This is a genomic window from Sutcliffiella horikoshii (assembly GCF_044809035.1).
Taxonomy (GTDB): domain Bacteria; phylum Bacillota; class Bacilli; order Bacillales; family Bacillaceae_I; genus Sutcliffiella_A; species Sutcliffiella_A horikoshii_G.
Window position 1 is genome coordinate 4,016,259 of record NZ_CP085237.1, and the last position, 230,686, is coordinate 4,246,944.

General features: G+C 44.1%; 219 protein-coding genes, 1 pseudogene and 2 riboswitches (2 of these 222 only partly in view). Of the genes and pseudogenes, 50 read left to right on the forward strand and 170 right to left on the reverse strand.

The features are described from left to right. The 17 genes from LG307_RS20560 to spoIIID form a co-directional block, all read right to left on the reverse strand. On the reverse strand, positions 1–667 hold the 5' portion of the coding sequence (locus tag LG307_RS20560; RefSeq protein WP_404445984.1) for a glycosyltransferase family 2 protein. 149 nt of this gene lie to the left of the window's left edge; 667 of the gene's 816 nt are visible here — the first part of the coding sequence; it begins with the start codon at positions 665–667; the stop codon falls past the left edge of the window. A gap of 107 nt (positions 668–774) precedes the next feature. Further along, positions 775–1,887 (reverse strand): glycosyltransferase family 4 protein, encoded by a 1,113-nt coding sequence (locus LG307_RS20565; RefSeq protein WP_404445986.1) that lies wholly within the window; start codon positions 1,885–1,887, stop codon positions 775–777. An 18-nt stretch (positions 1,888–1,905) separates the two neighbouring features. Then, positions 1,906–2,541 (reverse strand): acetyltransferase, encoded by a 636-nt coding sequence (locus LG307_RS20570; protein ID WP_404445989.1) that lies wholly within the window; start codon positions 2,539–2,541, stop codon positions 1,906–1,908. Further along, complete coding sequence (locus LG307_RS20575) at positions 2,538–3,182, reverse strand: sugar transferase (protein ID WP_404445991.1); 645 nt, start codon at positions 3,180–3,182, stop codon at positions 2,538–2,540. The genes LG307_RS20570 and LG307_RS20575 overlap by 4 nt, the downstream gene beginning before the upstream one ends. Beyond that, positions 3,182–4,297 (reverse strand): DegT/DnrJ/EryC1/StrS family aminotransferase, encoded by a 1,116-nt coding sequence (locus LG307_RS20580; protein WP_404450517.1) that lies wholly within the window; start codon positions 4,295–4,297, stop codon positions 3,182–3,184. The genes LG307_RS20575 and LG307_RS20580 overlap by 1 nt, the downstream gene beginning before the upstream one ends. 262 nt (positions 4,298–4,559) lie before the next feature. Then, positions 4,560–5,453 carry a UTP--glucose-1-phosphate uridylyltransferase GalU gene (gene galU, locus LG307_RS20585; protein WP_404445993.1) on the reverse strand — a complete coding sequence of 298 codons (894 nt, stop codon included), beginning with the start codon at positions 5,451–5,453 and terminating at the stop codon, positions 4,560–4,562. A gap of 14 nt (positions 5,454–5,467) precedes the next feature. Continuing rightward, a complete protein-coding gene (locus tag LG307_RS20590) occupies positions 5,468–7,303 on the reverse strand; it encodes a polysaccharide biosynthesis protein (protein WP_404445996.1) in 1,836 nt (611 codons plus the stop codon). A 91-nt stretch (positions 7,304–7,394) separates the two neighbouring features. Next, positions 7,395–8,114: a CpsD/CapB family tyrosine-protein kinase gene (locus LG307_RS20595; protein ID WP_404450518.1), complete on the reverse strand. Its 720-nt coding sequence runs from the start codon at positions 8,112–8,114 to the stop codon at positions 7,395–7,397. Further along, entirely contained in the window at positions 8,095–8,841 is a 747-nt protein-coding gene (locus LG307_RS20600) for a YveK family protein (protein ID WP_404445999.1), read from the reverse strand. Before LG307_RS20600 ends, LG307_RS20595 begins: the two co-directional genes overlap by 20 nt. Positions 8,842–9,314: 473 nt before the next feature. Further along, positions 9,315–9,551 (reverse strand): hypothetical protein, encoded by a 237-nt coding sequence (locus LG307_RS20605; protein WP_404446002.1) that lies wholly within the window; start codon positions 9,549–9,551, stop codon positions 9,315–9,317. A gap of 117 nt (positions 9,552–9,668) precedes the next feature. Next, positions 9,669–10,100 carry a 3-hydroxyacyl-ACP dehydratase FabZ gene (fabZ, locus tag LG307_RS20610; RefSeq protein WP_404446005.1) on the reverse strand — a complete coding sequence of 144 codons (432 nt, stop codon included), beginning with the start codon at positions 10,098–10,100 and terminating at the stop codon, positions 9,669–9,671. A gap of 81 nt (positions 10,101–10,181) precedes the next feature. Next, positions 10,182–10,481 (reverse strand): DNA-directed RNA polymerase subunit beta, encoded by a 300-nt coding sequence (locus LG307_RS20615; protein WP_404446007.1) that lies wholly within the window; start codon positions 10,479–10,481, stop codon positions 10,182–10,184. 40 nt (positions 10,482–10,521) lie between these two features. Continuing rightward, positions 10,522–11,364: a flagellar hook-basal body protein gene (locus LG307_RS20620; protein ID WP_404446010.1), complete on the reverse strand. Its 843-nt coding sequence runs from the start codon at positions 11,362–11,364 to the stop codon at positions 10,522–10,524. A gap of 24 nt (positions 11,365–11,388) precedes the next feature. Then, complete coding sequence (locus LG307_RS20625) at positions 11,389–12,210, reverse strand: flagellar hook-basal body protein (protein WP_404446013.1); 822 nt, start codon at positions 12,208–12,210, stop codon at positions 11,389–11,391. A gap of 434 nt (positions 12,211–12,644) precedes the next feature. Beyond that, on the reverse strand, positions 12,645–14,654 hold the full coding sequence (locus LG307_RS20630; protein WP_404446016.1) for an acyltransferase family protein: 2,010 nt from the start codon (positions 14,652–14,654) through the stop codon (positions 12,645–12,647). A gap of 284 nt (positions 14,655–14,938) precedes the next feature. Then, entirely contained in the window at positions 14,939–15,940 is a 1,002-nt protein-coding gene (locus tag LG307_RS20635) for a rod shape-determining protein (RefSeq protein WP_404446019.1), read from the reverse strand. A gap of 569 nt (positions 15,941–16,509) precedes the next feature. Continuing rightward, entirely contained in the window at positions 16,510–16,773 is a 264-nt protein-coding gene (spoIIID, locus tag LG307_RS20640; protein ID WP_010200304.1) for a sporulation transcriptional regulator SpoIIID, read from the reverse strand. 356 nt (positions 16,774–17,129) lie between these two features. Further along, positions 17,130–17,233: riboswitch (SAM riboswitch) on the forward strand. Positions 17,234–17,369: 136 nt separating this feature from the next. On the opposite strand from spoIIID, the gene LG307_RS20645 reads away from it, so the two are divergent. From LG307_RS20645 to LG307_RS20685, 9 genes are all read left to right on the forward strand, one after another. Continuing rightward, positions 17,370–17,921, forward strand: a complete 552-nt coding sequence (locus LG307_RS20645) for an ECF-type riboflavin transporter substrate-binding protein (RefSeq protein ID WP_404446022.1) — start codon at positions 17,370–17,372, stop codon at positions 17,919–17,921. Between the two features lie 225 nt (positions 17,922–18,146). Next, positions 18,147–19,841 carry an ABC transporter ATP-binding protein gene (locus tag LG307_RS20650; protein ID WP_404446025.1) on the forward strand — a complete coding sequence of 565 codons (1,695 nt, stop codon included), beginning with the start codon at positions 18,147–18,149 and terminating at the stop codon, positions 19,839–19,841. Then, positions 19,838–20,668 carry an energy-coupling factor transporter transmembrane component T family protein gene (locus tag LG307_RS20655; protein ID WP_404446027.1) on the forward strand — a complete coding sequence of 277 codons (831 nt, stop codon included), beginning with the start codon at positions 19,838–19,840 and terminating at the stop codon, positions 20,666–20,668. Before LG307_RS20650 ends, LG307_RS20655 begins: the two co-directional genes overlap by 4 nt. Before the next feature lie 62 nt (positions 20,669–20,730). Beyond that, positions 20,731–21,621, forward strand: a complete 891-nt coding sequence (locus LG307_RS20660) for a hypothetical protein (protein WP_404446030.1) — start codon at positions 20,731–20,733, stop codon at positions 21,619–21,621. Positions 21,622–21,739: 118 nt separating this feature from the next. Next, entirely contained in the window at positions 21,740–22,078 is a 339-nt protein-coding gene (locus tag LG307_RS20665; RefSeq protein WP_404446033.1) for a BsuPI-related putative proteinase inhibitor, read from the forward strand. 90 nt (positions 22,079–22,168) lie between these two features. Next, positions 22,169–22,738, forward strand: coding sequence for an RNA polymerase sigma factor (locus LG307_RS20670; RefSeq protein ID WP_404446036.1), 570 nt, complete (start codon positions 22,169–22,171; stop codon positions 22,736–22,738). Beyond that, a complete protein-coding gene (locus LG307_RS20675; protein WP_404446039.1) occupies positions 22,713–23,525 on the forward strand; it encodes a hypothetical protein in 813 nt (270 codons plus the stop codon). The genes LG307_RS20670 and LG307_RS20675 overlap by 26 nt, the downstream gene beginning before the upstream one ends. After that, positions 23,509–24,384, forward strand: a complete 876-nt coding sequence (locus LG307_RS20680) for an ABC transporter ATP-binding protein (protein WP_404446042.1) — start codon at positions 23,509–23,511, stop codon at positions 24,382–24,384. The genes LG307_RS20675 and LG307_RS20680 overlap by 17 nt, the downstream gene beginning before the upstream one ends. Continuing rightward, entirely contained in the window at positions 24,384–25,487 is a 1,104-nt protein-coding gene (locus LG307_RS20685; RefSeq protein WP_404446045.1) for a hypothetical protein, read from the forward strand. Before LG307_RS20680 ends, LG307_RS20685 begins: the two co-directional genes overlap by 1 nt. A gap of 68 nt (positions 25,488–25,555) precedes the next feature. Here LG307_RS20685 and LG307_RS20690 read toward each other — a convergent pair whose 3' ends face one another. From LG307_RS20690 to LG307_RS20710, 5 genes are all read right to left on the reverse strand, one after another. Then, positions 25,556–26,197 (reverse strand): PolC-type DNA polymerase III, encoded by a 642-nt coding sequence (locus LG307_RS20690; protein ID WP_404446047.1) that lies wholly within the window; start codon positions 26,195–26,197, stop codon positions 25,556–25,558. Positions 26,198–26,226: 29 nt separating this feature from the next. Then, complete coding sequence (locus LG307_RS20695) at positions 26,227–28,224, reverse strand: DUF294 nucleotidyltransferase-like domain-containing protein (protein WP_404446049.1); 1,998 nt, start codon at positions 28,222–28,224, stop codon at positions 26,227–26,229. A gap of 21 nt (positions 28,225–28,245) precedes the next feature. Beyond that, positions 28,246–29,898, reverse strand: a complete 1,653-nt coding sequence (locus LG307_RS20700) for a sodium:solute symporter family protein (RefSeq protein ID WP_404446052.1) — start codon at positions 29,896–29,898, stop codon at positions 28,246–28,248. 183 nt (positions 29,899–30,081) lie between these two features. Beyond that, positions 30,082–30,384, reverse strand: coding sequence for a DUF4212 domain-containing protein (locus tag LG307_RS20705; RefSeq protein WP_404446055.1), 303 nt, complete (start codon positions 30,382–30,384; stop codon positions 30,082–30,084). A 108-nt stretch (positions 30,385–30,492) separates the two neighbouring features. Continuing rightward, on the reverse strand, positions 30,493–30,675 hold the full coding sequence (locus LG307_RS20710) for a hypothetical protein (protein WP_404446058.1): 183 nt from the start codon (positions 30,673–30,675) through the stop codon (positions 30,493–30,495). Between the two features lie 366 nt (positions 30,676–31,041). On the opposite strand from LG307_RS20710, the gene LG307_RS20715 reads away from it, so the two are divergent. Beyond that, entirely contained in the window at positions 31,042–33,648 is a 2,607-nt protein-coding gene (locus LG307_RS20715; protein ID WP_404446060.1) for a calcium-translocating P-type ATPase, PMCA-type, read from the forward strand. Between the two features lie 91 nt (positions 33,649–33,739). On the opposite strand, the gene LG307_RS20720 is transcribed toward LG307_RS20715, so the two are convergent. The 25 genes from LG307_RS20720 to LG307_RS20840 all read right to left on the reverse strand — a co-directional run bounded on the left by LG307_RS20720 (position 33,740) and on the right by LG307_RS20840 (position 62,771). Then, the gene (locus tag LG307_RS20720; protein WP_404446062.1) at positions 33,740–34,234 is read right to left on the reverse strand and encodes a hypothetical protein; all 495 of its coding nucleotides are present in this window, start codon (positions 34,232–34,234) and stop codon (positions 33,740–33,742) included. A 206-nt stretch (positions 34,235–34,440) separates the two neighbouring features. Continuing rightward, positions 34,441–35,100 (reverse strand): pyroglutamyl-peptidase I, encoded by a 660-nt coding sequence (locus LG307_RS20725; RefSeq protein WP_404446065.1) that lies wholly within the window; start codon positions 35,098–35,100, stop codon positions 34,441–34,443. A gap of 94 nt (positions 35,101–35,194) precedes the next feature. Continuing rightward, positions 35,195–35,722, reverse strand: a complete 528-nt coding sequence (locus LG307_RS20730; RefSeq protein WP_404450519.1) for a chromate transporter — start codon at positions 35,720–35,722, stop codon at positions 35,195–35,197. After that, complete coding sequence (locus LG307_RS20735) at positions 35,722–36,285, reverse strand: chromate transporter (protein ID WP_404446067.1); 564 nt, start codon at positions 36,283–36,285, stop codon at positions 35,722–35,724. Before LG307_RS20735 ends, LG307_RS20730 begins: the two co-directional genes overlap by 1 nt. 158 nt (positions 36,286–36,443) lie before the next feature. Next, positions 36,444–38,048: a gamma-glutamyltransferase family protein gene (locus LG307_RS20740; protein ID WP_404450520.1), complete on the reverse strand. Its 1,605-nt coding sequence runs from the start codon at positions 38,046–38,048 to the stop codon at positions 36,444–36,446. A gap of 70 nt (positions 38,049–38,118) precedes the next feature. Then, positions 38,119–38,715: a transposase gene (locus tag LG307_RS20745; protein ID WP_404446070.1), complete on the reverse strand. Its 597-nt coding sequence runs from the start codon at positions 38,713–38,715 to the stop codon at positions 38,119–38,121. A gap of 191 nt (positions 38,716–38,906) precedes the next feature. After that, entirely contained in the window at positions 38,907–43,244 is a 4,338-nt protein-coding gene (locus LG307_RS20750; protein WP_404446072.1) for a phosphodiester glycosidase family protein, read from the reverse strand. A gap of 338 nt (positions 43,245–43,582) precedes the next feature. Further along, on the reverse strand, positions 43,583–44,905 hold the full coding sequence (locus LG307_RS20755; RefSeq protein WP_404446074.1) for an ABC transporter substrate-binding protein: 1,323 nt from the start codon (positions 44,903–44,905) through the stop codon (positions 43,583–43,585). A 92-nt stretch (positions 44,906–44,997) separates the two neighbouring features. Further along, on the reverse strand, positions 44,998–45,951 hold the full coding sequence (locus LG307_RS20760; protein WP_404446077.1) for a GNAT family N-acetyltransferase: 954 nt from the start codon (positions 45,949–45,951) through the stop codon (positions 44,998–45,000). Between the two features lie 665 nt (positions 45,952–46,616). Next, positions 46,617–47,468, reverse strand: coding sequence for a peptidoglycan DD-metalloendopeptidase family protein (locus LG307_RS20765; RefSeq protein WP_404446080.1), 852 nt, complete (start codon positions 47,466–47,468; stop codon positions 46,617–46,619). Positions 47,469–47,741: 273 nt separating this feature from the next. After that, entirely contained in the window at positions 47,742–48,770 is a 1,029-nt protein-coding gene (spoIID, locus tag LG307_RS20770; RefSeq protein ID WP_404446083.1) for a stage II sporulation protein D, read from the reverse strand. 418 nt (positions 48,771–49,188) lie between these two features. After that, the gene (gene murA / locus LG307_RS20775; protein ID WP_404446086.1) at positions 49,189–50,493 is read right to left on the reverse strand and encodes a UDP-N-acetylglucosamine 1-carboxyvinyltransferase; all 1,305 of its coding nucleotides are present in this window, start codon (positions 50,491–50,493) and stop codon (positions 49,189–49,191) included. A gap of 32 nt (positions 50,494–50,525) precedes the next feature. Beyond that, the gene (locus LG307_RS20780) at positions 50,526–51,362 is read right to left on the reverse strand and encodes a YwmB family TATA-box binding protein (protein WP_404446089.1); all 837 of its coding nucleotides are present in this window, start codon (positions 51,360–51,362) and stop codon (positions 50,526–50,528) included. A 453-nt stretch (positions 51,363–51,815) separates the two neighbouring features. Next, positions 51,816–52,046, reverse strand: coding sequence for a DUF1146 family protein (locus LG307_RS20785; protein WP_404446092.1), 231 nt, complete (start codon positions 52,044–52,046; stop codon positions 51,816–51,818). Between the two features lie 289 nt (positions 52,047–52,335). After that, a complete protein-coding gene (gene nuoN, locus LG307_RS20790; protein WP_404446094.1) occupies positions 52,336–53,865 on the reverse strand; it encodes an NADH-quinone oxidoreductase subunit NuoN in 1,530 nt (509 codons plus the stop codon). A gap of 7 nt (positions 53,866–53,872) precedes the next feature. Then, positions 53,873–55,411, reverse strand: coding sequence for a NuoM family protein (locus LG307_RS20795; protein ID WP_404446096.1), 1,539 nt, complete (start codon positions 55,409–55,411; stop codon positions 53,873–53,875). Next, complete coding sequence (gene nuoL / locus LG307_RS20800; protein ID WP_404446098.1) at positions 55,408–57,276, reverse strand: NADH-quinone oxidoreductase subunit L; 1,869 nt, start codon at positions 57,274–57,276, stop codon at positions 55,408–55,410. The genes LG307_RS20795 and nuoL overlap by 4 nt, the downstream gene beginning before the upstream one ends. 20 nt (positions 57,277–57,296) lie before the next feature. Beyond that, entirely contained in the window at positions 57,297–57,611 is a 315-nt protein-coding gene (nuoK, locus tag LG307_RS20805; RefSeq protein ID WP_010200357.1) for an NADH-quinone oxidoreductase subunit NuoK, read from the reverse strand. Beyond that, positions 57,608–58,147 (reverse strand): NADH-quinone oxidoreductase subunit J, encoded by a 540-nt coding sequence (locus LG307_RS20810; protein WP_404446100.1) that lies wholly within the window; start codon positions 58,145–58,147, stop codon positions 57,608–57,610. The genes nuoK and LG307_RS20810 overlap by 4 nt, the downstream gene beginning before the upstream one ends. After that, on the reverse strand, positions 58,144–58,563 hold the full coding sequence (gene nuoI, locus LG307_RS20815) for an NADH-quinone oxidoreductase subunit NuoI (protein WP_010200360.1): 420 nt from the start codon (positions 58,561–58,563) through the stop codon (positions 58,144–58,146). The genes LG307_RS20810 and nuoI overlap by 4 nt, the downstream gene beginning before the upstream one ends. Before the next feature lie 53 nt (positions 58,564–58,616). After that, positions 58,617–59,627 carry an NADH-quinone oxidoreductase subunit NuoH gene (gene nuoH, locus LG307_RS20820; RefSeq protein WP_060664605.1) on the reverse strand — a complete coding sequence of 337 codons (1,011 nt, stop codon included), beginning with the start codon at positions 59,625–59,627 and terminating at the stop codon, positions 58,617–58,619. Continuing rightward, positions 59,627–60,727, reverse strand: a complete 1,101-nt coding sequence (locus tag LG307_RS20825; protein ID WP_063559289.1) for an NADH-quinone oxidoreductase subunit D — start codon at positions 60,725–60,727, stop codon at positions 59,627–59,629. Before LG307_RS20825 ends, nuoH begins: the two co-directional genes overlap by 1 nt. Before the next feature lie 3 nt (positions 60,728–60,730). Further along, on the reverse strand, positions 60,731–61,891 hold the full coding sequence (locus tag LG307_RS20830) for an NADH-quinone oxidoreductase subunit C (protein ID WP_404446104.1): 1,161 nt from the start codon (positions 61,889–61,891) through the stop codon (positions 60,731–60,733). 2 nt (positions 61,892–61,893) lie between these two features. Continuing rightward, entirely contained in the window at positions 61,894–62,406 is a 513-nt protein-coding gene (locus LG307_RS20835; protein ID WP_010200368.1) for an NADH-quinone oxidoreductase subunit B family protein, read from the reverse strand. Continuing rightward, positions 62,397–62,771, reverse strand: coding sequence for an NADH-quinone oxidoreductase subunit A (locus tag LG307_RS20840; protein WP_010200369.1), 375 nt, complete (start codon positions 62,769–62,771; stop codon positions 62,397–62,399). Before LG307_RS20840 ends, LG307_RS20835 begins: the two co-directional genes overlap by 10 nt. Before the next feature lie 115 nt (positions 62,772–62,886). On the opposite strand from LG307_RS20840, the gene LG307_RS20845 reads away from it, so the two are divergent. Then, positions 62,887–63,036 carry a hypothetical protein gene (locus tag LG307_RS20845; RefSeq protein WP_404446107.1) on the forward strand — a complete coding sequence of 50 codons (150 nt, stop codon included), beginning with the start codon at positions 62,887–62,889 and terminating at the stop codon, positions 63,034–63,036. Between the two features lie 377 nt (positions 63,037–63,413). On the opposite strand, the gene LG307_RS20850 is transcribed toward LG307_RS20845, so the two are convergent. The 21 genes from LG307_RS20850 to spoIIR form a co-directional block, all read right to left on the reverse strand. After that, complete coding sequence (locus LG307_RS20850; protein WP_404446109.1) at positions 63,414–63,815, reverse strand: F0F1 ATP synthase subunit epsilon; 402 nt, start codon at positions 63,813–63,815, stop codon at positions 63,414–63,416. 25 nt (positions 63,816–63,840) lie between these two features. Further along, entirely contained in the window at positions 63,841–65,259 is a 1,419-nt protein-coding gene (gene atpD, locus LG307_RS20855) for a F0F1 ATP synthase subunit beta (protein ID WP_404446112.1), read from the reverse strand. A gap of 48 nt (positions 65,260–65,307) precedes the next feature. Further along, on the reverse strand, positions 65,308–66,168 hold the full coding sequence (locus LG307_RS20860; RefSeq protein WP_404446115.1) for a F0F1 ATP synthase subunit gamma: 861 nt from the start codon (positions 66,166–66,168) through the stop codon (positions 65,308–65,310). 113 nt (positions 66,169–66,281) lie between these two features. After that, positions 66,282–67,793 (reverse strand): F0F1 ATP synthase subunit alpha, encoded by a 1,512-nt coding sequence (gene atpA / locus LG307_RS20865; protein ID WP_404446118.1) that lies wholly within the window; start codon positions 67,791–67,793, stop codon positions 66,282–66,284. 18 nt (positions 67,794–67,811) lie between these two features. Then, on the reverse strand, positions 67,812–68,354 hold the full coding sequence (locus LG307_RS20870) for a F0F1 ATP synthase subunit delta (protein ID WP_404446121.1): 543 nt from the start codon (positions 68,352–68,354) through the stop codon (positions 67,812–67,814). Then, a complete protein-coding gene (gene atpF, locus LG307_RS20875; protein ID WP_404446124.1) occupies positions 68,351–68,896 on the reverse strand; it encodes a F0F1 ATP synthase subunit B in 546 nt (181 codons plus the stop codon). The genes LG307_RS20870 and atpF overlap by 4 nt, the downstream gene beginning before the upstream one ends. A gap of 134 nt (positions 68,897–69,030) precedes the next feature. After that, positions 69,031–69,243 carry a F0F1 ATP synthase subunit C gene (atpE, locus tag LG307_RS20880; protein ID WP_010200387.1) on the reverse strand — a complete coding sequence of 71 codons (213 nt, stop codon included), beginning with the start codon at positions 69,241–69,243 and terminating at the stop codon, positions 69,031–69,033. Positions 69,244–69,302: 59 nt separating this feature from the next. Continuing rightward, positions 69,303–70,055, reverse strand: coding sequence for a F0F1 ATP synthase subunit A (gene atpB / locus LG307_RS20885; protein WP_404450521.1), 753 nt, complete (start codon positions 70,053–70,055; stop codon positions 69,303–69,305). 2 nt (positions 70,056–70,057) lie between these two features. Beyond that, on the reverse strand, positions 70,058–70,444 hold the full coding sequence (locus LG307_RS20890) for an ATP synthase subunit I (RefSeq protein WP_404446127.1): 387 nt from the start codon (positions 70,442–70,444) through the stop codon (positions 70,058–70,060). Positions 70,445–70,446: 2 nt separating this feature from the next. Beyond that, a complete protein-coding gene (locus tag LG307_RS20895; protein WP_223491494.1) occupies positions 70,447–70,668 on the reverse strand; it encodes an AtpZ/AtpI family protein in 222 nt (73 codons plus the stop codon). Between the two features lie 416 nt (positions 70,669–71,084). Continuing rightward, positions 71,085–73,421 carry a S8 family serine peptidase gene (locus LG307_RS20900; protein ID WP_404446129.1) on the reverse strand — a complete coding sequence of 779 codons (2,337 nt, stop codon included), beginning with the start codon at positions 73,419–73,421 and terminating at the stop codon, positions 71,085–71,087. Positions 73,422–73,685: 264 nt separating this feature from the next. After that, entirely contained in the window at positions 73,686–74,315 is a 630-nt protein-coding gene (upp, locus tag LG307_RS20905) for a uracil phosphoribosyltransferase (protein WP_404446132.1), read from the reverse strand. Between the two features lie 164 nt (positions 74,316–74,479). Continuing rightward, on the reverse strand, positions 74,480–75,721 hold the full coding sequence (gene glyA / locus LG307_RS20910) for a serine hydroxymethyltransferase (RefSeq protein ID WP_404446135.1): 1,242 nt from the start codon (positions 75,719–75,721) through the stop codon (positions 74,480–74,482). Between the two features lie 239 nt (positions 75,722–75,960). Then, positions 75,961–76,524, reverse strand: a complete 564-nt coding sequence (locus tag LG307_RS20915) for a TIGR01440 family protein (protein ID WP_404446137.1) — start codon at positions 76,522–76,524, stop codon at positions 75,961–75,963. A 33-nt stretch (positions 76,525–76,557) separates the two neighbouring features. Beyond that, the gene (gene rpiB / locus LG307_RS20920) at positions 76,558–76,995 is read right to left on the reverse strand and encodes a ribose 5-phosphate isomerase B (RefSeq protein ID WP_404446140.1); all 438 of its coding nucleotides are present in this window, start codon (positions 76,993–76,995) and stop codon (positions 76,558–76,560) included. A 155-nt stretch (positions 76,996–77,150) separates the two neighbouring features. Continuing rightward, on the reverse strand, positions 77,151–78,440 hold the full coding sequence (locus tag LG307_RS20925) for a methyl-accepting chemotaxis protein (protein ID WP_404446143.1): 1,290 nt from the start codon (positions 78,438–78,440) through the stop codon (positions 77,151–77,153). A gap of 66 nt (positions 78,441–78,506) precedes the next feature. Further along, complete coding sequence (locus LG307_RS20930) at positions 78,507–78,935, reverse strand: low molecular weight protein arginine phosphatase (protein WP_404446146.1); 429 nt, start codon at positions 78,933–78,935, stop codon at positions 78,507–78,509. 141 nt (positions 78,936–79,076) lie between these two features. Then, positions 79,077–79,631: a manganese efflux pump MntP family protein gene (locus LG307_RS20935; RefSeq protein ID WP_404446149.1), complete on the reverse strand. Its 555-nt coding sequence runs from the start codon at positions 79,629–79,631 to the stop codon at positions 79,077–79,079. 116 nt (positions 79,632–79,747) lie between these two features. Next, the gene (locus tag LG307_RS20940; RefSeq protein WP_404446151.1) at positions 79,748–80,806 is read right to left on the reverse strand and encodes an L-threonylcarbamoyladenylate synthase; all 1,059 of its coding nucleotides are present in this window, start codon (positions 80,804–80,806) and stop codon (positions 79,748–79,750) included. A gap of 287 nt (positions 80,807–81,093) precedes the next feature. Continuing rightward, positions 81,094–81,549 carry a GNAT family N-acetyltransferase gene (locus LG307_RS20945; protein WP_404446154.1) on the reverse strand — a complete coding sequence of 152 codons (456 nt, stop codon included), beginning with the start codon at positions 81,547–81,549 and terminating at the stop codon, positions 81,094–81,096. Between the two features lie 63 nt (positions 81,550–81,612). Continuing rightward, entirely contained in the window at positions 81,613–82,323 is a 711-nt protein-coding gene (gene spoIIR, locus LG307_RS20950) for a stage II sporulation protein R (protein ID WP_404446156.1), read from the reverse strand. Between the two features lie 171 nt (positions 82,324–82,494). Between spoIIR and LG307_RS20955 the strand changes: the two genes are divergently transcribed. Continuing rightward, positions 82,495–82,806 (forward strand): hypothetical protein, encoded by a 312-nt coding sequence (locus tag LG307_RS20955; RefSeq protein WP_404446158.1) that lies wholly within the window; start codon positions 82,495–82,497, stop codon positions 82,804–82,806. Positions 82,807–82,898: 92 nt separating this feature from the next. On the opposite strand, the gene prmC is transcribed toward LG307_RS20955, so the two are convergent. From prmC to LG307_RS21010, 11 genes are all read right to left on the reverse strand, one after another. Continuing rightward, positions 82,899–83,774 (reverse strand): peptide chain release factor N(5)-glutamine methyltransferase, encoded by an 876-nt coding sequence (gene prmC, locus LG307_RS20960; protein WP_404450522.1) that lies wholly within the window; start codon positions 83,772–83,774, stop codon positions 82,899–82,901. Positions 83,775–83,782: 8 nt separating this feature from the next. After that, positions 83,783–84,853 (reverse strand): peptide chain release factor 1, encoded by a 1,071-nt coding sequence (gene prfA / locus LG307_RS20965; protein WP_404446161.1) that lies wholly within the window; start codon positions 84,851–84,853, stop codon positions 83,783–83,785. Between the two features lie 171 nt (positions 84,854–85,024). After that, positions 85,025–85,462, reverse strand: a complete 438-nt coding sequence (locus LG307_RS20970; protein WP_404446164.1) for a hypothetical protein — start codon at positions 85,460–85,462, stop codon at positions 85,025–85,027. Between the two features lie 69 nt (positions 85,463–85,531). Next, positions 85,532–86,137, reverse strand: a complete 606-nt coding sequence (locus LG307_RS20975) for a thymidine kinase (RefSeq protein WP_404446167.1) — start codon at positions 86,135–86,137, stop codon at positions 85,532–85,534. 141 nt (positions 86,138–86,278) lie between these two features. Then, entirely contained in the window at positions 86,279–86,524 is a 246-nt protein-coding gene (locus tag LG307_RS20980; protein ID WP_204413054.1) for a type B 50S ribosomal protein L31, read from the reverse strand. 393 nt (positions 86,525–86,917) lie between these two features. Beyond that, on the reverse strand, positions 86,918–88,189 hold the full coding sequence (gene rho, locus LG307_RS20985) for a transcription termination factor Rho (RefSeq protein WP_404446169.1): 1,272 nt from the start codon (positions 88,187–88,189) through the stop codon (positions 86,918–86,920). Positions 88,190–88,829: 640 nt separating this feature from the next. Next, positions 88,830–89,798, reverse strand: a complete 969-nt coding sequence (glpX, locus tag LG307_RS20990) for a class II fructose-bisphosphatase (RefSeq protein WP_404446172.1) — start codon at positions 89,796–89,798, stop codon at positions 88,830–88,832. A gap of 192 nt (positions 89,799–89,990) precedes the next feature. After that, positions 89,991–91,283, reverse strand: coding sequence for a UDP-N-acetylglucosamine 1-carboxyvinyltransferase (locus LG307_RS20995; RefSeq protein WP_404446174.1), 1,293 nt, complete (start codon positions 91,281–91,283; stop codon positions 89,991–89,993). Between the two features lie 297 nt (positions 91,284–91,580). Next, positions 91,581–92,225, reverse strand: a complete 645-nt coding sequence (gene fsa / locus LG307_RS21000) for a fructose-6-phosphate aldolase (RefSeq protein ID WP_404446177.1) — start codon at positions 92,223–92,225, stop codon at positions 91,581–91,583. 136 nt (positions 92,226–92,361) lie between these two features. Continuing rightward, on the reverse strand, positions 92,362–93,219 hold the full coding sequence (locus LG307_RS21005; RefSeq protein WP_063559255.1) for a class II fructose-bisphosphate aldolase: 858 nt from the start codon (positions 93,217–93,219) through the stop codon (positions 92,362–92,364). Between the two features lie 262 nt (positions 93,220–93,481). After that, positions 93,482–93,856, reverse strand: a complete 375-nt coding sequence (locus tag LG307_RS21010) for a response regulator (protein ID WP_010197444.1) — start codon at positions 93,854–93,856, stop codon at positions 93,482–93,484. A gap of 352 nt (positions 93,857–94,208) precedes the next feature. On the opposite strand from LG307_RS21010, the gene LG307_RS21015 reads away from it, so the two are divergent. The 3 genes from LG307_RS21015 (at position 94,209) to LG307_RS21025 (ending at position 95,872) form a co-directional block, all read left to right on the forward strand. Then, a complete protein-coding gene (locus LG307_RS21015) occupies positions 94,209–94,754 on the forward strand; it encodes a DUF2529 domain-containing protein (RefSeq protein WP_404446180.1) in 546 nt (181 codons plus the stop codon). Positions 94,755–95,040: 286 nt separating this feature from the next. Beyond that, positions 95,041–95,598 carry a GNAT family N-acetyltransferase gene (locus LG307_RS21020; RefSeq protein WP_404446183.1) on the forward strand — a complete coding sequence of 186 codons (558 nt, stop codon included), beginning with the start codon at positions 95,041–95,043 and terminating at the stop codon, positions 95,596–95,598. After that, entirely contained in the window at positions 95,588–95,872 is a 285-nt protein-coding gene (locus tag LG307_RS21025; protein ID WP_404446186.1) for a hypothetical protein, read from the forward strand. Before LG307_RS21020 ends, LG307_RS21025 begins: the two co-directional genes overlap by 11 nt. Before the next feature lie 54 nt (positions 95,873–95,926). Here LG307_RS21025 and LG307_RS21030 read toward each other — a convergent pair whose 3' ends face one another. From LG307_RS21030 to LG307_RS21070, 9 genes are all read right to left on the reverse strand, one after another. Further along, positions 95,927–97,540 carry a CTP synthase gene (locus LG307_RS21030; protein ID WP_404446189.1) on the reverse strand — a complete coding sequence of 538 codons (1,614 nt, stop codon included), beginning with the start codon at positions 97,538–97,540 and terminating at the stop codon, positions 95,927–95,929. A 391-nt stretch (positions 97,541–97,931) separates the two neighbouring features. Further along, positions 97,932–98,489, reverse strand: a complete 558-nt coding sequence (gene rpoE / locus LG307_RS21035) for a DNA-directed RNA polymerase subunit delta (protein ID WP_404446191.1) — start codon at positions 98,487–98,489, stop codon at positions 97,932–97,934. Positions 98,490–98,764: 275 nt separating this feature from the next. Beyond that, positions 98,765–102,028 (reverse strand): fused isobutyryl-CoA mutase/GTPase IcmF, encoded by a 3,264-nt coding sequence (gene icmF / locus LG307_RS21040; protein WP_404446194.1) that lies wholly within the window; start codon positions 102,026–102,028, stop codon positions 98,765–98,767. Beyond that, a complete protein-coding gene (locus LG307_RS21045) occupies positions 102,006–102,662 on the reverse strand; it encodes a TetR/AcrR family transcriptional regulator (RefSeq protein WP_404450523.1) in 657 nt (218 codons plus the stop codon). Before LG307_RS21045 ends, icmF begins: the two co-directional genes overlap by 23 nt. Before the next feature lie 19 nt (positions 102,663–102,681). After that, positions 102,682–103,821: an acyl-CoA dehydrogenase gene (locus tag LG307_RS21050; protein ID WP_404446196.1), complete on the reverse strand. Its 1,140-nt coding sequence runs from the start codon at positions 103,819–103,821 to the stop codon at positions 102,682–102,684. 434 nt (positions 103,822–104,255) lie between these two features. Next, a complete protein-coding gene (locus LG307_RS21055) occupies positions 104,256–105,392 on the reverse strand; it encodes an acyl-CoA dehydrogenase (protein WP_404446199.1) in 1,137 nt (378 codons plus the stop codon). A 66-nt stretch (positions 105,393–105,458) separates the two neighbouring features. Next, complete coding sequence (locus LG307_RS21060; protein WP_404446201.1) at positions 105,459–106,313, reverse strand: 3-hydroxybutyryl-CoA dehydrogenase; 855 nt, start codon at positions 106,311–106,313, stop codon at positions 105,459–105,461. 29 nt (positions 106,314–106,342) lie between these two features. Then, the gene (locus LG307_RS21065; RefSeq protein WP_404446203.1) at positions 106,343–107,521 is read right to left on the reverse strand and encodes an acetyl-CoA C-acetyltransferase; all 1,179 of its coding nucleotides are present in this window, start codon (positions 107,519–107,521) and stop codon (positions 106,343–106,345) included. Positions 107,522–107,827: 306 nt separating this feature from the next. Beyond that, a complete protein-coding gene (locus LG307_RS21070; protein ID WP_404450524.1) occupies positions 107,828–109,933 on the reverse strand; it encodes a heterodisulfide reductase-related iron-sulfur binding cluster in 2,106 nt (701 codons plus the stop codon). A gap of 278 nt (positions 109,934–110,211) precedes the next feature. Here LG307_RS21070 and cls point away from each other — a divergent pair, with 278 nt between their 5' ends. Next, positions 110,212–111,417: a cardiolipin synthase gene (gene cls / locus LG307_RS21075; RefSeq protein ID WP_404446206.1), complete on the forward strand. Its 1,206-nt coding sequence runs from the start codon at positions 110,212–110,214 to the stop codon at positions 111,415–111,417. Positions 111,418–111,462: 45 nt separating this feature from the next. Then, entirely contained in the window at positions 111,463–112,416 is a 954-nt protein-coding gene (gene uvsE / locus LG307_RS21080) for a UV DNA damage repair endonuclease UvsE (protein WP_404450525.1), read from the forward strand. An 88-nt stretch (positions 112,417–112,504) separates the two neighbouring features. Here uvsE and LG307_RS21085 read toward each other — a convergent pair whose 3' ends face one another. The 5 genes from LG307_RS21085 to speE all read right to left on the reverse strand — a co-directional run bounded on the left by LG307_RS21085 (position 112,505) and on the right by speE (position 117,350). Further along, the gene (locus LG307_RS21085; protein ID WP_404446209.1) at positions 112,505–112,681 is read right to left on the reverse strand and encodes a XapX domain-containing protein; all 177 of its coding nucleotides are present in this window, start codon (positions 112,679–112,681) and stop codon (positions 112,505–112,507) included. A gap of 94 nt (positions 112,682–112,775) precedes the next feature. After that, positions 112,776–114,446 carry an arginine--tRNA ligase gene (gene argS / locus LG307_RS21090; protein ID WP_404446212.1) on the reverse strand — a complete coding sequence of 557 codons (1,671 nt, stop codon included), beginning with the start codon at positions 114,444–114,446 and terminating at the stop codon, positions 112,776–112,778. After that, positions 114,443–114,898, reverse strand: a complete 456-nt coding sequence (locus tag LG307_RS21095; RefSeq protein ID WP_404446214.1) for a DUF1934 domain-containing protein — start codon at positions 114,896–114,898, stop codon at positions 114,443–114,445. The genes argS and LG307_RS21095 overlap by 4 nt, the downstream gene beginning before the upstream one ends. A gap of 665 nt (positions 114,899–115,563) precedes the next feature. Beyond that, positions 115,564–116,436: an agmatinase gene (gene speB, locus LG307_RS21100; protein ID WP_404446216.1), complete on the reverse strand. Its 873-nt coding sequence runs from the start codon at positions 116,434–116,436 to the stop codon at positions 115,564–115,566. 86 nt (positions 116,437–116,522) lie between these two features. Continuing rightward, the gene (gene speE, locus LG307_RS21105; RefSeq protein WP_404446219.1) at positions 116,523–117,350 is read right to left on the reverse strand and encodes a spermidine synthase; all 828 of its coding nucleotides are present in this window, start codon (positions 117,348–117,350) and stop codon (positions 116,523–116,525) included. A gap of 334 nt (positions 117,351–117,684) precedes the next feature. Here speE and LG307_RS21110 point away from each other — a divergent pair, with 334 nt between their 5' ends. Next, a complete protein-coding gene (locus LG307_RS21110) occupies positions 117,685–119,754 on the forward strand; it encodes a transglycosylase domain-containing protein (protein WP_404446222.1) in 2,070 nt (689 codons plus the stop codon). Between the two features lie 183 nt (positions 119,755–119,937). Here the strand turns inward: LG307_RS21110 and LG307_RS21115 are convergent, their stop codons facing one another. Then, on the reverse strand, positions 119,938–120,453 hold the full coding sequence (locus LG307_RS21115) for a YwhD family protein (RefSeq protein ID WP_404446225.1): 516 nt from the start codon (positions 120,451–120,453) through the stop codon (positions 119,938–119,940). Between the two features lie 82 nt (positions 120,454–120,535). Here LG307_RS21115 and LG307_RS21120 point away from each other — a divergent pair, with 82 nt between their 5' ends. Next, positions 120,536–120,763: a 2-hydroxymuconate tautomerase gene (locus LG307_RS21120; RefSeq protein WP_404450526.1), complete on the forward strand. Its 228-nt coding sequence runs from the start codon at positions 120,536–120,538 to the stop codon at positions 120,761–120,763. A 37-nt stretch (positions 120,764–120,800) separates the two neighbouring features. Here LG307_RS21120 and LG307_RS21125 read toward each other — a convergent pair whose 3' ends face one another. The 4 genes from LG307_RS21125 to LG307_RS21140 form a co-directional block, all read right to left on the reverse strand. Then, positions 120,801–122,084, reverse strand: a complete 1,284-nt coding sequence (locus LG307_RS21125; RefSeq protein WP_404446228.1) for a DUF2254 domain-containing protein — start codon at positions 122,082–122,084, stop codon at positions 120,801–120,803. A 135-nt stretch (positions 122,085–122,219) separates the two neighbouring features. Next, positions 122,220–122,726, reverse strand: coding sequence for a YwgA family protein (locus tag LG307_RS21130; protein WP_404446231.1), 507 nt, complete (start codon positions 122,724–122,726; stop codon positions 122,220–122,222). 30 nt (positions 122,727–122,756) lie between these two features. After that, complete coding sequence (locus LG307_RS21135; RefSeq protein WP_404446234.1) at positions 122,757–124,055, reverse strand: HD domain-containing protein; 1,299 nt, start codon at positions 124,053–124,055, stop codon at positions 122,757–122,759. A gap of 323 nt (positions 124,056–124,378) precedes the next feature. Further along, a complete protein-coding gene (locus LG307_RS21140) occupies positions 124,379–124,603 on the reverse strand; it encodes a DUF1450 domain-containing protein (protein WP_010197511.1) in 225 nt (74 codons plus the stop codon). A gap of 234 nt (positions 124,604–124,837) precedes the next feature. Here LG307_RS21140 and LG307_RS21145 point away from each other — a divergent pair, with 234 nt between their 5' ends. Then, the gene (locus LG307_RS21145) at positions 124,838–125,602 is read left to right on the forward strand and encodes an RsfA family transcriptional regulator (RefSeq protein ID WP_404446237.1); all 765 of its coding nucleotides are present in this window, start codon (positions 124,838–124,840) and stop codon (positions 125,600–125,602) included. Positions 125,603–125,702: 100 nt separating this feature from the next. Here LG307_RS21145 and LG307_RS21150 read toward each other — a convergent pair whose 3' ends face one another. Beyond that, positions 125,703–126,593, reverse strand: a complete 891-nt coding sequence (locus LG307_RS21150) for a biotin/lipoate A/B protein ligase family protein (protein ID WP_404446240.1) — start codon at positions 126,591–126,593, stop codon at positions 125,703–125,705. Positions 126,594–126,732: 139 nt separating this feature from the next. Continuing rightward, positions 126,733–127,707 carry a phosphate acetyltransferase gene (pta, locus tag LG307_RS21155; protein ID WP_404446242.1) on the reverse strand — a complete coding sequence of 325 codons (975 nt, stop codon included), beginning with the start codon at positions 127,705–127,707 and terminating at the stop codon, positions 126,733–126,735. Between the two features lie 278 nt (positions 127,708–127,985). On the opposite strand from pta, the gene hemQ reads away from it, so the two are divergent. After that, on the forward strand, positions 127,986–128,729 hold the full coding sequence (gene hemQ, locus LG307_RS21160) for a hydrogen peroxide-dependent heme synthase (RefSeq protein WP_060664677.1): 744 nt from the start codon (positions 127,986–127,988) through the stop codon (positions 128,727–128,729). Positions 128,730–128,998: 269 nt separating this feature from the next. Continuing rightward, positions 128,999–129,547 carry a spore coat protein GerQ gene (gene gerQ / locus LG307_RS21165; protein ID WP_404446245.1) on the forward strand — a complete coding sequence of 183 codons (549 nt, stop codon included), beginning with the start codon at positions 128,999–129,001 and terminating at the stop codon, positions 129,545–129,547. Positions 129,548–129,672: 125 nt separating this feature from the next. Here the strand turns inward: gerQ and LG307_RS21170 are convergent, their stop codons facing one another. From LG307_RS21170 to LG307_RS21205, 8 genes are all read right to left on the reverse strand, one after another. After that, a complete protein-coding gene (locus LG307_RS21170) occupies positions 129,673–130,041 on the reverse strand; it encodes a DUF423 domain-containing protein (protein WP_404446248.1) in 369 nt (122 codons plus the stop codon). Between the two features lie 205 nt (positions 130,042–130,246). Continuing rightward, positions 130,247–130,546, reverse strand: a complete 300-nt coding sequence (locus tag LG307_RS21175; protein ID WP_404446251.1) for a hypothetical protein — start codon at positions 130,544–130,546, stop codon at positions 130,247–130,249. Between the two features lie 155 nt (positions 130,547–130,701). Continuing rightward, positions 130,702–131,046 carry a YwdI family protein gene (locus LG307_RS21180; RefSeq protein ID WP_404446253.1) on the reverse strand — a complete coding sequence of 115 codons (345 nt, stop codon included), beginning with the start codon at positions 131,044–131,046 and terminating at the stop codon, positions 130,702–130,704. Positions 131,047–131,073: 27 nt separating this feature from the next. Further along, positions 131,074–131,595 carry a DUF420 domain-containing protein gene (locus tag LG307_RS21185; RefSeq protein WP_404446256.1) on the reverse strand — a complete coding sequence of 174 codons (522 nt, stop codon included), beginning with the start codon at positions 131,593–131,595 and terminating at the stop codon, positions 131,074–131,076. 14 nt (positions 131,596–131,609) lie between these two features. After that, positions 131,610–131,813 (reverse strand): hypothetical protein, encoded by a 204-nt coding sequence (locus LG307_RS21190; RefSeq protein WP_404446258.1) that lies wholly within the window; start codon positions 131,811–131,813, stop codon positions 131,610–131,612. A 109-nt stretch (positions 131,814–131,922) separates the two neighbouring features. Then, positions 131,923–133,623: a methyl-accepting chemotaxis protein gene (locus tag LG307_RS21195; protein WP_404446261.1), complete on the reverse strand. Its 1,701-nt coding sequence runs from the start codon at positions 133,621–133,623 to the stop codon at positions 131,923–131,925. A gap of 176 nt (positions 133,624–133,799) precedes the next feature. Next, positions 133,800–134,603, reverse strand: a complete 804-nt coding sequence (locus tag LG307_RS21200; RefSeq protein WP_404446264.1) for an ion transporter — start codon at positions 134,601–134,603, stop codon at positions 133,800–133,802. Positions 134,604–134,619: 16 nt separating this feature from the next. Further along, positions 134,620–135,291 (reverse strand): uracil-DNA glycosylase, encoded by a 672-nt coding sequence (locus LG307_RS21205; protein ID WP_404446266.1) that lies wholly within the window; start codon positions 135,289–135,291, stop codon positions 134,620–134,622. A gap of 356 nt (positions 135,292–135,647) precedes the next feature. Here LG307_RS21205 and zwf point away from each other — a divergent pair, with 356 nt between their 5' ends. Continuing rightward, complete coding sequence (zwf, locus tag LG307_RS21210; RefSeq protein ID WP_404446269.1) at positions 135,648–137,126, forward strand: glucose-6-phosphate dehydrogenase; 1,479 nt, start codon at positions 135,648–135,650, stop codon at positions 137,124–137,126. 33 nt (positions 137,127–137,159) lie between these two features. Beyond that, complete coding sequence (locus LG307_RS21215) at positions 137,160–137,774, forward strand: cyclase family protein (protein WP_404446272.1); 615 nt, start codon at positions 137,160–137,162, stop codon at positions 137,772–137,774. A 316-nt stretch (positions 137,775–138,090) separates the two neighbouring features. Here the strand turns inward: LG307_RS21215 and gndA are convergent, their stop codons facing one another. Together gndA and LG307_RS21225 are read right to left on the reverse strand one after the other, a co-directional pair. Then, positions 138,091–139,500 (reverse strand): NADP-dependent phosphogluconate dehydrogenase, encoded by a 1,410-nt coding sequence (gndA, locus tag LG307_RS21220; protein ID WP_404446275.1) that lies wholly within the window; start codon positions 139,498–139,500, stop codon positions 138,091–138,093. A 139-nt stretch (positions 139,501–139,639) separates the two neighbouring features. Continuing rightward, positions 139,640–140,284, reverse strand: coding sequence for a DUF1836 domain-containing protein (locus LG307_RS21225; RefSeq protein ID WP_404446277.1), 645 nt, complete (start codon positions 140,282–140,284; stop codon positions 139,640–139,642). Between the two features lie 169 nt (positions 140,285–140,453). Between LG307_RS21225 and htpX the strand changes: the two genes are divergently transcribed. Next, on the forward strand, positions 140,454–141,335 hold the full coding sequence (gene htpX, locus LG307_RS21230; RefSeq protein ID WP_404446280.1) for a protease HtpX: 882 nt from the start codon (positions 140,454–140,456) through the stop codon (positions 141,333–141,335). Positions 141,336–141,385: 50 nt separating this feature from the next. Here htpX and LG307_RS21235 read toward each other — a convergent pair whose 3' ends face one another. Next, complete coding sequence (locus LG307_RS21235) at positions 141,386–141,643, reverse strand: GlsB/YeaQ/YmgE family stress response membrane protein (protein ID WP_010197550.1); 258 nt, start codon at positions 141,641–141,643, stop codon at positions 141,386–141,388. A 160-nt stretch (positions 141,644–141,803) separates the two neighbouring features. Here LG307_RS21235 and LG307_RS21240 point away from each other — a divergent pair, with 160 nt between their 5' ends. Together LG307_RS21240 and LG307_RS21245 are read left to right on the forward strand one after the other, a co-directional pair. Further along, positions 141,804–142,274, forward strand: a complete 471-nt coding sequence (locus tag LG307_RS21240) for an SRPBCC family protein (protein ID WP_404446282.1) — start codon at positions 141,804–141,806, stop codon at positions 142,272–142,274. 49 nt (positions 142,275–142,323) lie between these two features. Further along, positions 142,324–142,902 (forward strand): VanZ family protein, encoded by a 579-nt coding sequence (locus LG307_RS21245; RefSeq protein ID WP_404446285.1) that lies wholly within the window; start codon positions 142,324–142,326, stop codon positions 142,900–142,902. 57 nt (positions 142,903–142,959) lie between these two features. On the opposite strand, the gene nfsA is transcribed toward LG307_RS21245, so the two are convergent. The 4 genes from nfsA to ccmA all read right to left on the reverse strand — a co-directional run bounded on the left by nfsA (position 142,960) and on the right by ccmA (position 146,178). Continuing rightward, positions 142,960–143,709 carry an oxygen-insensitive NADPH nitroreductase gene (gene nfsA, locus LG307_RS21250; protein ID WP_404446288.1) on the reverse strand — a complete coding sequence of 250 codons (750 nt, stop codon included), beginning with the start codon at positions 143,707–143,709 and terminating at the stop codon, positions 142,960–142,962. 73 nt (positions 143,710–143,782) lie between these two features. Further along, the gene (locus LG307_RS21255; RefSeq protein ID WP_404446291.1) at positions 143,783–144,403 is read right to left on the reverse strand and encodes a TetR/AcrR family transcriptional regulator; all 621 of its coding nucleotides are present in this window, start codon (positions 144,401–144,403) and stop codon (positions 143,783–143,785) included. A 42-nt stretch (positions 144,404–144,445) separates the two neighbouring features. Continuing rightward, entirely contained in the window at positions 144,446–145,456 is a 1,011-nt protein-coding gene (locus LG307_RS21260; protein WP_404446293.1) for an ABC transporter permease, read from the reverse strand. Beyond that, positions 145,453–146,178, reverse strand: coding sequence for a heme ABC exporter ATP-binding protein CcmA (ccmA, locus tag LG307_RS21265; RefSeq protein ID WP_404446296.1), 726 nt, complete (start codon positions 146,176–146,178; stop codon positions 145,453–145,455). Before ccmA ends, LG307_RS21260 begins: the two co-directional genes overlap by 4 nt. Before the next feature lie 148 nt (positions 146,179–146,326). Between ccmA and LG307_RS21270 the strand changes: the two genes are divergently transcribed. After that, positions 146,327–147,685 carry a short-chain fatty acid transporter gene (locus tag LG307_RS21270; protein WP_404446299.1) on the forward strand — a complete coding sequence of 453 codons (1,359 nt, stop codon included), beginning with the start codon at positions 146,327–146,329 and terminating at the stop codon, positions 147,683–147,685. Positions 147,686–147,726: 41 nt separating this feature from the next. Here LG307_RS21270 and LG307_RS21275 read toward each other — a convergent pair whose 3' ends face one another. The 9 genes from LG307_RS21275 to LG307_RS21315 form a co-directional block, all read right to left on the reverse strand. Further along, positions 147,727–148,257, reverse strand: a complete 531-nt coding sequence (locus LG307_RS21275) for a hypothetical protein (RefSeq protein ID WP_404446302.1) — start codon at positions 148,255–148,257, stop codon at positions 147,727–147,729. 1 nt (position 148,258) lies between these two features. After that, a complete protein-coding gene (locus tag LG307_RS21280; RefSeq protein ID WP_404446305.1) occupies positions 148,259–148,732 on the reverse strand; it encodes a hypothetical protein in 474 nt (157 codons plus the stop codon). Between the two features lie 144 nt (positions 148,733–148,876). Further along, entirely contained in the window at positions 148,877–150,334 is a 1,458-nt protein-coding gene (locus LG307_RS21285) for a sucrose-6-phosphate hydrolase (protein ID WP_404446308.1), read from the reverse strand. A gap of 15 nt (positions 150,335–150,349) precedes the next feature. Continuing rightward, positions 150,350–151,294, reverse strand: a complete 945-nt coding sequence (locus tag LG307_RS21290; RefSeq protein ID WP_404446311.1) for an aminoimidazole riboside kinase — start codon at positions 151,292–151,294, stop codon at positions 150,350–150,352. Between the two features lie 196 nt (positions 151,295–151,490). Further along, positions 151,491–152,876 (reverse strand): sucrose-specific PTS transporter subunit IIBC, encoded by a 1,386-nt coding sequence (locus LG307_RS21295; RefSeq protein ID WP_404446314.1) that lies wholly within the window; start codon positions 152,874–152,876, stop codon positions 151,491–151,493. 194 nt (positions 152,877–153,070) lie between these two features. Continuing rightward, positions 153,071–153,895 (reverse strand): PRD domain-containing protein, encoded by an 825-nt coding sequence (locus LG307_RS21300; RefSeq protein WP_404446317.1) that lies wholly within the window; start codon positions 153,893–153,895, stop codon positions 153,071–153,073. 115 nt (positions 153,896–154,010) lie between these two features. Further along, positions 154,011–154,520: a PTS glucose transporter subunit IIA gene (locus LG307_RS21305; protein ID WP_404446320.1), complete on the reverse strand. Its 510-nt coding sequence runs from the start codon at positions 154,518–154,520 to the stop codon at positions 154,011–154,013. 167 nt (positions 154,521–154,687) lie between these two features. Further along, positions 154,688–155,569: a carbon-nitrogen hydrolase family protein gene (locus LG307_RS21310; protein ID WP_404446323.1), complete on the reverse strand. Its 882-nt coding sequence runs from the start codon at positions 155,567–155,569 to the stop codon at positions 154,688–154,690. A gap of 171 nt (positions 155,570–155,740) precedes the next feature. Beyond that, entirely contained in the window at positions 155,741–156,613 is an 873-nt protein-coding gene (locus LG307_RS21315; protein ID WP_404446326.1) for a Cof-type HAD-IIB family hydrolase, read from the reverse strand. A gap of 192 nt (positions 156,614–156,805) precedes the next feature. On the opposite strand from LG307_RS21315, the gene LG307_RS21320 reads away from it, so the two are divergent. Together LG307_RS21320 and LG307_RS21325 are read left to right on the forward strand one after the other, a co-directional pair. Continuing rightward, the gene (locus LG307_RS21320; RefSeq protein WP_404446329.1) at positions 156,806–157,840 is read left to right on the forward strand and encodes an HD-GYP domain-containing protein; all 1,035 of its coding nucleotides are present in this window, start codon (positions 156,806–156,808) and stop codon (positions 157,838–157,840) included. A 144-nt stretch (positions 157,841–157,984) separates the two neighbouring features. Further along, entirely contained in the window at positions 157,985–159,340 is a 1,356-nt protein-coding gene (locus LG307_RS21325) for a YjiH family protein (protein ID WP_404446332.1), read from the forward strand. A gap of 167 nt (positions 159,341–159,507) precedes the next feature. Here LG307_RS21325 and LG307_RS21330 read toward each other — a convergent pair whose 3' ends face one another. From LG307_RS21330 to LG307_RS21340, 3 genes are all read right to left on the reverse strand, one after another. After that, positions 159,508–160,464 (reverse strand): RimK family alpha-L-glutamate ligase, encoded by a 957-nt coding sequence (locus LG307_RS21330; RefSeq protein ID WP_404446335.1) that lies wholly within the window; start codon positions 160,462–160,464, stop codon positions 159,508–159,510. A 51-nt stretch (positions 160,465–160,515) separates the two neighbouring features. Next, a complete protein-coding gene (locus tag LG307_RS21335; RefSeq protein ID WP_404446338.1) occupies positions 160,516–161,568 on the reverse strand; it encodes an LLM class flavin-dependent oxidoreductase in 1,053 nt (350 codons plus the stop codon). Between the two features lie 88 nt (positions 161,569–161,656). Continuing rightward, a riboswitch (SAM riboswitch) is annotated at positions 161,657–161,768 on the reverse strand. 275 nt (positions 161,769–162,043) lie between these two features. Further along, positions 162,044–162,538 (reverse strand): hypothetical protein, encoded by a 495-nt coding sequence (locus LG307_RS21340; RefSeq protein ID WP_404446341.1) that lies wholly within the window; start codon positions 162,536–162,538, stop codon positions 162,044–162,046. Between the two features lie 277 nt (positions 162,539–162,815). Here LG307_RS21340 and LG307_RS21345 point away from each other — a divergent pair, with 277 nt between their 5' ends. Together LG307_RS21345 and LG307_RS21350 are read left to right on the forward strand one after the other, a co-directional pair. Further along, positions 162,816–164,459, forward strand: a complete 1,644-nt coding sequence (locus LG307_RS21345; protein WP_404446342.1) for a PTS transporter subunit IIBC — start codon at positions 162,816–162,818, stop codon at positions 164,457–164,459. Between the two features lie 6 nt (positions 164,460–164,465). Beyond that, on the forward strand, positions 164,466–165,260 hold the full coding sequence (locus tag LG307_RS21350; protein ID WP_404446345.1) for an endonuclease/exonuclease/phosphatase family protein: 795 nt from the start codon (positions 164,466–164,468) through the stop codon (positions 165,258–165,260). 77 nt (positions 165,261–165,337) lie between these two features. On the opposite strand, the gene LG307_RS21355 is transcribed toward LG307_RS21350, so the two are convergent. The 3 genes from LG307_RS21355 to LG307_RS21365 all read right to left on the reverse strand — a co-directional run bounded on the left by LG307_RS21355 (position 165,338) and on the right by LG307_RS21365 (position 170,062). After that, positions 165,338–166,435, reverse strand: a complete 1,098-nt coding sequence (locus LG307_RS21355; RefSeq protein ID WP_404446348.1) for a PRK06851 family protein — start codon at positions 166,433–166,435, stop codon at positions 165,338–165,340. Between the two features lie 324 nt (positions 166,436–166,759). Then, the gene (locus LG307_RS21360) at positions 166,760–168,949 is read right to left on the reverse strand and encodes a DNA topoisomerase III (RefSeq protein WP_404446350.1); all 2,190 of its coding nucleotides are present in this window, start codon (positions 168,947–168,949) and stop codon (positions 166,760–166,762) included. A gap of 90 nt (positions 168,950–169,039) precedes the next feature. Beyond that, complete coding sequence (locus tag LG307_RS21365; RefSeq protein WP_404446353.1) at positions 169,040–170,062, reverse strand: S16 family serine protease; 1,023 nt, start codon at positions 170,060–170,062, stop codon at positions 169,040–169,042. A 174-nt stretch (positions 170,063–170,236) separates the two neighbouring features. Between LG307_RS21365 and LG307_RS21370 the strand changes: the two genes are divergently transcribed. Beyond that, the gene (locus tag LG307_RS21370) at positions 170,237–171,790 is read left to right on the forward strand and encodes an ABC-F family ATP-binding cassette domain-containing protein (protein ID WP_404446356.1); all 1,554 of its coding nucleotides are present in this window, start codon (positions 170,237–170,239) and stop codon (positions 171,788–171,790) included. A gap of 515 nt (positions 171,791–172,305) precedes the next feature. On the opposite strand, the gene LG307_RS21375 is transcribed toward LG307_RS21370, so the two are convergent. Both LG307_RS21375 and LG307_RS21380 read right to left on the reverse strand, forming a co-directional pair. Next, a complete protein-coding gene (locus LG307_RS21375) occupies positions 172,306–172,998 on the reverse strand; it encodes a tryptophan 2,3-dioxygenase family protein (RefSeq protein ID WP_404446359.1) in 693 nt (230 codons plus the stop codon). 141 nt (positions 172,999–173,139) lie between these two features. Beyond that, complete coding sequence (locus tag LG307_RS21380) at positions 173,140–174,036, reverse strand: NAD(P)/FAD-dependent oxidoreductase (protein ID WP_404446362.1); 897 nt, start codon at positions 174,034–174,036, stop codon at positions 173,140–173,142. 158 nt (positions 174,037–174,194) lie between these two features. On the opposite strand from LG307_RS21380, the gene LG307_RS21385 reads away from it, so the two are divergent. Both LG307_RS21385 and LG307_RS21390 read left to right on the forward strand, forming a co-directional pair. Beyond that, positions 174,195–174,542, forward strand: coding sequence for a general stress protein (locus LG307_RS21385; protein ID WP_404446364.1), 348 nt, complete (start codon positions 174,195–174,197; stop codon positions 174,540–174,542). A gap of 153 nt (positions 174,543–174,695) precedes the next feature. Beyond that, positions 174,696–176,090 (forward strand): hypothetical protein, encoded by a 1,395-nt coding sequence (locus tag LG307_RS21390; RefSeq protein ID WP_404446367.1) that lies wholly within the window; start codon positions 174,696–174,698, stop codon positions 176,088–176,090. A 46-nt stretch (positions 176,091–176,136) separates the two neighbouring features. Here the strand turns inward: LG307_RS21390 and LG307_RS21395 are convergent, their stop codons facing one another. Both LG307_RS21395 and LG307_RS21400 read right to left on the reverse strand, forming a co-directional pair. After that, positions 176,137–177,852, reverse strand: coding sequence for a sensor histidine kinase (locus LG307_RS21395; RefSeq protein ID WP_404446370.1), 1,716 nt, complete (start codon positions 177,850–177,852; stop codon positions 176,137–176,139). Then, the gene (locus tag LG307_RS21400; protein ID WP_404446373.1) at positions 177,849–178,559 is read right to left on the reverse strand and encodes a response regulator transcription factor; all 711 of its coding nucleotides are present in this window, start codon (positions 178,557–178,559) and stop codon (positions 177,849–177,851) included. Before LG307_RS21400 ends, LG307_RS21395 begins: the two co-directional genes overlap by 4 nt. 93 nt (positions 178,560–178,652) lie before the next feature. On the opposite strand from LG307_RS21400, the gene LG307_RS21405 reads away from it, so the two are divergent. After that, positions 178,653–179,345: an ABC transporter permease subunit gene (locus LG307_RS21405; protein WP_404446375.1), complete on the forward strand. Its 693-nt coding sequence runs from the start codon at positions 178,653–178,655 to the stop codon at positions 179,343–179,345. Beyond that, positions 179,345–180,268, forward strand: coding sequence for an ATP-binding cassette domain-containing protein (locus tag LG307_RS21410; RefSeq protein ID WP_404446378.1), 924 nt, complete (start codon positions 179,345–179,347; stop codon positions 180,266–180,268). Before LG307_RS21405 ends, LG307_RS21410 begins: the two co-directional genes overlap by 1 nt. 17 nt (positions 180,269–180,285) lie before the next feature. Here LG307_RS21410 and LG307_RS21415 read toward each other — a convergent pair whose 3' ends face one another. Both LG307_RS21415 and LG307_RS21420 read right to left on the reverse strand, forming a co-directional pair. Then, positions 180,286–181,482 (reverse strand): class I SAM-dependent rRNA methyltransferase, encoded by a 1,197-nt coding sequence (locus LG307_RS21415; protein ID WP_404446381.1) that lies wholly within the window; start codon positions 181,480–181,482, stop codon positions 180,286–180,288. A 187-nt stretch (positions 181,483–181,669) separates the two neighbouring features. Next, positions 181,670–182,536 carry an STAS domain-containing protein gene (locus tag LG307_RS21420; RefSeq protein ID WP_404446384.1) on the reverse strand — a complete coding sequence of 289 codons (867 nt, stop codon included), beginning with the start codon at positions 182,534–182,536 and terminating at the stop codon, positions 181,670–181,672. A gap of 217 nt (positions 182,537–182,753) precedes the next feature. Here LG307_RS21420 and LG307_RS21425 point away from each other — a divergent pair, with 217 nt between their 5' ends. Continuing rightward, a complete protein-coding gene (locus LG307_RS21425; protein WP_404446387.1) occupies positions 182,754–183,713 on the forward strand; it encodes a M20/M25/M40 family metallo-hydrolase in 960 nt (319 codons plus the stop codon). A 567-nt stretch (positions 183,714–184,280) separates the two neighbouring features. Here the strand turns inward: LG307_RS21425 and LG307_RS21430 are convergent. The 18 genes and pseudogenes from LG307_RS21430 to LG307_RS21515 form a co-directional block, all read right to left on the reverse strand. Beyond that, positions 184,281–184,817 (reverse strand): hypothetical protein, encoded by a 537-nt coding sequence (locus tag LG307_RS21430; protein ID WP_404446390.1) that lies wholly within the window; start codon positions 184,815–184,817, stop codon positions 184,281–184,283. Between the two features lie 47 nt (positions 184,818–184,864). Next, positions 184,865–185,215 (reverse strand): hypothetical protein, encoded by a 351-nt coding sequence (locus LG307_RS21435; RefSeq protein WP_404446393.1) that lies wholly within the window; start codon positions 185,213–185,215, stop codon positions 184,865–184,867. 43 nt (positions 185,216–185,258) lie between these two features. Continuing rightward, complete coding sequence (locus LG307_RS21440; RefSeq protein WP_404446395.1) at positions 185,259–185,765, reverse strand: hypothetical protein; 507 nt, start codon at positions 185,763–185,765, stop codon at positions 185,259–185,261. An 18-nt stretch (positions 185,766–185,783) separates the two neighbouring features. Further along, a complete protein-coding gene (locus LG307_RS21445) occupies positions 185,784–186,596 on the reverse strand; it encodes a hypothetical protein (protein WP_404446397.1) in 813 nt (270 codons plus the stop codon). A 140-nt stretch (positions 186,597–186,736) separates the two neighbouring features. Then, a complete protein-coding gene (locus tag LG307_RS21450; RefSeq protein WP_404446400.1) occupies positions 186,737–186,949 on the reverse strand; it encodes a PF20097 family protein in 213 nt (70 codons plus the stop codon). A gap of 125 nt (positions 186,950–187,074) precedes the next feature. Further along, positions 187,075–187,512, reverse strand: a complete 438-nt coding sequence (locus tag LG307_RS21455; RefSeq protein ID WP_404446403.1) for a hypothetical protein — start codon at positions 187,510–187,512, stop codon at positions 187,075–187,077. 125 nt (positions 187,513–187,637) lie between these two features. Then, a complete protein-coding gene (locus tag LG307_RS21460) occupies positions 187,638–188,501 on the reverse strand; it encodes a S16 family serine protease (protein ID WP_404446406.1) in 864 nt (287 codons plus the stop codon). Positions 188,502–189,323: 822 nt separating this feature from the next. After that, positions 189,324–192,062: a GTP-binding protein gene (locus tag LG307_RS21465; protein WP_404446408.1), complete on the reverse strand. Its 2,739-nt coding sequence runs from the start codon at positions 192,060–192,062 to the stop codon at positions 189,324–189,326. A 319-nt stretch (positions 192,063–192,381) separates the two neighbouring features. Next, positions 192,382–192,954 (reverse strand): hypothetical protein, encoded by a 573-nt coding sequence (locus LG307_RS21470; protein ID WP_404446411.1) that lies wholly within the window; start codon positions 192,952–192,954, stop codon positions 192,382–192,384. A gap of 13 nt (positions 192,955–192,967) precedes the next feature. After that, entirely contained in the window at positions 192,968–194,149 is a 1,182-nt protein-coding gene (locus tag LG307_RS21475; protein WP_404446414.1) for a hypothetical protein, read from the reverse strand. Positions 194,150–194,487: 338 nt separating this feature from the next. Beyond that, a complete protein-coding gene (locus LG307_RS21480) occupies positions 194,488–195,450 on the reverse strand; it encodes a PDR/VanB family oxidoreductase (RefSeq protein ID WP_404446416.1) in 963 nt (320 codons plus the stop codon). Between the two features lie 17 nt (positions 195,451–195,467). Next, positions 195,468–195,941 (reverse strand): hypothetical protein, encoded by a 474-nt coding sequence (locus LG307_RS21485; protein WP_404446419.1) that lies wholly within the window; start codon positions 195,939–195,941, stop codon positions 195,468–195,470. Continuing rightward, positions 195,938–196,897: a heme-dependent oxidative N-demethylase family protein gene (locus LG307_RS21490; RefSeq protein ID WP_404446422.1), complete on the reverse strand. Its 960-nt coding sequence runs from the start codon at positions 196,895–196,897 to the stop codon at positions 195,938–195,940. The genes LG307_RS21485 and LG307_RS21490 overlap by 4 nt, the downstream gene beginning before the upstream one ends. 102 nt (positions 196,898–196,999) lie before the next feature. Further along, positions 197,000–197,803 (reverse strand): alpha/beta fold hydrolase, encoded by an 804-nt coding sequence (locus tag LG307_RS21495; protein WP_404446424.1) that lies wholly within the window; start codon positions 197,801–197,803, stop codon positions 197,000–197,002. A 70-nt stretch (positions 197,804–197,873) separates the two neighbouring features. Beyond that, positions 197,874–198,068 (reverse strand): helix-turn-helix transcriptional regulator, encoded by a 195-nt coding sequence (locus tag LG307_RS21500; RefSeq protein WP_047969783.1) that lies wholly within the window; start codon positions 198,066–198,068, stop codon positions 197,874–197,876. 5 nt (positions 198,069–198,073) lie between these two features. Further along, positions 198,074–198,598, reverse strand: coding sequence for a DUF6773 family protein (locus tag LG307_RS21505; protein WP_404446427.1), 525 nt, complete (start codon positions 198,596–198,598; stop codon positions 198,074–198,076). Between the two features lie 316 nt (positions 198,599–198,914). Beyond that, positions 198,915–199,893: pseudogene (locus tag LG307_RS21510) on the reverse strand (zinc-binding dehydrogenase). Positions 199,894–199,913: 20 nt separating this feature from the next. Further along, positions 199,914–200,405, reverse strand: coding sequence for a lactoylglutathione lyase family protein (locus tag LG307_RS21515; RefSeq protein ID WP_404446430.1), 492 nt, complete (start codon positions 200,403–200,405; stop codon positions 199,914–199,916). Positions 200,406–200,498: 93 nt separating this feature from the next. On the opposite strand from LG307_RS21515, the gene LG307_RS21520 reads away from it, so the two are divergent. Beyond that, on the forward strand, positions 200,499–200,840 hold the full coding sequence (locus tag LG307_RS21520; RefSeq protein WP_404446432.1) for a winged helix-turn-helix transcriptional regulator: 342 nt from the start codon (positions 200,499–200,501) through the stop codon (positions 200,838–200,840). A 69-nt stretch (positions 200,841–200,909) separates the two neighbouring features. Here the strand turns inward: LG307_RS21520 and LG307_RS21525 are convergent, their stop codons facing one another. The 9 genes from LG307_RS21525 to LG307_RS21565 all read right to left on the reverse strand — a co-directional run bounded on the left by LG307_RS21525 (position 200,910) and on the right by LG307_RS21565 (position 212,602). Then, positions 200,910–202,952: a catalase gene (locus tag LG307_RS21525; RefSeq protein WP_404446435.1), complete on the reverse strand. Its 2,043-nt coding sequence runs from the start codon at positions 202,950–202,952 to the stop codon at positions 200,910–200,912. A gap of 96 nt (positions 202,953–203,048) precedes the next feature. Then, a complete protein-coding gene (locus tag LG307_RS21530; protein ID WP_404446438.1) occupies positions 203,049–203,873 on the reverse strand; it encodes a carbohydrate ABC transporter permease in 825 nt (274 codons plus the stop codon). A gap of 9 nt (positions 203,874–203,882) precedes the next feature. After that, positions 203,883–204,836 carry a carbohydrate ABC transporter permease gene (locus LG307_RS21535; protein ID WP_404446441.1) on the reverse strand — a complete coding sequence of 318 codons (954 nt, stop codon included), beginning with the start codon at positions 204,834–204,836 and terminating at the stop codon, positions 203,883–203,885. A gap of 189 nt (positions 204,837–205,025) precedes the next feature. Continuing rightward, positions 205,026–206,303, reverse strand: a complete 1,278-nt coding sequence (locus LG307_RS21540; RefSeq protein WP_404446444.1) for an ABC transporter substrate-binding protein — start codon at positions 206,301–206,303, stop codon at positions 205,026–205,028. A gap of 204 nt (positions 206,304–206,507) precedes the next feature. Beyond that, on the reverse strand, positions 206,508–207,533 hold the full coding sequence (locus LG307_RS21545; protein WP_404446447.1) for a serine hydrolase domain-containing protein: 1,026 nt from the start codon (positions 207,531–207,533) through the stop codon (positions 206,508–206,510). Between the two features lie 242 nt (positions 207,534–207,775). Further along, a complete protein-coding gene (locus tag LG307_RS21550; RefSeq protein WP_404446448.1) occupies positions 207,776–208,726 on the reverse strand; it encodes an ABC transporter permease in 951 nt (316 codons plus the stop codon). 3 nt (positions 208,727–208,729) lie between these two features. Continuing rightward, the gene (locus LG307_RS21555) at positions 208,730–209,818 is read right to left on the reverse strand and encodes an ABC transporter permease (protein WP_404446451.1); all 1,089 of its coding nucleotides are present in this window, start codon (positions 209,816–209,818) and stop codon (positions 208,730–208,732) included. Then, a complete protein-coding gene (locus LG307_RS21560; RefSeq protein ID WP_404446453.1) occupies positions 209,815–211,338 on the reverse strand; it encodes an ABC transporter ATP-binding protein in 1,524 nt (507 codons plus the stop codon). The genes LG307_RS21555 and LG307_RS21560 overlap by 4 nt, the downstream gene beginning before the upstream one ends. A gap of 157 nt (positions 211,339–211,495) precedes the next feature. Then, positions 211,496–212,602: a BMP family protein gene (locus LG307_RS21565; RefSeq protein ID WP_404446456.1), complete on the reverse strand. Its 1,107-nt coding sequence runs from the start codon at positions 212,600–212,602 to the stop codon at positions 211,496–211,498. Between the two features lie 392 nt (positions 212,603–212,994). Between LG307_RS21565 and rluF the strand changes: the two genes are divergently transcribed. The 5 genes from rluF (at position 212,995) to LG307_RS21590 (ending at position 217,636) form a co-directional block, all read left to right on the forward strand. Continuing rightward, a complete protein-coding gene (gene rluF, locus LG307_RS21570) occupies positions 212,995–213,702 on the forward strand; it encodes a 23S rRNA pseudouridine(2604) synthase RluF (protein ID WP_404446459.1) in 708 nt (235 codons plus the stop codon). Between the two features lie 150 nt (positions 213,703–213,852). After that, positions 213,853–214,965, forward strand: coding sequence for an ABC transporter ATP-binding protein (locus LG307_RS21575; RefSeq protein ID WP_404446462.1), 1,113 nt, complete (start codon positions 213,853–213,855; stop codon positions 214,963–214,965). Beyond that, entirely contained in the window at positions 214,955–215,758 is an 804-nt protein-coding gene (locus tag LG307_RS21580) for an ABC transporter permease (RefSeq protein ID WP_404446464.1), read from the forward strand. The genes LG307_RS21575 and LG307_RS21580 overlap by 11 nt, the downstream gene beginning before the upstream one ends. Before the next feature lies 1 nt (position 215,759). After that, positions 215,760–216,566 (forward strand): ABC transporter permease, encoded by an 807-nt coding sequence (locus LG307_RS21585; protein ID WP_404446466.1) that lies wholly within the window; start codon positions 215,760–215,762, stop codon positions 216,564–216,566. Continuing rightward, positions 216,563–217,636 carry a PotD/PotF family extracellular solute-binding protein gene (locus tag LG307_RS21590; protein ID WP_404446468.1) on the forward strand — a complete coding sequence of 358 codons (1,074 nt, stop codon included), beginning with the start codon at positions 216,563–216,565 and terminating at the stop codon, positions 217,634–217,636. Before LG307_RS21585 ends, LG307_RS21590 begins: the two co-directional genes overlap by 4 nt. Positions 217,637–217,671: 35 nt before the next feature. Here the strand turns inward: LG307_RS21590 and LG307_RS21595 are convergent, their stop codons facing one another. Then, positions 217,672–218,499: a glycosyltransferase family 2 protein gene (locus LG307_RS21595; RefSeq protein ID WP_404446471.1), complete on the reverse strand. Its 828-nt coding sequence runs from the start codon at positions 218,497–218,499 to the stop codon at positions 217,672–217,674. A 275-nt stretch (positions 218,500–218,774) separates the two neighbouring features. Here LG307_RS21595 and LG307_RS21600 point away from each other — a divergent pair, with 275 nt between their 5' ends. The 4 genes from LG307_RS21600 to LG307_RS21615 all read left to right on the forward strand — a co-directional run bounded on the left by LG307_RS21600 (position 218,775) and on the right by LG307_RS21615 (position 222,769). Then, positions 218,775–219,620 (forward strand): ABC transporter ATP-binding protein, encoded by an 846-nt coding sequence (locus tag LG307_RS21600; protein ID WP_404446474.1) that lies wholly within the window; start codon positions 218,775–218,777, stop codon positions 219,618–219,620. Next, the gene (locus LG307_RS21605) at positions 219,571–220,512 is read left to right on the forward strand and encodes an iron-hydroxamate ABC transporter substrate-binding protein (protein WP_404446476.1); all 942 of its coding nucleotides are present in this window, start codon (positions 219,571–219,573) and stop codon (positions 220,510–220,512) included. The genes LG307_RS21600 and LG307_RS21605 overlap by 50 nt, the downstream gene beginning before the upstream one ends. Before the next feature lie 242 nt (positions 220,513–220,754). Further along, the gene (locus LG307_RS21610; RefSeq protein ID WP_404450527.1) at positions 220,755–221,768 is read left to right on the forward strand and encodes a FecCD family ABC transporter permease; all 1,014 of its coding nucleotides are present in this window, start codon (positions 220,755–220,757) and stop codon (positions 221,766–221,768) included. Continuing rightward, positions 221,765–222,769 (forward strand): FecCD family ABC transporter permease, encoded by a 1,005-nt coding sequence (locus LG307_RS21615; RefSeq protein WP_404446479.1) that lies wholly within the window; start codon positions 221,765–221,767, stop codon positions 222,767–222,769. The genes LG307_RS21610 and LG307_RS21615 overlap by 4 nt, the downstream gene beginning before the upstream one ends. 184 nt (positions 222,770–222,953) lie before the next feature. Here LG307_RS21615 and LG307_RS21620 read toward each other — a convergent pair whose 3' ends face one another. From LG307_RS21620 to LG307_RS21630, 3 genes are all read right to left on the reverse strand, one after another. Then, positions 222,954–223,631: an ABC transporter ATP-binding protein gene (locus tag LG307_RS21620; RefSeq protein ID WP_404446482.1), complete on the reverse strand. Its 678-nt coding sequence runs from the start codon at positions 223,629–223,631 to the stop codon at positions 222,954–222,956. After that, a complete protein-coding gene (locus LG307_RS21625; RefSeq protein ID WP_404446485.1) occupies positions 223,631–225,271 on the reverse strand; it encodes an ABC transporter permease in 1,641 nt (546 codons plus the stop codon). The genes LG307_RS21620 and LG307_RS21625 overlap by 1 nt, the downstream gene beginning before the upstream one ends. Positions 225,272–225,427: 156 nt before the next feature. Beyond that, entirely contained in the window at positions 225,428–226,531 is a 1,104-nt protein-coding gene (locus tag LG307_RS21630; RefSeq protein WP_404446488.1) for a Fe(3+) ABC transporter substrate-binding protein, read from the reverse strand. Between the two features lie 177 nt (positions 226,532–226,708). On the opposite strand from LG307_RS21630, the gene LG307_RS21635 reads away from it, so the two are divergent. Together LG307_RS21635 and LG307_RS21640 are read left to right on the forward strand one after the other, a co-directional pair. Further along, positions 226,709–227,224 carry a PH domain-containing protein gene (locus LG307_RS21635; protein ID WP_404446491.1) on the forward strand — a complete coding sequence of 172 codons (516 nt, stop codon included), beginning with the start codon at positions 226,709–226,711 and terminating at the stop codon, positions 227,222–227,224. Then, the gene (locus LG307_RS21640) at positions 227,224–228,687 is read left to right on the forward strand and encodes a PH domain-containing protein (RefSeq protein WP_404446494.1); all 1,464 of its coding nucleotides are present in this window, start codon (positions 227,224–227,226) and stop codon (positions 228,685–228,687) included. Before LG307_RS21635 ends, LG307_RS21640 begins: the two co-directional genes overlap by 1 nt. Positions 228,688–228,724: 37 nt before the next feature. On the opposite strand, the gene LG307_RS21645 is transcribed toward LG307_RS21640, so the two are convergent. The 3 genes in view from LG307_RS21645 to LG307_RS21655 are tightly spaced (at most 36 nt apart) and all read right to left on the reverse strand, a layout consistent with a single transcriptional unit that may run on beyond the window. Next, positions 228,725–229,141 (reverse strand): hypothetical protein, encoded by a 417-nt coding sequence (locus LG307_RS21645; protein ID WP_404446497.1) that lies wholly within the window; start codon positions 229,139–229,141, stop codon positions 228,725–228,727. Between the two features lie 36 nt (positions 229,142–229,177). After that, a complete protein-coding gene (locus tag LG307_RS21650; RefSeq protein ID WP_404446500.1) occupies positions 229,178–229,966 on the reverse strand; it encodes a hypothetical protein in 789 nt (262 codons plus the stop codon). Between the two features lie 18 nt (positions 229,967–229,984). Beyond that, positions 229,985–230,686, reverse strand: the 3' portion of a protein-coding gene (locus LG307_RS21655; protein ID WP_404446503.1) for a hypothetical protein. Its footprint extends 21 nt past the window's final position; 702 of the gene's 723 nt are visible here — the last part of the coding sequence; the start codon falls outside the window, past its right edge; it ends in the stop codon at positions 229,985–229,987.

The window sequence follows — 230,686 nt, forward strand, 5'->3', positions numbered from 1 at the left end:
AATACTTTATCCGTCTTTTATTCTCGAATGACTGACTATTATGAATTCTCTTTGCCGTAAGTACATTATTAATAATTCCCATCTCTTTATTATTTATAAAAGCTCTTAACCACAATTCGTAATCAAACTGAGTGGATCTACCTTCATCATAACCACCTAATTCCTGTAACAGAACTTTGTTCATTATTACTGATGAGTGATTTATTTGGTTGCCAATTAAAATACTGTGATTAATCCTCTTTAAAAAAGATGAATCCTTACTATATTCCTTCCATAAAGGAGTCCCATTCCCATGAATAATTTCTGAATTAGTAGATATTAGAAAGTAATTTGGATTCTCAGTAATAATTTTATACTGAATACTTAACTTTTGTGGATGCATCAAATCATCAGCATCTAAGTTACAAATATATTTTCCAGATGCGTTTTCTATTGCTAGATTTAACGCTTTACCTCGACCAATTGCATCTGTTAACACTAACTTGACTCTGTTATCCCTATCTTTATATCTATTTAATATACTTACTGTTCCATCATTTGAACCATCATCTACTATAACCAACTCCCAATTTGTAAATGTTTGATTTATAACACTCTCAATTGTATTTGAGATAGTATTTTCTCCATTCTTAACAGTACATATAATTGATATTAATTCTGTAGTCATAGTTTACTTCCTTTATTAACTTAGTTTGACTCTATAAATACACTACTTTTACATACCTTAAAAGGCTAATGTATAAATTTAAGAATGCAACTCTTGCACTCTTAAATTTATACATGTAAATTTTGATAGATCTTTTCTAATTTTTTTAAAACATTTTCAATAGAGTATTTTTCAATTCTTTTTAAGTTATACTTTCCATATTCACTTCTTAATTTTTTTGATTTATAGAGCTCTTGAATTGCACTTACATAATTTTCTATATCATTCATTTTTAGTAGATATCCACCTTTGTTATGCTCAATTAGATCACTGTTTCCTCTTATATCTGAACATACAATTGGTAGTCCTGAAGCCATCGCTTCCATTAGAGCAACCGATAACCCTTCTCTAAAGGAGGGAAATGCAAATATATCTGTGATGCTGCATAAATCATATATATCATTACGATATCCTAGAAATTTAATCCGTTTTTCAATTCCCAATTCATTTGACAATTCTTTCAAGTGGCTTTCCATTGGTCCTTGCCCGCAAATTACATAATAAATATTATTTGTATGAAGTCTAGCCATAGCCTTAATTATAGACTCATGATTCTTATTTTTGTTTAACTCACCAACTGATAATATAAGTAAGCTGTCGTCGGGCACTCCAATTTCTCTACGTTTTTCAGATTTATCTACATCTATTTCAATTAATTTCCTAAACTCTAGTCCTACTCCAGGAAGATATTCAACTGTTCGCGAATTAAAAGAACCTTTAGCTCTTTCGTAATCTTCAGTATTTATAGTAATCAAAACATCAGTATACCTTGATAACAAACGCTCAACTGGATAATACAGTATCCAATTCAGAATTGGAGCACCTTTATAAAAATGAAAACCATGTGCAGTGTATACTACCTTAACATTATCCATTTTTCTACACGCTAACCTAGCACTAGCAGAAGCAACTGGAGTGTGTGTGTGGACTATATCATATTCTTCATCACTGATAATCTTCTTAAGTTTCTTATAAGCTGAATAGTTTTGTTTTTTCATCGGAGAGCGTTCAAATTCTAGCTTATGGACTTTACATCCCAAATCAATTAACCTTGAGTCAACATCCTGTACAATGTTAAAAGCAACATCAACATGATGTCCTTGATTAAATAACATTTTAATATGGGGAATTAAAAACGCATTTACTGTATTAGAAACTGTCGTCACATATAAAATTTTCAATCTTAATTCTCCATTTCTTTAAAAGTGAAATTTCTTACCAATCTTTCTCGCTGGAACACCAACATAGGTCCCGGATTCAAGTATATCCTTAACAACAACGGAACCAGCACCTACAATACACCTACTAATGATGCTTATATTATTACTAACTACACTTCCAATGCCTAACCAAGATCCTTGTCCAACCTTGACGGTACCTGCTAGATGAGCACCTGGTGAAATATGAACATAATCTTTGATACAGCTATCGTGGTCGATTGTAGATCCGGTATTAATAATGCAACTTTTTCCGATTTTAGTACAACAATTAACAACTACTCCTGCCATTACTACCGTCCCATTCTCTATTTCCACTTGATTCCCGATTACTGCATTAGGGTGAATTAATACGGGAATACTGGCATCTATCGTTTCAAGCATTTCATGAATCCTTTGTCTCGTAGTATTATTACCTATACCAACAAATATTTCATACTCATTTATATGTGTAAAAACATCTTCTGAAGTCCCAATAACTTCTAGGTCCATTGATGACTTTATGCTTTTATCGTCATCTAAAAAAGCAATGCTCTGCCATTTATTCATTTTCAATGCAATATCCGCAACAACTTTTCCGTGGCCACTAGCACCAATAATTAAAAGTTTATTTTTCATATTTCTATTCTTTCCTTTTTGGTTCCCTCAAAGGGCTCAATCGTAGCAGCAGTTTCAGAATTAATACCTTCTCTGTAGAAAACCTTTTTTATGGTTAAAAAAATAATCTTCCAATCTTCAATGAATTTCACATTTTCCACATACTCAACATCGAGATTAAATTTATCTTCCCAACTAATCGCATTTCTACCACTAACCTGCGCTAGACCAGATAGTCCTGGTCTGACTTCATGACGTCGTTTTTGATAATTGTTATATAGCGGCAAATACTGCACCAATAATGGTCTAGGGCCAATAATGGACATATCACCCTTCAAAATATTAAAAAGCTCTGGTAGTTCATCAAGAGATGTTGAGCGAAGTAACCTACCAAACTTTGTCAGCCTAATACTATCAGGCAGTAACTCCCCCTGATCATTACTTTCATCCGTCATAGTCCTAAACTTATACATCATAAAAATCTCTTCATTCACCCCAGGTCGTTTCTGTTTAAATAGCACAGGACTGCCTAACTTTATTCTCACAAGTAATGCAACTATTAGTAATACTGGACTCAGAACAATAATAGCTATTAAAGAAAGTATAAAATCCATCGGTCTTTTTACAAACCTTCTATAAATACCACCTTTGAAGTTCTTCATTATTCTAACCACAACCCTTTAATAGTCTTTACGACTCTTTCTAAATCATCATCTGTCATCTTAGTATCAGATGGCAAACATACACCATTCTCAAACAATTTCTCAGATACACTTTCACCAATAAAATCATTTTTTTCAAAGAAAGGCTGCATATGCATTGGTTTCCAGACTGGCCTTGACTCGATATTTTCAGCTTCCAATGCTTCAAATATATCAATAGGCCTTACTTTACCGGATAATGTTATTGAGCTTAACCAATAATTTGGTACATCCCACTCATTACTAGGCATAAACTCAACACCTTCTAGTCCACCAAGCTCTCTCTTATAAAACTCAAAAATGTAGTTCTTCTTGGCAACTCTTCGAGTTAACACTTTAAGCTGCCCTCTACCAATCCCAGCAGCTACATTGCTCATCCGATAATTAAATCCTAGTTCACTATGTTGATAATGTCTTGCTTGATCTCGGGATTGAGTGGCCCAAAACCTTGCTTTAGCAACTCTCTCTTCATTATTAGAAACAAGCATTCCACCACCAGAAGTAGTAATAATTTTGTTCCCATTAAAAGAGAAGATGCCATAATCGCCAAACGTTCCAGTATGCTTACCTTTATAGTAAGTTCCTAAACTTTCAGCAGCATCTTCTATTAAAGCCACATTGTAGTTCTTACAAAGTTCTAAGATTTTATCCATATCAGCAGACAAACCGTATAGATGTACTACAATAACTGCCTTAACTTCCGGATACTTACGAAAAGCTTCTTCTAATGCTATAGGACACATATTCCATGTTTCATAATTACTGTCTATGAATACTGGGACTGCATTTTGATATATGATTGGATTAGCTGTAGCAGAAAATGTAAGTGTTGGACAGAAAACGATATCCCCTTCTCCAACTCCAGCAGCTCTTAAAGCTAAGTGTATAGCTGCCGTTCCAGAAGAAAGTGCTGCAGCTGATTTTATACCAACCTTTTCTGCTAGTTCTCTTTCAAAGCCATTTACGTTTTCTCCAAGTGGAGCAATCCAGTTTGTATCAAAAGCTTCCTTTACATATTCCATTTCAAAACCTTCATCACTCATATGAGGTGATGAAAGGAAAATTCTCTCGTTCACTTTTGTTGTCGCCATAATCTAGTCTTCCTTCCTCAATAAGTTAATTCTTTAGTAGATAAGGACTTATCTGCAAGAACTTCTCTTCCAACTAACTACTAATCCACCAAAACATAAAAAAATAGGGCATTGAACCCCGCCTTACACCATACCCTCGTTAACTCCTCATATCTAAGGTGGAGATTCTCCCCACCCACAGTGCAACCGAGTGCCTCCATTGATAAAGGTAAGGAGACATCACCTTCTTTTCATATTCCAACTTTATTTAAACACTAGCTTTTGCTTTTTCTACTAAGTGTTCCATGTAATCTACAACTTGTGCACGCAAATCTTCTCTCTCTAGGGCAAAATCCAACTGAGCTTTAATAAACCCAAACTTATCTCCAACATCATGGCGTACTCCACTGAATTCATAAGCTACTACCATTTGTCTTTCGTTTAATTCTTTTATTGCATCTGTTAACTGTATTTCCCCACCAGCACCCGGTGCTTGTGTTTCTAGAATTTCAAAAATCTCTGGTCGAAGTATATATCTTCCCATAATTGCATGATTTGATGGAGCCTCCTCCATTTTTGGTTTCTCTACCAAACTATCAATATGGTAACACTGCTCATCGATCTGTCCACTCTTCTTGGAGATGACACCATACTTAGATACATCCTCCATTGGGACCTGTTGGACACCTAAAACGGATGAATTAAAACGTTCATATATCTCAATCAATTGCTTCGTACACGGCTTTTCTGGGGAATACACAATATCATCCCCAAGGAGCACTGCAAATGGTTCGTCTCCGATGAAGCGTTTCGCACAACCAATCGCATGCCCAAGTCCTAGTGGTTCTTTTTGACGGATGTAATGAATGTTTGCTAGTTTTGAGATTTCTTGAATTTCTTCTAGTTGGTCGTATTTGCCCTTCTTCGCTAATGTCTCTTCCAACTCATATGATTTATCAAAATGATCCTCAATCGCACGCTTTCCACGCCCGCTGACAATAATGATATCTTCAATTCCAGAAGCTACCGCTTCCTCAATGATGAACTGGATGGTCGGCTTGTCTACAATCGGAAGCATTTCTTTAGGCTGGGCTTTTGTCGCAGGAAGGAACCTTGTCCCTAATCCTGCAGCTGGTATTATAGCTTTTCTTACTTTTTGCACTATGTCATCTCCTCTTAGACCGATATCTTTCTTTTAAATATAGACTTTAACTCTTCTTCTTTGTTATTCGCAATAGATAGTAGAAATCTTCTTAATTCTCCTTCGGTCATTGCTTCGAAATTTGTTAAGAAGTAGCTTAATATCTCTTTGTCCTTTAACGGCGCTTTCCCTATATGAATCTTCGGGAAGATATCTGCTTTATGAATTTCATTTTCGTTTAGTAGTTCTTCATACATTTTTTCACCAGGCCTGATACCAGAGTATTTTATTCCAATTTCATCAATGGAATATCCGGACAAGGTAATTAGGTTTTTTGCTAGGTCAACAATTTTCACCGGATCGCCCATATCCAATACAAATACTTCTCCACCTCTTGCCAAAGTACCAGCCTGGATTACCAACCTAGATGCTTCAGGGATGGTCATGAAATAACGAGTCATATCAGGATGTGTTACCGTTATCGGACCGCCCGCCTGGATTTGTTTCTTGAATAGAGGAATGACACTTCCTCTACTTCCAAGTACATTACCGAAGCGAACTGCAACAAATTTCGTATTGCTTGTTTGCGCAAGGTCCTGGATGACCATTTCGGCAAAACGTTTTGTGGCTCCCATGACGTTTGTTGGGTTTACAGCTTTATCAGAGGATACAAGTACGAATGTGTCTACACCGAAAGTATCCGCTGCTTCAGCTACATTTTTGGTTCCAAAGATGTTGTTCTTCACCGCTTCTTCTGGATTGCGCTCCATAAGTGGTACATGCTTATGAGCTGCGGCGTGGTAAACAACGTCCGGTTGGTACTTCTCCATAATTGAGAATATCTTGCCTCGATCTTGGATGTCAGCTATTTCGGTATGGATATTAAATACATCTTTGAATTTAGCTCTTAGCTCTAGTTCGATAGAATAGATGCTGTTTTCTCCATGGCCAAGTAGGATTAGGTTTCCAGGAGTGAAGTTAGATATCTGACGACAGATTTCCGATCCAATGGAACCACCAGCTCCTGTTACAAGAACTGTTTTTCCTGTAATGGATTCTGAGATGCTTTCCATATCTAATTTTACTGGATCTCTTCCAAGAAGGTCTTCTACTTCAACGTCACGGAATTCATTAACGGATATTTTGCCTGACATGAGGTCCTCTAGCATCGGTATTATTTTTGTTTTTGCATCTGTTTTGACGCATTCTTGGTATATCGTGTTGATGTCTTTTTTACCGAGTGAGGGTATAGAGATGATAATATTTTCAATTTCTAGCTTGCCCACTATTGTTTCGATATCTTTCACACTACCTAGTACAGGAATTCCCAACACTTGCAGTTTGTGTTTCTTTTCATCATCATCCACAAAAGCAACTGGCACTAACTCGGCTTCTCTATTTTGCAGCAATTGCCTTGCCACCATGCTTCCTGCGGCTCCTGCACCTACAATTAATGTGCGTTTTTTGTCAGTCGATTTTTTATAATAGAAATCCCGATAGACCCTCCATGAGAATCTAGACCCTCCAATAAGAATCATGTGTAGCATCCAAGTGATTAATAGGGCTCTTCCATACACATTTCCAACTACTAATAATTGCACAAAACCAGTGACTGCTACGGAGTAGGTAACAGCTTTCAGAATCCCCATCAATTCACCGATACTCGCATATTCCCATGCTTTATGATACAGCTTATATGTATAAGCAAAAAGATGATGCCAAATGATAAGGGATAAGGAACTCAATAATAATGTTTTGGAACTAAAGATATTGGTATCAGTTATCAGCATCCAAAAACTCAAATAAATAGAAGATAGGACAATTAGGGAATCAACCAAAATTAGAAATGAAAGCCGTTTTTTGTACGTCAAGGTGGAACCTCCTTCGTTTGTATTTCTTGTAAAATAAATAGGTTAAAAGTCACTATTTATTCATAAAAAGAAGAGGAACAGCCCTTTTTGGCTATTTCCCTCCATAATAATAGTAGAGTGCACCGTCCGATTTTTTCTTACCATTTAGCACTACGCCTAGCAATTTAGCTTGTGCTGCATCCAATAATTCTTTAGCTTTTAGTGCATTATCTTTTTCTGTTGCTCCGCTTGCGATAACCATGATTGTCCCATCACACTTGTTTGCTAGAATTTGAGCATCTGTTACTGCAAGTACAGGTGGGGTATCAAAAATAACCATGTCATATTGAAGATAAGCAGCAGCCAGCATTTCTTCTAGTGCTTTAGAACTTAAAAGCTCTGCTGGATTTGGTGGAATTGGGCCACTAGTCAAGATGTCTAGGTTGTCAATTCTTGTTGTGTTGATAGTTTCACGTAGTAGTGATTGTCTTGTAAGAACCGTCGTCAAACCTGTTACATTATTCTGTTGGAATGTGTAGTGCGCTGTCGGTTTACGTAAGTCTGCATCGATGAATAATACCTTCTTGCCTTGTTGTGCAAACACTACTGCCATATTACTTGCCGTTGTAGACTTACCTTCAGATGGACCAGAGGACGTTACCATGATGGAGCGCAGGTTCTGGTCCACAAATGAGAACTGAATGTTCGTTCTGATGGTTCTGTATTGCTCAGAGATTGGAGACTTAGGCAATTTGTCCGTGATCAAATGGCGACTGGTCGTTGCGATAGATTTTTGCTTTTGGGTCAAGTTTTTAAGAGCCAACGGTCTCACCTCTCGTTCTTGTTGCTTTTCTTGCAATTTTTTGTGCTTCTTGAATATCTTTATCTTCTATTAATAGAACCGTTCCTAGTACAGGAATTCCGAGTAATTTTTCAATGTCTTGTTCCGTTTTAACTGTGTTGTCCAGAAATTCTAGTAAGACTGCTAGTCCTACACCCGCCATCAAACCTATTACAAATGCAATGGCCATGTTTAATACTGGCTGTGGTTTTACCGGAGAAGGGTTTTCACCAACTTGAGCTGCTGCTAAAATATTTACATTATCCACATTCATGATGGAAACAACTTGCTTTTTGAAAACTTCCGCTGTGGTATTGGCGATGTTTGCTGCCATAACAGGATCTGCACTTTCCACTGTTAACGTCAATACCTGAGAGTTTTGAACGCTTCCTACTGTAATCATATTATTTAGTTCAGATGCATTGTAAGCTCCGTTTAACTCTTCACTTACTAGATCAAGAACCGCTGCACTTTTGATAATGACATTATATGTATTAATCAACTGTATATTGGCTTGAATGTCGCCCGTATTATAGGCAGCTTGGTCGGTCTTTTCTTGGTTCACCAATAACTGAGTAGAAGATTGGTAGATTGGCGTTAATAAAAAGTAGCTCACTAGTCCGCTTGCCGTGGTTAGAACAACCGTAATGAGGACGATGAGCGATAAACGTTTCTTTATGGTTTGAAATAATTCTTTGAGACTGATAGTTTCTTCCATGTTAACCTCCGAAATTTACTCGTTACTGGTAAAGTTTATTTTTTCTACAAATTTATTCTTTTATTTCCATACTGAACTATTATAGGGTAATTTCTAACATATATCTACATAATAATTGTAATTTATCTGTAATAAAAGAGGAATTTCCTTCAAATCGTCGAATAGTCCTGTGTAATTTTTGACAATTAACTCGACTTATGTCGAATGGAATGGGTATTTTGTCGAATATATTACATCACTGGATTATATGTATATATATGGATAAGAGGTTGTGTGAGGTTTGAGGTGATAAGGGATTGAAAAAGGCGGAGAAATTGAATTTTGAAATCCTTAAATAATGAAGGAGCTATTACCAATAAACTCCAAGTTCGGATTAAAGAGAAAACTTTCATTTAATACAAACCCGAAGGGGGTTGGTGCTAACGCAAGAATAAAGGGACAGCAATTGGCTGTCCCCCGTTTTATGAAAGAGATTACTGCTGGTCTTCCTCTTTGTCCTCTTCCATGTCCATATCTTCTTCCATGTTCTCTTCGTCTTGCTCCATATCTTCTTCCATGTTGTTCTCGTCTTCCATTTCAGGATCTGCAGGTTCTTCCATTGGTGGCTCTTCTTCTGGTGGAGGAACGTCCTGATTGTTTGCTGCACATCCTGTAATTAGCATCGCTGCTAATGCAGTACCAGTTAATTTCAATAACCATTTGCTGTTCATATAAACCTTCTCCTTTCGTAAATGGAATTTCAAGACCTTTTCTTCAAGTTGCTTGGTCCCTTTTTATATTCCCCAACTTAGGAGAAAATTTGCATACAAACTGCAAATTTTTTCAAATTACTGCTTTGGTCCTAATGCAAACATCATTTCCAGTTCACAAACAAGTTGTCCGTCAACCGTTGCTACACCTTTACCTTTGCCGATGCTTCCGCGCACACGGGTCATTTCTACTTCAAGACGAAGCTGGTCCCCAGGTACTACTTGCTTCTTGAAACGGCAGTTATCGATTCCGGTGAAGAAAGCTAGGCGTCCTTTGTTTTCTTCTTTTTTCAGCATGGCTACAGCACCGACTTGTGCTAATGCTTCGACTATAAGTACTCCTGGCATAACCGGGAACTCCGGAAAGTGTCCGTTGAAGAATTCTTCGTTTGCTGTCACGTTTTTAATGCCGATCGCCCGTTGTCCTTCTTCGATTTCAATGATTCTGTCGATTAAAAGGAATGGATATCTATGTGGAATGATTGCTTTGATTTCATTAATATCTAGCATGGTTTTGTGACCTCCTACTAATAGTTACTTATAATTATATAGGAAGGCATAAAAAATAGGAAGTCCTTTGTCGGACTCCCCTTATTCTTTGTTCACTAGATCTAATATATGCTGCCATGTTTCTTTGTTGAGGACATCCATTGGATTGCCTCCGCCGAGTACTCCATAGCCGAACATGGCGCCTGCGATGATTGCTACTGCCATTATCGCGACGAGAATGATGAGGCGGAGCCATATTGGGATAAGGCGGATCCTGAATTTATATTTTTTCGGTTGTGCTTCTTCTGTTGCACTTATTTCTTCTTGCTGTCTTGTTTTATTTTTCTGAGCTTTGCGCAACTCTTCCCTTGATAAGCTCTTTTTGCCTGTTTCTTGCTCCATTGCGCAACCTCTCCTTTTTGTTGGATTTCCTACACGATTATTATGATTTTAGTCCGTTTACTAGCCCCATCATCTGGTCTGCAAACTGGACGGATTTAGCATTGAATTGATAAGAACGCTGCATTAACGTGAGTTCTGTCATTTCTGAGGCAAGGTCTACATTGGATTGCTCGAGCATTCCTTGTTGCATGCCTATGTCTTGGCGCGCTCCACCTTGTAGGTATCCCACTATCGCTCCTGGGTCCGCTACATTCGCTGGAGGAAGCGCATAAAGGGAACCTGGTCTTGGTTCTAACATTTGCGGCCTGATGACCTCAGCCACTCCTAACTCACGTGCGATGGCTTGTCCATCCGACGTGACGGCAGAAAGGATACCACTGCCTTGAAGTTTAACTTCCTTCACATTTTCAGGTAGGATAATTGGCTGTTCATCACTATCCAGCACCGGATGCCCGTCTGCAGTAACAAGCATTACTTCCGCGTTGTTGATCGGAGACAAATAGAATACACCATTCCGTGTAAATTGTGTACTAGTTTGCCCATTTTGCGTCACTTGAACCGTAAAGAACTGATCTTCTTTTGTCAGTGCAAAGTCTAACATACGGCTCGTTGCTTTCATAGGTCCTTGTGTGAGATGAAGTTGGGTTTTACTTAGACCGGATCCAGATCCAAGGCGAATACCCATAGCCGATTGACGGGCATTTTCATTATCATAACGTGCCAATGGCTGGTTGTTTGATTGTTGGGCTAGAAGTTCTTGAAACGATGCACTTCTTTGTTTATATCCGACGGTGTCCACATTAGCCACATTGTGAGAAATCAAATCCAATTGTTTTTGAAGCTGATTCATCGTATTTGTAGCATTCAGCATGATTCTGTTCATATATTTTTCCCTCCATTAAGGGGCTTAGTTGATGCGGCCGATTTCGTTTGCTGCCTTTTGCATGCTCATGTCGTAAGCTTGGATAATCTTTTGGTTGGCTTCAAATGCTCTGTAGGCGGCTGTCATATCACTCATCGCTTGCGCCGTGTCGACATTAGAGCGTTCGATATGACCCTGTGACACTTGATAATTCACTCCAGCCGCTTCTGTAGCATTTTGAAGAGGAGCTACGCCTTCAGCGGTTCGGTATAGCCCGTTTCCTTCCCGTACAAGCTCATCTGGCGTATTGGCTAATGCAATTCCAAGACGGGTATTTCGGATATCACCCTCTAAGATTGTTCCGTCCTGCTGAACCAGCATGGATCGAGATCTTATTTGGATACGGTTGCTATTTTCATCGAGTACATAGAGTCCACTGTTTGTCGTCAGGTAACCATCCGGATCGATGGAGAAGTTTCCGTTCCTTGTATAGCGCGGTGTGCCGTCCACTTGTTCGACTGTGAAATAGACGGATGCATTTTCCGGCAGGTTTTGATTTAGGATGGCAAGGTCTGTATCATTTCCCGTCGGACGCAAGTCGCCTTGTGTGTGTTTTGGCTTTGTTTCTTGGAGGTATACTCCTGTGCTTAGGCGTACCGGTTCATTGGCAGGTGACATAGGGTTAAATTTATTGGTTCCGTTTGCTTGCTCCATCCGTTGTAGGAGTAAATCAGGAAAGGATCTTAGTGATCCTTGGTCTGCTTTGTAACCAGGTGTATTTGCATTGGCCAGATTGTTCGACATCATTTCCATGCGGCGCTGTTGGGAAATCATCCCCGCTGTAGCTGTATAGAATCCACGTAACACTTGACTTCACCTCAAATTTTTTAACGTACAGATTTTTCTAATTTCTATTATAGTACAAATGTTAGTTTGTCGATATATGTAATTTTGTGATTATTGGATTTTTTTAGGAATATAACAAACAAAAAGCCCTGTACCATTACTGGTAGGGGCTTAGTTGGTGCATTTCGTTTAGTTTTTGTTTATGGTAGTTGAGTTTATTGATTAAGGATTTTCGTAGGGTTTCGTCTAAGCAGTCGTCAATTAGTATTTCGTGATAACTTGCTCTGTAAGAATGCCATTGTCTCAAAATTCTTTGGTACATAATTTGATGCACCTCCACGGGTTTTGTGATGTATTCTTTCTATACCCTTCGTGGAGGATTTGTAACATGAGAGGGTGGAAATCCAGAACGGGAAGGAAGAACCAGGTCGTAATTGCGACCTAGCTCTTGTGAATTACTTATTTAATACGGCAAACAGTTCTTTTTTCAGAATCGGGGCCATTGTCCTGGCATAGGTCGCAGTAATGTGGTGTTTATCTCGGTAAACGAGGACATTTCCTTTAACCGGTTTGCAGTAGTCTTCGTCACACAGATAATCTGTTAGGTCCACGTAGTTTACGTTAGCTGGGACGTATTTTAATTTACTGAACGGACTTTCGGAAGGTAGGGCCTTTTCCCTTTCTTGGGCACATTCAAGGGAGTCTTCTCCTTTTTCCTCTACACATGAAGGCACATCAAATTCGAACCAGGCATTGTCTCTTATGGCGAAGACAGGGATTTCTGCTTTTTCGAGAGCTTCCCATTGTTGGACAAACCCTTGCGGTACTTCCGCTTTTCGACCAACGTCGGCTGTTGTAAAGACAAGGTCTGGGTTGGTTGATATGAGTGTCTGGATAAGTTGTTTGTTCCACTCATAGCAAGATTCGGATGTGGCTGCGTTTATTTCTTCTGCAGTGAAGCGACAAGCACTTTTGGTGTAGTTGATGATTTTGATTTTTTCTTCTTGGGCAAATTCCTCTAGTGCAGGTAGCCATTGTGCGGAGTGTGATCCACCTACAAGGGCTATGGTGTATTCTTGGTTTTCTGTTGTACCGTACTCACAGGCGATTACTTCCGAGTCGGCTAAATTTTGATGACAGTTGTCTTCATATACTTTTGGAAGATCGTTTTGTGCTTGCAATGGTGTTGGCAGAATTGGGACGTCTTCTTGCACATTAGTAGAGAAGACTTCCAGTGCACCAGGGTATTCTTCGTTTTCGACCAGGTTGGCAAGTTCTGCTTCTGCTTTTGAGATTTGGTTGGCCCAGAGTGAGGCCGTTAGTACCACTGGCAGCATACATGCTATGACAATGGATCCGCGTTTCCATTTTGGGGTTTCTTTTTTTATGGAACGGACGGGTTTTTCGATTATGTTAGTTGTGATGTAGGACAAGATTATCGATGCAATGATGATGGCTAAACCATCAAGGAATGGTACTGTTTCTTTGTCTGTAAGGATGAAGTAAAAGACTAAGATTGGCCAGTGCCATAGGTATAGGGCATAGGAAAGATTGCCGAGTTTAGCTAATGGTTTTAGGCTTAGGAATTTGTGGACGCCAAAGGATCCTCCGTTGTTGCCTGCCAAGATGATGAAGATGGCTGCAAGGGTTGGCCAGAGTGCTGCGTATCCTGGAAATACGGTGGATACTTGGAGTAGGATCCCACATAGGATGATGGCAATTAAGCCAGTCCAGCCTAGGATGAAGCTGATGGATTTCTTTAATACTACTTGCGCGTTAAGTACTGCGACTATTCCACCTAGGGCGAACTCCCATACGCGTGTGAAGGTGTGGAAGTAGGCGAATGCTTGGTTGGTGGATGTTAGGTAGATCGAATAGGTTAGGGACAGCGTGAACACGGTTAGTAGGACGGCTGTTAGGGCTGGTTTGAATTTAAGTTTGAACAGTTTGCGCATGAGTAGTGCTAGTCCGAATACAAGGGTTGGCCATAGCAGGTAGAATTGCCCTTGGATGGACATGGCCCAGAAGTGTTGGACTGGGCTTGCTTCGTTGTTTTGTGCGAGATAGTCTACTGCGTTGAAGGCTAGTTGCCAGTTTTGGTAGTAGAACGCAGAGGCAAAGATTTCTTGTAAGGTTTGTGCCCATTGGACTTGCGGGAGCCAGAGCATGCTTGCTAGTGTGACGGCGAGCAGGACGAAGAAGGCTGCTGGGAATAAGCGTTTTGCTAGGCCGAGGATGAAGTCTAGGATGTCTATTTTTCCTTGGCGTTGGACTCTTCCTAGTAAGGATGTTGTGATGAGGAATCCAGAGACGACGAAGAAGACATCGACTCCGCCTGAGACGTTGCCGAGCCATATATGGTAGATCGCGACCAGGAGGGCGGCGATTGCGCGCATGCCTTCTATTTCGGTGCGGAAGCGTTTTTTGGTTGGTGTTTGAAGTTGGGATGGGTTGTTGGGTGACATGGTGGTGCTCCTTTTTATGGGACAATTATTGGTTGGTATGGTGTCATGGAATATGATAACGGAGATTTTTGGGGGTGTAAACTGGTATGTCGTTTGGGGGTTGGTTTTGACATAAAGAAGAGCTTAAGGGCGGGGTCAGTCCCACGCGAGGGGGATTTGAAGGAGAAAGGGTTCTTTTAAGGGGGACAGACCCCTAGGTTGTTGCTTTGATTTTTGGTTTATGAATTAAAAAAGGAGCTGCCCTGGTGGGGTGCTCCTTTGGTTTGTTGTTTTTAGTTTTATGGTTAGGCGAAGCTTTTTCTTGGTAGGCGGTCGATGTGGTCGAGCATGATGCCTGTGCCGATTGCTACGCAGTCCATTGGTTGTTCTGCTACTAGGACTGGGACTTTTAGTTCTTCTGCTAGGAGTTGGTCCATTCCGTGTAGGAGTGCTCCTCCGCCTGTTAGGATGACGCCGCGGTCGATGATGTCTGCGGATAGTTCAGGTGGTGTGCGTTCTAGGACGCTTTTTGCGGCTTGCACGATCACTTGAACGGATTCGCGTAGTGCTTCTTCGATTTCCGTGGATGTCACGGTGATGGTTTGTGGCAGTCCGCTTACCATGTCGCGTCCGCGGATGTCGATGGATTCGTTGCGTCCGCCCGGGAATACCGTTGCGATTTCGATCTTGATGTTTTCGGCTGTGCGCTCACCGATTAGAAGTTTGTATTTCTTCTTGATGTATTGAAGGATTTCAGCATCGAATTTATCGCCGGCCATTTTGATGGAAGATGCCGTTACGATGTCGCCCATGGATAGGACGGCTACGTCTGTTGTTCCGCCACCGATGTCGACTACCATGTTACCGCTCGGCTGGAAGATGTCCATGCCCGCTCCGATTGCTGCTACTTTTGGCTCTTCTTCTAAGTAAACTTTTTTGCCGCCGCTCTTTTCTGCCGCTTCTCTGATTGCTTTTTGCTCAACGGATGTGATGTTGGTTGGGCAGCAAATAAGGATGCGCGGTTTAGAAAGGAATCCGCTTACGTTTAGTTTTTTAATGAAGTGTTTTAGCATTGCTTCCGTTACTTCGAAGTCCGCGATGACGCCGTCTTTAAGTGGTCGCATTGCTACGATGTTTCCTGGTGTACGCCCTACCATCTTGCGGGCCTCTTCCCCTACTGCCAATACTTTGCCTGTGTTCGTGTCTAGTGCTACTACAGAAGGTTCGTTCAAGACGATTCCTTTTCCTTTTACGTGGATGAGTACGTTCGCCGTACCCAGGTCAATTCCAATATCCCTTGCAAACATCTTTCTTTTTTCCTCCTTGCGTCATTGCATTGTTTTTACTGTTGCTGGCGACTTTTTATCTGAATGTTCTTTGATTGTGTAGTTGCAAATTGCTAATGAACACTATCTTTAGTCCTAATTGTATATTCTATCACATTTTACTAAATAAAGGGTGAATTTAACAGTGTATTCCTGTCATTTTTTTGAGAATTTTGTCGAAAGGAGTTGGGAGGGTGGGGGTGGGAGTTTTATGAAGACCTGTGTTGCTTGGATTTTCTGGCTGGGGGGTCTTCATAGGCTTGATGAAGACTTCTCTTGATCGGATTTTCGGATTGGCATGTCTTCATAAGCTTAATGAAGACTTCTCTCGCTCAAATTTTCCGGGTGGTAAGTCTTCATAGGCCTGATGAAGACTTCTGTTGCTGTAATTTCCGGCGTGGCAGGTCTTCATAGCTGCACCCACTCCTTGACTACCATGGAACAGCAGTTCCCTTCTATGGCCCGCTTTTCAGTTAACCTACAAACCTAGGCACATACCCGCACCAAAAAACCAAAAATACCAGAGCTTCCTTCGCCCTGGTATCTCCTGTTTATTTTACGGCTTCTTCTTCTTTCTTGTATTTCATCTTGGTTGCTTCGCCGCCCCGTAAATGCCTGATGGATTTATGGTAATCAAGGATTGTTTTGACTTCGTTTGCTAAGTCTGGGTTGATCTCTGGCAGTCTTTCGGTCAGATCCTTGTGGACAGTACTTTTGGAAACGCCAAATTCTTTCGCTATCACGCGAACTGTCTTCTTCGTCTCCACGATATACTTTCCAATCTTGATAGTTCTCTCTTTGATGTAATCGTGCACACCACTCGCCCTCCCTAAATTGTGGATGTTGAGAAGTGTGAAATGAGACCCGCTTATACCGATGTAACGAAGTGCATATATTTATAGTTGTATATGAAACAAAAGTAGGATGGCTGGTGTAATTCTTCGAGACAATCTACGATCCCTCACCTCAAACACTCTCTTTGTATGTTTGGTTTGTATCAGTTTATTAGCTTGGTTGGTTGTTTATGCCAACTATGTCAAGAGGGACAAGGCATTTGTTTGATTTTTTTGAAAATAGCGATTAAAAGATGGAAAATTCTAAATTCACAGTTGACAAATAGGAATAATGAACGGTAAGATAGGGTCATTCTTACTACAAACTTAATAGTTAAAGCTTATCCAGAGAGGTTGAGGGAATGGCCCTTAGACACCTCAGCAACAGGTTCGTAACGAATACTGTGCTAATTCCAACAAGCAATTGCTTGGCAGATAAGTCGAGGACTACATACTATACTTGTGATGCCCTCTTCTTTCCTGCGTGAAAAGAAGAGGGCATTTTTTCATGTGCCGAAACATTCGTGGAACTATCTGCAGCTAAGTAAGAAAAAATCAAAAAAAGAGGAGACAAAAACATGAAGAATCTTTCCACCAAAACCATCGTCGCCATCGGTATCGGCGCGGCCGTATTCGTCATCCTTGGCCGCTTCGCCTCCATACCATCCGGCGTACCAAACACAAACATTGAAACATCCTACGCATTCCTTGCCCTGATGGCTGTTGTCTACGGCCCCATCGCAGGCGGATTGATCGGCCTAATCGGTCACGGCCTTAAAGATGCCATCTTCTACGGCGCCCCATGGTGGAGCTGGGTTCTAGTATCCGGTTTCGTTGGATTATTGATCGGACTACTATCCCGCGGCATCCGCGTGGAAGAAGGCGAATTCACCAAAAAACAGATTATCACTTTTAACGTATCCCAAGCAGTCGTGCAAGCAATCGGCTGGGGATTAATCGCACCAGTATTAGATATTCTTATCTACGCAGAACCAGTGAATAAGGTTTTTGTTCAAGGCGCAATTGCAGGAATTTCCAACATCGTAACAGTTGGAGTTATCGGTACTTTCTTGATCTTAGGCTACTCCAAAACTCGCAGCAAGACGGGTAGTTTAACAAAAGAAGCATAAGAAAACCCAGCTGGTGATTGGAGCAAAAGGCGCAGACTCCAGCGGGGGAATAAAGGTAGTTTGAGACCCCTTAAGCGTTGTGAGGAGGCTCAAACACCTTCCCGCGGAAAGCGAAGCCATTTGCGGAAATCACCAGCGGCGTACAAAGCAGACATAAAACTAAAAAGAAAACGGTGGAGAGCAACAAGCCAGCGTTTTTCTTATGAATAAAAGGAGCAATACAACATGACAACACCAGTGATACAATTCCAAAACTTCACCTTCCAGTACCGCACCCAAGCAGAACCCACACTACATAACATCAACCTCTCCATTTACAAAGGAGAAAAAGTAGTCATCGTCGGTCCATCCGGCTCCGGCAAAAGCACCCTTGCCCACTGCCTGAACGGACTAGTCCCCTTCTCCTACCGCGGCACCATCACCGGCAGCCTCACCGTAAACGGCGTGGAAACGAAAGACGCCGATTTATTTTCCATCTCTAAAATGGTCGGCACCGTTCTGCAAGACCCGGACAGTCAGTTCATCGGCCTGTCCGTTGGTGAAGATATTGCCTTTGCCCTCGAAAACGACTGTGTTGAAGTGGAAGAAATGCATGAGCGTGTGAAGGAAGTTGCTCGAATGGTAGATATGGAGAGTTATTTAGCAAGCGGACTTCACGAATTATCCGGCGGCCAAAAACAGCGCGTCGCACTAGGTGGTGTGCTGGTGGATGATGCCGAGATTCTTCTATTTGATGAGCCGCTTGCAAATCTCGATCCTGCAACAGGCAAACAAGCCATCTCCCTCATCGACCGCCTGCATCAGGAAACAGACAAGACCATCGTCATCATCGAACACCGGTTGGAGGATGTTCTTTTTAAACCGGTGGACCGAATCATTGTTGTGGATGACGGCCGCATCGTGGCAGACGGCACACCACAAGAAATTTTAGCAAGTGACGTACTGACCGAACACCATATACGTGAGCCATTGTATGTGAAGGCGTTGAAGTATGCGAGTGGAAATAAGCTTGAAACGTTGAGGCTGGGTGACATACCGGACACCGTTAAGGCGGACGTAAGAGCCTGGTATGAACGGACACCTGAAGTTCGAAAGATTGCGCTCGGTGATCCAGTGCTCGAGCTTGCGGATGTTTCTTTCTCTTATGACGGCGGATCCCCTTTGATCAAAGATGTTTCTTTTACCATTCAAAAAGGCGAAATGGTGAGCATTGTCGGGAGTAACGGCGCGGGAAAATCGACCTTGTCCAAGCTGATCTGCGGGTTTGAACAAGGGATTTCGGGAGTCATCTGGTTGAACGGACGCGACTTAGCGGAGGACACCATCAAAATGAGGGCCAATCATATCGGGATGGTCATGCAAAACCCGAACCATATGATTTCGCAGACGCTTATTTTCGATGAAGTGGCTTTGGGGTTGAGGGCTCGCAATGTGCCGGAAGCGGAAATTGCTGAGCAAGTAGAAAAGACGCTGAAGATTTGCGGATTGTATGCGTTTCGTAACTGGCCTGTTCAGGCGCTAAGTTTCGGACAGAAAAAGCGTGTGACGATTGCTTCTATACTGGTGTTGGAGCCTGAGGTGATAATCTTGGATGAACCGACGGCCGGACAGGATTTCTACCATTATACCGAGCTGATGGAATTTTTACAGGAGCTGAACCGCATGGGCATCACGATTTTGATGATCACCCATGATATGCACTTGATGCTCGAGTACACCACCCGCACCATCGTGATTGATGCGGGGCAGAAGATTGCGGATGCTACACCTGTAGAGGTATTAGCGAATGTTGAAGTTTGTGAAAAGGCGCACCTCCTTCCTACCTCCCTTTTTGAGCTGGCAGCAGAAGTCGGAATTAGTGATGCCAACGATTTTGTAAACCGATTCATCGCCTATGATAAGGAGGTGCGAAACGGATGAAGGTAGAGATGCTTTCCTTTATTGACCGGCAATCCCCTATCCACTCCTTAAGGGGCGCAACGAAACTTCTTTGCTTCCTGATGTGGACGGTGGCTGTGATGCTTACCTATGATACACGGGTCCTTGTGGTACTTTTCGTTTTGAGCATTATTTTATTTCTCGTATCTCGGGTGAAATTGCGTGAGGTCGGATTTGTGCTCGGACTTATCTTGTTTTTCTTATTTTTAAATACACTCTTGATCTATGTGTTCTCCCCTCAGGAGGGTGTGAAGATTTATGGATCGGAAACGATTTTACTAGAAGGATTTGGCCGCTACAATGTGACGGCGGAGCAGCTATTCTATTTGTTTAATATTACGCTGAAATATGTGACGGTCATCCCCGCCGCACTATTATTTATCGTCACGACCCATCCGAGCGAGTTCGCCTCCTCCCTGAACCGGATCGGCGTAAACTATAAGATTGCCTTTTCTGTCGCGATTGCGCTCCGCTACATCCCGGATGTGCAAAAGGATTTCCGGACGATCGCGATTGCCCAACAGGCGAAGGGAATCGATTTATCCAGCAAAGAGAAACTCGGCAAACGCATTAAAAACGCGGCCGCCATTATTGTACCGTTGATATACTCCAGCCTCGACCGGATTGAAACGATCAGCAATGTGATGGAACTGCGCGGGTTCGGCAAGCACAAGAAACGGACATGGTATAGCACGAAGCCTTTTGGGTGGGGAGATTATTTTGCCCTTGGGCTGGTTGTCTTTTTGTTGGTCGCATCTTTGGTGATTACTTTTTATGACGGGAATAGGTTTTATAATCCTTGGAAATAGGAAGAACCTACCTCCTACCTCGTGCTATAATTGGATTATAATCCAAAAATTGGGGTGAGCTTATGATGAAGAAATTACTCGTACCGTTGTGTTGTTCATTTTTATTTCTCGCGGCTTGTCAGGGTGGTCCAAATGAGGATGCACCAGTAGCAGGAAAGGAAGTTGAAGAAGCAACTACTTTCGACGCGGATGTTCCCTTATCCGATAAATGGCAGGGTGATTGGTTTACTTCTTCCGACCCAGCCATCGTTGGTCAATTAACTACATATGATGAAACCGAGGAAGGCTTTTCTTTTAATATTGAAGTATCCAATGATGATCCTACTCCAAAATCCGAGGATTCTTCCGAGCTTATCGTTTCTGTAAAGAGTATAGGTGGTGGATACGCGAAAAAGGATGGTTCCATTGCTGTTTCAGAACAAGAAGAGAATGGTTGTGTGCTTACTTTCCAAATGGGGTCAGAGGGTATAGAAGTGAAAGAGTCAGAGGAATGTGCCGATCCGGAGCTTATGGTCGATTTTAACCATTCATTTATCCCTGCGGAAACCTTTGTCATAGATGAACATTTCTTAGCAAGCATAAAAGAAGGCAAGTTTACTCCAGATGGTTATGGCATCGGTACGCCAATTTTGACGATTTTAAACGACCTTGGTGAACCAAATGCCCATATCCAGCGAAATGAAGCTCTTTATTATATTTATTCCCACACAGGATATGGCACAGTTCCAGGAGATAATACCGTTGGATTGCTGACAGTCATTCGACCTGAACCGCTGACACCAGAGGATGTTGAAAAGCTGATGGGTGAGCCGGAACAAGAAGGACTAAACGAAATGGAAGGTTTATATTACTATTACTACACGATTGACGATAAATATGAGTTGTATTTTGAATTTTTACCAGAGGAGAAAACATTATTACGCTTTCACTTAAGGGAGTTAAAGTTTATGTAGTCACAAAAAAATACAGCTCACAAAAGCTGTTTTTCCTATTCTTAAATCATTAAAGGTATAGCCCCCGTTTTGTCGAATAGTTTAGTAATGGATGAGATTGCGATGGGAGTGTTGTGGCATGGGTTTGGAAGCCAAGTTGACGTATTCAGAAAGTGGTCCGGATTCGGTGATGTTGCATTTTGTCGTAGAAAATAATGGCGGGTCCAGTGAAAAAGTGACCTTCCGCAGCGGACAGCGATATGATTATATCTTGTATCGCGACGGCGCAAGAGTGGAACAATTTTCAGAAGGCAAGATGTTCACGATGATCTATGAGGAAATCATGGTGGGACCGGGGCAGGAATTGAGTTTTGATATTCCGTTGAAGAACTTGCAGCCCGGCAGTTATAAGGTAATGGTGTGGCTGGCTGACTCGGGTTGGCCGGGAGCCAGGGATCGTTTGGAATTTGATGTATAAATGTGTGACCCGTCAATAAAGGACGGGTTTTTTTATTTTGTTTAAGTCTTTTTGGAAACTGTTTCGTCTTAAAAGGTGAGGTGATAAGGGATGGCGGAGGATTATGAGTTGGTCGAGGAGATAATCCGCGGGAGCGAGGCCGCGATGGAAGTGCTGACGCGCAGATATTATCGCGATATATTTGCGTTTGTGTATCGCAAGGTCGGCAACCGGGATTTGGCCTATGACCTGACACAGGAGATTTTTATCAAAATGGTGAAGCGGGTTGGCAGTTTGAAAGACAAGGCTGCATTTAAGAGCTGGCTGTATCAAATCGCGGTGAATCATTGCCGGGACTATTGGCGGAGCGCCGCTTACCATCAGGAAAGTAAGCAGGTCGAGATCCCAGAGCAGTTGAAAAGTGACGGCAGTGAAGTGCCTTACATATTTGAACGGAAAGAAACGCGGGAGCAAGTGAAAAAAGCCTTGCATACCTTGCCCGACATGCAGCGGGAAGCTGTTATTCTAAAATACTTTCATCATATGAAAATACAAGAAATTGCTGATGTGACCCATGCGAATGTATCGACCGTGAAATCGCGGCTGAAACAAGGGTTAGCCAAACTTGCGGTTATTTTAAAGGAGGGTGAAGCAGATGAGAAAAAAAGAATTCGACGATAACTTTCGGGATGATGAGGATTTTGACTGGGATCTGTTGGAACTGGAGAATGAGGTGTTTTCGAGTTTAAAAGAATATGATGTGGAGTTTCCGAGCGAAGAAGAAATGATGTCCACGATTGAAGCCATTCGTCCTCATGTTCCAAAGAGAAAGAGTGTGTTTGAGCCTTTGGCGGGTTTAGTGAGGCATGCGGGGCAAGAAATCTTCCGGACCAGTCCTCTCTTTTGGGGAGCAAACGGACTGCTTGTTGTGATTTCCTTGTTTATGTTTTTCACCGTGGAGCAATTGGACCCCTATTTTACGATAATGATTCTTGCCCCCCTCCCCACCATTGCCGGTGTCTTGGAGCTGATGCGAAGTAAAAACAGCGGGATGTTGGAGCTGGAATTGTCCTTGAAATACAGTTGGCAGGAGCTACTGTTGGCCCGAATTCTGGTCGTTGGCGGATTTAATGTGCTGATGAATATTGGATTAACGATGGTGCTTTCGTTTGTGGTGGCAGATGTGTGGTTTGTGAAGATGACCTTGTACTGGTTAACGCCGTTTACGGTTCTGACCGCCGTGTCGCTTGTGATTGTTTCTCGTTTTAGAAGGCTTCATATGGTAACGGCAACGCTTGTCAGCTGGGTCGGGATCGGAATGGTCATGAGCCAGACGAGTCTTTTTGAAAGGCTTGAAACTGTGCCGTTGTACGTGTTTATTTTGGTGATTGTTGCCGCATCGATTTTTAGCTTGTGGAAAATGTTGTGGATCTATAAAAGGGGGATTTCCTATGAATTTAACCATTAAAAATTTAAGTAAATCATTTGGGCAGAAAAAAGTGTTGGACGATGTGAGCATTTCGTTTTCCGCTGGTGTGTACGGCATCCTCGGAGCAAACGGGTCGGGGAAAACGACGTTGATGCGGATTTTGGCAAGTGTGCTGAAGCCAAGTGGCGGACAGGTTTATTTTAACAACGAGGATATTGTGGGGATGGATGGGGCGTATCGTGATGTGATTGGCTACCTCCCCCAGCATGTGGGGTTTTATAAAAATTTTACAGCGGAGAAGTTTCTATTATATATTGCGACGCTGAAGGGGTTGCCAAAGGATCAGGCTAAGGGGAAAGTGGCCGAGGTGTTGGAGCTGGTCGGGTTATCTTCTGAGAAAAAAGGGAAAGTTGGACGATTTTCGGGGGGTATGAAGCAGCGGGTCGGAATTGCGCAGGCCTTGTTGAACGACCCGAAAGTACTGATTGTGGATGAGCCGACTGCCGGGTTGGACCCTAAAGAGCGCATCCGCTTTCGGAATTTGCTCGCCAAAATTGCGATTAATCGGATTGTGCTGCTGTCCACCCATATCGTCTCAGACATCGAGTTCATAGCCAGAGAGGTTGTTATTTTAAAAGACGGCAAGCTGTTGCGCAAAGATTCCCCGCAGGATCTTCTGGACGGCATTGCCGACAAGGTGTGGTCTGTGAAGGTGAAAGAGTCTGAGATTCCAAGTTTTCAAGCGGCATTTAAGGTCGGAAATATTGGCCGGGTAGGCGATGGGAAGTTTGAACTGCGCATATTGAGCGACAGCAAACCGCATCCGGTAGCCGTCAACGAAGCGCCAAATTTGGAAGATTTATATTTGTATTATTTTGATGAAGAGGTGGCCTCCTAATGGAACTGTTTAAGTTTGAGCTTTATAAGATTTTCAAGCAAAAAACGGTGTATATTACGTTTTTCTTAGCGATTCTTTTCTCGACAGGATTTACTTTTCAGCTGACAGAACAGTGGGAAAAGGATCTGTATAAGGAATGGGAAGGCCCGATTACAGCGGAAGAAGTGAAGTTGGCGGAAGAGAAAAATGCGGTGTTGATGAAAAAGTTAGAAGATGCTCCGGATGACGAGCCGTTTTTCTTTTCTGATAGAGAAAATGCGGAGATGAGTGTGTATGAAGGAGTCGCGTGGGCTTGGGGTGTGGAGCGTAATGCTACCGCTAAAATAAATGAGCTTGAGCAGGAAACCGGCAGTGCCGCTGAGCTTGAGAAGTCCATGCTTGGACAGTTGGATACGTCTTATTTTTACTATAATGTCGGACCGGGAAAAGTGATTGATTTTGCCAGTGTTTTCTCGATTTTTATCACAGGGGCGATGTTATTGATCGGGCTTTCGGCGATTTATACACAGGAGTACAGCTCTGGTGTGGAAAACTATTTGTTAAGTGCCAAAAAAGGACGCAAGCAGCTTTTCTGGGCGAAAGTCGGGGCGGCATCTGTTTATACAGTAGTGATTGTGTTGGCTTGGGAATTGTTTAACTTGGCATGGAATACGGTGCAGTTCGGAACGGAAGGCTGGGGATCGCCGATTCAGCATTATTTTAAATACTACTTCTCCCCTTATGATTTTACTATGCTGGAATATCATATCGTGCAAATGGCGTTTCATTTATTGGGGGCTTTGAGTTTTGCGGTGGTGATTGTCTTGGTATCAAGTTTGAGTAAAAATGTGTTGATCTCGTTTGTTATTTGCAGCGCATTGTTCTCCATGCCATTCTTGGTAGTGGAAATGATGCAGTTGCCAGAGTGGTTGGAGAATCTTTTCACCTTCACTCCTATTTTCACGATGAATGTGGAACGACTTTTTGACTTCTTTAAAGCGGTGAACCTGTTTGGCACCCCTATCCTATTCCCGTTCGTCGCAGTGGTCGTGATGGTTGGCTTAATGGTGGTTGCCGTTGGGGTTGGGTTGAGGTATATGAAGGGGAAGGAATTGTCGGTTTGAGGAGGAATGATTCGCCCACTCCTCCTTTCGCTTTTGTTTGGTTAAGGATAGAGTCGAAAGAAAGTCCTTTATTCACCGATATTCAACAATTCTCCCCATGTCTTTATTCCGCGCTCCCGGCAGACCTGGAGCAGTTCTGTAAATAGGTAGGCTGTGGTGAGGGCGTCCCCGAGTGCTGAGTGGCGCTGATAGATTCTTGTTCCGAAATCCCTGGCGTATTTCTCTAGGTCGCGCATGTCGTAGTTGGGGGCGATATACCCGATCAGGTTCAGGGTGTCGATGGCTTTGGGTGACTTCCAGGTCAGGTTATGACGTTTTAGTTCTGAGTGGATGGCGAGCATATCGAACGCTACGTAGTGACCGACAAAGCAGGCAGATTGGCCGGCAGCAAGGTCCCTCAAATTTTCAATGGCCATCAGCGCTGTTGGTGCTTCTTCTGTCATTTTTTGTGTGATACCAGTGAGCTCGGTAATTTCCCGAGGAATTTGTCGGTTTGGGTTGATGTATGTTTGGTAGGCACCCACTTCTATCACTTGAAGGTTTTTTATTTTGACGGCGCCAAGTTCGATCAGTCTGTCGTCCTTAGCCACGTTGAATCCCGTTGTTTCGGTATCGAATACGGTGAACTCGAGTTTGTCGACAGGTGTGGAAAGTGGTATATTTTCTGCTAAATTGCTCGGGAAATAATGCTTTTTTGCGAATGGGAACATATTTTGTAGGTACCTCCTTTTGTCTTTATTTAATAGTAGGAAAGCATGTGGTTTTGGAGTTCTTTGATGAGCCTTATACTCAGCATGAGTTCCTCTTTTTCACGAGTGGTGAGAGTTGTCAGCATTAAGGTTGATGTAAGCTCTTCTCCGTTTTGATGCTGTTGATGCCGGTTTCGAACGTAATAGTTGAGTATAGTACTGACAGATGCTTTGAGATCCTTTGAGAAATTTTCCGAGAGGATCTTTTTTTCGTGAAGTTGCTCGATCTTTTCGATCGGGGTCCCATAGGTGATTCCATGCATAAGTGCAAGTATTTGCAAGCTATGGTGATAGGGAAACAGGACTTCTTTTTTCAGGTCTAGTTGTTTTTTGTTGCGGCGGAAGATGGATCTGAGTGGTTGCTCAAGGGTTGGAATCGGGTTTTCCCGTTCCAGTTGGGACAATCGATAGAGAAATATTTTGGCTCGGTCAAGTGAGTCCAATATCGCTTGTTGAAATTGTCGGTGCAGCGTATCGTCTCCCGCTATAAGGCGATGGGAGAAAAAGTTCTGGGCCAAGAGCAGGCGGTCATTTGTAGCGTTTAGGGTCCATTCGTGGATGCGGGACTCCCATTCCCCAAGCGTGCCGCGCCAGATTGGGTTAGATGCCATCATATCGCCTTTGCATCGTTTATAGCCTGCAAGTTCAAGGTTTGCGACGATTTTTTCTGCCAAATCTGCGAAGTATCGGGTGGCGATATGGTCGCTATGATCGTCTTGGTCTTCGTGTGTAGCGCCCTCGTAGACAAGGAAATGGTCCTGGTCGGTGAGAAGGAACTGTTCTTTTCTGGCTCCGCTGCCCATGAGGTAGAAACAGAATGCTGCCGGCGGTTCGGTTGGCATTTCTTTTATGGAAAGCTCGATACAACGATGAATCAGCTGGTCGTATAAGGTGTTCATGACTTCTAAGGTGTGAAGGATCGGGACTTGTTGTTGAAGGATGGTGGTGAGTGTGGCGTAAAGTTCTTTTTTGATGTGCGGCAGCTGGTCTTTGGTAATGTTTTTTAGTGTTTCTGCGTTTTGAAGGATGCCTGTTTGTTGCTTAACTTGGAGCAGGTCTGTCATGTTGACGATGCCTGCCAGCTGGTTATTTTCCGTTGTGACGGGTAGGTGTTTGATACCTTTTAAAAGCATGGTGGTAAGAGCTTCATAATAGTAGGCGGTTCTCAGGATGGTGATCGGGTTTTCGGTCATGATGGTGTGGACTTGGTCTTTGGTGCTTTTGCCGCTGGCGATGACGCGATGGACGAGATCGGTAATGGTGACAATGCCTTTGATTTGAGTGTTGTTTAGTATGATGGCGACTGCGTTTGAGTTGGTTTGGGACAGTTTTTCTGCGACGGATTGGATGGTATCGCTTGTTTCTGCTTGTATGGTTGGTTGCATGATGTCTTGGACCTTGAGAATGGTCGGATCGCTGGTTGAACTGGTCGTGGTGTTCCTATTTATCTGTTCGGCAAGGGAATGGTAGACGTCGTGCAGTCGTGAGCTGACCTGGTCAAGGATGTAGTCGCGGACGGCTGGCTCTGTCCATCTATTTTTTAGCACGCTATAAGGGATAAAAAGTGCTTCTAGGTCGTCGATCGCTCGGACTTGGACTAAGGATGAGTGAGGTTGCCTATGATTTTGGCTAAGCTGGTCTGGATACAGAGGTGTTTTGGAGTCGAATTGTTGGGTTTGTGGGAAATGGGTGGTGAGAAAATGATGGATGTTGGACAGGCCGATAAGTTCGTTCGGTTTGATGATTTCGAGGACCTCTTCACGGGATTTTTGTGATGGGATATAGACTTCAGCGATACCAGAGAGCACAAGAAAGACGCCTTCACGGTTGTCTTTGGCATGAAGGATGATATCGTCCTGGTTGTAATGGTAGGTTTGGCACTGGTTTAGAAGGTCGGTGGCTTGTGTTTGAGTGAGATTTTTTGTTAGGATGTGCTTCAAGTTGGCGGCTCCTTTTTTGCAGGAAAGAGGAGCAACGTGATTGAACATTGCTCCTCCCTGCTATTTGGTTTATTTGTCGATCCAGACGTTTCCATCTTTGTACGACATTTGTTCTGGATAACGAAGGTCGACTACTTCGTCTTGAAGTTTTTGTGATGGCGCTTTGGTTCTAAGCGATACGACGATGATGGTGATGATGGCTGATGCTGCGCCAAAGACACCTGCTCCTGTATCGATGATGCCAAGGATGGTGAAGCCGCCGTATTTTGCCGCGAAAATATAGGATAGCGTGACCCCTAGTCCGACAAGCATTCCGGCGATGACGCCTTGTGCGTTTGCACGTTTCCACCATACCCCAAGAAGGAGTGCCGGGAAGAAGGTTCCGGATGCGAGTGCGAATGCCCAGGCAACGATCTGCGTGATGGCCCCTGGTGGGTTAAGCGCTACAAGACCCGCTAGGACGGTTGCGGTAACGATGGTGACACGGCCGACCATGAGGCGGTTTTTATCGGTTGCATTCGGTCTCATGACACGATAGTAAATGTCATGTGCGAAGGAGGACGAGATGGCAATCATCAGTCCACCCGCTGTGGAAAGCGCGGCTGCCATAGCGCCTGCCGCTACAAGTCCGATGACAAAGGCTCCAAGGTTTGCGATTTCTGGTGTAGCCATAACGACGATATCGTTTGCGATGATAAGTTCGCTCCATTGGAGGGTACCGTCGCCGTTGGTATCAGCGACTTGCAGTTTCCCTGTATTGACCCAGGATTGTGTCCATGCTGGAAGCTGGTCAATCGGGCTTCCTGCTACTTGCTTCATGAGGATGAAGCGGGAAAATGCTGCGTATGCTGGTGCGGACAGGTATAGTAGACCGATGAAAAGTAGGGCCCATGCGCCTGACCAGCGCGCTGCTTTCATGGTGGAAACGGTGTAGAAACGTACGATAACGTGCGGCAGACCTGCTGTTCCGGCCATGAGTGTAAACATGAGCGCTAGGAACTGCCACTTGGTGCCGTTGGTGAACGGTGCAAAATATTCGGAAACGCCGAGTTCCCGGTCTAATGCGCCAAGTTCGTTGACGATGTTTCCATAGGTTAGCCATGGCAATGGGTTGTTGGTAAGCTGTAGGGACATGAAGATAACAGGAACCAGGTACGCGATGATCAGGATGATGTATTGTGCTACCTGTGTCCAGGTGATCCCTTTCATTCCTCCGAATGCGGCGTAGAAAGCGATTAGGACTACCCCGATCATGGTTCCGATTCTTGCGTCCACTTCTAGTAAGCGGCCGATAACTACTCCGGAGCCGGAAAGCTGGCCGATGGAGTATGTGAAACTGATGATGATCGTACAGATCGCCGCGATAACGCGTGCGGTGTGGCTGTCAAACCGGTCGCCGATGAATTCTGGGACCGTGTAGCGGCCGTATTTTCTGAGTTGTGGTGCAAGTAAGAAGGTCAGGAGCAGGTATCCGCCTGTCCAACCCATTATGTATGCAAGTCCGTCGTATCCAAGTAGCATGATCGTTCCGGCCATTCCTATGAATGACGCTGCACTCATCCAGTCTGCGCCGATGGCCATTCCGTTGAAAATTGGTGGTACGCCGCGGCCTGCTACGTAAAAGTCGGAGGTTTGGCGTGCTTTGTTGTAGATGGCGATGCCGATATAGAGTCCGAATGTGATCAGGATTAGGGTGAGTGAGACGATAAACTGATTATCCAATCGTTGGGCCCCCTTTGGGTTAGTATGGTTTCTTTTTATTTATAAGTGCTTGCGTGTGTTTTGTGAGATTCATGGTGTGTGAGATTCTTGGATGTGAGACTTTCGGGTATAGAATGTTTTTTAGTGTGTGGTTCTTAGGTGTGGGTGTTTGGTTTGTTTTGGTTAAGTTAGTTTAAGTTTAGTTTAGTGATCTAGTGTTTTGCCTGCGCTTAGGACTTCGTTGGCTTTTTCGTCGATGCCGTATTTTGCGTCAATTTTGTCGCTGACTTTGGCGTTGACGAATAATAGGATGATAAAGGTGATGATAGAGCCTTGTGCGCCCATGTAGTAATGGAATGGGAAGCCTCCGAAAATGGTAAATTGCAAGGATTCGGCGAACAGGACGATGCCGAATGAAACGCCAAGCCAAATGGCCAAATAAATCAAGATAAACTTGTTCTTCTCGCGAAAATAAGCATCAGCAACGGACTTTTCGATTTTTCTCAAGGGTTAGCCTCCTTTTGATTGTGCGAGTGGGGTTCGACGTTGATGGCAGAATTCCTGCCGGGGTCTGACCCCTTTTGGGTTAAAATTTTTTTCCACGTGCATTATTTGTTATTTTAGGCTGAAGATGAATTTGATGGTGTCGAGGAAGGGCGCAGGTACTAGGGCGATTTCCACGACGGCGTAGGTGATAAGGGCTGCTATTGGGACGGATAGTAGGACTGTTTTTTGTTTTTTTATTGCTAGAAAGATGCTGGTGACGGTGATGATTAGGAATAGGTAGAATAATAGCATGTTGTGGTTGTCTCCTTTTTTGTAAGCGCTTTAGTTTTTTGTGTCGAATATCCCTCCCCTTTTCGTTTTGTTTATTCTGTATTAAGACAGAATTTTATAATAATTCTAATAATTAGATTATGGTATAAGGGCTGTTTCAAGTCAACTGTTTATTTTTAAAGAGAGTTCTACATTTTTCGAGAAGTTTTTTGGATTGTGTATTAGTACAAAGGTGGTGCGGAGGTGATTGAACTTGATTATCGGTCAGAAAAAGTGTCTCGTTCACACCATTTTCATATGTGTATAACAGTATTTTTTTTAGGAATAGTATGTAGTGAATAAAGTTCGGGTATAGACAGTATAAATCTGTTAAGAAAGGAGCTATATATGGATAAATTTTATAAGTTACCCTTTGAAGAAGTGATGAAGAGTATTGAGGTTACAAAGGACGGCCTTTCTGATACGGAAGTGAAAAAAAGACAGGAACAGTATGGTTTTAATGAACTTGGAGAAGAACAGCGAAAAAGCACCTTTAGGGTCTTTATGGAACAGTTCAAGGATTTTCTTGTCATTATTCTTATCGTGGCAGCGTTACTATCTGCCTTTGTCGGGAAATTTGAAAGCACCATCGTCATCGTGGTCGTGGTGATCATCAATGCCACTCTTGGAACCGTTCAGCATGTAAAAGCGGAGCAATCGCTAAAGAGCTTGAAAAACCTCTCCTCGCCCACTGCCAAAGTTTTAAGGAATGGAGATAAAATTGAAATCCCATCCAAAGAAGTCGTGGTTGGAGATATACTCTACCTCGATGCAGGGGATTACATAAGTGCGGATGGGAGAATCATTGAAACCCATAGCCTTCAGGTAAATGAAAGCTCCTTGACCGGTGAATCCATTAGTGTCCTTAAGACGCTTGATCCGATTAATGAGGACGATGTTTCTATTGGCGATAAGACGAATATGGTTTTCTCCGGAAGCTTTGTTACATATGGAAGAGCTGTCATTGTGGTGACAGAAATCGGCCAGAAAACGGAAATCGGTAAAATCGCCAACTTGATGGAAAGTGCCAAAGAGAAGAAAACGCCACTTCAGATGAATCTTGATAATTTCGGAAAGAAGCTTGCCATTGCGATTATCATTATTGCTGTTCTGATTTTTGCAATTGATATCCTTCGGGGACGGACATTGATTGACTCCTTCATGTTTGCCGTTGCCCTGGCAGTCGCGGCCATACCGGAAGCATTAAGCTCCATCGTGACCATCGTGCTTGCGTTTGGCACACAAAAGATGGCAAAGGAAAATGCCATTATTCGAAAGCTTCACGCGGTAGAAAGCCTCGGAAGCATCTCGGTCATTTGTTCAGATAAGACTGGTACCCTGACACAAAATAAAATGACCGTGCAGAAAGTGTTTCTTGATTCAGAAACTCATGAGCACGACAAATTGAGTTTGGATCAGGAGCTCCATGAAAAATTCCTTCTTATGCAGCTTTTGTGTAACGATGCAGAGACCACTAAGGATAAGGAGATTGGGGATCCTACCGAGATTGCCTTGGTGGATTTTGGGGAAAAAATTTATGAAATGGACGAAATAGAAACAAGGAAATCCTACCCTAGACTAAAGGAAGTCCCATTTGATTCTGACAGAAAGCTGATGAGTACTGTCCATACCCTAGATTCCAAACAGGTCCTGATTACTAAAGGTGCCGTTGATGTTTTAATGGATAGGGTAGTGAAAATAGAAACGTCAGATGGCATATCCAATTTTTCAGAAGAGGACAGGAAGAAAATCGACGAAGTGAATCATTCCTTTTCGGAAAGCGGACTGCGTGTTCTGGCCTTTGCTTATAAAGAGGTGGAGAATTATGAGAATATCTCGACAAAGGATGAACATGACTTAGTATTTGTCGGATTGACTGCCATGATGGATCCTCCCCGTGCGGAGTCGAAGGAAGCGGTCGAACGATGCATTTCAGCAGGCATCAAACCGGTGATGATCACAGGCGACCATAAAATAACCGCTTCCGCGATAGCAAAGGAAATCGGGATTTTCAGAGATGGCGATAAAGCGGTGGAAGGATTTGAGCTGGAAAAGATAAATGACGAGGACTTAAAAGGCATGGTGGAGGACATTTCGGTCTATGCACGAGTATCTCCAGAGCATAAAATACGAATTGTCCGAGCCTGGCAGGAAAAAGGGAATATCGTTGCCATGACCGGCGACGGCGTCAACGATGGTCCTGCATTGAAACAGGCGAACATTGGAATCGCCATGGGAATCACAGGAACGGAAGTGGCCAAGGATGCCTCGTCCATGGTTTTGACAGATGATAACTTTTCCACCATCGTCAAGGCGATTGCCAATGGAAGAAGCATCTATGCCAACATCAAAAATTCCATCCGGTTCCTGCTTGCCGGTAACACCGCAGGAATTTTATCTGTTCTGTATGCTGCTATAGGCGGATTACCTGTTCCATTTGCGCCAGTGCATCTGCTGTTCATCAATTTATTGACAGATAGCCTGCCGGCGATTGCCATTGGACTTGAACCTCATAATAAAAAAGTGATGGATGAAAAACCGAGGGATGTGGAAACCCCGCTTCTCAATAAAGTGTTTGCAACCCGGCTCCTAAGTGAAGGATTCCTGATTGCGGTCGCTACCCTGATCGCGTTTCATATCGGACTAACCATGGACGATCCTTTGACAGCCAGTACCATGGCTTTTTCCACCCTATGTCTTGCCCGACTGTTTCATGGCTTCAACGCACGTTCCAGACAGTCGATATTCAAAGTCGGTTTGTTTTCGAACCTTTACTTGATAGGGGCAGTCGTTTTAGGCATCGCGCTCCTGCAGCTTGTTCTGCTGGTTGATCCTTTAAAGGGGATTTTTGAAGTTGCCACACTCACTTCTGCCCAGTTCGGCTATGTCTATGCCCTGGCACTTATGCCGCTTGTGCTCATTCAACTGTATAAGTTGATTTTTGTGAAAGATTGAAAAAGGAATCTGCAATGACCTGTATTCCAAAGGGAATACAGGTTTTTTTGGGGGATGGAGGTTTTATAGTGTTTCTTTTATAGTGTTTCTTTTATAGTGTTTCGTCTTCGTACTCTACGCCGTGCTCTTCCATGAGGTCGTCTAGTTTGGTTTGGAATTCGCGAATCTTGGCGCGGCCATGGTCAAGGTGTTCGTTTGCTTCAAAAACTTTATCGTAGTCTTGTTGTTCGAGGGCGACCCGGATCTTTTTGAACCCTTGAAGCTGGGCGTTGCTGCCTTCGATGTAGATTTCATGAATTTCTCTGACGACTTCGGTTTTGGGGCGGATGCTTTCTAGCTTGGTGATGAATTCTTCGTAGGCTGGAATGGTGACGGTGTCGATGATCTCGTACATGGTCCAGTCGTCTGTATAGTTTTGACCGGAGACGCTGCTATAGGAGTCAATGGCCTCCAATTCCAGTTCGGCTACTTTTGGCAGTTCGGTATTTATATAGGTAATGAGGTCGTCTTTTTCCGTGTCGGTGGTGGAACAGGCTGATAGCAGCATAACAAGTAACAGGGCAAATAGGCAGAGTTGTCTTTTCAAGGTGGATTGCCTCCTTGTGGGATGGATTCTACCTCTTACCCTATTTCAGGATGGATTTGTCTTATTACAGGTGGTGGGGAAAATGTGGTGGTTTGCTGAGGATTTTGCTACCGGATGAGGTACGGAGAACATTTTGCCATTTCGTTATCGGTTAGTGAAATGGCAAAGTTCTCTCCTGCATCCTAGGATTGGTCCCTTCCCTTCACTCACATCGTTTCAATAGCCAGTTTGATCGCTGCAGTCAGGTCAGTCTGGGACCAGCTTGGTGTGTTGTTGAGCTGGGTCGCGAGCTGGTGTGAGGCTGGAATGTGGATGAAGCCTGCCGGGATTTGGGCGGTGTTCGTTTCATCTGCATCAGTAGGGTTTGGGTTTGCACCTCCAGCTGCTCCCTGTTGCGCTAGCTTGTGCAGGGCCGCGTACATGACGTTATTACAAAGGTAAGTCCCTGCTGTATTGGATATTTTTGCAGGAAAGTTATTTTCATTTAAATGGTTTACCATCTCGCGGATCGGCAAGGTGGAAAAGTAGCCGTCTGGGCCATTTGGATTGATTGGTGCATCCTGAAGCACGACTCCATTATTATCCGGTGCACCACCAGCATCCTTACAATTGATTGCAATTCGCTCTGGTGTTATGTGCGCCCGACCTGCAGCAAGCCCAAGTGCAACCACGGCATCTGGTTGTAGCTCTTCCATATACTCCAATAACAACTTTTCCGATTTGGTAAAATCAACAGGCAGCACCCGGCTTATAACTTGGTATTGCCCAATTATCTGTTGATCCAATTCCCTGACAATCTCCTCTGTTGGGTTGATTTTAAAATTCAAAAAAGGTTCAAAGCCTGTTAAAAGTAGGGTTTTGGTCATGATGGCAGACCTCCTTATATTTTGGAAGTGGAAGGACGGTTTTGGCGCCTCGATCGATGTTTGAAGGAGCCAGTGAACCGTCCCACCTGCTTATTCAAAGTAATACTGCTCCGTAAAGTAATGCTCCCACAATGACGTATGCAGGGTGCACTTTCCATTTTTCAAGAAGTAGATAGCTTGCGATAACTAGGAACACTGTTTGGATGGTGCCGCTCGCTTCGTAGGATTCGGTGAAGAATCGAAAGGCCATGACACCAAGCAGGAGTGCGATGGTTGGTCGCACGTAGTTGGACATTCGTTTTACTTTGGGTGAGTCTCGAAATTTGTACAGGAGGCTCATGAGCGCGATCATCAGGATGAGTGATGGTGCGACGGTGGCGAAAACACCGACTGCAGCGCCTAGGATGCCTGCTTGTTCGTAGCCTATGTAGCCGGCCATTTTGGTTGCGATCGGTCCGGGCAGGGCGTTTCCGAGTGCGAGTACCTCACTGAATTCGGAGACGGAGAGCCAGCCGTAGCGGTGGACGACTTCGTTTTCCACTAGCGGAATGGATGCGGGGCCTCCGCCGTACCCCAGGATGCCCGGTATGAAAAAGGCGAGGAAAATCTCCCAATAGATCATCATGGTTGGGTCCCTCCTTTTTCAGGTGTTGGTTTGTCTTTTTTCAGGACTGCCGCTGCCAATAATAGTGCGATGACGATTCCTGGATGGATGTCGAGAATCTCGATAAATAGGAAACTAGCAAGGATTAGGAAAATGGCGATGGGCCACCCTAGTCCTTTTTGTGATTTTGATAGAAAGTCCCAGGTCAAGACGGCAAGCAGGACACCGACAACAGGCAGGACTGCTTTGGTCATGCCTTGCACCCACGCTTGGTCTTTGAAGCTTGAGAGCGTGGTGAGCAGGACGATCATGAGTATGATGGTCGGGATGGTGGATGCCAGGACGGCGTTCATCATGCCTGTGTAGCCGCCAACTCTGTATCCGATGTAACCGGCCATCTTGGTGTTGATGGGTCCAGGCAATGTGTTGGCGAGTGCCAGGATGTCAGAGAAGTCGTCGTCTGAGAGCCATTTGTACTTGCCTACTACTTCTTTATGTACAAGTGGGATGCTGGACGGACCTCCGCCGTAACCGAGCATCCCAACCCGGAAGAATGCGATAAATAAGTCCCACTGCTTCATGGTGTGGTGGTTTCCTCCTTTATGGGGAGGGGCTGCCTGACTCTACTAGGGTTTCTTTAGTGCTTTAGTGGAGTGAGGGTCAGACCCCTCTTTAGTTGTTTAGTGCTTTAACGGAGAGCGGGTCAGACCCCTCTTTAGTCGTTTATCTCTTTACTTCGTTACCACGCTGCGATGGAGCCGTCGGTTCTTGGTTCGGTGCCGCCTGTGAGGGTGCCGGTTTGTGGGTCGCGCCAGATGATTTGGCCGCGGCCGAAGCTGCCTCCGTCGAGTGTGATTTGGATGTTGTGGCCTTTGCGTTGGAGTGCTTGGGCCAGGTGTTGCGGGAAGTGGTGCTCGACGTGTACGGTTTTGCCTTCCATCCACTGCCATCTCGGTGCGTCCAGGGCAGCCTGCGGGTTCAGGTGGAAGTCGACGGTGTTCATGACGACTTGCATGTGTCCTTGTGGCTGCATGTAGCCTCCCATAACGCCGAATGGTCCGACAGCTTCGTTGTCTTTTGTCAGGAAGCCCGGAATGATGGTGTGGTATGTCTTCTTCCCTGGTGCCAGCGCGTTTTCATGTTCTGGATCCAGCGAGAAGTCATGTCCCCTGTTTTGCAGGCCGATTCCGGTTCCTGGTACGACGACTCCTGATCCGAAGCCCATGTAGTTGCTCTGGATAAAGGATACCATATTCCCTTCTCCATCGGCAGTGGCCAAATAGACAGTCCCTCCTTTTGGCGGTGTTCCTGGCTCTGGCGTGAGGGCCGTGTCGGTAATGAGGCCCCTTCTTTCTTTTGCAAAGGAATCGGATAGCAATTCTTCTGCAGTGTGGGTCATGGTCGTTGTATCTGAAACGTATTTCTTGGCGTCAGCGAATGCGAGCTTCATTGCTTCGATTTGTTTGTGATAGGTTTCGAGACTGTCGCGTTCGGTGAAGGTGTCCTCTTTTAGCATATTGAGTGCCATAAGGGCGACGATTCCCTGGCCATTCGGCGGGATCTCCCATACGTCGTAGCCTCTGTAGTTGACCTTGATCGGCTGCACCCATTCCGGTTGGTAGGCTGCTAGGTCTTCGTATGTAAGGAAGCCGTTGTGCTGCTTCGAGAAGTCTGCAATCTTGTGGGCTAGTTCGCCACGGTAGAAGGCTTCTCCGTTTGTTTCACCAATTTGTCTAAGGGTGTCGGCGTGACCTTTGGAGGACCAAATTTCCCCGATCTCAGGCGCGCGACCGTCTGGTGCGAAAGTTTCGAACCAGTGCGTGAACTCTTCGGTTGTGCAGAATTTTTTATAGGCATTGTAGGCGCCCTTCCAGTACTTGCCGAGTGTTGGCGAGATGGGGTAGCCTTTTTCTGCGTAGTCGATGGCAGGCTGCAGCACTTCTGAGAGTGGTAGTTTGCCAAATTTCTTGGATAGCTCGGCCCAGGCGGATGGTGCGCCGGGAACGGTGACTGGGATGAGTCCCATTTTAGGCATCGTGTCGTGGCCATGTTCTTTTACCGCTTCGATGGAGATGGATTGTGGCGCTGGTCCGCTTGCGTTCAGGCCGTGGAGCTCCCCTTTTGTCCAGACAAGTGCGAACGCGTCGCCGCCGATACCGTTGGAGGTTGGTTCCACGACGGTCAGGCAGGCTGCGGTTGCGATAGCTGCGTCAATGGCGTTGCCTCCTTTTTTCAAGATGTCGAGTCCGGCTTGTGCGGCTAGTGGCTGGGATGTGGCAACCATGCCGTTTTGCGCGAAAACGGTGTTGCGCTGGGATGGATATGGGTTGTTAAGATAGTCCAGTTTAAGTGTCATGTTTGGATCCCCCTATTATTTCGTTATTCGAATTAATTTCTATTATACGTAATATTCTTTATTTTTTCAAAATAAGAAATTTTGCTTTGTTGTTGGGGGTGAAATGGATTCGGGTGTTGGGGGTGTTGACGTATTCTTGGTAGGAGCCTTCGTGGTGGGTGGTGGAAAAGTATTTCAGGATGTCGGTGGTGGTGACGAGCGGGTCGTGTTGGTTGTTGTAAAGATATTGCTTGTAGCTGCTGAACGGGTAGTCTTCGGGGTTGTGCACCATCTGGGCGGCGACCGGGTTCTGGTGGATGTATTTGCTAACGTCGATCTGGTAGTCGATGTCGTGGATGATGCTGGATTTGAATCTTCCTTCAAGGAGGTGGCCGGTGAGGTTGTATTTGCGGTTGATGTATTGGGCATATTTGGTGTTGATTTTTTGCATGATCAGGCTGATGTTGGTGGTTTCGGTTTCGATGAGCAGGTGGGTGTGGTTCGTCATGAGGCAGTAGGCGTGCAGTTTGAACGGGTATTTGTGTTTGACTTCGAGGAGGATGCGCTTGTAGGTGTGGTAGTCTTTCGGTTCGAAAAAGATGATGCTGCGGCGATTTCCTCTTGTGGTGATGTGGTACATGGCTCCGGGGAACCAGATTCTTGGGTTTCTGGGCATGGTGGTGGTACTCCTTTCGGGGGTGGGATTTGGGTTTGGGTTTGGGTTTGTTTTGTTGTGTTGGCGGATTTTTCAAGTGGAAAGTAAGGGGACTTGGTGTCGGAGATTGGCATGAGATGGGCCAACTTACTATAGTATTCGACATGAAGGGCAAAACACCTTTAGGGGTCTGACCCCTAAAGGTGTTTTTTTTATTTCTTTTCTATTGTATGCTCATCGACTGTTCGGCCGTCTCTGGTTTTGGTGGTGATGGTGATGCCGTCTTTTTTGACGGAGACGTTGGAGTAGACTTGTGTTTTTTCTTCAAAGATGACGGACATGTAGTCTTGCGGGACGGCTGCGTAGAATTTGCCGCCTGCTGATCCTGCGATGACGTAGGTAGTGCCGTCTTCTGTGATTTGGCCGTTTTTCATTGGATGTGTCCTTACGTATGCATGGTCATGTCCGGATATTGCAAGGTCTACGCCGATTTCATCGAATGCTTTTGGAAAGACTTCCTGTACGTTTCCGCTTCCGCCCTGTGGATTGGAGAAGTATGGCGAGCGGTGGTACATGACGATTTTCCACTTTTTATCGGTGTTGGCCATGTCTTCTTTTAACCATTCTGTTTGTTTGATCAGCCCTTCTTTATCTGTTTCTGTATTCAGTACCGCAATATGTGCGTCCCCGTAATCGAGGGAGTAGACGGTGCCTTTGAATTCTTCTGGTCCGTTTTGCGGCATGCGGAAGAATTGCTTGAATGTATCTACGCCGTTTCCGATGTTCTCATGGTTCCCCACTGCTGTCACGATTGGCGTGGATGCTGATAGGGACGGGTCTTCCATGGATTTGAAGAATTCGGACCAATGATTGTAAAGGTTTCCGTCATCAATCAAGTCCCCTACCTGCATCATGAAGCCTGCATTCGGGAAGTCAGCTTTGGCTTTTTTATAGATGTCTGTAAATGGTCCGAAGCCTGTTTCTGATTGGTTCGGTGCTGCCTGGATATCGCCCATCAGGATAAAGTTGAATTCGTCAGAACCTTTTCCTGGTGCAGGTAGCGACATGGTTGCTGTTTCGCTCCAGCCTTCAGGGGTCCCGTCTCCCACTCTGTATGCATAAATGGCGCCTGGCTTAAGGCCGTTCACGGTTACGGAGTGGACCTGCAATTCGCCTTCGTTCATAGGGTGCGGGTTGCTTTCGCCTTTTATTTTACGTGGCTTGCTTCCCTCCCAGCCTTTTTTCTCGTATTGGCTGTATTCGATAAATTCCAGAACGGAACTTGTCACAAGCGGTGTGGTCGTCCAGTTGACGGTGCGCTGATTTTTGTTGCCGTTAAAGGTTACATTTACTTTTTTCGGTGTAATGCCCCCTAGGTGTTTCAGCACTTCCACTTCTGTTACGAAGCTGTAGCGCTTGTCTTTTTCCGCCTGAATCTGAATTTTGCCGACATTCCGGGTTAACTCTTCTGTTTTCAGTTGCCCTTCTTGATTTGTTTTACCAAGGGAGGCGCTATTCTCTGCATCCGTCCATGCCTTCACTTCCGCACCTGCAACCGGGTTCCCTTCCCTGTCTTTCACGGTAAGGACAGCCGGGAAGCCTACAGATGCACGGTCTACCGAGATGTTGTAGTCTGCTTGTAACGGCAGGGATAGGGTCGGAATGAACAGTGGTACGGCTTCCGATGTTTCTTTTATAAGAACCGATCCTTCTTCCAGTTGCATGTCCAAGCTGCCTGATGCTTCTTTCGGGATATGGAAGGTAATCTGTCCGATGGTGGAGACCGCTGTATCAAGATCTTTCAGTTCAATCAAAATTTTACCGTTATCTGTGATTTCTCTTTTCACAATCTGCTCTTCTGTGATGGATGGGTCCAGCACAATTTCCTTGGCAGGCATTTTAGAAGTGAATTTTAGTGATACTCTGTCCATTTCTTCTAACTTCGCTGCGTTGATGGAGACAGCGTAATCACTGCCGATAAAGGTGTTCTCGCCGTAAGCAATAGTGATGCCCGGCTGGCCTGCATTTTGTTCAAACTGCCATGATTTCGATGATTCGTTTCCAAAATTATCTTGGACTGTCACTTTTATTTCGTGTGCACCGTCAAGCAGAGGCTTTTCCGGCGAGTAGCTCAGGGCGCCTGTTTCGTTGTTAAAAGTGGCCGGCACTTCTTTACCGTCCACGTGCATCCAAATGCGTTCAGGGTTAATGCCTGTCTGTTCGTCAGCAAGTGTGGCGCTGATTGTATAATCGGTCGATGCCATCGTGCTGCCTTCTGCCGGTGATGGGTCCGTGATGGTCGGGTTGATCAGGTCGTCGTTCGTTTCGCCGTAGACTGCACGGATATTGTCAACGTAGATGGTGCCTGCGTTTTTATTGTTATTGTTCGTTTCCATCAGGCGGACTGGCATGTCCATTTTCAGCGGCAGCACACGGCCAGGCGGTACGGGTGCCTCGACGTATTTCCAGCCTTCCCAGTCCATCGTTGTTGCAAAATCGAGCGCAATGGCTGAGTTGTTGCCATCTCTAAGCTGTGCGCGCAGCCAGTGCCCTTTGCCATCGCCATAGACCCACATCCCGATTGCTTCCGGATAGTCTTCGAGTTGAATTGGCGTTCTCGGATGCGCATATGCTCCCGACGTTCCGATGGTGCCGGTAAAGTCATAATTTAGTTGAAGCGCGTGGTTTCCAAAGCGTACCGGCTCCGGATAGGTTGTTTGGTTAATAGAAATAGAGTTATAGCGAGCGCCGCTGGATGTCCAGTGGTCGATGCCGTCCTCGAATGTTTCCAGGATGATTGGCAATTTGCCTACTTGAACGTCCATCGTGTCTGATACATTTTTATAGCTGACCGTGATTTTTCCTTGGCCTGATTGTTGCGATGCATGGAAAACTCCCTGTTCATCGACATGGCCGATGTCCCCTTCGATTTCCCATGATAGATTGGAAGGATCATGATGAACGTGACGGCCTCCAAATTGTGCAGTCACTTTCAGCTCAGCCTTTTCCCCTCTTTTTACAGTCATGGCCTGTTGGTTAAAAGTAAGGCTTGAAAGCTCGTCGACGATGGTTACATTTGCTTCGCCTAAAGCGCCGCTCTCTGATGTTCCAATGACTTTACCGGTTGTTGCGGCTGGGCCTGCTGTCAGTGTCCCTTCCGCGTTAACCGCGCCTACAGAAGGATCAGAGACCGTCCAGGCAACTGCTTCTTCCAGTTGTACAGGGTTGTAGTTTGCATCCATGCCTTTTGCATCGAAATGGTATGCAGATTCCGCAAGCATCAGGACGGAGCTCGGTTTGATCGCAAGCTGTCCGAGTGCGCCGGTTTCAGCTGTGGAGACAACTAGTAAACTATTGGCTACGCCGCGTTCCCTTCCGTCAGAAGGGACGTTCGCTACCGATAGTTCTTCTTCCCCCTGCTCACGCGCGACGAATGTGGACGAGCCGCCGCCGTCAAAATTTAGTGCTTCCACTGCTCCTAGCTCAAACATTAAATCTTGCAGCTCGAATACGGTGATTCCTTCCGAGTATCCTGGCTGTCTGCCATCCATGATGATAAAAAAGACAGAGCCGTCCGCTTTGATTCCCGCGGCTGTTCTTGGTGCCGTCGCTGTTGTGAATGCGTTGGAAACCAGGTTCGTTTTTTGGCCCTCTTTTACAAGAACATACTGGCCGCCGATCGCTTCTTTTACCGTCTGCCATTGTTCTGCGACTGCTGTGGTGATTTGTATTTCCTGGCCTGCCTGTAGGTCATTCAGGACAGCAGCCATAGTTCCGTGACCGGATAGGACAAGCTTGCCTTGGGGTATTTTCTCGTTTCCGACATTCTTGATTACTTTTTCCACTGTAGCCTTGGTTGTTCCGGGCTGGTGTACGTTTCCTTCCATAATGGAAAGCACAACTTCTGTTCCGTGTTCGTTCGTTCGTGTTTCTTTCGTTTCCGGTGAGTATAATGCCAGTTGGTTCGACTGGCGCACATCGTTTAGGTGGTGGATCTGATGATTTTCGTTACCGATTTGAAGGGTGAAGCTTGGGTTTGGGTAACCGATGAGCGCCTGCCCTTCTTGTGTTATCCCAAATGTTTCTCTGGTTGAGGATTTAAGAATTTGCCCGTTGTGAATGACATTTCCGATAGGGACACCGGTGGAAGTGTTAAAGAAATCACCGTTCACTGCACCTACCACACGTTGACCGTCTGTTGATGCTGCGTCTGCCTGCTCACGGACGCTTGTCATTGCTGCTACGCTTCCGTTCGGTAAGCCTGCCTGTATGGTGACTGCAGGGTCTGGGAGGTCTATATCCATGATGAATGCCTCCTGTCTGCCCCGGTCACTGACAAAGGTCATTGTTTCCTTAGCGACGCCGGCAGCAATCTGGAGCCTTTCCCGCTCGACCACTTGTCCGAGTGAAAACTCCTGCGACTGTTGTTCCGCTGCAAAGGTTTCGACTGCGGATTGATAGATGGTGCTTGTGCCAACTGGTACTAGGATCGTCTGAAGCGCTAACACCCAAATGAATAATGTTAATAATGGCTTTTTCATCTTCCTCATTGTTTTATTCCCCCTATGTATCTTGTGTTCTGACATGATTCTTGCAAACTAGCTAAAATCCGCCATCCAACTAAACACTACCTGTCATAAATTAAACAAATATGAAAGTTTCTTAAAGAAATTGTAAACCAAGGAAAAATAGGTAAATAGCATCACAAAATCTAGAGCCATGGAAAAAACGCTTGGAGGAGTGTGTGTACTCCAAGCGTTGAGAAAACCCTTTAGGGGTCTGACCCCTTTTCGTTCGCCAAATTCCGACAATCACTCGAAATCATGGTGCTTTCGACATCCGGGCGGAAATTCCTGCCGGGGTCTGACCCCTTTTTTCTTTTTTCCCCTTACTTAAAAATCTCCTTCCCCTTCTCTTTAAATATTTCCAATGCTTCTTCCGGTGTGAGCTCGCCGCTGATCAGTCCTTGGAAGGTTGGGGCGAGCACTTCCGATTGGAAGCGGTCGTCTTTTGCCGTTGCTTCAGCACTTGCGCCGTTTGGAGGCAAAATGTGAGAGGTCAGGACCTCTGCCGCCGTTTCGTTATATGGGGCAAGCGGTACTTCGAATTTGCCGATTGCATCTTTATGGACTTGTCCGTAAGCAAGTGCGGATGCTGCCGCTCCAGCTTCTGCACCTGTCAGATGCTCCAGTACTTTGACACTGTTGGCGACATGCTCTTCTTTTGCACCTTTTTGGGTAAACAGCATATACCCCTCAGATCCGCCGAGAGTTACCGGCTTTTCCCCTTCGTTATGAGGCGGCGGCAGCAATACAAAATTCACTTCTTCGCCTTCTATTTTTCCTGCTTTGATTTCTTCATTATGCGCTTCTACAACCGGATCAAAATATGGGATGCCGCGGCCGAAGAATAGTGCCTGATGGTTATAGAAAAGTTCCATTCTTTTTGCTGGGTCGATGGCTGCTGTTTCTTTTGGCATGATGCCTGTATCCACAAGGTCACGGATGAATTCCATCGTTTCCAGGATTTTGTCGTCATTCCAAGTGGTCCCTTCCTCTGTAAAGCGGTATGGCAGTCCGTTGTTCATCGCCAGGTGCACTAACAGCTCTTCGTTCACCCCTTGGAACACAAGGCCGTACGTATCGTCTCCAGCTGCATTTTCCCCGACACCTTTGGCTGCATGCTCACGGAACTCATCCCACGTCCAGCCTTCTGTTTGAATCTTTTCGTAGTCAATGCCCGCTGCTTCAAGCATCTGCTTGTTTCCGCCCCAAACGTGCAGGAACATATAAATCGGCAGACCATACAGGCCGCCCTCCACTTTCATGTACTCCAAGGCAATGTCGTTATAATCGTCTGTGGAAACATTTAATTTTCCATCAAGATTTACTGCTAACCCGGAATCCACGTATTTCCCCAGTGGCTTTCCAAAAAAGATATCCGGCGGGCTGCCTGAATTTAACGCAATATCAAACTTCTGCGGACCTTCCGCCCAGCTCAGCACCTCATATTCTACTTTGATATTTTCATTTTCCTTCTCAAATGATTCAATTAATTCCTGCAGTTCTGCCTCATATTCTGCATGAACAGGAAACGTCCATACTTTTACCACATCTTTGCCGCCGCCTGATGCCGATTGATCGCTTGAACAGCCAAGAATGACTGATGCCACAAGCAGCATGATCATTGCCAAACTTATACCCCTTCTCACTGCCAATTCCCCCTTGAATGTTAATAATCGATATTGAGTGTCATTTTTATATCAGTTTTTTGAAATTAAATTTCAACCAAGTCAAAAAAAATTTATTTAGACATTTGAAGGTATTGCTTCCACTTTTTAAAGCCAAGCTTGTTGTAGAACGACTCAAGCGTGGTCCAATCAATCATCCAGACATCTCCCCCGTCCTCTTTTAGCTCCTTCATCGCCTGTTTGACAATTTTCAAGCCAAGTCCATTTTTCCGGACCTGAGAAGAAACGCCAAGCGGCCCGATTCCGCCTACTGCCTTTCCCTTGTAAAGCTCACTCCAGTAGACATTGGAGCCTATCACAGCGTCATCCGGACGATTTATTCGACAGAACCCTCTGACTCTATCACCCTGCCAGATCAGGACGAATTGCTGTGCCGTTCCCCCTCGTTCAAACAGGCTGCGCACCTCATACTCCCAACGCCCCGGAAATGCTTCCTGTAAAAAAAGAATGAGTGCTGGTTCATCCCCGCTTTGTCCCCTTTTAATCTGCAAACCAGGTTCCACGGACACCGATAATTCGATTTCGCATTCTTCCACCATTTGAATCATGTCAAAGACCACTTCACCAGATTGATAGCCCTTTCCTTTAAACCATTCTATTGATTCCGTTAACTCCAGCGGAATCCCAGGAAAAAAATGTTGCACATCTCTGCCAAGATGAATCGTGGTGCATCCCTGCTCTCGGAGACTCTCTTCCGCCTCTTTCAATAACTGACCGCCAATTCCTTTGCCGCGCCATCCTTCTTTTACAAAAAGGAAATTGATCCACCCAACATCCCCGCCAGGATGATATCCAAGCGTTTCGCCCGGCCACCTTTTGGCGATTACCGCACCGACCACCTCGCCATTCTCGACCGCTGTAAAACTGCTCTTTGGACAGAAGCTTTGCTCATCGGTGGTATTCTGTTGAAATAACCTTTGCGGAATCGGCAGAATGGAGCCCATGGATTGATTCCATGCATTCAAAATGGAGCCAGCATGCTCAGGTTTAAATGATACCGTTTTCATAAGTGAATTCACCTTGCTGTTTCTCTCCCTTCTAAACTATTTACTCAGCCTGCCTACAAAATTCTCCATGAGTCGTTCAGTTCCTTTTTCTGTTTTTTAAAAAAGGAAATGTATGGGACTGGGAAAAAAGACTAGGAATGAAAGGATTTTCACAATAATTGTGACGTTAGTCTTATGAAATCAGCTGGTTTTCAAAGTAATATTGTCTAGTTTTATATGTTTTGGAAGTAATAAAAACAGGAGTTAAGACATGGATGGAAATTAAACATAAACAGGAAAAAAATGAGGGAAACTTGAAGACATGATGTTGGGGATTGTGTGTGTTAGTGGACCAACTTATATAGTATTCGACATGAAGGGCAAAACACCTTTAGGGGTCTGACCCCTTTTCTGAATTTTTTCAGAACAAAAAAATACCGCCAAACGGTACCTGCGTTTGGCGGTTTTGACATTCTCTTGTTTTTGCGCTGTTGTGTTGTTTGTGTATCGGTATTGTTAGTATACCCGGGTGGGCTAGGTTTTATTCCTTGTTTAAGGTGAAAGTAGATAAAAATTTGCATAGAAAAAGAGCAGCTTTCCGGAGTTGTGTTTCCCGTTTGTAAGCTGCTCTTTGGTTCAATAGAGTTTATCGATTTAGCAATTTATTTTATTAACAAGACTTTGTATTATGTTAGATAGCTAACGGATTCTTCTTTTTCTTCATCAGAAGATCCTTCGTCGCCGTCTTTGTCTTCTCCGTCTTCAGGCTTGTCTTCGCCTTCTGCAGGAGTTTCTTCTTTATCTTGTTCACCAGCTGGCTCGCTTCCTTCTTCAGAAGCTTGTCCTTCTTCCTCTAAAAGGGAAGTTACTGGTTTGTTAAAAAAGCTGATCGGATTCACTGCTACATTGTCCTTGCGGATTTCAAAATGAACATGTACTGCGTCTTTGTTCAGTTGGTTAGTGTGCGCTTTGGCGATTGTTTCACCTTGCTCTACGAAATCATTGACTTTGACTTGTACGTCAGTCAGTGATTGATAGATTGTTTTCACTCCATCCAAATGCTCAATTTCAACGACGTTTCCTAGTAATGGATCATTTTCGACATGCGTTACAGTTCCACTTAAAGAAGCGACTACTTCGAATGTTTCGCCGTCTTTCATTGCAATGTCGATACCTGTATTTGGTTGGTAACTGCCATTGTATTCAATGAAAGCTGCTTCTTGCTCTTCTTTAGATGCATTAGCATCCCAGAATGGTTTTTGGATGACAGAAGAATTAACATCTGTTACCGGCATTACAAAGTTTTCCACTGGGCTGTTTACTTCTACGGAATCTTGATCTCCATAAGAAGTGGTAGGTCCTTGCCCTTCTGCGTTGTTTCCTGGGTTACCTGTTTCATTACCTGTTTGTGATACTAAAACCGCTGTCAAAATGATTGCTGCGCACCCAAGATAGATTGCTGGGAACACCCAACGCTTTTTCATTAAGCGTTGCCAATTTGAATTTTGAGAAGTCCGTTTCTTTTCTTCCTCTCTCATTGTATCATCACCTCAGCAATCATTCTGAACAGATTCACAGAATAATATACATCGCGCTGAGAAAATTTTTTTGAAATGCTTATTTTCCTTCAATGGAGGCGGTTTTATGCATGGAGGATGAAAAAAGTTTTAAAAGGGGTCAGACCCCGGCATTAGCCGGGGTCTGACGGGTGAACCTCTATTCGACATGAAGAGGGAAAATCCTTTGGGGGTCTGACCCCCAAAGGGTTATTTTTTTCATTTTTATAGTTTCCCCTATCTCTACTGCTCTTTCTATCTCTTCGCTGTGACTTTGGTGAGGTATTGGTCGGCGCTCGCGATTTGGACGTCCTTGTAGTAGTGGGAGATGATTTGCGTGTAGTTTTTTCCTTCTAGGGCCATTCCGTTAGCTCCGTATTGGCTCATCCCGACTCCGTGGCCAAAGCCCTTGGTGGTGATGACGATGTTGTCTCCTTTGCGCTCCCAGGTAAAATCGCTGGAGCGCAGTTTAAGGGTGTCACGCACTTCCCTGCCACTCAATGTCTTCCCATTAATATCTACGGCCTCCACGCGGTTACCAGTCGTACGTGCGATAATTTTCCCGACAGCCCCGTCACTTCCCAGGGTTACACCGAGCTTGGATTGAAATTCTTGTACCGTCAATGAAACCTGGCTTAAGTATTTTTCAGAATCCACATCCCACGGGCTTTCGACACTACGCAAATATGGAATTTCATTTGGCCAGTATTCTTCTGAGTTTTCGGTGTAGCCGTTGCTGGTGGAAAAGTAGCTTGCATCGATTGGTGCATTATTATAGGTAAGGACGGATCCTGCTGTTTCAGCAACCGCCTGTATTATTTTTTCCATCTTCCAGTTAAAGTCTTCCGCCGCCCAAGCTGCTTTTAGCTCCTCTGGGCTCTTATACACCTGGTGCTGTTCGGTATCTGTTACATCCGCCCCATCTGGTGTTCCAAGCTTTTCTTCCGCCATCAGCTGTCTTAAAATATACGTTCTCGCCGCTAATGCCTGAGCCTTTAATGCTTCAAGTTCAAAGTCGGCCGGCATTTCTGATGCGACCACACCAACTATGTAGTCTTCAAGCGGGATGATCTCGATCGTTTCCTGTTTGTGACGATAAACCGCTACGTCAATTGGAGAATCAATTGGTTCTACTTGCTTCTGGATTTGTTGATTAGGTTGGAGTTCTTCTGCTAACTGGCCGCTTTCCTTGTCGACAAACGGCATGACTAATAACGTTGGTACCATTAATACCATGACAAATAGAATAGAAGTGAGTACGATGATTGGTTTTAAGTTTCTCATAGCGCCGAGCCTCCGATAACAATAAAGTAGTAGTTTGGTTGTTGATGGTTGGATACCTTTACTCTTCATTCTTATGGAAGTGGACAAGCAAATATGACTAAAATCTGGGCAGCTTTCAAGAGTTCCTACCCAAGCCTCACCTGCCCAAAAACTCCTAAAAACTTCTATATTATATTGACATAACCCACCACTATCAGAAAACAATTCAACATCACACAAAAAATATGGTCTGACACAAAAAAAGTTGGAATACTATAAAGTAGTGAAAAAAAAGAGCCGTGCAGGGGTCAGACCCCTGCAGGAATTTCCGCTCTCATGTCGAAAGCGGCACAAAAAAAGTTCAAAAAAGGGTCAGACCCCTAAAGGAGTCTGACCCTTGATGTAGAATATAAATATATGATTGGCTATTTTGGTGTGTTTAGGCTTCTTTGATTTGCTCTAGGATGATTGTTTGTTCTTGTTCCATGGAGCTTACTCGTTCGATGTCTGCGCCTAGTGCTGCTAGTTTGTTGTGGAAGTTTACGTATCCACGGTCTAAGTGTTTTAGTTCGGTTACACGAGTGTATCCGTCTGCGATTAATCCAGCTAGGGTTAATGCCGCTGCTGCACGAAGATCTGTTGCCGCTACTTCTGCACCTTGTAAAGTTGAAGGTCCATTGATGACAACGGAACGTCCTTCAATCTTGATGTCGCCGTTCATACGACGGAACTCTTCCACATGCATGAAGCGATTTTCAAACACAGTTTCAGTAATCATACTTGTGCCTTCTGCCGCTAATAATAGGGACATCATTTGAGATTGCATATCTGTTGGGAATCCTGGGTGTGGCATCGTTTTGATATCGATTGCTTTCAGTTTTTCAGGCCCGATCACGCGTAATCCGTTTTCGACTTCTTCAAACTTAACGCCCATTTCTTCCATTTTCGCGATTAAAGAGCTGGAATGTTCCGGCACTGCGCCTTCCACGATAACGTCTCCACCTGTGATTGCAGCTGCTACCATGAATGTACCTGCTTCAATGCGGTCAGGGATGATATTGTGTTGGCATCCGTGTAATTCGGAAACCCCTTCGATTCTAATAGTACCAGTACCTGCTCCACGAACTTTTGCTCCCATAGAGTTCAAGAAGTTCGCCAAGTCCACGATTTCCGGTTCTTTTGCAACGTTTTCCATGATTGTCGTTCCTTCAGCAAGTGTTGCTGCCATCATGATGTTTTCCGTTGCCCCTACACTTGGGAAATCAAGATATATTTTCGCGCCTTGTAATCTTCCGTCTACTTCGGCATCGATATAACCATTTCCAACTTTCACTTTTGCACCCATCGCTTCGAATCCTTTTAAATGCTGATCAATTGGTCTTGAACCGATTGCACAGCCTCCAGGTAAAGCAATTTGCGCTTTTCCGTTACGTGCAAGCAATGATCCCATAACAAGGACAGATGCGCGCATTTTTCTTACATATTCAAACGGTGCTTCTGTGTGAAGCTCTCTTGTTGCATCGACAATTATACGATTATTTTCAAAATCAACATCGGCATTCAAATATCGCAAAACCTCGTTAATCGTATAAACGTCGGAGAGCTCAGGTACATCTAAGATTTCGCATTTGCCTTTGCTAGCTAATAAAGTTGCGGCGATGACAGGTAGTACTGCATTTTTTGCTCCCTCTACTTTAACAGTACCCTTTAACCTTTGTCCGCCGCGGACGATGATTTTTTCCAAAACGTTCCCCTCCGCGTCATTTATTCTATATATTAATATTCAACAGTAATAATTGGCGTGCCTACAATCACGGTAGTCTTATCGCCCATTCCTTGTGTTCGTAACCCAATTTGTAAGTTCATCTTTCCCTGATGTGTCGGAAGAACATTATTCCATGCATCAGTATATGCTGAAACTGATACAAAGGTATCTTCCTGAATCTCTTCAACTACTTGTGCTGAAAATGCTTCAAGCAAAATATTTGTCGTATTTTGCAAACCACCTTCAATTTTATCATTGAAATCACCAGTCATACAACTAAATATTTCAAAGTCTTCATGAGAAATATTGGTAAGATTCGAATGGAAGTTGTTAATTATCTCTGTTGCTACAGGCTTTTCCCAACCATATCCAGTTACCTCATATAATAGATACGAAGTTTTGGATGAGTTTGTGTGGGTTGTGATGAGCTGAAGAGTCTCTTCTTGCTTTAATAAGTCATTATAATGAGTCCCAACTGCTTTCCATTGATCCTCTTCTTCTATCACGTTCCAACTAAGATGGCCCATATTCTGTTTTAAACGATTTACCTCTTTTTGAAAAGCGACTAAATCCCTAATTTTATAGACGTTCTTCCGCCCATAAAGTTTCCATTCCTGAACATTTATTTTCTCCTCTTGAAAAACTTCTGCGATTTCAAGTATCTCAGTACTGATATCGTTTGGTAATTGAGCTCTGCTTACTTCATTCCCAAGAATTACCCCTGTAAAACATATTACACAAATAAAAAATAGTCCTAGCAATCTATTAATATAAAGTTTCCACTTTTTTTCTATACTTTTAGTACTAGAAATGAACCCATTACCCCGCTCATTATGCCCGTTCCACATATCCCCCACGCCCCTTTTCATGTTACTACCCATTGTTGCCAAGCTGCCCGTAAGAGATACATAGGAATGTTCGTCAAAATTTTTGTGGTTTTTAAATATTTTTATATTTTGGGGTCAGACCCCGGCAGGAATTTCACCTTTTATCTAGAAGGCGGCATGTGAGGGTAGGTTTGAGGTTGGGGTGGTGGTTTGGATGTTGTCGGTTTTTGGTGAGGTTGGTCGAATGGCTTGTATTTGGTGTGTGTTGGACAGTATTTTGGGTTGTTTGGACAGTATTTAAGGGTTTTCCGCTTGTATTTGGGTCAGTTTGGACAGTATTTAGAGGTTTTCCGCTAGTATTTTAAATTAGGCTGTAATTTTAAGTGTTTGAGGCACTCTAAAATCAAGAGATTACTAAATTACCACAAAAAAACCAGGGGATTCTATCCCCTGGCAGCTAAATCACGCTTATTTTCACCAGATCATCGGCAGTCTTTGGGAGAGGAACAGGTAGTCCAGGAAAAAGTTGCTGACGGAGGATCCGATGGCGATGGTGACCAAAATGAGTAGCAGTCTGATTTGGACGACTTTGTTTGGTTTCATCCATTTTTCGTATTGGACGGATTGGAGTGCCCACCAGGTGATGCTGATGAATAGTAGGTGGGAGATGATGCTGACGAGTGCTTGTACTCCGATATCGATCATTGGGAAAGCAGCCTCCTCTTTATTTTAAGTTAAAAGTTTGGGTATACTCCGCTGTTGATTTCCGTGCCAGGCTTCGCTTTCCGCGGGACGGTGCTTGAGCCTCCTCACTTCGTTGCGGGGTCTCAACCTACCGTTTTTCCCCCGCTGGAGTCTCAGCCTTTTCCCTCCAATCACCAGCTAGATATACCTTGCTTCAATAGTTTCTTCCTATAGTAATCCACAAAAAAGAAGGAGCGTGTGAACTCCTTCTTTCTTATTAAATCATATTGCGCTTACCTGTGACAATCAGTTAGTTGTCTGTTTCGAAGATATCCAATAGAATGTCGAAGTTGCTTCCGAACATGTCTATGGCAAGGCCTGGCAGGATTCCGAGTACCAATGTTGCAATCGCGCATACAAACACGGTGATCCAGATTCCAACGGGAACGTGGATTTTTTCTTGGCTTGCCGCCGGGCGGAAGAACATTTGGGTCATGATTCCGAAATAGTAAAAGTATGAGACGACGGTGGTCAGAATCAAGACGGATGCCAGGACATAGGCGTTGGTTGGTTCTGAAATGGCACCGACGAAAATCGATAATTTTCCAATGAATCCGGCGGTTCCCGGGATACCTGCCAAAGAAAGCAGGAACACGGACATCAACACAGCAAGCAGCGGTGAGCGCTGGTACAGTCCGGCGAAACGGCTCAAGTCCTCTGAGTCATCACGTGCGGTGACGACTTGCAGGACGGCAAGTGCCCCGATGTTCATGAACAGATAGGCGACCAAGTAGAACCACATTGCTTCGAAAATGAAGATGAAGTTTACGGTTGCCAGTGGCACCAACAGATACCCGGCGTGGGCGACTCCTGAGTAGGCGAACATTCGCTTGACGTTGCGCTGGCGCAGTGCTACGAAGTTACCGATGATCATGGAGGCCACGGCAAGTACGGCGATAAATTCCCCCATGGAGAACAGCATGGATGAGCCTTCTGCTGATCGCGTTGGGAAGAACAGTGTCACGAACAGGCGCAGGACGATGATGAAGCCTGCTGTTTTGGATACGACTGCAAGGAATGCTGTTACTGGTGTTGGCGCGCCTTGGTAGACGTCCGGTGCCCACATGTGGAATGGTGCGGTCGCAAGCTTGAAGGACAGGCCGACGAACATCATCATGAAGGCGATGACCAGTAGGAATTGCATGTCGCGTGCGTTGATTTGGGATAGTGTGATCCACATTTCCTGCAGGTTGGTGGTGCCGGTCAAGCCGTACACGTAACTCATCCCGAACAGGGTGATGGCGGTGGCAATCCCGCCGTTGATGACGTATTTCATGGCCGCTTCGTTGGATTGCAGGTTCTTTTTGCGAAGGCCTGCCAAAACGTAGGAAGCCAGGGACAATAATTCAAGTCCGACAAACAATGTAATCAGGTCGCCGCTTGAGGACATGATCATGGCTCCTAGGACGCCCAACAGCAAGAGGTAGAAGAACTCCCCTCTGTACTCGCGCATGCCTTCTTTAGGCTCGTAGCTGATGGCCATGAGCATCACGAAGGCTGCTCCGACTAGAATCAACGTTTTGAAGGCCATCGCGAAGCTGTCGAGTCGGTATGTTTCGTAGAGAATGGTGGTGACTTCTGTCGGGCCCTTGTCGTACATTCCCACCAAGAATCCAAGGGCCACCAGGATACTCGCGAATCCGAGCCAGCCGAGCAGTCTCCGGTCTATTTTTTTTGGTAAAAATAAGTCCAATAGTGAGAGAAGGGTTGCTACACCAAGGATGATGAATTCCGGTGCCATGACACTCCAATCAAAGCTGAGTAAGGTTTCTAAATCCATCTCCTGTTCACCCCCCTATCCCTAAAATAATGGCGTTGATGGTGTCTTGCAGCGGTTGTGCGAGAATGCTAGGGAAAACTCCAATCAGGACGATGAAGAATAGCATGGCAAAGACGGGAATGTATTCGATTCCGCGCAGGTCCACTACTTTTTCGCTATAGCCTGCCGCTTTGGTGCCGAATGTCATTCCGAGCACAGCGCGCAACAGGTACGCCGCTGTCAAAATGATGCCGAGCGTTCCGACTGCCGCGACTACCGGCATTTCATTGAAAAGGCCCATGAAGGCAAGGAATTCGCTGACAAATCCGGACATGCCAGGCAGGCCGAGTGAGGCCATGGCGCCAACAAGGAAGAATCCTGCTGTAAGCGGCATCGCTTTAGCGAGTCCTCCAAGCTTGCCGATGTCTGTTGTTCCGGTGCGTTCGTACATCACTCCGATTAAAAAGAACAAGAGTGCAGCGATGAATCCGTGGGAGACAACTTGGAAAATGGCGCCTTGGATTCCCGCTTCGTTCAGGGCCGCAAGTCCGATCAGGACAATTCCCATATGCGAGACACTGGAGTAGGCCAGCACCATTTTGAAATCAGTTTGGATGAGTGCGAGGAACGCTCCGTACAGGAGGTTCACCACTCCCAAGATTGCTAGAATGAAAGCGAGCTGGTCGAATTGTTCCGGAAAAATGCCAACACCGAAACGGATCAGACCGAATGCCCCTATTTTCAAAAGAACGCCGGCATGCAGCATGACGATCGATGGCGGTGCTTGCACGTGGACCTTCAGCATCCAACTGTGCAGCGGTACGATCGGCAGCTTGATTCCGAATGCCACAAGCAATGCGATCAAAAGCCCCATGCGCAGGTCGTCTGACACTTCGCCAAGGAACATGGTGTCGCTGTTGCCGGTGAACATGGCCGTTATTTCGGCGATATTCATCGTGCCTGTTTTGGTGAAAAGAACTACGAACACAATTAATAGAACTGCAGAGCCGAGACCGTTGTAGATAAGGAAACGGTATGCTGCGCTTTCTTTTTCAAAATAGCCCCACTTTCCGATGAGGAAGAACATCGGAATCAAGGTGAGCTCGAAGAAAAAGAAGAATAAGAGCAGGTTTTCCGCTGCAAAGACACCGAGCATTCCTATTTGTAAAAGAAGAAAGAGAATGAAGTAGCCTTTCCATTCTTTTTTTACATGGATGCTCGCGATGGCTGCAAGGGTGGAAAGCACGGCCGTCAGTAAAATCATGACGAGTGAGAATCCGTTGATGCCAAGCTCGAAGGAGATCGGCTGGTACACTTGGGAGCCGTAGATGTCTTCTGTCAGTCCTTTGTTGCCGAATGTGATCCATTCATGCTTGACTGCAAATTGCTCCAGTCCCGCTCCTGCCTTGTATTGCCAGAACGCGATAAGCGCGAGCACCAAGGACGGCAGGGTGGCGAGGAAACCGACCATTTTGATGGCGCCTTCGTTTGCTTTTGGTGTGATTAAAAGAACCAAGATACCTAAAAGAGGGGCAAAGATTAGAGCTGTCAAGAATAGGCTGTTCATCCGATGTACCCCCCTGTGAAGACGAAAATGATGATAAGAATGGCGAGTCCGACAAACGCGACTGCTCCGTATGTCTGGGTTTGGCCGTTCTGCACTTTGGCTCCGAGTCTACCGATTTGTTGGGATGCCGCGGCAATTCCCTTCATCGTCCCATGTACAAGGAACTCGTCGATGTATTTCAGGAACAGGCTGATCACGCGAGTTCCGTAGACGAATGTCATATTGTAGATTTCATCGACAAAGTATTTGTTGCGTAAAATGCTGTAAAGATGCGGTGCGCCTTGACTGAACGTTTCGCGCGCGATGGAGCGGCGGAAATAAATCAGGTAGGCGATTCCGATTCCAGCAACTGAAACAAGGATGGCCGCCGCCATGATCCATTTTGGTCCCTCAATATGGGATGGTCCATATAGGCTGGTCCCTTCTGTCAGCCAGTCTCCGAGGAAATGGCCGAACCATGGGGTGTTCATGTACCCTGCCACGACCGCGAGAACGCCAAGCACGATCATAGGAATCGTCATGACGGACGGCGATTCATGAACATGGCGCTGGTCTCCACGCGCTTCGCCGGTGAAAACCAGGAAGAACAGGCGGAACATATAAAATGCCGTGAAAAATGCGGCGATCAATGCCAGTAAAAATAAGAATGGGTTCCCATTCACCCAGGCGGCAAGGAGGATTTCCTCTTTACTGAAGAACCCGGAGAACAACGGAACACCTGTGATGGCAAGGGTCCCAATTAGAAACAGAATTCCGGTGGTGCGCATTTTTTTCCATAGTCCGCCCATTTCGTCGATGTTTTGCGTGTGGACGGCATGGATGACGCTACCTGCTGCAAGGAACAGCAAGGCTTTGAAGAATGCGTGTGTGGTGAGGTGGAAAACCCCTGCCACATAGCCTGCCGAACCGAGTGCAAGCATCATGAATCCGAGCTGGCTGACGGTGGAGTAGGCTAGTACTCTCTTAATATCTTTTTGTACAAGACCGATCGATGCCGCGAAAATGGCGGTGAATGCTCCGACGATTGCGACCGTCATAAGCGCTGTTTCACTGCCATTGAATAGCGGAAACAGGCTTGCCACTAGGTAAACCCCTGCTGCAACCATCGTTGCTGCGTGGATCAGGGCAGACACTGGTGTTGGACCTTCCATCGCGTCAGGTAACCAGGAGTGCAACGGGAACTGACCTGATTTTCCCATTGCCCCGATAAAAATAAGGATGGCAATGAGGGTCAACATACCAGCGGATATTGCTCCGGCATTGACTGCTTCAAAAATCACATCATATTCGAAACTGCCGACCTGCCAGAATAATAGGATGATCCCGATGAACAACCCGACATCCCCGATACGCGTCATGATGAACGCTTTTTTGGCAGCGGCTTTTGCTTCATTTTTATAAAAATAGAACCCGATGAGCAAGAATGATCCCACTCCGACAAGCTCCCAGAAAATGTAGAGCTGAAGCAGATTCGGTGACATCACAAGCGCCAGCATGGCAAAGGTAAACAATCCTAAATAGGCGTAAAACACGTGGAAACGGTCGTCGCCTTGCATGTAACCTTTGGAATAAATATGTACGAGTAAGCTGACAAGTGATACTACGACAAGCATCAAGGCGTTTAATTGATTGACTTCATATCCCGCCGTCAGGACGACGTCTCCTATTTGGAGCCAGTCGAATGTGGCTTTGAAGGTTGGTGCTGAAAACCGCTCCCATAGTGCTGTGAGGGAAAAGATGAGCGACAGGCCGATCAGTATGATGCCTAGGTGTGCGCTCGATTCTTTCATTCTTTTGCCGACTAGCAGTAACAGGATAAAGGAGATCAGCGGAAAAAGCGGGATGATCCAGGCATTTTCCATCATTGTATCAAGTCCCCTTTTTTTTAGTTCTTCAGTGTATTCATTTCGTCGATGTTGACGGTGCGGCGGTTGCGGTAGAGGGCTATGAGGATAGCCAGGCCTACTGCGGCTTCTGCTGCTGCGACGGTGATGGTGAACAGGGAGAACACTTGCCCTGTGATGGACGGTGCGATGCCAAATTTGCTGAATGCGACTAGATTGATGTTGACGGCGTTCAGCATGAGTTCGATACAGATCAAGACGATGACCGTGTTGCGTTTTGTCAGTGCGCCGTAAAGTCCGATACAGAATAAAATAAGTGCTAGTACCAGGTAGGCTGATAATGGAACTCCGCTCATTCCTTGGTCGCCTCCTCTTTTACCACGTCTTCTTCTTCGTCATCGCGTCTTGCCAGGATGATCGCTCCGACAAGTGCGACAAGCAGGATCACCGAGGTCAATTCAAATGGTATGACGTATTTTGCATAGATGGCGACACCAATCTGCTCGGTGTTGTCCACATGCAGGTCGGCAGATTCTTGTGAGCCAAGGTCCAGGCTGTACAGCCCAAAATACATGACTGCCGCAAAGCCCAGAACTCCTGCGCCGACGAGAATTTTGCGGGCAAGTCCGGATGTTTCGGATTCGTCGTTGTGACGGGTCAGCATGATTCCGAACAGCATGATGATGGTGATGGCCCCGGAATAGATGAGAATCTGGACAGCCGCTACAAATTCAGCGGAGAGCATGACATAGATGCCGGCGATGCTGATGAAGGTGAACACAAGGGAAACGACCATGTGGACGACCTTTGTCAGGTTCAGCATCAGCACTCCACCGGCGATCGCAGCGATTGCTAGGAAAAGAAATGCGATGAATTCACCGGTTATCGTCATGCTTTATTCTCCCTTCTGATGTTCGTATCATTTTCATCGAGCCATTGGAGGTCCTTGAAAAGTCGATCACGGCTGTATTCGGCAAGCTCAAAGTTGTTGGTCATGATGATGGCCTCTGTCGGGCAGACTTCTGTGCAGAGGTCGCAGAGGATACAGATTTCAAAGTTGATATCGTATGTGTCGATGATTTTCCCCTTTTTCGTTGGATCCGGGTGTTTTTTCCCCGTCAGTTGAATGCAGTCTGTCGGACAGATGTTGGAGCACTGATTGCAGACGATGCATTTTTCCGGGTAAAATTTTTGGATGCCGCGGAACCGGTCCGGTAGCGGAAGCGGTTCATTTGGGTAATCATAGGTTACTTTTTTCTTCGTTAAGTTTTGTAGGGTATATTTTAAACCTTTTGCAAGACCGAGCATTTCGCTTCACCCCTATTCTTCCGTTACCCCTTTTAGTAATGAAAGTAAGTTTTTTATTTAAAGAACAATTCCTTCATGATCGCTGAGAAAAAGATGTTTGCCAGGGCCACTGGGAGTAGTACTTTCCAGCCGAACTCCATGAGCTGGTCTGCGCGCAGACGCGGGAATGTGACTCGGATCCAGATGAGCACGAATACGACGACGCTGAATTTTAACGCGAACCAGACGGCACCAGGGATGAATCCGAGGAACTCGAATGGTGGTAGCCATCCGCCTAGGAACAGGACGGTGGTCAAGGATGCCATCGCGAAAAGATACACGTATTCTGCTAGCATGAAGAATGCCCAGCGGAAGCCGGAGTACTCTACATGATACCCTGCGACAAGCTCTGATTCTGCTTCTGGTAAGTCAAATGGTGTACGGTTCAACTCTGCGACAGAAGCGATGACGAAAATAAGGAATCCGACTGGCTGCAGGATGATGAACCAGAACGTTTCGCCTTGAGCGGCGACAATCTCGTTTAGGTTGAGGCTTCCCGCCAAGAGGACAACCCCGATTACAGACATAACAAGCGGCACTTCATAGGAAATCATTTGGGCCGCTGCACGCATTCCTCCAAGTAACGAATACTTGTTGTTTGATGCCCAGCCTGCCGCTACGACGCCGACTGTGGTGATTCCGGAAATCGCGATATAATAAAGCAAGCCGACCCCGATGTCCGCAAATTGAAAGCGGTCGGTAAACGGGATGGTGGCAAGCACCATGAACGCCGGTGTGAAGGCGATTACTGGTGCGATAATGTATAACGGTCGATCAGCAAGTTTCGGGATTGTGTCTTCTTTTATGAGAAGCTTTAACACGTCGGCTACGGTTTGGAGCAAGCCCCAGGAGCCCCCGACCTGGTTTGGTCCCATACGCCCTTGCATGAAGCCCATTACTTTACGCTCGGCAAGGATTCCGTAGGTTACGAAGCCAAGGACGGCAAGGAGCAAGGCCGTTGCCAATCCGAAAAAGATGAAAAAGTTCGTCCAGGATGGTGAGGAATGCAGCAAGCTTTCCATCATTAGCCATCCACCTCCCCAAGGACAATATCAATTGCCCCTAAAATGGCGATCAGGTTTGCCATGTTTTCGCCTTCTAACAGCTTCGGTAAGATTTGCAGGTTGTAAAAAGATGGACGGCGGAATTTGAGTCTATATGGTTCTTTTTTTCCGTCACTGGCAATGTAGCAGCCAATCTCGCCGCGCGGGGATTCGATACGTACATATGCCTCTCCCTTTGGCGCTTTGATGATCCTTGGCACCTTTGCCATGATCTCGCCTTCTTTCGGGAATTGTTCGACTGCTTGTTCAATGATCTTCAGGGATTCTTCGATTTCCTCCATGCGGCAGTGGTAACGCGCCCATGCGTCTCCGCCTTCCCTTGTTGGAACGTCAAAATCAAAGCGATCGTAGATGGAGTATGGCTCATCTTTACGCAGATCCCACTTCACTCCGGTACATCTGAGGTTCGCACCACTCAGGGAGTACGCAAAGGCATCCTCCTTCGTGTAACGGCCAACGCCCTTCACACGGCTCATGAAAATTTCATTGCCTGTTACAAGGTCATGGTAGCCCTTCAGCTGCTCCCTCATATATGGAACAAATTCTTCTACTTTTTCAATCCAGCCCTCCGGCGCATCCCATTTCACACCTCCAACACGCATGTAGTTGAAGGTAAGGCGGGCACCTGACAGCTCATTTAATAGATTGATAATCATTTCCCGCTCACGGAACGCATATAGGAACGGACTGACCGCTCCGATATCAAGTAAATATGTACCATACCAAACTAGGTGACTCGCAACTCGCCCAAGCTCCATCGCAAGTACGCGAAGGTATTCGGCCCGGTCCGGTATCTCAAGTCCCATCATCGTTTCCACCGCGTGAACAAGCACGTAGTTGTTGGTCATGGCGGATAAGTAGTCCATCCGGTCGGTGTATGGAATAATCTGCGTATACTGGAGGTTCTCCGCGAGCTTTTCGGTTCCGCGGTGAAGGTATCCAATGACCGGCGTCGCTTCCTTGATGATTTCTCCATCGATTTTTATGACAAGTCGGAACACCCCGTGGGTACTCGGATGCTGTGGACCGACATTCAGTAGCATTTCCTCTGTGCGGATCATCTATTAAACCTCCACATCGTACGGCTCATAATCTTTTCTTAGCGGATAACCTACCCAATCATCCGGCATCATGATGCGCGTCATATTCGGGTGTCCTGTAAACTGAATACCAAGCAGGTCGTATGTCTCCCGCTCCGGCCAGTTTGCCCCTTCCCAAATCGGCTGGATGGAAGGGATTATAGGGTTTTCCCGATCAATTTTTACTTTTAGCGCTACAGATTGCTTGTTTTTATAAGAGTATAAGTGATTGTATATTTCCATATGCGTTTCAAAGTCTGAGCCGTGCATGTCGGATAGAAATTCAAACGTCAGTTGCTCATTGTAACGCAGGAAAGATGCCACTTTAAAATAGTTCTCAGGTTTCGCGACAAGTGTCGGGACATCTTTGGAAAGCGTGTTGATGTACGCGTCTTCCAAGGTGTTTTCTCCAAGGTTGTCGTTGATCACTTTTACATATTTATCGAGGTATTTCTGGTTTGGTGATGGCGTTGCCGGTGAATTTGATTCTGTTTCTGTTGCGCCGGCGGTAGTGCCGGTTGCTCCTTTGGCTTTGGCGGCGGCTGCGGTTTTTGCTTTGGAGGCGGCTACTGCCTTTGCCTTGGCTTTCGCGGCTGCGATGGCTTTTGCTTTTTCGTCTTGGAGGTCGGTTCCATCGGTGTCTGTGTCGGCGGATTCTGTTGAGGCTGCTCCACCGTCACGTTGCTGTTTGGCCAGTGCGGCGGCTTTTGCCTTGGCTGCTGCTGCGGCTTTTGCTTTCGCTGCGGCGATGGCTTTTGCTTTGGCATCGTCGCCGTCGGTTGCGGTTGTTGGTGCTTCGCCTGCGTCGCGTTTTTGTTTCGCGAGTGCGGCGGCGGCGGCTTTCTTTTTTGCTAATTCTTTGGCATCATCCGTGTCGGTGGAAGCTGTGTCAGATGCTGATTCCTCAGCGGCTTTTGCCTTTTGTTTCGCAAGCGCTGCGGCCTTTGCTTTCGCGGCGGCGGCAGCTTTCTTTTTCGCTAATTCTTTGGCGTCGTGACTTGCAGGTGCTACAGGTGTTGCGTCTTCTTTATTTTCAGAAGCCTTTGCTTCCATTTTCTTTTTCGCTTCTAATTTCGCAAGTGCGGCAGCTTTTGCTTTGGCTGCGGCCTCTTTCTTTTTTTCTTCCAGGCTTTTCTCCTCGCTCACTGCTAGATCACCTGCTTCCCTGTCTTGGCTTCATAACGAATTTTTTCACGAAGCTTGTTGATTCCATAAATAAGAGCCGCTGGATTTGGTGGGCATCCCGGTATGTACACATCTACAGGTACAATTTGGTCCACTCCTTTTACAACGGCATAGGATTTGATATACGGACCACCTGCAGTTGCACAGGATCCCATCGCAATGACCCATTTCGGCTCAGGCATTTGATCATACAAGCGCTTTAGGACTGGTGCCATTTTTTTCGTTACGGTACCAGACACGATCATACAGTCAGACTGACGCGGTGATGTACGAAAGAAGGACCCAAAGCGGTCGAGGTCATAGTGGGATGAGCCAACTCCCATCATTTCGATGGCACAGCAAGCTAGACCGAACGTCATCGGCCACATCGAATTACTGCGGGCCCATGCTTTCAGCTCCTCCAATGTTGTCAGGAAGACCGTCTGTTTCAGCTCTTCCATTTCCTCTGGTGAGATACTCTCTAAATTTAGATCCATTTCAACACCTTCTTCTTCCATGCGTATATTAATCCGATCAGTAATAACACTACGAAAATAAGCATTTCAATCAGTGCAAAAATCCCCAATTTCTCGTATGCCACCGCCCATGGATACAGGAAAACCGTCTCCACATCGAAAATGACAAATAATAGGGCAAATATGTAATAACGAACATTAAACTGAACACGTGAATCATGAAAGGGATCAATTCCACTTTCATAGGTCGTCTGCTTGGCTGCTGATGGCTTATTTGGACGTAAAACACGTCCAATAGCAAGCGCCACGACCGGAAGCAATACCCCTAGAGCCAAAAATACAACCACTATCAAATAGTTATTTTGATATAAGTTTAGTAGATTCATGCCCGCCCCCTCCGAAGTCTCTCTTCATTTTCAGACTGCTCACAATATTTAAAAATGTAACCGATAACAATTATATCAAATCCCCATATCGGTGTCGACAGGAGATATCCTTATTATGGCTATTGTTTTTAGGGAGACGAAGGGAATTGTGTTGGTGGAGGGTGAAGTTTTGTTTTTGCGGGTACAAAGTGAGGCGTTTTGCTCGAAGATGGATGGAAAATTACCTTGTTTTGAAAAAGGACTGATGGGTGGCTGCTGGAACTAGTGGGGTTGGGGCTATCGGGAGGGGGTTTTGTTGAAAGTAGGTAATAGGATTTGCGGATATCAATAAAACTCAGGATATATCAAGAAAAATTCGGATATATCAAGAATTTAGGAGCCTTTATCAATAAAACTCAGGATATATCCAGAAATTCAGGCATATATCAAGAAGTCGACAGATCCTTCGCCATTTCGACAACATTGGTACTGCCCTCACCAGTCCACCATTCTGCGTGAGATCCCCCCCTTTAACACATCACCGCACAGCGGGTCAGACCCCTCTTTACCTCTTTAAAGCAACAACACAAAAACCCCCTCCCTCCAAAGCACGTCTGCTCTGAAGAGAGGGGGTTTTAACAATCTTATATGCACAGGGTATTGTTACCCTCTTTTGGCTACGTTGATGCGGTTGATTGCGCGTTGAAGGGCAAGTTCGGCACGGCGGTAGTCGACGTCGTCTTGTTTGGACTGCAGTCGTTGTTCGGCGCGTTTTTTTGCTTCTTCTGCACGTGTAAGATCGATTTGCTCAGCTGCTTCTGCAGTTTGGGCAAGGATCGTTACTTTATCAGGACGCACTTCTAGGAAGCCTCCGTTTACTGCCACTTGTTCGGTTTTGCCGTCTTTTTTCATACGGATGCCGCCGATTTGAAGTGGAGCAACCATCGGGATATGTCCTGGTAGAACTCCCAGCTCACCGCTTTGAGCACGGGCTACTACCATTTCTACGTCTGATTCATAAACCGGGCCATCGGGAGTAACTACGCTGACTTTTAATGTCTTCATTTCATTCCCTCCTAGGTCCCTTTAATTAAACTTCTACACCCATTTGCTTCGCTTTTTCCACTACTTCTTCGATGCGTCCAACTAGACGGAATGCATCCTCTGGAAGGTGGTCGTATTTGCCGTCAAGGATTTCTCTGAATCCTTTAACTGTTTCCTGAACAGGAACGTAAGAACCTTTTTGTCCAGTGAACTGCTCGGCTACGTGGAAGTTTTGAGATAAGAAGAACTGGATACGACGAGCACGGTGAACGGTTAATTTATCCTCATCCGTTAACTCATCCATACCTAAGATAGCAATGATATCTTGTAGTTCTTTGTAACGTTGTAAAGTAACCTGTACTTCACGCGCTACTGCATAGTGATCGTTTCCAACTACTTCTGGTGCCAATGCACGGGAAGTGGAAGCTAGAGGATCAACCGCTGGGTAGATACCCATCTCGGAAAGCTTACGCTCAAGGTTCGTTGTTGCATCCAAGTGAGCGAAAGTTGTTGCTGGAGCTGGATCCGTGTAGTCATCGGCAGGAACGTAGATCGCTTGGATAGACGTTACAGAACCTACAGACGTAGACGTGATACGCTCTTGTAATTGACCCATTTCAGTAGCAAGTGTTGGTTGGTAACCAACGGCAGATGGCATACGACCTAGTAGGGCGGAAACCTCAGAACCTGCTTGTGTGAAACGGAAGATGTTGTCCATGAAGAATAGAACGTCTTGTCCTTGGTCATCACGGAAGTACTCAGCCATTGTAAGACCTGTTAGTGCAACACGCATACGTGCTCCAGGTGGCTCGTTCATTTGTCCGAATACCATGGCAGTTTTCTTGATAACGCCAGAATCCGTCATCTCGTGGTAAAGGTCATTTCCTTCACGAGTACGCTCACCAACACCTGCGAATACGGAGATACCACCGTGCTCTTGTGCGATGTTGTTGATTAATTCTTGGATAAGAACCGTTTTACCTACACCGGCACCACCGAATAGACCGATCTTACCACCCTTGATGTAAGGAGCAAGTAAGTCTACTACTTTGATACCAGTTTCAAGGATTTCAACGTCTGTTGAAAGTTGATCGAATGTAGGAGCTTGTCTGTGAATCGGATCACGACGAGAACCTGCTGGGATTGGGGCATCTAAGTCAATATTTTCTCCTAGTACGTTGAAAACACGACCAAGTGTTACGTCACCTACTGGTACAGAAATAGGGTGACCAGCATCTTCTACTTCCATGCCGCGAACGACACCGTCTGTAGAAGCCATAGCGATTGTACGCACTGTGTTGTCTCCAAGGTGAAGAGCAACCTCAAGCGTTAAAGTAATGTCTACTTCATTTCCGCTACGAGCTTTATGATTAATATGAAGAGCGTTGTATATTTCAGGAAGATGTCCGCTGTCGAATTTTACGTCGACAACTGGACCCATGATTTGAGTAACGCGACCTTTCATCGTATTCCCTCCTAACTTACTTTTGCGAAATTTTGTTACATATTCAATCTATTGTTGAGCCGAAGCTCCCGCAGTAATCTCGGTGATCTCTTGAGTGATTGCTGCTTGACGGGCACGGTTGTAAGAAAGTGTAAGGCCTTGGATAAGCTCTTTTGCGTTATCTGTCGCACTTTGCATCGCTGTCATACGAGCAGCATGCTCACTTGCTTTTGCATCTAGTAATGCACCGTAGATCAGGCTTTCGGCATATTGCGGTAGCAATACTTCTAAGATACCTTCTTGGGAAGGTTCGAACTCATAGGATGTAATCTTGTTGGTTGTAGGTGCAATGTCAGTAAGAGGAAGAAGCTTCTTCTCTGTTACTTCTTGGGAGATTGCACTTACAAAGTGGTTGTAATACACGTATAACTCATCAAACGTTCCATCCGCGTACATGCTGACTGCACGATTCGCAATGTCCTTGATGTCTGAGAAGGATACTTGGTCGCCTAGACCAGTAATTTCGGAGAATACAGGGACGTTACGCTTTCTGAAAAAGTCGCGGCCGATTCGTCCGATGGCAATTACTGCGTATTCATCTTGAGACTTATGACGTTTTTGAACCGTCTGATGAACCGTACGTAAGATGTTACTGTTATAGGCACCTGCAAGACCACGGTCCGAGGAGATTACGATGTAGCCAGTACGTTTTACCGGACGGCTTTCTAGCATTGGATGCGATACATCTGTACTTCCTAGTGCGATGCTTGCTACAACCTCTTGGATTTTATCCATATAAGGATTGAAAGCTTTTGCATTCGTTTCAGCACGATTTAGTTTCGATGCGGAAACCATCTGCATGGCTTTTGTGATTTGACTAGTCTTCTTCGTCGAGGTAATTCTCGTTTTTATGTCGCGTAATGATGCCAAAGGATTTCACCACCTTTTTAACCCTATTCAGAGCGGTTAGACACATGGAAAGGAGGAATCGAAGGTTGGTTCGGGTTCCTCCATCGCATGGTGTAACTCACTATGTCGATCTATTACTTTTCAGTAGCTACGAAAGTCTTTTTGAATGCATTAAGTGCTTCAGCCATTGCTTCGTCGCTTGGTAATCCTTTAGTTGTACGGATTTCTTCAAGTAGTTCTTTACGGTTATGCTCTAACCAAGTAAGCATTTCGTCTTCGAAACGCGTTACATCTTGTACAGGAACATCATCGATGAAGCCTTTTGTAAGAGCGTAAAGAATCGCAACTTGCTTTTCTACTTTAAGTGGCTTGTTCAAGCCTTGCTTAAGTACTTCTACTGTACGAGCTCCACGGTTAAGTTTTGCTTGAGTTGCTTTATCTAAATCAGAACCGAATTGCGCGAACGCTTCTAGCTCACGGTAAGATGCAAGGTCAAGACGTAATGTACCTGATACCTTTTTCATCGCTTTGATTTGAGCGGATCCTCCAACACGTGATACGGAAAGACCAGCGTTGATCGCAGGACGAACACCGGAGAAGAATAGGTCTGATTGTAAGAAAATTTGTCCATCAGTGATGGAGATAACGTTTGTCGGGATGTAGGCAGATACGTCACCAGCTTGCGTTTCGATAAACGGTAAAGCTGTTAAAGATCCAGCGCCTTTTGCATCACTAAGCTTCGCTGCACGCTCTAACAAGCGGGAGTGAAGGTAGAATACGTCACCAGGATATGCTTCACGACCTGGAGGACGTTTTAATAGTAGGGAAAGTTCACGGTATGCAGCAGCTTGCTTCGTTAAGTCATCATAGATAACTAGAACGTGCTTGCCGTTGTACATGAATTCTTCACCCATTGTTACTCCAGTGTAAGGTGCTAAGAATAGCATTGGAGCTGGTGCAGATGCAGATGCTGTTACAACGATTGTGTAATCAAGTGCACCGTGCTTACGTAGAGTTTCTACCACTCCACGAACTGTAGATTCTTTTTGACCGATTGCAACATAGATACACACCATGTCTTGGTCTTTTTGGTTAAGAATCGTATCGATCGCAACAGATGTTTTACCTGTTTGACGGTCACCGATAATTAACTCACGTTGTCCGCGTCCGATTGGTACAAGCGCATCGATCGCTTTGATACCTGTTTGAAGTGGCTCATGAACGGATTTACGATCCATAACACCAGGAGCTTGTGCTTCAATTGGACGAGTTCTTGTTGTTTCGATTGGACCTAAACCATCAACTGGTTGTCCTAATGCGTTTACTACACGGCCGATAAGTTGTTCACCTACCGGTACCTCCATGATACGGCCTGTACGACGAACTGCATCGCCTTCGCGGATTTGAGTATAAGGTCCTAAGATTATTATACCGACGTTGTTTTCCTCTAAGTTTTGGGCAAGACCCATAACTCCGTTAGAAAATTCAACTAGCTCTCCAGCCATGACGTTGTCGAGACCATGAGCACGAGCGATACCATCCCCAACTTGGATAACAGTACCGACATCGCTAACTTCGATTTCAGACTGATAACTTTCGATTTGCTTTTTTATCAGCGCACTAATTTCTTCAGCTTTGATGCTCATGAATTTCACCCCTATCTACTATCTATTCGTTGTAAGTTGACGTCCTAGACGTTCTAATTTTCCACTGACACTTCCATCAAAAATACGGTTGCCGATACGAATCTTCAAACCGCCGATAAGAGATGGATCTACAATATTGCTGATGTTTAAAGAAGATTTCCCAACTTTTGCTGCAAATACAGCGGAAAGCTGAGCCTGCTCCGCATCAGATAATGCGCGAACAGAGTATACTTTCGCGTCTGCCACATTAAGGGCCTCGTTAGAAAGTGCTTTATACTCGTCAATCATATCCACTACGATACCTTGACGGTGACGGTCTATTAAAAGCTGTAACGTGTTTACGATAAATGGTGATGCAGAAGCAAATGCCTCACGGACGATTTGCTTTTTAGAGTCTTTGCGTACTTTCGGGTTGCTCAAAAGAACATCAAGTTCCTTGTTGTTCAAGAACACCTTTTTTACTTCTGCAAGCTCAGCATCAAACTGGGCATAAAGATTGTTTTCTTTTGCCAGTTCGAATAGAGCCAATGCATAACGCTTTGCTACTCCGTTTTTGCTCATCGCACTTCGCCTACCTGTTTCACGTAATCATCGATAAGCTTTTGCTGATCTTTTTCGTTTAGTTCTTTTTCAATCACTTTAGAAGCGATTAATACGGACAAGGATGCAACCTGTTCACGCAGGGCAATAACTGCTTGCTCTTTTTCCTGAACGATTTCTTTTCTTGCCGCTTCTTTAAGACGTGCAGATTCCTCTTGAGCAGCTCTGACGATATCTGCTTTTTGATCTTCTGCTACTTTTTTCGCGCTTTCCACTAAAGCCTGAGCTTCCGTGCGCGCTTCTTTTAAAAGAGCTCTTTGCTCTTCAACAAGAGCCTTCGCTTCTACATTGCTTTGTTCAGCTGCTGTGATTTCGTTTGCAATGTGATCTTCACGTTGCTTCATCATTCCAACAAGCTTATCCCAAGCAACTTTTCTAAGGAAATATAGTAAGATTAAAAATGTGATTAACTGGAATAGTGCATCTCCTAAAGTTAGGGATCCTGCACCAAGCACTAAGTGATCTAAGCTATACAATGCTTTCACTCCCTTCGAGGAATACATAAGAAAAGCACAAGCACCTAAAGGGCACCTTGGCTAGATTTTCAAAAAAATGGTTCATACTAAAGGAAAGGCGAAGGTTCTCGTATGAGACGGACTTCGCCATTATTGATGCTAAGAATTATTCGGGCAGTTAATTAACCACCGATAACCATGAACGCGATAACTACTGCGATGATAGGAATCGCCTCAACTAGTGCAACCCCGATGAACATTGTAGTTTGAAGAGTGGATTTAAGCTCAGGTTGACGAGCGATCCCTTCTACTGTACGACTTACGATTAATCCGTTACCAATACCTGCTCCTAGTGCTGCTAAACCAATTGCAACTGCTGCTGCTATAAGACCCATTGATAATTTCCTCCTTATGTTTAAAAAAAAGTTTTTTTGGTTATTAAAAAATTTATAAATTAATGGTCATGACTCACTTTGTGTGCCATATAAACCATTGTTAACATGGTGAAGATAAATGCTTGGATGGTTCCAATGAAAAGACTGAATGCTTGCCATACCAACATAGGAATGATTGCAACTGCTGTTCCAATGATTCCGGACATGAAGCCCATTTGATAACCGTTAACTGCAAGTCCCGCAAGTAATCCCAGCAAGATTTCCCCTGCAAAGATGTTCCCGTATAAACGCAGACCAAGCGTTAATGTGTTAGCAAATTCTTCAATGATCTTAAGTGGGAATAAGAACGCCATCGGTTTGAAGAAGTCCTTCCCATATTCCTTGAAGCCTTTCATCTTAATCCCATAATAATGCGTCAATGCTACTACCATTGCCGCGAGACTAAGCGTAATAACAGGATCTGCTGTCGGCGATTTCCACCATAAAGTGTGGTCATCACCAAGGATGATCGCAAATGGCAATCCTAGCATATTCGCGACAAATACATACATCATAATTGTCAGAGCTAATGCAAGGAATCTACCTCCTGTTTGCCAATCCATGGTACTGTTAATGATACCTTTAGCAAAGTCAACCAACCATTCAATGAAGTTTTGCGCTCCGGTAGGTTTCAATGCCAGTTTCCTTGTGCACAAGTATGCGATCAGGAACACAATCAAGGCTGTTATAATAGTCATCATAATATTTGACAAGTTGAAATGAAGGTCATATCCAAACAAATCAACCGTCCGTATAGGAGCACTGTGACCCAACACTACTCACCTCTCTTCCCCACTGCTTTAAAGAGTGTTACAAATGAATCTATGATAATGACAATATAGGATGTCATAATCCCTATGATGACGCCGTAGAGATTCAGAGTTTCTGGATATCTCATAGCGATGACCACACCGAGAACCGCGGCGGCCATTCTTGAAAAAGAACCTAATGTGATCGCTTTCCGACCCTCTGCAACTGCTTCCGTGAACTTCTTCACTTTCGAATGCAGCAGCCAGTGGTTGTACACACTGATCACTGTCCCCAGGATCAAACCTGCGAACCACTCTTGATGGGACGTGAATCCCCATCCTATTACAAAAAAGGCAAGAAAAAATAAGAAATACTTCATATGCCTCATAAACTTTTCGGTTGATTCGGGCATATTCATGACTCTCCTGAGAAGAATTTTTGGACCAAGTATAATACTCCCAGCACACCTGCTGCTAGTCCTAAAAGAAGTCCAATAATAAGGAACAATGGTTCGGTACCAATCTTGCCATCCAGCCATCTTCCTGCAAATAATCCGACTAAGGTGGGACCAACTAAGTAGGAAAGGATTCCGGACATCAAAGCCATTGCTTGGAATGGGCGGCGTTTATCTTCCATAGAAAACACCCCGTTTTACATGCGGTAAAAGATTTGAGGTCTTACTGATAAATCGATGCTAAATATGTATAAAATTGGTTTTTAAAAACCTATGAAAACCCTATCATTTTATACCCTTTGTAAGCATACAATAGCACTTTATCAATGTCAATGTGTTCTAAGGAAAAATCGACATTCTTTTCGTTGGTAAGATTTCTCTATGAACCAGCTTTTTTTCGCTATGTATTTTCTCCAGAAAAAAACAGCCAAATGATGAACAGTTTTCCTCATTCGGCTGTTGTATAACATTATTTTATCACAGATGACATGCAGGTTAAGTTTGTCGATTGTGAACATTATGTGACTATTCAGTAGTTTCAGGTTGTGTTGCTTGACATGATTCGACAAAAATGTCTCCTCAACCCCCTAAACCCTCCTCACTCAAAATAAAGGTCCGCTTCGACAGTGTCTTCCTTGTCCAGCTTCTTCGCGAAGACGACTGCCTTCACAAGTCCTTTTACTTTTACACGGTCGGCAGGGATTTGGTTTTTAAACAGTCCGCGTTGGAGGTCGCGCTCCCAGTCGAGATAGTCGATGAAGTGGAGCGTATCTGCTTCGTAGAGTGCTATTCCCAGTTCCTCTGCCCCTTCTGGCAAATACACCTCATATTGATATTCCCCTTCCTTATCTCCATAGCCAAATTGGAAGCCCATTATCCGCGGGTAATCCGGTTCTTCTATTATATAGAGGAAAGGCAGACGGATTTTTTGGCTGTTGGCGTTGACGACGACTTCTCCTTCGTGCATTCCTGCTTTTTGCTGATTCGGGGTGATGTCGAGCGTGATGTTGGTTTCGCGTTTTTCTTTTGGCTGGAGCGTAAAGGTGATTGGCGTCTTCCACTGGACTCCCTTTTGTTGCTTAGGTGCCTCGATGGAATATGTCACCTCTTTGTCAGACACATTTTCAATGGTAATAGGAATTTCCTTTTGCGTCCGGGTATCCTTTTTTTCCAGCATCCCGAAGTTTAGGGAACCTGGATACACGAGACTGTTCGTTCGGATTGCTTCCTCTAGCTGGATGCGGCCGGCTCCTTGTTCAAGGACGGAATAATCAGTGCCGTCTTCTTTTACCAGCGGTTTTGTTGTATTCATCAAGGCAGCTTTGACCTGAGCTGGCGTCCAATCAGGATGGGCCTGGATGATGAGTGCACTTGCTCCTGCCACATGCGGTGCGGCCATGCTTGTACCTTGAAGAGCGAGGTAGCCGTTTGGAATGGTGCTGTCGATTGCCACACCAGGCGCGACCACATCCGGCTTGATCTCCCATGTATGGGTAACCGGACCGCGCGAACTGAAGCTTGCGATGTCATCCTTATGCCATTTGAACGTTGTCTTCACCATGGAGAAACTTCTTTTCAAATGCTTTTTTAAAAACATGCCGTCCTCTTTGGAGATGGAAACGACAGGAATATCCATTTCAATTTCTAATGTGCCTGTAAAATTGCCTTCAAGGTTATTGTAAATAACCACACCAGCCGCTCCGTGCATTTTGGCATGATGCGCTTTTTCGGAAAAGGGAATCTTGCCGCGTTCGAGCAGCACTATTTTCCCCTCTACCTTTTTGCCGTCCCAATCCTCTTCTTCCCCAAGTCCTGCGTACACCATGCCCATCGGCTTGGACGAAAAATCCCATGGCATCGACCCTTGTAGCGGCAGCATTTCTACCTCTCTTTTAGAAAAAATAGGGGACAGATGCGGAATGTGAAGCGGCGGTGTGGACGCGCCTACCGATATTGCTTCAGATGACGTCCCAGGCGATCCGACCGTCCAGAGGTTCGGGCCGGAGTTACCGCTTGAAGTAACAGCAACCACGCCATGTTCCACCGCTTTGTTAAGCGCAAGGCTTGTGGGCCAATCCGGACCGTTAATCGTGTTTCCGAGTGATAGATTCAGCACATCCACTTTGTCATGAATGGCCATCTCTATTGCCGCGATTACATGCTCACTCGAACCTTGGCCACCAGGACCAAGAACTCGGTACGCAATCAGTTCCGCTTCCGGCGCCACTCCATGAAGATGACCGTTCGCCCCGACGATTCCTGCCACATGCGTGCCATGCAGAGTCGGCATTCCTTGAGACCGCTTTGTTTCCATCGGATCCTCGTCTTCATCGACAAAGTCATATCCTCCTGCGTAATTATTTCGGAGGTCGGGATGCGTGTAGTCAATTCCTGTATCAATGATCCCGACCTTCACGCCCTTTCCGGTGAGACGGTCGCCTTCTTTGTCATAGAGCCGATGCATCTTCTCTCCGCCGCCAATAAATGGCACACTTTCGTCAAGATTGGGGGTGTAGTTGGTGACAGGAGATACCTCCAAGATCCCTTTTTCATTTTGGAGCTTTTCCAGATCTTTGAGCGGTCCGTGGACGGCAAAACCTTTAAATACGGCCGTGTAGGTCCGCTTTATTTTCAGGGTAGGATATTTTTGTTGAATTAGGTTCTGAATGGAGTTTTGGCTGTTTTCCTCCACGATTAAAATAACCGTCTGTTCCTCAAGCTCAGTGCCTGGTCTGCTTACCGGAAGTGGCGGCCGTTTTGGGTATTTGGGTGTGCTGGTTGTGCTGAGTGTATTGGTTGTATGTAATGAGTCGTTTGTGCGTACGTTTATGGATGTTGTGGTGGTGGCTGTTGTATTTGTTAGCGGCTGCATTAGTGGAGTTGTCACCAGCAGTCCGGCAAGTGCTATACTTGATAAAATTTTCCCTGTTTTCACGTCCTTCACCTCTGCTACCTAGCATTTGTTATTGGGGATGGATTATGCATGGGATGGTGGATGCTGTTTCGGGGAATTTAAGGGTGGCTTGTGGAAGTATTCAATAAATGGGGGAATTTATACAATAAAGTGGCGCAAGTATTCAATAAAAGAGAAAAAGTATTCAATAAAACGACGGAATTTAACAACAATCCATATACTTCCAAATAAAAAAAGCCTGTTGGGAGATCGAATGAGATCTCCCAACAGCCTTACGTCAATCACTTATTTTGTTCCGTATAGTCTGTCGCCAGCGTCACCAAGACCTGGGACGATGTAGCCTTTTTCGTTCAGTTTTTCGTCAAGCGCCGCGATGTAGATGTCTACGTCAGGGTGCGCTTCTTTAAGTAATTCCACACCTTCAGGGGCAGCGATCAGGCACATGAATTTGATGTTTTTCGCGCCGCGTTTTTTCAGGGAGTGAATTGCTTCGATTGCAGATCCGCCTGTTGCAAGCATTGGATCAACCACGATGAAGTCGCGCTCTTCCACATCAGATGGTAATTTTACATAATATTCAACAGGTTGAAGCGTTTCTGGGTCACGGTATAAGCCGACATGTCCAACTTTAGCCGCTGGAATCAATTTCAGCATTCCTTCTACCATGCCAAGACCGGCACGAAGAATCGGAACGATCCCTAATTTTTTCCCTGCCAACACGTTTGATTTTGAAATAGAAACCGGTGTTTCCACATCCACTTCTTCAAGCGGAAGGTCACGGGTAATCTCGAATGCCATTAAACTTGCCACTTCATCAACTAGTTCACGAAACTCTTTCGTACCTGTATGTTTGTCGCGGATGTATGTAAGTTTGTGCTGAATTAACGGGTGATCAAATACGTACACTTTTGCCATTCGAAATCTCTCCTTTTATCATGTCAGTTAGTAGCCGGTTTGGCTCACAGCTCGTCCGACTCCCATTCACACTTCCATTGATTCTACAGAAAAAGCAGGATTGATTCAAGTTATTTTCCACAAAAAAAGAGAGGTCTAACCTCAGACCTCTCCCACCAACACCTTTATCCTAAAGAAGGATACAATTCATATTTTCCAGAAACTGCTTCCACACGCTCTTTTGCTTCTTCCAGTTTCGTTTCATCTTCATGGTTCTTCAATGTGAAGGCAATGATGGATGCAATCTCATCCATATCCTCAAGTGTGAAGCCACGGCTTGTCACTGCCGCTGTCCCGATGCGGACACCACTTGTTACAAATGGACTTTCCGGATCAAATGGAATCGTGTTCTTGTTGACCGTGATTCCAACCTCGTCCAATACTTTCTCCGCAATTTTTCCTGTGATGGAAAGGGAGCGCACGTCCACAAGCAGCAGATGGTTGTCTGTTCCATCCGATACTAGAGAAAGACCTTCTTGTTTCAACGCTTCCGCCAGGCGGTGTGCATTGTCGATGATTTTTTGCGCATAGTCTTTGAAATCTGGTTGCAATGCTTCTCCGAACGCAACTGCCTTTGCTGCGATCACGTGCATTAATGGACCACCTTGAAGGCCTGGGAAAATAGATTTATCAATTTTCTTCGCCCATTCTTCTTTGCAAAGGATCATCCCGCCACGAGGTCCGCGCAACGTTTTATGCGTAGTTGTCGTCACAAAGTCAGCGTAAGGTACCGGATTCTGGTGAAGGCCTGCTGCAACAAGACCGGCAATATGAGCCATATCGACCATCAGGTAAGCCCCAACTTCGTCTGCAATTTCGCGGAACTTCGCAAAATCAATTGCGCGCGGGTACGCACTTGCACCGGCAACGATCAGCTTCGGCTTGTGCAGTCTCGCTTTCTCTGCAACGTCTTCATAATTGATAGTATGAGAGTCTTTGTCCACCCCATACTCCACAAAATTATATTGAATACCACTAAAGTTTACCGGGCTGCCGTGTGTTAAATGGCCGCCATGGGAAAGATTCATCCCAAGTACCGTGTCGCCCTGTTCTAGAATGGTAAAATAAACTGCCATATTTGCTTGGGCACCAGAGTGTGGTTGAACATTTGCATGCTCGGCTCCGAAAATTTCCTTCGCACGGTCACGGGCAATGTTCTCCGCAACATCTACATGTTCACAACCACCGTAATAACGACGGCCTGGATATCCTTCTGCATATTTATTCGTCAGTACAGATCCTTGAGCCTCCATAACCGCTTCACTTACAAAGTTCTCAGAAGCAATTAACTCGATTTTCGTGCGTTGTCTTGCCAATTCATCCTGGATGGATTGAAACAATTGCTGATCCTGTTGTGCTAATTTCACTTTCGGAATCCCCCTTTAAGTATGAACATCAAATTTGAAATGTTTGAAAAAACACCTACATTCGGCTTTTCAACCTTTACCTCCTCCATTTTATCACGATGCACCATAGATAGAAACAGAAAAGGAAGATTGACAGCGCTTACTCTAAAAAACTTTCGTGAAAATAAAAAAGAACGAAAAGGGGTCAGACCCCCGCAGGATTTTTTTCATCCATGTCGAAGGCCTGCCCCGCATTATTGTTATATTTTTTCTTTTGTGGGGATTTCGTAGGTTGCTCTGGCGCCGCCGATGAGTTTGGGGCGGGTTTTTGCAATGGTGATGTGGGCGTTACCGACATGTTTGACGGTGCTGCGAACTGGGACGGCGACATGTTTGAGGTGCATGCCGATCAGTGTGTCCCCGATATCTATTCCGGCATCTGCCTTAATGTGTTCGACCATGACCGCATCTTTCATATGGTGAAAGGCGTGCGAAGCCATGGCACCGCCGGCATGCCGGACAGGGATGACCGTCACTTCATCTAACCCTCGCCTCCACGCTGTTTCTCTTTCAACGACAAGCGCACGGTTCAAGTGTTCACAGCATTGAAACGCAAGCTCTACACCTGTCCGCTCACGAAACTCGTCCAACACGGCAAAGAGCGTTTCCGCCACGCCTTCTGTTCCGGCTGTTCCTATCTTTTCCCCGATCACTTCACTTGTGCTGCACCCTACAACAAGAATCTGACCTTCTTTTAATTGCGCCTGATCCTGCAAGTCGTTCAACGCCTGCTGCAACTGTTCTTTCCACTCATAATGCATCATTGATTCCTTCCCCCACCTTCCTCCAACCAACTCTTACTTCTCCAGCTGATGAATCTTATTGACGCGGTTCTCGTGGCGGCCGCCTTCAAACTCGGTTGTCAGCCAGATCTTTGCGATTTCACGCGCAAGCCCCGGTCCGATGACACGCTCTCCCATCGCCAACACATTGCTGTCATTATGTTCACGCGTCGCTTTCGCACTGAACATGTCATGCACAAGCGCACAACGAATTCCCTTCACTTTGTTTGCGGCAATGGACATACCAATACCTGTTCCGCAAATTAAAATACCGCGGTCAAATTCGCCTGCCGCAACCTTTGTCGCAACCGGTTGAGCATAGTCCGGATAATCTACGGACGTTTCACACTCACACCCGAAGTCTTCAAACTCTATATTTAACTCTGTCATTAATCCTTTAATTTCCTCACGGATGTTTATACCGCCGTGATCAGAAGCAATTGCTACTCTCATATTTTCATCCCCTATTTGAATGATTTTTTCTTACTTACATCTTACCCGTCTATAGAGAAAAAATCCATCGGGATGTTTGCAGCACCCTTTCCACGTTCCATTACATGAAAAAAGCCTGAGCAACTATGTGCTCAAGCTGAATTTTAACGTCTTCCTTACACCTTAAACCTGGAAATCATCCGCTGCAGGTTGCTTGCCTGGCCTGCTAGCTCCTGGGATATTTTCTCGATGTCGGCAATCATGTTCGCCTGCTCTTGCGTGGTTGCCGTCACTTCTTCCGCTCCTGCAGAGGTTTCTTCGGCAATCGCCGCCACCTCTTGGGATTGACGCGCCGTCGTTTGGATGCTGTCCATCTGACGGTCCACAAGGTTTGCAATCTGTTTAACGGACGCTGCCACCTCTAATACGGAGTTGGTCATTTCTGCAATGACCGTGTTCGTTGCCGTACCTTTTTCCGCTTCCACATTCGCGGCCTTCACCTGTCCGGTGATTTGCGTGACCACGTTTTTCACTTCTTGTTGAATGTTTTTAATCAACTCTGAGATTCCTTGGACCGCTTTGGCACTTTCATCTGCCAAGGAACGGACTTCTTCCGCTACTACGGCAAACCCGCGTCCATGCTCTCCCGCCCGCGCCGCTTCAATCGAAGCATTTAAGGCTAAAAGATTGGTCTGTCCCGCAATGTCACCGACAAGGGAGATGATATTTTCTACTTCTTTCGCATTCTTTTCAAGGCGCTCCACAGTCTTTAAAGATGTCTGATTTTCGCCGGCAAGCTTCTGGATCCCAGAAACTAAAGAATGGATCACTTCCTTGCTTTCATCCAGATCCTTCACCATTTCTTCAGAAAGCTGCTGGGAGGACGTTGCTTTTGCATGAACCTCATCGGCAATTTTGATCACTTCATCCACTGATTCTGCCGTATCTTGAATGGAAGCAGCGGAACTTTCTGCCCCTCTTGCAATCTCTTCAATTGTATAAGAGATGCTTTCTGCTTGCTCGGAAGCCTGCATGGAGACATCGCTTATTTCTTCCACTTTTTCATTCGTTTTCTCGAACGTTTCGTTAATGGTTTTCACCATGTCACGCAAGTTATGTAACATAAGGTTGAACGCATCTCCGACCGCACTGATCTCATCGCGCGAATTGGATACTGGCACATCCTCCGATAGATCGCCATTTGCCGCCTTCTGAGCCACTTCTTCCAACTGCTGCAGTGGTTTGGTGATATATGTTGCCGCAAAAAAAGCGAGAATTCCAGACCATACAATTCCCAGAACCAATGTGAGAACCGTGAAAAGGTTCGCTCCCATGAATCCTTCTACATAATCCACTAAAAAATAAATGAAGAAACCACTGACCGTATACGTGATAACCGCTAAAATCGTGGTAAACAACACGAGCTTATAGCGTAAGCCAAACTTATATTTACTGTTTTCCCCCATCGTACTTCCTCCTCCATGCATGGTCCGCACAGAGATCTCTCTCTTTTTTCGCAGCCTGCATGAGTGCTATTTTATTTTTTCCACTATCGTCTCTATGACATGTTGAAGCTCTTCGAATGTCGCGCGATACGTCTCAACCGAGCCACCGTAAGGGTCCATCACTTCTCCAATCTGTTCCGCAAATCCCTTAAGCGTATAAGTTTTCCCCAAGCTTTTCGGGTAGCTGTTTTCCAGCAACATTTTATGCTGGGCCGTCATGGTGAAAATATAATCCGCCCACTCTATCAACTCGTCCGACACTTGGGAAGACTGATGCTCTACCGGCAATCCTTTTTCTTTTAACACTTTCTGCGCCTGACTGGAAGCGCCACTGCCCGGCATTGCAAATACTCCAGCCGATTTAACCTCTACACCTTGTATGTCATGCCCCGCCAAAATTGCGGCAGCCATCGGACTTCGACACGTATTCCCCGTACACACAAATAATACATTCATTTTCTGACTCCTCCTTTTTTCTTTATTATAAACGAAAAGAAAGAAGAATTAGTCATAAAGACCCTCTCTCTAGTTATGTCGGCATCGACGAGTGCTTTTAAAGGGGAGAAATAAAAAAAGACCCTCTGGCAGGTCTATTTTTCACACAAAAAACAATAATTTTATGCCAAACCCCAGCAAAATACTGCCTCCAAGCGCCTCGCTGTACGAACCGAGCCAGCCCTGCAACTTCCTGCCGAAAATAAGCCCCATCCATGTCAACAGCATGCTCACAGCTCCAAACAACAAAATGGTCAACAAGGTTCTCGCTCCGTAAATCCCAAGGCTAAGGCCTACTGAAAAACTGTCCAAACTCACACTGAGTGCGAAAACGAATAAACCCGCCCCAACCGGCGATATCATCGGCCCGTCCTCCTTTTTAAAAGAAGAAAGCATCATCTGCACCCCAAGCATTACAAGCAAAAGCCCGCCAATGAGTGTCGCAATCGAACCGAACTCCTGTGACAGCACCTTGCCGACCGCCATTCCACCAAGCGGCATGAAAATATGGAAAATTCCAATGGTAACCCCTATGTAAAAGATCTGCCGCAATCTAAGCTTTATCATGCCCATCCCAAGTCCCACAGAAAAAGCGTCCATTCCAAGCGCAATTGCCATCAATAATAGTGTCATGAATTCCCCAACCGTAATCCCCATGCTCTGCCTCCCCTTAGGACTTGTCTGACTTGTCTACTTCAAGATATGCACAAGCCTTCGGGAATAGAAGGAAAACAAAACAAAAAAGGACCTGATGTTGGTCGAGGTCCTTTGGATTATTCTTTTATTACCTTATGGCCGGCGGCTTTTTCGAGACGGTTCATAATTGCCGCGCCGACTCCCGTTTGCGGGAAAGTCTCGCTAAAAATCACGTCCACCTCGGTCGCATTAAACGCCCGAAGCCCATCATACAAATGACTCGCCACGGTTGCGAGGTCTTTTTTGGTTCCAATGGAAATGGCCGTGATCTCCGTAGTATCCAGTTTGGCGATGGTCTCTTCTGTTGCGAGCAATCCTACCTTTTGACCATTCTGAAATGCTTTAGTGATGGTTTGCTGGACGAAACTTTCGCTTCCCTCCACCAGGTACACCGGCGCAACCGGTGCATAATGTGTGTATTTCATCCCAGGAGACTTAGGTTTATGCTGCTCTTCTTGCGAAAATAAAGAAGGATCTACGTCCACTTTTCCTACCACTTTCTCCAGCTCTTCCTTTGTCACCCCACCCGGTCGCAGGATCATGGGAGTTTCTGTCGTGCAATCCACAACCGTCGATTCCAGGCCAACACCCGTTGCCCCTCCATCCACAATTCCGGCGATCCTGTGGATTAAATCTTCCTCCACATGCTGCGCCGTTGTCGGACTTGGCTTGCCGGATAAATTTGCGCTTGGAGCCGCAAGCGGTAATCCTGAAGCCTCTATGAGAGCCCGCGCTATAGCGTGGTCAGGCATACGGATAGCAAGTGTAGTAAGACCTGCCGTTACATATTGGGAGACTCCTTCCTTCTTTGGAAGGACGAGCGTGAGCGGACCGGGCCAAAAAGCAGCCATCAGCTGGCGGGCTGAGTCCGGCACGTTAACGTTATCCACAAGCTCTGTTAGTTGTTCCATCTTCGATATATGCACAATAAGCGGGTTGTCACTAGGACGTCCCTTCGCTTCAAAAATCTTCAATACAGCCTGATCTGACAGGGCATTCGCACCAAGACCATATACGGTTTCCGTCGGGAAGGCCACCACTTCATCTTCTTTCAGCAAGCTGGCAGCTTCCATAACCTGTGGATAACTGTTTTTCATAGGCTCTTCTTTATCCACAGCCCATAATTTCGTATTCATTTACAATCCCTCATTCTACAATCTATTAACATGTGAATATGTAAGCATTTCTTCTGAAAGTATAAATAACTTCCACAAATAACACAAGCTTTATCCACAAACTGTGGATAAAGCCTCACCAAACCGTGGATAAATCTGTGGGTAATGTGGATTTAAGCGCAAAAAGAGCGAAAAAGACTTAAAAAAGTAAAAAAAAGATAAAAAAGGGGTCTGACCCGCTCTGCGTTAATGCGTTACCTTATTGATAAGGGGTCTGACCCGCCGTGCGTTAATGCGTTACCTCGCTGCTAAGGGGTCTGACCCCTTAATTCACATACCATCAGTGTACAGCCTTCTTGTTGGGTGATTTCTTGGAAGAAGTCGGATGCGAGCATGGTTTGTGGTGCGGTGTGGATAGGTTGTGGATAAAAGTTGAGCAGTTCGAAAAATTGGATGAAGTTATTTTTGTTGGTAACTAGGTAGAGCTGCTCTAATCCTTTTTTTCGCGCATGTTGCTGGGTATGCTCAAACATTTGCAGCAGCTGAAACTGCTTGACGGACGGACCAATCACAAGCGAGCGCAAAAGCCCTGCATCCCCGTACATTTCTATTCCGATGGTTCCGCAAATCCCTTCGTTCTCTTCCTCCAGAATAATAAAATCTTCTATCTTATCTTCCAGACCCGCGATAGTGATATTTGCTCTTCTTAAAAATACCTGCAATGCCCAAAGGTCATCCTGTGTTGCTGATCGCAATACTTTCATTTTTTCACCCCATCTAGTAGTTTTCTAATACTACTCTATTGAGATGAATGAAAAAGTAGAACCTTAAGCCGTAATTTTATTCCATAGGGAAGATAGAATCTCTACTAGAAAGAATTCCACTTCCACTTCTTCCGGCTCCTCGTCCACTACAAATTCCTGCATGTCCGCCGTTGTGTCCGCCTTTGCTGTTGTGGCAGTAACTGCTGCAGTTTCTTTGGACGCTTTCTCTTCCGCTTCCTCTTCCTCAAAAGGAGTTGCCGTTGCTTCCCCGTTTGAAAAATCCAGGAAACATAATGGCGGGAACAATACGCACCACCAGTTTGCTCCAGTGCCTTCCCCAAGTGTGATCAAAATGGCTTCATAATCCCCTGCAGGGTAAATGAATTTTCCGTACATTTTTGTCGGGAAATCCACTCTACCGAAGTCAACGTTATAAGATTGGACGAGGCCCTCTTCTGCCATTACTTCTTCTACGATTTCTTCGATTTGATCCATGTTACCGGTAATCACTTCGCGGGCATTGTCCATGGAAGTCAATCCTTCCACCCAAACCGTGATTTCCTCATTCACACGGTCACGAATCTTCCGCTTTAGTTCCTGATCCTGTTCACTATCGCTATTTGCCAAAATACGAAGCCTGATTGCCTCATCCGGAATCACCATCGCCCCATTCTTCACACTCGCTCCAGCCGTCGCCTGCTCTCCCAAAAGCGAAAGATAAGCCCCTACAAAAAGTAACACTATATATAAAGTAATAATATTTTTCTTCAACATTTCCCCCAACTCCCCTCTAGCAAACAGTCTAGGCAAAAAACAAAAATCCTAAACTATTAAAATGAAAAATGTTTTTGCTAGTTTGTTGGTTTTAATGGTGGTGAGGGCGGGTATATGTACAGAACGCGTTACTTTATGTCGTGTATTTTTAATGAAAGGGAGATAGGCTTTATGAGATCGTTTACTTGCAATATTGAAGCATTTCGCATTGGAGAAATGAAAAGTGCATTCAATCACATCAGCATACCTATCGTTTTTGAAATGTTGGTTGGTGGCAGATGGATGACAGGCAACGTATTCTACCATCATTATCACCGCACCATTTCGTATGATTCAAACCTTTCCCAGTTGATCAACCTTTGCACCTCAGAAAAGAAAGAAGAAATTCGCCAAGCTTTTGTGAAATTTGTGGAAGAAAAAACAAATAGAGGCCTGACACTTGCCAGACCTCAACAGGAAGACGGAGCCGTAATGGAAGCATAGATTCAACTTCCACACTCTGAAAACTAGTACCACCTTGCCCTAATCGACAGAAGCAAGCAAGGTGCAGCTCCCTCCTCCTTCTATAAGAAACATCATCCAATTAAAGCAAATACCATTCGATCTTTGCCGTTGATGTCCAAAACAACCTCCACAGTTGCCTTAGGGAATGTCTTTTCCAGCAACGCTTTTACGTCTTCTCCTTGTCCCATGCCTACTTCAAACGCCACAACCGCACGTTCTTTTAGCACTTTTGGGAGCTCGTCCATAAACCGCTCATAAAACTCCAAACCGGAAATACCGCCAACCAAAGCACGATACGGCTCAAAATCCTTTACCACCGTTGACAGCCCTTCATACTCCTTTTGGGGAATATATGGTGGATTGGATACTACCACATCGACTTTGATCTCTTGCTCGATGAATGGAAGCAGTAAGTCACCTTGGAGAAACGCTACTTCTGCGCCTAATGCTTCTGCATTATCCATCGCCACTTCCAATGATTCACCGGCAATATCTGTCGCATGCACATTAAGGGAGCTATTTTCCAAAGCAAGGGTGATCGCAATCGCACCGCTGCCTGTCCCAACGTCCACGACGCTCAATTTTTCGCCTGTAGTATCAGAGACTGCACCGTTGCCAAAATGCTTTTTCACACGATCTAGCACTCCGACCACCAACTCTTCCGTCTCAGGTCTTGGAATCAACACCTCTTCACTGACAAAAAAGCTGCGGCCGTAGAATTCCTCTTTTCCCATCAAGTACTGTACCGGAATTCCTGCAACATGTTTGTGTACGTTGAAAATAAAGGAACTTTGCGTCTCCATCGGCATCATTTCTTGCATTCTACTAAAAAGCTGGGCCCGATCCAGTTTCATATGGTGTCGCAACAACAATTCACCCGCATTTTCGTCGCGATCGTTCTTTTTTAAAAAAGAAGAAGCCCAGTTTAGGGCTTCGTATACCTTCATGGCCTTCATCATTTTTCCATCTGTTCCATTCTTAACGCCTGATCTTCCATGATCAAAGCATCAACGACTTCTTGAAGCTTTCCTTGAAGGATCTGGTCAAGCTTTTGAATGGTCAGGCCGATGCGGTGGTCGGTAACACGATTTTGCGGGAAGTTGTACGTACGAATGCGCTCAGAACGGTCACCGGTACCTACCGCCTGCTTACGGTTCGCATCATATTCAGCTTGTACTTCACGTTGGAACTTATCGTACACGCGGGCACGAAGAACTTTCATCGCTTTTTCTTTATTTTTAATCTGTGACTTCTCATCCTGACAGGAAACAACTGTGTTTGTCGGGATATGCGTCAAACGTACAGCGGACATCGTCGTATTAACAGATTGTCCACCAGGACCGCTTGATGCGAATGTATCCACGCGGATATCCTTGTCATGGATCTCAATTTCAACCTCTTCCGCTTCAGGTAATACCGCTACTGTCGCTGTAGAAGTATGGATGCGTCCGCCGGATTCCGTCTCAGGAACACGTTGCACGCGATGTGCGCCATTTTCAAATTTCAGTTTGGAGTATGCACCCTTACCTGTGATCATGAAAATGATTTCCTTGTAACCGCCGACACCTGTGGATGCGGCTTCCATCACTTCTGTTTTCCAGCCGTGAGCCTCGGCATATCGGCTGTACATGCGGTATAGATCGCCTGCAAACAGCGCCGCCTCATCTCCACCCGCAGCCCCGCGGATTTCCATGATAACGTTCTTGTCGTCATTCGGGTCCTTCGGTAAAAGAAGGATATGTAGACGCTCTGCCAAGCTTTCTTGCTGCTCTTCAAGCTCTGAAATCTCTTCTTTTACCATCTCACGCATATCGGCATCCAATTTATCCTCAAGCATCGCTTTAGCATCATCCAACTGCTCTTTGACAGCCTTGTATTCACGGTACGCTTCCACCGTCTCTTGCATATCGGACTGCTCTTTAGAGTACTCGCGCAGCTTTTTCGTATCGCTAATGACTTCCGGATCACTCAATAGCTCCGTTAATTTCTCGTAACGCATTTCTACTGTCTGCAAACGATCAAACACGTGCATTCACCTCTATAAATGTATACAGAAAAATCTGCAATTATTTTTATATCTACAACATTCTAATTATAGTATAGGTTAGGTGGTGCGTCAAAATCAACATGACCAGGACTTACTGGAAACCTTACCACCAAAAAAAAGCCCGTTCCGAAAAGTCAGAACGAGCTTGGTTTATCTTTCTTTGATGGTCAGGTGTACATGGTAGCGGGGCATCACTTCAAGGAACTTTTCTTTTAACTTTTTATGCACTCGCTTTTTTTCCTCTTTAGAAATTCCGCTTGGAGCAATCGCAGTGACTCTTGCCGTGTCACCGGTTATGTAGACGGAGTCCGGTTCAAGGTCGCTGTTCAGTTCAATCACTTCGGCAAACTTATTTTGGTCGTCTCCATAGTCCGGACGGCTTTCCGAAAGATCGAGAAAGTTCGGGTTCTGGTTGGTGTTGTAGTCTTCACTGTCGAGGTCTCGGTCATAGAAGCCTTCTTTTTCATCATTTTTCACACCAATCAAGCGTTCCCCGTCAAAATCCTCGTCTGCTCCGAAGCGTTGTTCACCACTGCATCCACTAACAAAAAAAGAGCATATCACCAATAACAGGATTGCATGTTTCATGCAAACACCTCCTGTTTCTTAGCGTATCCTCTTTCTTCTTTTATCTTACAGACTAAATTTAGGAAATAGTTATTTTTTCAATTCTTGCAGCACAGACACTTTGTGAGGAACTTCATGATGATGACGACAGCGAGGTTCGTATGATTCCGAAGCGCCCACTAAAATGATTGGGTCATCGTAACAAGCCGGTTCTCCATTGATCAAACGTTGTGTACGACTCGCAGGGGAACCACAGACAGCGCATACCGCTTGTAGCTTTGTTACGGATTCAGCGATCGCCAATAGCTCCGGCATTTTTCCGAACGGCTCTCCACGGAAGTCCTGATCTAGTCCAGCTACAATCACACAATAGCCTCTGTTCGCCAACTCCTGCACCACTTCTACAATTTGATCATCGAAAAATTGCACTTCATCGATGCCGACAACCTCAGTCTCCGCTTGCACCTGATCCAAAATCGATTGAGAAGTCGGAACCGGCAGGGCAATGATCGAGGTACCGTTGTGGGAAACAACTGATTCATCACTATAACGGTTATCGATGGCTGGCTTAAATACTTGAATTTCCTGTTTGGCAAATTGGGAACGTCTCATGCGGCGGATCAATTCTTCGGACTTACCCGAAAACATACTGCCACAAATCGCTTCCACCCAACCGGAATGCTTCATTACATACATATACGGCCTCTCCTTTTTGATGATTTTACGTATAAAAAGTGCTTAGGGGCATCGTTCAAAAAACGACATCTAAGCACTAGTTTATGTAAATAGAAGTAAAAAAACAGGCAAGATATAGGATAACCTGCCTGTTTTACTTTATTACTTAAGGCCGTATTTTTTGTTGAAACGCTCAACACGTCCATCAGCAGCAGCATGCTTCTGACGTCCAGTGTAGAATGGGTGAGAATCAGAAGAGATCTCAACTTTGATTAGAGGGTAAGTAGTACCGTCTTCCCATTCAATAGTTTCGTTTGTTTTCATCGTAGAACCAGTGATGAATTTGAAACTAGTGTTGATGTCCATGAATACAACTTTACGGTAATTAGGATGAATTCCAGCTTTCATTCTTGTCATCTCCTTTTCGCCCTGAGTCTTTCGAAACAGAGTTATCATTCAAATGATACCAGCAATGTTTGGCCGCCATCATTTATCTTAAAAACACACTGATGAAATTATATCAACTTATGGGTTGTTTTGCAACATTACTTTTGGAGTTATATCGATAGGTATGGCAACCAATGTTTTCCTTAAAGGATAGTTGCCACTTAAACTCCGCTGTTGATTTCCGCACTGGGCTTCGCTTTCCGCGGGGCGGTGCTTGAGCCTCCTCGCTGCGCTGTGGGGTCTCAAGTCTACCGCTACCTCCCGCCGGAGTCTCCGCCCTGTGCTCCAATCAACAGCTAGAAATCACTAAAACGCACCCTTTATGAAACAAGGGTGCGCATGAATTTTATATGGTTAGCGTTTTGCCGTTCCAGCTTTTTGGTCTTCTTCGAGCATTTCAAAGAATTCGTGGTTTGTTTTGGATTGGCGAAGTCTACGCAATAGTTTTTCTGCAAAATCTGGAGAGTCGGACATCGTTTTGCGGATGGCCCATAGCTTGTCCAGATGGTCTTTCGGAATAAGAAGCTCTTCTTTACGCGTACCAGAGCGACGAATGTCGATGGCCGGGAAGATGCGGCGTTCTGCAAGTTGACGGTCTAGGTGAAGCTCCATGTTACCTGTACCTTTGAACTCCTCATAGATCACGTCATCCATACGGGAGCCTGTGTCTACAAGAGCCGTTGCAAGGATCGTCAAGCTTCCACCCTCTTCAATATTACGCGCAGCACCGAAGAAACGCTTTGGACGGTGGAATGCCGCAGGGTCGATACCACCTGAAAGTGTACGTCCACTTGGCGGGATGACTAGGTTATATGCACGCGCAAGACGCGTAATGCTATCCATCAGGATAATGACGTCACGCTTGTGCTCTACAAGGCGCAGGGCGCGCTCTAGAACTAGCTCTGCCACTTTGATGTGGTTCTCAGGCACTTCATCAAACGTGGAGCTTACAACATCTCCAGCAACGGAACGCTCGATGTCTGTTACTTCCTCAGGTCGCTCGTCAATCAGAAGGACAATTAACTCTGCTTCCGGATGGTTTGTTGTAATGCTGTTTGCGATTTCCTTAATCAACATCGTTTTACCTGCTTTAGGAGGAGCAACGATTAGTCCACGCTGACCGAAACCTACCGGCGCAATCAGGTCCATGATGCGCGTCGAAAGGTCTTTTGGCTTTGTTTCCAGCACAATTTGGCGATCTGGATATAGTGGAGTCAATGCAGGGAAATGAACACGTTCTTTTGCAGATTCCGGGTCGTCTCCGTTGACCGCTTCCACATGGAGCAGACCGTAATAGCGCTCATTCTCTTTTGGAGGGCGCACTTTACCAGAGACCTTGTCCCCATTTCGCAGGTCAAAACGGCGGATCTGTGATGCTGAGATATAGATATCCTCTGAGCTTGGTGAATAGTTGATTGGACGCAGGAAACCAAAGCCTTCCGATTGAATGACTTCTAGTACCCCTTCCATAAACAATAGACCATCTTTTTCAGCCTGAGCTTTTAAAATAGCAAAGATAAGTTCTTTTTTCGTCAGTTTGCTGTAGTAAGATACTTTATGCTGACGGGCAAATTCGTATAATTCTTTTAATTTTAAAGTTTCTAAGTGAGAAATAGTTAAATCCATAAAAAGAAAACACCACTCTATTCGTTTAATTGTTTAGTACGTTTATAATCCAAGGATAAATGTCTTTTTGTCTTCCAACACTGATTCAAGCTGAATTAAGTTCGAAGGATGGGAAATATGTTTCTAGTCGCTGCACTTTTTAAGGATGATCAATTGGAAGTGAGGACGTTTCCCTCGTGTTTGTGGGATAAACTCTCCTTATGAAGAAATTGTAGAAGAATCGCTAGGAAGATATAAGGTAGATTTTGCATAAATACTCGTAGTATTGTTTATTTTACCCACAAAATGGTCTTTTAAGCAACTATTTTCTGTAGACAAGCATTGAGTATTGCCTTTATTTTCTGGGGAATATTCTTGTATTTCCCCTAATTATGTCGAATGTGACTTGTTGTCTATTACAATATTCGGCAGGTGTGCGTTTTTTTTGAGGTTGGTATATAGGAAAACCGTAAATGGAGTGGTTCCATTTACGGTTTTATTTATGGGTTAGGATTAACTCCCTGTTGATTTACGTTCCAGGTGTCCGCTTTCCGCGGGAAGGTGCTTGAGCCTCCTCGCTTCGCTGTGGGGTCTCAAGCTACCTTTATCCCCCGCTGGAGTCTCACACCTTGCACTTCAATCAACAGGGTAAATCTGCTATTTAGGGTTTGAATACTAGGTTTGGTTTTTTCTTGATGTTGTGTTGGCCGTCGATGAAGCGGACGGTTCCGGATTTTGCTCGCATGACGACGGAGTGTGTGGTGGCGTTGGTGCCTTTGAATTGCACGCCTCGCAGTAGTTCCCCGTCTGTTACGCCTGTTGCGGCAAAAATGGCGTCATCTCCGCGGACAAGGTCTTCCATTCTTAAAACGGCGTCGATGTCCTCGATGCCCATTTTGCGGCAGCGGATTAGTTCTTCTTCGTTTTGCGGAAGTAGCTTCCCTTGAATTTCGCCTCCGAGGCATTTCAGTGCGACAGCAGCGATTACCCCTTCTGGTGCACCACCGGAACCGAACAAGATGTCGACGCCAGTGTGATCAAAGGCTGTGTTGATTGCTGCGGCAACGTCCCCATCATCAATCAACTTGATACGCGCGCCGGCCTCACGAAGCTCTGCAATGATTTTTTCATGGCGCGGTCTGTTCAAAATAACTGCCACCACGTCTTCGATTTCTTTGTTTTTCGCTTCTGCCACTGCTCTTAAGTTGTCTATTACAGAAGCGTTAATGTCTATTTTTCCGACGGCTGCAGGACCGACAGCAATTTTATCCATGTACATATCAGGAGCATGAAGCAGGTTTCCGTGATCGGCGATGGCAAGTACGGCCAGTGCGTTCCATCCTCCTGATGCAACGATGCTTGTCCCTTCCAATGGATCAACTGCCACGTCCACGCGGGGACCGTAGCCTGTTCCAAGTTTTTCGCCGATATAGAGCATAGGTGCTTCGTCCATTTCCCCTTCTCCGATCACGACTGTCCCTTTCATCGGTACTGTATCAAACACATCACGCATAGCGGAAGTCGCCGCACCGTCCGCACTGTCTTTATCTCCGCGTCCCATCCAGCGTGCAGAGGATAAAGCCGCTGCTTCTGTTACTCGAATTAATTCCATGGATAGACTTCTTTCCATTTCTTCCACTCCCTTTGCATTCTATGAATCTAGTCATTTTTTATGGTAGCCCAACAGGTTATCTGTGCAACCTGAGGCATTGTGCTATACTTTTCGATATTAGTATATCACATTTGCCGAAATTTGAAAGTGGTATCTACAAAAAAGAAGGAACCCACTCAATTCTGAGGGATTCCTTCTTTGTTTTGCTGTTTATGAGTTTTGCATCTGTTCGATTTCTTCTTCGGTTAATTTTTCGCGCCAGATAGTGGCACCTAGTCCTTCTAGCTTTTCTTCTAGGTGACTGTAGCCACGGTCAATATGCTCAAGGCCAGTGACCTCTGTCAATCCGTCAGCAAGTAAGCCAGCGATGACAAGGGCTGCTCCTGCACGCAGGTCGCTTGCTTTAACCTTGGCACCTTGCAGTTGAACCGGTCCATTGATGATGGCAGATCTGCCTTCTACCTTAATCTGTGCGTTCATGCGACGCAGTTCATCTACGTGCTTGAAACGGGCAGAATAGATGGTGTCTGTAACAATGCTCGTACCTTCTGCCTTTGTTAAAAGGGTTGTCATTGGCTGCTGAAGGTCTGTCGGGAAACCTGGATGTACAAGAGTTTTTACATCAACAGCTTTCAACTTTTCGCCAGGAACGACAAGTACTTGATCTTGGTCATTATTGATATCGATGCGCACGCCCATTTCACGAAGCTTTGCAATAAGCGGCTCCAAGTGGGTCGGGATAACATTGTCGATGATCATTTCTCCGCCTGTTGCAGCAGCCATGATCATGTATGTACCTGCTTCGATTCGGTCAGGGATGATGGTGTGTTTGCACCCGTGAAGGCTCTCCACTCCATCGATACGGATGACATCTGTACCCGCACCTTTAATTTTTGCACCCATGCTGCTTAAAAGTGTCGCGACATCAATGATTTCCGGCTCTTTTGCCGCATTCTCGATAATCGTTCTCCCTTTTGCTTTTACAGCTGCAAGCATGATGTTAATCGTAGCGCCGACACTTACCACATCAAGGTAAATGCGTGCCCCTTTTAATTCTTTTGCGCGAAGGTAGATGGCACCTTGCTCATTTGTAACTTCTGCTCCAAGCGCTTCAAAACCTTTGATATGCTGATCAATAGGTCTTGGTCCCAAATGACAGCCACCAGGCAATCCAACTACTGCTTTTTTGAAGCGTCCAAGCATCGCCCCCATTAGATAATAGGATGCGCGAAGTTTTTTCACTTTTCCACTTGGAAGTGGCATTGAGATCATTTTAGAAGGATCTACCGTTAGGTCTTCTCCCTCTAGCGATACGCTTCCGCCGATTTCTTCCAGCAGGCTGCTTAAAATCTCTACATCTGATATTTGCGGTAGCCCTTCAATTGTGACGGGTGAGTCCGCTAGAATGGTTGCAGGGATCAATGCCACTGCACTATTTTTCGCTCCACTTACACGTACCGTTCCATTTAATTGATTACCACCAAGGATTTTTAACTTTTCCATATAATTCTCCCTTCAAGGCGAGGTTGGTTTCCAAAAGTGCTATTGTCTATTATACACAATTATTACCAATCGTAAAAATTTTCGTTAGCTATTAGTTTACACGAAAACTTTCTATTCATATATGAAAATGCATCAAACTTTATCAAATCGTAATATTTGATACCATCCGACTTTATTCGACACCTCCATTTTGTCGAAAAATAGCTTAAATTAACAAAAAACCCCTGCTTATTTTTGGCAGGGGGTAATGTTGATATATTTCAGCCTTCCGCGTGCCTTTCACTGCGAACAACTAAGTTATTGTTGGCGGTTATTCCAGTCCGCTAGGAATTTTTCGATACCTTGATCTGTTAATGGGTGGTGGAAAATTTGCATCAACACTTTGTAAGGAACCGTGGCAATGTGTGCTCCTTTTAGTGCTGCCTCTGTAATGTGCATCGGATGGCGGATGGAAGCCGCGATAATTTCTGTCGGGATGTCATGGATGGCGAAAATGTCAGCAATGGTGGAAACGAGGTCCATTCCATTTTGGCCGATATCATCCAGGCGTCCAAGGAAAGGTGAAACATATGTAGCACCTGCTCTTGCTGCCATTAATGCTTGATTGGCGTTGAAAATAAGCGTCACATTCGTTTTGATGTTCAAGGCACTGAATTCTTTTACCGCTTTTAAGCCGTCTGGAGTCATCGGCACTTTCACTGTGATGTTCGGTGCGATGGCAGCAAGTGCTTTCCCCTCTTCAATCATACCTTCTGCATCAAGTGCAATTACTTCAGCACTGACAGATCCTTCTACAAATGCAGTGATTTCGCGAAGGCGGTCTTCGAATGTGATGTTTTCTTTTGCCACTAGACTTGGATTTGTCGTTACTCCTGCAAGTAATCCCAGTGCATGGGCTTCTTTGATTTCTTCAAGGTTTGCTGTGTCAATGAAAAATTTCATGTTATTCTCTCCCTTATTTTCAAATTATTGTTTGCGCTTTCATTTGGAAATCAAACAAAACCGCCGTGATATGGCGGTTCTGCATATTGGTTGCCTTGATGTTGGTTGAATGGTGTTGTCTTGTTGAAAAATTTAATTACGCTTTGTTGGCAGAACCAAATTCGCGCATTTTGCCTTTTACTGTATCTTTGATTGCGTCGCGAGCAGGTCCTAGGTATTTACGAGGATCGTACTCTTCTGTTTTAGCAGCAAGTGTTTCACGAACTGCTTTTGCAGATGCAATTTGGTTTTCTGTGTTAACGTTGATCTTCGCTGTTCCAAAAGAGATTGCTTTTTGGATGTCATGCGTAGGGATACCAGTTCCGCCGTGTAGTACTAGAGGAACGCCAGCACGGTTGTTGATGTCTTCCATCTCTTTGAAGCCAAGGTTCGGTTCGCCTTTGTAAGGACCGTGTACGGAACCTAAAGCTGGAGCTAGGCAATCAATACCTGTGCGTTTTACAAGCTCTTCACACTCTTGTGGATCCGCATAGATTACGCCATCAGCGATAACGTCATCTTCTTGTCCGCCAACTACACCAAGCTCTGCCTCAACAGATACTCCGTGGAAGTGTGCTAATTCTACAACTTTAGAAGTTGTTTCAATGTTCTCCTCAAATGGATGGTGAGAAGCATCGATCATTACAGAAGTAAATCCAGCGTGGATCGCTTTTGCACAAGACTCATAGCTAGAACCATGGTCTAAGTGAATCGCTACAGGTACAGTTACACCGTACTCTTCCATTAACGCTTTTACTAATGCTACGATTGTTTTAAAGCCACCCATATAACGAGCCGCACCTTCAGAAACACCAAGGATAACTGGTGAATTCTCCTCCTGCGCTGCTTGTAGAATTGCTTGTGTGAACTCTAGGTTGTTCAAGTTGAACTGACCTACTGCATAGCCTTCTGCATTTGCTTTTTTCAGCATTTCTGTCATGGAAACTAAAGGCATGATAACATCCTCCTTCGTATTATATTCACTCCGAAAAGTTTTTTCCTGTTTGTAAAAAATCGCACATATCAAAACTAGCTTGACCAATTGGGAAACCAGTTATGTATATGAGGATAAAAAGTGCAAAAACTTACCGGATGATTTTTATCCAGTACTTAGCATATCAACTATGTAGAAAAACGGCAACTACTGAAGTATGCCGTTTTTCAATGTAAGCGATAACACATAAAATGTTTTAATATTCAGTTATACAATTGGTATTTTACACCGATTGGCGCGGCATATTTTTACGAACCGCATCTCTAATTTCATCAATATCGAATGGTTTGGCAAAGTGTGTGATTGCTCCAAGGTCTTTCGATTCCTGGATCATATCCAATTCACCGTATGCTGTCATGATAATTACCTGGATATCAGAATTAATTGCTTTTAGTCTCTTTAAAATTTCAATTCCGTCCATACCGGGGATCTTCATGTCTAACAATACTAAGTCCGGTGAATGCTTTTCTACGATATCTAATGCTTGGTACCCGTTTGCTGCCTGAAACGTCTGATAGCCCTCTTTTTGGAATACTTCATTCAACAAGATCCGTATCCCATACTGGTCATCCACAATCAGTAATTTTTGACCCACCATAACACCCCATCTCTAAAAATAATCAATCCGTTTCCATCCACCCACCTAATTCTACTATAATAGTCTTATTTCCTCCTTTTTCGACCGGGAAATTTTTTCAGAACATGCGAGATTAAAAAAATTTCTTAAAGGGGTCAGACCCCAGCAGGACCTTCCCCCTTGACCTAGAAGGCTCCGGCCGATATGGATGGTGTCGGATTATGTAGGAAAAACGCGAACGAAAAGGGGTCAGACCCCCCTAGGATTTTTGCCACTTTTGTCATACTGCCTTTCATTATACTTGAGTTTTGGTGGTTGGGAATGAGGGGATGGGTTTTGTTGAATAATTTATGTTATAGGAGTGTGATTTGGGATGTTGAAGATTTTTACGACTCAGTTGCAGGGTGTGTTTAATCGGATTGGTTCGAGCGAGGAGTTTGCGTTTGAGGATGCTGCCAGGTTATTGGCTCAGGCAGTTGTCGGCGATGGACGCATTTATGTGCATGGAGTAAAGGAAATGAAAGCCGTGGAAGGGGAGGCGACTGATGGGGCGGAACCACTTGTGGGGGCTACACTTTTATCTGACCTGGACAGTTATCATGATCTGACCGATACGGACCGTGCCTTGATTGTGTCCCGTTTTTCCACAGATGAAGAAGCGATAAATACGGCGAAAGCATTAAAGGAACTGGGTATTGAGATTGTGGGGATTTCGACGGTGGTGGAGACTGAGGAGTCAGCTGAAAGTGCTCAAACTCTTGAGGCCTTATCCGATGTACATATTGACATGAAGCTGAAAAAACCCTTAATTCCTGGCGATGACGGGGAACGTTTTGGCTTTCCTGCCAGCATGGTAGCTTTATATGTTTATCATGGGTTAGCTTTTACTTTGAAGGAGATTTTGGAAGAGCAAGAGTAGGAGGACACATTTTTATTAGGAACTCGGCTTGAACGATGACAGAGTTCTTGTTTATTTCGTTGTTCTGTCACCGTTCAGCCCCTACGATGACAGTTTCCATGTTTCCCCCGCTATTCTGTCACCGTTCGGCCCCTACGATGACAGTTTCTATCTCTCCTCCGCTGTTCTGTCACCGTTAGGTCTTTTTGTAAGGCTGCTTTCGATAAATCATTGATAATATTAAAGGGTTTTACCCATTTTTATCGAAACAACCTTTATCGTAATTTTTCATAGGAGGTTTCGACTAGTGTATTATCAGGATTTAATCATAGAAAAAGCTACAATAGAGGACGGGCCAAACATAGTAGAATTGCTGAAGAGCCGTGCTACAGACTTAAAACGGAAGGGTTCTGAGCAGTGGAGTTTCCTTCTTACTGGTCAAGAGGATGCCGAAATTTTAGAGCTCGTGACAAAGGGTCTATTTTATAAGGTTGCACTTAAATCAGACATGCAGGATAATGCATCCCCTCCTCTCGCGGCCACCTTCATGCTGTCAGACACGCAAGAGGAATGGGATGTTCACCTGTGGGGACAAGTGGACAGCCAGGATAAGGTTTATCTACATAAGCTCGCTATCGCTCTCCAACATAAAGGCCAGGGGCTTGGGGATCACCTCGTGTACTGGATTAAGCAACATATAGAAAAGCTGGGCTATTTTAAGATTCGGTTGGATTGTGTGGCACACAGTGAAAAACTCCGGGACTTTTATGAGAAGCACGAATTCAAGCTATTAAGCATAGTCGATGGGCATTGTTTGTATGAATGGGAACCTAACAAAGCGGCAAAGGAGGTTCATGATGGATAGCGAAAAATGTGATCTAAAACCGAAAAATGGTGTAAAAGAAAAGCCTTTAGAAGTGGTTGACGGGTACACAATAAAGTACCATGCAAACGGCAAAACGATGTGGTCAAAGGGCAAAATGGCAGGAGATCAACCTGAAGGGTATTGGGAATGGTACCGTGCTGATGGAACCATCAAGCGGTCCGGTCATTTTGAAAAGGGAGAACCTGTTGGGGAATGGGTCACCTATGATAGCAAAGGTGAGAAATACAAAACCACGAATCGTGAGAAAAAATAATAAACATTAAAAAAGCTCAGAGCCATAAAAAACTCTGAGCTTTTTTCTATAAACTTATGCCATTACCTCAGCATTTTTCAAAGATGCTGCCACGAAGTCGCGGAATAGCGGTTGTGGGCGGTTTGGTCTGGAAGTGAATTCTGGGTGGAATTGGGATGCAAGGAACCATGGGTGGTCTTTGATCTCAATCACTTCTACCAGGCGGCCGTCTGGGCTTGTGCCGGAGAAGATGAATCCGTGAGCTTCCATTTGTTGACGATATTGGTTGTTGAACTCATAGCGGTGACGGTGGCGTTCGTAAACCACTTCGTCTGCGTAAGCTTTTTGTGCCAAGGAATCGTCGTTAAGCTTACAAGGGTATAATCCAAGGCGCAATGTTCCGCCAAGGTCCTCGATGTCTTTTTGCTCTGGTAAAAGGTCAATGATTGGGAATGGCGTTTCTGGGTTAAGTTCCGCAGAGTGCGCGCCTTCGTATCCAAGGACGTTACGTGCAAACTCAACAGAAGCAAGCTGCATGCCAAGGCAGATTCCGAAGAATGGTACCTTCTTCTCACGCGCATAACGGATCGCTTCGATTTTCCCTTCTACTCCACGGTCACCGAACCCACCAGGCACAAGGATTCCGTCTGCATTTTGCAATAGCTCGTCCACGTTTTCTGCTGTTACTTCTTCCGAGTTGATCCAGTTGATTTTTACATCTGCATCGTACTCGTATCCAGCATGACGCAATGCTTCCGCAACAGAAAGGTATGCATCTTGAAGCTCCACATATTTTCCGACAAGGGCGATCGTCGTTTTCTTGGAAAGGTTTTTCACTTTGTTCACAAGCGCCGTCCATTCTGTCATGTCCGCTTCGCCTTTTGTTTCAAGCTTCAAGTGGTCTACCACGATGTTGTCCATGTTTTGCGCCTGATAAGCAAGTGGTACTTCGTAAAGCGTGTCCGCATCGATGGATTCGATAACTGCCTTCTCGTCAATATCGCAGAACAAGGCAATTTTGTCCTTCATATCTTGGGAGATTGGCATCTCAGAACGCAATACGATGATGTTTGGCTGGATTCCAAGACCACGAAGCTCTTTTACACTGTGCTGTGTCGGCTTTGTTTTCAGCTCGCCAGCCACACGGATGTAAGGAACAAGCGTACAGTGGATGTACATCACGTTGTCACGACCGATGTCACTCTTGATTTGGCGGATCGCCTCAAGGTATGGAAGGGACTCGATATCCCCTACTGTTCCACCGATCTCTGTGATGACTACATCTGCATTTGTTTCGCGGCCAGCACGGAAAACGCGCTCTTTAATTTCGTTTGTGATGTGCGGGATAACCTGAACTGTTCCGCCCAAGTAATCACCGCGACGCTCTTTTTTCAGAACCGTGGAATAGATTTTCCCTGTGGTTACATTAGAAAATTTGTTTAAATTGATATCGATGAAACGCTCATAGTGACCTAAGTCCAAATCCGTTTCCGCACCGTCATCTGTCACGAATACCTCACCATGCTGGTATGGACTCATCGTACCCGGGTCCACATTGATGTATGGATCAAATTTCTGGATAGTCACGCTCAACCCGCGATTTTTTAACAATCTTCCTAGTGATGCAGCCGTAATTCCTTTACCTAGAGATGACACTACGCCACCTGTTACGAAAATATACTTTGTCATGCTGTCTCCCCCTCGAAATAGTTTTATTTGAAAATAATAATAAGTAACGGATATGCTTTTAAGAGGCATTTAACATTTTTATCATTAGTCAAAAACACGAAATTCATTTACTAAAAAATGAAGCTGCCCCCAATTTCTCAGGTACAGCATATAAATGTTTATTCACTAATAAAATAAAAAACGCCCCACTTGCCAGCATTTCTAGCAAGGGGAGCGTGTATATGTTTAACAAATAATACGTGTCCTTTTTTAAGGAGCCCAAAAAAGATTCTACCTAGTCGGGGTTAAAAAGTCAAGGATTGAAATCAACTTACGAATTTTCACTTTATTTGGCTTGACAAAAATAAAAACACTCCCCGCCATATGTCCAGGGAGTGTTCTTTAGTGGAGATTAGAGGTTTTCTTCCTCTTCCTCATCCAATTCTTCTTCTTCATCTTCCTCGAGTTCGTACTCGTCGTCTTCGATCAAGTCTTCTTCAAACTCTTCGTCGTCATCTTCGTCTGCATCATCTTCATCGGCATCGTCAAAGTCTTCTTCAACCTCATCCTCTTCGTAATCATCCAGATCGTCGAATTCCAATTCTTCTTCGTCCAACTCATCGAATTCGTCTGCATCGATATCGTCATCATCTGCAGCCTTTTTCTTCTTCTTAGACTTTGTTTTCACCTGAGGAGTTGTTTCTTCTTCTATTTGATCATAAGGATACCATGCACGAAGGCCCCATTGGTTTTCTCCAATACAAATGAAACGGCCGTCAATGTTCAAGTCCGTATAGAACTGAGACAACTTTCCCTTAAGGTCTGCATCTGTAAAACCAGTGATTTTCTTGATCTCCGTAATTAATTCGCCAAAAGTCACAGACTGCTTTTGTTCGTTAAATAAAGCAGTAGCGATTTCGATCAATGACATCTCTTGTACTTGTTCTGCCGTTAAATGGTTTAATGCCAATGTCTGCACATCCTTTCTATATATGTAAAAAGACAATATTCATAGCAATTCCTAGAAAAATCCATACCACTCATTATAAACAAAATACCAATGTTTAATCCAGCATAAAATAAATCTTTCCCTCAAAAAAATGAAAAACGGGTAAAAAGGAGAAAAAAATTTAAAAAATGAAAAAAAAGGGGGTCAGACCCCCAAAGGTATTTCCCTCTCTACGTCGAAGACTATAAAGTTGGCGGGAATTCTTGCATTCCCGCCTTGTTGTTGAGGATTTTTTGTTACATGTTTCGTCTGAATTGGCCGCCGACTTCGTAGAGGGCTGTGGTGATTTGGCCGAGGCTTGCGACACGGACGGTTTCCATCAGTTCTTCAAAGATGTTGCCGCCGCTGATGGCCACTTGCTTCAACCTGCCCAACGCCTCTTCTACCTCTCCTGCATTGCGCTCCTGGAACGCTGCAAGGTTTCGAATCTGCGTTTGCTTCTCCTCTTCCGTCGAACGAGCAAGCTCGATGTCATTCAAATCGTCTTCAGAAGGCGGATTCGGATTTTTGTACGTGTTCACCCCGATGATCGGAAGCTCCCCTGTATGCTTTTTCATCTCATAATACATGGACTCATCCTGGATCTTCCCACGCTGATACTGGGTCTCCATCGCACCAAGCACGCCGCCGCGGTCGTTCAAGCGTTCAAACTCCTGCAGCACCATTTCCTCGACAAGGTCTGTCAGCTCCTCCACCACAAACGCTCCTTGCAATGTATTCTCATTTTTCGCCAAGCCATGCTCTTTTGTGATGATCATCTGAATCGCCATCGCACGGCGTACAGACTCTTCTGTCGGCGTTGTGATCGCCTCATCATACGCATTCGTATGCAGCGAGTTACAGTTGTCCTGAAGCGCCATCAATGCTTGCAACGTCGTACGGATATCATTGAAGTCGATTTCCTGCGCGTGCAAGGAACGGCCGGACGTCTGAATATGATACTTCAGTTTCTGGCTTCTCTCATTGGCCCCATATTTATTTTTCATGACCGTTGCCCAGATGCGACGTGCCACGCGACCGATCACCGTGTATTCCGCATCCAATCCGTTACTGAAGAAGAACGACAAGTTCGGTGCAAAGTCATCGATCTTCATGCCGCGGCTCAAATAATATTCCACATACGTGAACCCATTTGCCAGCGTGAATGCTAACTGGGTAATCGGGTTCGCGCCCGCTTCGGCAATATGGTACCCAGAAATCGAAACCGAATAGTAATTGCGGACTTTTTTATCGATAAAATACTGCTGTATATCCCCCATCACTCTTAAAGCAAACTCCGTCGAGAAGATACACGTATTCTGGCCTTGATCTTCTTTTAAAATATCCGCCTGCACTGTTCCACGTACCGTCTGCATGGTCACAGCACGCACTTCAGCAAACTCTTCCACCGATAACACACGGCCAAGTTCCTCTTCTCGCTTTTGCACCTGCTGATCGATCGCCGTGTTCATGAACATCGCCAAAATTACTGGCGCCGGTCCGTTAATCGTCATCGATACGGACGTGCTTGGCGCACAAAGGTCAAAGCCTGCATACAATTTTTTCATATCATCAAGGGTACAGATGCTCACACCGCTGTTCCCGACTTTTCCATAGATGTCCGGACGCTCCGCCGGATCTTCCCCATACAACGTTACCGAATCAAACGCCGTACTCAACCTCTTCGCATCATCATCCTTACTTAAATAGTGAAAACGGCGATTTGTACGCTCAGGTGTCCCTTCCCCAGCAAACTGACGCTTCGGATCCTCACCCTCACGCTTGAACGGGAACACACCAGCCGTATAAGGGAACTCCCCTGGCACATTTTCGAGGTACACCCACTTCAAAATTTCCCCGTAGTCCACATATTTCGGCAGGACCACTTTTGGAATCTTTAAGCCGGACAAGGTTTTCGTCGTAAGCTTCGTGATGATTTCTTTGTCACGGATCCTTGTGACAAACTGGTCACCGGAATATTTCTCTTTCTTCTCTTCCCAGCCTGCTAAAATTTTGCGGGAGTCGCTAGTCAATTTTTCCTCGTATTCATGACGCAGCTCGGCAAGTGCCGCCACGAGCTCCTCGCTTGAAGCACCTCCGCCAGACGCACCAGCCGCTTCCATCGCCCCATCCAATTGGAACAATTTCCGCGCCAACTCCACCTGCTCAGCAGCCATCTTATGATAATTGCGCACTGTCTCGCTGATCTCGCGCAAATAATAGCGGCGGTCATTCGGAATGATTACATTCTGCTTTTCCACGTCCTTGGACGTCGGTAAGCTAGACTCATAAGCCGAACCTGTCTTCTCATTCATCAACTCCAGCAACGCCGCAAAAAGAGTGTTCGTCCCGAGGTCATTGAACTGGCTAGCAATCGTGCCGTACACCGGCATTTCATCCAATTCCTTATCCCATAAAAGACGGCTGCGCTGGTACTGCTTCTGCACCTGGCGCTTCGCATCCTCCGAGCCTTTGCGCTCAAATTTATTAATGACAATCAAGTCCGCGTAATCAATCATATCGATTTTTTCCAACTGAGAAGGCGCCCCGAACTCACTTGTCATCACGTACATGGAGATGTCGCAAATCTCCGTAATTCCTGCATCCCCCTGCCCGATTCCGCTCGTCTCGACGATGATCAAGTCAAATCCGGCCGCCTTCGTGACAGCAATTGCATCTTGTATCGCCAAGGAAAGCTCAGAACGGGATCCACGGGTAGCAAGCGAACGCATATACACGCGTGGATTGAAAATCGCGTTCATGCGGATGCGGTCCCCAAGCAATGCCCCACCAGTTTTCTGCTTCGTCGGATCGATGGACAGGATCGCCACCTTCTTATCTGGTACTTCGTTTATAAATCTGCGGATCAATTCGTCTGTAAGCGAGCTTTTCCCTGCTCCACCTGTCCCCGTAATCCCAAGGACCGGTACGGTTTTCTGCATTTCTTTTACCTTAGCCAAGGCCGTTTGAGCCGTTGCCGCCACCTCTTCATCCGAAGTTACCTGCAGCTCGGATAACGTAATCAGTTTCGCGATTGCCTGATGATTATCGGCAGCAAGACGCTCTACTTCATCGCCAAGGGACTTGACCGTCACAAAGTCACATTCCTTGAGCATCGAGTTGATCATGCCTTGCAGCCCGTGTTCGCGACCATCTTCCGGCGAAAAGATACGCGCGATCCCGTATGCATGCAATTCTTTTATTTCACTAGGAATGATGACCCCGCCGCCACCGCCGTAAATGCGGATGTGAGAAGCACCTTTCTCCTTCAGCAAATCATACATGTATTTGAAATATTCGACATGTCCGCCCTGATAAGAAGAAATTGCGATCCCCTGCACATCCTCCTGGATTGCCGCGTTCACGATTTCCTCCACGGAACGGTTATGCCCAAGGTGAATGACCTCGGCACCGCTCGCCTGGATGATGCGGCGCATGATATTGATTGAGGCGTCATGCCCGTCAAATAGACTTGAAGCTGTTACAAAACGAATATGGTTAGTTGGACGATAAACTTCCATTTTTCACATTCTCCCCCTTTGTAAGTCCGTGCACTAAAAGTTCAATTTGGCCTTCGATATAGGCATCCAGCTCAAAGTGCTTGTGCAGCACCCAACGCCGGAATCCCCACATCTGACCCTGAACGAAAATATTGTGGGCCATCAATTGAATCTGCTGTTCTTTCATGGACATGCCCTCCGCTGTCATGCAGTTCCGGATCACCTGTTCAAACATAGCCACCATTGCAAGCTCCTTGTTCAACACGTATGGAAGCGCATCTTTTGATAAAGACTTTGCCTCCTGATACATGACAAGGACCTCATCCTGCATTTCATCCATCACCCGAAAATAGTAACGGATGGCGGATTTCAAGCTCTCCAGGTTGCCCCTCTTCATGTCGAGCTCCTCCTGCAGGCGTTCCCCCACCTGATCATAAATCCGGTCACAAACGAGGTACAGGACATCTTCCTTCGTTCTGATATATTCATAGAGCGTGCCGATGCTGAAGCCGGCCTCTTTGGCAATCTCCCTTGTGGTGGTGCGGTGGAAGCCCTTTTCTTTAAAAAGGCTCACCGCCCCCTTAATCATCTGATCGCGGCGCTTCTCAATCAGCCGCTCGTCTTTTACGGATGCATGTACTTGACGTTTTTTCATCATCCTGTCCGCCACCTACTTACTTAGTAAGCATTCTGGAGATGACGAGACGTTGAATTTCTTGTGTTCCTTCATAGATTTGCGTGATTTTCGCATCCCTCATATAGCGCTCCACCGGATAGTCCTTCGTGTAGCCGTAACCGCCGAACACTTGAACCGCTTCTGTTGTCACCTTCATCGCCGTGTCACCCGCGAAAAGTTTGGACATCGCAGATTCCAACCCATAGCTCAAGCCCTCTGATTCTCTCCAAGCCGCCTGATACGTTAATAGTCTGGAAGCTTCCACCGTTGTCGCCATATCTGCCAGTTTAAAAGAAACACCCTGCTGTGCCGCGATCGGTTTCCCGAACTGAACACGCTCTTTTGCATAAGCAACCGCTGCATCCAGTGCACCTTGCGCAATTCCGACAGCCTGTGCAGCAATCCCGTTACGACCGCCGTCAAGTGTTGTCATCGCTACTTTGAAACCTTCCCCTTCTGCACCAAGCATGTTTTCTACTGGCACGCGGCAATCTTCAAAAATAATTTCCGTCGTAGGTGAAGATCTGATTCCTAATTTTTTCTCTTTTTTCCCAACGCTGAAGCCAGGGAAGTCCGCTTCGACGATGAACGCGCTTGTTCCTTTATGCTTGCTTGTTGCATCTGTTACCGCAAACACCACATAGATGTCCGCTATCCCTCCGTTTGTGATGAAAATTTTAGAACCGTTCAGCACATAATGGTCACCGTCCAGTTTTGCAGTCGTACGCATGCCGCCAGCATCAGATCCAGATCCCGGTTCAGTCAGTCCGTATCCGCCAATGCTTGTTCCTTGCGCAAGTGGCACCAAATATTTCTGCTTCTGCTCTTCTGTACCGTACTTGTAGATCGGCCAGCTCGCGAGTGATGTGTGTGCAGAAAGTGTTACCCCTGTGGATGCACATACTCTTGAAAGCTCCTCGACCGCGATGCAGTACGCCAAATAGTCACTGCCAATCCCGCCGTACTCTTCTGGAAACGGAATTCCCGTTAAACCAAGGCCCGCCATCTTTTTGAAAATATCCATATCAAAGCGCTCTTCCTCGTCACGCTCCGCTGCAGTCGGTTCCACTTCGTTCTTGGCAAAATCACGTACCATTTTGCGAATCATTTCATGTTCTTCTGATAGTTGAAAGTTCATATTTTTCATCCCCCGATGATTTAGTTTTTTGAGCGCCGCACCAGACACTAGGCACCGTATATTCCGGGGCCAGTCGTGGCAGCGTTGAGTGTGGTTTCATTGAAGATTTGACGACTTTTTACCGCTTTTGTGCTATTTTTTGTGCCTTCAAAAACTGTTCGGTCATTTCAGAAGGGCTTTCAGACACTTTATATGTTCTTCTCACTGTGGTTCGGTCAATCGGCGTGAACCTTTGGACAACTTTGATGGGGTGTTTGGTCATTTGAAAAATTGGTTCGGTCACTTTCGTCGAAACTTTGGACAACTATGCGAAATCTTTGGACAACTTTTCAAAAACTTCGGTCAACTTTCAGAAATCTTCGGACATTTGGCGTCCGCGACCGCAGCCGCGACCACCTTCCGCAAAGTCCACCCCCAATTTCAACCGTCCCCCATCAACTCATCAAATGCTTCCCAATCACGATCCTCTGAATCTCGCTCGTTCCCTCGTAAATCTCACAAACCTTCGCGTCGCGGAAGTAGCGCTCGACCGGATAGTCCTTTGTATAGCCGTAGCCGCCGAACACCTGGACCGCCTCAATTGCCACGTTCATCGCCGTTTGAGAGGCAAAAAGCTTCGCCATCGACGCTTCTTTTCCGCAAGGCTTGCCTAATGCACGCAGGTTTGCCGCACGGTACGTCATCAATCTCGCACCTTCTACCGCCGTCGCCATGTCTGCCAGTTTGAAAGAAACACCCTGCTGTGCCGCAATTGGCTTGCCGAACTGGACGCGCTCTTTTGCATAGGCTGTTGCCGCCTGCACTGCCGCTTCTGCAATACCAAGCGACTGTGCCGCAATGCCGATTCGTCCGACATCAAGGTTAGCCATCGCAATTTTAAAGCCTTCCCCTTCTGCGCCAAGCAGATTTTCCACAGGAACCTTCGCATCTTCAAACGTCAGTTGGACTGTTTTCGAACCGTGCAAGCCCATTTTGTGCTCATCTTTTCCGATGACAAATCCCGGAGTGTCTTTCTCCACAATAAATGCGGAAACTCCCTTGGATCCAAGCTCCGGATTAGTGGATGCAAATACGATGTACGTGTCCGCCTCCCCACCATTTGTGATGAACACTTTCGCACCGTTCAGCACATAGTGATCATCCTGTTTTACCGCACGCGTTTTCAGGCTACCTGCATCAGATCCCGCACTCGGCTCCGTCAAACAGAACGCGCCAAGGTACTCACCGGTTGCAAGTTTTGTGACGTACTTTTGCTTCTGTTCTTCTGTGCCAAAATAAAGAATCGGATTCGTCCCGACAGAGGTGTGTACAGACAGGATCACCCCGACTGTCGCACTCACGCGGGAAAGTTCATTGATCGCGATGATGTAGGAAGGAAAGTCCATTCCCGCTCCGCCGTACTCTTCTGGAATCGTCATCCCCATCAGTCCAAGGTCCGCCATTTTCCGTAAAATCTCACGAGGGAACTCGCCCTCTTCCATTTTTTCCACGAAAGGTGCAATTTCGGTTTCTGCGAAATCGCGCACCATTTTCCGGACCATTTCCTGCTCTTCTGTAAAACGTAAATTCATGCCATTCTTCCCCTCTCCTGCTGTCTGGAAATCCCCAAATACCCCTTTGTTCTTATCAACCCACTCTTACGTCTCGTACGTATAAAACCCTCGGCCTGTCTTGCGTCCCAGCCAGCCAGCTTTCACATATTTTCTAAGCAATGGACATGGACGGTATTTGTCATCACCAAAGCCTTCATGCAACGTTTCCATGATGTACAGGCATGTATCGAGCCCGATAAAATCGGCAAGTGTCAGTGGCCCCATTGGATGATTCATGCCAAGCTTCATGACTTCATCAATCGCTTCCGGTGTTGCTACACCCTCGTAAACGGTGAAAATCGCTTCGTTGATCATCGGCATCAACACGCGGTTGGATACAAATCCTGGGAAGTCGTTCACTTCCACCGGCACTTTGGAAAGCTTTTTCGTCATATCTTCAATTGCGCCGTACACTTCATCTGCCGTTTGCAAGCCGCGGATGATTTCGACAAGCTTCATGACCGGGACAGGATTCATAAAGTGCATCCCGATGACTTTTTCGGGTCTCCCGGTCGCTGCCGCAATTTCTGTGATCGGAAGCGAAGAGGTGTTCGTTGCTAAAATGGTGTGAGCCGGAGCGTGCTGGTCAAGCTCTGCGAAAATTTTCTTTTTGATGTCCATGTTTTCGACTGCCGCTTCAATGACGATGTCCACATGTTTTGCATCTTCAAGTGTGGTTGTTGTTTGCAGGCGACCAAGTACAGCCTCTTTTTCGTCCTCTGTCATGCGGCCTTTGTCCACAGATCTACCCAAGTTCTTCGTAATCCCAGCAAGCCCTCGGTCCAAAAATTCCTGTTTCAAATCGTTCATATATACGTCATAGCCGGCCATCGCACACACCTGCGCGATGCCTGAACCCATCTGTCCTGCGCCAATTACCATTACTTTTTGAATTGTCATGTTCTGATTCCTCCTAAAAAGTTTCTTGCTTATACTTGAATCAAAATAGCATCGCCCTGTCCGCCGCCTGAGCAGATGGAAGCAATCCCAAGACCGCCGCCGCGGCGTTTTAACTCATGAATCAACGACACGATAATGCGTGCCCCACTTGCCCCGATTGGGTGTCCAAGCGCTACAGCCCCGCCGTTTACATTCACTTTCTCCAAATCCAGTCCTGCTAAGTTTGCAGATGCCAATGCAACTGCCGCGAATGCTTCATTTATTTCAAAAAGATCAATCTCCTCAAGCTTTGTTCCTGTTTTCTTTAAAAGTTCTGTGATGACAAGTCCGGGAGTTTTCGGAAAATCCTTCGCTTCCACTGCGATGGACGCGTGCCCTAGAATGGTCGCAAGTACTTCTTTCCCTTCTTTTGCCGCACGATCTTCGCTCATCAGCACAAGTGCACTAGCCCCGTCATTCACACCTGGCGCGTTTCCTGCCGTAATCGTTCCGTCATGGTCGAATGCCGTTCGCAAGCTCGCAAGTTTTTCCATCGATGTATCTTTACGTGGAGACTCATCCTTGCTCACGACAATCGGATCGCCTTTTCGCTGGGGTACAGATACCGGTACGATTTCTGCGTCAAATGTGCCTTTTTCCGTTGCTTCGATCGCGCGCTGATGACTTCTGAATGCCCATGCATCTTGGTCTTCGCGGGTGATTTCCATTTCTTTAGCGACACTGTTTCCGTAGGTGCCCATATGAACACCGGTGAACGTGCATGTAAGACCGTCATGGACCATCAAGTCCTGCACGGTGCTGTCGCCCATGCGAAGGCCCCATCTTGCTTTTGGGAGCATGTATGGCGCGTTGCTCATGGATTCCATTCCGCCTGCTACGATGACTTCTTCTTCACCGGAGCGGATGAGGATGTCGCCGAGTGTGACGCTGCGCATGCCGGATGCACATACTTTGTTAATGGTTTCGGTGCGGACTTCCCATGGCAGGCCTGCTTTTTGGGAGGCTTGCCTTGATGGTAGCTGGCCTTGGCCGCCTTGGAGGACGGTGCCCATGATGACTTCGCCTACTTTGTCACCTGATAGGTTTGCTCGTTGTAGTGCTTCTTTGATGGCTACTGCTCCTAGGTCTGATGCTGTTAGTGAGGATAGTCCTCCTGCGAAACGGCCGATTGGTGTGCGGACTGCGCTAACGATTACTGTTTTTCCCATGGGTAATTTCCTCCTTTTTATTTAGAAAAAATTGTTTTGACTCCCTTATTGATTTCCGTTTCGGGGGTTCGCTTTCCACAGGCGGTCCGGAAGCCTCCTAACTTCGTTGCGGGGTCTTCCCTGTCCCTTCCTCCCGTAGGAGTCTCACCCCCTACACTCCAATCAATAAGGGGAAATCCTATAAATGCTTTGTTACCGCTTACATACGTTGCGTTTTAAAAACTGAACGAGCGCTCAGTTTTGGTGAAAAGCATATGGTGCACGCAGTTAACTACGTACACCTTTTTGCTTGAGTCTATTATTCTATTAGGATACTAATTCTTGTTTGTCGCCGATGACGGAGCGTTCGAGTAGTTCTGCTACGTCGTAGGTGCCGACGTTTTCTTCTACTTCTTTAGCTTTCGTACCGTCAGATAGCATTGTCAAGCAGTACGGGCAGCCCGAGCTGATGACGCTTGGTGCTACTTCGAGTGCCTGCTCGGTACGGGCCACGTTGACGCGTGTGCCTGTGTCTTCTTCCATCCACATCAGTCCTCCGCCGGCTCCACAGCACATTCCCGTTTCACGGCTGCGGTTCATTTCGACCACTTTTACGCCTGGGATGGCTTTTAGGATGTCACGCGGTGGCTCGTAGACTTCGTTGTATCTTCCGAGGTAACAGGAATCGTGGTACGTGATCGTTTCATTTACCTCGTGTACCGGCGTCAGTTTGCCTTCTTTTACAAGCTCGGCTAAGACCTCTGTATGATGGTAGACTTCGGCTTCAAGTCCGAAATCAGGGTACTCGTTTTTGAAAATATTATAGGCATGCGGGTCGATGGTGACGATTTTCTTGACTTCGTTTTTCTCGAATTCCGCGATATTGCCAGTTGCAAGCTCCTGGAATAGGAATTCATTTCCTAGGCGGCGCGGCGTGTCTCCGGAGTTTTTCTCCTTGTTACCGAGAATCGCAAATTTCACACCGGCTTCGTTCATTAATTTTGCAAAAGAGATGGCGATTTTCTGGGAGCGATTGTCGAAAGATCCCATGGACCCTACCCAGAACAGATATTCAAACTCCTCGCCAGCTTTCTTCATTTCTTTTACCGTTGGAATGCTTACTTCCGGTGCTGCATCGCGCCAGTTTTCGCGTTCTTTACGGTTTAGACCCCAAGGATTTCCTTGGCGCTCAATGTTGGTCATCGCGCGCTGTGCATCGGCATCCAGTTTTCCTTCTGTCAGAACGAGGTAACGGCGAAGATCGATGATTTTATCGACGTGTTCGTTCATTACTGGACATTGGTCCTCACAGTTACGACAGGTCGTACATGCCCAAATCTCTTCTTCTGTGATGACATCACCGATCAGGCTCGGGCTGTATTCGATCGTTGCCGCGCTTTCTTGTGCACCTTTTCCCGCAGCCCCCATCATGGCAAGCTGATTTCCGTGCGTGTTATTGAACGCATAAGTCGGTACCCAAGGGGATTTGGACGTGATGGCCGCTCCCTTGTCTGTTAAGTGGTCACGAATTTTCACAATCAAGTCCATTGGTGAAAGCATTTTTCCTGTACCTGTAGCCGGACACATGTTGGTACAGCGTCCACATTCCACACAGGCGTACATATCGATTAATTGGTATTGGGTGAAGTCTTCCACTTTCCCGACACCGAATGTTTCTTGTGTTTCGTCTTCAAAATTAATTTTTTCAAGCTTTCCTGGGTTCGTTGTACGGTGAAAAAATACATTCGCAGGTCCTGCAATCAAATGCGCGTGCTTGGACTGCGGTACATACACCAAGAATGTTAATAAGAATAACAGGTGAATCCACCAGCCGACATAAAATAATGCGATGGCTGCCGTTTCATTGATCCAGCTGAACATGAGTGCGAATAGTGATGCCACCGGCTCGCTCCATGTTAAGCCATGGTCATGCCAGATCAGTCCCATTCCGTTTGAAAATAATACAGAAAGCATCAATCCGCCGATGAACAATAGAACAAGACCGGATTTGAAGCCTCTTTTTAAGCGAACCAATTTTTCTACATAGCGGCGATAGAAGGCCCAAACAACCGCTACAAGAATCATCAGGGTTACAAGCTCCTGGAAAAATGTAAAGGCCGGATATAGTGGTCCAAGCGGCAAATGCGCATTTGGAACAAGCCCTTTGATGATCAGGTCCAGCGCCCCAAGCTGAACCATTAGAAATCCGTAGAAGAACATGACGTGGATAATCCCACTTTTCTTATCCTTCAATAATTTTTTCTGGCCAAAAACATTGACCCAGACTTTGTCTAACCGTTCTTTCACTTTGTTATCAAATTCAACTTTTTTCCCTAGCTTGATGAATTGAATTCTTGTTCTGATCAAGTAAACAAATAGCGATAATGCGTAAGCGGTTACAATTATCGTTAAAATCCAATTGGCAATTAACAAACCGTTACTCACATCTCCCACTCCTTTCGTGTCCCCTTTTTACTGTCGGCTGTTTACGTGTTTATCGTAACGAAAGAGCCTCAATGTTTGGAAAGAATATAATTTTCAGAACTTTAGTAATTTATCTATATCTTATAACTGAATGAGCATTCAGTCAACATATTTAGTTGTAAAACTGGCTATATTTTTCTGTGAATCAGGGTATGGGTAATTAGTTATAGGATAAGAACGATTGATTACGTAAAAACTAAATGGACGTGTTTTCGGGAGGGAATAAGATGGCAGTTGTATTGTACATTATCATCGGGGTCGGTTTCATTTTTGGATGGTTGGCACTGGATTTACATTTGGGAAGAAAGAAGCATTTGAAAGAAGTTAAAAGGTTGAAATTCCCAAAAAGGCAGAGTGATATTCTCCTCTATGCTGACGGAAACCTTTTGTATAAGGACTTATTCCACGACATGCGTCATGCTAGCAACCACATACATTCCCTCTTTTACATGGTACGAGACGACCATGCGAGCAAGGAATTTCTATCTATTTTAAAAGATAAAGCAGATCAGGGTTTAGAGGTTCGGCTCCTACTCGATTATTTTGGATCCTTTGATGTAAAAAAAGAGACCATCAAAGAACTTGAGCAGCACGGCATCGAAGTGGAGGTTTATCATAAGCCCGCCTTTCCTTTCTTTTTCTTCAGCATCAACCAGCGAAATCACCGGAAAATCACGGTGATAGACGGAAAAATCGGGTATGTTGGAGGATTCAATATTGGAAAGGAATACCTCGGACAGGATCCCGAATTTGGCGTTTGGCGCGACTACCACCTCAAGCTGGAGGGGGAAGGTGTGCAGGACCTCCAATCACAGTTTATCCAAAACTGGGAGCAAGCCGGCGATTTCCCTTCACGCGAGTGGGGCGGTGATTATTATCCGGAGCTTACAAAAGGCCCGATTACGCATAAGCTGGTCCCGACAAATGGCGGGCATTTGACGGAGACGTTTTTAAAGCTGCTTCAAAAAGCGGAGAAATCCATCATCATCTGCACTCCTTACTTTATACCGAGTGAGCCGTTGCTGGATGAATTGCTTTCCGCCTTGGGGCGCGGGGTGAAGGTTACTGTTCTTGTCCCGGCGAAAGCCGACCATGCGCTGGTGATGGATGCTGCGTTTCCATACTTTGCAACGATGATACAAGCAGGAGCGGAGGTTTATCGATTCTATCTCGGATTCTATCACGCAAAAGTTATGGTAATCGATGATCATACCTGTGATGTTGGTACCGCTAATTTTGATAAGCGCAGCCTTTTCTTGAACAATGAAATCAATTGCCTGATATATGATAAAGAATTTGTGCACAAGACAGTACAGGAAATTCACAAGGATATCCACAACTCGGAAAAGTTAACGCTGGAGTTCATCCGGAACCGAACTCTGTTGGATAAGGGAAAAGAAAAGCTTTCCAAGGTCATTGCGCCTTTGTTGTGAGTAGTGGGTTGTTATTGCAAAGCTTTTGAAAAGGAGTTTGTTTGGATGAGAATTCGCTTTGGATTTGTTTCACAATCTTGGACGCTGTGGGAGGCCTCCCCTGCCCGTGCGTTGACTTATACCCGCTATAAGCAGATGTCTGCCGAGGAGGGTCGTGAAAAGTTGCTTTCGGTGACGCGAGAGAATTTAATGAACACGCTGCGAACGATTTACTTTTGTATTGCGCACGAAATTAAAGTCTTTCGTTTCTCCTCTTCCATTGTTCCGCTTGCGACCCATCCGGATGTAAAATGGGATTTTGTTAGTGAATTTGGTGATGAATTCAAGGAGATTGGGGACTTAGTGAAACGGTATGGGATGCGTTCGAGCTTTCATCCCAACCAGTTTACTTTGTTCACGAGTGATAAACCGCATATAACCGAGAATGCGGTCATTGATATGGTCTATCACTATGAGATGCTGAAGGCGATGGGGTTGGAGAATGAGGGAACGATCAACATCCATGTTGGCGGCGCTTACGGGAATAAGGAGCTTGCGGTGGAGCGGTTCAGGGAAAATATTGTGTCGCTTCCGGATGAGGTCCGGGCGCGGATGACGCTGGAGAATGATGATAAGACCTACACAACGGAGGAAACGTTGGTGTTGTGCGAGGAGCTCGGGATTCCGCTTGCGTTCGATTATCACCATGAGTACGCCAATCCGAGTTCCGTTTCTTGGGAGGAGCTTCTGCCAAGAGTGTATGCGACGTGGAAGGATATCGGCATCATACCAAAGATCCATATATCCTCCCCTATTTCGGAAAAGAAATTGCGGCACCATGCAGACTTTGTGGATCTGCAGTTTTTAATGGAATTTTTGAAAGTGGTGGTCGGGCTAGGCCAGGATGTCGACTTTATGGTGGAAGCAAAACGAAAAGACGAGGCGGCACTGCAGCTATGTGAAGACATCTCGAAGATCCGTGGCGTGAAACGAATTAGCGGCGGTGCGGTGGAGTGGTGAAGTGCTAAATAAGTGAAGAGGGGTCTGACCCTCACCGCTCTAAAGCGGTGAAGAGTCAGACCCCTCTTTTTTAGTTGGTTCATTGGAATTAGTTGCTTGATTGGAATATTGGGGCTACCCAGGTAAACAGGCGGTAGCCAAGGTAGATGCCGACGATCCCGACGATGCCCGAGAATACGGGTGGTGCTGGGATTGGCAGGCGGAATAGAGCGAAAAGGAATCCTACGACCATTCCTGTTGCAAGTGCTAGTATGCTTTCTTTCATTGTTTAAAACTCCCTTGTTGTTTTAGTCTATGTTGTTTATTTTGACCAAAAGAAAACTCTCTACTCTAATTTCTAGTAGAGAGTTTTCTTGGAATTACATCTTCTCAGGTGCAGAAACTCCGATTAGTTTCAAAGCGTCCTGCAAGGTGATTTGTACAGCTTTCATCAACCCTAGACGTGCCTTTGATTTTTCTTGGTTGTCTGCATCCAATACTTTTTCCGCATTGTAGAAGCTGTGAAGCGCGGAAGCAAGTTCAAATGTATAGTTGGTGATACGGTGAGGAATGCGTTTTTCCGCCGCTTCGGCTACCGCAAGCGGATATTCCCCTAGCTTTTTCAAAAGATCAATTTCTTTTTCAGAAGAGACGTGTTCAAGAGCGAAGTTTCCTTCCAGGCTGATGCCTTGCTCTTCTCCTTGGCGAAGCATGCTGCAAATACGAGCGTGCGCGTATTGTGCATAGAACACCGGGTTTTCGTTGGACTGTGATACTGCCAAGTCCATATCGAAATCTAGATGCGTATCACCTGAACGCATGGCAAAGAAGTAACGAACGGCATCCAAGCCCACTTCTTCCATCAAGTCGCGCATCGTTACCGCTTTACCGGTACGCTTGCTCATTTTCATCTTTTCGCCGTTTTGGAAAAGGTGGACAAGCTGGATGATTTCCACTTCCAGTGCGTCTTTTCCGTAACCAAGTGCTTCAATGGCAGCTTTCATACGAGGGATGTAACCGTGGTGGTCTGCTCCCCAGATGTTGATGAGCTTGTCATGTCCGCGTTTTAGTTTATCTTGGTGGTACGCAATATCCGGCGTCAGGTACGTGTATGACCCGTCATTTTTGATGAGAACACGGTTTTTGTCATCGCCGAATTCCATGGAGCGGAACCATGTTGCTCCCTCTTCTTCGTAGATGTGTCCCTGCTCGCGAAGGGTTGCCAGTGCTTCATCGATTTTCCCGTTGTTGTACAGGGAAGTCTCGGAGTACCAAACGTCAAAACGGACACGGAACTCTTCTAAGTCCTGTTGCAGTTTTTTCATTTCGTATTTTAAGCCGTATTCACGGAAAAAGCTGCGGCGGTCCTCTTCTGATTCGTTGACGAAACGGTCGCCGAACTCATCTGCGATTGCCTGGCCGATCCCGATGATATCTTTCCCATGATAACCGTCTTCCGGCATTTCTTTGTCTTGGCCAAGCGCCTGGAAATAACGTGCCTCAACAGAAAGAGCCAGGTTGTTGATTTGGTTACCTGCATCATTGATGTAGTATTCGCGTGTCACCTCATACCCTGCCTTATCCAGTACATTACATAGGGAGTCCCCCACTGCCGCACCACGGGCATGTCCAAGATGAAGGTCGCCTGTAGGGTTTGCAGATACGAACTCGACATTGATTTTCTCACCGTTCCCCACGTTGGAACGACCGTAATCAGTTCCCGCTTTTAGAATCGTTGGGATTAGGTCTGTGAGATAAGCGTTGTCCATGTAAAAGTTGATGAATCCAGGACCAGCGATATCTATTTTTTCAATAGATGCTTTCGATTGATCAAAATTTTTCACGATTTCTTCTGCAATCATGCGAGGTGCTTTTTTCGCTACGCGTGCAAGCTGCATCGCCATGTTCGTGGAATAGTCCCCGTTTGCTTTATCCTTTGGTGTTTCAAGAACAACAGCTGGAATCTGCTCCTCTGTTGCCAAGCCTGCTTTAAGAACGGACGCTTTGATCTCTTCTTTCAGGCGTTCTTGTACTTGTTCTACTATATTCATCTTGCCTGTTCCTCCTCGTAGTTGATTGTTATCAAGTATTGACCGGTTACTTGATCTTGAACCTTCAATTTATAGTCAAGCTGCAAACAGCCTCGCTTCTTATCTGAATCCTTCATCATGACCACTTTTTCCGTTTCCGTTTCAAACTGAAACCCTGCGCCAGCGCCCTGGTAGCTTCCTTCTGTCGTTTCACCGGCACGGAAGGATTGCAGCATATTGATGTCCCCTGAACGCTTCAGACGCACTTCTTTGTCTGTAATTTTATAAAAACAATCGACCTTCTCCTTGCCTTCGAGCTCTTCTGAGAAGACGATGTATTCTGATTCACCTTTTATGTAGTATTGACCATCTGCTCCAAACACAACAAATTCCCTGTCATTATCCGCATGAATTATTTCCGACTGGAACGTCACCTTTATCGGCATCTTTAAGTGATTTTGATTGTCTGCCATTTGGCCCCACATCCTTTTATCTTAACGCTTGTTGGTTCGCGTCGATTTTTCTATAACCTTCATAGTATAAAACAAGTAGGGTGTGGAGTTCAATAGAGGATGTTGGGGGTTTTGGGAAATGGGTGATTTTTTTGATGGTAGTGTGGGGGTAGGGTTAAGAATGGGAGTTCTATTGGACGTTTGGCTGGAGTTTTGTGGCGATTCGGGTGAATAGAAGCGTTCTATTGGACAATTTACCTGGGTTTCCTTGGCCTTCGGGCGTTTAGAAGCGTTCTATTAGACAGTTTACCTCGGTTTGTTTGGCCTTCGGGTGAATAGAGGCATTCTATTAGACAATTTACCTCGGTTTGTTTGGCCTTCGGGTGAATAGAGGCGTTCTATTGGACAATTCACCTGGGTTTCCTTGGCCTTCGGGCGTATAGAGGCGTTCTATTAGACAGTTTACCTCGGTTTGTTTGGCCTTCGGGTGAATAGAGGCGTTCTATTGGACAATTCACCTGGGTTTCCTTGGTCTTAGGGCGTATAGAGGCGTTCTATTAGACTTTTCACCTTGATTTCTTAAGCCTTCAGGCAAATAGAATCCTTTCTTATACAAAAAAGCCCTGTCTCCCAAGGCGGCTTAGTAGCAAGCAAGCACTTAGTAAACAGAGCTGATTTTGAAACGCTTATTTTACCCAACCTAAAATCATTTCGCGGATCAGTTTGCTTGCCGTGTTGGCAGTTTGCTCGGAAGTGTCATAGATAGGTGCCACTTCTACAAGGTCTGCTCCCACTACGTTCACATCGGAACCTGCGATGGCATGGATGGATGCAAGCAATTCACGGGATGTGATGCCGCCGCAATCCACGGTTCCTGTGCCTGGTGCGTGTGCAGGGTCAAGCACGTCGATGTCGATTGTTACATAAACCGGACGGCCAGCAAGTGTCGGAAGGATCTCTTTCAACGGCTCAAGCACTTCGAATTTGGAGATGTGCATGCCTACTTCCTTCGCCCATTGGAACTCTTCCTTCATGCCGGAACGGATACCAAAAGAATAAACATTGGTTGGTCCGATTAAGTTTGCTGCTTTCTTGATTGGTGTGGAGTGGGAAAGCGGCTCTCCTTCGTAATCGTCGCGTAGGTCTGTGTGAGCGTCCATATGGATGATAGCAAGATCCGGATACTTTTTGTACATCGCCTTGATGACAGGCCAAGATACAAGGTGCTCTCCACCCATTCCAAGTGGGAACTTGTCTTTTTCTAAAAGACTGTCGATGTATTCTTCGATCATTTCGATGCTTTTTTGCGGGTTACCGAAAGGCAATGGGATGTCTCCTGCATCGAAGTATTTTACTTCTTCCAATTCGCGGTCTAGGTACGGGCTGTACTCTTCTAGTCCGATGGATACTTCACGGATACGGGACGGGCCAAAGCGGGATCCTGGGCGGTAGCTTACTGTCCAGTCCATCGGCATGCCGTAAATTACTGCTTGGCTATCATCAAAGCTTGGGTGGCTTTTAATAAAGACGTTGCCTGAATATGCTTCATCAAAACGCATGGGTGGTTTCCTCCTTTAATTAAAGGGTCTGACCCTTAGCGCTTTAACGCGCTGAGGGTCAGACCCCTCTTTAGTTCTTTATCTCGTTACTTCACTAAATCCGCTACAAATTTAGGTAGGGCGAATGCTGCTTTGTGCAGTTCTTTGGTGTAGTATTTTGTGTCGATTTCGTGGAAGCGGTCTTCGCTTACTTCCAGTGGATCGTGCTTTTTGGATCCAATTGTGAATGTCCACATGCCGCTTGGGTATGTTGGGATGTTTGCGATGTATAGGCGTGTAATCGGGAAGATTTCACGTACGTCGCGTTGTACATTTGTAATCAGTTCCGGTGTAAACCATGGGTTGTCCGTTTGCGCCACGAATACGCCGTCTTCTTTTAGCGCTTTGGAAATTCCTGCGTAGAAGCCTTTTGTAAATAGGTTTACAGCGGGTCCTACTGGCTCCGTGGAGTCTACCATGATGACATCATAAATGTTTTCGCTTTCTGCGATATGCATGAATCCGTCGCCAACCTTCACTTCTACGCGCTCATTTTCAAGCTCGCCAGCAATTTCAGGAAGGTATTTTTTGGAGTACTCGATTACTTTTCCGTCGATTTCCACAAGCGTCGCTTTTTTCACGCTAGGGTGCTTCAGCACTTCGCGGATTACGCCGCCGTCTCCTCCGCCTACTACCAACACGTTTTCAGGGTTAGGGTGTGTGAACAATGGCACGTGTGCCACCATTTCGTGATAAACGAACTCGTCCTTTTGAGTTGTCATGACCATTCCGTCCAAAATAAGCATGTTGCCGAACTCTTCTGTTTCTACCATATCAAGCTTTTGGAATTCCGTCTGCTCTGTATGTAAAGTGCGTTTGATTTTCGCTGTGATTCCGAAGTTTTTTGTTTGATATTCTGTGTACCATAATTCCATTTTGTCCAACATTCCCTTCCAAAATAAAATGATCTATCTATCTTGCGGCCATAAGCTTAAGTTTCTATCGTTAAATGCTCGTTTTTATCGTTCCCTATCGATGAAAAATGAAACATTGATTTATCTGGATTTCTTGCTTCCGCGGCCAACGAACCACCACTTCCACTTTTCTAATCACCAAGAAAAAAGTATAGATGAATCTAGCAAAAATTCAAGTAAAAAATTTATTTTTCTGCAAATGTTTAAAAAGGTTCAAAGAATTTCATACTAGGAATAAAAACTGTATTTATATATGGGAATCTTTTGTAGCAATGTGGAAGGGGGATCGATACACATGGAATTAATAACAAACGACCGGTTTCAGCAGGTTATTAAATATGTTCGCGCGATGTTTTTTATAGGAATCATCCTATCGATCTCTTTCTTTCTTTTAGTTGGCGGAGTGTGGATTTATGCGAAGTCCAAGGGCGCTCCCCCCCTTTCTGTCACGCAGTCATCGATTTTTTATAGCAAGGACGGGTCCATCATTGGGGAAGCTCATAGTGGCGAAAAGCGGTACTGGGTCGGACTTGAGGATATTTCCCCTTATGTAGTGGATGCGACGGTGGCGGTGGAAGACAGGCGTTTTTTTACCCATCACGGCTTTGATCCGAAACGGATTGGTGGTGCCATCCTTGCCGATATTAAAGCTCGGGCAAAGGTTCAAGGAGCAAGTACCATTTCACAGCAATATGCGCGTAATCTTTTCCTCGTTCACGATAAGACGTGGAAGCGGAAATGGGAAGAGGCTCTTTATACCATCCGAATTGAGGCTAATTATTCAAAAGAAGAGATTCTCGAAGGCTATTTGAATACTATCTACTATGGACACGGCGCTTATGGAATTGAATCGGCGTCTTATTACTATTTTAACAAGCCTGCGAAAGAACTGACACTAGCGGAAGCCAGCATGCTTGCGGGTATACCGAAAGGTCCAAGCGTCTTTTCGCCTTATGCAGATAGTGACCGGGCACGTCAAAGGCAGGGAATTGTTCTGCACTCGATGGTGGAAAACGGATCTCTTACAAAAAAAGAAGCAGAAGAAGCACTCGCACAACCGCTGACTTACGGAAACCGTGAGCATCTGCCGAAAGAATTTATGGCTCCTTATTTTCAAGATGCCGTAAGGGCGGAGATTAGAAATGTATTGGGCCTGCAGAAAGAATTAGAAATGGGCGGGCTTCACATTTATACTACGTTAGACCCTACTCTACAGGCTATTGCGGAAGAGGAAGTGGAGAAAACGTTTGATCCGGAGTCTGACATGCAAGTCGGGTTCGTTTCCATGGATCCGAAAACAGGCAGAGTGCTTGCGCTTGTCGGAGGAAGAAATTACGAAGAAAGCCCGTACAATCGGGTGACACAGGCGGAAAGGCAGCCAGGTTCGACATTCAAGCCGCTGTTGTATTACCGGGCACTTGAGCAGGGTTTTACGCCATCCACCGGTTTTCGCAGTGAGGTGACAACCTTTGAGATCGATAACGGTCGCTCGCAATACACGCCGCATAACTTCAACAACTACTATGCAAATGATATTTTGACCATGATGCAGGCATTGCCATTATCAGATAACGTCTATGCGGTGAAAACTCACCTGCTTCTTGGAGAAAAAGAATTGACCAAACAGGCAAAAAAGCTTGGAATCGGGTCTCCAATTAAGGATGTCCCTTCGCTTGCATTGGGCACCTCCCCTGTCCGGGTGCTCGACATGGCGAATGCCTATAGCGTGTTTGCTAATGGAGGAAAAGAAGTCAAACCAGTTTTCATTGAAAAAGTAGTGAACTACCGCGGAGAAATCCTTTATGAACGCGAAAAGGAAGCCAAACAGTTGTTAGATCCTGATGTAACCTTTGTCCTGAACCATATGATGACGGGAATGTTTGATCCAGCGTTAAACGGCTATATGGCTGTAACAGGAAATGCGATTCGCGATAAACTGACAAGGCCTTATGCCGGAAAATCAGGTTCCACCGAAACGGACAGTTGGATGATCGGATACACCCCTCAGCTGGTCAGCGCTGTTTGGACAGGCTACGACCGTGACCAATCGATTACACTCTGGGCGGAAAAGCATTATGCGAAAAATTTATGGGCCGGATTTATGGAGCGCGCACTGAATAATAAATCTGTTGTGGCATTTGCTCCAACGGAAGGCGTTGTCGGGGTGCAGGTCAATCCGCAAACCGGCCTACTTGCCACAAGCGACTGTCCGGTTTCCAGATTAAGCTATTACATCAAGGGCACCGAACCAACCGAATACTGCATGGCGCACTTAGAGGATGTCAAAGAGGAAGACGCGATTCCTGAGGCACAGCCTAAAGAAGAAACTAAAAAATGGTGGAAGAGATTTGTTCCTTGGATGTAGTGAATAGTATCCTAAAAAAGTTAAAACCCCCGGGATGTCTCCCGGGGGTTTTAGGTGTCCTAGCTTTCCATGTGTTCTACACATGTGAGTTAATTTTACTTTTTTTGTCGTAATAACTCAAGTGGGTAGAGTCGAACATTCAAAAAAATGTCACATCTTTATTTTTGAGAACCTCTTGACAAACTAGTTTACAGCTAATTGGTTTTTCAGGTCATCGGAAGCTCGTTCCCACATTCCGCTGTCATGGAACTCCAGATAGTTTTGCAAAATAGTTTTGGAACGGTCATCCATATGCTCCACCATGATGTGGCGCTTCATGGACTTATCCATTTTATTCACATGCTCTGGAAGTGACTTGTAGCCTCTGCGAATTTCGCGATCAACGGTCATCTCACATGCAGTCACACCGGCATAGTAAGGACCTTCCTGCTTGCGGTCGATGGTTACCCATACAAGCCAGTAAGGTTTTCCGTTCGGCACATCCTCTTTGTTGGGAAGGAACTTGATTCCACGCTCTATCGTACTGCGGGCATGCATCGCGCCAATATCGACGAAAGCCTCTCCGCCGTCCACATCTACAAATACAGGTGACACATTATCAAGACTCAACGCCCCAATCCCGAATCCGCCGTGCCCGTCTGTCGGGTCATTTTTTATAATATTAAAGCCAATTGGTTTTTTCTTCTTTTCTTGATCCATTTTCTAGCCCCCTTGCTTAATTGTATAGCTGCAATGGCAAATCCGATCCTGCCGCTTGCGCTTTTCTTTTCATTATACAATAATTTACGGGAGAGTTAAAAACAATCAAAGGAGCGAATGTAAAATGCCTTATGTAACTGTTAAGATGCTGGAAGGACGCAGTGAAGAGCAGAAAAAAGCATTGGTGGAAAAAGTGACAGCTGCTGTCAGCGAAACAACCGGTGCCCCGGAAGAGAAAATTGTCGTGTTTATTGAAGAGATGACAAAAGGTCACTATGCTGTTGGCGGTAAGCGATTAAGCGATCAATAATGGCTCAGAGGGATTCGGACAGGCCTCGAATCCCTTTTTAATTCAGCAATTCGCTTAACTTTTTCTTCTTCTTTTCCACCATTTTTATATCAAGCGGCTCGAAATACTCTTCCTTGATGCTGTCCACTAGAAATCCCCACATATTCTTGATCTTATCCTTGATCTCTTGATTGCTTCCTTCTGCAATAAGGAGCAGGCACTCCAAGGTAGTGAGTATGACCGAAATATCCCGTTCTCCATAAATTCGAATCTGATAAAACCCGGTGTACAGGATTTCTTCAAAGGTTCGTTGAGGAATCGTCACCCTCTTTTCCTTGTCCTCATCGAGGTATGTGATCGCGTCTGCATCCACCTCGCCAAATTCCATCAACAGTCTGCTCATATACCGTATACAGTTGTTGGCAGTGTTTGGGTCGTTTATGCCAGGAGAAATTGCGCGCAAAGCCACTTCCGCCATTTTCTGCAAGGCAAATTCCCCGTCTTGCAGCGGCGTGCGCTCCTCCCCCACCTCGATGAAAGCGGTCAGGTCCAACTCTTCTGGTTTTTCTTTTGTAAAATTAACAAAGGCAATCACGCTTCGTTCGGTTACAAAATCACCGATTCGTTTATTGAACACAATATGAAAACCATGCTCCTTTGCCTTGGCTGCCAATCCCTCTGTATCGACTACTTGGACATAGCCTGTTGCCTTTGGAGTAAGTTCCATTTTTTCCTGCGAAGCGGACGTAGAAATATCCATCTTTTCAAAAAGAATTTTTTCGGCTTTATAGAGAAGCTTTTTCTTTTTCACTGTAGCAAGGCCCTCTTTCATGAGCCGCTCAATCAGCTTGCTCACCTGGATCGAGCGTGCAACATGGTGAATGAAAAAGACAAAATACCCCACACATATCACAGCGAGAATCACACCTATACCTGAGGCTAACACCCGCTGCTCATCTAGCCAATCCTTCATGAACAACAAGGACAACACCGTGTAAATAAAGGACCCGACAAACACACCCAACACCCGGAGCGTCATCTTTTCCGTCATAAAGTCCTGAAGCGTCCGAGGGGAAAATTGGCTGGAGTAGGTGGTCAGGACAACCATGATGGTGGAAAAAGAAATGGTCGTCATCGTAAGAATTGCGGTGGCAATCGAGCTCAAAATGGTTGTACTCAAATCCACATTCGTGAAAAATATTTTGGGAAGATAATTCTGTACAGAGTCAGCAAAAACGGTATCGACTGCTATCACAATCGCTGTAAGAATAATACTTGCCAACGCATAAAGGCTTGGCACAAACCAAATTTCCTTCCTTGCTCTCAAGGTCCACTTTTCCATATGTACGCTGCTCCTCTTTTTTGGCGGCTTTTTATAGGTAGCATTCCCTTTTTGGGGTGGAGGTAAGCCTGTTTATCGGTATATACAAAACAAAAAGCCCAAAAGGATCAAACCATCCCCTTGGGCTTTTCAATCTTATTGTGTGATGCATTCGCGAAGGCTTTCGATATAGTCGTATGCCTCGTTCACTTCGTCCTCTGTGTAGCGCTGCTTGCTTTTTAGCGTAAAGACTTTGTCCTTCACTTCTTCCCGCGGCAGGTTCTCAAAGAACAGCACCGTGGAAACCAGCTCTAAAAAGCGGGAGTTCTGTTCGTTCATCTTGGTCATGCACTCGTTCAGGTGCGGCATTTCCAAGTCATAATGTTGCAGGAATTCTTCCCCGTTTTCGGTTAAAGAGTAGCGGTACTGCGAGTAGCCCCCTTTGTTCTCTTTCAGCTCGCTTAAAAAGCCGAGATTGCAAAGCTCCTCCACTCGCAACGTCACTTCTTCAGAATATGGTCCGTAAAAATGGAAATTGTACTTTTCATAAAATGGGTAGTTCAACTTTTTGGCTATATACACCATTTTCTGCAGCTTTTTTCTCCCAATGACTTCACCTGCAGATGCAAACACCTTCATTAATTTTGCGTGATCTGTCAACAAACCCTTTCATCTCCTAACCTTATCCGTTGCCTATATTCCTAGTATCTCTCTGATTTTTTTCTTAGCCGATTTTTTAGACGATAGATCCTCTAGCATGTCTAGTGGAAAATAAAGCTTGTGATCGGTTCTTCTTTTGCCGGAAATGGCATCCACGATCTCAGATTCCCTTGAAAGCTCACGCACATCCCCATTTGGCATAAGCAGGTGAATCGGCAGGCGCTCCTCTTCTTCTCCCGGACGGTAAAAGTCGTACGGCAGGTCGGAGGAAGAGTCCACCACTAGATAGTATGCAGGGTCGATGCCCGCTTTCTTAAAGAGACTTGTCAGTTCCATCAAGTCCATCATTTGCTTATTAGGATTAAATTCGACGTATTTAAACAAATTCCTGTTCATAAATCGTCGACATAAGTCGCTTAATATCGAATCTTCTTCTTCCTGCCAGGATTGGAAATAGTACATAACCACTGCTTCATCAAGTTTTATGTAATCCTCTACTGAAATTTCTTCCTCAAAAAGAGAGTAGAAATGAACAGGATAATATTTAAATGTGTAATATTCTTGGTGCAATTGTTTGGCACGGTGCAGAATCTTGGTCAAAATCACTTCCGCACTTCTCGTTACAGGGTGGAAATAAACCTGCCAATACATCTGATAGCGGCTCATGATATAATCTTCCACCGCATGCATTCCACTAGATTTAATGACCACCTGATCTTCTCTCGGGCGCATGACACGCAGGATCCGCTCCATATCGAAATGCCCGTAACTGACTCCCGTAAAATAAGCGTCACGTTGCAGGTAATCCATGCGGTCGGCATCAATCTGACTGGAAATCATGCTGACTACCAATTTATTTTTATATGTTTTTGCGATGACCTCGGCCACATCTTTCGGAAAATCCTTATGGACCTTTTTAAGGACGGCGTTTACTTCCGTGTCCCCGAGAATGATGGCCTGGGTAAAATCTTCATGATCTAAGTGGAACACCTTTTCAAAGGAATGTGAAAAAGGACCGTGCCCCAAATCATGCAGCAGCGCAGCGCACAGGCATAACAGGCGATCATCCGGATTCCAATCTTGCCTTCCTTCAAATCCGTCATCAATAATGCGGCGGACAATCTCGTATACTCCCAATGAATGGTTAAGCCGGCTATGCTCAGCGCCGTGGAACGTCAAATAGGTGGTACCAAGCTGGCGGATCCGGCGCAAACGCTGAAATTCCCTAGTCCCAATCAAATCCCACACAACCCTGTCGCGCACATGGATATATCTGTGAACGGGGTCCTTAAATACCTTTTCTTCACTCAGTTTTTCGGTTGCATAACTCATTTCGTAGACCTCATTATTTTCGGCATAATATTTATCTCATTCTATTATATCGTAAATATTTTACAAGAAAAGGTGGTTTTGGTTAAACACCTGTTAGTCTGCGTTCCGGGTGTTCGCTTTCCGAGGGGCGGTGCTTGAGCCTCCTCGGCTTCGCCTGTGGGGTCTCAAGTCTACCGCTATCTCCCTCCGGAGTCGAACACCCTGCACTCCAACTAACCGGGGAAACTCCCTCTATGGGTGTACCCTACTTCGTTGCGGCTTAGTCTTTTTTTCAAGAAAAGGCGAATAAAAAATCACCTATGCAGGGATACAGAGGCGATTTTTTATTTCTTTAACTTTTTCTCTATTTTTTCGATTAGTTCATCTTCTGTCGGGGCGGAGACAGGACGGTTGTTTACGAATGCAAACGACTTCTTTCTTCCCGGCCCGCAATAGGATTGACAGCCCACTTCCACACATGCTCCCTCGTCCACTTTTTTCAGTTTCGGAATCAAGGTTTTTACATTGGTAGCGTCGCAGTCATCACAAATGCGAAACTCATTTGCCATGGTTCTACACAGCCCTTTCTATTCAAAAAGCGATTGAAATCACTTTATCGTACTTTAGCTAAAAGGTATTTTACAGGGAATCCAAGGACAATGCAAGTTCGTTTCTTAGGAGAATTGGGGCGAAATACTGACAGATAACAATCTAGTAATTTTTTCTATGAATATGTATAAATATCTTTTTCTCCGTCAAAAATATAGACAGAACGATGATTAAATAAGGGAGTTGGATTATATATGAAAGATCGTCAAGATGCTTGGTCTGAAGAGAATGATTTATTGCTAGCAGAAACCGTCCTGCGCCATGTCCGTGAAGGAAGCACCCAATTGAATGCATTTGAGGAGGTAGGAGACAAGCTGAACCGCACGTCCGCTGCATGTGGATTCCGCTGGAACGCGGTTGTCCGCCATGACTATGAGAAGGCGCTGCAGCTTGCGAAAAAGCAGCGAAAACAACGTCAACGTGCACTTGGGCAGCCGACAAAAAAGCTACTGTATACGCCACCTGAGACTGTGGTAAATGAGGAGTTGCCGTTTGTGTTGGAGCAGCTGGAAGAGAGTCCGCTTGATGTTTCGGAAGTAAAGCAGCCTCTGACCGCTCCGCAAACAAGAGTGGAAAGAAGAGCAGCAGAACTGAAAGCACAACCATCTTTTGTTTCGGGCTATGGCAGTGGCAGTATGGGAATGGGATCCTCTTTATCGATGGAGCAGGTTATCCATTTCTTACAAACCATGAAACATTCAAACGTCCATACTAGCGCTCTACAACAGGAAAATGAGAGATTAGTAAAAGAAAACGCCGAACTGTCGCGTGCCAACAGTGAACTGGAAAAACGCGTGCAAAAACTGCAAGACGAACAAGTCACCGTCCAAGAAGACTACGAAACCCTCATGAAAATCATGAACCGAGCACGCAAACTAGTCCTCTTCGACGAAGAAGAACACGTCCCATCCAAATTCATGATGGACCGCAACGGCAACCTGGAGAAACTGGCGGAATAGAGATAAAAAGAAAAAAGGGGTCTGACCCCACTTGCTTTAAAGCATTAAAGAGGGGTCTGACCCCACTTACGTTAATGCCTTAAAGAGTGGGCAGACCCTTTTATTTTTCTCCGAGAACTTTTTCGTTACGTTCCAAGATTCTCGCGTAGTATTGTTCGTACAAGTCCAGTTCATGGCCCTGCAGGCTGTTGGCGAAGATGGTGCCGCTAATTTCTTTAAGGGAGGTCAAAAGGCGCAGCATTACGTCTTGCACTGTTAGGTGCTGACCAGTAAGCTCTGTTAAGGATGCCATCACGTTTGGCACAATGGTCGGAAAAGCGAATTTGGTCGTTTCACCTTGAAGGGAGCGTTTGTAGAACTCTCCGACCATCTCTGCCCGCTCAGATCCACTTCCGTCGATGCATAAGTAAATTTGTACAGCTACTCCTCCGCGAATACGACGCTGGGAGATGCCTGCAAACTTTTTATCTTCAATGCTAAGGTCGTAGCTGCCTGGGCAATAGGAACCGACAATTTCCTTCGCTTCCATGTTGTAAGGCATATCGCGGAACATATGCTTTGTTAGTTCCCACATTGCATCATACCCACGATTGATATCGATAGCTTTCTCCCCTTCCGGAAAAACAAGGGAAATGTTCAAGACGCCTGCGTCCAGGACGACTGCAAGTCCACCTGAATTCCTTACGATTACCTCATAGCCTTGACTGTTCAAATAGTCAATCCCCTCTTGTAAGTGAGGAAGGCGGGTATCCTGAATGCCTAACACGACCGTGTTATGGTGCACCCATGTCCGACACGCCGCTCCGCTATCTCCTTTGCCCACGGCAGTGCATAATGTGTCATCCATCGCAAAAGATTGCAACGCATGAAAATTTGCCCCTAAAGACGACTGATCTATAATACGCCAGCTCGGCTGCTTCAACAACTGCAACGCAGGAGAGTGGATTTGTTCTGTTGGATCTTGTGGTTTTGTTGGTTCTGCCGTCATCATTAATGCTCCTCTTAACTTCCGTACTTATAGATTACTTAGCATTATAATACATGGTTTGGGAGAAAAAAAATACCCTTTGGGGGTCAGACCCCCAAAGGGTTTTCTCTTTCTACGTCGAATACTATAAAGTTAGGTTTATTTAGTTCACTGCTTGTCCTGCTGTAATCAGGGCTAGTTTGTAGACGTCTTCTACGCTGCAGCCGCGGGACAGGTCGTTTACTGGTTTGTTGAGGCCTTGCAGGATTGGTCCAACCGCTTCGAAGTTCCCTAGGCGTTGGGCGATTTTGTAGCCGATGTTTCCTGCTTCAAGGCTTGGGAATACGAATACGTTTGCGTCGCCTTGGATTTTAGAGCCTGGTGCTTTCTTTTCGGCAACGGATGGTACAAATGCTGCATCGAATTGGAACTCTCCGTCCACCACAAGTTCCGGAGCACGTTCGGAAGCAATGCGCGCAGCTTCTACGACACGCTCAGTTTCCGTTGATTTCGCAGATCCTTTTGTAGAGAAGCTCAGCATTGCCACTTTTGGCTCGATCCCGAACATTTTTGCAGTAGCAGCACTTTCCACTGCGATCTCTGCAAGGTCGTTGCTGTCCGGTGAAATGTTGATCGCGCAGTCTGCGAAAACATACTTCTCATCGTTACGTACCATGATGAACACACCAGAAGTCTTGCGTACACCTTCTTTTGTTTTGATTATTTGCAATGCCGGACGTACGGTGTCCGCTGTTGAATGCGCCGCTCCGCTTACAAGTCCTTGCGCACGGTCCACGTGTACAAGCATGGTGCCGAAGTAGTTCGGATTCAATAAAATTTTACGAGCATCCTCTTCTGTCGCTTTTCCTTTACGACGCTCCACGAAAGAAGCAACAAGCTCGTCCATGTTTTCGTATGTCTTTGGATCGTAAATTTCCACACCGTCCAAAGTCAACTTCAACTCTGCAGCAAGTCGGTTGATTTCGTCTAGGTCGCCAACCACGATCGGTTGAACCATGTTTTCCGCAGCCAGTCGTGCAACTGCCGTTAACACACGCTCGTCGTTACCTTCTGGGAATACTATCTTAATATCTTTTCCTGCTACTTTGTCTTTTAATGTTTCAAATAAATCGCTCACAAAGGTCACTCCTTAATTCGCTTTATTTTCGCTTCTATTGTTTAGGATACTCCTTCAACATGGAAAAGCAACCGATACCTTCTATTGTTATCGCTTACAGAAAAAAGTCTTTATTTTCTAAAAAAAGCCCTCCATCTATGCCCTACTATTGTATCTGTCATGCCCCATCCTATTCATGAAGCTTTCACAATTTCGGAGTTTTACTTACAGGAAGTCATGGGAAAACTGTGATATAGTAAGGAAGGATACATAGACAATCTTATTGAGGAGTGATTGCAATGAGTGAAGCAGCTCAAACATTGGACGGCTGGTATTGCCTCCATGATTTTCGTACGGTAGATTGGGCCCTTTGGAAGACGCTTTCTAGTGAAGAACGCCAAACGGCTATCAATGAATTCCTTGGACTTGTGGAGAAATGGAACACAGTTCAGTTAGAAAAGAACGGAAGCCACGCGTTGTACTCCATCGTGGGACAAAAAGCGGACTTCATGATGATGCTCCTTCGTCCAACGTTGGAAGAATTGAATGATATCGAGAACGAATTTAATAAAACAACTTTGGCTCAATACACAATCCCTGTGCACTCTTATGTGTCGATTGTGGAGCTTAGCAACTACTTACCAGAGGGCGAGGATCCTTACCAAAACCCACAAATCCTTGCTAGACTATACCCAGAATTGCCAAAAGCAAAGCATGTTTGCTTCTATCCAATGGACAAGCGCCGTAACGGAGAAGACAACTGGTACATGCTGCCGATGGAAGACCGTCGCCGCATGATGCGCAGCCATGGCATGATCGGCCGTCAGTATGCTGGAAAAGTGAAACAAGTAATCACTGGTTCTGTCGGCTTTGACGACTACGAGTGGGGCGTAACATTATTTGCTGACGAAGCACTTCAGTTCAAGAAGCTTGTGTATGAAATGCGCTTTGACGAAGTGAGTGCACGCTTTGGTGAGTTTGGTGCGTTCTATGTAGGTAATCTGTTAGAAGAAGATCGAGTTTATTCTTTCTTGCACGTGTAAAATAAAAATTGGTTGTTGACGTCAAGTCAGCCTACTGGATTACCAGTTCGGTGGCTTGGCGTTTTTTTGTTGCAATAAGCAATTGGCATTCACATCCCCCTTCCACCCCTGTCATATTCCTTCTTCAATTTTCATACAATCAAGTAGTGCGACTTAATTATTTGAACCTTAGCACCCTTTTCAGCACAAGCGGTATTAGTTTGGAGCTTGAAAATGGGAGTTATTTCTCACGACGATGCAGATAAAAGTTTTTGAGGAGGGAATGACAGATGAATCAACAGTTTTCACAGGCAGCAGGTGCCCCATATTCTGCGGGGTACGGAGCAGATCCTTACTCATCCTATTACAGAAACTATGGGCAGCAGTGGTATGGCGGCGGTGGAGGTGGAGGTTTTCCGATGCAACAAATGCAGCAGATGCAACAACAACCTCAACAACAGCAAGTTGCAGGTCAGCAAACAGGCATACCATCTTATCCAACTCAATTCCAATCTGGCGGTCAGCAAGGTGGGCAAGATATTCCAGGAATGCTTCCGCTAGAACAATCCTATATTGAAAATATCCTTCGCTTAAATCGCGGCAAGCTGGCAACTGTGTACATGACATTCGAGAACAACCGGGAATGGAATGCCAAAATATTCAAAGGAATTATTGAAGCCGCTGGACGCGATCACATTATCTTGAGCGATCCGCAAACAGGCAAACGCTATCTGCTCCTGATGGTCTACCTAGACTACATCACATTCGACGAAGAACTAGACTACGAATACCCATTCAACAGCGGCGGCCAAGGCCTCACCCAATACCAACCAAGATAAAAAAGTTAAAAATAAGCCTAAAAAAGAGGGGCTGACGATGTTGTGTGTTAACGCATTAACGCACAGCGGGTCAGACCCCTCTTTACCTCTTTAAAACTAAAAAGCATTAAACTATCTCTATCCTCTTACCCCTTAACCGCCGCCACAATGATAAGTACCCATCCAATGAGGAAGGCTACGCCGCCTAGTGGGGTGATGGCTCCGAGTATTTTGACGCCGGATAGGGTGAGGATGTAGAGGCTTCCGGAGAATAGGACGATTCCGATAAGGAAGGACCAGCCTGCTCCGTTTAATAGGCCTGTGCTATTGAATCGTTCCATAAGCAGGGCCACTACGAAAAGTCCGCCTGCATGGAACATTTGGTACGTAACACCGGTTTTCCAGATTTCAATCATTCTCTCGGATACTCTTCCTTCAAGGCCGTGGGCACCAAATGCCCCGAGAGCCACTGCCAAGAATCCGTTTATGGCTGCGAGGATGATAAATAAATTCATGTCTGATTTCCACCTTTCAAAAGGTCTGTTATAGTTCTTCAATATATTGAATTATATAGCATTAGCTTTCTGTGACCAAGCCGGACACTAAAGTTCAGCCTGTTAAATGGTAGGGAAGTACACATAATGGTCACTTTCTATATCCCCCAAAAAAACAAAATGCCCTACCGGCTCCTTAAGAAAAGCGGCAAAGGCATTTCACTGATTATCTAGAATGAAGATAAATCTGCAGAGCCTGTTTCAGCTCCCGTTCTTTCTTTTCCGTGTGTATATGATAATGATCACCATCTATGTTAGACAAAAAGTCATTATATCCATGTGAATGCAAGAATTCATTGACACTTGTGACGTCTTCTCTAGTGGAGAGCAAGCTCTTTTGCCCAACAAAGTCACCATTTACATAAACTTCATAACGATCGTGGGATAGTTTTGTGGAAGGGTCGTAATTTGTGCTTACGTACGCCGCCATCAAACCATACATCGATCCATCTGTACCACCAGGCATGTAAAACACCTCCATTACTTACTGGGGTGTTTATAGTTTTAAGTTACATCACCATTTTTAGTATGGTAAGTTGTGGGGAGATAGCCTTGTAACAAAACCCACATCAATTCCGCTTTAACTCTTTAGAGAGATAAAAAGGGGTCTGACCCCTTTTCTTAAAAATCAAACAGAGAGTCCCCGTTTGCGTCATCGTCTTTGATTGGGTTGGCGGGGGCGTTTGCAATTGGTGGTGGTTGGGTTGGCGGCATGTAAACGGGTGCCGCTTGTTCGAATGAAGCGGGTACCCTGTGGCCGGATCCATTTGAAGCAGCCGTTGACTTGGACACTCTTCTTGCCAACGAAAGCGAATCCTCTTCATCCACTTCCGTCTCAAGCGCCAGCTCACACAAAGATTTGATTGCAGCAAGATGCTCCCGCTTTTTTTGCACATTTCCAGTGTCTATGGCACGCTCCAGTTCCGATTCTAAGCGTGCAAGAACCTTATCTATTGTGATGCTCATCCTTTTTCCCTCCTTCTCCATCCATTTTTAGTAATACGGTGAAATCATCAAGTACACAATAACTCCGGTCAAGCTGACATATAACCATAAGGGCATCGTCCAGCGTGCGATCTTCCTGTGGCGTTCCTTTTGCATGCTAAGGCCTGTAGCCAAGGAGTACAACGCCAATGGCACAATTACCACTGCCAACACGATGTGAGTCAGTAAGATAAAGAAGTAGATGGAACGGATGATTCCTTCTCCGCCAAATGGTGTGGACTCTGTTAACGAATGATAGGTCACATATGTAACCAAAAACAAGGTAGTGGATGAAAATGCCGCCAAAATAAAGCGACGGTGGACCGTTATATTTTTCTTCTTGATGGCAATCAGGGCACATACTAAAAAGACAAAGGTAAAGCTGTTGAAAATTGCGTTCATCATTGGCAAGAATGTTAAGTCTACGTGGGCCAACCCTTCATATTGAGGAAGGAAGAATAGCACCACTACCAGTGCATTGACCGCGATGGAAATGCCGATGATCCATGGGAGATAATTTATTTTCTTCATTAGGAAAGCTCCTTTTACACATAGTACCCGTTCTGACCGGGTTTTATTGGCAAATCTTTTGCATCGAACTTTAAACAAGGACTTCCGGAAGAACGAAGCACGGCTACGGAAGGCAACTGATTTGTCTTGAAACCGAATGCCCTGCAGCCTTTAGGGAAATTGGCATCCCATGTGACATAGTAATGCTTGCATTTCAAGCAATTGATCCGATTGGCCATGCGAAACATCCTTCCCTCAAATCCTGGTTTGTCCATCCTTCATTCTACCATTTTACCTCTCCCCATAACATATAAAACCTGCGGAGAATCACCTCCACAGGCTTCATGTTCACGATTTATTCATGTTTATGGAGGCGATGTTGGCCGCCAAATCTTCGGCGGTCTCTTTCACTGTATCAACCGTGCGTCTCATGTTGTTGGAAAGGTCCACTTGATGATCTGCGGCTTTTACGACCTCCCCCATCTCCTCTGTCAGTTCAGAGGAAGAGGCAACCAGATCATTGACCGAGTGGACAATCTCATTTACTCCCTGACTGATTTCTTCCATGGTCACCGTAATATGCGTTCCCTGTTCGAGCAGTGCCCCGCTGTTTGTAGCGATTTCCTGGAACAGCTTGGCGGATGCTTCATTTTTTTCGTTTGTCTGCTCGATTGTTTCTTTGAACAGTTGAAATTCTTTCAGCACTTCATTGGTATCTTCTTGAATGCGACCTGTTATGCTGTTAATTTGCTTTGAAAAGAGGTCTGTCTGCCCCGAAAGCTTTCGGATCTCATCTGCCACAACCGCAAAACCTCTCCCTGCCTCGCCTGCCCGTGCCGCTTCTATGGAAGCATTTAGTGCAAGTAAATTGGTCTGGGTCGTAATTTCCGTTATTCCTTTAAGGAAGCTATTTGCTTCATCTATATCTACTTTTATTTTGGTAAATCGATCTACAATCGTTTCGGTTTCTTTTGACGATTGATGCATGTCTGCCACCATCTGTTTTAATGATTGGGCCCCTCTTTTTGAAAGGCTCTCCATCCCTTCCAGATTTCGTTTCATTTCATCCACGATGCTGTAGATTTCCTGTGTACTGGCAGAGGCCTGCTCGGTAACGGCAGAAATGGCGGCCGTCCCCTCATACTGCATGGACACTTTTTCGGTTACCTGTTCGGAGCGTTGTTTAATCCCCTCAGATTCTTCTAAATTTTGTTCTGCTGCCACCAAAAGCTCTGTCATGACAAGCTGAAGGCGTTGGTTTGCACCAAGGCTCCCTTGCATTAGTTTCTCTATATTTTGGCCCATGGTGGTGAGGGATGACTCAATCTGGCCGAACTCATCTTTTCTAAAAGATTGTTCAGCATCAAGTAGAAAATCCCCCTCCTGATAGGCATTTACGCGAGTAAGAACCTGATTGACACCTCTGTTGAACGCTTTTCTGAACGACAAAAGAGCAAGAATGGGAACCAACACAAGGATTGCAAGCGTCACTAAGGTCCAGCGTTCCGTAGCTGTCACCTTATCTTGAATCACTTTTCTGTTTTCATCATTAAAGGCTTGTAAAAACTGCATGCCGCTTTCGTTGGCCCGCTCGATTTGATTTCTGGCTTTGGCAAGGTCTTCTGATGTCGTAACACGAAGTCGATCCATGTTGGCTGCGTTCGAAACGTCACTAATGATGTCGAATTTTTTTGACAATGTTTCATGTGAAACAACAAAATACTGTTTTAACTGACCAAATTCTTCATATTTTGTAAAATAAGGCTCGAAATCCTCCAGCTTCTTTTCGGTTTGCGCTAAATTCTTCTCAATTTTATCAATATGCGTTTTGGAATATCCGCTAGAAACGACAAAATACATATCAGCCAATGTGCTTTGATAGGATTGGAACAATTCAAAATAGCCTTCATTTACCTTGGTGATCTCGTCAAGCTCACTCACCCCTTTTTGCACCTGCATGCCGTTGAACCAAATAACAAGCGATGCCGCCAAACCTATGCTCCCGATCAACAATGTTAAAACTAACAGCCTTTTTCTCATACTCCCCATTTTTCTTCCCCCTACATTACTCACCCAATTTAAATGAAACCGTTTGCACAAAAACCCGTTTTCTTTTCTCTCTTTTTATATAATGTCGGCATCAAACAGCCGGGTCTTTAGTAGGACCAAGAAATTTTTATATAAAAAGACACGAAGGTTTCGTTATACCCTCGTGCCCCATTGCCTTACATCTTTTCTTTGTTTTGTAATAGTTGTTTAAGCTCGGCGATTTCGTTTGTAATTTTCGCCAACTCTGTTTTGCTGACCTCGATTTTCTCTTCTTTCATTTCTTCTTCCTTTGCTTCTTGAATGTTGTTCAATATCTCCCCGACGATCAGGTTCAAGACGATAAAGGTTCCGACCAGGATGAAGGAAACGAAATAGACCCAAGAAAGTGGACTCTCTGCGAAAATAGGACGGAAAACGCCACTTGCCCAGGATTCCAAGGTAATGACTTGGAACAGAGTAACAAGTGCTAAATGCAGTGATCCGAAGTACTCCGGCGAAATATCTCCGTAGAGAAGGACTCCCAATACGGCGTAGATGTAAAAAACAAGCGATAATAACATCATGATCGTGCCGAGTGACGGGATTGTTTTTAGAAAAGCTGTGACAAGGCGATTTAAGGATGGAACAACCGTGATCGCCCGAAGCACCCTTAGGACGCGAAGGATCCGGATCGCGGATATAAAGTAAGTTCCGCTGAAGAAGAGAACCCCTGCGACTATGACAAAGTCAAAGACATTCCATCTGCTGCGGAAGAAATGATGAATCTTCTTTTCTGCCAACATCCTTAAAATGATTTCAATGGTAAAGAACCATAAAAAGAACACTTCAAAGCCTTGAATCAGCCCTGCATATTCTGCTCTTAAGTCAGGATAGGTTTCCACCCCAATCAAGATTGCGTTCAAGAGGATAACAAACATGACCGTATTCATAAAATAACGGTGTTGGACTATGTGTTGGATCGTTTTTTTCAATTCGTGCACTTCCTCATATTCTTTTTTAAGGTGTTAACCGCCAATCAATTGGCTCTTCACCGATTTCGTTTAAGATGGCATTTACCTTGGAGAACGGCCTGCTGCCGAAAAATCCTTTTCGTGCGGAAAAAGGGCTTGGGTGCGAACTTTTCAAGATATAATGCTGATTATTTGTAATCAGTGCTTCCTTTTGCTCCGCATGTTTTCCCCAGAGGAGAAAAATAACTGGTTTTTTTCGTTCATTTAACGTTCGTATCACTTGATCGGTAAAAAGCTCCCAACCCTTGCCTTTATGAGAGTTCGGATTGCTTTCCCTAACCGTCAAGACCGTATTTAATAATAACACACCTTGCTTTGCCCACTCCATTAAAAAGCCATGATGGACAGGTTCCAAACCTTGATCATCATAGAGTTCCTGATAAATATTTTTTAGCGAAGGTGGGACTCTGACACCTTTTTGGACAGAAAAACTCATACCGTGCGCCTGACCCTTCCCATGATAAGGGTCCTGCCCCAAGATAACGACTTTTACATCTTCAAATGGTGTTGCCTGAAATGCGGAGAAGATGGCTTCCTTGTCTGGGTAGACGGTTTGCTTGGCATATTCGTCTTCCAGGAAGGCCATTAGATCCTTATAGTACTTTTCGGACGTCTCTTTCTCCCATAACATTTTCCATGTGCCGCTTAGATTCTCCACCTGTTTGTCCCTCCGTTCGATGCTGTTTTTCTTACTTTATCATATAGGTGAAATAATGGGTCTTGGAAGTTTCCTATATGAATGGTTTTGCCCTTATATTTTCATACTAACGATGAGGCCTATCATTCTGAGATCCGCCAACAGTTGTGATATAGTGAGTAATAAGAAATTAGGCTTTTTTAAAGATTGAATTCCTCTCCGGTAACAGATAAAATAAAATACTTGGGTAGGTTATTTTTTCAATGTTTCATACTTATTTATGAAAATGTTACATTTTTACATAATTGATCAGCCTAATCAACGGTAATGTTATAACACATAATTAGAAGACTAGTACATAAAGCGAGGTTCTTATAGTGAGTAAAAAAGAAAATCCGACATCTTTAATTGTCATTTTTGGTGCAACAGGAGATCTAGCGAAGCGAAAGCTTTATCCTTCTATCTATCGTCTCTATAAAAATGGTAGCATCTCCAAAAACTTTGCTGTTGTCGGCGTTGCAAGACGTCCACTCACAAATGAGGAGTTCCGTTCCAATGTGTCTAAGTCCGTGAGCACCGTCGCAAACGGCGATGGAAATGTAGAAGAGTTCAGCTCTCATTTCTATTATCATCCTTTTGATGTAACAAGCAGCGAATCCTATCAGCAGTTGAAAGGGTTACTAGGTGACTTGGATTCTGACTACGAAACGAATGGTAACAGGATGTTCTATCTTGCCATGGCACCTGAGTTTTTTGGAACTATTGCGACAAACCTTAAATCTGAAGGCCTGACGGAAACAGACGGTTGGAAGCGCCTTGTTATTGAGAAACCATTCGGACACAATCTTCCATCTGCTAAAGATTTGAACGCTGAAATTCGTCAAGCATTCAATGAATCGGAAATCTATCGTATCGACCATTATCTTGGAAAAGAAATGGTCCAGAATATTGAAGTAATCCGTTTTGCGAACGCCCTTTTCGAGCCGTTATGGAACAACCGTTACATCTCTAACATCCAAATCACATCCAGTGAAGTACTAGGAGTAGAGGATCGCGGACGTTACTATGAAAATTCCGGTGCCCTGCGAGACATGGTGCAAAACCATATGCTCCAGATGGTCGCGCTTCTTGCGATGGAACCGCCAATCAAGCTGAATCCAGAAGAGATTCGCAGTGAAAAAGTGAAAGTTCTTCGTGCGATGAGAAAAATTGAACAAGATGATGTCGAGGACTATTTTGTACGCGGCCAGTACGGCGCAGGCAATGTCGATGGTGACCAAGTCCAAGGCTATCGTGAAGAAAATTCGGTCGACCCGAACTCCAATACCGAAACATATGTTGCGGGTAAATTGTTGATTGACAATTTCCGCTGGGCAGGTGTCCCAATCTATATCCGTACCGGAAAAAGAATGAGTGAAAAGTCCACGAAGATTATCGTTCAATTCAAGGACATTCCGATGAACCTGTACTATAATCGCGGCGAAAAAGTGGATCCTAACCTTCTTGTCATCAACATTCAACCGGAAGAAGGAATCACCTTGCACTTAAATGCTAAAAGATCCGGTAAGGATGTTACAACAACACCTATCAGACTCGACTACACGAACAACTGCATCGACGGCATCAACACGCCAGAAGCTTATGAGCGCTTGATTTATGACGCAATGCGCGGTGATATGACGAACTTTACGCACTGGGATGAGGTTGCCCTGTCCTGGAGCTTTATCGATGAGATCTCCAAAGCATGGGAGAACACGAGAGCATTCGACTTCCCGAACTACGAGTCCGGTTCCATGGGTCCAAAGCTTGCCGACGGCTTATTGGAAAAAGACGGCTTCCACTGGTGGCCATTGTAAGCACTTGAAAAACAGAAGGGAGTTTTTTATCACATGAAAGTTTACGACGTATCATCCCCTATCTTCACGGGAATGCCAGTATATAAAAACAAACCAGAAAAACAACCAAAGCAAACGACCAACACGAACGGTTATGTAACCGAAACGCGCCTGGAGTTGGACGTTCACACTGGAACACATGTGGATGCCCCGCTTCACATGGTAGTGGACGGAGAAACGATTGAAACTCTACCATTGGACAAGCTTGTCGGTCCATGTAAAGTGTTTGACCTAACAGCTGTTGAGGACCGCATCACGGTGAAGGATATCGAGGGCCTTGATATTCAAAAGGACGATTTCCTGTTATTTAAAACGAAAAACTCCTTTGATGAAGAGTTCAACTTTGACTTTGTGTTTGTAGCGGAAGACGCGGCGGCGTACTTGGCTGAAATCGGCGTGAACGGCGTTGGTGTCGATGCACTTGGCATCGAACGCAGCCAAGAAGGTCACCCCACACACAAAACACTTTTCGCAAATGGCGTGATCATCATTGAAGGCTTGCGTTTAAAGGATATCGCAGAAGGCGAGTACATCATGTGTGCTGCGCCATTGAAGTTGAGCGGTGTAGATGCATCACCAGCACGTATTGTTTTAATGGATATGAAGTAAGATTGGCGAGTTTATGGCCACTCTGCCCCCGGGAATTGGGGGCAGGGTGGTTTTTTTGTAGAGTGGTGGGATTTTTGGGGTCGCGGGCAATGTGAACCGGGAGTATTTTCGGGATATCAATAATTCTGGGGTTATATCGAGAAATTTCGGGATATATCAAGAAATTTTGAGATATATCAAGAAAACTCGGGTGAATATCGAGAAAAAAACAAATATATCAAGAAATACCTGGATAAATAAGGAAAGCACAAAAAAACCAACCCACAGCCCCCGCATCAAGCGGGAACCATGAATTGGTTCTGGTCCAATTTTAAATTTACTTCATCCACTCCGTATGGAAGACGCCTTCCTTGTCCACACGTTGATACGTATGAGCACCGAAGTAGTCACGCTGCGCTTGGATCAAGTTTGCAGGTAACGTCTCAGAGCGGTAGCTGTCATAGTAAGCTAATGCGCTTGAGAAGGATGGTACAGGTACGCCGTGCTGAATCGCAACGCCAAGGATTTCGCGAAGGCCGCCTTGGTAGCTTTCCACGATTTCTTTGAAGTATGGGTCAAGCAATAGGTTTGCAAGGCCAGCTTCACGGTCGTATGCTTCTTTAATTTTTTGCAAGAATTGTGCACGGATGATGCAACCGCCACGGAAGATCATCGCGATCTCGCCATATTTCAAATCCCAGCCGTACTCTTCAGATGCTGCACGCAATTGTGCAAATCCTTGTGCGTACGAGCAGATTTTGCTCATGTAAAGTGCTTTGCGTACGCTCTCGATGAACGCTTCCTTGTCCCCAGTAAAGCCAACTGCTTCAGGTCCGCGAAGGATGCCGCTTGCTTTCACGCGCTCTTCTTTCATCGCAGAAATGAAGCGTGCGAATACGGATTCCGTGATGATTGGAAGTGGTACGCCAAGATCTAATGCGCTCTTACTTGTCCATTTTCCAGTACCCTTTTGTCCAGCTGTATCAAGGATAACATCTACAAGTGGCTTGCCTGTTTCGTCGTCCACTTTTGTGAAGATGTCTGCAGTGATTTCGATCAGATAGCTGTCCAGTTCCCCTTTGTTCCACTCAGAGAATACTTCATGAAGCTCTTGTGCGGATAAGCCAAGAACATTCTTCAATAAGAAGTATGCTTCACTGATTAGTTGCATGTCGCCGTACTCGATCCCGTTATGCACCATTTTCACGTAATGGCCGGCACCGTCTGGACCGATGTATGTGCAGCAAGCGTCGCCTTCTACTTTTGCAGAAATGCTCTTCAAAATGTCTTCTACAAGTTCATATGCTTCTCTTTGTCCGCCAGGCATGATGGAAGGACCTTTTAACGCTCCCTCTTCCCCGCCTGAAACACCTGTACCGATGAAGTTCAAGCCAAGCTCGCCAAGCTCCATGTTGCGTCGAATTGTATCTGTGTAAAGAGTGTTACCACCGTCGATCAGGATGTCACCTTTATCTAGATACGGCTTTAATGAATCAATCGTAGCATCCGTCGGTCCGCCTGCTTTTACCATAAGTAAAATTTTACGGGGTGACTCTAGAGATTGAACAAATTCTTCGATGCTGTATGTACCTTTAAAATTTCTTCCTTCTGTTTCTTGAAGAAATTCTTCTGTCTTTTCCGGGGAACGGTTGAATACGGAAACGGAATACCCTCTGCTTTCAATGTTCATTGCCAGGTTTTTACCCATAACCGCTAACCCGATAACGCCGATTTGCTGCTTTGCCATAATATAAAAACTTCCCTTCTTCAAGGTAATTTATTTCGCGATAGTCCGCATTGAAAATACCATAATAAGCCCAGTCAAATCAAGCTTTAAACCTATTATAACCTAACTTCCGCAAGTGAAGCGTTTACATGCAATAAACTTATTCTTTTCCGTTTTCCCCCATCACATACCGCTGTGCCCAGGCTTTCAAAAAATTAGTTCGGACAGCGAGTGTTGCCACCATCAATGCATCAAAAACCTTCCCCTTTTCTTCAACTGAGAATCCATCTTCCGCTTTCAAAAATTGTTCGATTTCGCTTTTGATGTTACTCTCTGTCAGTAAATTTGTCTTTTGCATCAATTGCTCATACAAACAGGCATACCCCTGATAAAAATTTAATGGACTGATGATATCATCCTCCCGCTCCACAGGGTTATTGAAAATGGAACCAAGCACCTTCCTGATCGCTTCAAAATCAAGGAGCACTTTTAGGTCTTTGACAATAAAAAGCAATGCGGCCTGCGGAATGGAGTATTTCCGACCGATTTGAGGGGCCCCTATGTATTCTTTTATTTCACGTTTTACCCAATTTTTCAAAGCTGGTTCTGTATAATTGGCGCTTTCCAACTGGTTGCCAAGCCAAACGATATTGGACATCGTTAAACCGACTTCCTCTTTTCCCTTTTTATAAGAAAGATTTTGGAAACTTTTCGGCATGTCCTGCCCCTTTTCAACAGTAAGCGTTCCTTGTTCCATCTTACTTAGAAACTCCGCCAAATCCATTCTGGTCCACTCTTTCCCCATATGCTACCACACCCTCTTCATCCGTCATTCCTGCATTTATAGTAAGATGACTAGAGAGTTTCGTCAAATAATGTCAGACACTTTCGTTGAAAAGTTAGGCCATTCCATCTATAATAGAGACAAGAGAGATAGAGGTTCATAAGACCTCAAAACAATCAGGAGGAAAAACATGGCAAAACGCATATTCTTTTTTATCCTTACGAACGTACTTGTTTTAACTACTATTTCCATCATCTTTATGCTGACTGGCGCTGGAAATTATATTAATGAATCCGGCGGAATCGACTTCGGCTCACTATTAATCTTCAGTGCCATCATCGGTTTCACAGGTTCCTTCATTTCCTTATTGATGTCCCGTTGGATGGCAAAGAAAATGATGAACGTGAAAGTCATCGATCCAGATGGTCCGATGAATACACAAGAGCGTCAAATTGTTGACATGGTTCACCGTATGTCCCGTGCTGCTGGTATTACCAAAATGCCGGAAGTTGGTATTTACTATTCTCCAGAGGTTAATGCATTTGCTACAGGTCCTTCTAAGAACCGTTCATTAGTAGCAGTTTCTTCTGGTCTATTAGATGAAATGGATGAGGCCGCTGTTGAAGGGGTTATCGCCCATGAGGTTGCCCACATCGCCAATGGTGATATGGTAACGATGACTTTATTACAAGGTGTTGTGAATACATTTGTTGTATTCTTGGCTCGTATCGCAGCTTTCATCGCGTCCCGTTTTGTAAAAGAAGAAATGGCACCGATCGTACATTTCATTGCCATTATCATATTCCAAATCGCATTCTCGATCCTTGGAAGCATCGTCGTATTTGCCTTCTCCCGTTACCGTGAGTTCCACGCAGACCGTGGCGGTGCTGACCTTGCAGGTAAAGACAAAATGGTGCATGCATTGCGTTCCCTTCAAGCTTACACAAACCGTGTGACAGAAGAGAAAGATACTGCAATCGCATCTCTTAAAATCAACGGAAAGAGAAAGAGTTCTTTATTCTCTACTCACCCTGATTTAAATGAGCGTATCCGTCGTTTAGAGGCGAAATAAGCAACAAAAAGAGGCAGCCGCATGGTTGCCTCTTTTTTATTATCCTACTATTATGTTGCGCTTCTTAGTCCTCTTGAGATTAGTGTTAACAAGAATACGAAAATTGCAGCACCAATGATGGCTGGAATGATGGCAAAGTCAGCGATTACAGGTCCTACTGAACCGAATAAACCGTGACCTATCCAAGCGCCTACTAAACCTGCAAGCATAGCTCCAAGAATTCCTCCTGGCATGCCACCAGGTGCGATCGCACTACCGATCATCCCGATAACGATTGCTATAATAAGAGTGATTAATAATCCTAACATAATAATTTCCTCCTCGAATTTTTATTAGTTCAACTTGTTACTGTGTATATTACCGTCCGGAGAACTTTTTAAACTTCCCTTTTTCAAATTCTCACTAGTCCTTCCTTTTTCTGTGCTATTATTAAATCAAAAGACATGGTTTAAGAGAGGAGCAATCACTTTGCCAGACATTCAGGATTCCGTCATTATTTTCAAGCCCGTGGAAGAGGTATTTTCCTATGCGGCCAATATGGACAACTCTACTAAAATAATGCAAAACGTTGTAGCGATTGAAAAGTTGACAGAAGGGCCGCTGCAAGTTGGTACGAAGTTTAAAGAAACGCGTGAAATCCGCGGACGGCAAGCATCTTCTATCATTGAATTTATCGAGTTCTTACCGAATGAACGGTATGTGGTCCAGAGCGAAGCAAACGGGCTCAAGGTTGTCTACCACTATGACTTCAAGCCTACGGTGGATGGCGGAACAAAGGTTCATTTTCAAGGGGACATTCATACTTCAGGCATCGTTATGAAGCTCACCAAACCTATTATTAGAAAGATTTTGAAAAAGGAAGACGGGGATCACCTTTCCAAATTAAAGAAGTTGATGGAAGGTACTGCCGTGGAAGAAGATACGGCAACGAAAGAATAATCGGGCGGTAAACGACCCGGTTTTTTCTTTGAGCGGAGGTAGCACTTTTTTGAAAAAAATACTTATTCCTATCCTAATCAGCATGGCGATTTTCACGCTCTTCATTCCTTTAACCAGAACACTGACTACCTATTTGCATCCTGTTGTTTTGGTCGTACTCTTTTTTGGCATGTTTGTTGTGATCTTAAGTATCTATTTACTTCTAACAAAACAGCATGTAAGGATCAGACGCCTTTTTCTAGTTGGGGCCTTTATTCTTTATACCCTTTCCCTTCTAGTTCTTTTGTTCATGAGACCTAGCGAACCAGCCTATGATAATAGCAACCTTGTCCCTTTTAAAACGATTTCCCTGTACCTTTCTGGTAATGCAGATTGGTTTGTTTCATTCTATAACTTGGCTGCTAATGTAGGGTTGTTTGTGCCCTTTGGTGTTTCACTGGCATGTTGGACTAGAAGTTTTCTGATCAAAGTGTTCCTCCCTTTTGCACTAATTTCATGCATTGAAATTGCCCAATTGCTCACCAATAGGGGCAGTCTGGATGTAGATGACCTGTTTTTGAATGTATTGGGGTTTTATATCGGCTATGCGCTGGTCCCTTTGGTGAGGAAAATTGTGGTGATAAAGTGAAAGGTAAAAGGGCAGCCCCGTTACGGTTAACGAGGCTGCCTTCCATTTGTGCTACCATTATTTTTTCGCAAATCCCTGCTTTTCCACAAATCCCTTCATGTGCAGGCGCTTCGGTTCTTTCAGCATCCCTGCCAGTTGACTTGTCCAGGTGTCAGAACGTCTTCCATCCGTCCGCTCGTGATAATAGGCGGAGATCTCTTGATTGTAGTCTTCCAATTGCTCCTTAAAGACTTTTTCATCCTGTTGGTATACTTCTTCGTGATACACATTCTCCATCGGCAAACGCGGCTTTACTCCGGTATCTTGAGCAGGGTAGCCTACGGCGAGGCCAAATAAAGGAATGGTGTTTGCCGGCATTTTCAAGAGCGCTGCTACTTCTGCAATATTGGTGCGTAAACCGCCGATATAGCAAATGCCAAGGCCCATGGACTCTGCCGCAATAGAGGCGTTTTGTGCGGCAAGCGATGCATCAATAACTGCCACCATAAACTTTTCCGTGCTTTCGATAGAAGAAGTGACATCTGTTCCTTCCATTTCACCAATTAATGCATGCCGATGGAAGTCTGCGCAGAAAACAAAGAAATGCCCATTGTCCTCCACATAAGATTGATTTCCTGCAAGCTCAGCCAAGCGTTTTTTCGTCGTCTTATCTTTTACCCCAATAATGGAATAGGCTTGAACAAAGCTCGACGTGGAAGCTGCCTGCGCGCTTTTTACAATGGTTTTTATTTGTTCGTCCGTTAAGCGTTTATCTTCAAATTTCCGAATGGAGCGATGCGAAAGTATAGTTTCAATAGTCTGATTCAAGATGGTCCCTCCTGTGGCCGTTTTTTTCATTGTACACATGGAGGATCTATCATTTCCACTTTGACCGCTCTGTTTATTTTTGACCCGGACTTAAACCATCCATTAAAAAGGAAATAGCGGCTTCAAGTTCTTGATTAAAATCCTGTTTTTGATCTAGTAATCGTTGAGTAAGTATCGTTCCGGCAATAGTTGATATAGTAAAGCGGATAATTGTTTCAGGTGGAAGCTTTTTCAACTCCCCTTTTTCTTGAAAATGCACCACTACTTTTGTAAAGTTAGGCAAGATAACTTCTTGGAAAAGGTTGAAATATGGCTTTTGAAACTCTTCATGAAACGCGACTTCCTGTATGAAAATTTTTAGAATCGGGAAGTTTTGTTTAATAAATTCATAGCGATTATTAGCCAGTTTTCTGAGGAACTCCTCATAGCTTTCATACTCTCCCTCCAACACTTCCTTAGAAAAAGATTTAACGAAATGCGGTGCAACAAACTTGGCAACCGTTGGAGAAACGATGGAAAGGAGCAATTCTTTTTTGGTTTTGTAATGTCTGAAAATAGTTCCCTCAGCAACTCCGGCTTTTTTGGCGATCTCATTGGTTGAAGTAGCCGCATACCCTTTCTCTGCAAAAGTATCGATGGCAGCTTCCAGTATTTTACGGTGTTTTTCGCTCATTTTCTTTTCTTGATTGTCCATGCCTGCTCCTTCCTGCTTTTCAATGAAGGCAGTCCAACTAATTTAAGTTGGACGATATTTTTTTAATGCTCTTATGTTTAACAAGATAAATAAAAGAGAGAATCCAAATAACAAAAGAATATAACTGTATATCTCTTCTAATCCTTTTCCCCTAATCATAATATCCTTCATCGCTTCTCCTGCATAGGTTAAAGGCATAACCAAACTTACTTTCTGAAGCCAAGAAGGCATCGCCTCTATGGAAAACAGCCCGGAAAAAAAGACTTGCGGAACGACAACAAGCGGAATGAATTGAATCATTTGTAACTCGTTCCTAGCAAATGCAGATAACAAGGTTCCAAGTGTCAACGCAGTAATGGCGACAGTGAAGGTAACTAAAAGAATGGATATGAGATTGCCTGCCATCTGGATATCGAGAATGTAGATGGTAAAGAGGACGATAATACTAGACTGAATGAGCGTAAATATTCCAAAACCCGCCACATACCCAATCACAAGCTCCCATCTCTTAATTGGTGTAGCCATCAGCCGCTCTAACGTTCCACTCGTCCGTTCTCGAAGAAAGGACACACCAGCTATTAAAAAGACGAAAAAGAAAACGAAGAACACGATAAGAAAAGGGCCGATATTATCAAACATCTCCATTGACTCCGATCCATATGCATACTCTACCTCAAATGGGAGTTCATTGTTTTGATCAGGCAGATTCACTTTTTGCAGCTTGAGCAGAATTGCTTTATTAACAGATGGGTCGCTTCCTTCTAACACAATTTTACCCTTTGTAAGAAGCGCTTCGATTTCTGAGTCCGCTATACGTTTCCTGCCTTCCTCTTCACTATCTATTAAAATAACGTTCATATTTTCACTCTCAAAACTCTCTACCAGAGATTGAACCTCACCAACCACTCCAATCTTAATATTCGTTTCCTGTGCTGCGAATACCACATTCATTAAAGCCAAAATGAGCATTGGTGCAACAATCATTAAACCTAATGTTCTTTTATCCCGGAAAAACTGTCGTAAAATTCGAATGATCACAGCAGTTATTCTCATACAGTTGCACCCCCAAAAGTCAAAAATGCATCTTCCATGCTAGTGGTACCTGTCTCTCTTTGCAGTTCTTCTGTACTTCCTACAGCGAGCAAACTTCCATCTCTTATCATTGCAAGGCGATTACATCTTTGGGCTTCATCCATTACATGTGTTGTAACAAGTACGGTGGTACCTTCTTTGCTTAGTGCCTTAAGTTCTTGCCAGATAGATTTCCTAAGAAGAGGATCAATACCTACAGTAGGCTCATCTAAAATGAGTATTTCCGGATTGTGAAGAAGGGAGATTGCAAGAGATAGTCTGCGTTTCATACCTCCTGAGTATTGTTGCACTGGTTTATGGAGATGCTCACGGAGATTCACAAGCTCCATCACTTCGTCGATTCGTTTTTTTCTAAGAACTCTATTCATTTTATAAAGAGAGGAGAAAAACTGAAGATTCTCCAGTGCAGTCAAATCTTGGTACAGGGCATCTGATTGTGCCATATAGCCAATTTTCTCTGAGAGTGATAAAGTGGGCATTTTATGTGTAAGCACCTCTACCTTCCCCTTGTTAATGGGCTGTAGCCCCGCGATCGCTTTCACAAGAGTTGTCTTTCCTGCTCCTGATGGGCCTAAAAAACCAAAGACTTCTCCTTTATTAATAGATAAATTGATGTCTTTCAATACTTCTTGCGTTCCAAAAGAAATAGATAAATTTGATACTTTGCAAACTTCATTGTTCATCGATTTACCCCCTCTTTAAAAGCGAGTGATTACTCACTTTTTATTACAACATACTGGAAAGCCAACCTTTCTGTCAAGAAAAATTGTTAAGTTGGACTGCCTCCCGAAAAGAAGGAATATATCTTTTGGTAGAGAATGTAAAGGAGGGATGGGATTAATTTTCGACAAAAAAATTATTGGGGGGATATGCGTGATTTCATTTTTTAATCGGTTAATGCAACGTTATTTGCCGGATCCATTCTTGTTCGTTATTATTTTAACGCTTGTGGTATTCGGGCTTGGCCTTATTTTTACTGATAGCAGTCCTGCCGATATGGTACAGCATTGGGGCGGAGGTTTCTGGGGATTATTAGCTTTTTCTATGCAAATGGTACTTGTTTTGGTGACAGGACATGTATTGGCAAGCAGCCCTATTTTCAAAAGATTCCTTGGTGCTTTGGCTTCTACAGCTAAATCTCCTGGAAGTGCCATCATTATCGTTACGGTCGTCTCCATTATTGCCAGCTGGATTAACTGGGGATTTGGACTTGTTATTGGGGCATTATTTGCAAAGGAGCTTGCGAAAAGAGTTCAGAATGTCGATTATAGACTCTTAATCGCAAGCGCTTACAGCGGGTTCATTGTCTGGCATGGCGGCTTCTCAGGTTCCATCCCACTTACCATTGCAACAGAAGGACATTTTTCGGAAGGCATGATCGGGGTAATTCCCACGGATCAGACCATCTTCGCACCGTTTAATCTCATTATCCTTGCTGCACTTTTTGTGACTTTGCCATTACTAAACCGTTTAATGATGCCTGCAAAGGACGAAACGATTACTGTCGATCCTGCAATATTGGAGGATGCATCAAGCCTGCAGGCGGCGACAATAGAGAAAACCACTCTGACACCTGCCGAGCGACTTGAAAATAGTTGGGTTCTCTCCCTAATCGTTTCTGTTCTGGGACTATTATTCTTGTTTTATTATTTTGCAGGCAACGGATTTAAATTGAATTTAGATATTGTCAATTTCCTATTCCTGTTCTTAGGGATTCTTTTCCACTGGCGACCAAAGTACTTCCTTGAGGCTGTTACCAATGCGGTCAAAGGCGCGAGCGGCATTATCATCCAATTCCCTTTCTATGCAGGAATTATGGGTATGATGACATTGTCTGGCCTTGCTGCGGTCATGTCGGAAGCCTTCGTCAACATATCAAATGAGCACACGTTCCATTTCTTCGCTTTCCTTAGCGCGGGAATTGTGAATTTCTTTGTTCCATCCGGTGGCGGACAATGGGCGGTTCAAGCTCCTGTTATGCTGGAAGCTGCCCAAACCATGGATGTTTCCGTAGCAAGAACGGCACTTGCAGTGGCATGGGGAGATGCCTGGACAAATCTCATCCAACCTTTCTGGGCATTGCCGGCACTTGCCATTGCAGGCTTAAAGGCGAAAGACATCATGGGCTTTTGCGTGATTGTCCTGTTCGTCAGCGGAGCCATCATTTCGTTGGCTTTCCTGCTTTTATAAAAGACCGGGTACATGCCGGGCACAAAAGAACCCTCTACACTTCATTGGTGTGGAGGGTATTTTTCTGGAATCTTTGTGGTCTTCATGATGTAGAGATAAAGGGTGAGTGTAATCGTTTGGATGTAAAAATAGAAAGGATAGGAATAGATGAACACATATCCCTCTTTATAGTGAAATACGCCGAGATAGGTGGCAATCCCCTCTGTAAACATAGCAATGATCGACCACATGACGATATACAGCATATTAAAATATCCCTTGATTTTGAGGTAGCTGTGCAAGTAGAAAAAAAGGTAACCATAAGGTCCATACTGTATATACGAGAGAAAATCAAACAGCTCAAAATACGAACTGTCATTCACATCATAAAAATCAAATGGCGGTATGCTGATGGTGTGGTCAAACACAATCCCGCTGTTGATGCCAATAATGAGAAATAGAAGGCTCAGCGGTAGCGGAAATCTTTTCGGCAAAAAGAAAATGAGCGCATAGCCGGCAAGCAAAGATGCAATGATGAACCACTCATTAGAGTTGAAATAGAAATCATAGTTAATAGTTGGTGTTGGTTCCATTTTAAGAGCTCACCATCCCTTCCTTTGCTAGCATTCGGCGATAAAATTTCGAAGTTCCCAAGGCAAGTAGAAGGTAAGCTGCAGCCACCACGAATGATATAAAAAATGACCACATATGGTAGAGAATGATGGAGAAATGAATAGCCAACGCCTCGGTCAATAAAATAACGATTAATGTGAACAATCCTCCCGTAACCTTTTTGCCAATTGACTTCGTGAACACACCATTAACGAAAATGAGCAAGATCAATGGAAAAATAATATTCCGTTGCAGCCAAAAGCATAGAAACAAATGAGGTTCCTTGCTGTACATAATAAGACTTAAATTCATACTGATCATCGTTAGCACGCATTTGTTGATGAAAAGGAAAAACAGGAAGAGCATAAGGTTCTCTATGAATAGTAGACGCTTTGTTTGGAAGAAGAAATAAGTCGCAATAAACCAGGTGAGTATGAGGTAAATCACTAATTCCATGGTTTGCGCCTCCTTTGGGATTTTGTGTTTTGTGGGGGGTTTTGGGACCTTTTGCCTAGTTGGAAAGAAAAAAGGGAAGCCGAATTAAAAATTCCGGCTTCCCTTTAGCATTCCGCATTATAGTTTGTTTCATTCAAATACACTCTATTTTACTCTATTGCCGATTTCCCAACTCTCCAGCTCAGCAATCGTTCCACTACCGGACACCGTTACTTCCTCGACGGCAGATCCATCCGGGAACATCCTTGCTGTAAACACTTCTTCCCCACCATTCAAGAAGACCTCTACGCATGAAGTATCCACAAATGCGCGCAACTCGGTCAAGGCCTGCAGACTGCAGCTTCTACTCTCCCATTCCCCCGTTACAAAACTCTTACGGTGAAGGGAGAAAACACGCTCCAACGCATCAAAGTCCAGCCGGACAGCATCGCTCAAATCCAACTCAAATGATGCAACATCCTTTTCGAAAATAAAGCGCATCTCAAAAGCGCTACTCTTACCAATATCCAGTGAGACTCCGTCTTCGGTAAGCTGCACATCACTTTTTTCAACAAGCTGGTCTTTTCTCATGATCATCAACTCTTCCACAGGCACCTGCAACAACTTTCCATCGACCCACTTCAGTTCACGCGGTATCGTCAGCGCATGTACCCATTTATGCTTAATGGTCGGATGTTTATCCTCGTCCTGTTCAGGCACGCCCATCCAGCCGACCATCAAGCGGCGGCCATCCTCGTCCAAAGTGGTTTGAGGGGCATAAAATTCAAAGCCACGATCCAGTTCCACAAAATCACCATGTTTGAATGCAGCTCTCTCGTAATCAAGCTTTCCAATAAAATAACCCGCCTGGTACACGTTTTGATACTTCATACCGTCCGGCTCCAAGCCTTGAGGCGAAGCAATAAGGACATCGACTCCATCCAGTTCAAACAGGTCCGGGCACTCCCACATATAGCCGAAGTCACCCAACCCGTTCACTTCAGAACCTGCGATGGCTCCAAGATGCTCCCATTCTAGTAAATCAGCTGACCGCAACAGTGCGACTTTTCCTGTCAGATCCTTACTTTGTGCGCCAACGACCATATACCAGTCCGAGCCCTTTTTCCACACCTTTGGATCTCGGAAATGGGCAGTGTACCCTTCCGGCAACTCCACCACTGGACCTTTTTTATCGAATGTGATGCCATCTTCTGAAACCGCCATGCACTGATAGGTTTCACGGTTTCCGTCCGCGTCTTTCACATTTCCTGTGTAAAAGAGGACCATCTTCCCGTCATGCTCTACCGCACTTCCAGAGTAGCATCCATTCTTCTCAAACCACTCGCTTGGGGCCAAGGCAATCGGCTCATGCTTCCAAGTTACAAGATCTTCAGAGGAATAATGCCCCCAAAATTTAGCTCCATGGCCTGTCTTGAACGGCATCCATTGATAAAACAGATGGTAAGTACCGTTCCATTGAATAAAGCCGTTTGGATCATTCAACAAGCCGACAGGTGGCATGAGGTGATAACGTAATCGATAAGGATCGCTCTCGACGACCTCCATATTTTTCTCCACTTCTTCTTCTGCCAGTCTAATAAGCTCTTGCTCTCTTTCTGTCATAAAAGAAAAACCCCTTTATTTCGCTAAGATTGATTGAACCTGTTCTAAAGAAGGAAGGGCGGTCATCGCACCTTTTTCAGAGGCGGCAAGGGATCCGGAAACACTCGCAAAATTCGCCATTTCCACCGCTTTTTCAAGTGTAATGGTGGAGATATCCCCTTCCCATTCGTTCGCCATATAAAGAATTCCGGAGACAAAAGCATCTCCTGCTCCTGTTGTATCCACTGTAGTTACCTTGCGTGCCGGCACATGCTGATGTCCTTCACGAGTGAAGACGTAGCTGCCTTCTGAACCCAGTGTGACAAGGAGAAGAGGAATTTCGTAGGAAGAAAGCATTTTCGCACCTTTTTCGATATCCTTTTCGCCAGTGATAAACTCCAACTCTTCTTCTGATATTTTTAAAATATCGGCATATGGCAGCATGGAGATAATCTGTTCTTTTGCCGCTTCTTCGCTGTCCCAAAGGCCAAGGCGTAAGTTCGGGTCGTAGGAGACTGTCATGCCTTTTTCCTTGGCAAGCTTCACCGCTTTTATGGTGGCACTTCTTGTAGGCTCGCTTATAAGGGAGATCGAACCGAAATGCAGGATTCTGTTTTCGTCAAAAAGCTTCTCCTCTATCTCTTCTTCCGTTAAAAAGCGATCCGCGCTTGGGTTGATGTAAAAGTCAAAGCTGCGCTCTCCGTTTTCCAATGTTACGAACACGACACCTGTGCGGATGTCATCGGTTAACAGCATGGAGCTTGTGTTGACGCCATAGTCTGCAAGTGTCTTTTGCAGGAATCTTCCGAGCACGTCGTTCCCTACTTTTCCGATAAAAGTAGACTTTGCTTGTAGTTGTGCGACGCCGACTGCTACGTTTGCCGGGGCTCCGCCTGGACTTTTTTGATAGGTGATATTGTCTGGATCAAGCGGAATGAAATCAATCAGCGCTTCACCAAGTGAGATGATTCCTTTTTTCATGGGGTGGCCCCTCCTTTTGTTTAAGATGGTATTACTATCATCGAAATATATAGCTGTTGCTTGGAGCAAAAGGCGAAGACTCCGGCGGGAGGTAGCGGTAGGTTGAGACCCCTGATGCGTTGTGAGGAGGCTCAAGTACACGCCCCGCGGAAAGCGAAGCCATTTGCGGAATGCAACAGCGGTGTTAAAAAGAATCTTACTTTACATCTTCTTCCTTAATTCCCATGAACCAGGTTGCGACAAAGGCACCTACGACCGCGATGGCAAAACCGATGAGGTAGTTTACGACATTGACCGTTCCAAATTCCACAAGAATGGCGATCATCGGAATCCCTGTCAGCCCGTAAGCGTTCGCGACAACATTCGTAAACACAACATAAGCTCCACCTAACGCACCACCAATGGCGGCTCCGATAAATGGTTTGCGGTATCTCAAGTTAACCCCGAAGATTACTGGTTCTGTAATTCCTAAAAAGGCAGATAGTGCTGCAGGCAACGCTAACTCTTTCGTTTTCGCACGCTTAGCTAAAAAATACACTGCAAGTCCTGCCCCACCTTGTGCGACATTGGCCATGGACCAAATCGGCAAGAGGTAGTTAAAGCCTAGTTCAGCAAGAAGACCCGCTTCAATCGCATGGAAACTGTGGTGAACACCAGTGATGACGATCAGGGAGTACAGTCCTCCAAAGATAAGACCGGCAAAAAGACTGCCATAGTCATAAACAAAGTTGAGAACAACTGTAATACCGGAACCAATGGCATTTCCTAATGGTCCGATGGCAAGTAGCGTGATGAATCCAGTCAAGATGACGGTCACAAATGGCGTGACGAGCAAATCTACTGCGCTTGGTACGATTTTACGTAAGTTCTTTTCAATAAAACTCATGACAAAAACGGCAAGAAGTACTGGAACGACGGTACCTTGGTAACCGATTAACGCGATATCAAGTCCCATGAAATCCATGTATTCAGGATTTGCTTCTGCAAGCCCCCACGGATTTAGCAAGTCAGGGTGTGTCATGATTCCCCCAATAACTGCTCCAAGGAACGGATTTCCTCCGAATTCTTTTGCAGCACTATATCCGAGCAAAATCGGCAGAATGATGAAGGCCGCACTGGAGAACATATTCAGCATTTTTACAAGAGAGCTGTCATCCGCAACCCAGCCGAATGTCGTCACCATTCCGAGCAGCCCCATTAACAGACCACTTGCCACGATGGCAGGGATGATTGGGACGAAAATGTTGGATAACGTTCTTGCGAATCGCGCGAGCGGGTTCATTTTCTTTTTCGCCGCTTCTGCATGGTCTTGTGTGTCTTTTTCCTTAAGGCCCACTTCTTCAGCGAATTCCGCGTACACTTTGTTAACAATTCCTGTGCCAAAAATAACTTGGAATTGTCCGGAGCTTGCAAACGCCCCTTTCACTCCGTCCAGTTCTTCTATTTGGTCGCGGTTTGCTGTTGCTTTTTCATCATCTTTTAACACAAGTCTTAAGCGAGTCGCACAGTGTGTGGCACTGATGACATTGTCTGCCCCACCAAGCAACGGGATCAAGTCTTTCGCTATCTTGTTATAATTCATTACGAGCACCTCTTTTTCCTATTAGATATATAAAAAACAAAAGACCTAAAACCTGCAAGTAGGTAGAGTGGCCCTACGTCCTTGCCTGTTTTAGGTCTTGCCTGCATTACCAGTCACAACCCTGTATATACATGTTAGCGAATACGTTTTCATTTTAACCAGTCGGGAATCAATCGTCAACAGTCAAACACTTCTTACTTTCCTGTTAATCGCTGGATATGAAGCGTAATGTATCCAACCTCCGATAACGGAAAGTGAATGTCATATTCTGCATCCAGAAAGTCTGCAATCTTTTGCGCCGTCCCGAATGCTTTTCCAAATTTCATCTGAAGTAATTCCAGCATCTCGGGGTCCATGGAGTGAAAAGGCTCTCCCTCTTCCACACGGTTGATGGCAAATCTTAAATGTGTCAACAAACGTTGATAATTGATAGACGTTTCCTCAATCTTCACACTGAATTCCTTCTCGATCATTTCAATGGCATCGCGAATGATGGAAGCCAGCTGCATCGTATTTGCCATGCTTTTTGATCCCATTTTCGCCGTATGAAGATGAAGAGCAATGTGTCCCACTTCATCATCAGGAATACTGACGCCCAGCCGTTCCTTGATCAATTCTTGCGCCCATTGCCCAACTTCAAATTCCGGCTTATAGAGGACCCTAATTTCATTGAGCAATTTATTCTGGATGGTGTATCCTTTTTCCAACCGTTCAATTGCAAAAGAAAGATGGTCGGTCAAAGAGATATGGATATGGTTGCTCAAAGGAACCATCAGCTTTCCTTCAGCATAGCTGATAATTTCTTCTGCCACATCTATATGCTCGACAGGAAGGGTGGAAAGCAACTCTTGAAACTTGTCGCTTTCCTCTTTCATCACAAAGATCTTTTCAATTTTACTCCGGTCCACCAGATCGTTCTTCCGCTTTTGAAAGCCGACACCAAGGCCCATCACAATCTTTTCCTGGTCATCCTCTTTGACAACAACCGAGTTATTGTTTAACACTTTACTTATTTTCAATCTTGTCTCTCCCCAATATAACCGCCCTATTTTATCTTTTATTATAACCAATCAATGGGACTATACAAAGCAGTTACATGCTTTATGAAAAGAAAACAAGGCGACAACGGGAAAATTATGCTTTAATAGTCCAATCCAACAATGCTGTTTCACCTTTTGTTGCTGTTTTAACAGCGTGTTTGTTTACTGTATCAATGATATCCCCATTTGTCAGGATAACAGGAGTTACGATGCTTTTTGCTTTTTCATTAATAAGGTCGATATCAAATGTTAATAGTGGTGTGCCCACTTTTACTTTGTCGCCGACTTCCACAAGCCCTTCAAAGCCCTCGCCTTTCATGCCAACTGTTTCAAGACCTACGTGGATTAGTACTTCCACACCTGTTTCTGACTTGATTCCGATCGCATGTTTTGTCGGGAAGAATTGAACGATTTCTCCGTTAACTGGAGATACAACGGTTCCTTCTGTCGGCTCGATTGCGATGCCGTCACCCATCATTTTTTGAGCGAACACCGGATCTGGAACTTCTTCAAGTGGGATGATTTTGCCTGTGATTGGAGCTACTAAGATCTCTTCTGTTTTGGTTTCTTCTTTACCGCCGAATAGTTTTTTGAAAAATGACATGTGTGTTTCCTCCTATTGTCGGAATTGTGCGGAAATAGAAAAAGACCCAATACGCACCTCTTTGGGGGAGTAAGCGTATTAGGTCTTGCCTGCTTTACCAGTCACAATCCTATATGTGTGTTATTTATTTATGATATTAAGGTAAGACAGATCTGCTTGTTTGTCAATTAATAAGTGAGAGTGCCTTTGACTAGCTTTTCCCAGTCTGGGTACAGGTCATTGCGGCGGTCTCTCCAGGTAGTGACAGATCCTGCTTCTCTTACTTTGTGTAAAAGAGTCAAATCGAGATCACCTGTGATGATCATATCAGTATTAAGCTCCCCTTCTGCCACAATGCCGCGTGGCGGGAAAGGTACATCATTTGGTGAAATGATGGCAGCTTGTCCAAAGTTTCCTCGCATAAAGTCCACAGTTGGCAGGGATCCGATTGTCCCAGTCGTCACCACGTAAATTTGGTTTTCTATCGTGCGCGCGTGACAAGAATATCTTACGCGGTGAAAACCGTGACGGTCATCTGTGCAGGAAGGACAGAACACCACATCCGCTCCCATCGCCTTCACAAGCCTTACCGCTTCCGGAAACTCAATATCATAGCATGTCAGCATCGAAATCGTGCCAAAATCGGTATGAAAAATCGGCAAATCCTCACCAGGGGTCAGACCCCATTCATATATTTCCGTTGGTGTTAAATGTAATTTCGCTTGAGTGGCAATGCGGCCATCAGGGTAAAAAAGGTGGGCTGCGTTGTAAAGTTTGCCTTCTTTTTCAATGATGTGTGTGCCGCCGATAATATGCATGCCCGTCTGGATCGCTATACCGCTGAACAGTTGATGGTAATGTTCGGTATATTTTGGCAGATCATGAATCGTCTGCCCTCTCCCATCCACTGGAAAGGAGATTAGTTGGGTCGTTAAAAACTCTGGGAACAGGACAAAATCCGCATCAAATTCAGCGGCAGTTTTCACATAATGAATGACTTGATTTGCAAACTCATCAAAGCTTGAGATCGTGTGCAATGGATATTGCACGGCAGAAGCACGAAACTTCATGACAGCAGGCCCCCTTATAATCTATGTTAATGGTTTATTTAGAACATCGAAATTTTTTTCAACTAATCCATTATAAGGTATGAGAAGCAGGCAGCTCAACAATGGATTTGTGGGATATTATGGTAGATTCTTATAAAAAAACCGGGTAGCCCTAAAGCCGCCCGGTTTCACTTATCCTACCTCACTCTTCGCCATCGCCTCAACGATCGCCTTCGCAACGCCACTATTCACATTCGTATCTGTCACCATATGCGCTTTCGCCTTCACGCCATCCGGTGCATTGCCCATCGCAACGGCCCTGCCGACACGCTCAAACATGGAAACATCATTATAATTATCTCCGAGGGCCATAGTGTCTTCCATCGATATTCCTCGTTCAGAAGTGAAAGTCGTCAAGGCTATCCCTTTTTGAGCGTCCACACTTGTGATCTCCAAGTTGTCCTTACCAGAAGAGCTCACAGCAACCGTGCCAAGTTCCAGCAGTTCAGAACGTGCCGCTTCCAGGTTTTCTTTATCCATGGAGAACGCTAGAAGCTTGTAAATTACTTTTGACTCATCCTGCAAAATAGGCTCAAAACTATCTACCATTTTCACATTTCCGTCTTCCATTCTTTCTTGTGCCGCCTTTAAGACTTTATCATTATCATTATCGTTACTTGCTGACATGAAAACATCCATAATGGTGGCAATCGCCTTATCATAATCTTTTGAGAATGTTCCGTTCTGCGTATAGATCTCAAAGTAGATATCATGCTTGTCCAGTATCCGAGCAAGCTCTCTTGCCAGACTTATTGCAATCGGGTTGGTTGATACGATTTCCCCTTCAGGCGTGCGTGCTTCCGCTCCATTTACGCAAATGATCGGGGTGTGAATACCCGCTTCTGCCAAAACATCCTTCGCCTCAGAGTATGCTCTGCCCGTGGCAATCACCACTTCCACACCATTATTCTTCGCAAGCTGAATGGCATCCGCGTTCTCTTCACTAACTACATGGTTATTGTTTAATAATGTTCCGTCCATATCTATGGCAATACATTTTACCAAGTGAATCCACCTTCTTCTATGTAAATGATTTTTTGTATATACCCTATCCTAGTTAATCTCTCATCGTATTACAAACATTATACTGCCAAAATATTATGCTAAAAATTTCGAAAAGTATAATTAATTCTGTTTTATATCCGCTTAATCCCTTATAATATAGGTATTAAACGCGATCAGGTGAGGGTGAACCTTATGAAAATTATTTCCTCCAATCATATTGGCAAAATACTAAAAAATGATATTTACTCTTTGTCGGGGAATCTTTTGTTAAAGAAAGGTACAGTCCTGAATGCTAATCATGTGGAAAGCCTGCAAAAGCATGCCTACTACTTTGATCAGGCCTTTATCATAGAAGAGCCCCACCATTTATCCAAAGAGTATTTTCAGCATGTGAAAAATATGTATGAAACGAGCATCCATACTTTTCAATCCATATTTGCCAATCTTGAAGGAGACCAACTACCTCCAATAGACGACATCCAGGCCATGTTGACTCCACTGATAGATAAACTTGTGGATGATCCAGTTTTTACACGGTACATAGAACAAGTAAAATGCTATGACAATTACACCTATACCCACAGCTTGAATGTCGGAATCTACTCCTCTTTAATTGGGAAGCTGCAAGGGCTTGATAAAAGCAGCATCAGTCTTCTCGGTCAAATGGGGATGTTTCATGATGTCGGGAAATTACTGATCGACAAGAACATTTTGCAAAAGCCAGGCCGCTTAACGGAAAAAGAGTGGATGGAAATACAGAAACATACCACTTATGGATATGATTTGCTCAAAAAGAACAGGACCATCGATCCTCATGTCTTGCAAGGTGCCTTGCTGCATCATGAACGTCTGGATGGCAGCGGATATCCCACAGGAATCAAACATTCCAAGATTCCGTACTTTGTTCAGATCCTCTCGGTTGCAGATATGTACGACGCGCTCTCATCAGAAAGAAGTTATCGGCCAAAGCAAAATATTTTTACCACTACAAAGATTCTAATTCAAGAGGCAAATTACAATAGATTGAACCCAGCTATCGTCTATCCGTTCGTCCGATATGTTCTTTCTAATCATCTCCGTGAAGAAGTGGTCCTTAATAACGGGAAGCTTGCGGAAATTATTTTCATCCATTCTGATGAACCTCATCTACCGATTATCAAGGTCGATGATCACTTTATTGACCTTAGGAAAAATAAAGAGTTGGAGATTCTGGACTTTGCAAATTAACCGCTAAAAAGCAGGTTTGCCACCAATAATTTCAGGGTATCAAAATGAAAGAAAATACATAATTCCAGTAACTACCTTTGAAAAGTTGAAGAAATGTATTAAAATAACTAACGTTGCATATTTACGCATAAGGAGATTATTATATTGAAAAACCATTCATCTTTTAGAACAGCAGATAAATTAAAATTCATCATCCCTTCCTTAATCGGAATTTTATTATTCATGTTTCCTGTCATGTACAATGACGAGTTAACGATACCTATCGCTATTCTCGCAGGATTATTAGGAGACCTTTTAGGAGATAGTATCCCTGCGATAATGACCGTAGTTATTACCATCACTGCCATCGCAACGGTAGTGACAAAGCTAGCGAAACCCGCATTTACAAAAGAACAAGGCTTCTTTAACACTTTATTGAACGTTTCGGTATTCTGGACGGTTGTAAGGGTTCTTGCAATGGTCTTGGCAATCATGACCTTATTCGAACTTGGTCCAGAAGCTGTATGGAGCGACGTTACAGGGTCCGTTATTTTATATGATCTTTTACCGGTACTATTTACCGTTTTCCTTTTTGCCGGCTTATTTTTGCCGTTATTATTAAACTTTGGACTGTTGGAATTGTTCGGCGCACTATTGACGAAAATCATGCGTCCCTTATTCAAGCTTCCAGGTCGATCTTCTATTGATGCCTTGGCTTCCTGGCTTGGAGATGGAACAATCGGGGTCCTGTTAACAAGTAAACAGTATGAAGACGGTTATTATACGAAAAGGGAAGCAGCCGTTATTGCTACCACCTTCTCTATCGTTTCGATTACCTTTAGTCTTGTTGTGATTACGCAGGTTGGACTTGGAAGCATGTTCATCCCATTTTATATAACGATCGGTGTGGCGGGCTTTGTAGCTGCTATCATCATGCCGAGAATCCCGCCTTTATCCAGAAAAGCGGATACGTATTATAACGGCGAGGAGCAGGATGAAAAAGAACTGATCCCTTCCGGCTATTCTCCATTAAAGTGGGGGTACACCCAAGGGGTAGAGCGTGCTGCTAAAAACAAGAGCGTAGGTAAATTCTTCCGAGACGGGGGACGAAATGTTCTTGATATGTGGATGGGCGTAGCACCGATTGTTATGGCATTCGGTACTATTGCCTTGATCCTTGCCGAAAACACAGATTTGTTTGTGTACCTTGGCATGCCATTCATTCCGTTATTAGAGCTATTGCAAATTCCGGATGCGGCGAAAGCGTCAGAATCGCTTATTGTTGGTTTTGCGGACATGTTCCTGCCAGCATTGTTAGCATCGGATATTCAAAGTGAATTAACTCGTTTTGTGGTCGCGGCAGTTTCCGTTACGCAGCTTATTTATCTATCTGAGGTAGGTGGCGTCATCTTGGGTTCTAAAGTGCCTGTGTCGCTTTGGGAAATGTTTGTGATCTACCTTTTACGTACGTTGATCACGTTACCAGTTATTGCGCTGATGGCGCATGTGTTTTTCTTTTAATAGTGGAATGTAAAAAGCTATCCTTAAGGTCCTGTTGGAACTTTGGGATAGCTTTTTTAGTTATTGCATTTACTATTGCCGTTCCTTTTCGCTGCTGGCACTCGCTTTCCGCTTCAATCCACTTATATCATATACTTTAGTCATTCAATTTATTTTTAAAAAATGCCTTAGTAAACTTTTTGTTCTTCTGATTCAAGCTCTAGCTCTTTGCCCAGTAGTTTTGCAAGCTCCAGCATGCCATATTTTCCGGCGGCTTTTTCGGCGTCTGCATTGTAATTGGTGTTGGTGTTGACATCATAGGTGAAAATCTCACCTTGACTGTTGCGGATAAACTCAATACCAGCTACCTGAATTTCGTTATCCTGCAGGAACTTCTCGTATTTTTCGATGATTGGGTCGGCAAAGCCTTCCACGATACGGAATTTCGGCTTCTCCTCGACTTCTTCGCCTACCGGGCAGAACAGGTCCCCGATTTGGCAGGCATCGGCCGGGCACAACTCAAAGCCTTCCGATGTATCAACCTGAACGGCATACATAAATTTCCCACCAATAAATTCACAACGGGTGATAAAAGGTTCTGGAGCCAGAATGTATTCTTGGATCAACGTGATTCCATCTACCGGCTCTTCAAAATCAGGTCCATACAAGTACTCCTCTAGAGAGGCCGTCGAATGGAATAATTGCACCCCAAGCCCCTTGCCGGCACGATTATGCTTGGTGATGAAGGATGTGGAGCCTATTCTTTTTGCTGCCTGCAAGATATGTTCTTTTCCTACCGCCGCAATGGTTTTAGGCGTCTTTACTCCGGCTTTTTCAAGTGCCGTGTATTGATTAACCTTGCTTAATTCCAACTGAAGGGCACGGCTTCCATTGAATACTTGTCGACCGTGGTGCTCCAGCCATGCGAGCACAGCTCCTGTTAATTCAGGTGCAAACCGATGGTCCCTTGTGTGGGAAGAGGCGCTCATTCTGTTGTAAAATATGCCTTCAGGTGGTTCTTCCGTCAATGGCACTACCCCTTCGTCTAAATGCCATTCTTCATATGGCAATCCCAACTCTTCCAATCTAGTAGTCAAATGTGTCGTCCACTCTTTATTTTCATGAATAATGTAGATTTTTTTCACGATGTCTGCCTCCATTTTATGCATATATGATAGTGTATTCCCTGCTAGGTGTTATGATTGGGCAAGCTCTTCTGTCTTCGAATTAACAAGGGGCATCACCTTTTTGGCGAAACGCTCCATTTCTTCAAGCTGTGGAGAGAACTGCAGTAACAATAAGTCAACTCCCGCATTTTCGAATTCTATTATTCTAGCAGCAATCTGCTCTGGCGTGCCGACTAGGTTTGGACGCAACCCTCTATTTGATACAGAGTAATCCTGCAGCTGAATTTGTTGTTCCAGTTGTGATTTGCTTGTGAAGTCCTTAAATCCTGCGTACGCATCGGATTCTTTTACAGCTGTGATCCGGGCCAGTTCCGCCTGTGCTTCTTCTTCCGTATCCCTGCAAATAACATAGCCAGCCATCCCAAAGGATTGGAAAGGAGGGTTCGGAGTCTTGGCTCTCTTCTCTTTCATATCTCTGATTTTAGCCGCCACTTCCTCCACCGTTCCACCGTGCATGACATAGGCATCACAGTGTGAAGAGATAACTTCCTTCCCTTTTGGACTCTCGCCCCCTGCATAAAGGATGGGGTTAGGACGCTGTACCGGTTTTGGGTGGAGTTTGGTATCTTTGAGCTGATAGTATTTTCCATCATAGCTAAAGGAGTCTTCTGTCCATAAGCCTTTAAGGACATCAATAAATTCTTTCGTGCGGTCATAACGCTCATCATGCTCGGTGAAAACACCGCCATATTGACGGGCTTCCTCTTCCCACCATGCCGACACGACATTGAGGGTGAATCGTCCGTTGCTGATGTGATCGATATTTGCCGTCGCTTTTGCGGCAATGGCAGGGTTATGAAACCCAGGCCTGATTGCCGTCATAATTTCAATCTTTTCTGTTACAGCTGCCAGGGCCGCGGCAGTCGACCACGCTTCCAATGTGTCCTCTTTCGGTCCTTTAATATCATTTAGGAAAAGCTCGGCAATTAATGTTGTGTCAAACCCAAGCTGTTCTGCCTGCTGAATTACTTTTTTGGCATAATCAAAAGTCGGAGGCATTTGTTCATCCTCCACATTTCGCAACCACCCGCCGAAAATCGGCAACCAAAACCCAAACTTCATCTCACGTTTCCCCCTTTGATGTTTGTGTATGTAGACAAACAAAAAACTCCTCCGATAAGAAGAAGTTTGAGTATGATCCCGTAACATCCACTTATCTTCCAAGAACGTTTGTCTTGCTGGAATTGGCACCTGTACGGTTGCTTCTACTGTACGGTTGCCGGGCTTCATAGGGCCAGTCCCTCCACCTCTCTTGATAAGAAAACTTACTATTCTATTATTTGCATTAATCCTATCACGAAACTTGGGAATAGACAAGTCTTTCGGATGACTAAATACTCTCGTTGTATTATTAGCATATTAGTGGATGGAGGAAAAATGAACTGTTGGTTATGGAGTTCTTAGGGAGGTTGGGTGATGAAGACTTCTCTTTTCATTCTTCCTGCTCACTCAGGTCCTCATAGACGCCATGAAGCCCCCTGCGCTAATGGCAACAAAAAACGCCCCCCATACCAGGAAGGCGTTCCACTCAAAACTATTATTGTATATCCTTTTCCAAATTAGGAGCATGCAGGCCTTCTGCTTCAAACGTTTCTCCTATTTTCTGATGGAAATTTTCCAATGCAACCTTTACTGCTTCGCCCTCAGAACCTTCTGATAAAGCTGCTGCACGTTCTTCAAAATATAAAGCCAATAACTCGATGGAGTCCTTCATATCAACTCCAAGGTCATCATCTAAGTTCTCAGGAATCTCAATCCCGCGAAGTTCATTAGCAATACGGTTACTAGCTTCCACAGCCGCCTCTAGATCTCCCGTCCCCGCAGAACTTTCATAAGAGGTTACAGGTTCAAGATGCTTGCGGATGGTCTGAATCATTTCCATTTGTATATTCATAAGGACGGTTACCGTCTCCCCGCTCTGGTCAGCAGGAACCTGTTTGGAATCGGCAGTGTCCACTTTATTTGCTTCTTCTGTGCATGCAGAAAGCACAATTACTAAAACAAGTATCATAGAGAAAATCCACTTTTTCATATTAAATCTCCTTTTTATCTAGCATTACGGAAACAGTGTACTCGTTTTCACTCAAGCTGTATAGACTTCCTCCAAAAGTTGCATTCTTCTATTTATTCTTACATCTCTATTTAGTTTGTTAAAAATTTATTAAAATAATATTTTCCCCTTGCATTGTTTCTAAACATCCCATACAATAGGAAAATGCAAACGGTTGCACCAAACGTGCACTGTTTTACATTAAAATGAATTCGTTTTCAACAAAAAATAGAACTTTTATAGAAAGAAGGCTGTTAAAATGAAGAACTTTTTGTCTTTTGATTTCTGGCAGAAATTCGGTAAAGCTTTATTAGTAGTGGTTGCAGTTATGCCTGCTGCTGGTATTATGATCTCTCTTGGTAAGTTGGTTGGTATGACCGGTGGAGACATGGCTCTTGTGCAAACGATTGCAAGAGTAATGGAGGATATCGGTTGGGGAATCATCACCAACTTGCATGTATTATTCGCGGTTGCGATTGGTGGATCGTGGGCTAAAGAACGTGCAGGCGGAGCTTTTGCTGCATTGATTGCATTCGTTCTTATCAACCGTATCACTGGTGCGATTTTTGGAGTTAACAACGATATGGTAGCTGATCCTGAAGCTACATTCACTACACTTTTTGGACAAGAATTAGTTGTTGGTGATTACTTCACCACTGTATTAGGTGCTCCTGCATTGAACATGGGAGTATTCGTTGGTATTATCGCCGGTTTCCTTGGCGCTAACCTTTTCAATAAATTTTACAACTATAGTAAATTACCAGATTCCTTATCATTCTTTAACGGTAAACGTTTCGTACCATTCGTTGTAATTGGCGGATCTGTCATCGCAGGTATTGTGCTTAGTGTTGTTTGGCCGTTCATTCAAGGATTGTTAAACGATTTCGGTGTTTGGATCGCTTCTTCTAGAGACAGCGCGCCAATCATTGCACCATTCATTTTCGGTGCGTTAGAGCGTCTATTATTACCTTTCGGATTGCATCATATGTTAACGGTACCAATGAACTACACGTCACTTGGTGGAACTTATACCATTCTTACTGGCGGCAGCGCTGGTTCTGTTGTAGCGGGTCAAGATCCATTATGGTTAGCTTGGATTGCCGATCTAAACAACTTCCTTGCAGCTGGTGACACAGAGTCTTATGAAGCATTATTACGCGAAGTGGTACCTGCTCGTTTCAAAGTAGGTCAAATGATTCTTTCTTGTGCAGCGTTGATTGGTATCGCTTATGCGATGTATCGCAATGTGGATAAAGATAAGCGTAAAAAGTACAAGTCTATGTTCTTGTCTGCTGGACTTGCGGTATTCTTGACTGGTGTTACAGAGCCAATCGAATTCATGTTTATGTTTGCTGCTCCTGTGTTATATGTGATGTATGCGATCATGACAGGACTTGCTTTCGCTATTGTTGATATCATTGATATTCGTGTTCACGCATTCGGGGTTATTGAGTTGCTGACTCGTACACCGATGATTGTAAAAGCTGGCTTATGGTTAGATCTAGTGAACTTTGTGATTGCATGCCTAGTATTCTTCGGATTGAATTTTGCGGTAGCTAACTTCATGATCAAGAAATTCAACTTCCCTACTCCGGGACGTAACGGAAACTATATCGAGCAAGAAGAAGGCGCTGGTAACGGTGCGGCTGCAAGTGTCCAAGCAGATTCCTTGGCACCTGCGATCATCGAATTGCTTGGTGGAGCTGAAAATATTGAAGATGTGGATGCATGTATGACTCGTTTGCGTGTTACCGTATTAGATAGAGAAAAGGTTGCAAATGAAGCTGCTTGGAAAGAAAAAGGCGCACTTGGACTGATTGTGAAAGACCGCGGTGTACAAGCAATCTACGGACCTAAAGCCGATGTAATCAAATCTGATATTCAAGACTTGTTGGGAGCGTAATAAACGATGAAACTACTAACCCTGAACTGCCACTCTTGGCAGGAAGAGAACCAAATGGAAAAGATACAGCATATCGCGGGAGCCATAAAGGAACAAGCATACGATGTCATCGCTCTTCAAGAGGTTTGTCAAAGCATCGATGCCGAAATTGTCGAAGGAAACATTAAGCAAAACAACTTTGGCCTTGTTTTACAGCAGGAGCTTGAAAAACTTGGAGTGTCAGACTACGAGTTAGTCTGGGACTTCGCCCATATGGGGTACGATACGTACGAGGAAGGCCTTGCAATCTTGACTCGCCATCCTATTAAAAAGACACATTCCTTCTTTGTATCTAAAAGTACGGACACTGACTTTTGGAAAACACGTAAAATTGTCGGTGTGACCGTTGAAGTGCAGGGTGAGGAGTTGTCCTTTTATACGTGTCACTTAGGTTGGTGGAGCGATGAAGAGGAGCCTGCAAAGTATCAGATGGAGCAGCTTCTTGAAACGGTGCAGGGAACAGAACCTTACTTTTTGATGGGGGATTTTAATAATAGCGCCCACATTAAAGGGGAAGGTTATGAATATCTGACCTCTACAGCAGGTCTGCACGATACGTACTTACTGGCTTCTGAAAAAGATTCAGGAGTGACGGTGGAAGGTAAGATTGCCGGTTGGGATGAAAACAAACAGGATTTGCGGATAGATTTGATTTTGGCAAGCTTCCCTGTTAAAGTGGCTTCTTCACAAGTTGTTTTCAACGGACACAATAAAGACATTGTCTCAGACCATTATGGAGTAGAAGTAACCGTGGAAATATAGTCGAGTTTTGACGTATTTCCTGGGAAAATGTAAAAAGGTGAACGGCATTTAGATGCTGTTCACCTTTTTTTCGTAGGTTATTTTGTAGCAGCAATGGCTTCTATTTCCGCTTGGATTTTCTTCGTCCACTCATCCACTACCCCATAATCCATTGCTTTAACATAGATCTCTTCTAGACTGCCGTGCCAGCTTTTTGCTTCTGCCAATTTCCCAATGGCCTCCTGCATCGCTTCTGTATAGCGGTCTTTTACAAGAGCAATTTCTTTTTCATATCGTTCGTCTGTCCCGGTACGAATCGTTATATCATACATATCCACGATGGAATCCCCTTCGCGCTCTGGGAAATATTCATGCGGGGCCGTGCTGTCAAAAATGGCGAACCCAAGCTCCCTGCAGATAATCATATCAAGACTATATGGATCAAACCCACAATGATAAACTTCTACATCAAACCCTTTATCTTCAGAAGCTTTCGCGAGCTTCTTCAGCATAGTGGACTTCCCTGAACCCGGACGGCCTTTTATAAAATAACGATGTGTCAATCCTTCTGTCAGGTTTGGGACAAAATCCTTTGCTCCAGCAGGTGTTGCAGCACCCAGGAAGCGATGCCTGACATCTGCTTTTTTATCTAAAGTCTTCCCTTGGAACAATTGGTCCACGAGATCTTGTGTCAGCTTATTGGCTGCTTCAAAGTTCATGTTATGAATATAATATCTTTCCCAATCGTCATGTATTTTTAGGGCTCTCGCAAATGTCTGGTAAGCTGTCTGGAAAGCTTCCTTCTTTTTGGTTGCTAAGTGTTGTATTTCTGCTTTCTGTTCTGCCAGCAGTTTAGAATCCCACGCCTCGCCTAGGTTCACATATTCCTCCACTGCCCCTGGAGCTTTCGGTTCAATGACATGTGGCGCCGTTCCATCGACAATCCCAATGCCTAGCGCGCGGATGACCACCCCGTCCACCGATTTCGTATCAGAAGAACAGTGCAACAGTTCAATATCGTACCCTTTTTCGTTCCAAACTTTCCCGATTTTTTTGATGAGCGATGATTTCCCTGTCCCCGGTCCACCTTTTAAAATAAAAATGCGGTCCAATCCTTCTATGTTTGATTCATAAAGGCTATAAAATCCACGCGCTGTATTTCCACCAGCATAATAGTTTAAAATTTTCCCTGCCAAGATCTAACACCCTTTCAATGGTAGGTTATCTTACAATTGCGATTCCTTTTAGCCTATGCGGAAGGGGTTGTTTGGGTGAAAGCCTAGCAGTTAAGAACAAGTTTAGGAGGAGGCGACGGTGGCCGATTCTTGATATAATTCAAATTTTCTCGATAAAACTTAAAATTTCTTGATATATCGTTAGATTTCTTGATATCCTGAATTTTTTCTTGATATTTCCCGATTTTTCTCGATATCCTGCAAATTTTCTTGATATATCGGGCAAGTGGAGCGGTTAAACGTAAAAAAGAGCCGCACTCCCATACATAGAGTGCGGCCCCTTCATTATTTCAGCTTCAATTTCGCCAATGCATCCGCAAGTGCGGTATTCACCGGTTCATCGTTATTTTGCTTTTTGAGGTACTGATTCACATCACGCTTGGATGCTTTCTGGTTGGAATTGTTCTTGCGGCGTTCCTGGAAGGTGCTTAATTTCTCGCGGTGTCCGCAAACACAAGCGAACATTTGCCCTTCCCCTTCTCCACGCAACTCCAGCTTCTTACGGCATTTCGGGCAACGCGCATTGGTCACTTTGGAGACGTTTTTACGATGACCGCACTCTCTGTCCTGACAAACGAGCATCTTCCCTTTTTTCCCGTTCACTTCAAGCATCGGCTTGTCGCAGTCCGGGCAACGTTTGCCTGTGATGTTGTCATGCTTGAACTTTTGATCCGTATTTTTTATTTCATGGACAATCTGTTTGGCATACGCCTTCATTTCATTAATGAAAGTTGCTTTTTTCAGCTGTCCTTTTGCAATCATGCCAAGCTTTTGCTCCCATTCTCCTGTCAAGGCTGGGGATTTCAAATCCTCCGGAGCAAGGTTCAGCAACTGTTTCCCTTTAGAGGTGATGTGCAGGCCTTTGCCTCTCTTCTCCATCAGGAAACTGTTGAAGAGTTTCTCGATGATATCCGCTCTAGTAGCAACCGTTCCAATTCCACCTGTTTCACCCAGTGTCTTCACTAGCTTCTGGTCCGTTTGTTCCATGTATTTAGCCGGGTTCTCCATCGCGGAAAGTAACGTACCCTCGTTAAATGGTTCAGGTGGCTTTGTTTTACCGGAAGTTAACTCGACTTTTCTAATCTGTAATGTATCGCCTTTATTTAAACTCGGCAACAACTGATCCGTGAAACCGTCGCTTCCATCCTCCTGTTCTTCCATGGAGCTGAATACTTCCTTCCATCCTTGGGAGATGACCGTTTTTCCTTTTGCCACAAACTGTTCTGTTCCGATAGTGGCTGTAATGTTTGTCTGTTCATATAGGAAAGGAGGTAACAGAACGGCCAAGAATCGCTTCACAATCAAGTCGTAAATCTTATATTCCTTGTCGGATAGCTTGCTTAAGAGGACCGCCTCCTCTGTCGGGATGATTGCATGGTGGTCGGTCACTTTTTCATTGTTCACAAAGGACTTGTTCGCTTTGATTGGTTTCGTGAGCAGTTTGGATGCAATCGGCTTGTAGGAATGCGCACGAATCGCCTCTACACGCTCTTTTAACGTATCCACCATGTCAGTGGAAATGTATCTGGAGTCCGTTCTTGGATACGTAACGATTTTATGCTGTTCGTATAGACGCTGCAAGATAGATAATGTTTCTTTTGCAGAATAGCCGAAGATGCGGTTGGCATCGCGCTGTAATTCGGTCAGATCGTATAGCGCAGGAGCGTAGCTTTTCTTCTCGGTCTTATTAATATCGGTTACCTTTGCATCCTGATTCTTCACTTTGCCGTGCAAGTTCTCCATCGCAGGCTTGTTGAAGTTTCTACGTTCTTTTGTTTTAGCATCCTGCCAAACCAGTTGAAATCCCTTTTCTGTGATGGCCTTCATTCCGTAAAATTCTTTTGGGACAAAGCTTCTGATTTCCTCTTCCCGTTTGGCAATCATGGCAAGTGTAGGAGTCTGTACCCTTCCGCATGAAAGCTGGGCATTATGCTTGGTGGTCAATGCCCTTGTGGCATTCATCCCCACTACCCAATCAGCTTCGGCGCGGGCAACTGCAGAATAATAAAGATTTTCGTATTCTCTGCCGTCACGTAGCTTTGCAAAGCCTTCTTTTATGGCACGGTCTGTGACAGAAGAAATCCATAAACGCTTTACAGGCTTATGAATACGTGCTTTCTCCAGAATCCATCTTGCCACAAGCTCCCCTTCACGGCCCGCATCTGTAGCGATGACAATTTCATTTACGTCCTTGCGGGTAAGTTGTGCTTTTACTGAGCTGTATTGTTTGCTTGTATTTTTAATGACGACAAGCTTCGTTTCGTTCGGAAGCATTGGCAGGTCCTCAAGCTTCCACGATTTGAATTTTACGTCATATGCTTCTGGGTCTGCCAGAGTGACGAGGTGACCTAGCGCCCATGTGACGATATACTTGTCCCCTTCAAAAAATCCGTTTCCTTTTTTCGTACATTTCAATACTCTTGCTATATCTCTACCTACAGAGGGTTTCTCTGCAAGGACGACAGTTTTTGGCATAATAACAATCCTTTCAAGCTTCTTGTCTTCTAATCTTTACATATTGTGTGGGGGGAGTCAAAAGGAGAAGACCGTTGTATCGCCTTCTCTTTACTTTTTCTCCGGAAGCTTCTCCAATGCGCTTACAGCGTCCTCTATCGTCCCTACGGGTATAAGTTCAATATCAAGGTCTTCCTCGCTTATGGTTTTTCTCGCAATCGATTCATTGTTTTCCCAACCGTCATCCAACGGTACGATGAAGTAATCAAATCCTGCATTGGCAGCTCCGATTACTTTTTGTTTCACCCCTCCGATCGGCCCCACTTCGCCGTCGATCGTGATGGTTCCCGTACCGGCAACGGCATTTCCTTTTAGGAGGGACTCTTCCATCATTTTGTCGAGGAGGGTTAGGGTAATCATCAGCCCGGCACTTGGCCCGCCCAGGTTCTCTATATTCTGCCACTCAATGTTTTCGTCCTTTGACGTCTCAAATACTTCCTCGAAAAATACTCCCAGCAGCGTGTTTCCGTTATAATCCTTGTGCGGATATGTCGTAACATCTACCTCTATTTCCTTACCTTCCCGCAAGAGTGACAATGTGAGCATTTCCCCCGGTTCCTTTTCTACGATAAGTTGATCCAAATGTTCATAGGATTCCAACTTTTCTCCATCCATGCCTACAAGAAGGTCTGTTACTTTCACTGCATCTTTGTCGTTCCAATCCGCAAAGTAAAATACAGGATAAAACCCTTGTAGCTCTAGCTTCGGATCCTCTCCCAATATGCCGCGTGCTATGTATTCAGCCTTGATTTTCGACTGTTCCATCATTAGTTTGTTTTGATAGTCGATGTCTTCTATAGCCATATCGAGTTCTTCTGATACAGAAGGAACAATTTCGACTCCCTCTTCCAAGAGCTTCGTGATTATCATATATGGCCAAATGGTATTTTCTAGACTGGCCACATAGGTCATGCCCAAGTCCCCATCCAGCTCCGACCCGCCGTCATACTGAACAAATTCATCTAAATTAATTGGATCCCCCGCCAGGAGGATATCAAACCCAGTCGGTATAAAGCCACTTCCAATAATCATTAACAAAACTACTACAACAATCCACGGTGCCCGTCTCTTCATCAGGTTCCCCCACCATCCTTTTTATCTACTTTTTATTTTATAGTAGATTGGTAGAATTTAGTATAGTAAATCACGGGTGGAGGAAGAAACTTCTTTCATTTCCCACATAGCCATTCCTAGAAAATTTTAGTATGATGGAAAGTAGATATTTTTTTAGATAGGATGGATACAAACATGAGTTTATTAAGCATAGATGGGTTAAGCCATAGCTTTGGCGACCGTACGTTATTTAAAGATGTTTCCCTTCGCCTTTTGGCAGGCGAGCATGTTGGCCTTGTTGGCGCTAACGGCGTTGGCAAATCAACTTTGATGAATATTATTACAGGAGAGATCGTTTACGACACAGGACGCGTGGAATGGACGCCAGGCGTGCATTACGGATACTTGGACCAGCATACGGTCTTGACACCGGGAAGAACAATAAGAGACATCTTGCGCGATGCCTTCTTGCCTTTATATGAAAAAGAAAAAGAACTGAATGCTATCACAGATAAAATGGGAACGGCCACTCCGGAAGAGTTAGAAGAACTTTTGGAGCAAATGGGAGAGATTCAGGACCATCTGGACGCAGGTGGCTTTTACAACTTGGATATCAAAGTAGAGGAAGCTGCACGCGGTCTTGGTTTAGATGCAATCGGCCTTGAGCGCGACGTTGCTGCACTAAGTGGAGGGCAACGTACAAAGGTCCTGTTGGCAAAGCTGTTGCTTGAGCAGCCGCAAGTATTGTTGCTGGATGAGCCGACGAACTACTTGGATGTCGAGCATATCCGCTGGTTAAGCTCTTACTTGAAGGAATACCCGCACGCATTCCTTTTGATCTCGCATGATACCGAGTTCATGAACGGCGTGGTGGACGTTATTTTCCATTTGGAATTCTCCAAGCTGACTCGCTATACAGCTTCTTATGAAAAGTTTTTAGAGCTTGCGGAAATTAACAAGAATCAACACATCAATGCTTATGAGAAGCAAAAAGAATTCATCAAGAAACAAGAAGACTTTATTGCGAAAAATAAAGCGCGTTACTCCACGACAGGCCGTGCGAAAAGCCGTCAGAAGCAACTGGACCGCATGGATCGTATCGACCGACCAGAGACATCCGCGAAGCCGACCTTTGAGTTTAAAGAGTCCCGTGCAAGCAGCCGTTATGTGGTGGAGGCAAAGGACCTGGAAATCGGATATGCAGAACCATTATTACCGAAGCTTTCAATGGAAATTGAGCGTGGAGACAAAATTGCGATCGTCGGGTGCAATGGTGTCGGGAAATCGACTTTATTGAAAACGATCTTGGGTAAAATAGATCCTCTCGGCGGTTCTGTGATTCGCGGTGACTTCCTTTTCCCTTCTTACTTTGAGCAGGAAGTAAAAGCGAAAGATATTACGCCGATCGATGATGTGTGGAATGAGTTCCCTTCCCTTGACCAGCACCAAGTTCGTGCTATTTTAGCGCGTTGCGGGTTGAAGAACGAGCATATCTCCCGTCCGTTGAGCCAACTGAGCGGTGGCGAGCAAGCCAAGGTGAGATTATGCAAGTTGATGATGCACGAAAGCAACTGGCTGCTGTTTGACGAGCCGACAAACCACTTGGATGTGGTTGCGAAAGAGGAATTAAAGCGTGCTATTAAAGCTTATAAGGGTACCATTCTCCTTGTGTGCCACGAACCTAGCTTCTATGAGGACTGGGTGACGAAGGTTTGGAATGTGGAAGAGTGGGCGGAGCAGAAACAGTAGAAGATATGATTAAAGGCAGCATGGGGGAGGGTCTCTGTGCTGCTTTTTTGTTGTTTTGTTGGAGGTAGGGGACGGGGCTGAGGCTCTGCTACCGTTTTGTAGGTTGCGGTGGTCTTTTGGGTGCAGAGGCGGCTTCTCTCCTACCATTTTGCTGGTTGCGGCGGCTGTTCGGGCGGAGAGGAGGCCTCTCTCCTACCGTTTTGCTGGTTGCCGTCGCGTTTAGGGTCTTGATACGGCTTCTATTAGACAAAACCAACTACCTCCCCAGCTCTTCGGGCGATTAGAGCCCTCCTATTAGACAAAACCAACTACCTCCCTGGCTCTTCGGGCGATTAGAGCCCTCCTATTAGACAAATCACACCCTTCCCAATTACTTCAGTCTAATAGGGCTGTACCAAAAAAGATCCCACCCCGATCCCCCCTATCGAATACCACTATCCCCCATCAACAAAAAAAGCCGCTCCAAAAGGCAGCAACAACACACGCACCTCTCAGAACAGCCCCAAAATCCCCTATTACAACGGCTTCGGATCGTAACTTGACCCCGTCCAGTCCGTCAATTCACAAATCGCTTCCCAAAGCTTTGGATAAAACTCAAATTTTGCTCCTCGTTCCAACGCCTGAGCAGGAATTCCCTTCAAACTTTTCGTATTCAAGCCAATCATCCTGCGAACAAGCTGGATGTGGTGCTTGCGGAACGTTTGAAAGTTTTCATCAAACGCCGTCAATTCCTGCATAAGCAAGAACAGTTCATAATTGTCACCGGCAGCCTTGTGCAACATGAACGGTGTCATTTGTTTGTCGTTCAACAGCTGTTCAAACGGCCCCCATAAGGTCGGTCCGAGTCTAAGGATTTCATTAAATCCCGGTGAGTCCTGTCCGCTTCCACGGCCAAGTGCGAGTCTGATAGTATGGTAGTCTCTTGGGCTGATTACTTTTACCATATCAAACACTGGCGGCAGATGCTTCAGGTGCATATTCACCCGCTGAAGCTGTTGTGTTGCCCCCAAGATCTCCCCGTGCTGCATATTTGCATCAGCAAGGTGGATGTACTGGATAATCAGTTTGAAATGCAGCTCGGCAATTTGATGGATCATTTGAAACGTGAGTTCATCATTACAAGAAAGTTCCCCTTCTCCCTTTTGCAAACTCAACAACTCTTCCGTGCGGATATACTTTTCATAATCTGTCACTTTTTTCTCTTCCATTTCTTCTCCTCCAAATACCGGATAAATGGAATGTCGCTAGCAACTAATGTCTTCTATCTTCCATTCAAACGTTTATGTAAACCCTTACATTCATGTTACGCACTCGGACAAATAACTGTCAAGCTACAAATCAACTGGAAGTCATTTTTCCAGCAAGCTTTTATGCATCCAGATTGCGGCTTGAATGCCGTCCCCCATCGCGATGGCTGCTTGTTCGGAGTGAACAGTAATGTCACCTGCCGCCCATACATTTTCCACAGAGGTCATTTTAGTCCTAGGGTCAACAAGGATATGCTTATTCTCTTCCAATTTCATCCCCAGCTGCAAAGCAAGTTCGGTATTTGGCTTATTTCCACCAAAAGCTAAAAACGCAAAACGACCATCCATCCTTTCTCCGTTAGCAAGCGTTACCCCTTTAAAATCCGGTCCATCCGCATGAATTTCCGAAATATCATCAGTAACAAGCCGAATCCCTTTCCCGATTAACTTCTCCCTCAAATCAGCATCAATCTTCGCTTTTCCATGATTGATAAAAGTAAGCGCATCTGTCCAATAGGTCAGGGTTAGGGCCATAGAGGCACCTGCATTTCCAGAGCCAATCACAAAGGCTGGCTTATTCAAAATTTCATACCCATCACAATCCGGACAGACAAATATACTTTTTCCGAGGCACGGCAGCAGACTATTAAAAGGCGGAAGATTGTCCTTAATGCCTGTAGCTAGCAAAATCTTTTTACCAAAATAATCATGTGAATTTGCGGTCGTGACGCAAAACTGCCCATCCATTTCTCGCACTGCCTCCACACGCTGCTCCTCAAACTGAACCCCCAGCCTCAACGCATGCTCCTTTCCAAGACTCCGAAGCTTCTCCCCGCTCACTCCATCCGGCCATCCTAAAAGATTGTGATAACAATGACACATGCTCGATCGACCTTTCCCCTCATCCAAAACGAGCACCCTATGTTGATACCTTCCCAGTTGGATGGCTGCCTGAAGACCCGCAATGCCTCCCCCGATTATGATACAGTCATATTTCACAGTAACTCCCCATTCTTTTATCAGATACTTACTAGTATTTGAAGTTTTCGACGGATTATCAAACAAGTTATGTAGGCAAAATAAAAAAATTTTAAAGAGCATGTTTCATTTTCAGTCAGCCGGGTATTTTTATTACATAACCAAGGAGGCGATAGAAAATGAAACCCACTTATAAAGAGTTTCAAAATGATGAACAAGTAGTAGGAGCAGTACAAGAGCTAAAAACTAGAGGTGTTCACGAGGATGATATTTATGTCATTACTCATGATGATGACCGTACAAAACGTGTAGCTGACAACGCTGATGCTAATACTGTTGGCGCCGGTGAAGTTGGTTTGGATACTTACGTGAAGAACATTTTCCGCAGTAAAGGCGATGAGCTTCGTGCTCAATTCCAGGAGTTAGGATTTACAGCTCCAGAAGCGGAACAGTTGGAAGAAAAGCTTGATCACGGTAAAGTGATCCTAGTGGTAAAAGATACAACAGCAAGCACGACGACATTATAAGATTTGAACAAAGTTTGACCCCCCCCTTAAAATATAGAGAAGCGGATGGCCATTGGTCGTCCGCTTCTTCGTTTTTTCTTTTTTGCTTTTTCATGTTACACTCTAAGTAAGCAATCTCTCAAAAAGGCGTACGAACAATTAGGAGGGAATTATATGACAAACAAAATGACCAGCATACAAATCCAGCATGAAAAAAAGCACTTGCACCTCAAACCTACTGACCTTTACATGTATCAGGGATTTCAAGTCATAGAAGCTTACCATCAAGAGCAAGCAGAATGTTATTATTTATTTTTCTATAAAGCATCTTACCTCACCGGCAAATCCACATCAAAAATAAAACGGAAATCTCAGTTAAGCACCATTCTTCAAAAAGGCATGCACTTCTCACCAGAACATCCACTACTTTCCTATCTACTCACACATAACCGAATTCACACATTCCCTGCACTGACTCCGCTGTGGGAAAAAATCCAGAAAAGATACTCACCGCTTGAAGCTTCCAACATCCTTACCATTTTTGATAACTATATGAAAAAAGATAAAATTATCAAAGTGATGAAAGATTCTGCGCTACAGTACCGTAGAGAAGGTCAGCTTCTACACACTTATCAACTTCTTCGACTAATAATCGACCTCTATCCAGCCAACAAATGGGCACAGGAAATGTCTAAAAATCTTCAATATCAGTCCTATCAATCACTATATACTTCCCATCCATCCTCCTTGCTTACCAAGGATCCGCTATATGTCCAGAAATACTGCTTCGAGCATTTAGAACAAGACGATTCGGTAGCCCTGTTGCTGCAAATACTGCAAAAAGAAGGCCGTAAAATGGAGCAGCTCTGCCTATACTCCCACTTACTAATCACAAGTAAAAGTGATGACCACACCTATAAACAACTGATTGCCAACTTACCGCCTGATTTTACAAGCGATGAGAAGGTAGATTTCCTCAGCTATATCCTAAGAAATCGACGGACTCATCATGAAGGGTTGTATCATGATCTGCTCGGTTTATTGAAGAAATCCAGCCGGTATGAAGACCTGTTGATTCTTCTAACAAAAAATAAAGCTCTCATCACCTCTAAAGAACTGCCTTACGTGCAGGAAGCTTTGCTGCATGTAAAATGGATAGAGAATTCTGGCTGGCTCAGCAATCTTACCTTCCACTTGGATGATGATTTAACAACTAAACAAGTGCAGGCCCTTTTTCAAACCTTTGTGCCAAACTTGCTTCAGTTAAAAGGGCTGGACTATACAGAGCAGTGGATTGCGCCTTATTGCTCCAAGTATCCAGGCATCCCTATTTTGAAGAAAATTAAGAAGATGGCTTCCTTGAAGGACGATCCGGACCAAATGTATGCACTTGGGGAACTATATTATGAATTTAAACAGCTAGCGGAGGCAGTGGAGTGCTTTAACTGGGAGTTGGAGCTTGATCCGACTAATATTCGCTCAATTAAATGGTTGTCGAAGCTTTATCTGGAGATGGGAATGGTGGAGGAATCTAAGTCGTATCAGTATATGTTGAGGGATGGCAGTTGAATAGTAATAGGGTCTGCCTGTTGTTATAGGCAGACCCTTTGTTTTTCTAGGAAGTAAGTTCTCCTGTTTCATTTGGAAACGTGATGGTGATAGTCGTCCCTTTTCCTTTTTCGCTTTCTACAAAAACATTTCCTCCGTGGGCCAAGACCAGCTGGTGGGCGATGGCCATGCCAAGTCCTGTTCCGTTTGATTTATCGGTTGTGCTTCCTCCTCTGTAGTAACGGTCAAACAGTTTACTTTGCGTTTCTTCATCCATTCCCACTCCGTTATCCTTGATGGTGATGAAGGTGTGCTCAGGGTTTAGCGAGACACTCAGAGTTACATCTGTTCCTTTGGGGTTATGCTTTTGTGCATTGGCCAGCAGGTTAGTGAGAATGCGCGTGAACCATTTGGAATCAACCGCCACACGAATTTCCGTTTCCACGTTTTCCATGAGAATGGTCGAGTCTGTGTTGTTCAGTGACTTGATGACGTCCTTCATGAGTGGAACAATGTCTTGTATACTCTTTTCTATAGGCAATGCGTTATTTTTCAAACGGTAAGTAAGGTTCAAGTCCTCAATTAAGTCGCTCATATAGGATGCTTTTTCTGTCATGGTGCTTCCCATTGCCTGTATTTCTTCTTCTGTCCATTTGTATGACCCTGTTTCCAGTATTTTTGCGTAGCCATAGATGGAGCTCAGGGGAGTTTTCAGATCATGGCTTAGGCCTGTGATCCACTCTTCCCTTGTCTGATCGACTCGCTTTTGGTATTGTTCGTTCTTTTCCAGAGTGGTGGCAAGCTTCCGGATGGAAAAAAGGATGTCGCGGAAAATCCGGAAGCGTTTGTGTAGCTTGCCGTTCTTCTTCCGAAATGGGATGTTCCCCTTTTTATTCCTTGGTACCGATAAATCACCTTTTGACATTCTCTTGATCCAGTTCATCATGTAAAGCAAAGGTACCCCGAACGTCCTGCCGTACCAGATGGAGAGAGCGATGATGATGACTAGAAGCGCTACAATGACTAGCAGAAAGCTTTTGATCAAAGAGGCTCCAACCAAGCCGTCCAGTACGTCATCCGGGGCATAATAGGCATTTTCCATTCCTACAACGTAGACCTTGTCTTCTTCGAGTAAGGTGGCTATGTCGTATGTGTAGTTCCACGGCCTTTCCTTAATGGATAGGAAGTCCCTGGCTGTGAGTGTGAGGTCCTCTGGGGCATTCCATTGCTCGACTTTTCTCCCATTGGAATCATATACTTGTATCCACGCCTTTTGGTTCTCAAGAAACTTTCTGCCTTCCTCTGTAATTGCTGAAAGTTTGCCTAGTTTTTGCAGCTCAGCAAGTACTCCTTCGCTCAGGTTCTTCTCCCCGTATAATACCACAAGGTCATTGTCATCCTTGAATATCCTCCAATAAGAAGTCCGATAACCGGGTACTTCAAAATCGGCAAGCTCTTGAAAGGTGTAGGCCTTCTTTAAATCTGCAGGAGCATTTATCTCTTTTACTACTACTCCATCTTTATTTATTAGTTGCAGCCAGCCATCATGTTGGCGGACTGCTGTTTGAACGTCCTCACTAATTTGGATATTCTCTTCTGACTTCACATCCACTTCAAGTTCGAGCAAATAGGGGTCCGCCCTTGTAAAACTTGCTTTCATTTCCGACTCTGTTAAGTGCGTGGCAAAGAATAATAAGGCGAAGGTCAAAGCGATAATAATGACCACCAAGAGGACAAACAGCTGTTTCACAAAATGAAAAGAAAGCTTCTTACTTACACTCATTTCTGAGTACCTGCTGCAGGTACGAGTTTATACCCGATTCCTCTAACCGTTTTTATATATTCCGGCTTGCTTGGGTTTTCTTCAATCTTTTCTCTAAGTTTACGGATATGGACCATGACGGTGTTTTCATCGACTAGTATATGATCTCCCCAAACGTGGTAATAGAGCTGTTCTTTGGTGAAAATTCTATTAGGATTTTTACAGAAGAACACTAGCAAGTGGTAAAGCTGACCGCTTAATACGACGCTTTCCCCTAGTACTGTAAGTTCTGCAGATTGGAGGTTCAGCTTGAATCTACCAAATTCGAGGACATCCTCCTCTTTGATTGGAGCGCTCTTTAAGTAACGATTTAGTTGTACTTTTATTCGAGCCACTACTTCTAACGGGTTGAACGGCTTCGTGATGTAGTCATCTCCACCGTGTGCAAAGCCCGTCAATTTATCCAGATCCGAGGTTTTGGCTGAGAGGAAAAAGATTGGCGCGTCTGTTGTTTTTCTGATTGCCTGACAGATCTCATATCCCGTCATATCTGGGAGCATGATGTCTAGCAAAATCAAGTCATAAGCGTGGTGCTTCAACTTATGTAAGGCCATTTCCCCTGTACCGCATGTATCTACTTGTTGAAATCCCTCTTTTGTTAACACTAATTTCATCATATCTAAAATGGATTGTTCATCGTCGACCATTAATATCCTTGCGTGTTCCATTTGTGAGCTCCTTTTTTAAGGTAATGTTAAGGTTCCCTTAATTTTCTAATAAACTACCATTATTATACTAAACTATGAAGGGAGCGAGATGAAATGTGGGCAATTTGTTTAAATGAATTCAAAGGGCATTTTAAAAGTTTCAAGTCGATTGTCGTGATTGCGATTATTTTTGGTGTCACGTATTTAACTGCTGATTTGATGAGTAATCTGATGGCAAGCTTTCCAGAAGAGGCGGCAGAGTTAGGAAAAGATGGATATGCAACAGGGATTGTGATCTTAATCTTTGTGCTTGGTTTTTTCTTTATTACTGGTCTTTCTCACGACATCATTAACAGGGAAGTCAGCGAGAGGACGATGCGATTTCTAGTAACGAAGACTTCTAGATTGAATATATTGATGGGAAAATATTTAGGAGTATGGTTCTTTTGGCTTTTCTGTATGGTTGTATGTTTTCTATTAATCACCATCAAGTCAAAACAATTTATGTGGCTAGGTTTGGTCGATACGATGCTGTTTCTTTCTGTAGCTTTGGCGTTAAATCTGGTGTTTTCCATAGTGATACCAAAGCCTGGCGTTACGATGTTTGTAGGGATTACTTTTGCCTTAGTGTTTCCGGCTTTAAGCTTTTGGGCGGTATTTTCAGGGAAGCTGTACATAACGTGGTTTAAGTTCCTCACCCCGTATTACTATTCTTCTCTAGCAGACTATTACATCTTGATAAATGGACTCTATGCGTTCTTATTGCTATTGCTTGCCTATTGGTTGTTTAAGAGGAGGGACTTTTGATGAGTGTGATCGAGGCTGGACAGTTAACGAAAGCTTTTGGAGGAAAAACGGTAGTAAATAAAGTGGATCTGACCGTTGCTAAAGGGGAGATTTACGGGTTTCTTGGTCGGAACGGAGCTGGTAAATCGACTTTTATCAATATGATCACCGGGATCATCCTCCCCACTTCCGGTACGTTTAAGTTGCTGGGGGAATCTGATCTTCAGAAGGTGCAGAACCGAATTGGAGTCCTTCCAGATTATTCGCAGTTCTATGATACTATGTCTGCTGTGGATCATATAAAGTTTTTCGGGAGAATTAATGGGTGCAAATTGTCTACTAAGGAGGCAAATGCTGTCTTGGATCGGGTCGGTTTGTTGGAGCATGCCAAAAAGAAGGTGGGAAAATTTTCGTTTGGGATGAAAAAGAAGCTGGGGATTGCACAGGCGATCGCTCATAATCCCGAGTTGATTTTCCTTGATGAACCGACATCCGGTATTGATGCAGAGTCTGGGTTGAGCATTCAGCAGCTGATTAGAGACTTGCAGTCAGAAGGTAAGACGATTTTCATGACCTCTCATAACTTGAATGAAGTGGAGAAGATTTGTACGCGGATTGCGATTATGAAGGATGGTGCCATCATCAATGAAGGAACATTGGAGGAATTGCGCGCACATTATTCGTCTACCATTGAGGTGAAGATTAAACATTCTGCCCTAAAGAACCCAACTAGTGTTGGCCAGATGTTAAAGCGCTTTGCCACACAGATTTCTACCCAGGAGCACTATACGTCGTTTACGGTTGATTCAGAAGACAAGATTGCGGGTGTCGTTAAAGCATTTACGAAAGAGAATATCGATGTTTATCGAATAAATGTGGAAGAGCCTTCACTTGAAGAGATTTTCTTGGAGGAATCCAGTACGAAGATGAAAGGAGCCAGCTAAGGTGCTGACTCCTTTTTTTATCCTATTCTTTTTATAAATAATACCTTCAGATAGTTTCCTTCCTTAAACTCCTTGATGGTTGCGAAGTCACTTGGCAAGGAAAACTCCTCTACGATTTTGTATTTTATTTTGTTTTCTTTAAAAGCCTGGTCGATAAAGCCTTTGAACTTGTCCATTCCGAATGTAGCGGCGTTGGTGGAAGCGACAATCAGGCCGTTCTTTTCGGTAATGGCAATGGCGTCTGACACGAGGCTGGTGTAGTCTTTTTCCGCACTGAAGGTCACCTTTTTGGACCTCGCAAAGCTTGGTGGATCCATGATGACTACATCGAATTTAAGGTTCTTCTTTTTCGCATATTTGAAGTAGTGGAATACCTCTTCTACGAGAATGGATTGTGTTTTTTCGTCTATGTTATTTACGTTAAATTGCTCGGTTGTTTTTGGCAGGCTGCGTTTGGCCAAGTCTACGCTTGTTGTTTTGATGGCACCGCCTAATGCTGCATAGACAGAGAATGCTCCTGTATAGGAGAAGGTGTTTAGGACCGTTTTTCCTTTGGCGTATTTGTCCCGGATGGTTTTTCTTACTTCCCGTTGATCAAGGAATACTCCAACCATCGCGCCATCGTTTAAATGTACGGCAAAGTTGACGCCGTTTTCTTTGATGATAAGGGGGGATGGTGCGCGTTCTCCTTTTACAAAATCATCGTCCTCGACATATTGCCCGTCCGTGTTGAATCGTTTCTTTTCGTAGATCCCTTTGTACTCGATGACCCCTTCGATGGCTGCGATAATTTCCTCACTGAAGGAGTAGATTCCTTTGCTATACCAGTTAATCACTAAGTAGCTGTCAAAGAATTCAATGGTAAAGCCACCGATTCCGTCGCCCTCTCCGTTAAAGAGGCGGAATGCAGTGGTGTCTTCTGCCTCCATCAGGGCGGAACGTTTGTTTACGGCTTTTTGAAGGGCACGTTTGAAGAAAGGAATGTCCATTTCTTCGTTCGGATCTTTGCTGACAATCCAGCCGTATCCTTTGTTTTGGTTACCGTAGTAGCCTTTGCCGAGAAAGTTGTTCTGTTCGTCTACCAGCTTTATGAGTGTTCCCTCTTCTTTTAGGTCATTGCCATTAAGGAGGGATTGTTTTGAGATAAGGGGGTAGCCGCTTTTATAGGTTTTGGCGAATTTATTTTTCACTTTAAGTGTTAGTTGCTGTCGCATGCTTTCATCCAATCTTTTTGGGTTTTTGTGTGGTTGTATTATAACGTAAAAGTGGGGGGAAAACGAATAGATGTTTTTTTACCAGATTATACCATCCTCAATAAAGCTCAGAGGAGAATCTCTGAGCTTTGTTTATGGTCAAATATGCTAATTGACTAGTGATTTTATTGAAATTATGTCTATTCTATTACCTGCTATTTGGCTTACTATTCTTTGTGTAATTCTCCAAATTCTCTAGTGCTTTTTCAAGGGTAGAGTAAATAGAGATTTTGGAGAAATCAAGGCCAAGATGGACGGCAGTCTGTGCAACTTCAGGACGAACACCTGTCATAATGCTTTTGACCCCAATGAGCTCTAAAGCGGAGACGACAATGAATAGCTGATTAGCTACCATTGTATCGACAATAGGTACTCCAGATAAATCGATGACAAGACACTCGACATTCTTTTCCTGACACTGTTGAAGGCTTGACTCCATAATGACTTTCGCTCTTTGTGTATCAATACTTCCTATCAACGGCAGAACACTGATTTCATGAGTCAATTTTATAATAGGAGAACTTAACTCTGAAATCATTTCTTGTTGAGCTAAAAGTGCTGCTTGGTGATAAGCTGTATAGGTTGCCACAAATTCCTCGATGACGTTATCAAACGCATAATGGAAAAGATTAGACCACGTTAAAAGCTTCTCAGGAGTGATGGAGTTTGTAGATTGCAATGCAAATTCATTAATTTTATTCCAGTAAATCTGACGGAACACTTTAAACTGGGAAATGATTTCTTTTAATTCCGTATTGGTGGAAACCCTATCTTTGGCAACATCAGACGCCCATTGTTTAATAGCCTCATAGTTTGATTCCGTATCAGTGTTGATAAAAATTTGGGCAATGGTCGTAATGAACTTCTTGTTTTGCAGACGAAGTTTATCTCCAATAGCAGGAGCAGTACTTGAATAAATACTGCCTTCCTTCCCTTTTTTCGTCTTAAACCAAGCGTTGGTCAATGAATCGGTATTATTTAAAATAAAATCATGTAAAGCCACGTTATTTTTCATAGGAGGCCCCTTATATAAATTATTATAGTCCGTTATCTCTCTGTATTATAACGCTTCCAGATAGGAAGAGCACCTTTTTAATCTTTGTTCGAATGGGAGATGAATTGGATAATAAGACCTATCTTGCTCCTTTAGCTAAGCTAATTGTTGAAACTATTAATCTCTTATCTTATAATTATGCATGTTAATTAATAATTATAAATACGGGGGCAGTAAGATGAAGAAGATACTTTTAGTAACAACCTTAATTTGGATGGTGGCAGTGTCAGCGGTTTCCGCGGCAAATGGAGCCTCTTTGGTACATAAAACAGGTTCACTTTCCTACAAACACACTCAATACTTGTCTGAAACAATTGGAGCCCGTGTAGCTGCTTCAGATGAAGAAGCTGAGGCAAGGGATTATATAAAAGGCCAATTTGAAAAGATGGGTTATGAAACGAATGTTCAGGATTTTTCTTATGCACGCAGAGGAACATCGAACGACTCAGCCAATGTGGTGGCATTTAAACCTGGAAAAAGCGAGAAAGTATTAGTGGTTGGAGCACACTATGATTCTGTAGCAAAAGGAAAAGGTTCGGATGATAATGCTTCTGGTATCGCGGTGATGCTTGAAGCGGCTGAAGTGTTGAAAAAGATTCCAACGCCATATAGCATTGTGTTTGTGGCATTTGGAGCAGAGGAAGTCGGTTTACAAGGTTCGAACTACTTTGTGAGTCAAATGAGTGAGGAAGATATTAAGAATACTGTCGGAATGATCAACTTGGACAGCTTGGCAGTCGGGGATTTTATGTATGTTCATGGAAGTCTTGGTGAGGAAGGGTTCTTGCGTGATCAAGCCCTTGCGATTGCTGAAAAGAAAAAATTGGACCTTCGTATCAACAGTGGGTTAAATCCTGATTACCCGGTTGGTACAACTGGTGATTGGAGTGATCATGCTCCTTTTAAAGAAGTAGGAATTCCGTTTGCTTATTTTGAATCAACAAACTGGGAAATTGGGGATCTGGATGGATATACGCAAACAGAGAAGTATGGTGGAATCTGGCATACTGATAACGACACCTTGGAGTTTATTCAACAGGCATATCCTGGAAGATTGGAAGAGAGACTTTACACATACTCCACTGTTTTGATTGACTTGTTGAAGTTCACGGGTAAAACGAGTACAGCAAAAAAATAAGGTGGAGTTTATGCTTCCCTGGTGGTTGATTGGTGCCATTGGGGGAGTATATAGAATCTTATGTTTACCTTTTTTTATCATAAGGGCAGCAAGTCCAAAGCAGACAAATCCTATGATTCTCATCATTATATGTCCTGCTTTTCCCATCTCGTTTATGGTGAGAGAGAGTAAAAATGCGCCGAGTAAAATGAATAGAATAGCAAAAAAACATCTCACATGAAATTCTCTCCTTTGTAGAGATAGGATATCTATTTTTTGATAACTGATGCTGAAGTCAAATCGCTTGTTTATGTATATTTTAATTAACTTAGTAACCCCGCCATAATTAAGCTAAAAATAAGATAACTAAACATAACGGCACCCCAACCTGTATTATTAGCAGTGTTTCCATCACCATTATGAATTTTTTTCGCTAGTGAAACACAGTTCAAAAAAAAAATTATTGCTATTATCGGGGTTAAGTACACGAGAATATATTCCATTATTTCAATCTCCCTTTAAATGCTTTACTCCTTAAACCTTCGTTACCAAAAACCAAAATAGGTAATATAGATGACCTTGAGTTTTTCAGTTTTTTATTTCCGCATTTCTATCCCAGATTTCAATAATCTCACCGTTCACATCATATCCAACTGCATTTTCCATTTCTTCAAAAAATAATACTGGGTCTTTTGTTAAGAAAGGTGGATACTCGGTTATAAATGTATTGTTTGTTGCATCCACTTCTTGTGTTTCTCCGTTTTTATAGTGAAGAACAAACTTTTCTACCGTATGTTCATCTGTTGTGATTGCACCATGAATAACATTTCCTACTCCTTCAAAATGGTTTGCGGAAACCAAAAAAGGCAGACCTGCTTCAGATGTAAAAGTCATACCAACGCTTTGCTCATTGTCATATTTGTACTTGTTATCGTTTAGTTCATAAACCCCTAAAACATGTTGGTTTTGGTCTAAATAATAGACTAATTGGTTCTCTCGATCTTCATTTATTACTTTTATTGGTGTTTTCCAATGACTTTGCACTGCTTCTTCCAAGGTTTGATACCCGTTACTACATGCAGACAAAATAATTAAAATGATGACAAAAACCGATAGTATCCTCATTTTTTCACTCCTAATATTCAATAACTACCAACCTAGCATTGTACAGTTTATTCGCTACCTTTCTTTGTTCCTTGAAGAAATTCGATTGCTTCTTCTGTATCATAAGTTTTTAGTTTCAGTTTTTTCATTTCTCCTCCATCCGTCTCGAAAATAAATACTGCCGGAGTTTTTTCTATTTCATATTTAGGATACTTTTCCTTTGCCACAGCTAAACTTGTTAAATATTCTACTTTAACAATAGAGTAATCGTTATTAATGAATTCACTAAATTCCTCGCTAATATTCTCTTCACCTTGAACAATGAGCACGGAGTACTTCTCCTCAGATTTTCCGTTTGGAGAACAACCAATAATTAGAGCTAAGAAAAAGAGTGTACATATTAAATTTAATTGCTTCATGATGTCCCCCCAGGTTTCTCCTAGAATGTTAAAGATTTACGATTTATTCATCAATATCGTAAATCAGAATATCGAATAACTTTTCATCAACATAAAGGAAAATTGCCCATTCACCAGGCTCTGGTATTTTAACGGTTGACGGTGCGTGTACATCAGCTCCGTTATTGGGTCCAGCAAGTGGAATGCTCCCACCGTTTGTTGTTATTTGATAAATTGTTTCTGAATCCCTGTGGAAGCCAACAACTGTAAATTTTGTGTTGGTGGGGTCATCCACTCCCCATAAATGCCACATCCATTTTTGCGGATTTAAACTGGGCATATCTGCACCGATGACACCTGACTTATTTTCATTACCTAGTATATTGTCATTAAATAGGACTGCTTTGTTTTCCCAATCAATATTCTCAAAATTGCTTTCCTCTACGAAATCAGGAATGCTTTCTGTTAAGTTTGTATCATTTTTTGTTTCATTTGATGCACAAGCCGTTAAAATGAATACACCTAACAACAGATACAATATATTTGTAAAATTTTTACGACGAATTATCATTAACCTTTTCCCCCTTTACTATACTGTTTTCAAGTTATCTAATAATGATGATAGATCATTTCTATCAGCTATACCTTCTTTTGTAGCTAGAAAAGACAGTAGCGTAATTGGTTGATTTTGAGTTGCTGCCGAAAATACCTTATGATGACCATCAATTATATAATGAGTTAAACACCAATGTTGAATATGCTTAGTTTCTTCTTCATAATCAGCTGGTTCTTTTATATCTAACACCGATAAACATAATGCAGTAGGTTTTACTTCTTTCGAAATCAATGATTTATACATTTCAATGGTCTCTTCTTCTAGCCACCCTACTGGAAAAGTGGGTACTATAAACTCAAACAGTTTTGAATTATTTGATAGTTCCTTCGTTATACCTCGATAATATTTAACCTTTGGATAATGAGGCAGCCCCCAAAATGAATTCATTCCCCAAACTTGAACCTGTTCATTAGAAAAATAATCTTTTTCTGTTCCTAATTCAATAAACTCAGGGATAACCTCATTAAGTAATACTTTATAATCTCCACTTGGTAAAATTAGAGATACTTTTGAAAGAAAGACATCCTCTAAATTAGTAATGCCTTTTCGAAACTCCTCACTGATCTCTTTAGGGGAAATCCCTTGATTTGATCCATTAGCTCCCCCTAGCCTTTCAAAGAAAAATGAACAAGTACCGCAGATATTTCCAATATGGAAAGCTTTCTTCCCCTCAATTGATATGTATCTATCCCATTTTTCCCATCCGCCGCCACTTGTTGTTTCGAATGAGATAATTGAATTGGTATCCTTTATACACCAATCTTTGGTATCAATAATTTTACTCATATTACACCACCAGTTTTTATCATATGTCCTACCTGGTTAAAAATTGCTGTTAACACAAGAAACGACTGCTTTAATTGCATACTCGCTCCAAGATTGTTTAAGATAGTAAGGTTATTAAGAACTGCTTATTTATATCATTATTATTTATATTTAAAAATAACTAAATTACAGTTTTCACATCTAAATGCTGGAGTTTTACTAATGTGAAAGATTGCATCTTTTATTAATATTTCACTTTCTAAATCAGCGATGATTGAATCAGCCGAATCTGACCAACAAATTCTGCGAGGAGAAAAAATATATCCTTGCTTACCCTCATTACTGCATTTAGGACATTTAACAATTTCGTTCATAATTGGTCCCTCATTTCACATCTCCATTTTATCTCTTATGTATTCCTTATCTAAGCAACCTGCCCCTTTAGCACAATAAGAGAACTGTCTTCTTCTTCAATAGCTCATAGATAGTGGAGTATTCCTTACAGCATATCCATAAAAGATAGGACATGTTCTTTCACTTTTTCCTCCTCTCCCTTTGTCTTATTCTCTAATTTAAAAAGTTCTATATTCTCATCGGGAATTAGGATTGTTGAAGGTTTCTTAATTTCTTCCTTTAAATTTACAGCATCTTCTTTTTGAGTAACATAAGTTTTATTAAAAGTTGAATGTATTATTTCTGTTCTTAAATAATTCCCTTCCTTATCATAAAAGTCTTCAATGGATTTAATATCAGTTTTTATATGATGTTTACCTTCTTCAATACTCGTTATTGAATTAACTTTCTTGTAACCAGTTGTTATAAAAAAACCTTCATCATCTTGTTCTGATGTTTCAGCAACAAATACTTCAATATGTTGAACTTTTTCAACGCTACTGCATGCAGTTAGAAGAAAAATGCTTACTATCAATAAAGTCATTTTGAAAAAATCCCCCTTCAAAATTACTACTCCCCCCTTATTAAAAAATTTCAACCAAGTAATGTTTTTACAGGGATCCTTCCAGTTTCTTGAAAAGTTCTTATTGGGATATTTGCTTAGTTGTTTTAGTTGTTCCATTTTTTAATAATATTCACAGCTTCCTCTACAGATGTTACCCCATATATTGTTAGTGAAAGACCAAGTTCTTCTTTTGCTTTTTGTGCCTCTTTTAAATTTCCTTTAGGTATAATGACATGTGTGTGTCCGTCTCTTGCTGCGATTATTATTTTTTCTCGTACAAGTCCAATCTCTAATACATTTCCTTTATCATCTATTGCCCCAGTTACCGCAACAGGTATGAGATTGTTCAAATCTGAATCTTTTATTAAAGATGAGATTGCTAATGCTAATCCAGCACTTGCGCCGGTGACATCATTCCTCGATAAGTACTCCATTATTTGGGTGTTCGTTCCGTTTTTATAATGTTCTAGGTTCTCTGCCATTTCTATATCTTGGTTTTTCCAAATATGAAAATACTCAAAGAGTAATCTATTTTTACTAGTGTAACGATGAAAGTTATTTATGGAGATAACCTTCAGAAGGTTTGACTCATCTTCCATAAAAACTTTCCCCTTTTCAGACAATTCGACAGTACCAATACTTATAATATAAACGTTTGTATTCGATACAATTTCTTCTGTGGGTATATACAAGTAGTTCTTTGTTTTTGAACGATCGGAAAAGAATAATGGATATTCATATAGGAGTATTAGAAAGACAAAAATACTAGCTAGCACGAATGATCGATTAACAGACTTAACATTTACTGACAATCCTAAAAATATGACGTTCAGCATGATAAGTGTGATTAGTAGAATTCCATATAAGATACCGGTTATATAGTCGAATAAATATAGATATAGAAGATTTAGATACATAAGATATGTACCAAAAAGAGGTATAAAATGGCGTGCAGTACCCTTAAGCATCAAAATTTGCACTCCTAAGCAGATCATATTTATAATTATAAACGAAAAATAATAGGAAAAGTTTCATAAAAATAACAATTTTTACATAATAATTTTGTTTCCATCAACAAAAGGTAGCAGGACTATTCTTATAGAATTAGCCTGCTATTTTTTATTTTAGTAGAAACCGATGACGGTAAGGGTAGGCGGATTTTGGGTAGAGCCGGTGGGGGCTGGCACCTGCATTAGTCAGCTGGGGTTTTGTTTGTTTTCTGCTTTAGGTGCCAGTCCCCTTACTTACCTTTGGTTTATTAATTGGTAATGAGGACCTCTCTTCTTCTTTTTCCTCGTCACTAAGGTCATCATCACTGCTATGAGAACCTCTCTTCTCCTTTTTCCTCGTCACTGAGGTCTTCATCACGCCCATGAGGACCTTTCTTCTCCTTTTTCCTCTTCACTGAGGTCTTCATCACTGCTATGAGGACTTCTCTTCTCCTTTTTCCTCTTCACTGAGGTCTTCATCATTGCTACCTACATTATTATGAAGACTATTCACCCACTCCAGGCCAAACAACAAAAAAGCAGGTCTAATTTCTATGCGAATTAGACCTGCTTTTATGAATGTTATCTATTATCGCCTCTCACGACGAGACTTGGTAGTTGAATAGGTTAGCGTGAATTTTGGTAAGAGCGGGCGGGGTCAGGCACCTGCATTTGTTTGTGGCGGTTCTTTGGTTGTTTGTTTGAGGTGCCAGACCCCTTGCGTTACCCTTTGTTATTTCACTTATTTAAGTTGCTGTAACCAAGTTTGAGAGTTAATCTTTTTTAATCTTTGTGTTTTTTTTAGTAGGTTGAGATCATTTCGTTTTCTTCGCATGCTTTGACCATGAATTCGTATTGGAGTAGGCGGGCTTCGAATAGTTTCAGTGGGTCGTAGTAGCGTTCTGGGCTTGCTTTCATTTGTTCTAGTTTTTTGTTGGCGTTGTGGATGGCGTGTTCTGTGTCTTCCACTGTTTTGTTCAGTTCTGTGAAAGGCGCTTCGTAGAACATGGTGATGTCTGCTTTTAGCGCTTTTTCAAACAGGTCGAATTCTAAGAAGAACTTATCCACGACGGATTGTGCGACATCTGTGAAGCGTTCGTTTTCAATGTATTTCTTGTATTGAGTGAACAGCAGTTGGTTACTTTGTTGTAAGGAACCGAACAAGCGGCCTGCCCCTTTAAGTAAATACTGTGTGGTACTTTGGCGGTTCAGGATGTTTTCTTTTTCCACTTCTACTCTGCTTAGGATTCTGTTGATATCACGACGCCAATCTTCCATGACTTTGAAATCGCAGTTCAGATGCATTTTTTCTTCTTTGTAAAGAGCATTGAATGTGCCGCTCATTTCATGCAGGTATTCCTGGCTATCTATCAACTCACGGTTGGATGTATCCAGCCACAGTTGAAGCTCCTGGCGCAAACGAGGTAACAGGTCGGAATGCATGTAAGTACGGATCGTTTCATTCATGCGCTCATTCAATTCGAGATGCAATGTTTTAAAGTTGCTGTCTTCCTTCACATAGCTAGAGCATTCTCTAAGCAGACGAGGGATGGTTTTTAATGCTTCTCGTTTCATCTCAATTGTCACTGCGCGGTAATTTTCTGTGATGCTTCGGATCTTTTCGGATTCCGCATCGTGTAGGTGATTGATGAACCCACTTAGCCTACTTAAAATATCCTCATTAAAGTCAACCGTGTTTTTCAGATTATCTTCCATTGCGATTCGACTATCAAGCAGTTCTGTTAAAGTTGAACGGATCAATTGCAACAACTTGGTCGCACGGCGTTCTTCCACTGCTTTTGCACGCAGCTTGAAGTTGGCTTCCATAAAGCTTGCCAATCCTTGATGCTGTTTACTTGCAGAACGTAGAGAAGAGTAAGGGAATACTCTTGCATCTGGGAAGAATTCGTTGATGCGGTGTTTTGCTTCTTCCACAATCTGTGCTGCCTCTGCTTCGTGGAAGGCAGTATCCATTTTATTAATGACGAAGTGAACCGGTACTTCTGGCGCACGTTCTTTAATTTTCACCAATACTTTCAATTCATCTTCAGTAAAAGGTGTTTGTGCATCTAAAATGTATAGCAAGCCATCTGACAATGGAATATATTTCATTGTTTCATTGTTTTCTATTTGATTCACATTGAATTCCGGTGTGCTGATCAAGGAGTACTCCTCGTCTTCTAGGAACTGTGATGGCCATTTAAGGTCAATCAAGGACCCTGCTTGGTGCTCACTTATGTCACCTAGCGCAGAAGTGCCGGTAGTGGAAATCTCATTCATCTCCGCAATATCTCCGTCGGAAGATACAAATACCGGAACCGTTTCATCTCCAAGAAGCTTTTCTCCAATAATGGAATTGATGAAGGACGTCTTCCCATTTTGTACGGTTCCTGTAACGACCAAGTGCTTTCGGTTCAGGTTGCTAAGTTGGGAGAATAACCACTTTTTCTGATGCGCTACTTCTAAATGGTTGTCTTTTGCCCAGTTTATCAATGTTTTGAACAGCTCGACCGTGTAGCTCAACTGGATGCTGTCATGCTCGTAATGGAAAATTCTATTTTCTGCATCATCCAGAACATGGGCTGGCAATGCTGTCGGGAATACTTCATTCCAGGACATTACAGCTGCGGATGCAAACAAGGATTTAGATCTATTGGATACTTTCAGCCAGTTTCCAAGTAAGTCTGGTACAATCCCCTGCAATTCTTTAATCAAGTATTCTCCTTCAATAAGAGATAAATAGGTACATTGGTGTAGTTCCTCTACTTTCGTCCATGAAACCTCTGAATCTCTGTCCAAAGCAGCAAATAGGCCGTTTGCCGTCTTCACCCATTCTAAATACATCGGATGTTTTTCATAGCTGTACCACAAAGCTGCAGTAATTTCTTCGAATTTATGTTGGTTAATCTCAAGTAAGTTGAACAGGACCTCTTGAAAATAGTCAGGCGAGAATTCTTTTGTATAGCCAACTTCGATGTAATTTAGCAAGCAATCGTACCATGCTTCTGAACCGGTTCTCAATGCCTCACTTACGGCCAATTCCACTGCATGTTGACTGTCTTCTTGCTCTTCATAAAAAGTACGAGCAGTCTGTGTAACATGTGGATAATCCGGATCGATTGATATGGCTTTTTTAATATTTTTATAGGCATTCTCCAGTTTTCCACGCTGAATATATAACGTAAATAGCTGCAGAGCCACTTCTATTTTAAGCGTTTTATTATCTGTATTAATCTTAGCGTAAATATCTTCTGCTTCTACTAGCATTCCAAGATCATAATAAGCATCTGCTATATTTTTCTTTGCCCATGGTTCTAATTCATTGTGAACATTTTCCCATTTAAATATGGCACTCTCGTAATCTCTGCTGTGAAAATATACTTCTCCTTGTGCATACCGAATAAACGAGAGATCTGACACCTCGTTGTTCTGCTCTACCAAGAAGGCCTCTCCAAGTACTTGTACGGGATGCTTCGTCTCCACATCCAGCATAAAGGTTTCAAAATACGTCTTACTAATAAATTTGTTTTCCTGTGTCATTTTACCCTCCACCAATCATTTCACATTATTTTCGTAATTAAAATGATCTAGTAACTTCGTCTCTTGCTTCTAAAATAGTTATTCTGCTATATAGTTCGAATGTCTATTGGATTTTAGGACCATTCTATTCTATACCCTTTTTAACGTAGCTATAACTAGTTTGCTAACAAATATTGACCTCATACTACCATATTTCCCGAGAATAAAAAAAGAGCCTAAATGGTTAAGCCATTCCTACTTTAGACGCTCTTTTTTCTTTCCCTGTCGATATAGACCCACTTAAATAAGACCGCTAAATTCATAGCGGCCTTCCGGTGAATCACTTATTCATATGGGAGAGGAAATCGCCCAACAGCTTATCAACGTTTTCTACTTCCAATTCTTCCTCTTCTTCGGTGGATGCTTGCTCTTGAAGAGCCGCATTCCAATCAAAGGAGTCTAAACCGTCATCATTTAAATTAGTAGAATTCACCTGTTTATCTGTTTCTTCTTCAGACTTATAAGGCTTTTCCTCTTGAAGGTACAAGGCTTGGTCAATGTCGATAGAGTTGCTGTTCATCGCCGCCAGAATACTGGTTGCCCGGACAGGATCTGAAAGCAGTTGATAGACAATATTACCAAGTAATGCTTCAGAGTGCTGGTGTTTCAACCAATCCCTCTGTGTTTTGGACAAAGACTTTGGAAGAGGGATGGAAATCGTCTCTTTTTCCCGCGCATGAGAACTTGTCACACCTTGAAGAACAAATTCTGCTATTTTACTAGAGAAATTCCTTCTTTCCGTCTCCTTAAGACGTTGCAAATGTTTAATTAGATGGTCAGGCGTATCAGAGGGGATACGGAACGAAATGGCTTGTCCCCTCTGAATTCCCTGACTCGAACTGGTATTCTTCATCTAATCACCTAAATTATGCTTTCACAGGTTTTTGTTGATCTTTGGACTCTTTCTCTTTGCCTGTTTTCTTTGCATAGTCAGCAATCAATTTGTAATAGGCATTTGCCATCATCCAGATGCTTTCCTTTTCATCTTCAAAGAAATCGATGTTGTAGCCATCTAGGTTATTGTTTAGTGTTTTTAAATATTCTTTTAACACAGTGGAACCACCGCCGACAAAATAGCAAATCTCTGTCTGGGAGTTTTTCTGCCAAACATTTCTCAATAGGCGATATTGCTTTTTCGCAAGGTCCAAAAGAATACGGTCTGTAATATCATGTACGCTTGTTCTGCTACCGCGTACCATGATGTGGTTGCGATCATTCTTTTTCGTGATAATTTCTACCACGTCTCTTCTGCTGTCAAGCTCGATGCCGTGTTTAGAACGGATTTCTTCACGAATTTGCTCCAGTGCTTCCGAAACTCCAAGGTTGAAACCCTGTGCTTTATCATCATCTACATTACGGTTCTTAATTACTGCGATATCCGTTGAAAGACCGCCAATATCTTGGATAAGAATGCGCTTGTCGATCAAGTCTTTATTAATAATATTTCCATTGTTATCCAATACAAGGTTTATGTAAGCAGCAAATCCTTCCGGATAAACCTTGATCTCATCAAATTTAATATTAACTTTAATGCCTTGGTATTTAGGTGTAATCAAGAATTCTACCTGATGGACGGAACCTAGAAGCTTAGACCGGTAACCAGCGTCCTTGCCTTCTTTCACTTCTCTTAATGGAAGACCTGTCCCCAATGTGTAGTTTGCATCTACTACATTCTTATTACGAGGGAATGTTTTTTCATTTTGAGCGCTTACCGCGTCTAACGCTAACGTTGCGAAGAGCATAACCAATGTCTGATCTTCTTCTGATTTGCTGCTACCAGGGTCTAATTCCGATGCATTGTTGCTCTTTGTTGCCAGATTTCCAATCCGATAGATGGCGTTGTTATCCATCAGGGCAGGGGAGTGAACACGAACATGAATGCCATCTAGTGGATCCTTGCTGTCTAACTCTTCAATTCCGATTACTGGGCGGTCCTCAATATCTCTAGCGATAACATTTGGGATATTTAATTCTGAATCCATTTTCCCAAAAATAGCTTTAATAGAATCATTACCTACGTCAACTGCTGCAATTCTTGAATAAGTCATTGTTCATCTTCCTTTCTTTTCCTCGTTACAATATTTGTTTCCTTTAGAAGAAAATAAAACTAGTAAGTATACGTTAAGCGTACAGAAAGTTTCTCTACTATTCAATCATTCTTATGAAAAGTAATGAAAGTGTAAAAATTGTATACATTTATGTGTACGTTTGTACACATGTACACATTTTAGTTTACTTGTATTCTTATAATGTATACACCTTTACATATCAACATGTGTACGCGTTTGTATACATGTTTACTCTTTTGTCTACAATTGTTTACATTTTGCAAACTTGTATACGATATTTGTAAACTTCTACAATATCCCATTTCATAAGGTGCACTTCAACTAAAACCAATCTTTAATATTTCTGTTTTACTCCGGGATACACATGGCAAAAAACTGACTTGGGATTCCTTTTGTTTAGTTGTTAAGAAGAAATCTAGGTGATGGGCCTTCCCTTTTAGTATCGGAAGCTCACAAGTTCCACAACGTCCGACTTTACAAGAATATGGTGCAGGGTATCCAGCTTCCAAGAGAACATCCAACGTGGTTTTTTCGGCAGGAACAGACAAGAAACTCCCATTTGCGAGTTCTAACAAGAAAGGAAGAGAGCTGGATAAATCGGGTGATGAAAAGTACTCATGGTGAATGCTTGCAGATGGATAACCGTAAGAAGTCGCAGCACGCGAAAAAGAGGTAGTAAACCGATTAGGGCCACATAAATACACATGAGTACCAATATACTGGTCCAGTAAAATACTAGTATCCATTCGATTTCCTTGATCAGAGAAATAGAAATGTGTTTGCCCTGGGTATTCCTGTACTAGAAAAGAGTGAAAGGCACAGTCGTCTCTTGTTTTTGCGGAATAATGAAGTTCAAAGGATCCACCTTGCTCTTTCAATTCTTGCATCATAGATAAAAAAGGTGTTATACCGATTCCAGCGGCACAAAAAAGATGATGCCTAGCACGGAAACTAAGAGGGAAATAGTTTTTCGGAAAACAAATTTGTAAAACATCTCCTATCTCGGCTTTGCTATGTAAAAATATTGACCCTCCTGTGGATCTATCTTGAAGTTTAACGGCAATTTGATAATTATCCCTGCATTCAGGACTTCCAACCAACGAATACCGTCTTTCAAGCTCCCCTCCCCTATCCTTCATGTATAGCATGATGTGAGATCCAGCACTAAAAGCCGGTAACTGCTCATTGTCCGCCTGCACAAAAGTAAAACGCTTAATAGTGGAGGTTTCATTGGATATTGCTATTATTTTTACATCTAACCTATTATCTTGGTTCACCATTAATCCCTCCCCCCTCTTTAAAGTTGTGAAACATATCCTAAATAAGCATCTTTGATTGGAGAATAATGATCTGACAACTCCAATTTCACAGCACACGCAGAACAGATTATGCATTGGCTTTTATTCATCGTTCCCTTTACGATTGATATTCCGTGACACTTACAGCAGAAAATCTTCTTCTCTACTTCTCCAACTCTAATAAACTGTGCTTCTTCCGAGGAATATCCTAACTTATCAGCCATATCCAACAATTCTCTTACCTTCTCCCCTTTCGCTGCAACATATAGGTAGGTCCCCATCTTTTGCATCCCCAGCAGACTGTCCATCTCAGCAGGACTCCATTTTGAAAGGTGTATTTCCTCAAAGGACATCCGATGATTTACTAAGGTGACTTTGATGGAGGCCAACTCTTTCATACCTTCCTCATCTCCGCATAGGAAATAGTGCCTTTTCCCCACTCGGAATGCCGATTTGTTCTTTATAACGTTCACACAACTCCCTCCCCTTTCTTTTCGATATACGCCAGAACTTTATCCTTATATAATGAAATCCCTTTATACTCTGCAATATGAGAAGGGAGCTCCACTAAAATTTGATAGAATTGTCTTTTCCATTCAGGAACTTCCATCAACTTCTCAAGAGATAACAGATGTGTATGGATGGTAAACAAGATGGCATTAGAACGAGGCAGTCGAAAGAGCTTTTGGACCTCTACGCGCAAATGCACGAATTCCCCCGCATTTTCCACCGTTACATTTTTTCTATGCTTTCCCCAAACATCGAAGGTTTCTAACGAGGTATCCATTCTGTGCCCGGCCATCAAGGACCAATTTTTTCTTCCCCAAGGATTCCCCACTTCCAGTCTTAATAAAAATTGCAGAATTCGCTCGTCCAACCCTTCTTCCTTAAATCCCGGAATGGGAAAGTGAATATTTTTAAAGCTCATGCCATGGTTAAAAGCTAATGACCAATTGGCAGGAAAGCACAGTTGGCCTGCATCTAAATATAAATCTCCGTCCCTTTGCAACATAAGGATAAGATCTTCCTGCACATGCCTCCCGATAAAGTCCAAAGGCTCATAGGGTAGAGTAGAGTTATCTCCAATAGTGAATACATGCTCTTCTTGAAGTATGTGGTTAGTAAAGATATGTTTATCTTCTGCTTTTATTAAGGAATAGCTTTGTGGGTAATATTTAGCTAGATCTGTCATGACCAGTTCTAACACCTCCCACTGCGCTTTGTCTGTATGTGGGAATGATTGATAGCAACGAGAGTGGTGGTTGGATAGTAAGGACCTTTTTACTGTCATTTCCTCTTGGTAAGACGCTGTTATTTCCATGCTGCTCGGAGGATGCAAAAGGGTTGAATTATTGGAGTATCGGTAGGTGTCACCTTGAAATGGATAAGGGAATTTCCTTAATTCTTCGCTAAGCTTCAAATCATTCACCCTTTTTCAGAATATTTTATACTCTTTCATTTTAAGGAAAACGACTTGCTTCATCAAGACAAAAGAGCCTGGCCAGTTGTTTGAACGGTGGCCAGGCCCTTCTTATATTGATTTTATAAAATTAGAAACTTCCTGATTGAACTTTTCTGTTTCTTCAAGGAATGGACAATGACAGCTTTCTTCAAACAGCACCAGTTCACTATTTGCTATTGCTTCCTTCAAGTGTTCCCCCGCTGCAACCGGTATGAGTTTTTCCTCTTTTCCAAAGCAAAGCAAGGTAGGTTTGGTTAAAGAAGAAAAAGTGGAACGATAATCGACAATTGATTGATCAAAAAGTATGGCGCTTGCGACCCCTGTTGTCGGTTTCAAGGTTTCCTCAAGCATCCATTCCATTTCTTCAGGGTCCACATCCTCCTTGAACATGAGGGGAATAAAGCCCTTCAGGAAGCTTTCCCTGTTATCTTGAACCTCTCTCATAAAGTGGGTCAAGGTTGGCAAATCAAAGGCCCCTATAGGAAAATCAGGCCACTTAAAATCAGACGCAAGTTCGTCTACAATGACGGTTCCTTTTACATTTGCTTCTCCAAACTGCTGCAGGTATTCCCAAATAACAAAGGCTCCCATGGACCAGCCAACAAGCACCACGTCCTTCAATTCCAGCTTCGAAATGAATGCTTGCAGGTCCTTTGCATAGGTGGAAATGGTGTGCCCCTCAGATACATTAGCTGAATCACCGTGCCCCCTAAGATCTATCGTTATGGCACGATGTTCCTTGCTGAAATATGGCAGCTGTTTTTGAAAGAATTTTCTGCTCATCCATACCCCATGGATAAAAATCACTGGCGTTCCTTCTCCCTGGTCATCGTAATAGAGTTCCACGCCAGGTTGCACTTCCATTTTCGCCAAAGATATCCCCCCTATTGAATGCTATACATAAGTATATTTTTATAGTGGGGAAATTATCTCCTTTTGATTGTTATTCTTCCCAAAATAACTGATCTAACGTTTTAGATAAAGCTTTGCATATAGACAGGCATAGACTAAGGCTCGGGTTGTATTTGCCGAGTTCGATCAGGCCGATTGTCTGTCTGGAAACTCCTACAATCTTAGCAAGCTCCTCTTGAGACAAATCCTTCTCTACTCTAGCTAGTTTCATTTTTATATTTTTCATTTTGTTCACCGCTCGTTTTCGTCTTCATCTAGCTCTTTTTCTGCCACCTTTTTGCTGCGATTTATCGCAGCAAGGAACGTGCTTCCTGATAACAATACTAAAAACGGTATATATATCAATAAAGAAACAAAGAACACCATGAAAAAGTAGGAGTATGCCTGTGCAGTCGTTTCCGCATAATTAAAGGCGCTGTTTAAGCCAAAGAAGATTGCGATGATGACACCAGCAGCAATACCCCAAAAAAGTGTCTTCCATTTCATCGGCACCTTACTTTTCCGATCATGCATTTCTACCTCATCTGACAAGACACCTATGCTTGCACCCCTTGCCGTATAATAGGCTCCTTGAAGGAAGAGTATTGCTAGCTCAGTGTAGATGGAACTCACCCCAAAACCGTACAAATAAAACTTGAACCCAACAGATACGAGACAGATTGCCATTATGAGAAAATAAATTTCCCGGTAAATTTTGTTTTGAGCAGTTACAATGCGCTCATCTTCTACCTTTGTTGCTCCGCCGAAAATATTCATTACCATCACCTCTTTGTAAAATATGGATTATACTTATTATTATACATTTTATATTACTTTATGCAATATATATTTGTCTTTTTGTCATATTTGTTATTTGGTGCTTAATAAGATTTTCTGTTTACTGGCCAAAATTACTTAAATACGAGCCGTTTTGGTGTAAATACTGTCCAAACTTTTAAAATACGAGCGGAACTAAGGCATTTACTGGCCAAACTTCACCCAATACAAGCCAAACGACAAATAAAAACAAATATCGACATCACCTAATTGAGTACAAAAAAAAAGCCGGGAATATCTCCCGACTACATCTATCCTACATCTTCACAATAATCTTCCCTCTAACATGTCTTCCTTGCAGCTCCTTCAGGCCTTCCACTAACTCTTCCCGTGGGAGAACTTTCGATACAAGGGATTCCAGACGACCTTCATTTACCATATCCATTAGCTCTTCTGCCATGAAAGCCAGGTTGCTGACTGCTTGATCATCTCCGCTCGCGTGTGCCGCTCCCAGAGCCACCTCATGGATCGATGGAGATAAGGAGAAGGGGCTTGACACCAGAAAGGTCAGGAGCGCCTGCAATGTACGCCAGATGGCCTGAGAATGCGAGTCGTTCTAAATCTGCTGTTGCCACATCACGACCGACAGTATTTAAGATTAAATCTGCTCCACGACCGTTTGTTTCTTCCATGATGCGTTCTGTCACATTTTCTTCTTTATAGTCAATCGCAACATCCGCTCCAAGTTCCTTTACCCACTCATGATTGGATGTGGAAGCAGTGGTGAACACTTTTAGCCCCCCCATTTTAGCCAATTGAATGGCAAAACCACCAACACCACCGGCGCCTGCATGAATAAGGATGTTCTTTTTATGCGTTGTATTTAATTTTTGAACGACTGCTTCATAGGCTGTCATTCCCGCACATAAAATAGCTGCCTCATCTTCAAAAGAAACTTCATCAGGAATACGTCCCGCTGCTCGTGCATCCACGATCGCAAGCTCTGCAAATGCACCTTTTTTGGCTAAGCTTGTGTGAACTGCAACACGGTCGCCAACTTTAAAGCCGCTTACCCCTTCTCCAACGGAAACTACTTCGCCGGCAAGGTCCACCCCGACAATATGGGGATAGTTCCATGCTGGGTTTCCGTTTGTTGCCACTTTATAATCGACAGGATTCAAGGCAACTGCTCTTACTTTGACTAATAGCTCCCCGTTACCTTCTTTCGGATCCACAATCTCTCCCCATTCGATGTGATCCAGACTTCCTGCTTCTTTTAATAACCATGCTTTCATAACGTTTCCCCTCCAAGAAATTAATAAGCACCGTCTGAATAGGTAAGCTCGTATGAATGCGAGTAGATTTCAACTAAGTTACCGAATGGATCTTCGCAGTAGACCATGCGATATGGTTTTTCACCAGGATAGTATTCACGGATCGGCATGCGCTGCTTACCACCATACTCAACAATTTTCTCTACGAGCCCTTCTACATCAGGGTCTTGCACACAGTAATGGAAAATGCCTGTCTTCCAGTATTCAAAATTGTTTTCAGGTTTTTCATTTTCCGGGAACTCGAACAGCTCTATCCCAATTTTATCTCCGGTAGAAAGATGCGCGATGCGGAACTCCCCCCACCCTTTTCCAAAGACATCGGTGCACATCACACCAATGGCTGAGTCATCCTCGACCACTTCTGCCGGTTCCATGATGACATACCAGCCCATCACCTCTGTATAAAACTTTACTGCTTGTTCCAAGTTAGGAACGGATAAACCTATATGTGAAAATGTTCTTGGATATCTCAAAATTACATCCTCCTCAATTAATATAATTTGCTTATAATGTTAGGGTAAAATATAATGCTTAAATAAAAAAGTACGCACTTTAAGGTAACTGACTTGAAAAAGAAAGGATTGTTAACAGTGGAACCGACAGAATTCCCGGTCAACCGTGCGCTAAATGTCATCGGTGGCAAATGGCGTCCGCAAGTTTATTGTGCCCTTGAAGATGGTCCTAAACGCTTTTCCGAGTTGGAAAGAGAAATTCCAGAAATTAACCGAAAAGTGCTGACCGATCAGCTTCGAGAGCTTGAGCAATTAGGCATGGTCAACCGAACAGAATATCCCGGCAAGGTGTTGCATATGGAATATGAACTGACAGAAGAAGCACTCACGCTCCAGCCGACCATGAAATCGTTATGTAAGTGGGGGACTGGGGAATGCGGGGAGAAACAAGTATAGTCTTCTATAACAGCTAAAAAGCAGCCCCCATTTCTAACGAAGGCCGCTTTTACCCTATTGTGTCCTATATTAGATTTCTTCTCTATTCCAATGTCGGTGCGCTGCAACGGCGTCCACAAAACCTGTCACAAACTGATCTGTCTCATCCCCGCTTACCACACCCGGTGCACCGGAAATCTCTAGTTTCTCCAGCCATTGTTTGCCATCATGAGTGGCGCCGATCGGTTTAAAATGATCGAATGCTTCCTCCACAAAATACGTGGTTTCACGGTCAAATTTCTTGTCGACGTCCTTGCCGCCAACTAGATACAACGCATCAAACAGGACAGAATCACACGTCAAGAACGTATGGTCCACCTCAAGCTCGACACCGCCACTACCGGTCACCTTCCCAAGCTTCGCACTGATAAGTTCCGGCTGCATGCCTTCTGATTTCAAAGATTCAAGAACAGATGCAACTTCCTTGCCATGAAAGTCATTAGAAAGGATAACCCCCACTTTTCTTGTTGCAGGCTTTTTCACTGTATTTTCCTGACTGAGTGCAGGGGAAGATTTTGTAACAGAAGAACCTGCCGCTTTTGGAGGATTAGCATCAATTGCCTCTGCCACTTCTTGTGCAAGCTCCTTGCTGACATTGGCAAACATGTCGACCACCTGCTGTCTCACGTCTTCACTCTTTACTTTTCCAAGCTCAAAGCTGAACGCTTGTTTGATATGATCTTGCTCCGGCATGCTCATGCTGTTCCAGAACATAGTCGCCTGGGAGAAATGGTCTTTGAAACTGTCGCTTCTTGCTCTCACCTTCCTGCCGTCCACCTTCTCCTGATAGTGCACGTAACCACCCTCTGCTTCACTTGCGGGTCTAGGGGTGTTAGATGCTAACGAATTCTTATGGTAGCTTACGGGTCCCTTATTAATCGTATGGCGACCGTAACCATCACGCTGGTTATTATGGAACGGACAAACCGGTCTGTTGATCGGCAGCTCGTGGAAATTCGGTCCACCTAAACGGATAAGCTGGGTATCTGTATAGGAAAAAAGGCGTCCCTGCAATAAGGGATCATTGGAAAAATCTATGCCGGGTACGACATGCCCAGGATGAAATGCCACCTGTTCCGTTTCGGCAAATACATTATCAACATTGCGATTCAAGGTTAGTTTCCCGATAATCTTTACCGGAACATCTTCTTCCGGCCAAAGCTTAGTCGGATCTAGAATGTCAAAATCGAATTGGAACTCATCCTCTTCTGCTAAAAGTTGGACACCAAACTCGTACTCCGGGTAGTCTCCATTTTCAATCGATTCCCATAGATCGCGACGATGAAAATCAGGATCTTTTCCGTTAATTTTCTGCGCTTCGTCCCAGACAAGGGAATGGGTGCCAAGCACAGGCTTCCAGTGGAATTTCACAAAATGGGCTTTGCCTTCTGCGTTCACAAATCGGAACGTATGGACGCCAAAGCCTTCCATCATACGGAGACTTCTAGGGATAGCGCGGTCTGACATCGCCCACATCACCATATGTGCCGCCTCCTGGTTGTTGGCGACAAAATCCCAAAACGTATCATGGGCGGAAGCTGCTTGCGGCATCTCATTGTGGGGTTCAGGCTTTACGGCATGAACGAGGTCAGGGAACTTCATCGCATCTTGAATGAAAAATACTGGAATATTGTTTCCTACAAGGTCATAGTTTCCCTCTTCTGTATAAAATTTTGTTGCAAATCCACGTGCATCCCGGACCGTTTCTGCAGAACCCTTTGACCCTGCAACGGTTGAAAAACGTACAAATACAGGCGTTTTCACGGAAGGATCCTGGAGAAACTTCGCTTTCGTATATTTTTCCATCGACTCATATAATTCAAACTCCCCATGTGCCGCAAATCCCCTAGCATGGACAATTCTTTCAGGGATGCGCTCATGGTCAAAGTGTGTCATTTTTTCTCTGAAGTGGAAATCCTCCATCAAGGTCGGTCCACGTTCACCGGCTTTTAAGGAAAACTCATCCTCTGAGACTTTAACCCCTTGATTGGTGGTCATCGTCTTGCCTTCATCGTCCACCCGATACTGATCTAATTGGTCATGTTTGCTCTGCTCGTTCACTTTTTTACTCAATTCGCCGCTCCACTCCTTAAATTAGATATGTAAAAAAAGGACATACCTTTTTTACGTACCCTGTTAAAAAGAGGAACAAACCACCAGTCAGATAGGCTATTTCACTGCCCCTGCTGTCAGCCCATCCATGAATTGTTTAGAGGCAACAAAGAATAAGATGATCATCGGAAGGGAGGATAGGGTCAATCCTGCAAAAAGCGTCCCCCAGTCCGCGGAATATTCCCCAAACAGGGAAAGCATGCCAACAGGGATTGTCTTTTTCATTTCATCGGTAATAAAGATTAACGGGAAAAAGAAATCGTTCCATGATGAGATGAAATTGATGATCATCACAGTTCCCAATGCTGGTCTAATCAGAGGAATCAATACGCTCCACAATATTCTGAGGTCGCTTGCCCCATCCATTCTTGCCGCTTCCTCCAACTCCACTGGCATCGTCCGGAAGAAACCGGTCAATATGAGGATGGATAATGGAATCCCTCCTGCTGTGTACATAAAAATGAGGGACCAAAGCGAATTTAACAAGCCAAGATCTTTCATCAAAATAAATAAGGGCACAATCCCAAGTTTGATGGGAATCATCATCCCCATCAGGAAAAAGAAAAATAAGATATTATTCCACCAAAACGTATATCTGGCAATATAGAATGCCGCCAAAGATGTGGTGACAAGGATGAGAAGCACAGATACGACACTGACAAACACACTATTGAAAAAGTAGGTTCCAAACGGCACTTCTTCTAGCAACCTTCTATACGTATCGAAGCTGAAGCTCTTTGGAAAAGAAAGAGGGTTCATGAAAATCTCAGCACTCGGCTTAAAGGATGACAAAACCATTAACAAGATGGGATACAAGCTGATCGTGGCGAATGCAAAGGCAATAATATAGTAAATTGGTCTAGTCCATAATGTTTGTTTCACCTTTTCCACCTACATTTCCACTTGTTTTTTTTGCATGAATTTAAGTAATAGAGCGGTACATGTTGCGATGAACAGGAAAAGCACGACGGCAAGTGCAGAACCCAGTCCTACTGCCGTTGAGTCTCCTGCTGCTGAACCACCGAATGCTAGACGGTAAAAGAATACTGCCAACAAGTCTGTGGAGTAATAAGGCTCCCCCTGCGACCCTTGCATGGCATAGACAAGTTCGAATGCCTCAAAAGATTGAATGAAGGTTAATACGGTCATGATCATGATAGAAGGAACCATCAATGGGAGAATAATTTTGGTGATTACCTTTGCCCCATTCGCACCATCCAATTTTGCCGCTTCTATCAACTCTTTCGGAATGGATTGAAGTCCTGCCAAAAATATCAACATCGCAAAACCAATACCAAACCAGCAATTGACCAGGATGATAGCCATCAGTGCCGTTTTAGGGTCCCCAAGCCAAGCTTTTTGCAGGGATTCCATACCAAACTCACCTAAGATCACGTTCAGTGCACCAAAGTTAGGGTTCAATATCAGCTTCCATAGGAAACCTACGACAATAACAGACAATAATCGCGGAAGGAAATAAGCAATCTTTAAAAATTCCGATCCTTTGATTCTCTTGTAGATAATAAATGCCAGTACAAAAGCAATTCCGTTTTGCACCACCATCTGCACGACAAAATATACTACATTGTTTTTGGCTGCATTCCAGAACATGTCACTGAATGGTTGCAAGGTGAAGAGGTCAATGAAGTTTGCCAGCCCTACAAACGCCCCTCTTGTGATGCCGTTCCAGTCATAAAAGCTATAGGATAAGGCTGCTACTAGTGGATAGACGATGAAAATGCTGAAGATAAGCAGGGCGGGAATAGGGAAAAGATGGATGGCCCATCTTTTCCAGTTTCTCGTTTTCTTTTGTTTGACAATGGGTGTATTGGTTTCGATTTGCATATTCTCCGCCACCTTACTTATTATTGTGCTATTTTGCTTGTACACCGCTGTTGATTTCCCCAAATGGCTTCGCTTTCCGCGGGGCGACCTTGAGCCTCCTCACAAAGCTTGCGGGTTTCAACAATGTCGCTTCTCCCCCGCAGGAGTCTTCGCCTTTTGCTCCAATCAACAGCTTGAAAACTATACTATTTATTGAAACGGCTCAAACCATGCTTCTGTGTTTTCTTGTAGTGTTTGGACGACGCCGTCTACGTCCTGTTCCCCGATATACATACCTTGCAGTTCTGTTTCAATGGTTACTTTGGAGGATGGATTACCACCGGCAAAGTAAACAAGCATCATATATGGTGTGGAATAGTCACTTACTGCTTTGCTAAGCTCATTCACTAATTCATTGTCGGATTGGACGCCCGGAATGGCACTGATCATCTTGAAGTTTGTCGTGAACAGTTCACCAAACTCTTCGGTTGTCAGGAATTCCAGGAATTTCTTTGCTTCTTCTTTATGCTCGGAGTTAGCATTGATTCCAAAGGATCCATCCACCCAAGTTGTCAGTGTAGGCTCGCCACCAACCGCTGAAGGCATTGGGAAGAAACCAAGTTCTAAATCAGGATTCATCTCCCTTAATACTTCAATCTCCCAGCTGCCTAACGGGAACATCGCCGCCTGCCCTGTGAAGAAAAGTGTACGGATGTCTTCCATGCCAAGTCCTTCTGAGTTGTTAGGGAAGTATGCTTTCAGCTCTTCCATTATTTCAATGGATTTTACGAACTCAGGGCTTGTGAAATCTGTTTCTCCCTTTGAGATCTTCTCTACGAATTCATTTCCACCCCAATGCGCAGGACCGAAGATTCCGTGTGCCAGTGATAACAACCAGCCTTCTTTCGTTCCAAATGCTAGAGGCGTAACTCCTTCATCTTTCAGCTTTTTATTGATTTCCATAAACTCATCCCACGTTTTCGGCTCTTCAAGTTCATGCTCTTTGAAAATAGCTTTATTGTAAAATACTTGTGTCGTACTTAAGTTCAAAGGAACACCATATTGTTTGCCGTCTTCTCCTCTAGATGCCTGTAATGTTTCATCCGGGAAGATATCCAATCCGTTTAAGCCATCGATTGGCTCCACATAGCCCGCTTTTGCCAACTCAAGTCCTGGTGCATATGGACGCAGGTGTATGATGTCTGGGCCTTCTCCTGCTTGCAGGGAAGTGTTTAGAATCGTGTTATACTCCGTATTTTTTGACGGTTTGAATTCCACTTTAATTTCTGGGTGCTTTTCGTTGAATGCCTCAATCACTTTTTGGTAGTTGGATGAATCCTCTGTTCTCCAGCTTCCGATGGTCAGTGTGACACTGTCTCCGTCCTTGTTGTCGTTGTTTGATCCTCCAGATTCGTTGGAGCATGCTGATGAAACCACTAGCATTAGTGCCGTTAAGCCTAATAACCAAATTCTCCCTATACCCTTCACCGTAAATCCCCCTTGTTTTTAAAATGTGAATCTGTAAAACACCGCTGGTGATTTCCGCGCTAGGCTTCGCTTTCCGCGGGGCGCTGCTGGAGCCTCCTCACAACGCTTCAGGGGTCTCCACCTAGCGCTACCTCCCGCCGGAGTCTCAGCCTTTCGCTCCAATCACCAGCTAGAAACGCCATGAAATAAAAGAGACTATTCTATTTATGATGTCTCCCCTTGGATGGAGGAGTGTATCATTGAGTGCAATGTTTTTCTGATGGTTCGTATGTTGGTCGACCTGCCGTAATGAACGGCATTGGTAAGGAATGCAACGATCAGTTCATTCTCTGGGTCGACCCAGACACTGGTGCCGGTGAACCCTGTATGGCCGAATGAGCCTATAGGCCAGCTTTGCCCGCAGGACAACGGATCTCCTTCCCCATTCCATACTTCAAATCCCAGTCCCCGATTATTTTGCTTATGGTGAGTAGCCATTCGCATCAAGTCTGGTGGGATAACATCCTGTTCCTCTGGATATAAAAAGTGCGCAGCGAACCTTTCGATATCTTTGGCAGTGGAAAATAACCCGGCACTGCCGCTCACTCCTCCCAGGTGTAAGGCTTTCTCATCATGGACTTTTCCTTGAATGAAAGACGTCCCGAACTTTTCTGTAGATGCAGAAAACGCTTTCATATCCAGTGGTAGATTAAACCTTGTATTATGTAATCCCCAAGGTGTGAAAATCTGTTCCTTCGTAAAGATATCCAGCGACTGACCGGTAGTTTTCTCTATGATTTTCCCTAAAATAATCATTCCCAGATCACTATAAGCGACCGATATTCCCGGATCCTGCCTAAGCTCCGTCCGATAAATTACATCCATCACATCCCTTTGCCCATCCCTTGCCACATACGGAAGGTCTGGCGGCAACCCTGAACGGTGAGTGAGCAGGTCCTCCACTCTCACTTTTTCATGTCTGAATTCAGGCAAATAATGTTTCACTTGCTTTTCAAGATGCAAGTCTCCTTTACTCACCAACAATAGACTTGCAGGAAGAGTTGCCACCACTTTGGTCAGGGAGGCAACATCAAATAAAGTAGATTCCGTTATGGGATAGTTCTGCCCATCCGCTCCTATAAAGCTACCGGCGGCTTTGTAACACTGAAGTTGCCTCTTCTTGCTCACATAAAGAACCGCTCCCGGCAACTCCTTGTTTTCTATTAAGCTATCAATATAATTTTTATACATGCCGTTTGGACGCCTCCACTGCTTTACGTTTAATACCCAATGACCCATTTAAATTTGTACATAATTTTGATAATTCTTACTATTTATAATATAAAATAATAATTCATATATCAATCCTCTTTTTGTAATTTTATTTCAATGACTTTACGCCTATTATATAGCTGAACCTTGCGTAAAAGAACTGGATAAATAGAAAACACGCCCCCCATAAAAGAGAGCGTGTTAGTAAACTACTATCTACCTTATCGCTTACCAGAGTCAAATGGTTCTCCCACCGCTTTTGGTGCTTGAGAGGATTTAGAGAACACGATTAACGCGATTAACGTTACAACGTACGGGAATACCTTCAAAAATACTGGCGGAATGACAGCCAAAGAAGGAATTACCTGTGAAACGTTTGCAACTGTAGTGGCAAATCCGAAAAATAGAGTTGCCGCCAGGATTCCAAGTGGTTTCCATTGTCCGAAGATCAAGGAAGCAAGTGCCAAGAAGCCCAGTCCTGCAACGGTACCGTTGAATTCTCCACCGGTTGTTACGATGAACACCGCTCCGCCAAGACCAGAGAAAGCTCCCGAGATCATAACACCGATATAACGCATTTTGCTTACGCTGATTCCCGCTGCTTCTGCTGCATGTGGATGCTCACCGCATGAGCGCAGGCGTAATCCGAAAGGTGTTTTATAAAGCATGAATGCACTTAAAAGCAAGATGGCAAGAACAAGCCAAGTCGTAGCATAGGTCCTAGTGAACAGCAAGCTGCCAATCACAGGGATATCTGATAAAAATGGAATATTGAAAGGCTTTAATGTACTGATTTGGATGTTTCCGCTGCCTGTAATATTACGTGCCAAGAACACCGTGATAGCTGCAGCAATCATATTGATAGCTGTTCCACTGATAATCTGATTGGCATGTAGATTAATACTTGCAAATGCATGAAGGAGCGAGAACAATAATCCCATTAAGGTTGCAAGCGCAAGACCGATCCAGATTGCCTTTTGTTGACCAGGCATTATTTCCTGCATTTTTAGGATAACAAGCGCCCCTGTGAATGCCCCAATGACCATTAATCCTTCTAAACCAATGTTAACAACTCCACTTCGCTCACTGAATAAAGCGCCTAACGCTGTGATCAAAAGAGGGATAGTGAAGATAATTGCGTACGGCGCTATCTGTTGAATCACTGTCCACATACCTTATACCTCCTCCTTCTTCTCAGTTGTTTGTTGAACAATCGCTGGTTGTTTTTTATTTTTCTTCTTATTAATAAAGAAGCGAATCATTCGATCAATTAAAATACTTGTTGCAGCAAAATAGATGATGATTGCAATGATGGAATCCGCTATTTCTGGTGGAATATCTGTCATGGCATTCATAAATCCGCGACCAGAATACAAAAGGCCGAAGAAAACAGCCGCTAACAATACTCCGATACCAGTATTTGCTCCAAGAAGTGCCACGGCAATACCGTCAAATCCTTGGGAAGGTAGGATTCCTATTTGGATACTTGTTGCATTACCTGCGTAAAATGCCACTCCACCAAGACCAGCTAAACCACCGGCAATTACCATGGAAGTAACAATACTTCTGTTTACCGCAATACCTGCATATTCCGCTGAATCACGGTTAAATCCTACAGCCTTCAACTCATACCCCAGCGTGGTTTTATTGATGATAAAGGAGAAGATGATTACGGCAATTGCTGCTATAAATAAACCAAGGTTAATATAAGACCCATCAAACATTTCTGTTAAAATTGGCGTGCGTAAAGATGCGGATTCTGGTAGTTTTTTAGATTCTGTTTCCAAAAACTCACCTTTAAAATAAGTAGGCACCGCATAATAGACTGTCCAGTAGGCAATCCAGTTCATCATGATCGTAGAAACTACTTCATGTACGTTGAACTTTGCCTTCAAAAGCCCAGGGATAAAGGCCCAAAGTGCTCCTCCAATAAAACCTGCCACGACCATCATTACTAATAATACCGGTCGAGACAAATCAAACGTCAGTCCGACAGCAACTGCACAGAAACCACCGAAGAGCATCTGTCCTGCCGCTCCGATATTAAACAAGCCGGTACGGAAGGCAAAAGCTACTGATAATCCCGTAAAAATAAGCGGCGTCGCTGTTGCGAGCGTGTTTCCTATCCTAGATAGGTTTTTCAATCCGCCTTCAAATAAATATTTATATCCCTCAACAGGATTGTTTCCTGTGACTGCCATCAATATCGCACCTGCAATTAAACCGAAAAGGACAGCAAGCAACGAGATTATGCTATTTCTCATTCTTCTTCCCCCTTCATCACGCCTGCCATCATCAGACCAAGTTCGTTCTCGTTTGTTTCCTTTGCATTCACGATTCCGACTAGTTGGCCATTATTCACCACAGCAATGCGATCAGAAACATTTAATACTTCATCTAACTCCAAGGAAACGAGCAAAACCGCTTTCCCTTTGTCTCGCTGTTCCACAAGTCTTTTGTGGATGTACTCGATCGAACCAACATCCAGTCCGCGAGTCGGCTGAACTGCAATAAGAAGGGTCGGATCCAATTCAATCTCCCGTCCGATTACCGCCTTTTGCTGGTTACCACCTGAAAGGGACCTGGCAACGGATTTCCCGCCTTCACCAGAACGGACATCAAAGCTTTTAATGATATTATCTGCATGTTTTTTAATCGCAGCAAAATTGAGCACGCCACGCTTTGAGTACGGCTCTTTATGGTACAGTTCTAAAACCATATTTTCTTCAATCGTATAATCCAAGACAAGTCCGTGCTTATGACGGTCTTCCGGAATATGGGCGATTCCGCTTGCGATTCTAGAACGAACCGGCATTTTTGTAATGTCTTTTCCTTCAAAAAGAATAGTCCCGGAATCTGCTTGCTTCAAGCCTGTAATGCTTTCCACAATTTCAGACTGACCGTTCCCGTCCACCCCTGCGATTCCAAGGATTTCCCCTTTTTTCAGTTCTAAAGACAAGTTTTTCAGGGCTACCACATCTTTGCCCTTCTTTACTGAAACATTCTCCATCTTCAATACCACGTCGCTTGGAGTCGCTTCTGTTTTTTCGACCTTAAAGTTGACTTCACGTCCGACCATCATTTCGGCCATCTGTTCTTTACTTGTTTCAGCCACATTTACCGTGCCAATTGTCTTTCCTCTTCTGATAACCGTACACCTGTCTGCCATTGCCTTAATTTCTTTTAGTTTGTGGGTGATGATGATAATAGATTTGCCTTCTGCGATCAGATTTTTCATAATCTTCCCTAGTTCCACTATTTCCTGAGGGGTAAGGACTGCAGTAGGCTCGTCCAAAATCAATACGTCAGCTTGACGATATAGCATCTTCAGAATTTCCACACGCTGTTGCATGCCGACGGAAATGTCTTCAATCTTGGCGTGAGGATCCACATTCAAGCCATACTTTTTCGACAATTCTTCAATTCTTTTGCTGGCCGTTTTCTTATCAAGCACATACATTTTATGCAATTCAGAACCAAGCATAATGTTTTCTGTTACCGTAAAGTTACTGACCAGTTTGAAGTGTTGGTGAACCATCCCGATACCAAGTTTTGTCGCGACATTGGGGTTGGCAATCTTCTTCTCTTTGCCATTGATTTTTATAACGCCTCTATCCGGTTGATACATACCGAACAAAATAGCCATCAGTGTTGATTTCCCGGCACCATTTTCTCCAAGAAGGGCGTGAATTTCCCCTTGCTTCAGACGAAGTGTAATATCATCATTGGCAACTATTCCAGTAAATTCTTTCCGGATATTGAGCATCTCCACTACATAGTCCATAGAGTGATTCTCCCTTTATTGTTTATTTATCCCAAGAGGACAGACAACTAACCTCTTACTTTTGCATTAAAAAAGGCGGGTCACCCCGCCTTCTCTTTATCAATCTGAATCTAGCAAACAAATTTGCTCTAGATGATTACGCCAGGTACTGCACGTATTACTTGATCAAATCGCCTTGCTCAGCAGATACTGGCACATCACCGGATTTGATTAGTTCAAAGATCTCATCTACTTTAGTAATTGTTTCTTCACTTAGGTTTGGATTTTCTTCAGGAAGTCCTACACCATCATTTTTCGCATCGAATGTAAGAGTTTCGCCACCTGGGAACTCTCCATCGATTTCTGCTTTGATCATATCAGCAGCAGCTGTGTCGATTTTCTTCATTGCAGAAGTTAGGACTACAGATTCACCATTGTCCATTTTTCCTTCTTCGTACTGGTCAACGTCTACTCCAACCATCCATACTTCGTCTCCGCCTTCAACACGAGTTTTAGCTTCGTTGATTGCCCCAACGCCAACTCCACCCGCTGCTGCGAAAATAACATTTACACCACGGTCGAACATTGCTCCAGCAATTTGCTGACCTGCAGCTACATCATCAAATGTACCTTGGTACACTACGTTTTCTTCTTTAATGCTTACATTTGTATCTAAGTTTTCGTTAGCATATGCGATTCCTTGTTGGAAGCCCCAGTTGAACTTCTGAACTGGAGGAATTTCCATACCACCGATAAATCCAGCTTCGCCTTCTTTTAATTCTAGAGCTGTAGCAACACCAGCCAAGAAACCAGCTTCGTGCTCAGCGAAGAAGATAGATACTGTGTTTTCGCCTACTACCGGATTGAAGTCACCATTGTGTGGAGCTCCATCGATAAGAACGAACTTTGCATCTTCAAATTGGCTTTGAGCTTGGAAAACTGCTGTTTCAAATTTAAATCCAGGAGTAACAATAAATTTAAATTCTGCATCATATAAGTTTGTAATTTCTTGCATGTAGTCAGCTTCAGTAGTACCAGCCGGCTTTAAGTATTTCTCTTTGATTCCGAAATCTTCTTTTGCTTGAAGAATCCCATTCCAAGTTCCTTCGTTAAAAGATTTATCATCAATTGTACCAGCGTCCGTTACCATTCCGACCATCATGTCAGAACCGCTACCGTCACCAGATGCAGTGTCAGAGCTACCGTTGTTGTCCGAACCGCAACCTACTAAGAAGATCATCGTCGTTAACACCGTGATGATCGTTGCAATTAATCCCTTTTTCATTTTGTAATTCCCCCAAAATTATAAATTTATAGTAAAGTGAAAACCCTTACTAACTTTACTATATTCTTAAACTTCTAATATTTCAATATATGTTTTTCAAAGATAGACATATTTTCATGATTAAAAATACCTAGTTTTAAAAAATGTCGAAAATTTGCAGATAAATACTACGATTCTCTCATTTTCATTGGTAGAAATTACATAAAAGGGGTCTGACCCGCTCCCCTTTAAAGCATTAAAGCAACCTCCCAGAACCTCAACGCTCCTACGAGTCTTTGCTCCATTTGTAAGGGGTACTTTGTTTATTGTATGATAGGGTACATATAGAGCATTATTCCTCTACTCTTCCTATATAAGGGTGAGTTCATTTTCATATAAGGACGTGTACTAGAATGAGAATCAATAAATTTATAAGTGACTCTGGTGTTGCCTCTAGGCGTGGAGCCGATAAGCTGATTGAAGAAGGCAGAGTGAAAATTAATGGCAAGGTTGCGAAGATCGGCGGTCAGGTAAATCCCGGTGACGAGGTATTGGTCAACGGGCAACTGATCCGGATTGCCAGAGACAATGTTTATATCGCTTTGAATAAACCGATTGGCATCACTTCCACCACCGAAAAGCAGGTGAAAGGAAATATCATCGATCTGGTCAATCATCCTCTCCGCCTGTCTCATATCGGTCGTCTTGATAAGGAATCAGAAGGTCTGATCCTGCTGACCAATGACGGCGACATCATCAATGAAATTTTGCGACCGGAAAACAAGCACGAGAAAGAGTATATTGTATCTGTCGACAAGCCGATTACTCCGGACTTTGTAAAGCAAATGTCAGGAGGCGTAAAGATCCTTGGTACCAAAACACTTCCTTGTGAAGTCGAACAGCTGTCGAAGTTCGATTTCAGAATTATTCTTACGCAAGGTTTAAATCGTCAAATCCGCCGCATGTGTGCGGAGCTTGGATACGAGGTATTGAGATTGCAACGCACGCGAATTATGAATATCGAACTCGGAAACCTGCCGATGGGACAGTGGCGCGACCTTAGCAAAAAGGAGAAACGCCAGTTGTTTTCCGAATTGAATTACGAGCCGAAAGAATGGTAGAAAATATGCTTGCCCCGCCGACCATAAATTGGTTGCGGGACAGGCATTTTTTTATATTGTTTTTTCAGGTAATTCCTGTATAATTGTCCCGAATCATGAATTATTATGCTTATAAAATAAATAACTTCTAATATAAATAGGGAGGTTGCTATGACTAACGCAATTATTCAATTTAAAGATGTCCGCAAGCAATTTGATAATGATCCTGCTGTGCTTAATGATGTCAGTTTTGAAATAGAACGCGGGAAATTCTATACCCTGCTTGGCCCATCCGGCTGCGGGAAAACGACCATCCTTCGTTTGATTGCCGGCTTTACGGAGGCAACTGCGGGGGACATTTATTTTAACGGGAAAAAAATCAACGATGTACCCGCAAACAAACGTCAAGTGAACACCGTTTTTCAAGATTATGCTCTGTTCCCTCACTTAAATGTATTTGAAAATGTCGCTTTTGGGCTGAAGATTAAAAAATTGAAAAAGGGTGATATTGAAAAGAAAGTGAACGAAGCACTTAGTTTTGTTAACCTCGAGGGCTTTGAATCTCGTGAAATCCGAGAAATGTCCGGCGGTCAGCGCCAGCGTGTTGCTATTGCGCGTGCCATCGTTAATGAACCGGAAGTAATTTTGCTAGACGAACCACTATCAGCACTAGACCTGAAACTGCGTACAGAAATGCAGTATGAATTAAGGGAGCTTCAACAGCGTCTTGGTATCACGTTTATTTTCGTTACCCATGATCAGGAAGAAGCTCTTGCAATGTCAGATGAGATCTTTGTCCTTAATGAAGGGAAAATTATTCAAAGCGGGACGCCGACAGATATTTATGACGAGCCAATCAACCGGTTTGTGGCAGACTTTATCGGGGAATCCAATATTGTGGAAGGTCGAATGATCAAGGATTTCCTTGTGGAATTTGCCGGCAAACAATTTGAATGTGTGGACAAGGGATTGAAAGATGACGAGAAGGTGGATATTGTCATCCGACCTGAGGATTTGGCAATCACCACACCAGCAGAAGGTAAGCTGCAGGTACGCGTGGACTCCCAACTGTTCCGCGGCGTTCATTATGAGATAAGCAGTTATGACCAAGAAGGAAACGAATGGCTTGTTCATTCGACGAAGAAGGCTTCTGTCGGGGATCAAATTGGATTGTATTTTGACCCGGAGGCAATTCATGTTATGCGCCTTGGCGAATCCGAAGAGGATTTTGATAGACGTTTAGAGGGCTATTCCCATACAAGCGGAGAGAACCATGGAAAATAGAGTAACGAAGAATCTTTACTTTATCCCTTATGCGCTTTGGATTGCGCTGTTTGTCATAGCGCCGATATTACTTGTTCTCTATTATTCCTTTTTTAACATAGAAGGCACCTTGTCACTAGAAAACTATCAAAAGTTCTTTACTCCCGTCTATTTAAAAATGACGTTGAGTTCGTTTTGGTATGCGTTTTTAATTACCGCTATCACACTTTTGATTGCCTATCCGACGGCATTATTGTTAACTAAAACCCGTCACAAATACCTTTGGCTTTTGTTGCTTATTGTTCCTTCTTGGATCAATCTGCTCCTGAAAGCTTATGCCTTCCTAGGTATCTTCGGCACTTACGGTATGGCCAACAGCTTTTTAGAAGTAATCGGAATCGGTTCTAAACAACTTTTGTTTACAGACTTCAGTTTTGTGTTTGTTTCGGTCTATATTTTTATTCCGTTTATGATTTTGCCAATTTTCAACGCATTGAATGAACTGAACCCGACATTGATTGATGCCGCAAACGATTTGGGTGCTTCCCGCCTTACAACGTTTTGGAGGGTCACATTGCCCCTTACTTTAGACGGAGTAAAGGTCGGATGTCAGATTGTATTCATTCCGGCATTATCGCTGTTTATGTTAACAAGATTGATAGCCGGTAACAGGGTCATCACCCTTGGAACCGCCATAGAACAGCATTTCCTTGTCACTCAAGACTGGGGGATGGGTTCGACTATTGCCGTATTTTTAATTATCATCATGTTCCTTTTCATGAAATTGACAAGCAGCAGAAAGCGAGGAATCTAACATGGGGAATAGAAAAACATCTCCGTTATCGACGTTATTTCTCGTCTTCATTTTTGCGATTCTTTATCTGCCTATTTTCTTCCTCGTGTTTTATTCATTTAACAGCGGAGGAACGATGTATGGTTTTGAAAGCTTTACATTGGATTGGTATAAAGAGTTGTTCGCGGATACGCGCCTGCTAATCATCGTATTGAATACACTATTGATTGCCTTGCTTTCTGCACTTATCTCAACCGTTATCGGCGTGATGGGAGCCATCGCCATTTATTCTTTTAAAAATAGGAAAACAAAGAACACGTTATTATCGTTGAATAACGTATTAATTGTCAGCCCTGACGTTATTATCGGTGCTTCTTTCCTTATTCTTTTTACCATGGCTGGAATCAAACTAGGCATGTTCTCTGTGCTGTTATCCCATATTGCCTTTTGCGTCCCCATTGTCGTGTTGATGGTATTGCCTAAGCTCTTGGAAATGAGCCCAACCTTGATTGATGCGGCCCATGATTTAGGAGCAAGCCGCTGGGATGTGATGAGGAAGGTTGTTCTGCCATATATCACCCCAGGGATATTTGCCGGTTTCTTCATGGCGCTCACCTATTCTTTAGATGATTTCGCGGTTACATTCTTTGTAACAGGGAATGGATTCACCACCCTTTCTGTTGAAATCTACTCCCTTGCACGCCGTGGAATTTCACTGAACATTAATGCACTTTCCACTTTACTGTTCCTGTTCACCATTGTCCTTGTGATTGTTTACTACTTCATCACGGTTCGTAATAAACCTACTGGAATGGGGGTCAGACGATGAAGAAGCTTGTACAGTTTACTGTCGCGGTTGTGATGACGTCAGCAGTCCTTTGGTATGCCATCACCGAATTGAATTCCGCTCAAGGATACTCCGGCGGAAACACGTTGACCATTTACAACTGGGGAGACTATATCAACATGGATGTGATCGAGCAATTTGAAGAGGAAACTGGTGTGAAGGTCATTTATGAAACGTTTGATTCGAACGAAGCGATGAAAACTAAAATTGAACAGGGCGGAACCACCTACGATATCGCGGTTCCTTCTGAATATATGATTGATAAAATGATTAAAGAAGATCTTCTGATTCCGCTAGATCATTCTAAGCTCCCTAACCTTGGGAACATCGACGAACGATTCATGGATCTTCCCTTTGATCCGGAAAATAAATACTCTGTCCCTTATTTTTGGGGAACGGTAGGAATCGTCTATAACCCCTCTATGTTAGGTGGAAAAGAGATTACAAGCTGGAATGACCTATGGGATGAGGATTTGAAAAATGAAATTCTCTTGGTGGATGGTGCCCGTGAAGTGATGGGGATGGCCCTTAACAGTTTAGGTTATTCATTAAATGATACGGATAAAGAACATCTGCTTGAAGCAAAAAGAAAGCTAGATACGCTTACTCCTAACATTAAAGCCATTGTCGGCGATGAGAACCGCATGCTGATTGAAAATGAAGAGGCGGCCATCGGACTTGTCTGGTCCGGGGTTGCTGCCGAACTGATGTGGGAAAACGAAGACCTTGAATATGTGGTTCCGATAGAAGGATCTAACCTTTGGTTTGACAATATGGTCATTCCCAAGACGGCCAAAAACGTCGAAGCTGCACATCAGTTTATCAACTTTATCTTAGATGCCGAAGTTGCTGCGGAAAACACAGAGTATGTCAGTTATTCTACTCCAAATAAGGCTGCATTGCCGCTTTTAGATGAAGAACTGACAGGTGACGAGCGTTTCTATCCGCCACCTGAGCTTACAGAGAAACTCGAGGTTTATGAGAATCTCGGGAAACGGAACTTGGCTTATTATAATGAGTTGTTTTTGGAGTTTAAGATGCATGGTAAATAATTTAGTAGGAAAGGGACTTGTTCCTTTCCTATTTTTTATGCCTCTTCAAGCCTCCCTAATCGCTGCAGTCTAGAGATAAACGGCATTCCATTCCAAACGATGTTGCTTGTAGCCTCCCTCTTTTTCACTTCTGATTCCTCTAGCAACAGCCAGAAATTTTTCGTCGGCAAGTTTCCTAACCGATGCTTCTCTGACAGGCGGTCTAAATAGAACCTCATGCTAGCCAAGTCTTTGGACTGATTACTGTTTTCTGCAGAAAAATCGTACAGTACCCCTGCTACTGCTGATCTTGCTACTTTGAACTTCTCAGATACCCGCAAGAAAAAGTCCCAATCCCAATAATTCTTCATTTCAGGATCAAACTTACCGATTCGGTCATGTAGACAGCTTCTATAAAGGCTGCCAGATGGGACGAACGTAGAAAACTTCCTCATCGCAGGTAAGTCAAGCTCGTAGGCGAAAAGATGTCTGCCTGTCGCTTCCCGAACCCCATTTCTTTTTTCATACTGCACAATTTCCACATCCGAATAGACCAGATCAGCGCCTTTTATCTTTTCTATCATCGTTTCTAAATGGGTGGAGACAATCAGGTCGTCATCATCTATGAGCATGATAAATTCCCCTTTTGCAAAAGAAACGCCAATATTCCTTGCTTGGACATGCTTTACATTCTCGGTCAAATCTATGATGGTGAGATCTAATTCTGGGTAGTATTCTTTTAAATTATCCACTCTTTCCCCTCCATCATTGACAACAATCACTTCAAAATCTTTCCTTGTTTGCTGAACGAGGGCTTCCATCAACTCCGAAAGCATCCCTAATCGGTTATAGGTGGGAATGATGACAGATACTCTTGGTAACAACTTACTCAACTCCCTATTTCTAAATATGAACCTATCTGAAAACTATGAGTAGTTCTTTTGACTTATTCATTATAATGATTTTCCATACAAATGACGACTATAAACTCTTTCTCACGTTAGCGTAGGAAAGAGTTACAACCATCAATCTTTGTATATTGATATTATTTCTCAGTTACTCATTGACAACCCCTATTGATAGTCTTATAGTAATAGTTGTAGCGACACTGATAATCATTATCATTATTGTAAACATATTTTAAACTGGAGGTTACATAATGGTTCGCCTATACACTAAAGACCTAAACATTGGCTATGGTGAACGCTTAATCATAAAAGACTTATCCATTGAAATACCAGATAAACAGATTACAACAATTATTGGCTCTAACGGCTGCGGAAAATCCACGCTACTAAAAGCCATCACCCGAATCATCTCCCATCAATCTGGAGCTATCCTCCTAGATGGACAAGAGATTGCCCAAGAGAACACAAAATCACTGGCTAAAAAAATGGCCATCCTACCTCAAACACCTGAAAGTGTAAGCGGATTGACGGTCGGCGAGCTGGTATCCTATGGCCGTTTTCCCTATCAAAAAGGATTTGGAAGATTGACCAAAAAAGATTATGAGGTCATAGACTGGGCACTTGAGGTAACAGGAACCACAGAATTTAAATACCGCCCGGTTGATGCACTATCCGGCGGACAACGTCAACGCGTATGGATTGCGATGGCCTTGGCACAGGAAACAGAAATCATTTTCCTAGATGAACCTACCACCTACTTGGACATGGCCCACCAGTTGGAAGTGTTGGAGCTTCTGCAAAAGCTTAACAGAGAACAAGAACGCACCATCATCATGGTCCTGCACGATTTAAACCAGGCTGCCAGATTTGCCGATTACCTTATTGCTTTAAAAGATGGAAACATCATCAAGTCGGGAAATTGTGAAGAGGTAATTACATCTAAAGTATTAAGACAAGTCTTTCAAATCGACGCTGAAATCGGCCGAGACCCAAGAACCAATAAACCTATGTGCTTAACTTACAACTTACTTAAAGGAGACAACCAAGATGAAAAAATTAATGATTCCCTTCGTATTCCTGCTATTGCTGGTCGTTAGTGCCTGCGGAAACACAAATAATAATGCAAGTAACAAAAATGCTGATAGTTCCAATGAAGGAAATGCTTCCTCCTCTGAAACCATCACCTATGAAGCAGAAACAGGTCCTATTGAAGTACCAGCAGATCCTCAAAGAGTCGTAGTAATAAACTCTTTCGTTGCTGGAAATGTCATGGCTCTAGGAACAAATATTGTTGGAACGGACTCTTGGGCAATGGCCAATCCACGTTACAAGGAGTACCTTGAAAATGCCGAAGAAATCACCGATCAAGATTTAGAGAAGATTATTGAATTAGATCCAGACCTCATTATCGCGGCATCCAACACGAACAACCTGGAACAGTTAGGCGAAATTGCACCAACTGTCGCGTACACTTACGGGAAAGTGGACTATCTCACACAACATATCGAAATTGGCAAGCTATTGAATAAAGAAGAAGAAGCAAAAAAATGGGTGGATGACTTCAAGACTCGTGCTCAAGAAGCGGGCGAAGAGATTCGCGCGAAAATCGGCGAAGATGCAACAGTCTCCGTGATCGAAAACTTTGACAAGGAGCTTTACGTTTTCGGCGACAACTGGGGACGAGGTACAGAGATTCTTTATCAGGAAATGAAGCTAAAGATGCCTGAAAGAGTAAAAGAAGAAGCTTTAGAAGCTGGTTATTATACCCTTTCTTTTGAGGTACTGCCTGAGTTTGCAGGTGATTATGTTGTATTCAGTAAGAATTCTGAAGGAGATACATCCTTCCAGGAAACAGATACGTACAAGAATATTCCAGCTGTGAAGAATGGTCAAGTTTTTGAAGCGGATGCAAAAGAGTTCTATTTTAACGATCCGATTTCCCTTGATTTCCAATTGGATTTCTTTAAAGATAGCTTTTTAGGAAACTAAGACTTTTTGGAGGGATCCTTCTTTTATTGGAAGGTCCCTCTTATTCAATTTTTACTACCAATTGGTTTTGCTTGAACAAGTTGATCTCCGTTCCAGGCGCTTCGCTTTCCGCGGGCGGTCCGGGAGCCTCCTCACTTCGTTGCGGGGTCTCCCCTGTCCCTTCCTCCCGCAGGAGTCTGCGCACCTTGCACTACGATCAACAAGGGTATTACTCCAATTCTAATATAGAAAAGATGAGGCAAATGAAGATTGCATTGGAACGAAAGATTCCTTTTACAATTAAATTTATGGGGGCAATCATCGTCTTTGGGGCGGTGTTTTTTGCTGCTATGGTGCTTGGTGCTGCCGATACTACCATTCGCGATGTTTGGTTGGCCTTAACTTCTCCGGCAACTAGTGGGGATAAGATCTTGATCATCCGTGAAATACGGCTACCGCGTGAGGTAGCCGCAATTTTTGTTGGCGCTGGGTTGTCGGTTGCTGGTGCCATTATGCAAGGGATGACAAGGAATCCTCTCGCAGATCCAGGTCTTCTCGGGTTGACGGCTGGAGCGAACGCCGCACTTGCTATCACGTTGGCATTCTTGCCTTCTATTAACTACTACGGCGTCACCATTGCTTGTTTTATTGGGGCCGCGGTGGGGGCAATCCTGGTGTTTGGTTTAGGCGCCATCCGGAAAGGCGGCTTTTCCCCTCTTCGAATTGTCCTTGCAGGTGCTGCCGTTTCTGCCTTTCTTTTTGCTATAGCGGAAGGGGTCGCGCTGACCTTTAAACTGTCGCGAGACGTTTCCATGTGGACGGCCGGTGGGATTGTTGGCACAACTTGGGGCCAAGTACAGTTGATTATTCCGTTAATCACCGTTGGCTTGCTTGTGGCCCTTTACCTATCCAGACAACTGACCATTCTTAGTCTTAGCGAGGAAGTTGCGGTTGGGTTGGGGCAGAAGATTGCCTTTGTAAAAGCTGTACTGTTTGTTGTCATTATTTTGTTGACGGGTGCCTCTGTTGCCCTTGTCGGGAATATGGCGTTTATCGGGTTGATGGTTCCTCATATTGTACGTGCCATCGTGGGAACGGATTACCGTTTTATCCTGCCGATGTCCGCCATAGTTGGAGCTACCTTTATGCTCTTTGCTGACACACTGGGACGCACTATCAACGCACCTTACGAAACACCAGTCGCTGCAATCGTGGCGATGGTCGGGCTCCCCTTCTTTCTTGTCATTGTCCGTAAAGGAGGGAAAGCATTCTCATGATTCATCCATCTATTGTAAGAAAACAACGTATGATTGTGGTTCTTTTTGCTTTGCTTATCTTGGCTACTGTTGTTATTGGTATCGGAGTTGGACCGGCATCATTGTCGTTCGACAGGCTCATACCGACTTTGTTTGGTCAAGGGAGTTTTAAAGAGGAATTTGTTTTATTTTCCATCAGGCTTCCACGGATTGTCATCACCATACTTGCTGGGATGGCGCTTGCATTATCCGGTGCGATCCTTCAAGGAATTACCCGTAATGATCTCGCCGATCCTGGGATTATTGGTATTAATGCTGGGGCAGGTGTGGCCATTTCTATTTTCTTTTTATATGTTCCGATTAACGTTGGTTCGTTCGTTTATATGTTACCAGCGGTTGCTTTTTTCGGGGCACTTCTCACAGCCATGTTGATATATTTGTTCTCATATCAGAGGAATGGCGGACTTCAGCCTGTTCGGCTTGTATTGGTCGGAGTGGGGTTTTCGATGGCACTTTCGGGTATGATGATCATCTTGATTTCTTCTGCTGAGCGTGTAAAAGTGGATTTCATCGCCAAATGGCTCGCAGGTAACATTTGGGGCAGCGATTGGCCATTTATACTGGCGTTATTGCCATGGCTGCTTGTGTTGGTTCCATTTACTTTGTATAAAGCACACCGATTGAATTTGCTTGGCATGAGTGAGCCTGTCGCAATCGGGGTTGGGGTATCTATTGAGAAGGAACGATTGGTTTTGTTATTGACGGCAGTAGCACTTGCAGCTTCCGCGGTTTCGGTGACAGGTGGTATTGCTTTCGTTGGTTTGATGGCTCCTCATATGGCGAAGTCGCTGGTGGGACCTAGAAATCAATTGTTCTTACCTGTAGCAATCTTGATCGGCGGCTGGCTGCTATTGTTTGCGGACACGGTGGGACGCAACTTGATTGATAGCGGTATTCCAGCAGGGGTTATGGTCGCGTTGATAGGGGCACCTTACTTTATGTATTTGTTGTTGAGGAAGTGAGTTTGGAGGTGTGAGGGTTCTCTCTGTTACCGTTTGAGCTTTTGGCGAGGTAGTTCGGGTGTTGATGAGGGCTCTCTACTACCGTTTTTACTCCCGCGAAGTCGTTTCGGGCGTTGAGACAATAAAAAAGGGGTCTGACCCTCAGTGCTTTAAAGCACTGAGGGTCAGACCCCTTTTTACCCCTTTAACTCATTACCAAGTCACAGGCTCTATTAACCAGTTGTCCTTCATCAATGTATAGAATCCGGTCGGCGATGGCTTTGGCGTCTGCAAAGTCATGAGTGACGAAGATGGAGGTGATGCCGGTTTTCTTCAAAATCTCTTTTAACTCGTCACGAATTTTCTCTTGCAGGTGAGCGTCCAAGTTACTGAACGGCTCATCCAACAACAACAAGGACGGTGCCGGTGCCAACGCACGAGCCAAGGCTACGCGCTGCTGTTGTCCTCCGCTTAGCTCATATGGATACCGCTGGCCGTATTCTGACAAATTGATTAAGCTAAGCATCTCTTCTAGTCGCTCCTGCTTTTGCTTTCGGTTCAACTTGCGCAACCCGTACTTGATGTTTTGGGCAACCGTCATATGAGGAAACAAGGCATAATCTTGGAACACTACACCGATGCCGCGTTTTTCCGGTACAATGAATGTTCGCGGATCAAACATCACTTCCCCATTTAATTTCATGCTTCCGGAGGTTGGATTTTCAAGTCCAGCAATGATGCGCAGCAAGGTACTTTTTCCGCTCCCGCTTTTCCCGAGAATGGAAATAATCTCCCCGCGTTCAATGTCGACCTGGATGTGATCAAGTGTATTTTTTTTCGTATTTTTATACTGAAACTGCAAGTCTCTGATCTGGATAAACATTAGTTTGCCTCCTTATCAAGTACTCGGTGAAAGATGAAGATACACAGAGCACTTATGAAGATAATCATCAGGGAAGCGATGGAAGCCTCCTGCACACGTTCATCATTTGCATATTTGAAAGCCTGAGTCGCAAGCGTTGAAAAGTTAAAAGGTTGCAAGAACAAGGTTAACGGTAATTCTTTTAGAATATCCACAAACACTAAGATAAACCCGCTAGCAATTGCTCCTCGTAATAACGGAAGGTCCACCAGAAAAAAGGTCCTTAAAGTCGACGCGCCAAGCATCCTGGAGGTTTCCGAATACCTGTTACCTATCTTTTCAAAGCCAGCTTCTATATTATTAAATCCAATGGCAAGAAATCGAATCACATAAGCAAAAATCAACATGATTAAGGTCGTTCGTAACACAAACTCAGGTTTTAAGTTGAATTGTGCAAGGAACGCCACAATATATTGATCTAATGATATGAATATCGTGATGACGGCAATGGCGATGGCTGCTCCTGGAATGGAGTACCCAAGTGTTGTCACCCTAGAGATGAACTTAGTCAGCAATCCTGACTGTAACCTCGTATAGTTGGAAATAATCAAAGCCACTACAATGATGATTATAGATGCTATGGACGCTACTAATACGGAGTTTTTAGCAAGCGTGATAAACTCGGCGTTAAATACTTTTTCATAGGTCATGAATCCCCAGCGTAAAAGCTGCAGCAATGGAATAATGAATGCAATGGTAAAGATCCCAAAGCAGTATGCAAATACTCCCCATGCCTTTGCACCGGTAAGTTTCTTCGGCTGAATCGGGCGAACCTTAGAGGAAGGATCAAAAAACTTCTTTCTCCCTCTTATGATTCTTTCAAACATCAATACAACCATTACCAGCACCATCAGAGTTCCTGCCAACTTCAAGGCTGAATCAAGGTCCATCATTCCATACCATGTACGGAAGATAGCGGTACTTACCGTCTGAATGCCAAAATAACTTGTAACGCCGTAATCATTAAGTACTTCTAGAATAACTAAGGTCACACTCCCTACAATCGCAGCTCTTGAAATCGGCAAGGCTACTCTAAAGAAAGTATCCACGTCATTTCCGCCTAGCAATCTCGCATTTTCCAACACGGAGGCTGATAGGTTTTGAAAAAAGCTTCTCGTAATTGCGTACACGTATGGAAATAAGGTGACCGTGAAAATGAAGATGGCCCCCTGGATACTCATGATATCAAAGTAAGACTGATTTACCTTAATATCAAATGAGTTACGCAAGGTAGTCTGGATGACGCCGGTATAATTCAGGATACCGTGAAAGGTATATGCCGCAATATATGGTGGTATCGCTAAGGGTAAGATTAATGCCCACTTCAAAAAATTTCGCATCGGAAACTGATAAATGGTTATCAACCATGCCAGGCTTGTGCCGATCAACATGGTTGCAAGCGCAGTGAAAATAATGATCACGGCTGAATTTTGAAGGTAATCCTTCAATAAGTATTCTCGTATATGGAGCCAGTTTTCATTTCCTTTTGTAAAAAATTCAACGGCTATAAGTAAATTTGGAATTAAAATAATCGTTATAAAAAGAAGACTGAGCAGAGCCCAACCCTTATGACGAACTCTTGACCAATGAAACCTATTCACAGATGACACATCCTTCGTTCGATAAAGCCTGTTGCCTCTTTATTTCTCCATTCTAAATTATAACGAAAATCATTCTCAAATGGAACAGAAGATTCCAAATTAATAGAACCGAAGCACTATCTGATGTGCTTCGGTTCATGGTTTGTTCATATTTGATTATTTCCAGCCAACCTCGTTGAAGATGCGAATTGCTTCTTGTTGGTTTTCACCTAACTTAGAAAGGTTGATGTCTTGCTCTTTGAACTCACCCCAAGATTTTAATAACTCGGATGGTTCCACTTTCTCATTTACTGGGTATTCAGAGTTCGCTTCTGCAAATTGGCCTTGCGCCTCTTCGCTGCTTAAGAACTCAATGAATTTAACCGCATTTTCTTTATTTTTTGCATGCTTTGTTACGCCAGCACCACTGATGTTGATGTGTGTACCAGTTGTTTCTTGGTTAGGGAAGAATACGCCAACGTTTTCAGCTACCTTCTTCTCTTCTTCATCCGTTCCGTTCAACATAACACCGATATAGTAAGTGTTCATGATTGCAACATCCGCTTCTCCTGCAACAACAGCTTTCGCTTGGTCGCGGTCTCCACCTTCAGGGTCACGAGCCATGTTATCCGCAATTCCTTGCGCCCATGCTTTTGCTTCTTCGTTACCCATGATATCAATGAAAGATGCCAATAAAGACATGTTGTACATATTTTCAGAAGATCTTACCACTACACGATCTTTCCACTCAGGTTCAGCCAAAGCTTCGTAAGTAGATAATTCTTCAGGGCTTACTCGCTCTTTATCATATACGATAACACGCGCACGTTTTGTTAATCCGAACCATTGGTTATCTACATCACGTAATTTTTCTGGAACATTTTCAGCTAAAACATCACTTTCAACTGCTTGAAGTAATTCCGCTTCTTTTGCCTGATAAAGGTTTCCAGCATCAGCAGTGATATATACATCTGCTTCCGTCGCTTCTCCTTCTCTATTCAAGCGCTCCATTAACTCTTCGCCTTTACCTTCTACTACATTAACTTTAATTCCAGTTTCTTCTTCAAACTTTTTATAAAGCATTTGATCTGCTTCGTAGTGACGGCTAGTATATACGTTTACTTCTCCAGACTCTTGCTCGTTTGTTGCTTCTTCGTTGTTCTCAGCCCCACCATTGTTCTGAGAAGAGGTATTTCCATTATTATTGGTGCTGCTCACACAGCCTGTTAACGCTAACATTAAAGCTAGCATCATGCTTAAAATGACAGTAAACTTTTTCACTATGGACACTCCCTATGTATGTATTTCTATTAAAAATGATAATCACTCTCATTTACTATTGTAATGATAATCATTTTCAAGTCAATACTATTTTGCTATTTTTCTTAAAAATTATTTATAGTTTCACGTGAAACTATAATTTTATTAAAACGTATAGATATTTAGGAGGTTTTTATTATGTATTTAACCATCAAAGAACCAAGCGGGAAAATCGCAAATCAAGCTGTACAAGTGTGGAGGATCTCCAACACGATTGGACACGGTATCGCCCTCATCGTTTTAGGAATCCTTCTCTACTGCAGCGAGCACTTTCAGTGGTATGGTTGGATCCAGGTAACTCTTTATTTCTTACTTGGAATCATGATCCTATCCGCGATTTATTCTATTTTTATCGAGCCTGTTTTTCTTCAAAAGACATGGCGTTATGAGATTGATGAAGACTTTGTTCAAATGAAAAAAGGGAAATGGAATGAAAGTCACACATTGGTCCCCATGGAAAAAGTGGAGTTTGTTCGCACAGAGCAAGGTCCCATCATGAGGAGATTTGAACTTTACAACCTTATAATAGGCACCACTACGACCCAGCACACCATACCTGCCATCCCTGCAGAAAAGGCCAAACTGCTAAAGGCAGAGATTGCACAGCTGGCAAAAGTAAAAGAGAGCGACCTGATAGAAAGGGAGGAATATTGATGTCACAGCAGGTCAAAAGGTTTCATCCTGCGTGGATGATTCTAGAGTTTGTCAACCTACTGAAAAACTCCATTGCCATCTTCCTCTTCCTTTTTGTGTTGAAAATCAATTCTACTTCCGACTGGATTGTATGGGGTCGTTACATATTCTTGATAGGTATAGCGTGGACACTTATCGTCATCGTATTAAAATGGTTTCTTTACCGTTATGAAGTGATTGGGGATTCTTTTGTGCTTAAAGAAGGCGTTTTCGTAAAAGAACAGCGCACCGTTTCCTTTGACAAAATTCAGAACCATCATTCAAAGACAACCTTTATCCATAAATGGTTCGGCTTGACTTCATTGACCTTGGAAACCGGAACAACCGTAGAAGGTTCCGCTGTAAATTTTCCTGTCTTGACTGTCTCTGAAAAAGAACGCATCCTTTCGAGATTGTTAGAAAAAGCTCCTTCAGAGGGTGAATTTGACCAAGATGAGATAGAGTATGGTGGCATTAAGAAGGTTCACTTCCGCTCTAATAAAAAGGATCTGTTGAAAGCCTCCTTTACATCGTTGAGCTTTCTGGCCATCTTTCCGCTGCTAACGACCATCTATTTCAACCTTGCCGATTTTTTCAATATCGAGGACACCGCTGAAGGCGCATTTGACTATTTGCTTCTGCATTGGTGGATGTTAATCATCCTTTTTGTGCTCGCCATGGTCATCTCTGTGGGCATTGGCTACTTGCAGACAACCATCAAGTATGGAAACTACGAAATTAGCGATGACGCCGAGCGCATTTACATAAAAAAAGGAGTTGGAAGCACAAGCAGCTTTGCGATCTCCAAAGAGAAAGTACAAGCCATTGTAGTGGAACAATCACTGGTAAAACGCCTGCTCGGACTTGCATCCATTAAGCTCATCAGTGTCGGCGAAATGAAAACAGAAGAGCAAGAAACAAGCTCCCTCTATCCTTTCATGCCAAAACACGAAGCGTACTTGTTGTTGGAAACGCTATTACCTCACCATCCCATTCAAGAGAACATGGAACGCTTTCCAATCAAAGTACTATGGTACAAGCTCTTGGTGCCATACTACTTTACGATCATTGCAGCTGTCGGCCTTTTCTTCTTTAAAAAAGAGTGGCTCTGGGCTGCGGGCGTCGTCTTTATCATCTCACTGGTCACACGTGTGCTTGATTACTTTTTCACCAGCTATCTTCGCCAAGGAAACACTGTCCAAATAAGAAAAGGCGGGCTCACAAACGAAACATTCATCACCCACTACAACCGTATCCAGCAAGTATCTGTAGAGCATTCCTGGCTGCAACGCCAATTTGGAATTGCCACCTTACACTTTCAGAACAGGGCAAACCCGCTTCATGTCAGTGAACTAAACGGAGTGTCAAAAGAGGAAGCCAGGGAGTTTTATAACTGGTTTAAGGGGAAAAGGAAACGGTTGGTTAGGCGGGAGAGGGTTTCTTAGAGTCTAAAAAAGCAAGGCCCGAGGAGGCCTTGCTTTTTTATTTATTATTCAAATACGCAACAGCTTCTTCTAAATTATCGGTGTAATATTCCGCGTTCTCGTAATCATATATGACCTTTAGCTCTGTTACCATATACTCATCAGGGTGGATAGCATTAAATAGCCAGTCCCACCATTTTTTTTGCTCCAACTCTCTTACCGCCTGAGTCACTTTGTCTTCATGAACCCTGATGACCACAAACCGGGGGAACGAAGAAAGTTGCCTTTCCGGGAACTTCCTTTGAAAAATCCCCCATTCCTCTACGAAATGATCAACTAAAACTTCGCTGACTAACCCAACCGCTTCTAACTCACTAAATCGCTTTTCAAGCTTTTCATATTCCTCAAGCGTTAACTCGTTTTCTACCAAAATGGCAACAGCGTAATCTTCATATTTCCTTTTCTTTTTAAACATGTACACCCTCCGCCTTTCTGTTTTAATCATTGTATGTTAGGAAGGTTGCTTTACTTTCACCCGTTGGACAACACCCAGTATTTCCTCCATAAGTGCCTGTCCTTGTGACTGCTTTGCCTCAAGCATTTCTTTTCCATCCTTTTGAACCATCCGTAAAGTCCAGTTGGCTGAAGGAGCGGTCAATAGATGCACCCCTTCCACCCTCCACTGCTCGTTTTCACGATAAAAGGTCATTAGGCGGTTTGTATATTTTATTCTTTGAATAGCAAGCTCAAATTGCTTTATGATGGGATTTTCTATTGTTAAAGCATGCCTTTCAGCCAGCTCATCCTTGTTATCAATTTTCATTGTCCCGCAATAGATGGTGTATTCTTCTGGAGTAAGGTAAAGATTTTTTGTCTGACGGGCTGGAATATTCTCCACCCCCATCAACATCCGCGGAATGATTACTTGGTTCCAAGTCAAATCAGGGGCAGGATGGCATTGAAGAGTGTATTCCTCTTCGTTGCCCTTACTCACTTCTACAACCCTGTCCTCACTAAAATAGAACAGACTTTGAGTTGATTGGTCGGTCAAAACTTCAGTAATCATATTGGATCTTGCCATCACCCACAGCGTTTGGATAAAATTTTCTTCAAACTTCAACTCACTATCCACCAGGTCAACCAGTTCCATTTTATGTAGCTTCTTGAACGTAGCCTCCCATTCCTGCTCCATGTCTTCCTCGCGGTGTCTAAGGAACGGATTAGGAATGCCGACAAGGACTTTTGCTCCGAGCATTTTGGTTAATAGATAGAGGTCTTTTATGGTTAGGGTCCAGTTCATGAAGCCATTCCCCCTCGGTTATTTTTTCTTCTTCTTTTGATAAGTTCTCCGTTGACTTTTGGGCAGTCCGAAGTCTGGATAAATTTCTTTCACCAAACTGAAGTTTTTCTTAATGAAAAAATATTTATGTACGAATGTTGAAAAGAATGCTGTCACAATTGCTAGTAGTGATATTAAGGAGACTAATAGAATAGCTGTAAAAGAGGCAGAATAGACGACAGACATTAGTAATTGGGCTATAAAGTATCCTACCCCTGAAAATGCAATGATAGGCGAAACATTTACTTTAGTCCCGTTCTTTTGCATTTTTGCGTAAAAGCCAGAATACAAAGCTTTAATATTAAATATGTTAAAGGTGATCAGTAATCCTCCATAAAGTGTAGCTCCTACTATAAGTGGAATTGGTGAGGTAATAGATAAATGAGCATACATCAGCTTTTGTGTAGCCAGGAAATAGACGTATGTGTTTATAAATCCATATATCCCAAAAAACAAGTAGTAGGAGCGTTCAAATCTATATGGATCAATAATATATAGAATCGCCCAAAGGTGGATGATAGCTACAGGAATAATGGCAGCTATAAAATAATCCCATGCATATGGATACGCAAGTAGTGGCAACAGACCGATTAAATCCAGAGTTACAATAAAAAAGACCAAGATGTTCCCTCTATTTTGTTGTGGTGTTTGCAGGTTTAAGTATGATAATGCAATTTCGTT

What these genes read in the sequence shown, in the direction of transcription:
- LG307_RS20650 (WP_404446025.1), top strand. Translation starts at nt 18,147, where the DNA reads ATGACAACACCAGTGATACAATTCCAAAACTTCACCTTCCAGTACCGC.
- LG307_RS21400 (WP_404446373.1), bottom strand. Translation starts at nt 178,559, where the DNA reads ATGGAACACGCAAGGATATTAATGGTCGACGATGAACAATCCATTTTA.
- LG307_RS20630 (WP_404446016.1), bottom strand. Translation starts at nt 14,654, where the DNA reads ATGTCACCCAACAACCCATCCCAACTTCAAACACCAACCAAAAAACGC.
- rpiB (WP_404446140.1), bottom strand. Translation starts at nt 76,995, where the DNA reads ATGAGAGTAGCAATTGCTTCTGATCACGGCGGTATAAACATCCGTGAG.
- LG307_RS21445 (WP_404446397.1), bottom strand. Translation starts at nt 186,596, where the DNA reads ATGAGTAAAATTATTGATACCAAAGATTGGTGTATAAAGGATACCAAT.
- LG307_RS21005 (WP_063559255.1), bottom strand. Translation starts at nt 93,219, where the DNA reads ATGCCTTTAGTTTCCATGACAGAAATGCTGAAAAAAGCAAATGCAGAA.
- LG307_RS21180 (WP_404446253.1), bottom strand. Translation starts at nt 131,046, where the DNA reads ATGAGCATCACAATAGATAAGGTTCTTGCACGCTTAGAATCGGAACTG.
- LG307_RS21410 (WP_404446378.1), top strand. Translation starts at nt 179,345, where the DNA reads ATGAGTGTGATCGAGGCTGGACAGTTAACGAAAGCTTTTGGAGGAAAA.
- LG307_RS21575 (WP_404446462.1), top strand. Translation starts at nt 213,853, where the DNA reads ATGACTAACGCAATTATTCAATTTAAAGATGTCCGCAAGCAATTTGAT.
- LG307_RS21320 (WP_404446329.1), top strand. Translation starts at nt 156,806, where the DNA reads ATGAAAATTATTTCCTCCAATCATATTGGCAAAATACTAAAAAATGAT.
- atpE (WP_010200387.1), bottom strand. Translation starts at nt 69,243, where the DNA reads ATGGGTCTTATAGCAGCAGCAGTTGCAATTGGTTTAGCAGCACTAGGA.
- LG307_RS20615 (WP_404446007.1), bottom strand. Translation starts at nt 10,481, where the DNA reads ATGGAGCAAGAAACAGGCAAAAAGAGCTTATCAAGGGAAGAGTTGCGC.
- nuoN (WP_404446094.1), bottom strand. Translation starts at nt 53,865, where the DNA reads ATGGATTTAGAAACCTTACTCAGCTTTGATTGGAGTGTCATGGCACCG.
- LG307_RS20675 (WP_404446039.1), top strand. Translation starts at nt 22,713, where the DNA reads ATGAGAAAAAAAGAATTCGACGATAACTTTCGGGATGATGAGGATTTT.
- LG307_RS20890 (WP_404446127.1), bottom strand. Translation starts at nt 70,444, where the DNA reads ATGCCCGAATCAACCGAAAAGTTTATGAGGCATATGAAGTATTTCTTA.
- LG307_RS20635 (WP_404446019.1), bottom strand. Translation starts at nt 15,940, where the DNA reads ATGTTTGCAAGGGATATTGGAATTGACCTGGGTACGGCGAACGTACTC.
- nuoI (WP_010200360.1), bottom strand. Translation starts at nt 58,563, where the DNA reads ATGCTCGGTCTTGCAAAAGGTTTAAAATATACCCTACAAAACTTAACG.
- LG307_RS21435 (WP_404446393.1), bottom strand. Translation starts at nt 185,215, where the DNA reads ATGAAGCAATTAAATTTAATATGTACACTCTTTTTCTTAGCTCTAATT.
- atpD (WP_404446112.1), bottom strand. Translation starts at nt 65,259, where the DNA reads ATGAAAGGTCGCGTTACTCAAATCATGGGTCCAGTTGTCGACGTAAAA.
- LG307_RS20930 (WP_404446146.1), bottom strand. Translation starts at nt 78,935, where the DNA reads ATGAATGTATTATTTGTGTGTACGGGGAATACGTGTCGAAGTCCGATG.
- LG307_RS20840 (WP_010200369.1), bottom strand. Translation starts at nt 62,771, where the DNA reads ATGAATCTACTAAACTTATATCAAAATAACTATTTGATAGTGGTTGTA.
- argS (WP_404446212.1), bottom strand. Translation starts at nt 114,446, where the DNA reads ATGAATATAGTAGAACAAGTACAAGAACGCCTGAAAGAAGAGATCAAA.
- LG307_RS21295 (WP_404446314.1), bottom strand. Translation starts at nt 152,876, where the DNA reads ATGAATTATAACAAGATAGCGAAAGACTTGATCCCGTTGCTTGGTGGG.
- LG307_RS21085 (WP_404446209.1), bottom strand. Translation starts at nt 112,681, where the DNA reads ATGAAAGAAAGCATACTAGCACTTGCAACAGGAATGGTCGTAGGATTC.
- LG307_RS21420 (WP_404446384.1), bottom strand. Translation starts at nt 182,536, where the DNA reads ATGAAAAATAACGTGGCTTTACATGATTTTATTTTAAATAATACCGAT.
- LG307_RS20575 (WP_404445991.1), bottom strand. Translation starts at nt 3,182, where the DNA reads ATGAAGAACTTCAAAGGTGGTATTTATAGAAGGTTTGTAAAAAGACCG.
- LG307_RS21150 (WP_404446240.1), bottom strand. Translation starts at nt 126,593, where the DNA reads ATGATGACGGCAGAACCAACAAAACCACAAGATCCAACAGAACAAATC.
- LG307_RS21015 (WP_404446180.1), top strand. Translation starts at nt 94,209, where the DNA reads ATGTTGAAGATTTTTACGACTCAGTTGCAGGGTGTGTTTAATCGGATT.
- uvsE (WP_404450525.1), top strand. Translation starts at nt 111,463, where the DNA reads ATGAGAATTCGCTTTGGATTTGTTTCACAATCTTGGACGCTGTGGGAG.
- LG307_RS20655 (WP_404446027.1), top strand. Translation starts at nt 19,838, where the DNA reads ATGAAGGTAGAGATGCTTTCCTTTATTGACCGGCAATCCCCTATCCAC.
- LG307_RS21535 (WP_404446441.1), bottom strand. Translation starts at nt 204,836, where the DNA reads ATGCAAATCGAAACCAATACACCCATTGTCAAACAAAAGAAAACGAGA.
- LG307_RS21050 (WP_404446196.1), bottom strand. Translation starts at nt 103,821, where the DNA reads ATGAACTTTCAACTATCAGAAGAACATGAAATGATTCGCAAAATGGTA.
- LG307_RS21415 (WP_404446381.1), bottom strand. Translation starts at nt 181,482, where the DNA reads ATGCGACAGCAACTAACACTTAAAGTGAAAAATAAATTCGCCAAAACC.
- LG307_RS21260 (WP_404446293.1), bottom strand. Translation starts at nt 145,456, where the DNA reads ATGAGAATAACTGCTGTGATCATTCGAATTTTACGACAGTTTTTCCGG.
- LG307_RS21555 (WP_404446451.1), bottom strand. Translation starts at nt 209,818, where the DNA reads ATGAGAAATAGCATAATCTCGTTGCTTGCTGTCCTTTTCGGTTTAATT.
- LG307_RS21170 (WP_404446248.1), bottom strand. Translation starts at nt 130,041, where the DNA reads ATGAATTTATTTATCATCCTCGCAGCCATAAACGGATTCTTGGCAGTG.
- LG307_RS21060 (WP_404446201.1), bottom strand. Translation starts at nt 106,313, where the DNA reads ATGACAATTCAAAAAGTAATGGTAATTGGCGCAGGACAGATGGGTTCA.
- prmC (WP_404450522.1), bottom strand. Translation starts at nt 83,774, where the DNA reads ATGAAGGTATACGAAGCCCTAAACTGGGCTTCTTCTTTTTTAAAAAAG.
- LG307_RS20870 (WP_404446121.1), bottom strand. Translation starts at nt 68,354, where the DNA reads ATGAGCAAAAACGGAGTAGCAAAGCGTTATGCATTGGCTCTATTCGAA.
- LG307_RS20665 (WP_404446033.1), top strand. Translation starts at nt 21,740, where the DNA reads ATGGGTTTGGAAGCCAAGTTGACGTATTCAGAAAGTGGTCCGGATTCG.
- fabZ (WP_404446005.1), bottom strand. Translation starts at nt 10,100, where the DNA reads ATGCTAGATATTAATGAAATCAAAGCAATCATTCCACATAGATATCCA.
- LG307_RS20685 (WP_404446045.1), top strand. Translation starts at nt 24,384, where the DNA reads ATGGAACTGTTTAAGTTTGAGCTTTATAAGATTTTCAAGCAAAAAACG.
- LG307_RS20895 (WP_223491494.1), bottom strand. Translation starts at nt 70,668, where the DNA reads ATGGAAGATAAACGCCGCCCATTCCAAGCAATGGCTTTGATGTCCGGA.
- LG307_RS21580 (WP_404446464.1), top strand. Translation starts at nt 214,955, where the DNA reads ATGGAAAATAGAGTAACGAAGAATCTTTACTTTATCCCTTATGCGCTT.
- LG307_RS21025 (WP_404446186.1), top strand. Translation starts at nt 95,588, where the DNA reads ATGATGGATAGCGAAAAATGTGATCTAAAACCGAAAAATGGTGTAAAA.
- LG307_RS21505 (WP_404446427.1), bottom strand. Translation starts at nt 198,598, where the DNA reads ATGAATATTTTCGGCGGAGCAACAAAGGTAGAAGATGAGCGCATTGTA.
- LG307_RS21560 (WP_404446453.1), bottom strand. Translation starts at nt 211,338, where the DNA reads ATGGACTATGTAGTGGAGATGCTCAATATCCGGAAAGAATTTACTGGA.
- LG307_RS21175 (WP_404446251.1), bottom strand. Translation starts at nt 130,546, where the DNA reads ATGCCTGGTGGTACAGATGGATCGATGTATGGTTTGATGGCGGCGTAC.
- LG307_RS20940 (WP_404446151.1), bottom strand. Translation starts at nt 80,806, where the DNA reads ATGAATACGAAATTATGGGCTGTGGATAAAGAAGAGCCTATGAAAAAC.
- speB (WP_404446216.1), bottom strand. Translation starts at nt 116,436, where the DNA reads ATGCGTTTTGATGAAGCATATTCAGGCAACGTCTTTATTAAAAGCCAC.
- LG307_RS21600 (WP_404446474.1), top strand. Translation starts at nt 218,775, where the DNA reads ATGGTTCGCCTATACACTAAAGACCTAAACATTGGCTATGGTGAACGC.
- LG307_RS20780 (WP_404446089.1), bottom strand. Translation starts at nt 51,362, where the DNA reads ATGTGGAACGGGCATAATGAGCGGGGTAATGGGTTCATTTCTAGTACT.
- LG307_RS21635 (WP_404446491.1), top strand. Translation starts at nt 226,709, where the DNA reads ATGTATTTAACCATCAAAGAACCAAGCGGGAAAATCGCAAATCAAGCT.
- LG307_RS21255 (WP_404446291.1), bottom strand. Translation starts at nt 144,403, where the DNA reads ATGGACAATCAAGAAAAGAAAATGAGCGAAAAACACCGTAAAATACTG.
- LG307_RS21270 (WP_404446299.1), top strand. Translation starts at nt 146,327, where the DNA reads ATGGGATTAATTTTCGACAAAAAAATTATTGGGGGGATATGCGTGATT.
- LG307_RS20725 (WP_404446065.1), bottom strand. Translation starts at nt 35,100, where the DNA reads ATGACCAAAACCCTACTTTTAACAGGCTTTGAACCTTTTTTGAATTTT.
- nuoK (WP_010200357.1), bottom strand. Translation starts at nt 57,611, where the DNA reads ATGAGCGGAGTTCCATTATCAGCCTACCTGGTACTAGCACTTATTTTA.
- rho (WP_404446169.1), bottom strand. Translation starts at nt 88,189, where the DNA reads ATGGATTTAACTATTTCTCACTTAGAAACTTTAAAATTAAAAGAATTA.
- LG307_RS21235 (WP_010197550.1), bottom strand. Translation starts at nt 141,643, where the DNA reads ATGTTAGGATTATTAATCACTCTTATTATAGCAATCGTTATCGGGATG.
- LG307_RS21605 (WP_404446476.1), top strand. Translation starts at nt 219,571, where the DNA reads ATGAAAAAATTAATGATTCCCTTCGTATTCCTGCTATTGCTGGTCGTT.
- LG307_RS20750 (WP_404446072.1), bottom strand. Translation starts at nt 43,244, where the DNA reads ATGAGGAAGATGAAAAAGCCATTATTAACATTATTCATTTGGGTGTTA.
- LG307_RS20765 (WP_404446080.1), bottom strand. Translation starts at nt 47,468, where the DNA reads ATGAGAGAGGAAGAAAAGAAACGGACTTCTCAAAATTCAAATTGGCAA.
- LG307_RS20715 (WP_404446060.1), top strand. Translation starts at nt 31,042, where the DNA reads ATGGATAAATTTTATAAGTTACCCTTTGAAGAAGTGATGAAGAGTATT.
- LG307_RS21185 (WP_404446256.1), bottom strand. Translation starts at nt 131,595, where the DNA reads ATGAAGAAAATAAATTATCTCCCATGGATCATCGGCATTTCCATCGCG.
- LG307_RS21365 (WP_404446353.1), bottom strand. Translation starts at nt 170,062, where the DNA reads ATGAAGAGACGGGCACCGTGGATTGTTGTAGTAGTTTTGTTAATGATT.
- LG307_RS21190 (WP_404446258.1), bottom strand. Translation starts at nt 131,813, where the DNA reads ATGGCCAATCGGATCAATTGCTTGAAATGCAAGCATTACTATGTCACA.
- LG307_RS21550 (WP_404446448.1), bottom strand. Translation starts at nt 208,726, where the DNA reads ATGTGGACAGTGATTCAACAGATAGCGCCGTACGCAATTATCTTCACT.
- LG307_RS21590 (WP_404446468.1), top strand. Translation starts at nt 216,563, where the DNA reads ATGAAGAAGCTTGTACAGTTTACTGTCGCGGTTGTGATGACGTCAGCA.
- icmF (WP_404446194.1), bottom strand. Translation starts at nt 102,028, where the DNA reads ATGGAAGTTTATCGTCCAACTAACCATATTCGTTTTGTAACAGCTTCA.
- LG307_RS21610 (WP_404450527.1), top strand. Translation starts at nt 220,755, where the DNA reads ATGAAGATTGCATTGGAACGAAAGATTCCTTTTACAATTAAATTTATG.
- LG307_RS21135 (WP_404446234.1), bottom strand. Translation starts at nt 124,055, where the DNA reads ATGAGTTATGCAACCGAAAAACTGAGTGAAGAAAAGGTATTTAAGGAC.
- LG307_RS21430 (WP_404446390.1), bottom strand. Translation starts at nt 184,817, where the DNA reads ATGAGGATACTATCGGTTTTTGTCATCATTTTAATTATTTTGTCTGCA.
- LG307_RS20680 (WP_404446042.1), top strand. Translation starts at nt 23,509, where the DNA reads ATGAATTTAACCATTAAAAATTTAAGTAAATCATTTGGGCAGAAAAAA.
- LG307_RS21500 (WP_047969783.1), bottom strand. Translation starts at nt 198,068, where the DNA reads ATGAAAAATATAAAAATGAAACTAGCTAGAGTAGAGAAGGATTTGTCT.
- LG307_RS21125 (WP_404446228.1), bottom strand. Translation starts at nt 122,084, where the DNA reads ATGGAAAAGTGGACCTTGAGAGCAAGGAAGGAAATTTGGTTTGTGCCA.
- LG307_RS20955 (WP_404446158.1), top strand. Translation starts at nt 82,495, where the DNA reads ATGAGATCGTTTACTTGCAATATTGAAGCATTTCGCATTGGAGAAATG.
- LG307_RS20620 (WP_404446010.1), bottom strand. Translation starts at nt 11,364, where the DNA reads ATGAACAGAATCATGCTGAATGCTACAAATACGATGAATCAGCTTCAA.
- LG307_RS21345 (WP_404446342.1), top strand. Translation starts at nt 162,816, where the DNA reads ATGAAGAACTTTTTGTCTTTTGATTTCTGGCAGAAATTCGGTAAAGCT.
- LG307_RS21010 (WP_010197444.1), bottom strand. Translation starts at nt 93,856, where the DNA reads ATGGTGGGTCAAAAATTACTGATTGTGGATGACCAGTATGGGATACGG.
- LG307_RS20945 (WP_404446154.1), bottom strand. Translation starts at nt 81,549, where the DNA reads ATGAAAGTATTGCGATCAGCAACACAGGATGACCTTTGGGCATTGCAG.
- LG307_RS20660 (WP_404446030.1), top strand. Translation starts at nt 20,731, where the DNA reads ATGATGAAGAAATTACTCGTACCGTTGTGTTGTTCATTTTTATTTCTC.
- LG307_RS20600 (WP_404445999.1), bottom strand. Translation starts at nt 8,841, where the DNA reads ATGGAAGAAACTATCAGTCTCAAAGAATTATTTCAAACCATAAAGAAA.
- LG307_RS21360 (WP_404446350.1), bottom strand. Translation starts at nt 168,949, where the DNA reads ATGCCAAAAACTGTCGTCCTTGCAGAGAAACCCTCTGTAGGTAGAGAT.
- LG307_RS21615 (WP_404446479.1), top strand. Translation starts at nt 221,765, where the DNA reads ATGATTCATCCATCTATTGTAAGAAAACAACGTATGATTGTGGTTCTT.
- LG307_RS21335 (WP_404446338.1), bottom strand. Translation starts at nt 161,568, where the DNA reads ATGAAGTTTGGGTTTTGGTTGCCGATTTTCGGCGGGTGGTTGCGAAAT.
- LG307_RS20760 (WP_404446077.1), bottom strand. Translation starts at nt 45,951, where the DNA reads ATGAAAACGGTATCATTTAAACCTGAGCATGCTGGCTCCATTTTGAAT.
- LG307_RS20980 (WP_204413054.1), bottom strand. Translation starts at nt 86,524, where the DNA reads ATGAAAGCTGGAATTCATCCTAATTACCGTAAAGTTGTATTCATGGAC.
- cls (WP_404446206.1), top strand. Translation starts at nt 110,212, where the DNA reads ATGGCAGTTGTATTGTACATTATCATCGGGGTCGGTTTCATTTTTGGA.
- LG307_RS20570 (WP_404445989.1), bottom strand. Translation starts at nt 2,541, where the DNA reads ATGAAAAATAAACTTTTAATTATTGGTGCTAGTGGCCACGGAAAAGTT.
- LG307_RS21645 (WP_404446497.1), bottom strand. Translation starts at nt 229,141, where the DNA reads ATGTTTAAAAAGAAAAGGAAATATGAAGATTACGCTGTTGCCATTTTG.
- LG307_RS21390 (WP_404446367.1), top strand. Translation starts at nt 174,696, where the DNA reads ATGACAAACAAAATGACCAGCATACAAATCCAGCATGAAAAAAAGCAC.
- atpA (WP_404446118.1), bottom strand. Translation starts at nt 67,793, where the DNA reads ATGAGCATCAAAGCTGAAGAAATTAGTGCGCTGATAAAAAAGCAAATC.
- LG307_RS21285 (WP_404446308.1), bottom strand. Translation starts at nt 150,334, where the DNA reads ATGACAGAAAGAGAGCAAGAGCTTATTAGACTGGCAGAAGAAGAAGTG.
- nuoL (WP_404446098.1), bottom strand. Translation starts at nt 57,276, where the DNA reads ATGATGGAAAATGCCTGGATCATCCCGCTTTTTCCGCTGATCTCCTTT.
- LG307_RS21440 (WP_404446395.1), bottom strand. Translation starts at nt 185,765, where the DNA reads ATGATAATTCGTCGTAAAAATTTTACAAATATATTGTATCTGTTGTTA.
- speE (WP_404446219.1), bottom strand. Translation starts at nt 117,350, where the DNA reads ATGGAATTATGGTACACAGAATATCAAACAAAAAACTTCGGAATCACA.
- LG307_RS20915 (WP_404446137.1), bottom strand. Translation starts at nt 76,524, where the DNA reads ATGATGCATTATGAGTGGAAAGAACAGTTGCAGCAGGCGTTGAACGAC.
- LG307_RS21480 (WP_404446416.1), bottom strand. Translation starts at nt 195,450, where the DNA reads ATGGTGAACCAAGATAATAGGTTAGATGTAAAAATAATAGCAATATCC.
- LG307_RS21340 (WP_404446341.1), bottom strand. Translation starts at nt 162,538, where the DNA reads ATGAAAAAGTGGATTTTCTCTATGATACTTGTTTTAGTAATTGTGCTT.
- fsa (WP_404446177.1), bottom strand. Translation starts at nt 92,225, where the DNA reads ATGAAATTTTTCATTGACACAGCAAACCTTGAAGAAATCAAAGAAGCC.
- LG307_RS21305 (WP_404446320.1), bottom strand. Translation starts at nt 154,520, where the DNA reads ATGTCATTTTTCAAAAAACTATTCGGCGGTAAAGAAGAAACCAAAACA.
- LG307_RS21460 (WP_404446406.1), bottom strand. Translation starts at nt 188,501, where the DNA reads ATGCTTAAGGGTACTGCACGCCATTTTATACCTCTTTTTGGTACATAT.
- LG307_RS20835 (WP_010200368.1), bottom strand. Translation starts at nt 62,406, where the DNA reads ATGGATCTAAATTTAGAGAGTATCTCACCAGAGGAAATGGAAGAGCTG.
- LG307_RS21195 (WP_404446261.1), bottom strand. Translation starts at nt 133,623, where the DNA reads ATGGGGAGTATGAGAAAAAGGCTGTTAGTTTTAACATTGTTGATCGGG.
- spoIIR (WP_404446156.1), bottom strand. Translation starts at nt 82,323, where the DNA reads ATGTTGAAGAAAAATATTATTACTTTATATATAGTGTTACTTTTTGTA.
- LG307_RS21290 (WP_404446311.1), bottom strand. Translation starts at nt 151,294, where the DNA reads ATGAAAAAAGGAATCATCTCACTTGGTGAAGCGCTGATTGATTTCATT.
- LG307_RS21095 (WP_404446214.1), bottom strand. Translation starts at nt 114,898, where the DNA reads ATGGCAGACAATCAAAATCACTTAAAGATGCCGATAAAGGTGACGTTC.
- LG307_RS20745 (WP_404446070.1), bottom strand. Translation starts at nt 38,715, where the DNA reads ATGCCCAGAAACCCAAGAATCTGGTTCCCCGGAGCCATGTACCACATC.
- LG307_RS20605 (WP_404446002.1), bottom strand. Translation starts at nt 9,551, where the DNA reads ATGAACAGCAAATGGTTATTGAAATTAACTGGTACTGCATTAGCAGCG.
- ccmA (WP_404446296.1), bottom strand. Translation starts at nt 146,178, where the DNA reads ATGAACAATGAAGTTTGCAAAGTATCAAATTTATCTATTTCTTTTGGA.
- LG307_RS20935 (WP_404446149.1), bottom strand. Translation starts at nt 79,631, where the DNA reads ATGGGGATTACGGTTGGGGAATTCATGACACTATTATTGATGGCAATT.
- LG307_RS21585 (WP_404446466.1), top strand. Translation starts at nt 215,760, where the DNA reads ATGGGGAATAGAAAAACATCTCCGTTATCGACGTTATTTCTCGTCTTC.
- LG307_RS20925 (WP_404446143.1), bottom strand. Translation starts at nt 78,440, where the DNA reads ATGGGGGAAAACAGTAAATATAAGTTTGGCTTACGCTATAAGCTCGTG.
- LG307_RS21030 (WP_404446189.1), bottom strand. Translation starts at nt 97,540, where the DNA reads ATGACAAAGTATATTTTCGTAACAGGTGGCGTAGTGTCATCTCTAGGT.
- LG307_RS21405 (WP_404446375.1), top strand. Translation starts at nt 178,653, where the DNA reads ATGTGGGCAATTTGTTTAAATGAATTCAAAGGGCATTTTAAAAGTTTC.
- LG307_RS20735 (WP_404446067.1), bottom strand. Translation starts at nt 36,285, where the DNA reads ATGAAGCAGTGGGACTTATTTATCGCATTCTTCCGGGTTGGGATGCTC.
- LG307_RS21385 (WP_404446364.1), top strand. Translation starts at nt 174,195, where the DNA reads ATGAAACCCACTTATAAAGAGTTTCAAAATGATGAACAAGTAGTAGGA.
- LG307_RS21140 (WP_010197511.1), bottom strand. Translation starts at nt 124,603, where the DNA reads ATGGCAAATGAGTTTCGCATTTGTGATGACTGCGACGCTACCAATGTA.
- LG307_RS21350 (WP_404446345.1), top strand. Translation starts at nt 164,466, where the DNA reads ATGAAACTACTAACCCTGAACTGCCACTCTTGGCAGGAAGAGAACCAA.
- LG307_RS20825 (WP_063559289.1), bottom strand. Translation starts at nt 60,727, where the DNA reads ATGATCCGCACAGAGGAAATGCTACTGAATGTCGGTCCACAGCATCCG.
- htpX (WP_404446280.1), top strand. Translation starts at nt 140,454, where the DNA reads ATGGCAAAACGCATATTCTTTTTTATCCTTACGAACGTACTTGTTTTA.
- LG307_RS21475 (WP_404446414.1), bottom strand. Translation starts at nt 194,149, where the DNA reads ATGACTTATTCAAGAATTGCAGCAGTTGACGTAGGTAATGATTCTATT.
- LG307_RS21455 (WP_404446403.1), bottom strand. Translation starts at nt 187,512, where the DNA reads ATGACTTTATTGATAGTAAGCATTTTTCTTCTAACTGCATGCAGTAGC.
- LG307_RS21650 (WP_404446500.1), bottom strand. Translation starts at nt 229,966, where the DNA reads ATGAACTGGACCCTAACCATAAAAGACCTCTATCTATTAACCAAAATG.
- LG307_RS21545 (WP_404446447.1), bottom strand. Translation starts at nt 207,533, where the DNA reads ATGTATAAAAATTATATTGATAGCTTAATAGAAAACAAGGAGTTGCCG.
- LG307_RS20695 (WP_404446049.1), bottom strand. Translation starts at nt 28,224, where the DNA reads ATGTTCAATCACGTTGCTCCTCTTTCCTGCAAAAAAGGAGCCGCCAAC.
- LG307_RS21425 (WP_404446387.1), top strand. Translation starts at nt 182,754, where the DNA reads ATGAAGAAGATACTTTTAGTAACAACCTTAATTTGGATGGTGGCAGTG.
- LG307_RS21640 (WP_404446494.1), top strand. Translation starts at nt 227,224, where the DNA reads ATGTCACAGCAGGTCAAAAGGTTTCATCCTGCGTGGATGATTCTAGAG.
- LG307_RS21110 (WP_404446222.1), top strand. Translation starts at nt 117,685, where the DNA reads ATGGAATTAATAACAAACGACCGGTTTCAGCAGGTTATTAAATATGTT.
- LG307_RS20730 (WP_404450519.1), bottom strand. Translation starts at nt 35,722, where the DNA reads ATGATCTATTGGGAGATTTTCCTCGCCTTTTTCATACCGGGCATCCTG.
- upp (WP_404446132.1), bottom strand. Translation starts at nt 74,315, where the DNA reads ATGGCAAAAGTGTACGTATTTGATCACCCGTTAATTCAGCACAAACTT.
- LG307_RS21450 (WP_404446400.1), bottom strand. Translation starts at nt 186,949, where the DNA reads ATGAACGAAATTGTTAAATGTCCTAAATGCAGTAATGAGGGTAAGCAA.
- spoIID (WP_404446083.1), bottom strand. Translation starts at nt 48,770, where the DNA reads ATGAGAAACTTAAAACCAATCATCGTACTCACTTCTATTCTATTTGTC.
- LG307_RS20785 (WP_404446092.1), bottom strand. Translation starts at nt 52,046, where the DNA reads ATGATCGATATCGGAGTACAAGCACTCGTCAGCATCATCTCCCACCTA.
- LG307_RS21065 (WP_404446203.1), bottom strand. Translation starts at nt 107,521, where the DNA reads ATGGGAAAAACAGTAATCGTTAGCGCAGTCCGCACACCAATCGGCCGT.
- LG307_RS20845 (WP_404446107.1), top strand. Translation starts at nt 62,887, where the DNA reads ATGGCTATTGTTTTTAGGGAGACGAAGGGAATTGTGTTGGTGGAGGGT.
- gerQ (WP_404446245.1), top strand. Translation starts at nt 128,999, where the DNA reads ATGAATCAACAGTTTTCACAGGCAGCAGGTGCCCCATATTCTGCGGGG.
- LG307_RS21275 (WP_404446302.1), bottom strand. Translation starts at nt 148,257, where the DNA reads ATGGAACCAACACCAACTATTAACTATGATTTCTATTTCAACTCTAAT.
- hemQ (WP_060664677.1), top strand. Translation starts at nt 127,986, where the DNA reads ATGAGTGAAGCAGCTCAAACATTGGACGGCTGGTATTGCCTCCATGAT.
- LG307_RS20810 (WP_404446100.1), bottom strand. Translation starts at nt 58,147, where the DNA reads ATGACGATAACCGGTGAATTCATCGCATTTCTTTTCCTAGCAATCGCT.
- LG307_RS21395 (WP_404446370.1), bottom strand. Translation starts at nt 177,852, where the DNA reads ATGAGTGTAAGTAAGAAGCTTTCTTTTCATTTTGTGAAACAGCTGTTT.
- LG307_RS21225 (WP_404446277.1), bottom strand. Translation starts at nt 140,284, where the DNA reads ATGGGGAAAGAGTGGACCAGAATGGATTTGGCGGAGTTTCTAAGTAAG.
- LG307_RS21145 (WP_404446237.1), top strand. Translation starts at nt 124,838, where the DNA reads ATGAAAGATCGTCAAGATGCTTGGTCTGAAGAGAATGATTTATTGCTA.
- LG307_RS21375 (WP_404446359.1), bottom strand. Translation starts at nt 172,998, where the DNA reads ATGGAAGAGAAAAAAGTGACAGATTATGAAAAGTATATCCGCACGGAA.
- atpF (WP_404446124.1), bottom strand. Translation starts at nt 68,896, where the DNA reads ATGTATTCCTCGAAGGGAGTGAAAGCATTGTATAGCTTAGATCACTTA.
- LG307_RS21280 (WP_404446305.1), bottom strand. Translation starts at nt 148,732, where the DNA reads ATGGAATTAGTGATTTACCTCATACTCACCTGGTTTATTGCGACTTAT.
- LG307_RS21470 (WP_404446411.1), bottom strand. Translation starts at nt 192,954, where the DNA reads ATGAAGAATACCAGTTCGAGTCAGGGAATTCAGAGGGGACAAGCCATT.
- LG307_RS21310 (WP_404446323.1), bottom strand. Translation starts at nt 155,569, where the DNA reads ATGAAGTTTCGTGCTTCTGCCGTGCAATATCCATTGCACACGATCTCA.
- LG307_RS20970 (WP_404446164.1), bottom strand. Translation starts at nt 85,462, where the DNA reads ATGAAACATGCAATCCTGTTATTGGTGATATGCTCTTTTTTTGTTAGT.
- gndA (WP_404446275.1), bottom strand. Translation starts at nt 139,500, where the DNA reads ATGGCAAAGCAGCAAATCGGCGTTATCGGGTTAGCGGTTATGGGTAAA.
- LG307_RS20795 (WP_404446096.1), bottom strand. Translation starts at nt 55,411, where the DNA reads ATGAACAGCCTATTCTTGACAGCTCTAATCTTTGCCCCTCTTTTAGGT.
- LG307_RS20975 (WP_404446167.1), bottom strand. Translation starts at nt 86,137, where the DNA reads ATGTATGTAATGAAGCATTCCGGTTGGGTGGAAGCGATTTGTGGCAGT.
- LG307_RS21620 (WP_404446482.1), bottom strand. Translation starts at nt 223,631, where the DNA reads ATGTTTATCCAGATCAGAGACTTGCAGTTTCAGTATAAAAATACGAAA.
- LG307_RS20995 (WP_404446174.1), bottom strand. Translation starts at nt 91,283, where the DNA reads ATGGAAAAGTTAAAAATCCTTGGTGGTAATCAATTAAATGGAACGGTA.
- LG307_RS21055 (WP_404446199.1), bottom strand. Translation starts at nt 105,392, where the DNA reads ATGAATTTACGTTTTACAGAAGAGCAGGAAATGGTCCGGAAAATGGTG.
- glpX (WP_404446172.1), bottom strand. Translation starts at nt 89,798, where the DNA reads ATGGAAAGAAGTCTATCCATGGAATTAATTCGAGTAACAGAAGCAGCG.
- LG307_RS20670 (WP_404446036.1), top strand. Translation starts at nt 22,169, where the DNA reads ATGGCGGAGGATTATGAGTTGGTCGAGGAGATAATCCGCGGGAGCGAG.
- LG307_RS20710 (WP_404446058.1), bottom strand. Translation starts at nt 30,675, where the DNA reads ATGCTATTATTCTACCTATTCCTAATCATCACCGTCACCAGCATCTTT.
- LG307_RS20645 (WP_404446022.1), top strand. Translation starts at nt 17,370, where the DNA reads ATGAAGAATCTTTCCACCAAAACCATCGTCGCCATCGGTATCGGCGCG.
- LG307_RS21370 (WP_404446356.1), top strand. Translation starts at nt 170,237, where the DNA reads ATGAGTTTATTAAGCATAGATGGGTTAAGCCATAGCTTTGGCGACCGT.
- LG307_RS21215 (WP_404446272.1), top strand. Translation starts at nt 137,160, where the DNA reads ATGAAAGTTTACGACGTATCATCCCCTATCTTCACGGGAATGCCAGTA.
- LG307_RS21115 (WP_404446225.1), bottom strand. Translation starts at nt 120,453, where the DNA reads ATGGATCAAGAAAAGAAGAAAAAACCAATTGGCTTTAATATTATAAAA.
- nuoH (WP_060664605.1), bottom strand. Translation starts at nt 59,627, where the DNA reads ATGATGGAAAGCTTGCTGCATTCCTCACCATCCTGGACGAACTTTTTC.
- LG307_RS20690 (WP_404446047.1), bottom strand. Translation starts at nt 26,197, where the DNA reads ATGTTCCCATTCGCAAAAAAGCATTATTTCCCGAGCAATTTAGCAGAA.
- LG307_RS21565 (WP_404446456.1), bottom strand. Translation starts at nt 212,602, where the DNA reads ATGAAAAAGGGATTAATTGCAACGATCATCACGGTGTTAACGACGATG.
- LG307_RS21465 (WP_404446408.1), bottom strand. Translation starts at nt 192,062, where the DNA reads ATGACACAGGAAAACAAATTTATTAGTAAGACGTATTTTGAAACCTTT.
- rluF (WP_404446459.1), top strand. Translation starts at nt 212,995, where the DNA reads ATGAGAATCAATAAATTTATAAGTGACTCTGGTGTTGCCTCTAGGCGT.
- LG307_RS20850 (WP_404446109.1), bottom strand. Translation starts at nt 63,815, where the DNA reads ATGAAGACATTAAAAGTCAGCGTAGTTACTCCCGATGGCCCGGTTTAT.
- LG307_RS21045 (WP_404450523.1), bottom strand. Translation starts at nt 102,662, where the DNA reads ATGAAAAAACGTCAAGTACATGCATCCGTAAAAGACGAGCGGCTGATT.